The following is a 230,661-nucleotide window of genomic DNA, read 5'->3' as shown; positions in this document are numbered from 1 at the left end:
ACCGCTGGCAACAAAGGATAAGGGTTGCGCTCGTTGCGGGACTTAACCCAACATTTCACAACACGAGCTGACGACAGCCATGCAGCACCTGTCTCACAGTTCCCGAAGGCACCAATCCATCTCTGGAAAGTTCTGTGGATGTCAAGACCAGGTAAGGTTCTTCGCGTTGCATCGAATTAAACCACATGCTCCACCGCTTGTGCGGGCCCCCGTCAATTCATTTGAGTTTTAACCTTGCGGCCGTACTCCCCAGGCGGTCGACTTAACGCGTTAGCTCCGGAAGCCACGCCTCAAGGGCACAACCTCCAAGTCGACATCGTTTACGGCGTGGACTACCAGGGTATCTAATCCTGTTTGCTCCCCACGCTTTCGCACCTGAGCGTCAGTCTTCGTCCAGGGGGCCGCCTTCGCCACCGGTATTCCTCCAGATCTCTACGCATTTCACCGCTACACCTGGAATTCTACCCCCCTCTACGAGACTCAAGCCTGCCAGTTTCGGATGCAGTTCCCAGGTTGAGCCCGGGGATTTCACATCCGACTTGACAGACCGCCTGCGTGCGCTTTACGCCCAGTAATTCCGATTAACGCTTGCACCCTCCGTATTACCGCGGCTGCTGGCACGGAGTTAGCCGGTGCTTCTTCTGCGGGTAACGTCAATCGACGCGGTTATTAACCGCATCGCCTTCCTCCCCGCTGAAAGTACTTTACAACCCGAAGGCCTTCTTCATACACGCGGCATGGCTGCATCAGGCTTGCGCCCATTGTGCAATATTCCCCACTGCTGCCTCCCGTAGGAGTCTGGACCGTGTCTCAGTTCCAGTGTGGCTGGTCATCCTCTCAGACCAGCTAGGGATCGTCGCCTAGGTGAGCCGTTACCCCACCTACTAGCTAATCCCATCTGGGCACATCTGATGGCAAGAGGCCCGAAGGTCCCCCTCTTTGGTCTTGCGACGTTATGCGGTATTAGCTACCGTTTCCAGTAGTTATCCCCCTCCATCAGGCAGTTTCCCAGACATTACTCACCCGTCCGCCACTCGTCAGCAAAGCAGCAAGCTGCTTCCTGTTACCGTTCGACTTGCATGTGTTAGGCCTGCCGCCAGCGTTCAATCTGAGCCATGATCAAACTCTTCAATTTAAAGTTTGATGCTCATCGAATTAAACCGTAATGAATTACGTGTTCACCCGTGAGACTTGGTATTCATTTAGTGTCCGAGGACATTAAGAATCCATGTCACCTGAGTGCCCACACAGATTGTCTGATAAATTGTTAAAGAGCAGTTGCGACGCGCTTCAGCGCTCTGTCGCGAGGTGGCGTATATTACGCTTTCCTCTTTCAGAGTCAACCCTGAATTTCAGGATTTTTTCTCTTCCGACTTAACGTCGCTGCAAGCTGTTGTTTGCTTAGCGCCGTGTCGATGGAGGCGCATTATAGGGAGCCTACGAGGAATGACAAGCGGAAAAATGCATTTTTATTTCAACCGCTCATCTTTTCAACATAACGGCTATTTTTGGTGCTTTTTAATCGCTGCAGGCAGCTCCGCAAGGCTATTTAACACCCAATCTGCACTTTTTTCCGCCTCTGGCGTCACTGGCTTACCGGTACGTACCAGCACTTTCGTGCCGACGTTCGCTGCCGCACCCGCCTGCATATCTTCCATTTTGTCGCCCACTATATAAGAAGCGGCCATATCAATGTTCAGGAAGTCACGCGCAGAGATCAGCATGCCCGGCTGCGGCTTACGGCAATCGCACTCCTGGCGATACTCCTCTACGCTCGCTTCAGGATGATGCGGGCAATAGTAGATACCATCAAAATCGACATCGCGATCGGCAAGAGACCAGTCCATCCATTCGGTCAGCGTTTCAAATTGCGCTTCACTATATAAGCCACGCGCAATACCAGACTGATTGGTGACGAGCACCAGCGCATAGCCCATCGCTTTTAATTCACGCATGGCATCAATGACGCCATCGATAAACTCGAAGTTATCGATCTCATGAACATAGCCGTGATCGATGTTAATCGTGCCGTCACGATCGAGAAAAATAGCGGGTACTAAAGTTGCCAAAGGTTTACTCCTGATAAAGGCCGTGTTGCGCCGTAGTATCTCATGTTTCGCTACGCAGGAAAGTGCTCATCATAACAGCGCGACATTGATTTAGACGTCTGGATGCCTTACCATCCGCTCTGTTTACGGCTATTTCCCGTAACCGGCAGAACAAAATGCCACGGCTCACTCTTATACGATAAAAATAATCTAATGATTAAACTTTCGAATATCACCAAGGTGTTCCAACAGGGAAACCGCAAAATTCAGGCGTTAAACAACGTCAGTCTGCATGTGCCTGCTGGTCAAATATATGGCGTGATTGGCGCATCCGGCGCAGGGAAAAGTACGCTGATTCGCTGCGTAAACCTGCTTGAGCGCCCATCACAAGGTAGCGTGCTGGTCGACGGTCAGGATCTGACCCAGCTCTCTGAAGCGGAATTAACCAAAGCGCGCCGCCAAATCGGCATGATCTTCCAGCACTTCAACCTGCTCGCTTCCCGCACGGTGTTCGGCAACGTGGCGCTGCCGCTGGAGCTGGATAACACCCCGCGCGAAGAGATTAACCGCCGCGTTAAAGAACTGCTCGATCTGGTCGGCCTTGGCGATAAGCACGACAGCTACCCGGCCAACCTCTCCGGCGGGCAGAAACAGCGTGTCGCCATTGCCCGTGCGTTAGCCAGCAACCCAAAAGTGCTGCTGTGCGATGAAGCCACCAGCGCCCTTGACCCGGCGACCACCCGTTCGATTCTTGAATTATTGAAAGACATTAACCGTCGCCTGGGGCTGACCATTCTGTTGATCACCCATGAGATGGACGTGGTGAAGCGCATCTGCGACTGCGTGGCGGTAATCAGCAATGGCGAATTGATTGAGCAGGATACCGTCAGCGAAGTCTTCTCCCATCCGAAAACGCCGCTGGCGCAGCAGTTTATCCAATCGACGCTGCATCTGGACATCCCGGAAGACTATTTACAGCGTCTGCAGCCTGAGCCGCAGGCGGATAGCGTTCCGATGCTGCGCATGGAGTTTACCGGCCAGTCGGTCGACGCGCCGCTGCTGTCGGAAACCGCCCGTCGTTTCAATGTGAATAACAACATTATCAGCGCGCAGATGGATTACGCTGGCGGCGTGAAGTTCGGCATTATGCTGACCGAAATGCACGGCACCGCGCAGGATACGCAGGCGGCCATCGCCTGGCTGCAAGAACACCATGTAAAAGTAGAGGTACTCGGTTATGTCTGAGGCAATGATTTGGCTGTTCGCCCGCAGCATCTGGGAAACGTTGTTTATGACCTTTGCCTCCGGCCTGCTCGGTTTTATCGTCGGCCTGCCGTTCGGCGTATTACTTTATGTGACCCGTCCCGGCCAGATTATGCAGAACCTCACGCTCTATAGCGCGATTTCGGCCACGGTCAATATCTTCCGCTCTATCCCCTTCATTATTCTGCTGGTGTGGATGATCCCCTTTACCCGCGTCATCGTTGGCACCTCGATCGGCCTTTACGCAGTGATCGTGCCGCTAACCGTTGGCGCCGCGCCGTTTATCGCCCGTATGGTGGAGAATGCCTTGCTTGAACTGCCAGCAGGTCTGATTGAAGCGTCTCGCGCAATGGGTGCTACGCCGATGCAGATCATCCGCAAGGTATTGCTGCCGGAAGCGCTGCCGGGGCTGATCAATGCTGCAACCATTACCCTTATCACGCTGGTCGGTTACTCAGCGATGGGTGGTGCCGTGGGCGCGGGCGGTCTTGGCCAGTTAGGTATTCAGTACGGCTATGTCACCTATAACCCATTAGTAATGAACACGGTTTTAGTATTGCTTGTGGTTTTGGTTTACTTAATTCAATTCGCGGGCGATCGTATCGTCCAGGCTGTGACGCACAAATAACGTTACACAACATAACGACTCTGACAGTAAGGAATAACTGATGGCTTTTAACTTCAAGACCTTTGCCGCCGTTGGCGCGCTGATCGGCTCTCTGGCGCTGGTTGGCTGCGGCCCGGATGAAAAAGATCCGAATCACATCAAAGTCGGTGTGATTGTTGGTGCTGAGCAGCAAGTTGCGGAAGTGGCGCAGAAAGTAGCAAAAGAGAAGTATGGCCTCGATGTTGAGCTGGTCACCTTTAACGACTACGTGCTGCCGAACGAAGCACTGAGCAAAGGCGATATCGACGTTAATGCCTTCCAGCATAAACCGTACCTCGATCAGCAGATCAAAGATCGCGGCTTCAAACTGGTGCCGGTCGGCAACAGCTTTGTCTACCCTATCGCTGGCTACTCGAAAAAGATCAAAGCGATCTCCGAGCTGCAGGATGGTTCTCAGGTTGCCGTTCCTAACGATCCGACCAACCTTGGTCGTGCCCTGCTGCTGCTGCAGAAAGAGGGTCTGATCAAACTGAAAGATGGCGTTGGCCTGATGCCGACGGTGCTGGACGTTACTGAAAACCCGAAAAAGCTGAAGATTGTTGAGCTGGAAGCCCCGCAGCTGCCGCGCTCACTGGACGATGCGCAGATTGCGCTGGCGGTGATCAACACCACTTATGCCAGCCAGATTGGCCTGACCCCGGAAAAAGACGGCATCTTTGTTGAAGACAAAAACTCTCCGTACGTAAACCTGATCGTCGCGCGTGAAGATAATAAAGACGCGGAAAACGTGAAGAAATTTGTGCAGGCGTTCCACTCTGACGAAGTCAGCGAGGCCGCCAACAAAGTCTTTAACGGCGGCGCGGTGAAAGGCTGGTAATCTCATCAGTCTGTAATATCATTCAGGGCGGGCGAAAGCCCGCCTTGTCATTTGTGCACGCCCTTGTTTCAATACGGCGTTAAGAAAATTTTTGTGAGGATACTTTTATGCGTGCTTTCCCGATCTGTCTATTAGCACTCACGCTGAGCGGCTGTTCGTTGCTAAGCAGATCACCTGTCGAACCCGTGCAGAACAGCGCAGCGGAACCCAAAGCAGAGCCGCAAAAAGCGAAAGTCGCACGCGCCGCTCCCGTTCGCATCATTACCAACGCAGAAGAGCTGGTCGGCAAGCCGTTCCGCGATCTCGGTGAAGTGACCGGCGAATCATGCCAGGCCAGCAACCAGGATTCACCGCCGAACATCCCTACCGCCCGTAAACGCCTGCAGATCAACGCCTCGAAAAAAGCCAAAGCGAATGCCGTTCTGCTGCATAACTGCGAAGTCACCAGCGGCACGCCAGGCTGCTACCGCCAGGCGATCTGTGTCGGCTCTGCCCTGAATATCTCGGCCAAATGAGTCATTTTGCTTTCGAGCAAATCGGCGTTATTCGCTCACCCTACAAAGAGAAGTTCGCTGTCCCGCGCCAGCCAGGCCTGGTGAAACACGGCGGCGGCGAACTTCACTTGCTGACGCCTTACAACCAGCCCGATGCGATTCGCGGTCTGGAGGCGTTCAGCCACCTTTGGGTGCTGTTTGTTTTTCATCAGACCATGGAAGGCGGCTGGCGCCCAACGGTGCGGCCTCCGCGCCTCGGCGGCAATGCCCGCATGGGCGTGTTTGCCACCCGCTCGACGTTTCGCCCCAACCCGATCGGTATGTCGCTGGTCGAGCTGAAGGGCATCCGCTGCCATAAAGATCAGGTGATCCTGCAACTCGGTAGTCTTGACCTGGTCGATGGCACGCCGGTGGTTGATATCAAACCCTACCTCCCCTTTGCAGAAGCGCTGCCCGACGCGCAGGCTAGCTATGCGCAGTACGCCCCCGCCGCGACTGTCGCCGTAACCTTTGCACCTGAGCTTGCACCGTCGCTCGCCCTGCTGGAGAAACGCTTTCCCCACTTTGCCGCATTTGTGCAGGAGGTGCTGTCGCAGGATCCGCGCCCGGCCTACCGCAAAGAGGAGGAGCCGGGGAAAACCTATGCCGTCTGGCTGCATGATGTGAATGTCCGCTGGCGCGTTGTCGACGGCGGTTTTGAAGTGTTTGCCCTTGAACCACGCTAATTTTGAGCCCCTCTCTTTTGGCATCTCTGCCGGGCTGATAAACTAAACCACTTTTTTGTGTCAGGCCGCCTCCGGCCTGCTCCAATTGTCCAAATGGAACCGTAACAACATGCGTACTAGCCAATACTTGCTCTCTACTCTGAAAGAGACGCCTGCCGACGCCGAAGTGATCAGCCACCAGCTGATGCTACGCGCCGGGATGATCCGCAAACTGGCCTCCGGGTTGTACACCTGGTTGCCGACCGGTCTGCGCGTCCTGAAAAAAGTCGAAAACATCGTGCGTGAAGAGATGAACAACGCCGGTGCGATTGAGGTGTCCATGCCGGTCGTGCAGCCAGCCGACCTGTGGCAAGAGAGCGGTCGCTGGGAGCAGTACGGTCCGGAACTGCTGCGTTTTGTCGATCGCGGCGAGCGCCCGTTTGTGCTCGGCCCGACCCACGAAGAGGTGATCACCGATCTGATCCGTAACGAGCTGAACTCCTACAAACAGCTGCCGCTGAACTTCTTCCAGATCCAGACCAAGTTCCGCGATGAAGTGCGCCCGCGTTTCGGCGTGATGCGCTCGCGCGAGTTCCTGATGAAAGATGCTTACTCTTTCCATACCTCTCAGGAGTCGCTGCAAGAGACCTATGACGCGATGTACGCCGCCTACAGCAAAATCTTCAGCCGCATGGACCTTGATTTCCGCGCGGTGCAGGCAGACACCGGCTCCATCGGCGGTAGCGCATCCCATGAGTTCCAGGTGCTGGCGCAGAGCGGCGAAGATGATGTGATCTTCTCTGACTCCTCCGATTTCGCCGCTAACATTGAGTTTGCCGAAGCGCTGGCACCGAAAGCGCCGCGCGCGGCTGCCACGCAGGAGATGACGCTGGTCGATACGCCAAATGCGAAGACCATCGCCGAGCTGGTTGAGCAGTTCAATCTGCCGATTGAGAAGACCGTTAAAACCCTGCTGGTGAAAGCCGAAGAGGGTGCCAGCGCACCGCTGATTGCGCTGCTGGTGCGTGGCGATCACGAACTGAACGAAGTGAAAGCGGAAAAACTGCCGCAGGTTGCCAGCCCGCTGACCTTCGCCACTGAAGAAGAGATCCGCGCGCTGGTCAACGCTGGCCCGGGCTCGCTCGGCCCGGTTAACCTGCCGATCCCGGTAGTGATTGACCGTACCGTTGCCGCCATGAGCGACTTCTCTGCGGGCGCGAACATTGATGGCAAACACTACTTTGGCATCAACTGGGATCGCGACGTGGCGACGCCGGAAGTGGCGGATATCCGCAACGTGGTAGCAGGCGATCCAAGCCCGGATGGCAAAGGCACCCTGCTGATCAAACGCGGTATCGAAGTGGGTCATATCTTCCAGCTCGGCACCAAATACTCTGAGGCGCTGAACGCCGCCGTACAGGGTGAAGATGGCCGCAACCAGATCCTGACCATGGGCTGCTACGGTATCGGCGTGACGCGCGTTGTCGCGGCTGCCATTGAGCAGAACCACGACGATCGCGGCATCATCTGGCCGGATGCAATTGCTCCGTTCCAGGTTGCCATTCTGCCGATGAATATGCACAAGTCCTACCGTGTGCAGGAGCTGGCAGAAAAACTCTATGCCGATCTGCGCGCGCAGGGTATTGAAGTGCTGATGGACGACCGTAAAGAGCGCCCGGGCGTGATGTTTGCTGATATGGAACTGATCGGTATTCCGCACACCGTGGTGATCGGCGATCGCAACCTCGACAATGACGATATCGAATACAAATATCGTCGCAGCGGCGAGAAGCAAATGATCAAAACCGGCGATGTGCTGGATTACCTGGTAAAAGCCATCAAAGGCTAAGCCAATAAAAAAGCCCCGTTAAACGGGGCTTTTTTTATGCTGTCAGAGACTACTCATCGCAGCCTTTATCCGCGCTGAATTTGCCTTTGTTATTGGTCACCAGCACTTTCTGCGCCGCACCGGTATCCGGGTTCGGCTCCAGCGCAAAATGCCCCTCCACCACCAGCAGAATCGGTTTCAGCTCCGTGCCGCGCGCCGCCGCATAATCGCGCTCAAGCTGCGCATTGCTGGCAACCGCCACCTCTTTTCCGGTCGCGCAATCGGTAAAGACCGCCGCATCCGCCATATATTTATACATGCCGCGCATCGCCATTGGCGTGGTTGGCAGTGGCGCTTTTACCGGCTGCAGGGTGTAGTTGAGCGACGACTCAATCGGGTTACCCTCCTGATCCAGCATCTCCAGCGCTTCCCCCTTCGCACGGAAATAGGTTTTGTCGCCCTGGCTATCGGTGAGGACTAATTTATCCGCCGTGCGCGCCCAGTTGCCATAGGTGCCGAATACCGATGGTGCTTTCGCGCCCTGGTAACGCTGGTTCATTACCCAACTGCCATCTTTTTGCAGAAACAGCGAGGTTTCAATACCTTCACAATCCGCGCAGGGCAATACACCTCGCCAGCTCTGCTGCATCGGTTTCAGCTCTTCGACCTGGGTCGGCTGCACCATCTCGGTCTCGTTACGGTTATTACAGCCGAAAAGGGCAAAGAGGGTACACCCTGCCGCAACGGCTAAAATCGCTCTGTTCACACTCGTTTCCTTATGCTTGTTCTCTTTCTGTTTATCCGCCGTCATGGCGACGGACTTTGCCGCGCAGAGATTTGACCGTCGACTTTTGTGATTTCGTCGATAACCGCCGCTCTTTCGAGGCGCGGGTCGGGCGCGTGGCCCGGCGGCTTTTCTGCACTACGGTTAACTCTTTAATCAACGCCACCAGGCGGGCTATCGCCGCTTCGCGATTCATCTCCTGGCTGCGATACTCCTGCGCTTTGATGACGATCCAGCCATCCTGGCTTATCAAATGGTGCGACACCTCCAGCAGGCGCGCCTTGTAATACTCTGGCAGGCTGGAGGCGCGAATGTCAAAACGCAGATGAATGGCGGTTGAGCTTTTGTTGACGTGCTGCCCGCCCGCGCCCTGCGAGCGCACGGCGGTGATATCCAGCTCATCCTCAGGCAGGGAGACGGAGCGGGAGATCTCAATCATGGTTGCTGCCAGGTTTCAAAATGGAACTCCACATTTTGCGTGGCATCAGAGAGCCAGATTGCGCCATCCTGCAGCGTCGCCTGCAGATTCATGGTGCGATCGTCGGCAAATGCGCTGAGCGCTGCCAGCTGTGCGTCATCCAGATACCAGATACTTAAATTGCTGAAGGTTGCGCAGCGCGCCTGGTTTTGCTGCCACCAGATATTCGCCGCCCGTGAGTTATAGGTAAAGAGCGCCACCTCTTTTGCCTGGTTGCACGCCTTCTTCAGCCGCTTTTCATCGGGCAGGCCAAGCTCAATCCACAGATCGATCCCGAGGTAGTCATTGCGCAGCCACGCTTCCGGCTCATCATCAGCGCTCAGCCCGCGCGTAAACTGCAACCGCTCGTCGGCATACTTTATCCAGGCCAGCAGGCGCAGCATCATGCGCTCCTGCGTTTCGGAAGGATGACGGGCCAGCGTCAGGGCGGCATCTAAAAACTGGTTCCGATCCATGTCGGCTACATTCACCGTCGCCTTATAAATTGTCGCTTTTAACGCCATTACATCCTCCTTCATAAAATGGCCGCCATTGTAGCGAAAATAAGCATAAAGCGCTGTTATCTCTTGCCGCGAGCGTTATTCATCACTCTGATAATGGTAAACAAGCTATGGTATAGTCACCTTGCTAAACAGAGGTTAACTTCGTAGGCTTAGTGTTATCTCACAGTAAAGCCGGGAGACTGGCAGGAGGTGATGTGGATAATTATTGTGAGCTAGTGCGCAAACGTTATGCGGAAATCGCCAGCGGAGATGTAGGGTATATCCCGGACGCGCTGGGGTGCGTATTGAAGGTCTTGAATGAAATGGCGTCGGATGACACCCTTTCAGAGTCGGTCAGGGATAAGGCAGCTTATGCTGCCGCGAACTTACTGGTGAGCGATTATGTCAATAAATGATGCCTATCAACCCATCAATTGTGATGATTATGACAATCTTGAACTCGCCTGCCAGCATCATCTTTTATTGAAGCTGGAAATGAAAGATGGCGAGGTACTCAGCGCCAAAGCGAACGATCTGCTATTACGTAAAAACGTTGAGTATCTGGTGATTGACGCCGCCGGGGAGACCCGAGAACTGCGTCTGGACAGAATCGCCAGCTTCAGCCATCCCGAAATCGGCACCGTAGTGGTGAGCGAGTCCTGAACAGTGCGGGCAGCGTCGCTGCCCGCTATCTTTGCCACGCCAGACGCACGCCCGTCTGCCCTGCCTCTTTTATCCCTTCCTGCGTTACAAACCGATCGGCCGCCGCAATCAGCGTATCGCCATAAAAGAGCAGCGGCGTGGCATCGCGCTGCCAGGGGGGAACGCCCAGCTCCTGCCAGATTTTTTTCAGCTTGCGCCCGCCGTGCCGACCCACAATGTGGATCAGGCCGGACGCCTGAAAGCGCACCGAAACCACTTCATCGACAGCGGGCGCGCGTAACTCACCGCCGGAGAGCAACGACAGGGATCCCAATCCCTGCGGTAAAGTGAGCGTGGCGAAAGGCGCAGGCCATGCAAGCTCGGCATCACGCGGATGCGCGGTGCGTTTCACCCACCATAAACACCCCTGATAGCGCCGCACCTCATCATCACCAACGCGCAGGCACGGCACCGCATCTTCCCGGGCGAGCGCCACCTCCTGCCACAGGCGATCGAGCATCGCCCGCGAAGGCATCATCGACCCGCGCTGCGCCAGCCAGCGGCGTAAAAGCGCTCGCCGCCGCGCATCGCTATAAGCGGTGAGAGGCGCAATCGTCAGCGCCCCCTCTGCGGTGGTGACGGTTGATAACGACTCCGCCAGCAGTTCATCAAGTAATTGTTCCTGTTCACCGCACAGCGCGGCACTGCGCGCTGCCGCGGCGGCAAAGTGCGGCCAGCGGGCATTTAACAGAGGAAGAATTGCCTGGCGCAGGAAGTTGCGATCGAAGCGTGTGTCGGCGTTGCTCTCATCCTCGATCCAGCTGAGATGATGATCGCGCACCCACTGCTCAAGGGACGCCCGGCTCTGGTTGAGCAACGGGCGGATCAGCTGCGTATCGCCAAACGGCAGGCTCTGCGGCATCGCAGCCAGCCCGGCAGGCCCGCTACCGCGTTTAAGCGCTAACAGCACCGTTTCAGCTTGATCGTCAAGATGCTGCGCGGTGACAAGCACCTCACCCGGCAGCAGGGCTTCGCGAAATGCCTGATAGCGGGCGGTACGCGCCTGTGCCTCAATCCCCTTCCCTTCATCCACCAGCGTGACGCGAACGGTTAATAGCGGGATCTGCCAGCGTTCACACAGTGACTCGCAGTGCGCCGCCCAGCGCTCGGCATTCGGGCTTAAACCGTGATGCACATGAATTGCGCGCAGCTGCACATCGGGGTGATCTTCACGCCAGAGCCGCAGTTGATGCAGCAAAACGGTGGAGTCGAGCCCGCCGCTAAACGCCACCAGAAACTGGCGTGATTCGGTCGGCAACGAGAGAAGCAGTGGCGTGGTCATAGTGAGTGTTAACACGGGAACAATGCCCGGCACGTTACCGGGCATTCACAGAAGTGGCAAGCCTTACTGCTGGTAAAGCTCCAGCGGCAGGCCATCGGGATCGTTAAAAAAGGTGAAGCGTTTATCGGTGCAGGGGTCGATGCGGATCTCTTCACACGCCACGCCCTGGGCAGTGAGATGGGCAACCGCCTGGTCAATATCATCGACGCTGAACGCCAGGTGGCGCAGCCCGCAGGCTTCCGGCCGGCTGGGGCGCGCGGGCGGGAACGGAAAGGAGAAAAGCTCGATAACGTACTGCCCGTTAAGCGCCAGATCGCCTTTCCATGAGTCGCGCGCTTCGCGATAGACTTCACTGAGCAGCGTAAAACCGAGGATGTCGCAGTAGAAGGCTTTGCTCTTTGCATAATCCGTCGCAATGATGGCGATATGGTGAACCTGTTTTAAACCCAGCATAATCTCTCCTTTTTTTGATGCCAGAACGTTACGCCCGCCGCGAAACGCCCGCAACCATTCAGCGCGTTTTTAGGACTCTGACGTAATAACACCCCTCTTCGTCCCGTTTTGCACCGTGAATATCCGTTTCGAATCCCGGATAGTGGCGGCCAATGGCACAGAGCATCAGCAGGAAATCGAGCACTGCCCGGCTCTGCTCGGTGATCATCTCGCCCGGCATCACCAGCGGCACGCCCGGCGGATAAGGCAGGATCATATTGGCGGAAACACGGCCGATGAGCGCTTCCAGCGCCACCGTTTCAACATCGCCACGCACCTGTCGCTGCCACGCCTGATGCGGCGTCAGTTTCATCTCCGGCAACACGTCGAAGGCCTGCAACATCAGGCGCGGCAGATCGTGCTGGCGGATCAGCTTATGGATCCCCTGCGCCAGATCCTGAATGCGCATATTGCGGTAGAAGTCGGGATCTTCTGCGTAGAGATCCGGCAGCATATTGCGCACCCGCAGGTTGAGATCGTAGGCGCGCTTAAACTCCATCAGGCCGCGCAGCAGGCCCATCGCCCGCGTTTTATCAATGCCGATACTGAAGAGAAACAGCAGGTTATAGGGCCCGGTTTTCTCCACCACTACGCCGCGCTCATCGAGGAACTTCGCCACCAGCGCTGCCGGGATCCCTTCGTCGCCCATATTGCCGACCTCATCCATACCCGGCGTCAGGATCGTTACCTTCACCGGATCGAGGAACATATGATCCTCGTCAGCTTCGCGAAAACCGTGCCAATCCGCACCGGGCGCCACCGGCCAGCACTCCGCTTCATCAATCTCTTCCGGCTGCCAGATATCAAAGAACCAGCCATCGGCCTCCTCTTTTAGCCGTTGAACCTCTTTGCGGAAGTGGAGCGCGCGCTCCACGGAGCGGTTAATCAGCCGCTTGCCGGGGTTGCCGCGCAACATCGCCGCCGCCGTTTCGATCGAGGCGACCAGCGGGTAACTTGGCGAGGTGGTGGTATGCATCATAAAGGCTTCGTTAAAAGCATCTTCGTCATATTCACCTTTGATATGAATCAGCGACGCCTGCGAGAAGGCGGCCAACATTTTGTGCGTCGACTGAGTTTCATAGAAGACTTTTCCCGGCACGCGATCGCCGCTCATACCGCTTTTCCCGGCGTAGATCGGGTGGAAGTTGGTATAGGGAACCCAGGCGGAGTCGAAGTGAATCGACGGCACATCCAGCGTCTTTTTGATCCAGTCGGTGTTGTAGAGCAGGCCATCATAGGTGGAGTTGGTGATCACCGCATGCACCGGCCAGCTTGCACCCGGCGTGGCAACAATCTTCTGCTCAATGCTGGCTGAGGTAAATTCACGACGTGGAATACCGCCAAGAATGCCCAGCGCGTTGCGCCCCGGTTTTAGCCACAGCGGCGTGACATCGCTCATCATCAGCAGGTGAGCCAGGGATTTGTGGCAGTTACGGTCAATAAGCAGCGTGCTGCCGGTTGGTGCGGCGTACATGCCGACAATCTTATTTGAGGTGGAGGTGCCGTTCGTCACCATATAGCTCTGCTCGGCACCAAAGGTACGAGCGATATACTCCTCCGCCTCAAGATGCGGGCCGGTGTGATCGAGCAGCGATCCGAGCTCCGTCACCGAGATCGAGACATCCGCTTTCAGCGTATTGCCGCCGAAGAAGTCATAGAAGAGGCAGCCGACCGGGCTTTTCTGGTAAGCGGTGCCCGCCATATGCCCTGGCGTACAGAAGGTGTACTTCCCCTCCTTTACGTAGGTAAACAGCGCCCGGGTAAAGGGTGGGGTAATGGTTTCCAGGTACTCTTTGGTGTATTGCGCGATGCGCGTCGCAATATCATCTGCCACGCTCAGCGCATATTCGAAGAACCACAGCGCCATACGCATATCCTGGGCGCTGACATCCATCGTCGAGTGAGTATTGATAAAACCGTAGAGCGGGAGGTATTCGTTAAGCTGGTTGATCTCGCAGCACAGGTCGAGGTTGTACTCGTCCCAGTCAAAGATCACGCCGCAGATGCGGGGGTTGTGTTCGATAAATTTCAGTAAGTCGGTGCTGTTTCTCGGCCAGATGATCTGAAAACCCTGCGCCTGTAAGGCCTGTTCCAGCTCCTTAATCGGCTCATCTTTGTAGAAAACGCCATGGGGTCCCATGATGGCAATAATATTCACAACTACCTCCGTTAAAAACCTTAGCTAAGCATAGTTGAGGTAAACAGCAGGTATAAAAAAAGCCGCACCCAGGGTGCGGCTCATTATCGCGCCTTACACAGCGTTTCGCTATCAGGCGTAGCCGTAGCTCATCAGACGCTGGTAACGGCGGTTGCGCAGATCGTCTTTGCTCAGCCCTTCCAGATCGGCGAGATCTGCCAGCAGCTGCGCTTTCAGCGAAGCGGCAATCGCTTCCGGGTTGCGGTGCGCGCCACCCAGCGGTTCCGGAATGATAGAGTCGATCAGTTTCAGCTCTTTCAGACGCGGTGCGATGATGCCCATTGCATCGGCCGCCAGCGGTGCTTTGTCCGCGCTTTTCCACAGGATCGAGGCGCAACCTTCCGGGGAGATCACCGAGTAGGTGCTGTACTGCAGCATATTGACCTTGTCGCCAACGCCAATGGCCAGCGCGCCGCCGGAGCCGCCTTCGCCAATCACGGTGCAGATAACCGGCACGCTCAGGCGAGACATTTCACGCAGGTTGCGGGCAATCGCTTCAGACTGGCCGCGCTCTTCCGCGCCCACGCCCGGATACGCACCCGGCGTGTCGATGAAGGTGATGATCGGCATGTTAAAGCGTTCCGCCATCTCCATCAGACGCAGCGCTTTACGATACCCTTCCGGCGCTGGCATACCGAAGTTGCGGCGAATCTTCTCTTTCGTTTCACGGCCTTTCTGATGACCAATGATCATCACCGGGCGACCATCCAGACGCGCGATGCCGCCAACGATAGCTTTATCGTCAGCATAGGCGCGGTCGCCGGCCAGCTCGTCAAATTCGTCGAACGCCAGGCGAACATAATCCAGGGTGTATGGACGCAGCGGATGGCGGGCTAACTGTGCAACCTGCCAGGCACCGAGATCGGCAAAGATTTTACGTGTCAGCTCTACGCTCTTTTCACGTAGACGATGCACCTCTTCGTCGATGTTAATATCCAGTTTTTCATCCTGACGGCCAACGGCGGTCAGAGAATCGATTTTCGCTTCCAGCTCAGCAATCGGCTGTTCGAAATCAAGGAAATTCAGACTCATAGTATTCCTGTATTAGTCAAACTCCAGTTCCACCTGCTCCGAACCAATGAGGCCACGCAGATCGTTAAGTAAACGATCGCTCGGAGAGACACGCCAGGTTGCGCCGAAGCGTAACCGCGCGCGCGCATCCGCCCTCTGGTAATAGAGATGTACTGGAATGGTTCCCGAACGGTGGGGTTCCAGAGACTGACGGAGTCGGTTTAAAAGCTGGTCATCAATTTGCCTGTCCGTCAGCGATATAGCAAGCCCGCGGGCATATTTTTCACGGGCCTCGTCAATGTCCATGACTTCACGGGCGGTCATTTTAAGCCCACCGCTGAAGTCATCAAAGCTGACCTGTCCGCTGACGATGAGTATGCGGTCTTTTTCCAGCAACTGCTGGTATTTATCCAGCGCGTCAGTGAACAACATCACTTCAAGACGCCCGGAACGGTCATCCAACGTACAGATGCCGATACGATTGCCGCGCTTGGTGACCATAACCCGCGCAGCAATGACGAGCCCGGCCGCCGTGGTGACCTTCCCACGTTCGGTCGGATGCATGTCTTTCAGCCTGTAGCCTCCGACATAGCGCTCTATCTCTTTTAAATACTGGTTGATCGGGTGTCCCGTCAGGTAAAGCCCCAACGTCTCCCGCTCGCCCTCAAGCTGAACCTGCTCCGGCCACGGCTGGCAGCTGGCGTAGGATTGCTCGATCTGCTCCGGCTCTTCCGCCAGCACGCCGAACATATCTGCCTGGCCGATCGCTTCCGCTTTCGCGTGCTGATCGGCGGCTTTCAGCGCATCGCCCAGCGAGTTCATCAGCGCCGCACGATGCGGGCCAAGGCGGTCGAACGCCCCGGACATAATCAGCTTTTCCAGCACCCGGCGATTGAGCTTTTTGATATCGGTACGCGCACAGAGATCGAACAGCTCGCGGAAGTAACCGCCGTTGTTACGCGCTTCGATAATCGCTTCAATCGGCCCTTCACCCACGCCTTTGATCGCGCCGATACCGTAGACGATCTCGCCGTCGTCGTTGACGTGGAAGTGGTAGAGTCCGGAGTTAATGTCCGGCGGCAGGATCTTCAGCCCCATGCGCCAGCACTCATCCACCAGCCCGACCACTTTCTCGGTGTTGTCCATATCAGCAGTCATTACCGCCGCCATAAACTCGGCCGGATAGTGCGCTTTCAGCCACAGGGTCTGGTAGGAAACCAAAGCATAGGCGGCGGAGTGCGATTTGTTAAATCCATACCCGGCGAATTTCTCCACCAGGTCGAAAATTTTTATCGCCAGTTCGCCATCGATGCCGTTTTTCTTCGCGCCATCTTCAAAAATGGAGCGCTGCTTGGCCATCTCTTCCGGCTTCTTCTTACCCATCGCACGACGCAGCATATCCGCGCCGCCGAGGGTATAACCGGAGAGCACCTGAGCAATCTGCATTACCTGTTCCTGATACAGGATAATGCCGTAGGTCGGCTCCAGCACCGGCTTCAGGCTCTCGTGCTGCCACTGCACGTCCGGGTAGGAGATCGCTTCGCGCCCGTGCTTACGGTCGATAAAGTTATCTACCATGCCCGACTGCAGCGGGCCCGGGCGGAACAGCGCCACCAGTGCGATCATATCTTCGAAGCAGTCCGGCTGCAGACGCTTAATCAGATCCTTCATGCCGCGGGATTCAAGCTGGAAGACCGCCGTGGTCTCCGAGCGTTGCAGCATGTCGAAGCTCTTCTTGTCTTCAAGCGGGATGGCGGCGATATCCAGCGGCGGCTCGCCCTGCTTCTCGCGCCGGGCGTTGATCATCTCCAGCGCCCAGTTGATGATGGTGAGCGTACGCAGGCCGAGGAAGTCGAACTTCACCAGGCCCGCGTATTCCACATCGTTCTTATCAAACTGGGTAACCGGATGCTGCCCGGCTTCATCGCAGTAAAGCGGTGCAAAATCGGTAATTTTGGTTGGCGCGATCACCACACCACCGGCGTGTTTACCGGCGTTTCGCGTCACCCCTTCCAGCTTGCGCGCCATGTCGATCAGCGCCCGCACCTCTTCATCGGCTTCGTAGATCTCCGGCAGCTGCGGTTCCGCTTCAAACGCTTTTGCCAGCGTCATGCCCGGATCGGGCGGCACCAGCTTGGAGATACGGTCGACAAAGCCATAGGGGTGGCCCAGCACGCGGCCAACGTCGCGGATAACCGCTTTCGCCGCCATGGTACCAAAGGTAATGATCTGCGACACCGCGTCGCGACCATACATATCCGCCACGTGCTCGATCACCTGGTCACGTTTCTCCATGCAGAAGTCGACGTCGAAGTCGGGCATCGAGACACGTTCCGGGTTAAGGAAACGTTCGAACAGCAGGTCAAACTCCAGCGGGTCAAGATCGGTGATCTTCAGCGCATACGCGACCAGCGACCCGGCACCGGAACCACGTCCAGGCCCAACGGGCACGCCGTTATCTTTCGACCACTGGATAAACTCCATAACGATCAGGAAGTAGCCCGGGAAGCCCATCTGGTTAATAACCTGGAGCTCAATGTCGAGGCGCTCGTCGTAAGGCGGGCGTTTCTCGGCGCGCACTGCCGGATCGGGGAAGAGGAATTCGAGTCGCTCTTCCAGCCCCTCTTTCGATTTCACGACCAGGAAATCTTCAGTGGTCATATCCCCGGTCGGGAACTGCGGCAGGAAGTATTCGCCGAGGCGCACGGTGACGTTACAGCGTTTAGCAATTTCGACGCTGTTTTCCAGCGCTTCCGGAATATCAGAGAAGAGTTCGCACATCTCCTCTTCGTTGCGCATATATTGCTGCGGCGAGTAGTTACGCGGGCGTTTGGGATCGTCGAGGGTAAAGCCGTCGTGGATGGCGACGCGAATTTCATGGGCGTCAAAGTCGCCCTCTTCGAGGAAGCGGACATCGTTAGTGGCGACAACCGGCACCCCCTGCGCTTCCGCCAGCGCGACCGCCGCGTGCAGGTAGTTCTCTTCGTCCTGACGACCGGTACGGATCAGCTCCAGATAGTAGCGATCCGGGAAATGGGTTTTATAGAAATCGAGGCACTGCTCGACCAGCGCGCTGTTACCGCGCAGCAGGCTTTTGCCGACGTCGCCCATGCGCGCGCCGGAGAGCAGGATCAGCCCTTCGTTAAGCTCAATTAGCCAGTCGCGATCGATATAGGGTCCCGCCGCGCCGTAGCCGCGCTGATAGGCGCGCGAAATCAGCAGCGTCAGGTTCTGGTAGCCGGTATTGTTGGCGGCGAGGACGGTAAGCTGCGTCAGCTCATCACCAATCAGATCGCACTGCACGTGGAAGTCAGCGCCGACGATGGGCTTGATCCCGGCGCCGTGCGCCGTTCCGTAGAACTTCACCAGACCGCAGAGGTTGGTGAAATCGGTGATCGCCAGCGCGGGCGAGCCAAGGGCGGCCGCCTTCTTCACCAGCGGCCCGGTTTTCGCCAGCCCGTCAATCATGGAGTAGTCGCTATGCACCCGCAGGTGTACGAAACGTGGTTCAGCCATTATTCAATTCCAGCCTGTAGTTTCACGTTCTTAAGAGTCAGGAGACGACGCCCAACGCGCGTCTGACCGGCGCAAAGCTGCGTCGGTGATGCTCGGTTGCGCCATGCTCCGTCAGCTTTTCCAGATGAAAAGCCGTGGGATAGCCTTTATGTTGTGCAAAGCCATACTGCGGGAAGATCGCATCCAGCGCGGCCATTTCGGCATCGCGCGTGACTTTGGCGATAATCGACGCCGCGCTGATTTCCGCCACGCGGCTGTCGCCTTTCACCACCGCCATCGAGGGCATGGCAAGCGCCGGGCAACGGTTGCCGTCAATCAGCACATACTCCGGCGTGATAGCAAGCCCGGCGACAGCGCGCTGCATCGCCAGCATCGTGGCGTGCAGAATATTAAGCTCATCGATCTCGTGCGGCTCCGCGCGGCCGAGACTCCAGGCCAGCGCTTTCTCTTTAATCTCATCAAAGAGCGACAAACGGCGTTTTTCGGAGAGTTTTTTTGAGTCGTTGAGACCCACAATTGGCCGAGCGGGATCGAGGATCACCGCCGCCGTCACAACCGCGCCGACCAGCGGGCCGCGCCCTACTTCATCCACACCCGCAACAAGATGCGTGTGCGGATAAACAAACTCAATCATTTTGCTAACTCCAGTACCGCGTCCGCTGCCTGTTCATCGGCATTACAGCGGATGCGCTGATGCAGCTCGCGAAACAGATCATGCATTTCATGGCGGGTTTCACTGTTCGCCAGCAGCGGTTCCAGTGCGCTCGCCAACGCCTGCGGCTGGCACTCTTCCTGCAACAGCTCTTTAACCACTTCGCGCCCGGCGAGCAGGTTCGGCAGGGAAACATAGGGCGTTTTCACCAGCCGTTTCGCCAGCCAGAAGGTGAAGGGTTTCATACGGTAGCCGACTACCATCGGGCATTTCGCCAGCATGCACTCCAGCGCTGCGGTGCCGGAGGCAAGCAGCGCGGCATCGGAGGCGATCATCGCTTCCCGCGCCTGGCCATCAAGCAGGTGCACCGTCAAATCAGGCGCGACTTCCGCTTTAATGCGCTCAAACTGCTCGCGGCGTTTCGCATTGACCAGCGGAACCACCACTTCCAGCTCCGGGTAGCGCTCACGCAGCAGTTGCGCGGTACGCAAAAAGTCGGCGCTGAGCATCTCGACTTCGGCACCACGGCTGCCGGGCAGCAGCGCCAGGCAGCGCGCCTGCGGGCTAATCCCCAGATGCGCGCGCGCCGCATTTTTATCGGGATCGAGCGGCATGGCATCGGCCATGGTGTGCCCGATAAAGCGGCATGGAACATTAAATCGGTCGTAAAACGCTTTTTCGAAAGGGAGAAACGCCAGTACCAGATCGGTCGCTTTACCAATTTTGAAAACGCGCTTTTGTCGCCACGCCCAGACAGACGGGCTGACGTAGTGAATCGTTTTGATGCCGCGTTTTTTTAAATTACCCTCAAGGGTAATGTTAAAGTCCGGCGCATCAATCCCGACAAACACATCGGGTTGCAGCTCGCTGAATCGACGGGTCAAATCAGCGCGGATATGCAGCAGGCGACGCAGACGTCCAAGCACTTCGACGATCCCCATCACCGCCAGCTCTTCCATCTCATACCAGGCTTCACACCCTTCAGCCTGCATACGCGGGCCGGCAACGCCAACAAAACGGGCGTTGGGCACGCGCGCTCTCAGTGCGCGGATAAGACCGGCACCAAGAATATCGCCGGAGGTTTCTCCGGCGACAAGGGCTATCGTAAGCGGACGCTTGTCGACCATTAACGGATCAGGCCACGCGTCGAGCGCTCAAAGAACTGCATAAACGCATCAACTTCCGGGTGCTTCGCAGCAAGCTCGGCAATCTCCGGTTTTGCTTCGTCGAGCGTTTTACCGCTGCGATAGAGCAATTTGTACGCGTTACGGATAGCCACCAGCGCTTCGCGGCTGAAGCCACGGCGTTTCAGGCCTTCGATGTTCACGCCATACGGCGTGGCATGGTTGCCCTGAGCAATGACATAAGGCGGTACGTCCTGCGCGACGCCGGAGCAGCCGCCAACCATCACGTGCTCGCCAATAATGCAGAACTGGTGAACTGCCGTCATGCCACCGATGATCGCAAAATCACCGATTGTGACGTGGCCGCCCAGCGTTGCATTATTCGCGAGGATGCAGCGGTTACCGATAATGCAGTCATGCGCAACGTGCGAGTTGATCATCAGTAAGTTATCGCTGCCCACCTTCGTCAGTCCAGCGTCCTGTACTGTGCCACGATGGATGGTGACGCTTTCGCGAATGCGGTTGCGATCGCCAATTTCCACGCGGGTCGGTTCACCAGCATATTTCAGATCCTGGTTCACTTCACCGATGGAGGCGAACTGATAAATCTCGTTATCACGACCGATTTTGGTGTGGCCGTTAACAACAACGTGAGATTTCAGTACGGTCCCTTCGCCGATTTCGACGTGAGGTCCCACAATACAAAACGGGCCAATATGAACGTTGGCGCCAATGACGGCACCCTCTTCAACAATGGCGGTAGGATGAATAAAGGCGGTTTTATCAATCACGTATCAGGCCTCCCGGCTACGTGCACACATCATAGTAGCTTCACAAACAACTTTACCGTCAACCATAGCAACCCCTTTAAAGCGGGTCACGCCACGGCGCGTTTTCTCGAAAGTGACTTCCATGATCATTTGGTCGCCAGGCACAACGGGGCGCTTGAAGCGCGCTTCGTCGATACCGGCGAAGTAGTACAGCTCACCCGGTTCCAGTTTACCAACGCTTTTAAACGCCAGAATACCGGTTGCCTGCGCCATTGCTTCGAGGATCAGCACGCCCGGGAAAATCGGTTTGCCAGGGAAGTGGCCCTGGAAAAACGGTTCGTTTACCGTAACATTTTTGACTGCGCGCAGAAAACGACCCTCTTCAAAATCCAGCACACGATCTACCAGTAAGAACGGGTAGCGGTGCGGCAGAAGCTCCAGGATCTCTTCAATGTGCAGAGTATGAGTGTCAGTAGTCAAAATACTCTTCCTGTCTAAATATACAAAAAAGCAATAATAACACGGCCCGCGACATTCCTGAGAATGCCAACAGGCCGGGGAGTATATACACTTTATGCGTCGAGTTGCAGAGGCGTTTTGTCGCTTTTTCTGTTAACCCGAACGCTTTTGTGTACAAGCGTCAGGTGAATGAATTAGTCGTCTTGTTGATTTATCTTGCGTTCGACAGCTTTCAAACGCTTACTCATCTCGTCGATATTCATCACCAGGGCTGCGGTTTTTCGCCACGTTTTATTGGGTTGTAACGGAATGCCGGAAGAATAAATGCCTGGCTCAGTGATAGGACGCATCACCATACCCATCCCCGTTACCGTAACCTTGTCGCAAATTTCCATATGCCCGTTGATTACGCTGGCTCCGCCAATCATGCAGTAACGGCCAATTTTCAGGCTGCCTGCCATGATGACGCCACCGGCAACGGCGGTATTGTCGCCAATCACAACGTTATGTGCAATCTGACACTGGTTATCGATAATTACGCCGTTACCGATACGGGTGTCATCAAGCGCGCCGCGGTCGATGGTGGTACATGCGCCAATCTCGACATTGTTGCCGATGATTACGCGACCAAGTTGCGGGATTTTCACCCAATTTCCGCGATCGTTAGCATAACCAAAGCCGTCCGAACCTATTACCGTCCCCGATTGAACCAGGCAGTTCTCACCAATTTCAATCTCATGGTAAATAGATACGTTGGCCCAAAGACGCGATCCTGCGCCAATTTTCGTATTTTTCCCCACGAAGCAGCCAGGACCGATCACGACGTTGTCGCCGAGGGTCACCCCGGATTCAATCACCGCATTCGCGCCGATAGAGACATTGCTGCCCAGCGTCGCGGTCGGATCGATAACGGCGCCAGGCGCGATGTTCTGCGCAGGCTGCGGCGTGGTATCAAGAATTTGTGCCATACGCGCGTAGGTCAGATAAGGGTTCTTCACGACCAGTGCGGCGCTGTGGGCAAAAGGAAGATCGTCCTGCGTCATTACAACGGCAGAGGCCTGGCATGCGGCCAGGTGTTCACGGTATTTAGGATTTACCATGAAAGTGATATGACCTGCTTCGGCAGATTGCATGGACGCAACGCCGGTGATGACGATATCGCCATCACCGTGTAATTCTGCATCCAACTGCTGAGCTAAATCAGCGAGTCGAATTGAAGGCATTACTTATTTAACCTGTTTCAGTACATCAGCGGTGATGTCTTTCACATCATTGCTGTTGTAAATAACGGCATTGGCAGGGATAACCAGATCCACACCCTGATCGGCAGCAACTTTCTTCACTGCGGACTGGATGCGGGTGACCAGCTTGCCGCGCTCTTCGTTAGAGCGGCGAGCCTGATCCTGCTCAAAAGCCTGCGCTTTCTGAGCGAATGCCTGGCGACCGGAAGTGATATCTTTTTCCAGCTTGCTGCGTTCGCTCGCTTTCATGGTAGAACCGTCGCGCTGCAAACGCTGTGCTTTTGCTTGCAGGTCGGACTCCATGCTCTGCAGTTCGTTGGCACGGCCGCCGAATTCGTTTTTCATGGTCTGAGAAACGCCGGAAGTCTGTGCGACCTGCTGTAACAGGTTACCCATATCAACAATCGCAATTTTGTCAGCAGCTTGAGCCGACGCGGCCATTGCCAGACTTAAACCTGCAGCTAATAACAACTTTTTCACAATTAACTCCTTACCATCCCGTTTGTACCCGGAGGTACAGCTCTTTGCGAGGCTGGGCTTCTTCGAAGCCGCAGCCATCACTACACTGCTTGCGCATTCCTTTGCAGTGCGGCGTTACCAGGTTTTACCGATGTTAAACTGGAACTGCTCCGCTTTGTCTCCATCGTACTTTTTAAACGGCTGGGCGTAGGAGAAGACCAACGGCCCCAATGGGGACATCCATTGTAATGCGATACCGGCAGACATGCGGATATTGCTCGGATCGCTATAATCCGGAATACCCAGCGCTTTCATCTCCGCGGTATTTTGCCAGTTCGTATCCCATACGCTGCCCGCATCCCAGAAGAAGGAGGTACGTACAGAGTTAGCATACTTCTCGCTGATAAACGGCGTTGGCGTGATCAGCTCGGCGCTGACAACACCCATTGCGTTACCGCCCACCGCATCGTCAGACTTACAGAATTTCGACGTGGTAGTGTTACAGTTTTCCAGACCGCTGCCGCCGTAGTAGACCGCTTTCGGACCAATGTTATTGGACTGGAAGCCGCGCACGGTGCTGGAACCACCTGCATAGAAGTTCTCATAGAACGGCATTTCTTTGCTACCGATACCGTCGCCATAGCCCCAACGTGTACGACCCAGAACCACCCATTTGTGATCGTCGTCAATCGGGAAGTAGGACGCGGTATCGACAGTGACTTTGTAGAACTCGTTATCGGAGCCCGGAATCGTCACTTTACCGTTCAGGTTGACGCGTGAACCTTTCGTCGGGAAGTAACCGCGGTCAAGGTTGTTATACGTCCAGCCATAGTTGAAGGTGAAATCATCCGCCGAGTAGCCGTTGCTGTCATCTTTGGTGCTGGCATTCTGCCCCACGGAATCGAGATAACGCCACATGGCGATCTGCGGCTGCATCTTCGACAGGCTGTTGTGCACGTAGCCTAAGCCGGTGCGCAGCGTGTTGTATTCGTTGATCGGGAACCCGAGCGTGCCATCCAGACCATAACTTTTGTTGGTGTAGGATGAGAGGTCCGCGTCGTCCGCTTTAAAGTCGTTGTAGAACAGACGACCGCCGAGGCTCACGCCATCAACCGTGAAATACGGGTTGGTAACCGAGAGTTCCGAGTAGGTCTGGTAGTCGTTCTTGGTGCCGCTGATGCCGACAGAGTAACCGGTACCTAACCAGTTATCCTGCTGCACGCCGACCTGGAAGCTAACGCCGCTCTCCGTGCCGTAACCGACACCAAAGTTGAAGCTACCGGTGTTACGCTCTTTAACTTTGTAGACCACATCAACCTGGTCCGGGCTGCCCGGAACACGCTGCGTTTCGCTATCGACAGTTTCAAAGTAGCCGAGACGGTTCAGACGCTCTTTACCCTGATCGACCAGATCGCTGCCGAGCCATGCCCCTTCCATCTGGCGCATTTCGCGACGCAGAACGGTATCTTTCGAGGTGTCATTGCCTTCAAAGCGGATCTTACGCACGTAGAAACGGTTACCCGCATCGACGTTGATATGCAGCTTAACGGTCTTATCGGCGTCATTAATCTCAGGCTGAGACTGTACGCGCGGATAGGCATAACCATAGCGACCCAGAAGCTTTTTAATATCGTCTTCCATTTTGGTCACTTTGGTGCCGTTGTAGAGCTCGCCCGGCTGAATTTTGGTCAGGCCTTCAATTTCCGCTGAGTGGCCCGCCAGATTGCCGGCAACCTGCACGCCAGAAAGCTTGTACTGATCGCCTTCGGTGACGTTAACGGTAATGTAGATGCCTTTTTTGTCCGGCGTCAGGCTGACCTGCGTCGAATCAATGTTGAAACGGGCATAACCGCGATCCAGGTAGTAGCTGCGCAGGGTTTCAAGATCGCCCGCCAGCTTCTGCTTCTGGTATTTACGATCGCCGACCACGTTCCACCATGGCACTTCATCGCGCAGCTGGAAGTTAGAGATCAGCTGTTCGGTCGAAAACGCGTGGTTACCGACGATATTGATCTGCTGGATCTGCGCGGAGACCCCCTCCTGGAAGACCAGCTTAAGATCGACGCGGTTACGCGGCAGCGGCGTGACGACAGCTTTTACGCTGGCGCTGTATTTACCGACGCTGTAGTAGAAATCTTCCAGCCCTTTTTCAATATCGGAGAGGGTGGTGCGATCCAGTGATTCGCCAACACGCACGCCAGAAGTCTCAAGGTTCTGTTTCAGCATGTCATCTTTTACCGACTTGTTGCCGGAGAAGGTGATGCTGGCGATTGTCGGGCGTTCTTTCACCTGAACGAGAAGGGTATCGCCATCACGCAGGACACGAACATCCTCAAAGTTGCCAGTGGCAAACAGTGCGCGAATGGTGTTACTGATGTCTTCATCATTCACCGTATCGCCTGGACGTACTGGCATACTGAGGAGGGCCGCACCAACGGCGACACGCTGTAGGCCTTCGAAATGAATATCCTTCACTACGAACCCTTCAGCACCGTATACGGTGGCGCTGCTAAACAGCAGCGACGCTATGAGCAACTTTTTCATCGCCATCGTTATTATGCGTTCTTCCTAACAAACTCTCTTACAAGCGAGAGAAATCATTGAAAAGTGCAAGCCCCATTAACAACACCAGCAAAATAGAGCCAATGCGATAACTAAAGTCTTGAACTCGCTCGGATACCGGTCCGCCTTTCAGCTTCTCAATCGCTAAAAACAGCAGATGTCCGCCGTCTAAAACGGGGAGCGGGAACAAGTTGATAATGCCTAAGTTCACGCTTATCAAAGCGAGGAACATCAGGTAGTAAATCAACCCGAACTCTGCTGACATCCCAGCCCCCTGGGCGATAGAGATCGGCCCACTGAGGTTGTTCAGTTTTACATCACCGGTGATCAATTTCCCCAACATACTGACCGTCAGCTTCATCAACTGCCAGGTTTTACCCGTGGCTTCGGCGATGGCGCTGAAAGGCCCGTACTGGCGTACTGTCTTATATTCATCCGGCAGCGGGATAATTTTGGGCACCACGCCCGCAAAACCCTCTGCCTTGTTACCGGGTTTTGTATCCGGTACCAGTGTGACGGACAAGGGAGTCCCCTGCCTGTCCACGTCTAACGCTAACGCCTTACCGGGGTTGTCCCGCACCAGCGTGACAAAGGTGGTCCACTGCGTTAACTGCTGACCCTCGACTTTAACGATCCTGTCGCCTGCTTGCAAACCTGCTTTGCTGGCGGCGGAACCGCTCTGGACTTCAGCGAGCACCGGTTCCAGCTGCGCGGAGCGCGGCCGAATCCCCAGCGACATCACCGGATCGTCCTTATCAGGCGCAAAGGTCCAGTGGCGCAGGTCCAGCACTTTATCCTGTCGATTGTTACTGCCGAAAGGTGCCACGCTGACGGTCGTCTGACTGTCACCGATTTTTGACACCAGCTGTAAGCGCACTGCATCCCAATCAGGCGTTTCGATACCGTCAATGGCTTTAAGTTCCGTGCCGGGTGCAATTTGCGCGCTTGCAGCGATAGAGTTGGGCGTTATTTCACCAATTACCGGGCGAACGCCAGGGACGCCGATGATAAACACCAGCCAGTAGGCGAAGATAGCGAAGATGAAGTTGGCGATGGGACCCGCCGCGATCACCGCGGCGCGCTGGCCAACGGTTTTGTTGTTAAACGCGAAGTGGCGCATCTCCGGGGCGACCGGCTCGACGCGCTCATCGAGCATTTTGACGTAGCCGCCCAGCGGGATCAGGGCGATAACAAATTCGGTGCCCTGCTTATCGAAGCGGCGCCAGAGCGCTTTACCAAAACCAATGGAGAAGCGCTCGACGCGGACGCCGCAGCGGCGAGCAACCCAGAAATGGCCAAATTCATGCACCGTGATCAAAACACCAAGCGCAATAATGAACGCCGCCAGATTCCAGAGAATGCTCAGCATAAAACCTTCCGTCAAATCGTCCTGAAAACCAGCAGTAACAGACAGGCAAATACGGGAACCGCCGCCGTCAGGCTGTCAATGCGATCCAGTATACCGCCGTGGCCTGGAATAAGATGACCACTATCTTTAATGCCGGCTTCACGCTTGAACATGCTCTCGGTTAAATCGCCCAGCACCGAAGCAAGCGCGGCCACCACAGAGCAGATCAGCAGCGTTGAGTGCGCCACTTCGAGGTTGGCCCATGCGCCGTAGCCCCATGAGATGATCCCTGCGGTCAGCAACCCGCCGAGGAAACCCTGCCAGGTTTTACCGGGCGATACCTTCGGTGCCAGCTTATGTTTGCCAAACAGTTTGCCAAACATATAAGCACCCGAGTCCGCGCCCCAGACAAGGATCATGACGTAGAGCAACCAGATTGCGCCGCTGTAGGGGTTGACCTCATAGTGCCAGACCCGCAGCGCCAGCATGCCCCAGAAGAAGGGAATGATGGTGAGAACGCCAAACAGCAGGCGCAGCGCTTTAGAGTTGCGCCACAGCGCCGCAGAGGCCGGATAACCCAGCACCAGCCCCAATGCCGCCAGCCACCACACCAGAGAGGCCCAAAGCGAGCCTTCAACCAGCGGCTGGTGAACGTTGTGATGATACTCCGGCAGCGTAAACAGCATCAGCGCTAACAGCAGCCCACAGAGCACCGCCAGCCACACGCGCTGCGTGCGCGAGGTTAAGCCGCTCAGCTGACCCCATTCCCATGCGGCGAGCATGCAGACGGCGAGAGTGATAATCGCAAATCCCACCGGTGGCAGCAAAAAAAGCGCCGCGATAACAATGGGTATCAATACAAACGCAGAAATCAGGCGATACTTCAGCAAAAGCAACCCCCATCAGGCTTTGTCGCCACCAGGCTCGGTACCACCGAAACGACGCTCTCGATTAGCAAAGGCATTCAGCGCACCTTCAAAGTCTTGTTCATCAAAATCAGGCCAAAGAACATCAGTAAAGTAAAGTTCGGCATAGGCAATTTGCCAAAGTAAAAAATTACTTATGCGATGTTCGCCGCCCGTCCTAATCACTAAATCAACGGGAGCCAGCTCATGCATGCAGACTTGCTTGTTCAGCGTCTCTTCATCTATTTCGTCCGGGCGCAACAGCCCTTCCTGCACTTGCTCAGCTAAATGCCGAACTCCCTGAACGATATCCCAACGCCCACCGTAGTTGGCGGCGATATTTAACGTTAGCCCGCTGTTCTGGGCGGTTAACGCTTCCGCTTTGCGGATTCGCTCCTGCAAACGCGCATTAAACCGGCTGGTATCGCCAATAATGCGTAAACGAACATTATGGCGGTGCAGGCTTTTCACTTCGCTATCCAGCGCCCACACAAACAGTTCCATCAGCGCGCTCACTTCCTGCGCCGGACGGTTCCAGTTTTCGCTACTAAAAGCATACAGCGTCAGCGCGTCGATACCATTGTTGGCGGCAAAAGAGACTGCGCGGCGAACGGATTTCGCTCCCGCTCTGTGTCCAAAGGCACGGAGTTTCCCCTGCCTTTTTGCCCAGCGACCATTGCCATCCATAATTATCGCTACATGGCGGCAGCCATGCGTTGGCAAATTTTCGCTTATCGGTTGGTTAGCAGACAACATAACGCGTTTTAGTCCCTGAAAAGGATTTAGCGGTACTCAGGAATACAAAAGCCTTCACACAAAAAAGCCGCGCAAACCACGGCTTACACAATTCGCCATAATAAAAAGCGGCAATTTTGTGGCGCAGACTATATCACTGAAGCCCTACGCTAACAAATAGCACCGTCACTCCGGACAGCATTATCACTAGCTTGCGAAGCGCATCACTTGTTTTTGCGCAATCTCTCGTGCCAGTACATCGACGGCCAGAACGTCATCAATACTCTGCGGTTCACGTAAATCCATCTGTTCCAGCACAGAGAGATTGAGAGCGGCAATATCAGTGAAACGAATAGCGGATGCCAGGAAAGCCGAAACGGCCACTTCATTCGCTGCATTTAGCGCGGTTGTCGCCGCCTGACCCTCGCTGGAGGCGTCAATCGCCAGCTTCAGACAGGGATAACGATCGAAATCGGGGGCGGCAAAAGTCAATGCGCTCAGCTTGCAGAAATCAAGGGCGTTGACACCTGACGACACACGCTCCGGCCAGGCCATCGTGTGTGCGATGGGTGTTCGCATATCCGGTTCACCCAACTGCGCCAACACACTGCCATCCTGATAACGCACCATGGAGTGGATCACCGATTGCGGGTGAATCAGCACTTCCATCTGGCGGGCAGCGGCATTAAATAACCAGCGTGCTTCAATGTATTCCAGACCTTTATTCATCATGGTGGCGGAATCAACGGAGATTTTACGCCCCATCGACCAGTTCGGATGGCGACAAGCCTGATCCGGCGTCATTAGCGCCAGATCCGCCATCGGCGTCTCCCGGAATGGGCCACCAGACCCGGTAAGCAGAATAGACGATACGCCATTCTGTTCGAGATCAGCGTACCCCAGGTTATGCTGGATTGGTTCCGGCAAACTCTGAAAAATCGCATTATGCTCGCTGTCGACCGGCAGCAGCTGCGCCCTGCTCTCTTTTACCGCCTCCATAAACAGGCGGCCGCAGGTAACAAGCGACTCTTTATTGGCAAGCAGTACGCTTTTACCGGCACGAATAGCGGCAAGCGTTGGCAATAATCCGGCTGCGCCGACGATAGCGGCCATCACCTGATCGACCTCATCAAGCGCCGCCATCTCACAGGCGGCCTGCTGGCCGCTCAGCACTTCCGTACGGCTGCCATGCTCGCTCAGGGTGCGCTGTAGCTGCTGCGCGCTGTCAGCGTCATCCATCACCGCATAGCGCGGAGAGAACTCGAGGCACTGCTCCACCATGCGCGCGACATTTTTTCCCGCGACCAGCGCGGTGACGATGAAACGATCGGGATTATGACGAACCACAGCAAGCGTGCTGCAACCTATGGAACCCGTTGAGCCCAGAAGAGTTAAATGCTTCATGAAACGCTCGCAACGTTGCAAGGGGGGAAAGCAAAAACGCCGTCAGCAAGCCGCTTGCACGGCTCTCTGGACGGCGTTTTAGTCGGTTTGTATCGAATCAGAACTGCATCAGTTCCGCTTCTTTGTCCGCCAGCGCCGCGTCAACTTTCTTGATCGCAGCGTCGGTCAGCTTCTGCACGTCATCCTGAGAACGGCGGTCATCATCTTCGCTGATCTCTTTGTCTTTCAGCAGTGCTTTCACTTTATCGTTAGCGTCACGGCGCACGTTGCGCACGGCAACACGGGCCTGCTCAGCTTCACCGCGCACCACTTTGATCAGATCTTTACGGCGCTCTTCGGTCAGTGCCGGCAGCGGAACGCGAATATCGCTGCCCGCAGAGCTTGGGTTCAGACCCAGATCGGAGGTGAGGATCGCTTTTTCAACGGCCGGGCTCATCGAGCGATCGAAGACGTTGATTTTCAGAGTACGGGAGTCTTCTACCGTTACGCTGGCCAGCTGACGCAGCGGCGTCGGCGTACCGTAATATTCCACAACGATGCCGTCCAGCAGGCTCGGAGAAGCGCGGCCGGTACGGACTTTGCTGATTTGGGTTTTGAAGGATTCTACGCATTTTTCCATGCGTACTTCAGCATCTTTTCTGATATCGCTAATCACGTTACGGATCCTTGAAATCTTGTCGCAGACAGGCCATACGGCGGTTGTGCTAAGTATAGCCTTGTTCCCATGATGGCATCGTAAAGATGCCGGAACGTTCTGCTGGATAAATTAAAGCGGAATCTTACCTTTATTTATTGCTTACGGGAATTATTCCGTAATCAATGTGCCCTCTTTTTCGCCCATTACCACGCGGCGCAGCGCGCCTGGTTTGTTCATATTGAACACGCGAATCGGTAATTTATGGTCGCGGGCCAGGGTAAAGGCGGCCAGATCCATCACTTTCAGCTCTTTCTCAAGCACTTCAGTATAGGAGAGGCGCTCGCAGAGGGTTGCGGTCGGATCCAGCACCGGATCGGCGGTATAGACGCCGTCCACTTTGGTCGCTTTCAGCACCACATCGGCTTCGATTTCGATACCGCGCAGGCAGGCTGCGGAGTCGGTGGTGAAGAACGGGTTACCGGTACCGGCGCTGAAAATCACTACGCGGTTATTACGCAGCAGGCTGATTGCTTCAGCCCAGCTGTAGTTGTCACACACGCCGTTTAACGGGAATGCGGACATCAGGCGCGCGTTCACATAGGCACGATGCAGAGCATCACGCATTGCCAGGCCGTTCATCACTGTTGCCAGCATACCCATGTGATCGCCCACAACACGGTTCATCCCCGCTTTCGCCAGGCCCGCACCACGGAACAGGTTACCCCCGCCAATGACTACGCCAACCTGAATACCCAGTTCAACCAGTTCTTTAATTTCCTGCGCCATACGGTCAAGAATGCTTGCGTCGATACCGAAACCTTCAGAGCCCTGAAGCGCCTCGCCACTCAGCTTAAGCAGAATGCGTTTGTAGATGGGTTTTGCATTGGTAGCCATGTTTCTTTCCTGAGACTGTGAACAATTAGACGGGTTTAATCTGGCGCTATGATACGTCGCCTGTCAGCGCTAACACTAGTGTGCTGGCTGTTTTTCAGATGAAGGACATAAAAAGAAGCCGCCCTCAGGCGGCTCCTTTTATTGATTAAGACTGCTTGGACATGGCAGCAACTTCTGCTGCGAAGTCAGTCTCAACTTTCTCGATGCCTTCGCCCACTTCGAAGCGGATGAAGCCAGTCACGTCAGCGTTGTGCTCTTTCAGCAGCTGGCCAACGGTTTTGCTCGGGTCCATTACGAAAGGCTGGCCGGTCAGAGAAACTTCGCCGGTGAATTTCTTCATGCGGCCTTCAACCATTTTCTCTGCGATCTCTTTCGGCTTGCCAGACTGCATGGCGATGTCCAGCTGAACCTGGTACTCTTTCTCAACCACTTCAGCAGACACGTCTTCCGGCTTAACGAATTCCGGCTTGCTTGCAGCAACGTGCATAGCCAGCTGCTTAACCAGCTCCTGATCTGCGCCTTTCGCCGCAACCAGAACACCGATACGCGCGCCGTGCTGGTAAGAGCCCAGTACTTCGCCTTCCAGGGAAGAAACGCGACGGATATTGATGTTCTCACCGATTTTAGCAACCAGTGCAACGCGCTCTTCTTCGAACTGCGTTTTCAGAACTTCAACGTCGGTGATTTTGCCAGCAACAGCAGCGTCCAGAACTTTGTTAGCAAATGCCTGGAAACCAGCATCTTTAGCAACGAAGTCAGTCTGGCAGTTAACTTCCAGAATGATGCCGTAGGTGCCGTCGATTTTGGTGATGATCACGCCGTCAGCAGCAACGTTGCCCGCTTTTTTCGCCGCTTTGATCGCACCGGACTTACGCATGTTCTCGATTGCCAGCTCGATGTCGCCGCTTGCTTCGGTCAGCGCTTTTTTACAGTCCATCATGCCTGCGCCAGTACGTTCACGCAGCTCTTTTACCAGGGATGCGGTAATTTCAGCCATTCTTTAATCCTCGGGAGAGATATGACCTGCCCGGTTCCAGGAACCAAACAGGCTTGAAAGTGAAAAAGGGGGCCATAAACAGGCCCCCTAACCAAACTCGGTACTACCTGCTCAATAAGGGGCTCAGCGAGCGTGCCTTATTACTCAGCTTCTACGAAGCTTTCTTCCGCCTGAGTAGCCAGATCAGAAGAACGGCCTTCACGAACGGTAGCAGCAACGGCATTCAGGTACAGGCTAACAGCACGGATTGCATCGTCGTTACCCGGGATAACGAAGTCAACGCCGTCCGGATCGGAGTTGGTATCAACGATAGCAAATACCGGGATACCCAGGTTGTTTGCTTCTTTGATTGCGATGTGCTCGTGGTCAGCGTCGATAACAAACAGTGCGTCCGGCAGGCCGCCCATGTCTTTGATACCGCCCAGGCTGTTTTCCAGCTTGTCCAGCTCACGAGTGCGCATCAGCGCTTCTTTCTTGGTCAGCTTGTCGAAGGTGCCGTCCTGAGACTGAGTTTCCAGGTCTTTCAGACGTTTGATGGACTGACGAACGGTTTTCCAGTTAGTCAGCATGCCGCCCAGCCAGCGATGGTTCACGAAGAACTGATCGCAATTCTGAGCTGCTTCTTTCACCGCTTCGCTTGCAGCGCGTTTAGTACCAACGATCAGGATCTTGCCTTTACGAGCAGAGATCTTGTTCAGCTCAGCCAGGGCTTCGTTGAACATCGGTACAGTCTTCTCAAGGTTGATGATGTGAACTTTGTTACGCGCGCCGAAGATGAAAGGCTTCATTTTCGGGTTCCAGTAACGGGTCTGGTGACCAAAGTGAACACCAGCCTTGAGCATGTCGCGCATGGAAACAGTTGCCATGATTAAAACCTCTATATAAAAGTTGGGGTTATGCCTCCACGTATCCCATATTACCGACCCCGAAGGGCACCCCGGAATATGTGCCGATACGTGTGTGTTATTACACAAAGTGAGATTTGTGGCTCCCATTCCAAAACAGGAACGGAAGTCCGGCGCGCTTTATATCACAAAAGCGAGCAGGACACCAATAGTTGTTACCGCAGCGTGCTGTTAACGATTCTCAATTTGGCACAACGCTTGCCCGACTGTTACCATTGACAGCACTACTCCTGGTATAGTCGAGAAAATCGACACTGATGGACACTTCTCATGGCTATCTCTATTAAAACACCTGAAGAAATTGAAAAAATGCGCGTTGCCGGCCGTCTCGCCGCCGAAGTGCTTGAAATGATCGAACCGCACATTAAACCCGGCGTCAGCACCGGCGAACTGGACCGCATCTGTAACGATTACATCGTTAATGAGCAACACGCCGTTTCGGCCTGCCTGGGCTACCACGGCTTCCCGAAATCGGTCTGTATCTCAATTAATGAAGTAGTTTGCCACGGCATCCCGGATGACGAAAAACTGCTGAAAGATGGCGATGTGGTCAATATCGACGTCACCGTCATTAAAGATGAGTATCACGGCGACACCTCAAAGATGTTTATCGTCGGTAAACCGACCATTCTTGGCGAGCGCCTCTGCCGCGTCACCCAGGATAGCCTCTACCTGGCGCTGCGCATGGTAAAACCGGGTATTCGCCTGCGCACGCTCGGTGCAGCTATCCAGAAATATGTTGAAGGCGAAGGCTTCTCCGTGGTGCGCGAATATTGCGGTCACGGCATTGGTCGCGGCTTCCACGAAGAGCCGCAGGTGCTGCATTACGATGCTGATGACGGCGGCGTAGTGCTGAAAGCGGGTATGACCTTTACCATCGAGCCGATGGTTAATGCCGGTGATTACCGCATTCGTACCATGAAAGATGGCTGGACGGTGAAAACCAAAGATCGCAGCCTCTCTGCGCAGTATGAGCACACCATTGTTGTCACTGAAACCGGCTGTGAGATCCTCACGCTGCGTAAAGATGACACCATCGAGGCTGTGCTGACCGCCGCCTGATAGCGCCTCTCTGCCTGCCATAACGGTCCGCTTCGCGGGCCGTTTTTTTTGCCCGCTTTCCGGCCGGGTCATACATATAAACGACTTTTCATTTCCATCCATCTCTTTTACTTTGTTTTGCAGTGGATCCGCACGCCAACTGGGTGGCTAATCATGAGCAATATCTCTTCCGAACAATTTGTCAGCAGCGTTCAGCCCACCCTTCCCGGCCAGCCTGAACATCCCGGAGTGTGGCCCGCAGAGGAGCTGCACTGCGCCACCATCAAAGCGCGCATCGATGCTTTTCAGCAGTGGCTGGGGCAGGTGTTTGACGCCGGGATCTCGGCCGAGCAGTTAATTGAGGCGCGCACCGAATTTATCGATCAGCTGTTGCAGCGCTTGTGGCTGCAATATGGCTTTGGCGATGCGGGTGATACCGCGCTGGTGGCCGTTGGCGGTTATGGCCGCGGCGAGCTGCATCCCTTATCCGATATCGATCTGCTGATCCTCAGCCGCAATAAGCTGCCGGATGAGCAGGCGCAAAAGATCGGTGAACTGCTGACCCTGCTGTGGGATGTGAAGCTGGAGGTGGGTCACAGCGTGCGCACGCTGGATGAGTGTCTGCAGGAGGGGTTATCAGATCTCACTGTCGCCACCAACCTTATCGAATCACGCCTGCTGGTCGGCGATGTCGCGCTGTTTCTGGAACTGCAAAAACATATCTTCAGCGACAATTTCTGGCCGTCGGAGACCTTCTTTCCGGCAAAAGTGGTGGAGCAGAACGAGCGCCATCAGCGCTATCACGGCACCAGCTATAACCTTGAGCCCGATATTAAAAGCAGCCCGGGGGGCCTGCGCGATATTCATACCTTACAGTGGGTCGCGCGCCGCCATTTTGGCGCTACCTCGCTTAATGAGATGGTCGGCTTCGGCTTTCTGACCGAAGCGGAACGCAACGAACTGAATGAGTGCCTGCATCTGCTGTGGCGCATTCGCTTCGCCCTGCATCTGGAAGTGACGCGCTACGATAACCGTCTGCTATTCGATCGCCAGCTCAGCGTGGCGCAGCGTCTCAACTATGTCGGCGACGGCAATCAGCCCGTTGAGCATATGATGAAGGATTTCTTCCGCGTCACGCGCCGCGTGTCGGAACTTAACCATATGCTGCTGCAACTCTTTGATGAGGCGATTCTGGCCCTGACGCCTGACGAAAAACCGCGCCCAATCGATGATGAGTTTCAGCTGCGCGGCACGCTTATCGATCTGCGCGATGAGACGCTGTTTATCCGCGAGCCGCAGGCGATTTTACGCATGTTCGCAATTATGGTGCGTAACAGCGCCATTACCGGCATCTACTCCACCACCCTGCGTCACTTGCGCCATGCGCGCCGCCATTTAACTCAGCCGCTCTGCTACATTCCGGAAGCGCGCACAATCTTCCTCAGCATGCTGCGCCATCCGGGCGCGGTGAGCCGTGGATTATTGCCAATGCATCGCCACAGCGTGCTGTGGGCCTATATGCCGCAGTGGTCGCATATTGTCGGCCAGATGCAGTTCGACCTTTTTCACGCCTATACCGTCGATGAGCACACCATTCGCGTCCTGCTGAAGCTGGAGAGTTTTGCCAAAGAGGAGACGCGCAGCAAGCACCCGCTCTGCGTGGAGCTCTGGCCGCGTCTGACCCACCCGGAGCTGATTCTGATTGCGGCGCTGTTTCACGATATCGCCAAAGGGCGCGGCGGCGACCACTCGGTGCTGGGGGCGCAGGATGTGCTGAAGTTCGCTGAGCTTCACGGCCTGAACTCGCGGGAAACGCAGCTGGTCGCCTGGCTGGTGCGCCACCATCTGTTGATGTCGGTCACCGCGCAGCGCCGTGATATTCAGGATCCGGAGGTGATTAAGCAGTTTGCCGAAGAGGTGCAAACGGAGAACCGCCTGCGCTTCCTGATCTGCCTGACGGTGGCGGATATCTGCGCGACCAACGAAACGTTGTGGAACAGCTGGAAGCAGAGCCTGTTGCGCGAGCTCTATTTCGCTACTGAAAAACAGCTGCGCCGTGGGATGCAGAACACGCCGGATATGCGCGAGCGCGTGCGTCATCACCAGTTGCAGGCGCTGGCGCTGCTGCGCATGGATAATATTAATGAGGAGCGGCTGCACCAGATTTGGGCGCGTTGTCGCGCCAACTACTTTGTCCGCCACAGCCCAAACCAGCTCGCCTGGCACGCGCGGCATCTGCTGCAACACGATCTGACCAAGCCGCTGATCCTGTTGAGTCCGCAGGCGACGCGCGGTGGAACCGAGATCTTTATCTGGAGTCCGGATCGCCCCTATCTCTTTGCCGCCGTCTGCGCCGAGCTGGATCGCCGCAATCTCAGCGTCCATGACGCGCAGGTCTTTACCACCCGCGACGGCATGGCGATGGACACCTTTATTGTGCTGGAGCCGGACGGTAGCCCGCTCTCTGCCGATCGTCACGAGGCGATCTGTTTCGGCTTGAAGCAGGCGATCACCCAGCATACCTGGCAGCCGCCGCAGCCGCGTCGTCAACCGGCCAAGCTGCGCCACTTTACCGTCGATACCGAAGTGAATTTCCTGCCGACCCATACGGACAGAAAATCGTTCCTGGAGTTGATTGCGCTTGACCAGCCAGGGCTGCTGGCGCGGGTCGGGCAGATTTTTGCCGACCTTGGAATTTCGCTGCACGGCGCAAGAATTACAACCATTGGCGAGCGAGTAGAAGATTTATTCATAATCGCTACCGCCGACCGGCGTGGCCTTAATAATGCGCTGCAAAAGGAGGTACAACAACGGTTGACAGAGGCCCTCAATCCAAACGATAAAGGGTGATTATTTTTTTACACAAGATGGAAAGAGTTTAACAATGCAGCAGTTACAGAACGTTATTGAAGCCGCTTTCGAGCGCCGCGCAGAAATCACCCCGGCCAATGCCGATACCGTGACCCGTGAAGCGGTCAACCAGGTTATCGCCCTGCTTGACTCCGGCGCGCTGCGTGTCGCAGAAAAAATCGACGGCCAGTGGGTCACCCACCAGTGGCTGAAAAAAGCGGTTCTGCTCTCTTTCCGCATTAACGATAACCAGGTTATCGACGGTGCGGAGAGCCGCTACTTCGATAAAGTGCCGATGAAGTTCGCTGATTACGACGAAGCGCGTTTCCAGAAAGAGGGTTTCCGCGTAGTGCCGCCAGCGGCAGTGCGTCAGGGCGCCTATATCGCTCGTAACACGGTATTGATGCCTTCCTATGTCAACATCGGCGCTTACGTTGATGAAGGCTCAATGGTAGATACGTGGGCAACCGTCGGCTCCTGCGCGCAGATCGGTAAAAACGTTCACCTCTCCGGCGGTGTAGGTATCGGCGGCGTACTGGAACCGTTGCAGGCAAATCCGACTATTATTGAAGATAACTGTTTCATCGGCGCGCGCTCCGAAGTGGTTGAAGGCGTGATCGTTGAAGAGGGTTCGGTTATCTCGATGGGTGTTTATATTGGTCAAAGCACCCGTATTTACGACCGCGAAACGGGCGAAGTGCACTATGGCCGCGTACCGGCAGGCTCAGTGGTGGTGTCCGGTAACCTGCCGTCGAAAGATGGCAAATACAGCCTCTACTGTGCGGTTATCGTGAAAAAAGTGGATGCGAAAACCCGCGGCAAAGTTGGTATTAACGAACTGCTGCGCACCATCGACTAAGCCTTTTCCCTCTCCCCGTGCGGGAGAGGGTGATATAGCCCGCCTTTTTTGCATACGTCAGTGGCGAAAATAGATTTTTTCGTTAATTATTCATAGGTTATGTTGAGCTTAAGGGTCCGCTATGTACGACAATCTTAAAAGTTTAGGCATTACCAATCCCGATGAAATCGATCGCTATAGCCTCCGCCAGGAAGCGAATAACGACATTCTTAAAATCTATTTTCATAAAGACCGGGGCGAGTTCTTCGCCAAGAGCGTCAAGTTCAAATATCCGCGTCAGCGCAAAACCGTGGTCGCCGATGGCGTAGGCCAGGGTTATAAAGAGGTGCAGGAGATCAGCCCTAACCTGCGTTACGTGATTGATGAACTGGATCAGATCTGCCAGCGCGATCGCACTGAAGTGGATTTGAAGCGTAAGATCCTTGACGATCTGCGCCATCTCGAAAGCGTTGTGACCAACAAGATCAGTGAAATCGAATCGGATCTTGAGAAGCTGACGCGCGGGAAATAAGTTTTATCACCGCCATCTGGCCTGTTAAGCCTGATGGCGCCTTTGCCCCGTTACTGAGCCATCCCAAACCGGCACGATCATGTAGGCCGGATAAGCGCAGCGCCATCCGGCAAAAAAGCAGCGCCCAGGCCAAATAAGCGCCTCACCCATATCAAACCGGCACGATCGCGTAGGCCGGATAAGCGCAGCGCCATCCGGCACAAAAACAAACCTCAATGCTGTTCATCCAGCTGCAACGCCACATAGAGCAACAGCCTGTCGTCAAAATTCCCCAAATCCAGCCCGGTCAGCTCCGAAATACGATTCAGGCGATACTCCAGCGTATTACGGTGGATAAACAGCGCCTTCGACGTCGCCAGCGGCTGCACATTGTGACGAAACCACGCCGTCAGCGTGCGGCGCAGCAAACCATTATTATCCATCGCTTTCAGCCGCGTTAACGGGCGCGCCAGCTCGTTGGCCTGCCAGCCGCCGCGCAGGCTGTCGAGCAGCACCGGCAGCATCAAATCCTGATAGAAGTAGCTGCGGCTCTCCGGCATCCGCTGTTTGCCCACCATCATGGTGGTACGCGCCGTGCGGTAGGAGCGCGCAATACTGCCGGGGCCGGTAAAGTAGTTACCCAGCGCGACGCGAAAACGCAGTTGCCCATTCTCTTTCATCCGCGTAATCAGCTGCTCAACCCGCTTGCGGTGATCTTCTGCATCCCAGCGGCCAAACGGGTTCAGCGCCGGCTTTAGCACCACCATTTCGGTCAGGGAGACGATGGCGATAAGATTATTGCGCTCCGGCGTGGTGAGGGCGTTTTGTAGCTGCTGAAGTTCCGCCATTGCGCTGTCGACGCCCAGCTGCCCGCTATCAACCTCCACCACCGCCACCACGCGCGGCTGATTAAGATCGATACCTAAACGCTGCGCCCATTCGGTCAGCGCTGGCGTGTGCTCTTCTGCCTGAATCAGGTTCATCACCAGCTCTTCACGCAGGCGGCTATCCTGCGCCAGCAGATGCATCAGCCGGGACTGCTCCAGCATCATCTCCGCCGTCATACAGACCAGCTCGCCATATTTACGTAACGTTTCGGGTTCACCGGTCAGGCCGATAACGCCGACAATCTCCCCTTCGAGGCGCAGTGGCAGGTTGATGCCCTGGCGCACGCCATGCAGATGGCGCGCCACCGCATCGTCGATATCGACCACGCGCCCCTGCGACAGCACCAGCAGCGCACCTTCGTGCAATTCCCCAATGCGCTCGCGATCGCCGCTGCCAATAATCCGCCCGCGCGCATCCATCACGTTGATGTTTGTATCGATGATACGCATGGTACGCGCCACGATATCCTGTGCCATTTTGGTATCAAGATGCCAGCCAGCCATGTAACCCTCCCCGGTGCAGAGGCCAAGCATATGGCAGAAAATTGGCCCGCGCATTGTGCGGATGCACAAAGCGGCAGCGAGAAGTGTGGAGTTGTGGAAGGCTTCACAAAAAGGGCAGGAAGCCCCTCTTCCCCGCTGGGGAGAAGAGGGTTTTACAGCGGATTACTGCATCAGCAGGTAGATAGAGGTGTCGCCGCGCTGGATACTCAGCGCCAGCACCGACGGTTTGCTGTCGAGAATTTTGCGCAGTTCAGCAATGTTTTTCACCGGCTGCTGGTTTACGCCGAGGATCACATCACCTTTTTTCAGGCCGATTTGCGCCGCCGGGCTATTCGGTTTCACCGCATTCACCACCACGCCGCCATCTTTGCCTTTGTTGCTCATCTCAGCCCCTTCGATACCGCTGAAGATGGTGCTGGATTCAACCTGGTTCTGGCTGCTCTGCTGCAGTTCAAGGGTCACGTTGACCGGTTTGCCGTCGCGCAGCATCCCCAGCGTAACTTTGCTGCCAATCGGCATTGAACCAACTTCTGCGCGCAGCGCCGCAAAGCTGCTGATCGGTTTGCCGTTGAGCGTGGTAATCACGTCACCCGCTTTGACGCCCGCTTTCGCCGCGGCGGAGTTCGGCATCACCTGGCTGACAAACGCCCCGCGCTGGGCGTCGACTTTCATCGCTTTCGCCAGCTCAGAGTTGAGCTCGGTGCCCATAATCCCCAGTTCGCCACGGCGCACCTGGCCGTACTGCACCATCTGGCTGGTGAGGTTTTTCACCATATTACTCGGGATAGCAAAGCCGATACCGATGTTGCCACCGTCCGGTGCGAGGATAGCGGTGTTAATCCCAATCAGCTCGCCGTTGAGGTTAACCAGCGCGCCGCCGGAGTTACCGCGGTTAATAGCGGCATCGGTCTGAATAAAGTTTTCATAGTTTTCCGCGTTCAGGCCGCTTCGGCCGAGCGCCGAGACAATCCCGGAGGTAACGGTTTCGCCAAGACCAAACGGGTTACCAATCGCCACCGTGTAGTCGCCGACGCGCAGCGCATCGGAGTCCGCAAGCTTAATGGCGGTGAGGTTTTTTGGATCCTGAATCTGGATCAGCGCGATATCGGAGCGCGGATCTTTGCCCACCACTTTGGCGTCAAATTTACGCCCGTCGCTGAGCTGCACTTTGATGGTGCTGGCATTGTCGACCACGTGGTTGTTGGTAACAACATAGCCTTTCGCGGCGTCAATGATTACGCCGGAGCCCAGCGCCATAAATTTCTGCTGCTGGCCGCCACCCTGCCCATCCGGTGCACCGCCGCCCTGGCAGAAGGGAGAGCTCTGGAACGGTGAACCGTCCTGGCAGAAGGGTGAGTTATCACCAAAGAATTGCTGGAAGTTGCGCGGCATACGCGGTGTGTTCACCGTGGTGCTGCCTTCAACGTTAATGCTCACGACTGACGGCATCACCTTTTCCAGCATCGGTGCGAGGCTAGGCATCTGCTGCGATGTTGCGGTGGTTGACGAGGCTGTTTCTGCTGCCGTCGCAGACAGAGGAGACAGCGCAAAACTTAAACTTAAAGCCAGTGCACTCATTGCTAACGTCGTTTTTTTCATCTCTCTCAATCTCTTTTCTGATTAACGCGAACTGCTGTGTATGTGTCACTCAGAGTCGATTTATAGCGTGAAGTTCAGGCCTTAAGCCTCTGGAAAAAGTAAAAAAATATTGTCGTTCTTTACAATTCAGCGGGATTATTCCACCGCCATTAAACGACGATATTCATCCCATGAATAAAGATCCGTCATTCCGCTAATATAGTCCTGAATTAATCGACAACGGTGATAATACTCCAGCACCGAATAGGCTTCGTCATCAGGCGATAATTTGCTTACCGCTTCGACGTAGGCTAACCGGTGGCGCGTCGACAGTTTCTGGAACAGGCGCGATTCAATCGGAAAACGGCGCAGACGCTCTTTTTCCACCAGCTCGGTAAAGTCCGCCAGCGATAATTGCAACAAAGGTCGATAAATTTCCAGCAGCCCACTGATAACGCGGTAGCCCTGTAATTCCAGCTGCTCCACATCGGGGTGGCTGAATACCTGTTTAATGGCGACGTTTTTATATAATTCAAGCAGCTGGCTGAAGCTGCTGTCATCTTCCAGCAGCGCGTGGTTAAATTCACCGCTGAAGATTTGCGGCAGGTTGTCAATAAAGCGCTGGGCTGCATAGGGCACCAGCTTATTAAGCGTGTTGACGCGCAAATACATAAAGAATTGATCTTCGGCGCTGCGGCTCATCGAATTCGCGCGCGATTTGTCCCACGCATTTTCGACAACCAGAGCAAACAGCGATCCTTTTTCATGCTCACCCCACGCCTCGTAAAGATGCTGATAGAGCTGCTCGGCGGAAAATATCCGTTTCTCAACCGCATCTTCGAGATCGGCCACGCAATAGGAGATGTCATCCGCGGCTTCCATTATCCAGGTCAATGGAAAGCGGCTATAGGTATCGAGGTTTAACTCTTTACGCAGCCGCTCAACGTACGCCTCTTCCGAGAAATAGTAGCCGGGCTTTTTCATTAAATAGCTGTGGGAGGCAGGCGGATCCCCGACCCACCACGCCGGGCGGGTATATTTTAAAATACAGCCGACCTGCGCCCAGGTCAGGTTCATACGCATCAGGGTATGCACCATGCGAATACCCTGCGCGTTTCCTTCGAAGTGGCTTAAATCGTGGCGCACTTTACTGCGCAGCGCGTTGAGCTTTCCCTCCCCTTCACGCAGGCGCAGAGCCATCACTTCACAGCGATCGTCGCCAAGCGGCTCGCCGAGGGCATCATCCGGAGCCAGGCGCTGGCGGAACCAGTCATTAATCGCCGCTTCACCAAAATGGCCGAACGGCGGGTTGCCGATATCGTGCATCAGGCAGGCCATTTCGACGATACTCTCAAACGGCCCGGTTAACTCATCCAGCCCATACTTTTCCAGCAGGCGCTGCTCTTTCAGCCGGCTTAAAATCTCTTTGGCGATATAGCGCCCGACCTGCTGAACTTCCATAGAGTGCGTTAAACGGGTGCGAACCGCCGCGTTACGCTCAAGAGGAAAGACCTGGGTTTTCTGCTGCAAACGCCGGATGGCGGCGGAGTTGATGATACGTCCGCGATCGCTTTCGAAGATGCGCAGGATCTCATGTTCGGTTTTCACGCCCTGCGGTGAGCGATACCGGCGATGCCAGTTGATCTTGTTGCGAAAATCGATGTCGTCCATTTCCTCTCCTCTACGCAGGCGCACGGGGTGTCATGCAATTGTGTATGCCATGATAGACTATGCCCTGTAAACCTATTCCTGCCTTATCACATTAGCGAGTATCTCCATGAAAATTGGCATCATTGGTGCAATGGAAGAAGAAGTTACGCTGTTGCGTGACAAAATCGAAAACCGTCAGACGCTGAATATTGGCGGAAGCGAAATTTACACCGGTACGCTGAATGGCACAGACGTGGCCCTGCTTAAGTCTGGTATTGGTAAAGTTGCCGCCGCGATGGGCGCCACCCTGCTGCTGGAGCACTGCAAGCCGGATGTGATTATCAATACCGGCTCCGCAGGCGGCCTGGCGCCAACCCTGAAAGTGGGCGATATCGTGGTCTCTGATGAAGCGCGTTATCACGATGCCGACGTCACCGCCTTTGGCTATGAGTATGGTCAGTTGCCGGGCTGCCCGGCGGGCTTTAAAGCCGATGAGAAGCTGGTGCTGGCGGCAGAAGCCTGCATTGGCGAGCTGAACCTGAACGCGGTGCGCGGGCTGATTGTCAGCGGCGATGCGTTCATCAACGGTTCTGTTGGACTGGCAAAAATTCGCCACAACTTCCCGCAGGCGGTTGCCGTTGAGATGGAAGCGACCGCTATCGCTCACGTTTGCCACAACTTTGGCGTGCCGTTTGTGGTGGTTCGCGCCATCTCCGACGTGGCGGACCAGCAGTCTCACCTGAGCTTTGATGAGTTCCTGGTGGTGGCGGCAAAACAGTCCAGCCTGATGGTTGAAACCCTGGTGCAGAAACTGGCACGTGGGTAATCCCCTTTTCAGGGCGCTCGCCGCCCTGCTTCTGTTTTTGCCGGCGTGGCTCTTCGCTGCGCCGCGCGTTATTTCGCTCTCTCCGGCCAATACTGAACTGGCTTTTGCTGCCGGTATCACGCCCGTTGCAGTCAGCAGTTACTCCGACTATCCCCCCGCCGCCGCGCAGATTGAGCAGGTTGCCAGCTGGCAAGGGATAAACCTCGAACGCATCCTCGCCCTGAAGCCCGACGTGGTGCTGGCCTGGCGCGGAGGCAACCCGGAGCGTCAGGTCGATCAACTGAAAAAGTTTGGCATCCACGTGATGTGGATCGATGCCGTCTCCATTGAAGAGGTCGCGCAGACGCTGCGCCAGCTCGCCCCTTACAGCCCGCAGCCCACGCAGGCTGAGCAGGCCGCGCAACAGCTGATGAGCGCGTATGAGACATTAAAGTCCCGCTACGCAGCAGAGCCGAAAAAACGCGTCTTTATGCAGTTCGGCACGCAGCCGCTCTTTACCAGCGGCAAAGGATCGATTCAACACCAGGTAGTGGAGCTATGTGGCGGGGAGAACATCTTTGCCGAAAGCCGCGTGCCCTGGCCGCAGGTGAGCCGTGAACAGGTGCTGGCACGCCATCCGCAGGCAATTATTCTACCTGGTGGAGAGAAGGCGCAAACGCGCGTAAAAGCGTTCTGGGGCGACCAGTTGAATGTGCCGATTATTTCTCTGCATGATGACTGGTTTGAACGGGCGAGCCCGCGTATTATCCTCGCCGCCCAACAACTCTGTTCTGCCCTTGCGCAGGTGAAATAACCGGGGAATGAACCATGCTGGTCTACTGGCTGGATATTATCGGCACCGCCGTTTTCGCCATCTCAGGCGTTCTGCTTGCCGGAAAGTTGCGGATGGACCCTTTTGGCGTGCTGGTGCTGGGCGTGGTGACCGCGGTCGGCGGCGGTACCATTCGCGATATGGCGCTGGCGCACGGGCCGGTCTTCTGGGTGAAAGATCCCACCGATCTGGTGGTGGCGATGGTCACCTGCATGTTAACCATTATTTTAGTGCGCCAGCCGCGCCGCTTGCCGAAGTGGATATTGCCGGTGCTGGATGCGGTCGGTCTGGCGGTATTTGTCGGTATTGGCGTTAATAAAGCATTTCTTGCAGGTACCGGGCCGCTGGTGGCGATCTGTATGGGCGTGGTAACGGGCGTCGGCGGCGGCATTATTCGTGATGTGCTGGCGCGTGAGATACCGATGATCCTGCGCACCGAAATTTACGCCACCGCCTGTATTGCGGGTGGCATCGTCCATGCTACGGCGTTCTATGTTTTTGCCGTGCCGCTGGAGTCAGCGAGTATGGTGGGAATGGGGGTCACACTGGTGATTCGCCTGGCGGCGATCCGCTGGCACCTGAAGCTTCCAACCTTTGCGCTGGATGAAGCGGGTCGTTAACAAGCGGAGTAAATGCCGGTATTACCCGGCATTTCACGTAATCAGATGCTGAACGACGAACCGCAGCCGCAGGTGCTGGTTGCGTTCGGGTTAGTCACCACGAAGCGGGAACCTTCCAGACCTTCGGTGTAATCCACCGAACCGCCCACCAGGTATTGCAGGCTCATCGGGTCAACCACCAGGCCAACGCCCTGCTTCTCAATGGTCATATCGCCGTCGTTAATCTGATCGTCAAAGGTAAAACCGTACTGGAAGCCGCTGCAACCACCACCGGTGATGTAGACACGCAGTTTCAGATTAGGGTTCTCTTCGTCCGCGATCAGGCTTTTTACTTTATTGGCTGCTGCGTCGGTAAACTGCAGCGGCAGCGCTACGTCATCACTCATGTCTTGCTCCCGTTAATACGTCGACCTGGGCAAATATTGACCCGATCATGGCGGCTATTATCCATTAGGGTAGTCAATCGTTCAAGTATTCTCCCGCGGCAGCGCACGCTCAGCGGCGGCCTCCTGCCTGGCAAGTGTACGTGCCAGGATGGCGGAATAGAGCGGTTTACCGCCCAAAAACTGGGCTAACAGTGTCGCACCAAGGCAGGTAATGATCATTGGCAAAATAAGCTGATAATTGTCAGTCATTTCCAAAACTAGCACGATTCCGGTCAACGGCGCGCGCAGCGAAGCGGCGAGTAACGCCCCCATTCCGGCGACGGCAAAGGTCGCTGCATCGAGCTGATAATGGGGAAAAATCGCCATGCTCGCCGCGCCGAAGGCCATGCCGAGCACCGTGCCTAACGACAGCATCGGCGCAAAAATCCCGCCCGGCGCGCCGGAGCTAAAGCAGAGCAGCGTCATCGCCACGCGGATCAGAAAAATAAACAGCAGCGCGCTGAGGCCATAATTCCCGGCAGAGGCGATAGGGATTAGCGCAAAACCGCCGCCGGAGAGCGCGGGAGCCATCAGGCCGAGCACGCCGCAGGTTCCGCCAATCAGGCCGCCAATCAGCACCCACTTTCCGGTCTTCCCGCCGTGCAGACGCTGAAACAGATCCTGGGTCCGCAGCACCAGCGTGTTAAACAGCGGGCCGATACAGCCAAACACCATTCCCAGCAGCAGATAGAGCCACAGGGTGTTCACCGGCGCGTTACTCAACTTACCGACATCGATGACCGCCGCTTCGCCGTTGAACAGGCGAAAGACGATGCTCGACATAATCACGCCGGTAAAGACGGCTTTGATGGAGATAAGGTTGTAGTGAAACTGCGAGCGCATCTCCTCAATGATAAAGAGAATGCCCGCCAGCGGCGCGTTAAAGGCCGCAGAGAGCCCCGCCGCCGCGCCGGTTGCCAGCAGAGTGTGGCGCGCTTCGCCGCTGCGCAGACGAAAGAGATCGCACACCATCCGCCCGATGTTACCGCCAATCTGCACCGTTGGCCCTTCGCGCCCAAGTACCATGCCCGCGCCCAGCGTGCCCATGCCGCCGAAAAACTTCACCGGCAACACGCGCCACCAGCGCACCGGGCGGAGATCTTCCAGCGCGCCTTCAATCTCCGGAATACCGGAGCCGCCCGCCTCCGGCGCGAAGCGGCGCACCAAAAAGTAACCAATCATCGCCAGCAGCGCCGAGGCGATAAAGGCCAGCGGCCAGACGACAGCACTGTTCGCCACCTGCGCCAGCGCGCCAATGCGCAGGTTGATCACCGCGTTAACCGCTTTTTCGAAGGCAACGCCCACCAGCCCGGTAAGCGTTCCCGCTACGGCCGCCACCACGAGGATCGCCAGCGGCGTTTTATCACGTTGCAGCATGCGGCGCAGAATATCTCTGCGTCGGCGTCGTTCAACCTGCTGCTGTTCAAATGAGGGAGTGTTTTCTGACATCGGCTCTGATACGTCATACAAAAGGAGTATTGTAGCCACCCGTTGCCGCCGCGTCGCGGGCAAAATCCCTGCAAAATATGTCGTTCTTCCCGGCAAAACTTTCATCCGCTTCCGGTAATCACATAGAATGAGCGGCAACGATTTTTTCCAGCAACCAGGAATGAAAGCATGAGTAAGTCTGAAAACCTCTTTAATACAGCGCGACAGCTTATCCCTGGCGGGGTCAATTCACCGGTACGCGCCTTCACCGGCGTTGGCGGTACGCCGCTGTTTATCGAGCGGGCTGACGGAGCTTATCTGTACGATGCCGATGGCAAAGCCTATATCGACTACGTCGGCTCCTGGGGACCGATGGTGCTGGGCCACAACCACCCGGCGATCCGCAATGCGGTGATTGAAGCGGCCAGCCGCGGCCTGAGCTTCGGCGCGCCGACCGAGATGGAAGTAAAAATGGCGGAGCTGGTGACCGAACTGGTTCCGACCATGGATATGGTGCGTATGGTCAACTCCGGCACCGAAGCGACGATGAGCGCCATCCGCCTTGCGCGCGGTTTTACCCATCGCGACAAAATCATCAAATTCGAGGGCTGCTACCACGGCCACGCCGACTGCCTGCTGGTGAAAGCGGGTTCCGGCGCGTTAACCCTCGGTCAGCCGAACTCACCCGGTGTACCGGCGGATTTCGCTAAGCACACCCTCACCTGCACCTATAACGATCTCGACTCGGTGCGCGCGGCGTTCGAGCAGTATCCGCAGGATATCGCCTGTATCATCGTTGAGCCGGTCGCAGGCAACATGAACTGCGTACCGCCGCTGCCGGAGTTCCTGCCGGGCCTGCGTGCCCTGTGCGACGAGTTTGGCGCGCTGCTGATTATCGATGAAGTGATGACCGGTTTCCGCGTCGCGCTGGCGGGCGCACAGGCTTACTACGATGTAGTGCCGGATCTGACCTGCCTTGGCAAAATCATCGGCGGTGGGATGCCGGTAGGCGCCTTCGGCGGTCGCCGCGACGTGATGGAAGCGCTGGCACCGACCGGGCCGGTCTACCAGGCAGGCACACTTTCGGGTAACCCGATTGCGATGGCCGCGGGCTTCGCCTGTCTGAACGAAGTGGCGCAGCCGGGCATTCACTCTACCCTGACCGATCTGACGACTCGCCTGGCGGAAGGTTTGCTGAACGCCGCGCAGGAAGCGGGCATTGGGCTGGTGGTGAACCATGTCGGCGGGATGTTTGGTCTCTTCTTTACCGATGCGCAGAGCGTGACGAGCTATCAGGATGTGGTGAAGTGTGATGTTGAGCGTTTTAAACGCTTCTTCCACCTGATGCTGGAGGAAGGGGTTTACCTGGCACCGTCCGCGTTTGAAGCGGGCTTTATGTCCGTTGCCCACAGCGTTGAGGATATCGATAACACCATCGACGCCGCGAAGCGCGCCTTCGCGAAGCTGTAATGCCCTGCCGGGTGGCGGCTACGCCTTACCCGGCCTACGAAATCATCATGCAGTCATTGGGAAATGCCGGATGGCGCTGACGCTTATCCGGCCTACAAAATCGTTTTCTCAGCCTTCGTAGGCCCGGTAAGCGCTAGCGCCACCGGGCATTTTTTTAGCGGCTCTGCTTTCTCAGCAGATAGATAAAGTACGGCGCGCCGATAAAGGTCGAGAGCAGCCCCGCCGGGATCTGGAACGGAAACAGCACCATCCGCCCGCACCAGTCGGCAAACACCAACAACACGCCACCCACCAGCGCCGAAATGACCATATGCGGCATCGTGCGGCGAAAGCCCATCATGCGCGCGATATGCGGTGCCATCAGCCCGACAAAGCTGAGCGGCCCGATAGTCATCGTCGCTGCCGCCGTCAGCGCGGCCGCCAACAGCAGCAGCACCACACGCGACGAGGTCAATGCCATCCCTACCGAGCGCGCACTCTCCCCGCCGAGCGGCAGGATCATCAGCCAACGGCGGCACAACGGGGTCAACGACAGCAGCACCACCATCACCACCGCGCTGCGCACCACCAGTTCACCAGAAGCGTTATAAGTACTGCCGGAGATCCAGGTCAGGATCGTCGCCATGCGCGGATCGCCGCTCGCCTGCAACATCATCAACAGCATGGTAAAGGCGGTACTGAGCGCCATCCCCGCCAGCAGCATGCGGTGCGGCGAAAAGCCGCCGCGCCCGGCGGCGAGCATAATGATCAATAGCGTTGCCGCCGCGCCAAGGCTCCCGGCGGGCAGCAGCCAGCCAAAGGCGTTGCCCGGCACAAAGAAGAGCATCAACACCACGCCAAACGCCGCGCCGGAGCTGATGCCCAGCACTTCCGGGCTGGCCATCGGGTTACCGGTCAGGCGCTGGATAATGCACCCGGCCACCGCCAGCATCATCCCGGCGGTCAGCGCGGCAATAATGCGCGGCCAGCGCCAGGGCAGCAGTTGATCCAGCAGCGTACCGCTGGCCCACTGCCAGCCGTGGGCATCGCGGCCAAAACTGAGCGCCGCCCACATCGCCAGCAGCAGTAACAACACGCCGCCCAGCGCAAACCACATCACATGCCCGCGCTCGGGGCGAACCTTATCGCCACCATCCATTGCCGGGGCGCTCATACTGCGCAGGCGCGGCAGCAGCCAGAGCAGCAGCGGTGCACCAATCAGCGCCGTCATCGATCCGGTGGAGACCTCCATCCAGACGCGCGTCAGCCAGAGGATCACCTGATCGGAGAGCCAGAGGATCAGCGCGCCAATCAGCGGGGCCAGCATCAGACGCGTCAGCAGACGCCGTGCGCCGAGCATCTTCGCCAACAGCGGCGCGAAGAGGCCGATAAACCCGATAATGCCAACCGCGTTAACCAGCAGCGCACTGAGTGCAATCGCCAGCGTTAACGCCGCCAGCCGCGCCAGCGACAGCGCCAGCCCGAGGTTGCGCGCCACGCCATCATCCAGCCCCATTAAGGTCAGCGGGCGCAGCAGCAGCAGCGTTAACACCGTACCGCCAAGCAGCTGCGGCCAGAGACGCTGCACCACGCTCCAGTCGGTCTGCGTCAGCGTGCCGGTGCTCCACAAAAACATGCTTTGCAGCTGATCGTGGTGAAATAGCGCCAAAAGCTGGTTGATCGCCCCGCAGTAGAGGCTCACCACCAGGCCCGCAAGAATTAAGGTCACCGGGGAGAGCCGTTTTCCCCACGCGACGCCAAACACCAGCGCGCCGACGGCGCAGGCACCGAGCAGCGCCGCAAACTGCGATGCCATTACGCCCGGGATCGCCCACAGCGTGGTGATAGTGATGCCGAGTTGCGCGCCAGTCGCCACGCCAAGCGTGGTCGGCTCCGCCAGCGGGTTACGCAACACCTGCTGGAACAGCACACCCACCAGCCCAAGCCCGGCGCCGACCAGCAGCGAGATCGCCAGGCGCGGCAGCAGGCTGTAGTGAAACAGCATCTGATCGATACGATCGATATTCGGCGTAAACAGCGCCTGTCCCCACTGGGCGCGCGGCAGCGCAAGGGTGAGGTTGTACCAGGTCAACCCGGCCGCCAGGATAAATAGCACCGCCAGCAGCAGCGCCGATGAGAGGGAGAAGCGACGGATCATGCCCGGCCTCCCAGCGCGTTATCCAGCACGCGGGTGAAGTGCATGGCGGAGAGCGTCGCGCCATAGAACCAGACCGCCGGCACGCGCTGAAAACGCCCCTGGCGCACAAACGGCATCGCCTGCCAGAGCGGTGTCGCCATCACTTTTTGCATATCCTGTTCATTGTTGTGATCAAAGCAGATCACATCCGCGTCTTTATAGGCGGCAAGCCGATCGATGCCGACCGCCACGCTGCCCCAGAAGGTCTGCTCGCCCTGCCAGGCGTTACGAATGCCGAAGTCATCGAGCACTTCCTGAAACAGGCAGTTGGCACCAAATACCAGCACATGGCGCGGATCGAGCAATGTAATCATCAGCAGCGGGCGATCGCCGCGCCGGGCAAAGCGCGGCTTTGTGGCGCTCATCAGCGCATCGAACTGCGCGAGATGCTGTTTCGCCTGCACTTCTTTGTTGAGCAACTGCGCCATCTCATTCAGCGAGCGTCGGGCCATTGCCAGCGGCTTTTTGCCGTCGCTAAAGGTAAACCCGCGCCCCGGCGCAATGGTCGCCAGCTTCGCTTCAGAGGGGCCATAGCCCGCCGACCAGACCAGCAGCGAGGGCTTCATCTGCGTCAGCAGTTCGAGGTTCGGTTCGGTGCGCAGGCCAACATCAATGACCGACGGCGGCAGCGACGGTTCGTTGACCCAGGTGTTGTAATTCTGCACATCGGCGACGCCGTAGGGCATCACGCCCAGCGCCAGTAGCAGCTCGACCGGCAGCCACTCAAGAGCGACGACGCGCTGCGGATCGACGCTGGCAGCCTTCGCACCACGCATCTGCCAGAGCAGCGGCGATAGCGCCATGGCCGTCAGTAAACGCCGACGGCTGAGTTCAGGTATACCGGCCATCAGTAGACAAAGCTCACGGGCGCGGCACCGGCCGGGTGTGGCAGGATCCCCATCGGGATCCCGTAAATCTGCTCCAGCGTCTCGGCGCGCATTAACGCCTCCGGCGCGCCTTCGGCGATCATTTCGCCGCCGCGCAGCGCCACCAGATAGTCACAGTAGCGCGCCGCCATATTGATATCGTGCAGCACGGCAATTACCGTCAAGCCACGCTGCTGGCTTAAGCGGTGCACCAGCGCCAGCACATCAACCTGATGGGCAATATCGAGCGCGGAGGTCGGCTCATCAAGCAGCAGGCAGCGGCTATCCTGCGCTACCAGCATGGCAATCCACGCACGCTGGCGTTCGCCACCGGAGAGGCTATCCACCAGCCGGTGCGCCAGCGGTTTTAAACCGACCAGCGCAATCGCCTCCTCCACTTTCTCCCGGTCAGCCACGCCAAAACGCCCCAGTGCCCCGTGCCACGGATACCGCCCAATCGCCACCAGTTCGCGCACGGTCATCCCTTCCGCCTGCGGCAGCTGCTGCGGCAGATAGGCAACTTTGCGGGCGAAGGGTTTGCTGCTCCAGCTCTCCAGCGGCTGCCCGTCGAGCAGAATATCGCCCTCAGAGGGCGCCTGATGGCGGCCAAGCATCTTCAGCAGCGTCGATTTACCCGAGCCGTTATGACCAATCAGGCCGGTCACTTTCCCGCTCGGGAAGGTCAACGACAGCGGATGCAGCAGCGTGCGTCCCGGCACGCGAAAGGTGACATCGTTTAGTTGAAAGGTGGTATCGGGAAGCGTTTTGTTTTCCTGCATGGTTGCCAACTTGTCAGAGGGCACGGCGAACCGTGCCCGAAGAGAAAGATTAGAAGCGGAAGGTTGCGGTTGCCGTCACCTGACGTTCAGCGCCCCAGAAGCAGCCGTAGCTGTTAAAGCAGCTGGCGACATACTCACGATCGAACAGGTTATTGACGTGCAGGGCGACATTGGAGCCCGCCATGCCCAGACGCGCCAGGTCGTAACGCACCAGCGCATCAACGACGGTAGCGCTACCGACTTTAAACGAGTTCGCCGGATCGCCGAAGCTTGAGCCGGTGAAGCGCGCGCCGGTGCCCAGCGTCAGGCCGGAGAGCGCACCATCATAGAAGGTGTAATCTCCCCACAGCGAAGCCATATGTTTTGGCACCTGCGGCGGAGTGTTACCTTTCAGTTTGGTATCGGTGGTGTATTCCGCTTGCGTATAGGTATAAGAGCCGACCACATTCAGGTTGGCGGAGAGCGCCGCTTTGGCTTCAAGCTCCACGCCGCGCGAACGCACTTTGCCGCCCTCGACTGACCAGACCGATCCCGCAGGGTCGGCCATCAGGTTGTTGCTCTTGGTCAGCTGATAGAGCGCGCCGGTCAGCACAATCGGCCGATCGCTCGGGCTATATTTCACCCCGGCTTCATACTGTTTGCCTTTCGACGGAGCGAAAATCGCGCCATTCGCACCGGAGGTGGACGACGGTTCGAAAGATTCGCTGTAGCTGAAGTATGGCGTGACGCCATTATCAAACAGGTAGTTAACGCCGCCGCGCCAGCTGAACTGGTTATCGTCACGGGTTGTGGTGATACCAGTCTCGCGGTTAAACGCACTCTGCTTCGCCCAGTCGTAACGGCCGCCCAGCGTAACCAGCACCTTCTCCCACTGCGCCTGATCCTGCGCATAGAGGCCGGTCTGTTTCTGGCGGTTAAGAATGCGGTAAGCGCCAGACGGGCCAGAGTGGGCAGCGAAATCAAAATTGCCGCGATCGAGGTTATAGATATCCGATGGCGCAACCGATCCCGCATAGCCAAACCACGAGTCGATGTCGTTACGCATACGCATAAAGTCGACGCCGGTCAGCAGCGTATGGTCGATAGATCCGGTGGCAAAGGTGCTCTGCAACTGCGTATCGACCGAGAAGTTCTGCAACTTCTCGTTATCAATCACATACTGGCGCGTCAGGTAGTGGTTCCACTGCGACGGCGCGATGCTGGCACAAGGGCTGTTTTTTGCATCGGCAGTGTAGAGTGGATCAGAACACATGCCGTAACCATAGACGCTGTTTTGCGAGGTTTTGTTCTCGGCGTAGCGCAGGTTCTGGCGCACGGTAAAGGTATCGTCGAAGGCGTGCTCAAAGCTGTAACCGACCATCTTCTGGTTACGGGAGTAGGTGTTGTTCTTCGCGCCTTCGTTGAAGCTGGTCGGCAGGCGTTTGCCGTTCGGCAGCGGTTCAACGGTCCCCTCTTTCGGCAACCAGCCGTAGTAGCCGGTGTCAGGCTCATTCTGGAAATAGGAGAGGAAGGTGAAGTTGGTTTTATCATCCGGCCGCCAGCTAAATGAGGGGGCGATGGTATAACGCTGCTCTTTTTTCCCGTCCTGCTGCGCATTCGCAGAGCGCGCCAGGCCGGTCAGGCGATAGGAGTAAACACCGTCGTCATCCAGCGCGTCGCTGAAATCAAACCCGGTCTGAAACAGGCTGTTGGTACCGGCTTTAAACTGAATTTCGTGCAGCGGCATGGTGGTCGGGCGCTTGCTGACCATATTCATCAGGCCGCCGGGGCTGCTTTTTCCGTAGAGCACGGAGGTTGGCCCGCGCAGCAACTCAACGCGTTCCAGCATATAGGGATCGATTACCGCGTCGTTATAGAAGTTGCCCTGCAGCTTCAGGCCGTCGAGGTAGTTATTCTGGCTTTGGTTATCAGCGGCAAAACCGCGGATGATCAGCTGATCGTAAGTATTGGAAGCCCCACGCGTGCCCACGCTGACGCCCGGCGTGTAGCTCAGGGCCTCTTTCGCCGATTTCGGCTGGTGCAGCGCGATCTCTTCGGCGGTGACGACGGAAATGGACTGCGGCGTTTTTTCCAGCGGCATATCCGTTTTTGTTGCGGTCGCGGTATGTTTCGCCGCGATGGTCGCCGCTGGCCCCCACGCATTCTCTTGCGGCGCGGCGGTGGTGACGGTGATGGTTTCTTCTTTTGAGGTGGTGGCAGCCTGTGCATAAACAGACATGCCGCTAACCGCTGTGGCTACTACGACTGCGAGAGTACGCAGCGTAAAAGTGACTGGCTGAGCAGTTGTTGGACGCGCCATGAGTGTATCTCTGATTCAGTAAGTGAACGTTAACGTAAACGAGAATTATTATTATGACCGCAGAATAATATGCGAAGCGCTCAGTGCATAGCAAGCGCAAAGCCGCCCGGCGGGACTCTGGAGGAAAGAATTAGTCGCTGAAAAAGCAGGATGTTAATTGCATGAAGAAAGGAATTTAACGCGGCGTTATTTGAATGTATCAGAAAGGACAAAATAAAAACCCCGGTCTGCTGAACCGGGGTTTTTTATCACTAGTTACTGCCGAACATATCTTTAATCCAGCCTGCTACGCCATCGCTCTTCTGCTCCTGCTGCGGCTGTTGTTGCTGCGGCTGTTGCTGCTGTTGCGGCTGCGTCGACTGATCGAACGGGTTGCCCGTTTGCGGCTGCATCATCTGGCTTTGCTGGCACAGCGCGTCCGGATTGGTGGTCCAGACCGGCAGCTGACGTACGCCACCGCCGCCGCAGATAAAGTTACCCATATCATCAACGCCGATGTTGGTGATGTCCTCCGGCGGCGTCAGATCCAGCGGGATCGGCGACTGGTTTTGCAGATAACGCTGGTAAATCGCCATCGCGCCGCTGGCACCATACAGCTTGGTCGGCTGGTTATTATCGCGGCCAACCCAGGTGATGGTCACTTCACGCCCGTCGATGCCGGCAAACCAGGTATCAACGTTGTTGTTGGTGGTACCGGTTTTCCCTGCAAGGTGCAGGCCCGGATACTTCGCGCCAAGCTGGCGACCCGTTCCGCGCTGAACCACCTGCTGCATGGTCCACAGCGTCATGTAGGCTGCCTGAGCAGGCACCACACGTTCCGCCTGCGGGTAGCTCTGATAGAGCACCGTGCCATCTTCAGCAATCACCGAACGCAACGCGGAGAGTTGCGCGCGGTTACCGCCGCTGGCGATGGTCTGGAAGGCCTGCGCCACTTCAATCGGCGTCAGGTTGAGCGCACCCAGCAGCATTGACGGCATGCCGTTCAACTGATTTTTCGGCGCGCCGAGTTTCTCCCAGGTGTCCGTTACCGCCGGTAAGCCTACCGCCATGCCGAGGTTAACGGTCGGCACGTTCATCGAGCGCGTCAGCGCATCCACCAGCATCACCTGACCGCTGAAGCGGCGATCATCGTTCTGCGGCGACCACACCTGGCCGTTGGAGAGGCGCAGGGAAATCGGCGCATCCGCAATCCAGGTGTTCAGGCGATAGGTATTTGGCTGGCTCAGCGCCGTCAGGTAAGTCGCCGGTTTCGCCAGCGAGCCGATAGAGCGACGCGCCTGCATCGCACGGTTATAACCTGCAAACTGCGGTGTCGCACCGCCCACCATCGCGCGAACTTCACCGGTGTAGCGATCGACCACCACCATCGCGGTTTCCAGATCCGACAGCTTGCGCTGTTTGATCAGCAGCGGAATGCCCTCTACCGCCGCTTTTTCGGCAGCATCCTGCGCCACCGAATCAAAGGTGGTGAAGATCTTCACGCCGGAGAGATCTTTAACTTTATCGCCAAGTTTGCTCTGCAGCTCCTGGCGCACCATCTGCATAAAGGCTGGCTGAGGTGAGATCACCCCACCACGCGGCTGCACGCCGAGCGGACGGGCACTGAGCATGTCATACAGCTCCTGGTCAATCACGCTCTGCTGTTGCAGCAGGCGCAGCACCAGGTTACGACGCTCAAGGGCCAGTTTCGGGTTACGCCACGGGTTATAAATCGACGCCCCTTTTACCATCCCCACCAGCAGCGCCTGCTGATCGAGGCTCAGCTCTTCAACCGGACGGCCAAAGTAGTAGAGGCTCGCCAGCGGGAAACCGCGGATTTCGTTATCGCCGCTCTGACCGAGGTAGACCTCGTTCATATAGAGCTCAAGGATGCGATCCTTGCTGTAGCGGGCATCCATGATCAGCGCCATATAGGCTTCGTTGGCTTTACGCCAGTAGGAGCGCTCGCTGCTCAGGAAGAGGTTTTTCACCAGCTGCTGGGTCAGCGTACTCGCCCCCTGCACCGTGCGACCTGCGGTAAGGTTCGCCAGCACCGCACGGCCAATGGAGTAGAAGCTGATGCCGTCATGCTCGTAGAAGTGGCGGTCTTCCGTCGCCAACAGCGTGTCGACCAGCAGATCCGGGAAGCCGTTACGTGCGACAAACAGGCGCTGCTCGCCGTTTGGCGAAGAGAGCATGGTGATCAGGCGCGGATCGAGACGGAAGAAACCGAACTGGCGGTTGCTGTCCATATTCTCAATCGTCTCCAGGCGATCGCCGTCAAAGGTCAGACGCGCGCGCACCTGGCCCTCTTTGCTGTCCGGGAAATCAAACGGACGGCGGATCATCTCGATGCTTTTCGCCTGCACGGTGAACTCACCGGGGCGCGTCATCTTGGTCACTTCGCGGTACTGCGTCGCTTCCAGCAGCTTGACCATCTCATTTTTGCTGATGGCCATATCCGGCTCGAGGTTGACCATACGACCATAGACGGCCGCAGGCAGCTGCCACACTTTACCGTCGATGCGCGCGCGGATTTTCTGATCCAGATAGACGCCGTAAATGGCAAACAGCACTGCGCAAACAATGAAAATTTTCAGCAGCAGCCAGAACCAGCCGCGTTTACCACGGGGCTTTTTGCCTCTGCCTCTTCCCTTTTTCGGCACTGCGTTTTCCTCTTCATCATCGTATTCGTCATACTCTTCATCACGAACGCGACGACGACTGATTTTCTCTTTTGCCGGGCGCGCAGGTTTCCCCTTGCGTCCAATTGGCTCGCGGTCATTCCCCGCCATGCTTTACTCTCCGCAACGTTCAGGCGCAAGGGCCCGATTCTCAGCTCTTCGGCCCACAGGCAGAAGAAGAACTCTCTCAATTTATACCACTGCTGAATGACGCTATACGCATCAGCACTATGAATACTTTTTCGTTCGCCGCGTCGGCGCGGTATTCGCCGGATCGTCCGGCCAGACATGTTTGGGGTAGCGCCCCTTCATCTCTTTTTGCACCTCGCGGTAGGTTCCGGCCCAGAACGCGCCTAAATCGCGCGTAATTTGCAGCGGCCGCTGGGCAGGCGAAAGCAGCTCCAGCACCAGCGCCACGCGCCCCTGCGCAATCGTCGGCGTGGTGGCTTCACCGAACATCTCCTGCATCCGCACCGCCAGCGCAGGCGGATTATCTTCATGATATCGGATGGCTATCCGGCTTCCGGTCGGCACAGTGTAATGCCCAGGCAGCTCACTATCCAGCCGTTGACGCAACGACCACGGCAGTGCCTGCTGCAACGCCTGCCCCACGTCGAGAGACTGCAAATCGCGCAGGGAACGAATGCCGCCCATCTGCGGCAGCAGCCACGCCTCAAGGGTGTCGAGCAGCGAGGCGTCATCAACGGCGGGCCAGTCGAACTCCGGCAGCCACTTCGCGGCGCAGAGTAAGCGTAAACGATACTGCGCCGCTTCGCTTGTCCAGTTCAGCACTCGCAGCCCCTTTTCGCGAATACCGTTTAGCATCGCCTGGTGCAGCTCCTCCTCAGAGGGCTTCGCCAGCGGCTGTGCGCTCAGCGTCAGTTGCCCAATTTGCCGACGACGAAATGCTTTCAGGGTGCCGAGCGTTTCATCCCACTCGACGCTGTCAGACTGGGTAATCAGTTGCGGGCATTGGGCAACAAGCGCGTCGATATCCAGCGGCAGCGCCAATAATATACGCGCATCTGGCGACTGGCTCCCCTGCAACAGCAATGGCGCGAGCAGCCATTCGTGACGGTTTAGCGCATCATCGGCATCCAGCGTTGCACCTAAACCGTTCGCCAGCTGATAGCGCCCCTGCTGACCGCGCCTGCGCGCAATTCGATCGGCAAACGCACAGGCGAGAAGCGGTGCCAGCGCGTTGTTATCCGGCTCGCCTCTGCTGCTCTTCAGCCTGCGTGCCAGCTGGCGCGCGCGCTGTTGCCAGTTCCCCTGCTGGCGCGAGAAGGCAGTGCTCAAATCAGAATTACCGCCGCGCGGCGGCTCTTCGAGGATCGCTGCAAGCTTCGCCGCGGTGGCAATCTCATCATCGCCCTGCGCGCTCGAAAGGATCGCTGCCAGACGCGGATCGTTGCCGAGCGCCGCCATTTTCATGCCAAACGGCGTTAAACGACCCTCTTCCAGCGCGCGCAGTTGCGTCAGCAGCCTGCGCGCCGCCGCCAGGTTAGTCTCAGGCGGCAGATCCAGCCAGTTAAGCTGCGCAGCATCCTGGCAGCCCCACTGCAATAACTCCATCAACAGGCCGGAGAGATCGCTATTGACGATCTCCGGGCTGCTCTGCGCCGCCGCGCGCTCCGCCTGCTCTTTGGCAATCAGATGCAGGCAGATGCCCGGCTCCAGACGCCCGGCGCGTCCGGCGCGCTGGGTCATCGACGCCACGCTGATGCGCTGGGTAATCAGGCGCGTTAAGCCGCTGCGGGCATCAAAACGGGCAACGCGCTCTTGCGCGCTGTCCACCACCAGCCGGATCCCTTCAATGGTCAGGCTGGTTTCGGCAATATTGGTCGCCAGCACCACTTTTCGCCTGCCGGCAGGCGCAGGCAGAATCGCTTTGCGCTGTTCGCTTAACGGCAACGCACCATAAAGGGGGCAGAGCAGCACATCGCTGCCAACGCGCGACGCAAGCTGCTCCTGCACGCGCTGAATTTCGCCGACGCCCGGCAAAAAGAGCAGCAGCGAACCCGATTCGGTGCGCAGCAGTTCAGCCGTGGCCTGTGCCACCGCCTCATCAAAACGCTGATGAGCGGGCAGCGACTGGTAGCGCTGTTCAACCGGGAACGTACGCCCTTCGGAGACGATCACCGGCGCATCCGGCAACAGCGAGTGTAGACGCTCATTATCCAGCGTCGCGGACATAATCAGCACTTTCAGATCGTCCCGGAGTCCCTGCTGCACATCAAGCAGCAGCGCCAGCGCCAGATCGGCCTGTAGACTGCGCTCGTGGAACTCGTCGAGGATCACCAGCCCGACGCCGCTCAGCTCCGGATCGTTTTGGATCAGGCGAGTGAGGATCCCTTCGGTGACCACTTCAAGGCGGGTGTTCGGGCCAACACAGGTGTCGGCGCGCATGCGGTAACCCACGGTGTCGCCGGGTTGCTCATTGAGAAGCTCCGCCAGCCGCTGCGCAACGTTGCGCGCCGCCAGACGTCGCGGCTCGAGCAGCAAAATTTTCCCTTCAACTGCATTCTGTTGCAGCAGTTGCAGCGGCAGCCAGGTCGATTTACCGGCCCCGGTCGGGGCGCTCAGCAGCACCTGTGGCGCATTTTTCAGCGCAGAGAGAAGATCGGGCAGAACGGCGGCAACCGGCAGTAAGGACACAAACGCTCCAGGGGTTAACAGAAGAGGAGCGGCAGTATACCATCCCCACATATTCTTGACCTCGAGCACACTATGCCCGCATCAAAAAGGCTCTTTTTTGCCATTGAACTGCCCGCCGAACTCCAGCCCCAACTGGTGCAGTGGCGCGCGCAACACTTCGCGCCGGAAGCGGGACGGCCAATTGCCGCCGCCAATTTGCATCTGACGCTGGCCTTTCTGGGCGATATCAGCGCCGAGAAACAGAAGGCGCTGGAGACGCTGGCCGGACGCATTCGCCAGCCGGGCTTTACGTTGACGCTGGATGATGCCGGGCAGTGGCTGCGCTCGCGCGTGGTGTGGCTCGGTTCGCGCCAGCCGCCGCGCGGGTTACTGCAACTGGCAGATATGCTGCGCGCGCAGGCAGCACGCAGCGGCTGCTATCAAAGCCCACAGCCTTTTCACCCGCATATCACGCTGCTGCGCGATGCCAGCCACGCGGTTTCGCTCCCGCCGCCGGGTTTTCGCTGGTCTTTTGCGGTCACTGAGTTTGCGCTCTACGAGTCGCAGTTTCTCAACGGGCGTACCCGTTACACCGCCCTGAAGCGCTGGCCCCTTAGCGGGGAGTAATCATTTCGGCGCGTCCTGAGCCACGAACATATTAAGGAAGAGATATGGAATTCACCCCACCGCTACAATCCGCCACGCTTGTGACGCGCTATAAGCGCTTTCTGGCGGATGTCGTGACGCCCGAAGGCGAAACCCTGACGCTGCACTGCCCCAATACCGGCGCGATGACCGGTTGCGCGACGCCTGGCGATCGGGTCTGGTATTCCACCTCAACAAATCTGAAGCGCAAATATGCCCACACCTGGGAATTAACTGAAACGCAACAGGGCGCATTTATTTGCGTGAATACGCAGCGGGCAAATATGTTAACGAAAGAGGCGATTATCGCCGACCGCCTGCCTGAGTTAACGGGATATAGCGAGCTGAAAAGCGAAGTGAAATATGGTGCGGAGCGCAGCAGAATTGATTTTCTGTTACAGGCGGAGGATCGCCGCAACTGCTATATTGAAGTGAAATCGGTCACGCTCGCCGAGCAGCAGTCAGGCTATTTCCCGGATGCGGTCACACTGCGCGGGCAGAAGCATTTACGGGAGTTGATGAGCGTTGCGGCCAATGGTGACCGTGCGGTGATCTTGTTTGCCATTCTGCACTCCGCCGTTGAACATTTCGCACCCGCGCGCCATATTGATGGGGAATACGCACGATTATTGAGTGAAGCGCAACAAAATGGGGTGGAAGTTATTGCTTATAAAGCGGAACTTTCTGCCGATAATATGAGTCTTAGCTTGCCGCTACCGTTCTCGCTTTAAGGCAAGCGCCTGACGAATAAGTGATTTGGTCGCGTGCGCAAATACGCTTTTCTTCACAGGGTTGTCAAGTGTTACGTATGGATATTTGCCATCCGTAAAAGCATCTGCTATTTATAGCGGCCTGATTTTTCCCCCATACGGGGATCGATAGTGCGTGTTAAGGAGAAGCAACATGCAAGAAGGGCAAAACCGTAAAACATCGTCCCTGAGTATTCTCGCCATCGCTGGGGTGGAGCCGTATCAAGAGAAACCGGGCGAAGAGTATATGAACGAAGCCCAGCTGGCGCACTTCAAGCGGATTCTTGAAGCATGGCGCAATCAACTTAGGGATGAAGTCGATCGCACCGTTACGCACATGCAGGACGAAGCGGCTAACTTCCCGGACCCGGTTGACCGTGCTGCTCAGGAAGAGGAGTTCAGCCTCGAACTGCGTAACCGCGATCGCGAGCGTAAGCTGATTAAGAAGATCGAAAAAACGCTGAAAAAAGTAGAAGACGAAGATTTCGGTTTCTGCGAATCCTGCGGCGTTGAAATTGGTATCCGTCGTCTGGAAGCGCGTCCGACTGCCGACCTGTGCATCGACTGCAAAACCCTGGCGGAAATCCGCGAAAAACAGATGGCGGGCTAACCCCCGGCATTCCCCAAGACGCCCCGCTGATGCGGGGCGTCTCTTATACGGCGGCGAACGCGCCCGCCCTGTACTTTTTTGCCTGTCGATATGCCTGAATCACACTATATCGGGCGCTTTGCGCCATCCCCATCCGGTGAACTGCATTTTGGTTCGTTAATTGCCGCCCTCGGCAGCTATCTGCAAGCCCGTGCTCAGCATGGAATCTGGCGCGTGCGGATTGAAGATATCGATCCTCCCCGCGAAGTGCCCGGTGCGGCAGAGACAATTTTGCGCCAGCTGGAACATTACGGCCTGCACTGGGACGGCGAGGTGCTGTGGCAATCGCGGCGACATGAGGCTTATCGGGAAGTGCTAGCACGGCTGCACCGTGAAGGGCTGAGCTACTTCTGCACCTGCACGCGGGCGCGTATTCAAAGCGTCGGCGGTTTCTATGATGGCCACTGCCGCGCGCTGAATCATGGTCCGGAAAACGCTGCGGTTCGCCTGCTGCAACGCCAGCCGGTGCTGGAATTTACCGACCGTCTGCGCGGGCGCATCGTTGCCGAAGAGAAACTGGCGCGCGAAGATTTTATTATTCACCGCCGCGATGGATTATTTGCGTATAACCTCGCCGTGGTGGTCGATGACCATTTTCAGGGTGTGACGGAGATCGTGCGCGGCGCGGATCTGATTGCGCCGACGGTGCGGCACCTCTTCCTTTATCAACAATTAGGCTGGCCGGCACCGGAGTATGTTCATTTGCCATTAGCCCTTAATGAACAAGGGGATAAGCTCTCCAAGCAGAACCATGCGCCTGCCCTGCCGGAGGGCGATCCGCGTCCTGTGTTGATCCGTGCTTTACAATTTATGAACCAGGATGTAACAAAAGAGTGGCAGGATCTCTCGCTGGAGGATCTGCTGGAAAAGGCGGTGGCGAACTGGTCGCTTTCACGCGTACCTGTAACAGGCGATGCGAATACAGCATTCTCAAATGCTTCGCGCTGAGCTATGATTAGCCGCTATTTTTTTGTCCCGATGACGTCTGACACTACCGAGGTGTACTATTTTTACCCGAGTCGCTAATTTTTGCCGCAAGGTGCTAAGCCGCGAAGAGAGCATGGCCGTTGAGGCAATGGCCAAACCGCAAATGGCGGTTATCCCGCGTGAGCAGCACGCTATTTCCCGCAAAGATATCAGCGAAAATGCGCTCAAAGTGCTCTATCGTCTGAATAAAGCGGGCTATGAAGCTTACCTGGTAGGCGGCGGTGTGCGCGACTTGTTGCTGGGCAAAAAACCAAAAGATTTTGATGTCACCACCAACGCCACGCCGGATCAGGTGCGCAAGCTGTTCCGCAACTGCCGCCTGGTGGGTCGCCGTTTCCGCCTCGCACATGTGATGTTCGGGCCGGAGATTATCGAAGTGGCGACCTTCCGTGGTCATCATGACGATCAACAAACCGATCGCACCATCTCCCAGCGCGGCCAGAACGGCATGCTGCTGCGCGACAACATCTTCGGCTCAATTGAAGAAGATGCCCAGCGTCGTGACTTCACCATTAACAGCCTCTATTACAGCGTTGCCGACTTTACCGTACGTGATTACGTCGGCGGCATGCGCGATCTGCAAGAGGGCACCATCCGCCTGATCGGCAACCCGGAAACCCGCTACCGCGAAGATCCGGTGCGCATGCTGCGCGCGGTGCGTTTCGCCGCCAAGCTGGGCATGCAGATCAGCGAAGAGACCGCAGAGCCGATCCCGCGTCTGGCAACCTTAATTAACGACGTGCCGCCGGCGCGTCTGTTTGAAGAGTCCCTGAAGCTGCTGCAGGCCGGTTACGGTTACGATACCTACCAGTTGCTGCGCGAATATGGCCTCTTCCAGCCGCTCTTCCCGATTATCACCCGCTGCTTTACCGAGCGCGGCGACAGCCCGATGGAGCGCATTATTGCCCAGGTGCTGAAGAACACCGATAACCGCATTCACAACGATATGCGCGTTAACCCGGCGTTTCTGTTTGCCGCTATGTTCTGGTATCCGCTGCTGGAGAACGCGCAGCGTATCACCCAGGAGGGCGGGCTGGCCTACTACGACGCCTTCGCGCTGGCGATGAACGACGTGCTCGACGAAGCGTGCCGCTCGCTGGCGATCCCGAAACGCATCACCACGCTGGTTCGCGATATCTGGCAGCTGCAGCTGCGCATGTCCCGTCGCCAGGGCAAACGCGCCTGGAAACTGATGGAACATCCTAAATTCCGCGCCTCGTACGATCTGCTGGCGCTGCGCGCCGAGGCGGAAAACAATGCTGAACTGCAACGCCTGACAAAATGGTGGGGCGAGTTCCAGGTCTCTGCACCGCCAGCGCAAAAACATATGCTTGATGATTTAGGTGAAGAGCCGGCCGAGCGCCGTCGTCATCGCCGTCCGCGCAAGCGCGCGCCGCGCCGTGAGGGCAGTGCGTGACGCTGGCCTTTATCGCGCTGGGCAGCAACCTCGCCTCGCCGCTCGATCAAGTGAACGCCGCGATAGCCGCGCTGGGGGATATCCCCGACAGCCGGATCGTGGCGTGCTCCTCGCTTTACCGCACTCCCCCGCTCGGCCCGCCGGATCAGCCTGACTATCTCAACGCCGCCGTGGCGCTTGAAACCACGCTCGCACCGGAAGCCCTTCTCGACCATACGCAGCGCATTGAGCTGCAACAGGGGCGCGTGCGTAAAGCCGAGCGCTGGGGGCCGCGCACCCTCGACCTCGATATTATGCTGTTTGGCGAGATGACGGTGCAGACCGCGCGCCTGACCATTCCCCACTACGATATGAAAAACCGCGGCTTTATGCTGTGGCCACTGTTTGAGATCGCCCCTGACCTGCATTTCCCCGATGGCGAATCATTACAGGCCGTGCTGACGCGGCTGAACGCGCCAAAACCTCACGGCTGGTAACCCCGCCTGAAAAGGTGACCTGCATCAACGGGTTGCCTAAAGTCATTGCCCCCCTGAATGTTGCTGCTTAGAATGCGCCAGATTCGCCTTCGACTATCAGGAAACGCTATGAAACCGACGACCCTCTCGTGGCTGCTGAAATGTAAGCAGGAGAAGCGCCGCTTCGCCACCATCACCGCCTATGACTACAGCTTCGCCAAACTCTTTGCCGAAGAGGGAATCAACGTGATGCTGGTCGGCGATTCGTTAGGCATGACGGTACAAGGGCACGACTCCACGCTGCCGGTAACGGTAGCCGACATTGCTTATCACACCCAGGCGGTTCGCCGCGGCGCACCCGCCTGCCTGCTGCTCGCCGATCTGCCGTTTATGGCCTACGCCACCCCTGAACAGGCGTTTGAGAACGCGGCTGCGGTGATGCGCGCGGGTGCCAATATGGTGAAAATCGAAGGCGGCCGCTGGCTGGCACCGACGGTGAAAATGCTCACCGAACGCGCGGTGCCGGTCTGCGGGCACCTCGGTTTAACCCCGCAATCGGTCAACATCTTCGGCGGTTATAAAGTTCAGGGACGCGGTGATGCAGCGCAAGGCCTGTATGAGGATGCGCTGGCGCTGGAAGCGGCAGGCGCGCAGCTGCTGGTGCTGGAGTGCGTGCCGGTTGAACTGGCGCAGCGCATTACTGAGGCGCTAACCATCCCGGTGATTGGTATTGGCGCAGGTAATGTGACCGACGGACAGATTCTGGTGATGCATGACGCATTCGGCATTACCGGTGGACATATTCCAAAATTTGCTAAAAATTTCCTCAATGAAGCAGGCGACATGCGTGCCGCGGTCAGGCAGTATGTGGCTGAAGTCGAGTCCGGAGCCTATCCGGGCGAAGAGCACAGTTTCCATTAAGGAGCCTTGTTGTGTTGATTATTGAAACCCTGCCGCTGCTGCGCCAGCATATTCGCCGCCTGCGTCAGGAAGGAAAACGCATTGCGCTGGTGCCGACCATGGGCAACCTGCACGATGGTCATATGAAGCTGGTCGACGAAGCGAAACTGCGCGCCGATGTGGTGGTGGTAAGCATCTTTGTGAACCCGATGCAGTTTGACCGCCAGGATGACCTGGTGCGCTACCCGCGCACCTTGCAGGAAGATTGTGAAAAGCTGAACAAACGCAAAGTCGATTTCGTCTTTGCCCCGGCACCTGCGGATATCTACCCGCAGGGCACGGAAGGCCAGACTTATGTTGACGTTCCGGGCATCTCGACGATGCTGGAAGGTGCCAGCCGTCCCGGCCATTTTCGCGGCGTCTCCACCATCGTCAGCAAGCTGTTTAACCTGGTCCAGCCCGACATCGCCTGCTTCGGCGAGAAGGATTATCAGCAGTTGCAGTTGATCCGCAAAATGGTGGCGGATATGGGCTACGACATTGAGATTGTCGGTGTACCAACCGTGCGGGCGAAAGATGGCCTGGCGCTCAGCTCGCGTAACGGCTATCTCACCGCTGACCAGCGTAAAATCGCGCCGGGAATGAGCAAAGTGATGAACGCCATCGCCGATAAATTACAGGCGGGTGAGCGCGATATCGAAGAGCTGGTGGCACTGGCGGAGCAGCAGGTTAACGAAGCCGGTTTCCGCGCTGATGATATTCAGATCCGCGATGCGGACACGCTGCTTGAAGTGACAGAGAGCAGCGAGCGCGCGGTGATTCTGATGGCGGCATGGCTCGGCCAGGCGCGGCTTATCGACAACAAAGTGGTTGAATTGACCCAGAAATAATCTGGCAGAACGCTGCGCCGGTTAAGGCGCGGCAACAACAGACGGGGTTAAGCAGGGAGCCGTCTCCCCGTTTCGGCTTTACTCTCAGTAACGAAGGTTCAACTTATGATTCGCACTATGCTGCAAGGCAAGCTCCACCGCGTCAAAGTGACGCAGGCCGACCTGCATTACGAAGGCTCCTGCGCCATCGACCAGGATTTCCTGGAAGCGGCCGGTATCCTTGAATACGAAGCCATTGATATCTACAACGTCACCAACGGTAAGCGCTTCTCTACCTATGCGATTGCCGGTGAGCGCGGCTCGCGCATTATCTCCGTTAACGGCGCGGCGGCGCACTGTGCGGATGTCGGCGATATTCTGATTATCGCCAGCTACGTCACCATGCCCGATGACGTGGCCCGCAACTGGCAGCCGAAAGTGGCCTATTTTGACGGCGACAACGAGATGAAGCGCACCGCGAAAGCCGTGCCGGTTCAGGTTGCCTGATGCCTACCCCTGCGGCTGATTGCTGATCAGCCGCGACATCGTTTCCAGCGAGTCCGTCCGTAAGATATAGAGCCGTTTTAACAGGAACGGATTATCCCCCGGCTTCACCTTTCCGCGCACCGTGGTTACCGCCATATGGAAACCGGCGTCATTTGCCGCTTTCACCGCTTTATCGTCATAACCGCCAAACGGATAGGAGAGATAGAGCACATGCGGGTTGAACTGCGCCAGCGCGCGGCGTGAGCGTTTAAAATCAAACAGGATGTTGTGATAGCTACGGCTAAAGAGGATCGGATGGCGCGCGTCATCGACCCGGTGCAGGAAGTGGGTGTGCGACTGCACATCAAACACATCACGAATGCCGTTAAGCTCCGACACGCTCATAAACTGCAGCGATTTTGGGTCCCACTTCTGCGGCTTTAGCTTGATGCGCGACGAGATAATAAACGCCGTCGCTTTAAAGCCATACTGGCGCAGGATCGGGTAGGCGTAGCGGCTGACGGACTTCAGCCCATCATCAAAGGTGATCACCACCGCGCGGGCGGGCAGATTCATGCGGTTACGCACATACCCTTCCAGCTGATACATCGACAGTGTGGCGTAACCCTGGTCGCGCAGCCACGTCATCTGGTTGGTAAAGGCACGAACCGAAGTGGTAGTGGAAGTGTGGCGAAAGCGGGTGTTCTCTTCGTCATGCAAAATATGGTGGTAAGTCAGCACCGGCAGGCCGTTATCTTCCTGCGCATCGAGGCTGCTGACCCACGCCAGCCGGTTGCCGATGCGGATCTGAAACCAGGTCTGGTTCAGGCGATCCTTGAGCTTATCGATAATCGGGTAGCGCAGGTTTTGCGCCAGCGTGCCGAACTGCGGGCTGGTTTTATCGGGCGCGTTGTAGAGCGGCGTATCCTGCCAGGTGATGAGATTCTGGTTGCTGAGCGGCTTATTAAGATCGCCGAGGCTATCCTGCACGCGCTTGTTGCCCGTCACCGTGCCGAGATGGCCTTTATCAATAAACCCCGAGCCAAAGCCGAAGCGAAAGGCGTAGTAATCCTCCTCGCCCGGCACCACGCCGATGATCTGCCCGGCGCGAATATTGCCGACGGTAATGACCTTATCGCCCACCTGCGCCCAGATGTCGGCATCTTCGGTGGTTTGCAGATAACGTGCAGGAACAGCTTGTTCGCTGATAATGGCGGCAGAGACGCTACCGGCCAGCAACAGAAAGAGAAAGGCAATCAAACGAGACATGAGACGAACCGCGTTAGGAAAGTGGCGTGATTGTAACAAAACCTGAGGGATTTAATGGCTTTGTTTAGGTCAAAAAGTGGGCTAACTCGGCGGATTGCTTCCTGGCAGGTGACCTCTGGTGTGGAATGCTCATCTTCTGTTCAAACTTTGCCTTTCCATTTCCCTGCTGTATGTTATTTGTGCAATTGCACCTTAATAATGGACTAAGGGATCATCATGAACATGGATAAAGCTCTTATTCTCGCTCTGCTTTTAGGCTTTTCATCCGCTTCAGGCGCGGCTTTCGCGGGTCAATGCCCGGCAAAAGGAAGCATAACGTCAACGGGCGTGGAAACGGACACGGATGGGATTTCAAGCGTGGTTTATTGCTCCCCATCCGCCACTAACTGTAGATGGAAAGGATTCGACCCGATGGCCATCATAGGCAGTAAAGTAAAAGAACTCTTAAATGCGATGAATCAGCCCACCAGAAACAATGGACTCACTTATTGTGACTACCGATTAGAAACGGGCGATCAAATAAGAATGTCTTTAAAACACGATTAAGTGCTGTTCATGCAAAACGATAAGATCGCCGAAGCGATCTTATCGTTTTTTAGAGCAATGCTGAAAATAGCCGGATAACCGCTAGCTACGCAAACCGCGCCCACGCTGAATCAGATACCAGCAGGTCAGATAGAAGCCGAGGATAAAGACCACCAGCACGCCGACCGTGGTGATCAGCGGTACATCGCTAATCCCGAGGAAGCCGAAGCGGAAGCCGCTGATCATATAGACGATCGGGTTCAGGTGCGACAGCGCCTGCCAGAACGGCGGCAGCAGCGTCAGGGAGTAGAAGACGCCGCCGAGGTAGGTCAGCGGGGTCAACACAAAGGTCGGGATCAGGCTGATATCGTCAAAGGTTTTGGCGAACACCGCATTCAGCAGACCGGCCAGCGAAAAGAGCACCGCGGTAAGCAGCAGCGTCAGCCCGACAAACAGCCATGAGTGCACCTGGAAAGGCACGAAGAAGAGCGACACCGCCGTTACCAGCACGCCAACGCAGAGCCCGCGCGCCACGCCGCCGCCAACATAACCCACGATAATTACGTGCGTCGGCACCGGTGCCACCAGCAGTTCTTCAATGTTGCGCTGGAACTTGGCGCTAAAGAAGGAGGAGGCGACGTTGGCATAGCCGTTGGTGATCACCGCCATCATGATCAGACCCGGAACGATAAACTGCATATAGGTGAAGCCGTGCATTTCACCAATACGCGAACCGATCAGGTTGCCGAAAATAATAAAGTAGAGGGTCATGGTGATCACCGGCGGCACCAGTGTCTGCACCCAGATACGCATAAAACGCTGGATCTCTTTGTACCAAATACTCTTCAGCGCCACCCAATAAAGCTGCATCATGCGCCCTCTCCTTTCCTGTCATGCACCAGCGTAACGAACAGCTCTTCAAGGCGGTTGGCTTTGTTACGCATACTTAATACCTGGATCCCCTGCGCGCTCAGCTGGCTAAAGACGCTGTTGATCCCCTGCTCGCGCAGCACTTCCACTTCGAGCGTTGAGGTATCTACCAGTCGATATTGATACCCTTCCAGCTTCGGCAGCGCGCTTTTCGCCGCCAGATCAAGGATAAAGGTCTCCGATTTAAGCTTGGAGAGCAGCGACTTCATCGAGGTGTTCTCCACCAGTTCACCATGCTGGATGATGCCGATATTGCGGCACAGCATCTCCGCCTCTTCCAGATAGTGAGTGGTGAGAATAATGGTGGTGCCTTTGTCGTTCAGATCCTTCAAAAAGCCCCACATGGAGCGGCGCAGTTCGATGTCGACGCCCGCCGTTGGCTCATCAAGAATCAGCAGTTTTGGCTCATGCATCAGCGCACGGGCAATCATTAAACGGCGCTTCATCCCGCCGGAGAGCATACGCGCACGTTCGTTACGCTTTCCCCACAGATCGAGCTGGTTAAGGTACTTTTCGCTGCGAGCTAATGCATCTTTGCGATCGACACCGTAGTAGCCCGCCTGGTTGACGACAATCTGCTGTACGGTTTCAAAGGGGTTGAAGTTGAACTCCTGCGGCACCAGCCCCAGCTGGCGTTTGGCGTTCACCACATCCTTTTCCAGGTCATAGCCAAAGACGCTGACCCGACCAGAGGTTTTGTTCACTAGCGAGCTGATAATGCCGATGGTGGTCGACTTACCCGCGCCGTTCGGCCCAAGCAGGGCGTAGAAGTCTCCCGCCTCGACTTGCAGATCGATTCCGCGCAGCGCCTGAACGCCGCCAGGATAGGTTTTTTTAAGCTGCTCAAGCTCCAGTGCAATGGTCATGAATTATCACTTACCTATTTTCTTACACTCGATGTGTGGTTTTAAAAGAGAAAGAGTTGACCTATATTAGGCCTCGCACTCATTTTGCTTACAGGTCGCAAAGCGCTATGAAAGACATAGATACACTCATCAGCAACAACGCACTATGGTCAAAAATGCTGGTCGAGGAAGATCCAGGATTTTTTGAAACGCTGGCGCAGGCACAAAAGCCGCGCTTTCTGTGGATTGGCTGTTCAGACTCACGCGTTCCGGCTGAGCGCCTGACTGGCCTTGAACCCGGCGAGCTGTTTGTTCACCGTAACGTGGCCAACCTGGTCATCCATACCGACTTAAACTGCCTCTCCGTTGTGCAATACGCGGTTGATGTGCTGGAAGTTGAACACATCATCATCTGCGGCCACTACGGCTGCGGCGGCGTTCAGGCAGCGGTTGAAAACCCGGAACTGGGTCTTATCAACAACTGGCTGCTGCACATTCGCGACATCTGGTTTAAACATAGCTCGCTGCTCGGCGAAATGCCGCCAGAACGTCGTCTCGATACGCTGTGCGAATTAAACGTCATGGAGCAGGTTTATAACCTTGGCCACTCAACGATTATGCAATCCGCCTGGAAACGCGGCCAGAACGTGACGATTCACGGCTGGGCTTACGGCATCCATGACGGCCTGCTGCGCGATCTGGATGTGACCGCCACCAACCGCGAAACGCTGGAACAGCGTTACCGCACAGGTGTACAGAACATCAGCCAGAAGCACATTAATCACAAATAACAATCGGGGCCGTCGGCCCCGATTTTTTTATTCGTCCAGCATTACCACTTTGCCGACGTAGGGCAAATGGCGATAGCGCTGAGCGTAGTCAATTCCGTAACCCACCACAAACTCATCCGGAATCGAAAAACCGACATACTCGACGGTGACATCCACTTCGCGTCGCGAGGGTTTATCGAGCAGGGTGCAGATCGCCAGCGACTTCGGCTCGCGCAGGCTCAGGATCTCGCGAACTTTCGACAGCGTGTTGCCAGAATCGATAATGTCTTCAACAATCAATACATCTTTGCCGCGAATATCTTCATCCAGATCTTTGAGGATTTTCACATCGCGGGTCGATGACATGCCGCTGCCGTAGCTGGAGGCGGTCATAAAATCGACTTCATGGGAGACCTGCACTTCACGGCAGAGATCGGCCATAAACATAAACGAGCCGCGCAGCAGCCCCACCAGCACCATCTCGCTGCCGCTATCTTTGTAACGTTCAGTGATTTGACGACCCAGTTCGGCGACGCGTGCTTTGATCTCCGCTTCCGGGATCATCACTTCAACTTTGTGTTTCATATTAACTAACCATATGATTTTAGAAGCAAATAATTCAACACCAATCGCTTAAACCGGTGATTGAAACGCAAGCCGTGAAGTATACCAGCAAAACCAATTGAGGTGGGCATGCATCGAGAAAGCTCGATTTGTGATGACGATCACACTTGTTAACACCTATAATTAGTTGCTATCAAAAATTTAACAAACTGATGAGTATTCCTTTTATGGCAGAAACAAAATCGCAACGGTCGCGGCTATTGATCATGCTGACGACGATCTTTGCAGCCTTCTGCGGGCTGTATCTTTTAATCGGTGGTGTCTGGCTGGTCTCCATCGGCGGCTCCTGGTACTACCCCATCGCTGGCCTGGTGATGCTCGGTGTGACCTGGCTGCTGTGGAAAGGGAAGCGTTCCGCGCTCTGGCTTTACGCGGCTCTGCTGCTTGCCACCATGCTGTGGGGCGTTTGGGAAGTCGGCTTCGACTTCTGGGCGCTGACCCCACGTAGCGATATCCTTGTCTTCTTCGGTATCTGGCTGATTCTGCCATTTGTCTGGCGTCGCCTGATTATTCCTGCCCGCGGCGCGGTTGCTGCTCTGTTAGCGGTACTGCTGATTAGCGGCGGCATTCTGACCTGGGCTGGTTTTAACGACCCACAGGAGATCAACGGCACCCTGAGCGCTGACTCGACGCCTGCTGCACCGATCTCTAACGTTGCCGATAGCGACTGGCCGGCTTATGGCCGTAACCAGGAAGGCCAGCGTTACTCCCCGCTGAAGCAGATCAACGCGGATAACGTGAAGAACCTGAAGGAAGCCTGGGTGTTCCGCACCGGCGACCTGAAGCTGCCGAACGATCCGGGTGAAATCACCAACGAAGTGACGCCGATTAAAGTGGGCGACACCCTGTTCCTCTGCACCGCGCACCAGCGTCTGTTCGCACTTGATGCGGCAAGCGGTAAAGAGAAGTGGCACTTCGATCCGCAGCTGAATGCGGATCCGTCCTTCCAGCACGTAACCTGCCGTGGTGTCTCTTACCACGAAGCGACGGCGGAAAACGCCAGCCCGGACGTGGTGGCTAACTGCCCGCGCCGCATCATTCTGCCGGTGAACGACGGTCGCCTGTTTGCGGTTAACGCTGATAACGGCAAGCTGTGTGACACCTTTGCTAACAAAGGTATCCTCAACCTGCAAACCAACATGCCGGTTACTACGCCAGGGATGTATGAGCCGACTTCACCGCCGATCGTCACCGATAAAGTGATTATCATTGCCGGTGCGGTAACGGATAACTTCTCCACCCGTGAGCCGTCTGGTGTGATTCGTGGTTTCGATATCAACACCGGTAAGCTGCTGTGGGCCTTCGATCCGGGCGCGAAAGATCCGAATGCAATCCCGTCGGATGAGCACAAGTTCACCATTAACTCGCCGAACTCCTGGGCGCCTGCCGCCTATGACGCCAAGCTGGATATGGTCTACCTGCCGATGGGCGTTACTACGCCAGATATCTGGGGCGGTAACCGTACGCCGGAGCAGGAGCGTTACGCCAGTTCCATTGTTGCGTTGAATGCGACCACCGGTAAGCTGGTGTGGAGCTATCAGACCGTACACCACGATCTGTGGGATATGGATATGCCGTCCCAGCCGACGCTGGCGGATATCGATGTTAACGGTAAGAAAGTGCCGGTCGTTTATGCTCCGGCGAAAACCGGTAACATCTTCGTGCTGGATCGCCGTAACGGCGAACTGGTTGTGCCGGCACCGGAAAAACCGGTTCCGCAGGGCGCAGCGAAAGGCGATTACGTCACCAAAACCCAACCCTTCTCCGATCTGAGCTTCCGTCCGAAGCGAGATCTGAGCGGCGCGGATATGTGGGGCGCCACCATGTTCGACCAACTGGTGTGCCGCGTGATGTTCCACCAGATGCGTTATGAAGGCATTTTCACTCCGCCGTCTGAGCAGGGTACGCTGGTCTTCCCGGGTAACCTCGGCATGTTTGAGTGGGGCGGTATCTCCGTCGATCCAAACCGCCAGGTGGCGATTGCTAACCCGATGGCGCTGCCGTTTGTCTCGAAGCTGATCCCGCGTGGTCCAAACAACCCGATGGAGCCGCCGAAAGATGCGAAAGGCACCGGTTCGGAATCCGGTATTCAGCCGCAGTATGGCGTGCCGTTTGGCGTAACGCTGAATCCGTTCCTCTCGCCGTTTGGCCTGCCGTGCAAACAGCCAGCCTGGGGTTATATCTCTGCGCTGGATCTGAAAACCAACCAGGTAGCATGGAAAAAACGTATCGGTACGCCGCAGGATAGCCTGCCGTTCCCGATGCCGATTAAAGTGCCGTTTACCCTCGGTATGCCGATGCTCGGCGGCCCGATCTCCACTGCCGGTAACGTGCTGTTTATTGCCGGTACCGCGGATAACTACCTGCGCGCATACAACATGACCAACGGTGACAAACTGTGGGAAGGTCGTCTGCCAGCGGGTGGTCAGGCCACGCCGATGACCTATGAAGTGAATGGCAAGCAGTATGTTGTCATCTCTGCAGGCGGTCACGGTTCGTTCGGCACCAAGATGGGTGATTACATCGTGGCGTTTGCTCTGCCGGATGATGCGAAGTAATTAAGCACTCTGATGTGGTATTGCCGGATGGCGGCTAACGCCTTATCCGGCCTACAAAACAAAGCCCGGCACGCATTGCGCTGCCGGGCTTTTTTGTTGTGGAATCGCAATGCATTGCCGGATGGCGGCTGGCGCCTTATCCGGCCTACAAAACCCTGAAACCGACCACAGAACCGTAGGCCTGATAAGCGCAGCGCCATCAGGCATATTTACCCGCTGCGGTTTACGCGACGGTAAAGCCAAGCATCATGCCGGTATCTTCATGCTCCAGCAGATGGCAGTGCGCCATATAGGCAAACTCTTTCGCTGCCGCATGATCAAAGCGCACCAGCACTTCACTGCGCGCACCGTACACATTGACCGTATCCTTCCAGCCTGCGCGATGCGCCGCGGGCGGCTTGCCGTTTTCGGAGAGGATGCGGAACTGCGTACCGTGAATATGAAACGGATGCAACATCATGTCCCCCTCCCCGGAGATCGCCCAGCGCTCAAACTGCCCTTTTTGCACCGCAAATTGCGGCGTCACCATATCAAACGCTTTGCCGTTAATCCGGTTGGCATTGTGGAAATCAAACCCCTGGCTGCCGTGATCCATATGGCCATGATCCATCTGCATGCCGTGCATGCCCTGCATATCGCCGTGATGCATCCCCATGCCTGCCATCGCGCCGTCGCCATACTTCTGCTGCAGCGCCTGCATCCCCATCATATCGAGCATCGGATCCATCGACAGTTGCAGAGTGCGCTGAGTTAAGCCCTCAAGCGCAGGCAGTGCGGGCAGCGTGGCAAGCTTATCCGGCAGATCGCCCGAGGCGGTTACCTGCAGCGGCTGGATACGCAGCACCGGCACTGGCTGGTCGAACGGCGCGACGGTCATCCCCATCTGCTTAACCGGCAGCGTTATAAGATCGAAAGGCTTGCCATCGCTGATATCCACCAGCACCTCGAACCGCTCGCCCATCAACATCGGCAGTTCAGTCACCTTAACCGGCTCACTTAACAACCCGCCGTCGCTGGCGATGACATAGAGCGGGCGCTGATCGCTGGTAGCGAAATTGAGCGAGCGCGCGTTACACCCGTTGAGCAGGCGCAGGCGCAGCCAGCCGCGCGGAGCCGCATGCTGCGGGTAGACCGCACCATTGGCGAGCAGCGTATCGCCAAACCACCCCACCGCCGCGCTCATTACATCAAGCTGGTAATCAATTTGCCCCTGCGCGGTCAATTTTTTGTCCTGCACGATGACCGGCACATCATCGATGCCCCACTGCTGCGGCAGGCGCAGTTTGCGGCTGTTGTCATCTTCGATCAGCACCAGCCCGGCGAGCCCCATCGCCACCTGACGCCCGGTTTTTCCATGCTGATGAGGGTGGAACCAGCAGGTGGCGGCCTGCTGCGTGGGCGTGAAGGTCACCGACCGGCTACCGCCCGCCTTAATCACGCCCTGCGGCCCGCCGTCGACCTCGCCCGGCACTTCGAGACCGTGCCAGTGCACGGTGGTCTCTTCGGCAAGCTGATTGCGGATATCTACCGTCACCGCTTTTCCCTGACGCAGCCGAATAGCAGGCCCCAGCAACGCGCCGTTATACCCCCAGGTTGTCGCGCTTTTCTGCGCAAACTGGCTCTCCCCCGCCTGCACCGTTAAGACAATGCGGCTCTCTGCATCCGGGGCAAGCAGCGGTGGAATGGGTAACGTGGGCCAGGTGGCGGCGAAGAGCGAGCGGCTCCAGAGCGGCAGCGCGCTGGCAGCCCCCAGGAGCGCGGAATATTTAAGGAAATCTCGACGTTGCATGGGTATGTCCTTATCAAGAGTCGGCGATGCTTTAAGCGTAAACCTTTCCCCTGCCGGAAGGTCAAGAAAGCAGACGATAATAAATATCGTCGCGTTAACTGGACTGTGCTAACGTTTAATTTCCGTTACGCCGTGGTAGAGAGAATGAAAACGTTTTTCAGAAGTATCATCCTTGGCAGCCTGCTCGCTGTCTCCGCCAATAGTTATGCCCTGAGTGAATCTGAAGCTGAAGACATGGCCGATCTGACGGCGGTGTTTGTTTTTCTGAAAAATGACTGCGGTTATAACAACTTACCTAACGGGCAGATCCGCCGTGCGCTGGTCTTTTTTGCCCAGCAAAATCAGTGGGATCTCAGCAACTACGATAGCTGGAACATGAAAGCGCTGGGCGAAGAGAGCTACCGCGATCTGAGCGGCATCGGCATTCCAACGGCGAAAAAGTGTAAGGCTCTTGCCCGTGACTCGTTGAGTCTGCTCGCCTACGTGAAATAGCGCTTATCTTTTGACCGTGCATCGTTCGCCAGAGTTGGCTATCATGTTGCGCCCGTTTTTCACGGATGTTAACAAAGGAGCGACGAATGGCCGACAACACCATTTGGCAAGAAACGCTGCACGACAACTTTGGTCAGTACTTTGCCGTTGATAAGGTGCTTTACCACGAGAAGACCGATCATCAGGATCTGATTATCTTCGAAAACGCCGCCTTTGGCCGCGTGATGGCGCTGGATGGCGTGGTACAAACTACCGAACGCGATGAGTTTATCTATCACGAGATGATGACTCACGTTCCGCTGCTGGCGCACGGTCACGCAAAGCATGTGCTGATCATCGGCGGCGGCGACGGCGCGATGCTGCGCGAAGTCTCCCGCCACAAAAATATTGAAACCATCACCATGGTAGAGATCGACGCAGGCGTCGTCTCTTTCTGTCGCCAGTACCTGCCAAAACACAACGCCGGTGCCTACGATGACCCGCGCTTTGAGCTGGTGATTGATGATGGCGTCAACTTCGTCAACCACACGCAAAAAACTTTCGATGTGATTATCTCTGACTGTACCGATCCTGTCGGTCCGGGCGAGAGCCTCTTCACCTCGGCGTTTTATGAAGGGTGCAAGCGCTGCCTCAATCCCGGTGGGATTTTTGTCGCGCAGAACGGCGTCTGCTTCTTACAGCAGGAGGAAGCCGTCGGCAGCCATCGCAAACTGGGCCACTACTTTGCCGATGTTAGTTTCTACCAAGCGGCGATCCCGACCTATTACGGCGGCATTATGACCTTTGCCTGGGCGACGGATAATGAAGCGTTGCGCTCGCTCTCCACGGAGATTATCGCCGCGCGTTTCCACACCGCCGCACTGACCTGCCGTTACTACAATCCGGCAATCCATACGGCAGCATTCGCTCTGCCACAATATCTACACGATGCACTGTCTGCACAGTGACGCTAAGGGGGTGAGAAAAATTGAAAAAGCTTAAACTACATGGCTTTAACAACCTGACCAAAAGCCTGAGTTTTTGTATCTACGATATCTGCTACGCCAAAACCGCCGAAGAGCGCGACGGCTATATTGCCTATATTGATGAACTCTATAACGCCAACCGCCTGACGGAGATCCTCACGGAGACCTGTAACATCATTGGCGCCAACATTTTGAATATTGCCCGCCAGGACTACGAGCCGCAGGGTGCGAGCGTGACGATCCTGGTGAGCGAAGAGCCGGTCGACCCGCACCTGATCGATAAAACCGAACACCCGGGGCCGCTGCCGGAAGCGGTTGTCGCGCATCTGGATAAGAGCCATATCTGCGTGCACACCTACCCGGAAAGCCACCCTGAAGGCGGGTTGTGCACCTTCCGCGCCGACATTGAAGTCTCAACCTGCGGGGTGATTTCGCCGCTGAAAGCGCTGAACTACCTGATCCATCAGCTTGAGTCGGACATCGTGACCGTCGACTACCGCGTGCGCGGCTTTACGCGCGACGTGAATGGCATGAAGCACTTCATCGACCACGAGATTAATTCGATCCAGAACTTTATGTCTGACGATATGAAATCGCTGTATGACATGATGGATGTGAATGTTTACCAGGAAAACATCTTCCATACCAAAATGTTGCTTAAGGAGTTCGACCTTAAGCACTACATGTTCCATACCAAACCGGAAGATTTGACGCCGCAGGAGCGGAAAGAGATCACGGAAGCGCTGTGGAAAGAGATGCGCGAGATCTACTACGGCCGCAATATTCCGGCCGTGTAAATGCGCAGCGGGAGCAGGGACGCTCCCCGATTAGCGCTGCTTAAGAAATTGCCGGTAAGCGGCCACCACCTGAAGAAAATCTTCCACGCCGCAGAGGGATAAACTCTCCTCATCGTAGTAGTTCATCCCTTCCTCCATCTCGTCGCCGGTAAACTCCAGCAGATTGGCGCGGATCATCACCTCTTCGCCATCCAGCCACAGCGTATATTCATGGCCGACGCGCTGCCACGAACGCTCGCTACCCTTCACCGTTTGCGCCGCCTGCTCCACTTCATCCAACAGGGCGAGGTTCTCTTTCACCTCTTCGTTAAACCAGTGGCCGATCACTTCGTGCCCCATCGACATGCGCACTTTGACGCCGCCGGTGACATCGCGCAGAAATTCGTAATCCATCATTGCTCCTCATGGGGGCCAGAGAGCCGCCAGTGCTTTAATTATCGCAGCACCATACAGGAAAAAAAGCGCGGGGACGGGAAGGAAGGGAAAAAAAAGCCACTCCGAAGAGTGGCTTTCTGATTTAGACGGCGGTCTGGAATATCACGCCTTCAGCTTTGTCGGTGTATTGATCAAGCTGGTCAAAGTTGAGGTAGCGGTAAGTATCCACGGCGGTTTTATCCACCTGATCCATAAAGGTCAGATACTCCTGCGGCGTCGGCAGCTTGCCGATCAGCGCCGAGACGGCTGCCAGCTCAGCAGAAGCCAGGAAGACGTTCGCGCCGGTACCTAAACGGTTCGGGAAGTTACGGGTCGAGGTTGAAACGACGGTCGCACCATCTGCCACACGCGCCTGGTTACCCATGCACAGGGAGCAGCCCGGGATTTCAATACGTGCACCGCTCTTACCAAAGACGCTGTAGTAGCCCTCTTCGGTCAGCTGTGCGGCATCCATACGCGTCGGCGGCGCAACCCACAGGCGGGTCGGCAGCTGGCCTTTATGGCTGTCCAGCAGCTTACCGGCGGCGCGGAAGTGGCCGATGTTGGTCATACAGGAACCGATGAACACCTCATCGATGCTCTCGCCCTGCACATCAGAGAGCAGACGTGCATCGTCCGGATCGTTCGGCGCGCAGAGGATAGGCTCTTTGATTTCGGCCAGATCGATATCGATCACCGCCGCGTAATCTGCGTCCGCATCCGCTTCAAGCAGCTGCGGATCCGCCAGCCATTTCTCCATGCCCTGGATACGGCGCTCCAGCGTACGGCGGTCGCCATAGCCTTCAGCAATCATCCACTTCAGCAGCACGATGTTGGAGGTCAGGTACTCGATAATCGGCTCTTTGTTCAGCTTGATGGTGCAACCCGCGGCAGAACGCTCAGCGGAGGCATCGGTCAGCTCGAACGCCTGCTCGACTTTCAGATCCGGCAAGCCTTCAATTTCCAGGATGCGGCCGGAGAAGATGTTTTTCTTACCCTTCTTCTCAACGGTCAGCAGGCCCTGTTTGATGGCATACAGCGGAATAGCGTGAACCAGATCGCGCAGGGTGATGCCCGGCTGCATTTTGCCTTTAAAACGCACCAGCACTGATTCCGGCATATCCAGCGGCATTACGCCGGTCGCGGCAGCAAACGCCACCAGACCAGAGCCCGCCGGGAAGGAGATACCAATCGGGAAACGGGTGTGGGAGTCACCGCCGGTACCAACGGTATCCGGCAGCAGCATGCGGTTCAGCCAGGAGTGGATAACGCCATCGCCCGGACGCAGCGACACGCCGCCACGGTTCATAATGAAGTCCGGCAGCGTATGGTGGGTGGTGACATCAACCGGCTTCGGATAGGCCGCAGTGTGGCAGAAGGACTGCATTACCAGGTCGGCAGAGAAGCCGAGGCACGCCAGATCTTTCAGCTCGTCACGGGTCATCGGACCGGTGGTGTCCTGCGAGCCGACTGAGGTCATCTTCGGTTCGCAGTATGCGCCCGGACGAACACCGTCGACGCCACAGGCGCGGCCGACCATTTTCTGCGCCAGCGAGTAGCCGCGGCTGCTTTCCGCCACGTCTTTCGCCTGACGGAAGATCTCGCTCTGCGGCAGACCCAGCGCTTCACGCGCTTTGGTGGTCAGGCCACGGCCGATAATCAGCGGGATACGGCCACCGGCGCGCACTTCATCAATCAGCACGTCGGTTTTCAGTTCAAAGGTCGCCAGCAGTTCGCCGGTTTCGTGGTTGCGCACTTCGCCTTTGAACGGGTAAACGTCAATCACGTCGCCCATGTTCAGGTCAGAGACGTCAACTTCAATCGGCAGCGCACCGGCATCTTCCATGGTGTTGAAGAAGATAGGCGCGATTTTGCCGCCAAGCACCAGACCGCCGCCGCGCTTGTTCGGCACGTTCGGAATGTCGTCGCCCATAAACCACAGCACCGAGTTGGTGGCGGATTTACGCGAAGAGCCGGTCCCGACAACGTCGCCGACGTAGGCCAGCGGGAAGCCTTTCTGCGCCAGCGCCTCGATCTGCTTGATCGGGCCAACGCTGCCCGGCTGATCCGGTTCGATCCCTTCACGAGCGTTTTTCAGCATCGCCAGCGCGTGCAGCGGAATATCCGGGCGCGACCAGGCATCCGGTGCCGGTGAAAGGTCATCGGTGTTGGTTTCGCCGGTCACTTTAAAGACGGTAACGGTGATCTTCTCGGCCAGCGGCGGACGGCTCTGGAACCATTCAGCATCCGCCCAGGATTGCATCACCTGTTTGGCATAGGCGTTGCCCGCTTTCGCTTTCTCTTCCACATCGTAGAAGTTATCGAACATCAGCAGGGTATGGGAGAGGGCTTTGGCAGCAATTGGTGCCAGCGTGTCGTTATCCAGCGCGTCAATCAGCGGATGGATGTTATAACCGCCCTGCATGGTACCCAGCAGTTCAACGGCTTTCTCAGGGCTAACCAGTGGGGAGGTTGCTTCGCCTTTGGCGACAGCTGCAAGGAAACCCGCTTTCACATAGGCGGCTTCGTCAACACCGGGCGGTACACGATTAGCCAGCAGGTCTAACAGGAATTCTTCTTCGCCAGCAGGCGGACTCTTCAGCAGCTCGACAAGCGCGGCCATTTGGGTTGCATCTAATGGTTTTGGCGCAATCCCCTCAGCGGCACGTTCAGCTACGTGCTTACGGTATTCTTCTAGCACGACGGTTCTCCTCGCTCTCATTGTCATAATGCGGCAGGCGTTTCTCTTCACGCTCCTGTGAGACAGCAGTTTGTAGGGTAAATCCGCGAACCGCGCCGGGCAGCATAGCAGGAATTTCAGGGGGTGTTAATCTGTTTACAAAAAAGCAACATTAAATCCCGGCTGAATCGTTACAGATGGCATAAAGCAGACGGCAGAGGGGTTTAGCGAAAAATAATCCTCGAACCGCCGAGAAAACAAACGGCTCCGCAGAGCCGTTACGTTAAGACAATGTTAAAGCTTGCCGAGAATGTCCAGCCCCCAGCTACGGCTGTATTTCTCCGGGTTCAGGCTCTCATCAACCAGTTTGCCCATCAGGTACTTTTTCACCGTTTCACGGTTATCTACCTGCTGATGGTGCGCAACGTTGGCCAGTTGGCCGCGTCCATTGTAGTTGAGCGTGGTGCTGTTCTCCTCGCTGTTTTCGACCACATGGTAGTAGTAGCTTTGTGAGGATTTCTGCGTGCCCAGCGCCAGTGGAATCGACGGATCGATTGCCTGGTGCCAGGCAGCGCTCAGGTTGCTACGCGTCGTCTGCTTCACACTCTTAGAGCTGTCGCTATGATCGCTGGCTTCCGTTGACTGCGAGGCGGTGTAGGCAAAGCGATCTTTCTCCTGCAACTTCGCCGGGTTGACCGACTTCTCCGTCTGCGTCAGCGAGAGTGAAAAATCATTCAGCCCACTGAGCTGTGACGCGCCGTTATCACCGATGCGAATCGCACTGGTCGCCACGACAGGCATTTTTTCGGCGCTGGTATTGCTGTTAAGCGCGCGGAAGACCGCCTTCAGCGCCGCCATCTGGTCATAATTGCCCTGCCCGGCAGTGCGCGCTTTATCGAATTTACTGTCCCACGCGCTTAAGGCGATTTGCTGCTGCGCGGCGTTGCCGGCAAAGGCGGAGTGCGCCATGTCGCTGCTCATTTTCAGCGAGAAGTCGCCATCTTCATAAGCCGTGGAGCGCGTTTTGTTATCCGCATGGAAATTGAGCGACTGTAACGACTTGTCGTCATTACGCAGGTCGGTTTTCAGATCCACCGATTTCAGCAGGCGCGTATCAAACTGGGTTAAGCCGCTCATGTCCAACTGCGGTTGCTGCTTGCCGAGGCCGCTCAGGGTCTCTCCCAGCGCTTTACCGAGGCCGGCGATGGCGGCGGCTTCGTCGTCATTGAGCGCTTCGCCGTCGGTTTTCAGCTGGACGGTCATGCCGTCATCCTGCTGGCTCATCACCAGCTGCACTTTGGTGCCGGACTGAGTGACGATATCCATGGTGATGGCTGAATCATAAGGCGCGCGGGCAATGCCCATATCCGCACCGCGCAGCGTCTGCACCACATCGCCACGGTTATCATTCAGGTTACTCAGCAGCGTGCTGCCAAGCGTGGCAAACGCGGAGACGGAGGTGCCGCCGGAGGCCAGCCCCATCAGCCCCTGAATCTGGCTGTGCTGCTGTTCGGCAATCGCCGGGTTCACTTTCTTAGGTATCAGCGAATAGACGGCGGCGATCTCCGGCGTCTGGCTGCCGAACATCACTTTTGTCGAGGCGTCATCCGCGGGGGATGTTTTGTTTACAGATGCGGGCGCGGCAGTGCCGACCCGCGCAGAGGTACTGACCCGCGCGGCTGATGGCAGTAGCGCAGTAAGGTTAAGGCCGTTAATCATGGCGATGAAACTCCCTCTCACCGAAATAGTAAATAAGTAACATCGGCAACGTGCGGCGAAGGTTTATCGCTTTTGGCTGAAAAGCAGGCACCCGTCACTTTTACGTATAAAAAAAGCGGGCCAGTTGCCTGAGCCCGCTTTTTTAGCTGCCAGCAGTCAACTTACATAATGTTGGCGACAGATTTTGCCAGCTGCGCTTCGAGGGCCGGTTTCGCCTCTTCGAATTTCAGGTTTACTTTGTTGGCGTTAGAGACCACGCGGGTCTGGTATTTCGCGCGGTTACCCTCTTCGGTGCTGGTCTGCAGCTTGATACCGGAGGTGCCCTGACGCAGGGCGGCGATATTATCGGTGGTCACTTTCGCTTTGCTGCGCTCGGAGATCTGCAGGTCGGTGATCATAGTGAAGTTCACATCTTCCACCATCGCGTCTGCTGCAAGGCCAATCAGGCCAGCCGCCAGACCCACACCCAGCGCGGCGCCGGAGGAGTTGCTGTTATAGGCGGTGATACCGGCGCCCAGACCGGCACCAATCGCCGCGCCTTCGTAACCACTTTTCAGGTAGCCCTGAGTTTCACGCAGATCCATTTTGTCCGCTTTCAACACGTTCGCCTGGATCCAGTAATAGGCCGTATCCGGAGAAGAGGTGACTTTGTAGCCTTTATCGCTCAGCTCTTTCGCCAGCAGGGTCTGCAAATTACTCATGTCTTTATCAGAGGTATTTTTTACCTGAATAAACACAGTCTTCTCAGAAGCCGGCTCCAGCCAGATGGTCTGGCTCATCTGAGTTTTTACATCCAGATTGCGTTTTTTGATAGCCGTCGTCATCGCGCCACAGCCGGAAAGGGTAAACGCTGCCAGAACCATACCGACAACAGCGAGTTTTTTAATAGACATTAACGATTCCTTTATATTTCGAACACCAGAAGAACAACAAATGCGGCAAAGGCAGGACGGGAGCGATGAAACGCGGATAAGTGACAAAGTCCATGTCATGACGACGCCAGGCCACCCGCCTGAGGCGAGCGTACCAACACTATTCTTAAGTGAGTTATCGGCTTCGTTATCAATTGGTTGAGGGCTAATTACCTACTAAATGTGGTGGTTCTGCGGCAGGAATAAAAAAAGCAGCCCTATAGGCTGCTTTATTGTCGAACGCACAAGCGGCGTGAAGAGGCTTATTTCTTCTTCGCTTTCGGGTTCGGCAGGTCGGTGATGCTGCCTTCGAACACTTCTGCGGCCAGGCCAACAGATTCGTGCAGCGTCGGGTGAGCGTGGATGGTCAGCGCGATATCTTCTGCATCACAGCCCATTTCGATCGCCAGACCGATTTCACCCAGCAGCTCGCCGCCGTTGGTGCCGACAACCGCGCCACCAATAATACGGTGCGTCTCTTTGTCGAAAATCAGTTTGGTCATACCGTCTGCGCAATCGGAAGCGATAGCACGACCAGAAGCTGCCCACGGGAAGGTGGCGGTTTCGTAGCTGATGCCTTTCTCTTTCGCTTCTTTCTCGGTCAGACCTACCCATGCCACTTCTGGCTCGGTATAGGCGATAGACGGGATCACTTTCGGATCGAAGTAGTGTTTCTTACCGGCGATAACTTCTGCGGCAACGTGGCCTTCATGTACGCCTTTGTGCGCCAGCATCGGCTGACCGACGATGTCGCCGATAGCGAAGATGTGCGGCACGTTGGTGCGCAGCTGTTTGTCGACGCGGATAAAGCCACGGTCATCCACTTCCACGCCCGCTTTACCGGCGTCGAGGTTTTTACCGTTCGGCACACGGCCGATGGCGACCAGCACGGCGTCGTAACGCTGCGGTTCAGCCGGAGCTTTTTTGCCTTCCATCGTAACGTAGATACCGTCTTCTTTTGCTTCAACGGCGGTCACTTTGGTTTCCAGCATCAGGTTGAACTTCTTGCTGATGCGTTTGGTGAAGACTTTCACCACGTCTTTGTCTGCAGCCGGGATCACCTGGTCGAACATCTCAACCACGTCAATCTCTGAACCCAGCGCATGGTATACGGTGCCCATTTCCAGACCGATGATGCCGCCACCCATAACCAGCATACGCTTCGGTACGGATTTCAGCTCAAGCGCGCCGGTGGAGTCCCACACGCGCGGATCTTCATGCGGAATGAACGGCAGTTCAATCGGACGGGAACCCGCCGCGATGATGGCGTTGTCGAAGTTGATCACGGTTTTGCCGTTTTCGCCTTCCACTTCCAGGGTGTTCGCCCCGGTAAATTTACCCAGACCGTTAACCACTTTGACCTTACGGCCTTTTGCCATACCTGCGAGGCCGCCGGTCAGCTGGTTAATCACTTTGTCTTTCCAGGTGCGGATTTTGTCGATGTCGGTCTGCGGTTCGCCGAAGACGATGCCGTGCTCGGCCAGCGCTTTAGCTTCTTCAATCACTTTCGCGACGTGCAGCAGCGCTTTAGAAGGGATACAACCTACATTCAGACAAACACCGCCGAGGGTGTTGTAGCGTTCAACGATGACGGTTTCCAGACCTAAATCAGCGCAACGGAAGGCAGCAGAGTAACCTGCCGGGCCTGCCCCAAGTACGACGACCTGAGTTTTGATTTCAGTACTCATCATGACCTCTTATTGATTTCCGGCGGTCAGGGGTACTTCATGTCGCCCTTCATCCACCGGGACGTTCTATCCGCCCGCAGTTTACAAAATTGTTAACATTTTTGAAACAACAAACGGCTAACGAATTGTCCTTTGCCTCTGATAACCCCAAAAGCGCTATGAGATTAGCAGAAAAAAGCCGGCCGTCAGGCCGGCTTTTCGATTACATCACCAGACGGCGAATGTCGGACAGCATGTTATTGATGATGGTGATAAAGCGCGCCCCATCAGCACCGTCAATCACGCGGTGGTCGAAGGAGAGTGAAATCGGCATCATCAGACGCGGAACGAACTCTTTACCGTTCCACACCGGCTCCATCGCGGACTTGGAGACGCCCAGGATAGCCACTTCCGGCGCGTTCACAATCGGCGCGAAGTGGGTAGTACCCAGGCCGCCGATGCTGGAGATGGTGAAGCAGCCGCCCTGCATTTCGCCGGCAGTCAGTTTACCGTCACGCGCTTTCTTGGAGATCACGGTCAGTTCGCGGGACAGCTCGGTCACGCTCTTCTTGTTCACGTCTTTAAAGACCGGAACCACCAGGCCATTCGGGGTATCAACCGCGACACCGATGTTGATGTATTTTTTCAGCGTCAGACGCTGACCATCTTCGGACAGGGAGCTGTTGAAACGTGGCATCTGCTCAAGGGCCGCAGCAACGGCTTTCATGATGAAGACCACTGGGGTGAATTTCACGTCCAGTTTACGTTTCTCGGCTTCGGCGTTCTGCTGTTTACGGAACGCTTCCAGATCGGTGATATCGGTTTTGTCGAAGTGGGTAACGTGCGGGATCATCACCCAGTTACGGCTCAGGTTAGCACCAGAGATTTTCTGGATACGGCCCAGTTCCACTTCTTCGATTTCGCCGAACTTGCTGAAGTCCACTTTCGGCCACGGCAGCATGCCTGGCAGGCCACCGCCGGTAGCGGCAGCAGGTGCGGATTCGGCGCGTTTCACCGCGTCTTTCACGTAGGCCTGAACGTCTTCGCGCAGGATGCGGCCTTTACGACCGGAGCCTTTCACTTTCGACAGGTTCACGCCGAATTCGCGCGCCAGGCGGCGGATCAGCGGAGTCGCATGGACGTAAGCGTCGTTCTCTGCGAAGTCAGATTTGCCTTCTGCTTTAGCCGGAGCCGCAGCAGCCGGTTTCTCAGCTTTTGCAGCCGGTGCCGGAGCCGCTTCCTGTTTCGCTGCCGGAGCAGCGGCAGGCGCAGCGCCTTCCACTTCGAAGACCATGATCAGCGAGCCGGTGGAGACTTTGTCGCCCACGTTCACTTTCAGCTCTTTTACCACGCCCGCGAACGGTGCCGGGACTTCCATCGAGGCTTTGTCGCCTTCAACGGTGATCAGAGACTGTTCAGCAGAGACTTTATCGCCGACTTTGACCATCACTTCGGTCACTTCGACTTCGTCACCGCCGATATCCGGTACGTTAACGTCTTTCGCGCCCGCAGCCGCTGCCGGAGCAGAAGCCGCTTCTTCTTTGACCTGCGGTTTCGCGTCAGCAGCCGGTGCAGCACCTGCCACTTCGAAGACCATAATCAGAGAACCGGTGGAGACTTTGTCGCCGGTGTTGACTTTGATCTCTTTCACGGTACCAGCGAACGGCGCCGGAACTTCCATGGAGGCTTTGTCGCCTTCCACGGTGATCAGGGACTGCTCAGCGGTCACGCTGTCGCCCACTTTCACCAGAATTTCGGTCACTTCGACTTCATCACCGCCGATATCCGGCACGTGAACGTCTTTTGCGCTTGCAGCGGCCGGAGCTGCTGCTGCCGGCGCGGCTTCTTTCTTCTCTTCTGCCTGAGCAGGTGCAGCGTCAGCTGCACCGTCGGCGGAATCGAAAATCATGATCAGTTTACCGGTCTCGGTTTTGTCGCCGACAGAGACTTTAATCTCTTTCACGACGCCAGCCTGCGGAGACGGAACTTCCATAGAGGCTTTGTCGCCCTCTACGGTGATCAGCGACTGTTCAGCTTCAACTTTGTCGCCCACTTTGACCAGAATCTCGGTGATTTCTACTTCATCAGACCCGATGTCCGGTACGTTGATTTCGATAGCCATTGTCTCTTTACCTCTTACGCCAGACGCGGGTTAACTTTATCTGCATCGATGTTGAATTTGGTGATCGCTTCTGCCACCACTTTCTTGTCGATTTCGCCACGTTTAGCCAGTTCGCCCAGGGCTGCTACCACCACGTAAGAAGCATCAACTTCGAAGTGGTGACGCAGGTTTTCACGGCTGTCGGAACGACCGAAGCCATCGGTACCCAGTACGCGGTAATCATCAGCCGGTACATAAGTACGAACCTGTTCGGCGAACAGTTTCATATAGTCAGTAGATGCTACAGCCGGAGCGTCGTTCATCACCTGAGCGATGTACGGAACGCGCGGAGTTTCCAGCGGGTGCAGCATGTTCCAGCGTTCACAATCCTGGCCATCACGCGCCAGTTCAGTGAAGGAGGTGACGCTATAAACGTCAGAACCTACGCCGTAGTCGTTAGCCAGGATCTGCGCTGCTTCACGAACGTGACGCAGGATAGAACCGGAGCCCAGCAGCTGAACTTTACCTTTGTTACCCGCAACGGTTTCGAGTTTGTAGATACCTTTACGGATACCTTCCTCGGCACCTTCCGGCATTGCCGGCATGTGGTAGTTTTCGTTCAGCGTGGTGATGTAGTAGTAAACGTTCTCTTGTTTCTCGCCGTACATGCGCTGCAGACCGTCATGCATGATGACCGCAACTTCGTAAGCGTAAGACGGATCGTAAGAGATACAGTTCGGGATAGTCAGCGACTGAATGTGGCTGTGACCATCTTCGTGCTGCAGACCTTCACCGTTCAGGGTGGTACGACCAGACGTACCGCCTACCAGGAAGCCGCGAGCCTGCTGGTCGCCGGCCTGCCAGCACAGGTCACCGATACGCTGGAAACCGAACATCGAGTAGTAGATGTAGAACGGAATCATCGGCAGGTTGTTGGTGCTGTAAGAGGTCGCAGCCGCCAGCCAGGATGCGCCAGCACCCAGTTCGTTGATACCTTCCTGCAGGATCTGACCTTTCTCGTCTTCTTTGTAGTAAGCAACCTGCTCACGGTCCTGCGGGGTGTACTGCTGGCCGTTCGGGCTGTAAATACCAATCTGACGGAACAGACCTTCCATACCGAAGGTACGCGCTTCGTCGGCGATGATCGGAACCAGACGATCTTTGATCGACTTGTTCTTCAGCATCACGTTCAGGGCACGAACGAAGGCGATGGTGGTGGAGATCTCTTTGTTCTGCTCTTCCAGCAGCTGAGAGAAGTCTTCCAGCGCAGGCAGATCCAGTTTTTCGGTGAAGTTCGGCTGACGTGACGGCAGGTAGCCTTTCAGCGCCTGGCGACGTTCATGCAGATATTTGTGCTCTTCAGAGCCTTCAGCGAAGGTGAGGTAAGAGAGTTTTTCAACTTGCTCATCGGTCACCGGAACATTGAAGCGGTCGCGGATATAACGCACGCCGTCCATGTTCATTTTCTTCACCTGGTGGGCGATGTTTTTACCTTCGGCGGTATCGCCCATGCCATAACCTTTAACGGTGTGGGCCAGGATGACAGTTGCTTTGCCTTTGGTTTCCTGCGCTTTTTTCAGTGCAGCGTAGATTTTCTTCGGATCGTGACCACCACGGTTCAGTGCCCAGATCTGCTCGTCGCTCCAGTCTGCAACCAGTGCGGCGGTTTCCGGGTATTTACCGAAGAAGTGCTCGCGAACGTACGCACCATCTTTCGATTTGAAGGTCTGGTAGTCGCCGTCAACGGTTTCGTTCATCAGCTGGATCAGTTTACCGCTGGTGTCTTTACGCAGCAGCTCGTCCCAACGAGAACCCCACATCACCTTGATCACGTTCCAGCCAGCACCTGCGAAGATGCCTTCCAGTTCGTTGATGATTTTGCCGTTACCGGTGACCGGGCCATCAAGACGCTGCAGGTTACAGTTGATGATGAAGCAGAGGTTGTCCAGTTTCTCACGGGTCGCGATAGTGATCGCACCTTTGGATTCCGGCTCATCCATCTCGCCATCGCCGAGGAAGGCGTAAACGGTCTGTTCAGAGGTGTCTTTCAGACCACGGTGTTCCAGATATTTCAGGAACTTCGCCTGATAGATGGCACCAATCGGGCCCAGACCCATGGAAACGGTCGGGAACTGCCAGAATTCCGGCATCAGTTTCGGGTGCGGGTAAGAGGAGAGGCCTTTACCGTGAACTTCCTGACGGAAGTTGTTCATCTGCTCTTCAGTCAGACGACCTTCAACAAATGCACGTGCGTACACGCCCGGAGAGATGTGGCCCTGGAAGTACACCAGATCGCCGCCGTCTTTCTCGTTACGAGCGCGGAAGAAGTGGTTGAAGCAGACTTCGTAAATGGTTGCGGAAGACTGGAAGGAGGCCATGTGACCGCCCAGCTCGAGGTCTTTTTTAGACGCACGCAGAACCGTCATGATTGCGTTCCAGCGGATAGCTGAACGAATACGGCGTTCCAGTTCCAGATTGCCCGGGTATTCCGGTTCATCTTCAACGGCAATAGTGTTTACGTAGTTGCTCGCCCCTGTGCCAGCTGCCACTTTCACACCGCCTTTGCGGGCTTCAGAAAGGAGCTGGTCAATCAGATACTGAGCACGCTCAACACCTTCTTCACGGATGACCGATTCGATCGCCTGTAGCCAGTCGCGAGTTTCGATCGGATCCACGTCATTTTGTAAACGTTCTGACATGGGGGGTATTCCTTATCTATCTAATCGTTGATTGTCTGGAACCTGTCCCATTGCACTCTGACGGCCTGTAAAGGTTCGTAAAAGTGCAATAAGACAGGTTCTGCGTTTAGTTGCCGCGCTCTAAAAGTTGGCGCTGTTGTTACAACTCTTCCGGCACAATTTGCGCCAGAAAATTCTAATTCTTGCGCTGCTCCAGCCGACGCAGAGAGCGTTCACGACGACTCTGTTCACGGCTGCGATCCAGCAAAATCTCTTCGATAAACGCCAGATGGCGGTGCGACGCTTCACGCGCCTCTTCCGGTTTGCCAGCCATGATCGCGGCGAAGATACTCGCGCGATGGTTGCTGACCAGCGGTAGCATCTCGCGGCGGGCGTAGAGCAGTTCGAAGTTTTGACGAACGTTCTGCGCCAGCATCGGCTCCATGCAGCGTAGCAGATGAAGCAGGACTACATTATGTGCCGCTTCCGTTACGGCGATTTGATACTGCACGACCGCGCTGGACTCCGCGTCCAGATCGCCCGACTGCTGAGCCAGTTCGATGGCGCGATGCAGCTCGCCAATCCGCACTTTGTCTTCGTCGGTGCTGCGAAGCGCCGCGTAATAAGCAGCAATGCCTTCCAGTGCATGGCGCGTTTCGAGAAGATCAAATTGGGATTCGGGATGATCGGTCAGAAGCTCGACCAGCGGATCGCTGAAGCTCTGCCACAGACTGCTTTGGACAAAGGTCCCGCCACCCTGGCGACGTAGGAGCAGGCCTTTCGCTTCGAGACGCTGGATGGCCTCGCGCAGTGAAGGACGAGAAACGTCGAACTGTTTGGCCAGTTCGCGCTCTGGAGGAAGTTTTTCACCGGGACGGAGTGTGCCCTCGAGAATCAAAAACTCCAGTTGCTGCTCAATCACATCGGAAAGTTTAGGTTGGCGGATTTTGCTGTAGGCCATTGTTCCCTGTCTCTGCCACTCGCCCGGAGTAAATTGGTCTTACCAATTTCATATTGTTGACGCTAAAGTAACAAAGTATTCACCTTCTGTCCATACAGGTTTTGATTGAAATCAGGAAACCACGCACATTTTAACAAGCAAAGAGAAATGGCGTTTCAAAGATGTAACCTTACGCAAATGACTCGTTTACCCCTTAAGAGTGAGTTTTAACTTTCCCGAAACGCAAATTACTGAATGTGAACCGATTCAGTCGGTTTATAGATGATTTTTTATTCACTTCTGATGAATAAAAAGAGGGGTGTTTTGGTATGAGGGGGTAAGAGGGTTATTGGCCGACGCTCTTTTTTTCATCAGCTCGTCATAGACCCGTCATAAAGCAGATGCATTCCCGTTCGCTTACCACTATTCTTTGGCATGCGAAAGGTCTCAAGTCAAAATCATCCTGCCGCTTCGTAAAGCAAAAAATACATATAAATGGAACTTATTCATTACACGCTTAAACATAGCGTAAACATAATAACCACACACGAGGTTTCATAATGGAAGGTCAACAGCACGGCGATCAGCTAAAGCGCGGCCTTAAGAACCGCCATATACAGCTTATCGCGCTGGGCGGTGCTATTGGGACTGGGCTGTTTCTGGGCAGCGCGTCAGTCATCCAGTCGGCCGGCCCCGGCATTATTCTCGGCTACGCCATTGCCGGTTTTATCGCGTTTCTGATCATGCGCCAGCTCGGTGAGATGGTGGTCGAAGAGCCGGTTGCCGGCTCCTTCAGCCATTTCGCTTACAAATACTGGGGCAGTTTTGCCGGCTTCGCCTCCGGCTGGAACTACTGGGTGCTCTACGTGCTGGTCGCCATGGCCGAACTGACGGCGGTCGGTAAATATGTCCAGTTCTGGTGGCCGGAAATTCCTACCTGGGTTTCTGCGGCCGTCTTCTTTGTCGTTATCAACGCCATCAACCTGACCAACGTAAAAGTGTTCGGCGAGATGGAGTTCTGGTTTGCCATTATCAAAGTGGTGGCCGTGGTGGCGATGATCCTCTTCGGCGGCTGGCTGCTGTTTAGCGACAGCGCAGGCCCGCAGGCGACGGTTCGCAACTTATGGGAACAGGGCGGCTTCCTGCCGCACGGCATCGGCGGCCTGGTGATGATGATGGCGATCATCATGTTCTCCTTCGGCGGGCTGGAGCTGGTCGGTATCACCGCGGCGGAAGCGGATAACCCGGAGCAGAGCATTCCCAAAGCGACCAACCAGGTTATCTACCGCATTCTGATCTTCTATATCGGCTCGCTGGCGGTGCTGCTCTCTCTGCTGCCGTGGACCCGCGTAACGGCTGACACCAGCCCGTTTGTACTGATCTTCCATGAACTGGGCGACTCCTTTGTAGCCAACGCGCTGAATATCGTGGTGCTGACGGCGGCACTGTCGGTCTACAACAGCTGCGTTTACTGCAACAGCCGTATGCTGTTTGGCCTGGCCAAACAGGGCAACGCGCCGAAGATGCTGCAAAAAACCGACAAGCGCGGCGTGCCGGTCAACACCATCCTCGTCTCCGCACTCTTCACCGCGCTTTGCGTGCTGATTAACTACCTCGCACCGGAATCCGCCTTTGGGCTGCTGATGGCGCTGGTGGTCTCCGCGCTGGTGATTAACTGGGCGATGATTAGCCTCGCGCACATGCGTTTTCGTCGTGCGAAGCAGCAACAGGGCGTGAAACCGCGCTTCCCGGCGCTCTTCTACCCGCTGGGGAACTGGATCTGCCTGATCTTTATGGCGGCAGTGCTGGTTATCATGGTGATGACGCCGGGTATGGCGATCTCCGTGTGGCTTATCCCGGTATGGATTGCGATTCTTGGCGTCGGTTACCTGGTACGACAGAAAAATGCAAAAGCGGTAAAAGCACACTGATCCCCTTCTGCCCTGCCCTCTCCCGCCCGGGAGAGGGTTGTTAAACCGATGTTAACTTCCTCACACTTTCCTTTACGTAGCCATATTGTCCATCTCTGCGGCGTGATCCTGCTACGCAAATAAAAATTTACGGGCGAATAATCGAACTCATACCTCAGAGGGAGACCCGTCGATGGACACCACTAAACTGTCTGTTAAAGAGAAGATTGGTTATGGCATGGGCGATGCCGGATGCAACATCATCTTTGGCGCCATCATGCTGTTTGTGAACTATTTTTACACCGATATCTTCGGTCTGGCTCCCGCGCTGGTTGGCGTGCTGCTGCTGTCGATTCGCGTTATTGATGCCATTACCGACCCGTTAATGGGCGCGCTGGCCGACCGCACGCAAAGCAAATATGGCCGTTTTCGCCCGTGGCTGCTGTGGATTGCCGTCCCTTACGCGGTCTTTAGCGTGCTGATGTTTACCACCCCGGAGTGGACCTACAGCAGCAAAGTTATCTATGCCTTTGTCACCTACTTCCTGCTCTCGCTCACCTATACCGCCATTAACATTCCCTACTGCTCACTGGGCGGCGTTATCACTAACGATCCGAAAGAGCGCGTGGCCTGCCAGTCTTACCGGTTTGTGATGGTCGGCATCGCGACGCTGCTGCTGTCGCTGACGCTGCTGCCGATGGCAGAGTGGTTCGGCGGCGCGGATAAAGCCAAAGGCTATCAGATGGCGATGACGGTGCTGGCATTTATCGGCATGTGTATGTTCCTGTACTGCTTTGCTACGGTGCGCGAGCGTGTACGCCCGGCGGTGCCGACCAATGACGATCTGAAGAAAGATTTCAGGGACGTGTGGAAGAACGATCAGTGGGTGCGCATCCTGCTGCTGACGCTGTGCAATGTCTGCCCCGGCTTTATCCGTATGGCTGCCACCATGTATTACGTCACCTGGGTGATGCAGGAGAGCACCCACTTCGCCACGCTGTTTATCAGCCTCGGCGTGGTCGGCATGATGTTCGGCAGCATGCTGGCAAAAGTGCTGACCGACCGCTGGTGCAAACTGAAAGTCTTCTTCTGGACCAATATCGCGCTGGCGATCTTCTCCTGCGGCTTTTACTTCCTCGACCCGCGCGCAACGGTGATGATTGCCGTGCTCTACTTCCTGCTCAACATCCTGCATCAGATCCCCTCCCCGCTGCACTGGTCGCTGATGGCCGATGTCGATGACTACGGCGAGTGGAAAACCGGCAAACGTATCACCGGCATCAGCTTTTCCGGCAACCTCTTCTTCCTGAAAGTGGGGCTGGCGGTGGCGGGCGCGATGGTTGGTTTCCTGCTCTCCTGGTATGGCTACGACGCCGGTGCCAAACAGCAGAGCGCCAGCGCTATCAACGGCATTATGCTGCTGTTTACGGTGATCCCGGGCGTCGGTTATCTCATCACCGCTGGCGTGGTTCGTCTGTTGAAAGTCGACCGTGAACTGATGAAACAGATCCAGGCGGATCTGGAAAAACGCCGCATTAACTACCACGAACTGAGCGACAGCCAGAGCGTACCGGCGGCGAAAAACGTAAGGAATGCATAATGAAAACCTGGCCGAACCCCTTTATTGAACAGCGCGCAGACCCGTTTATTCTGCGCCACGACGAACACTACTACTTTGTCGCCTCGGTGCCGGAGTACGACCGCCTCGAGATCCGCCGCGCCGCTAAGCTCGACGGGCTGCGCAGCGCCGAAGGCGTTGTGGTGTGGCGTAAGCCGCAAAACGGGCCGATGAGCGAGCTTATCTGGGCGCCGGAGCTGCATCATATCGAGGGCAAATGGTATTTATACTTTGCCGCCGCCGGAACCAAGGCTCTCGATAAGCTGAATATGTTCCAGCACCGCATGTTTGTGCTGGAGTGCGCAGATGCCGATCCGCTCAGCGGAGAGTGGGTTGAAAAAGGCCAAGTTAAGACGCCATTCGACACCTTTGCGCTGGATGCCACCACCTTTGTACATCAGGGCAAGCGCTGGTATTTGTGGGCGCAAAAAGCGCCGGATATTGCCGGCAACTCCAATCTCTATCTGGCGGAGATGGAGAACCCGTGGACGCTGAAAGGGGAGCCGGTGATGTTAAGCAAACCGGAGTTTGAGTGGGAGTGCCGCGGCTTTCTGGTTAACGAAGGCCCGGCGGTGCTGTTTCACGAAGATAAGCTCTTTATCAGCTACTCCGCCAGCGCGACGGACGAGAACTACTGCATGGGGCTACTGTGGATCGATCTTAACGCCAACCCGCTTGCGCCGCAAAACTGGCATAAATCGCCAGAGCCGGTGTTTAAAACCAGTTATGAAAACCGCCAGTATGGACCGGGACACAATAGCTTTACGCAGACGCCGGAGGGAGAAGATGTGCTGGTGTATCACGCGCGTAACTACACCGAAATTGAGGGCGATCCGCTCTATGATCCCAACCGCCATACGCGCCTGAAAACGATTCGCTGGCAGGAAAACGGGATGCCTGATTTCGGCATCCCGGCGGCGGATAATCAGTAAACCGGCGGCACGCGGTTACATCAGCGTGCCGTAAATCGTCAGTACCGCCACCACCACGACCACGGCAAACGAGGTCTTCTTCGCCATCGACACCGCCGCTTTCGGCGTGGCGACCTTATCATGATGCGGCTCGCGCGCCAGCGAGAACTGCGCCAGCCGCGTCAACACATGGTATTGCGAGGTGTGGGTATCGCCGAGCGAGGCAAACCAGGCCGGCAGCGCTTTCTCACCATGGCCGATCAGCGCGTAGACCACGCCCGCAAGGCGCACCGGTATCCAATCGAGCAGATGTAAAATAGCGTCGATACCCGATTGCTGCCGCTCGGTCGGCGTCTTGAAGCGCGCCAGCCAATACTGCCAGGCGCGCAAAAAGGCGTACCCGACCAGCAATACCGGCCCCCAGGGGCCACCCACCACAAACCAGAACAGCGGCGCGAGGTAGAAGCGGAAGTTAATCCACAGCAGCGCATTCTGCAATTCGCGCAGGAACTCGCGCTCGTCGCATCCGGGCGGCACGCCGTGAATCAACGTCAGCTCACTGGCCATCGCCATATGGGCGCGGCTGTCGTTTCGCGCCGCCGCTTTCAGGTAGGCGTGGTAGTGCAACCGCACTTTGCCCGCGCCGATGCACAGCAGGCCAATCAGGATCCACACCACCAGCAGCGGGACGTTGAAAAACATCCCCAGCAGCGCGCGCAGAATCAGGAAGGTCACCAGCATGGCTAACGCCGTCATTAACAGCGTTCTCAGCATCGAATAGCGCTTGATGCGCCGGAACAGCACCTCCAGCCGGTGGTCCAGCTGCCAGTGCTCTCCCAGTTTAAACAGCCGCTCCGCTGCCAGTACCAGCAGCATGGTGAATAACGTCATGGCATCTCCTTTTCTGACAACGCGGCGACCAGGGCGCGAAATTTGGCCCAGTCAAACGCAGGGCCGGGGTCGGTCTTACGTTCAGGCGCGATATCGCTATGTCCGGTCATATTGTCGGCAATCGCCGGGTAAAGCTCAATCACCGTTCGTGTCACCGCCGCCAGCTGGCGGTACTGCGCGTCGGTATACGCCAGGCCGTCCGTTCCCTCAAGCTCAATACCGATCGAGAAATCGTTACAGCGCTCGCGTCCCTGATAAGAGGAGACGCCCGCATGCCAGGCGCGCTTATCGAAAGGCACATATTGCACTATTTCTCCGTCGCGGCGAATCAGACAGTGCGCAGAAACGCGAAGATGAGCGATGCCGGCAAAATAGGGATCGGCGCTGGGATCCAGCGTGCCGGTAAAGAGCGCGTCAATCCACGGGCCGCCAAACTCGCCGGGAGGCAGGCTGATATTATGTACCACCAACAGTGATGGCGACTCATCGTCCGGGCGGCAATCATAATGCGGAGAGGGCACATGCCGCGCCTCCACCAGCCAACCCTTGCGTAACTGCATAAGGAACTCCTTATAGAGGATGGTGCTGAAACACGCTTCAGAGTAGCATGCTTAGGCCGCCTCCCATAATGCCGGAGCTGCACAACAAAACGCTAACTTTGTGATTCGTTACACTTTTTGGAGCCTATCATGCCGCCTCGCCGCTATAACCCCGACCTTCGCCGTGACGCGTTGCTAAAACGCATTGAACTGGATATTCCTGCCGCCGTCGCGCTGGCGCTGCGTGAAGATCTCGGTGGAGAAGTCGATGCGAATAACGACATTACCGCGCAATTATTACCGCCAGAGAATCGCTCCCATGCGGTAGTGATCACCCGTGAAGAGGGGGTGTTCTGCGGTAAACGCTGGGTTGAAGAGGTGTTTATACAGCTGGCGGGCGACGACGTAACGCTCACCTGGCACGTTGCGGATGGCGACACGGTGCAGGCCGATCAGCCGCTGTTTGAGCTGGATGGCCCTTCGCGCGTGCTGCTCACCGGTGAACGTACGGCACTCAACTTTGTTCAGACGCTCTCCGGCGTCGCCAGCGCGGTGCGCAACTATGTTGCCCTGCTGGAGGGCACCAAAACACAACTGCTTGATACGCGCAAAACCCTGCCCGGCCTGCGCACGGCGCTGAAATATGCGGTGCTCTGCGGCGGTGGCGCGAATCATCGTCTCGGGCTTTCCGATGCGTTTCTGATCAAAGAGAACCACATTATCGCCGCAGGCTCAGTGCGCAACGCGGTAGAGAAGGCCTTCTGGCTGCATCCGGATGTGCCGGTCGAGGTTGAAGTCGAGACGCTGGAAGAGTTCGATGATGCGCTGAAGGCGGGTGCCGATATCATCATGCTGGATAACTTCGCGCCCGAGCAGATGCGCGAAGCGGTCAAACGGGCTAACGGCCAGGCGAAGCTGGAGGTCTCCGGCAATGTTACCGAGCAGACGCTGCGCGAATTTGCACAAACCGGTGTCGATTACATCTCTGTTGGCGCGCTGACCAAACACGTTCGCGCCCTCGATCTGTCGATGCGTTTTCGCTGATCCGCCGCCACTCTTACGGGCCGCTGGCCCGTTTTTTGCGGCTCATCTCGCAACTAAACTGGTCTGTTGTGCAACAGCGGTAAAAACGCCGGAAGCCACTTTCCGGGCTGCTCTTTTGCCACTCGCCCCGCTTTTCACCCCCTGACACAGTAACGGCTCTGCATAAGGAGCCGTCTATGAACAGACAACACGGATTTACCCTCATTGAGCTGATGGTGGTGATTGGCATCGTCGCCATTCTGAGCGCCATCGGCATTCCCGCCTATCAAAACTACCTGCGCAAAGCCGCGCTAACGGACATGCTGCAAACCTTTGTTCCCTACCGCACCGCCGTCGAGCTCTGCGCGCTGGAGCGCGGCGGCGTCGATAGCTGCGACGCCAGCAGTAATGGCATCCCCGCTCCAACGACAACGCGTTATGTCGCCGCGCTCAGCGTTGCCAAAGGCGTGGTCTCGCTCACCGGCCAGGAGAGTCTTAATGGCCTGAATGTTGTGATGACACCACAATGGAGCAGCGCAAATGGCATTCAGGGGTGGACGCGCAGCTGTAATACCGAGGCAGACAGTGCGCTGCAGCAGGCGTGCGAAGACGTTTTCCGTACCGGTCGATAAGGATATCTGATGAAAGAGAACAAACTTGAGTCGCTGTGCCGCCGCCATAACGCGGCCTTACTAAGCAAAGATGATGACGCGCTGGTTATCGCGGTTGTAGGCAGCCCGAGCATGGAGCTCATGGAGTCACTCAGTTTCGTTGCCCGGCAGCGCGTTGATATCCGCTGCTGGACGCAGGATGAAATGGAAAAGCATCAACAGCTCGCCGCGCAGTCACTACCTGCGGCAAGTGCCGCACTCACCGAGGAGAGCGGCTCGGCGGTCGAGATCATCAACCATACGCTGCAGCAGGCGCTGATGCTGCGCGCATCGGATATCCATTTCGAGCCGGGCGAGATGCACTACGCGATCCGCCTGCGGGTGGATGGCGTGCTCCATCCGCTGTCGCCCCTGCCCTGCACCCTCTCCGATACCCTCACCGCCCGGTTAAAAGTGATGGGCAATCTGGATATCGCCGAGCGGCGGCTGCCGCAGGATGGACAGTTCACCGTCACCCTCGCCGATCAGCCGGTGTCATTTCGTATTGCCACACTGCCCTGCCGTCACGGCGAGAAAGTGGTGCTGCGGCTGCTGCACCAGGTAAACCAGGCGCTGGCACTGCCCGCGCTCGGCATGACTGACGCGCAGCTGGCACAGTTCAATGCCGCGCTGGCACAGCCGCAAGGTTTACTGCTGGTGACCGGTCCCACGGGCAGCGGCAAGACCGTCACGCTCTACAGCGCGTTGCAGGCGCGCAATAAGCCTGAGGTTAATCTTTGCAGCGTGGAAGATCCGGTGGAGATCCCGCTTCCCGGGCTGAACCAAACACAGATAGCCCCACGCGCCGGGCTCACTTTTCAGAGCGTGCTACGTGCCCTGCTGCGCCAGGACCCCGACGTTATTATGGTCGGCGAGATCCGCGATGGTGAAACCGCCGAGATTGCTATCAAGGCCGCGCAGACGGGCCACCTTGTACTGTCGACGCTGCATACTAACTCCACCAGCGAAACGCTGGTGCGGATTGAGCAGATGGGCGTGGCGCGCTGGATGATCTCTTCGGCGTTATCGCTGGTGGTTGCCCAGCGGCTGGTGCGTAAGCTCTGCCCCCACTGCCGTAAACTGGCGACAGAGATCATTCATCTGCCGGATAACGTCTGGTCACGCCCGCTGCCACGCTGGCGCGCTCAGGGGTGTGAAGCTTGTTATCACGGTTTCTACGGCCGGGTGGCGCTGTTTGAGATCCTCAACATCACACCGCCGATCCGCCAGGCGATTGCCAGCGGCATGAGCGTGAACGACATTGAGCAGTGCGCACGTGAAGAGGGCATGACAACGCTCTTTCATCATGGCTGCCAGGCGGTTGAACAGGGGCTGACGACCTTTGAAGAACTGGTACGCATATTGGGCTACCCGCATGGCGCGTAGGCAACTCTGGCAATGGTCGGGGCTGGATGATAGCGGTGAACTACATGAGGGGCTGCTCTGGAGTGTAAGCCGTGACGCGGCGGTGTTATGCCTGTTGCAGCAGCGTCACCATCCGTTGACGCTGAAACGTCGAGCGGTGCGCGCACGTCTCTGGAGCCCCGAGCAGAGTACGCCGCTGCTCAACCAGCTTGCCACCCTGCTTCAGGCCGGGCTGACACTGCCGGAAGGGTTACAGCTGATGGCGGAGCAGCACCCGGCCAGACAGTGGCAGGCACTGCTGCGCAGCCTGTCAGCGGCACTCGAAGAAGGGGAAACCTTCTCTGCGGCGCTGCGTCAGTGGCCGGAAGTCTTTCCGCCGCTCTGGCAGGCGATGATCCGCACCGGTGAACTGACCGGCAAGCTGGACGAGTGTTGCTTCAGGCTCGCTGCGCAGCAAAAAGCGCAGCATGAACTGAAGCTGAAGGTGAAAAAAGCGCTGCGCTACCCGCTGATTATTCTGTCGCTGACCGCGGCGGTGGTGCTGGCGATGATCTACCTGGTGCTGCCGGAGTTCGCCGCCATCTACCAGACCTTCAATACGCCGCTGCCGGCATTAACGCGCGGGGTGATTGCGGGAGCGGAGATAGTCAAACAGTGCGCGCTGCCTTTGATGCTGCTTAGCGTGCTGGCAGGCGCGCTGCTGCTACGGCTACGTAATAACGATAACTGGCTTCGTGCCTGTCAGCGGTTGCTGCTTGCCAGCCCGGTCATCGGGCCGCTGGTGCGCGGGCAGCGCCTGAGCCAGATCTTTACCGTCTTGTCGCTGACCCAGCGTGCCGGTATCGCCTTTTTACAGGGGCTGGAGAGCGTGACCGAAACGGTGGTCTGCCCCTACTGGCGGGATCTGTTAGTGTGCGCGCAGCGGGAGATAACCGAGGGCGCGCCGATATTTGCCGCGTTAAAAGCGAGCGGCGAGTTTCCACCGCTCTGCATACAGCTGGTGCGAACCGGGGAGCTGTCAGGCGCGCTCGACAGCATGCTGGATAATCTGGCGCAGTATTACAGTGAACAGACGCAACGTCAGGCTGACGGGCTGGCGGCAGTGCTGGAGCCGCTGATGCTGGTGGCGACAGGGATAATCATTGGTGTGCTGGTGGTGGCGATGTACCTGCCCATCTTTCATCTTGGCGATGCGATGGGCGGTACAGGCTGATGGGGGTACAACGCGTTAAGCCGCGTTTACCGCAAGCCATTTACAGGCTGTTGAAAACGCGGTTTTCCTGTTCCTGAACGCGAATAAAGGTGGTGCGTTTGGTCAGCTCTTTCAGACGAGAGGCACCGACGTAAGTGCAGGCGGAACGTAAACCACCGAGGATATCGCGCGCGGTGTTCTCAACCGGGCCACGCAGCGGAAGCTTAACGGTTTTGCCTTCAGCGGCGCGGTAGCCTGCCACGCCACCAACGTGACGGTTCATAGCGGACTCAGAACTCATGCCGTAGAAGAGCATAAACTTCTCGCCGTTCTCTTCCATCAGCGTGCCGCCGCTCTCTTCATGGCCTGCCAGCATACCGCCAAGCATCACGAAGTCTGCGCCGCCGCCAAAGGCTTTGGCAACGTCGCCCGGCACGGTGCAACCGCCGTCGCTGACGATCTGGCCGCCGAGGCCGTGCGCCGCATCGGCACACTCAATAACCGCTGAGAGCTGCGGGTAACCGACGCCGGTTTTCACGCGCGTCGTGCAGACAGAGCCAGGGCCAATGCCCACTTTGACGATATCGGCGCCGGAGAGGATCAGCTCTTCGCACATTTCGCCGGTTACGACGTTGCCCGCGCAGATGGTTTTGTCCGGCCAGGCTTCACGGGCCTTAGCCAAAAACTGCACGAAGTGTTCGGAGTAGCCGTTAGCAACGTCGATGCAGACAAAATTGAGCGAGGAATGCAGCGCGAGGATCTGTTTGGTTTTTTCGAAATCGGCATCGGATGTGCCGGTTGACACCATTACGTGACGCAGCACAGAGTCGGCCTGTGCCTGCACAAATGCTCGCCACTCTTCAACGGAGTAGTGCTTGTGTACGGCAGTCAGGATATCGAACGAGGCCAGCGCTTTCGCCATGGCGAATGTCCCTACGGTATCCATATTGGCAGCGATAACCGGTACGCCAGACCAGCGCATTCCTGAGTGCTTGAAAGTGAATTCGCGCTCCAGTTCAACATCGGAACGGCTTTTAAGAGTGGAACGTTTAGGGCGGATAAGAACGTCTTTGAAACCTAACTTCAAATCTTCTTCGATACGCATGTAGGGATTCCTGGGGTTAATGGCGCTAAGACAAACTCACAACTCCAGTGACGCTATCATACGCACTAATAAGGGCCGCGCAAGACTGCGAAAATCTCTTTTTTTACGCTACAATCCTATAAATTTACCTGGTGAATATGCCAGTTTCAGTTAATTGATTTCTTTATTGTCTGATTGATTTTCAACTTACTGATTCCTATAAATAAAAAAAGAGTGGCTTTGCTTTTTTTCACGCTAAGTCTGCTGTGGTTTCGTTGTGATGAGTGACGAAAATAACAGCAGAGAATGAGTCTGGCAGCCCCTTACAGGATTGAGTGTTATGAAGTATAAGGTCGCGTTAACGGGCGGTATTGGCAGCGGTAAAAGTACCGTGGCGGACGCGTTCGCCGAACAGGGTGTTAACGTTATCGATGCGGACGTCATTGCCCGCCAGGTCGTCGAACCTGGCACGCCTGCGCTACGCGCTATTGCCGAAAAGTTCGGCGATGAAATGATCCTCGTGAACGGTTCACTCAACCGTCGCTTACTGCGCGAACATATTTTTGCCTCTGACGTCGATAAGCGCTGGCTCAACGGCTTGCTGCACCCGCTTATCCAGCAAGAGACCGAGCGTCAGATGGCCCGGGCGACATCACCTTATGTGCTGTGGGTCGTTCCGCTGCTGGTGGAGAACCAGCTTTACCACAAAGCCGATCGGGTATTAGTCATTGACGTTCCGGTTGAGACGCAAATTTTACGCACCATGCGCCGTGACGGCGTGACCCGCGAACATGCTGAACAGATCCTCGCCGCGCAGGCTACGCGCGATGCGCGGCTTGCCGTCGCGGATGATGTCATTGACAATAATGGCGCACCAGATGCAATCGCATCGGATGTTGCCCGCCTGCACGCGCGCTATCTTGCTCTCGCCGCGCAGGCCGTATCACAGGAAAAACCGTAATGCACACCCACATCCTTTTTGAACATCCGCTGAATGAAAAGATGCGCACCTGGCTGCGCGTCGAGTTCTTACTGCAACAACTCTCCGTCCATCTGCCCGTCAGCGATCATGCAGGCGCGCTGCACTTCTTCCGTAACGTGGGCGATCTGCTGGATGTGTTCGAGCGCGGTGACACCCGTACTGAATTGTTGAAAGAGCTGGAGCGCCAGCAGCGTAAACTGCAAGCCTGGAGCGAAGTGCCGGGCGTCGATCCAAGGCGTATTGAAGAGATCCGCCAACAGCTGAAAGCGAGTGGTGCCGTGCTGATGAATGCACCGCGTATTGGTCAGATGTTACGTGAAGATCGGCTGATTGCGCTGGTGCGCCAGCGCTTAAGTATTCCCGGCGGCTGCTGTAGCTTCGATCTGCCGACGCTGCATATGTGGTTACACTTACCGCAGGAGCAGCGCGATGCGCAGGTCAATTACTGGCTGGAGAGCCTTGAACCGCTGCGCGCTACCCTGACATTAATCCTCGATCTGATCCGCAACGCCGCCCCGTATCGCCGCCAGACCAGCCTGAACGGTTTCTACCAGGATAACGGTGATGATGCCGATCTGCTGCGTCTGCAACTGCCGCTTGACGCGCGGCTTTATCCGCAAATATCCGGCCATAAAAGCCGCTTTGCCATTCGTTTTATGCCCCTCGACAGCGAACACGGCACGGTGCCGGAGCGGCTCGATTTTGAATTAGCCTGCTGTTAAGGAACCCTGATGACTGATAAGACAATTGTGAATTGCCCGACCTGCGGCAAACCTGTGGTATGGGGCGAAGCCAGCCCGTATCGCCCTTTTTGCTGCAAACGCTGCCAGCTGATTGACCTCGGCGAATGGGCGGCGGAAGAGAAACGTATTCCCAGCGCAGGCGATCTCTCTGACAGCGATGAGTGGAGCGAAGAGCAACAGTAATCCCGGGCTGCCCGCTGGCTGAAGGTCAGCGGGTCTGGCTCTGCTGAATCAGTTTTGTAATGACCGGTTCGTTAGCCGGGGGAAAATCTTCCGCTTTCAGCGCGCTCTGCGCTATCCACTCGCCCGGCTGCCCCTCTTTACCCCACGGCTCGCCCTGCCATTTGTCCACCAGCCAGAACCAGAGCGTGATATGGCGGTCGGGGAATTCATACTCCAGCTTATCGAACAGCGTGGCGCTTTGCGTGGTGATGCCCACTTCTTCCTGAAGCTCACGGATCATCGCCTGCTCCGGCGTTTCACCCGCTTCGATTTTGCCGCCGGGGAATTCGCGCATATTTGCCATATGCGCATCGGCCGCACGCCGGGTAATAAAGATTTCGCCCTGCGGATTACGAATAATACCGACGGCGATATTGAGTATTTTCATGCTGCTGACTCCATAAAAAAGGCGCAGATCTCTGCGCCTTTTTATTTGTTAATTAGCCGTTATGCGAGACGGCCATGGCACTGTTTATATTTCTTACCAGAACCGCACGGGCAAGGATCGTTCCGGCCGACTTTGCGCTCGCCGGATTGATCGGCAAGTGCAGCGGCGGCAGCGGCTTCATCGTCCTGATGGCTTAGCTGCTGCATCTGTGCCAGACGCTCTGCCTCTTCGCGGCGCTGCTGCTCCATCGCTTCCACTTCTTCCGGCATGCGCACCTGCACCTTGCTCAGGGTGCTGATCACTTCATACTTCAGCGACTCCAGCATCGCGGCGAACATGGCGAAGGATTCACGCTTGTACTCCTGCTTCGGATCTTTTTGCGCGTAACCGCGCAGATGGATCCCCTGACGCAGATAATCCATCGCCGCCAGGTGCTCTTTCCACAGAGAGTCGAGGGTTTGCAGCATGACGCCTTTTTCGAAGTGACGCATCATCTCCGCGCCGACCACTTCCTCTTTACGCTGGTAGGTCTCTACCGCGCTCTGCAGAATACGCTCACGCAGCGTCTCCTCATGCAGGTTCGGCTCTTTATCCAGCCACTCCGCAATCGGCAGCTCGAGGTCGAAATCGTTTTTCAGACGCTCCTGCAGGCCAGGAATATCCCACATCTCTTCCAGAGACTGCGGCGGAATATGCCCGTCGATGGTCGCTTTGAAGACATCTTCACGAATGCTGTTGATGGTTTCGCTCACGTCGGTCACATCCAGCAGCTCGTTACGCTGGGTGTAGATTGCGCGACGCTGATCGTTCGCCACATCATCATATTCCAGCAGCTGCTTACGGATGTCGAAGTTGCGGCTTTCCACTTTACGCTGCGCGTTGGCAATCGCTTTTGTCACCCACGGGTGCTCAATCGCTTCGCCCGGCTTCATGCCAAGCTTACGCATCATGCCGGAGACGCGATCGGAGGCGAAAATACGCATCAGCGCATCTTCCATCGAGAGGTAGAAACGGGAAGAACCCGCATCGCCCTGACGACCGGAACGACCGCGCAGCTGGTTATCGATACGGCGCGATTCGTGGCGCTCGGTACCAATAATGTGCAGACCACCTGATGCCAGCACCGCGTCGTGGCGTTTCTGCCACTCGGCTTTCAGCTCTGCAACCTGCTCAGGGGTCGGATCGACCAGCTCGGCCAGTTCAGACTGCCAGCTGCCGCCCAGCACGATATCGGTACCACGGCCCGCCATGTTAGTGGCGATAGTGACCGCGCCCGGATAACCGGCCTGCGCCACGATATCAGCTTCTTTGGCGTGGAATTTGGCGTTCAGAACGTTATGTTTGATGCCCGCTTTGGTTAACTCATTCGATACCACTTCTGATTTTTCAATCGAGATGGTACCGACCAGCACCGGCTGACCATTGGCGGTACGCTCTTTGATATCTTCGATGATCGCCTGGATTTTTTCCGCTTCGGTCATATAGACCAGATCCGCCATATCTTTACGGATCATCGGGCGGTTTGTCGGCACAACCACGGTATCGAGCTTGTAGATGGAGCTAAATTCGAACGCTTCGGTATCTGCGGTACCGGTCATACCGGCCAGTTTTTCATACAGACGGAAGTAGTTCTGGAAGGTGATGGAGGCCAGGGTCTGGTTTTCGTTCTGGATCTCAACGCCCTCTTTGGCTTCAACGGCCTGGTGCAGGCCATCGGACCAGCGGCGGCCCTGCATTGTACGACCGGTGTGCTCATCAACGATGATTACTTCACCCTCTTTCACGATGTAATCAACATCGCGGGTAAAGAGCACATGGGCACGCAGCGCGGCGGTAACGTGATGCATCAGCATGATGTTGGTCGGGGAGTAAAGCGACTCACCCTCCTCCATGATGCCCTCTTTCACCAGCAGCTCTTCAATCAGCACCAGACCGCGCTCGGTCAGGGTAACCTGACGCGCTTTCTCGTCGACAGAGAAGTGGCCTTCGCCCTGGAAGGTGTCAGAGTCCTCTTTCTCCTGGCGCACCAGGTGAGGAATGATTTTGTTTACTTTTTTGTAGAGATCGGAGCTATCTTCCGCCGGACCGGAGATGATAAGCGGCGTACGCGCCTCATCGATCAGGATGGAGTCCACCTCATCCACCAGCGCATAGTGCAGCTTACGCTGAACGCGCTCTTCGGGGCTGAACGCCATATTGTCGCGCAGGTAATCGAAGCCATATTCGTTGTTGGTGCCGTAGGTGATATCGGCGGCATAAGCTTCGCGTTTAGCGACAGACGGCATGCCCGGCAGGTTGATGCCGACGTTCAGGCCGAGGAATTCAAACAGCGGACGGTTGTTTTCGGCGTCACGCTGCGCCAGATAGTCGTTGACGGTAACCACGTGCACGCCTTTGCCGCTCAACGCGTTGAGGTAGGCCGGCAGGGTTGCGGTCAGGGTTTTACCTTCACCGGTGCGCATCTCGGCGATACAGCGATCGTTAAGCACCATGCCGCCAAGCAGCTGCACATCAAAGTGGCGCATGCCGAAGACGCGTTTACTGGCTTCGCGTACCACCGCAAAGGCTTCCGGCAGCAGGGAGTCAACGCTTTCGCCCTTCTCAAGACGCGCGCGGAACTCTACCGTCTTCCCTTTCAGCTCATCATCGCTGAGCTTCTCAAGGGCCGGTTCCATGGCATTAATCTGGTTGACGGTTTTACGCATACGGCGCAGCGTACGATCGTTGCGGCTACCGAATACTTTTGTTAACAAATTTAGCATGATAAAAATCTCTGATACTCCGCTCAGCGAAGCGAAAAAATGGATGAATAGGGCTTTTTTTAGCTGAGGGAGTATGGCCCGGCGCGGATACCCTGCGCCTGGCTAATCCAGTTCGAGACACTGAACGTCGCGAATGGTGTAAAAGAGAGGCGATCCGCAAGGCGTACAATCGTCGGCGGCTTGCTTTCAACGTTAAGCAGCGCGCTTAGCGTATCAAGAAGGGCAAGATGGTGTGCCTGAATCGGCAAAGGCTCTTCCGTTGCGGCGGCCAGCGTTTGCGGTGCCATGGCGAACGAAAGATGACGAATAACGGTGCGGATGGCGTGCTGATGCCAGTAATCGACGGTGAAGTTCGGGCGGCGTTTCGCTTCCAGCAGCGCGAGGCTGGTAAAATTCGCCGTGGTTGCCGAAGCGTGATTGCGCGTCGTTTCGCGCGTGGCGTGGGTTTCGGTATTACTGGCAAGCGCGGGCAAGCCAAAACTCGCCGCGACCATCCCTAATAAGAGATGCGGCCAGAAATAGCGTCTGCCAAATTGTCGCCAACGCGTCAGTATTCCGCTCACTTGCTCCACCAAAAAAGACGCGTCCATGATGTTGCGTCTATGAAAGTCGATTGCGCCCAAATCTTATCACTAATGCCGCCGCCACACAGCAGGAAACAGGCCTGACGCGCGTGAAAACTGGCGAGGAAAGCAGCAATCAAACGCAGGATCGCAGCGTTGAAAAGATTTTCGGAAAGATTAGTCGTAAAGAGAGGATTTTGCGGCGCGCAAAAAGAAAAACGACTGGTTCCCCTGACCGGAGAGAGTGCCAGGTTAACCAGTCGATTTTTTAGGTTATGGCGTTATGCCAGAACCATTGAAGGTGCTTTGAATGCCAGCGGCAGTTCAGCTTCGTCTTCGAAGGTCACATATTCCCAGGCTTCCTGTTTTGCCAGAACAGCCTGCAGAAGTTTGTTGTTCAGCGCATGACCGGATTTATAAGCGGTAAACGCACCGATAATGTTGTGACCACACATAAAGAGGTCGCCGATTGCATCGAGCATTTTGTGGCGCACGAATTCATCTTCGAAACGCAGGCCGTCTTCGTTCAGTACGCGATAATCGTCAACTACGATGGCACAATCGAAGCTTCCGCCCAGGCACAGGCCGCGGGACTGAAGGTATTCGATATCACGCATGAAACCGAAGGTACGCGCACGGCTAATCTGGCGCATAAATGCATCGGCAGAGAAGTTCATCGCGTAGCGTTGCGTGCTGGCATCAATCGCCGGGTGGTTGAAGTCGATGGTGAAATCGAGCGTAAAACCGTTATGCGGTTTGAACTCGGCCCACTTATCGCCATCTTCAACGCGCACCGTCTCTTTGATGCGAACGAATTTCTTGGCGCTGTTCAGCTCCTCGACACCTGCGTCAAGCAACAGGTATACGAACGGTGCTGCACTGCCATCCATAATTGGAATTTCCGGTGCATCGACTTCGACAATAATGTTGTCGATACCCAGCCCCGCCAGAGCCGCATTTAAGTGCTCGACGGTGGAAATCCGCACGTCATGCTCGTTGACCAGACAAGTACAGAGCATAGTATCACGCACAGATTTAGCATCAGCCGGAAAGTCTACCGGTGGATTTAAGTCAGTGCGACGATAGATGACCCCGGTATTTGCCGGCGCAGGGCGCAACGTCAGTGTGACTTTCTTGCCGGTATGTAAACCGACACCAGTCGCCTGAACGATACGTTTAAGAGTCCTTTGTTTGATCATCGTATAATCTCGCCTTATTACCAATCCAACCAAATTGTATAACACAATGGGTGGGCCAGTTTAGCACAAAGAGCGAACATGCCCAACTTCCAGTAAATTCTTAGTCCGCCTGCTTACGCAGAAACGCCGGAATATCCAGATAATCGGGCTCTTTTGTGGTCTGCGGCGTATTGTCATTAACCACTTTCGCCGGCTTCTGCTCCTGCTGCATCGGCTGCATGCCGTGCTGCTGGTAGCGATCCATTACCGGCTGCTGCGCCTGCTTGTTGGTTACCAGAGTGATCTCAGGACGCTTGTCCATACCGATACCGGTGGCAACAACGGTCACGCGCAGTTCGTCGTTCATATCCGGGTCGAGAGAGGTACCGATTACCACCGTCGCGTTATCAGAAGCGAACGCACGAATGGTGTTACCAACGGTCTCGAACTCATCCAGACGCAGGTCGAAGCCGGCTGTGATGTTAACCAGCACACCACGTGCGCCAGAGAGGTCGATATCTTCCAGCAGCGGGCTGGAGATCGCCATTTCTGCCGCTTCTTCCGCACGATCTTCACCGCTTGCTACACCGGAGCCCATCATCGCGTAGCCCATTTCGGACATCACGGTGCGCACGTCGGCGAAGTCGACGTTCATCAGACCCGGACGGGTAATCAGCTCGGCGATACCCTGCACCGCGCCTTTCAGCACGTCGTTTGCCGCGCCGAACGCGTCAAGCAGAGAGATACCGCGACCCAGCACTTTCAGCAGCTTGTCGTTCGGGATAGTGATCAGGGAATCGACATGTTTTGAGAGCTCGGTAATACCCTGCTCTGCAAAGGCCATGCGCTTCTTGCCTTCAAAGTTGAACGGCTTGGTCACCACCGCAACGGTCAGAATGCCTAAGTCTTTAGCGACTTCAGCTACCACAGGCGCTGCACCGGTACCGGTACCGCCACCCATGCCCGCTGCGATAAAGACCATGTCAGCGCCTTCCAGCGCAGCGCGCAGCGCTTCACGATCTTCTTCAGCCGCATTACGACCGACTTCAGGGTTAGCCCCTGCGCCCAGACCTTTGGTGATACCGCCACCGATCTGAATGGTCTGCCCTACCGCCGTCTTACGCAACGCCTGGGCGTCGGTATTCACCGCGAAGAACTCAACCCCTTCGATGCGCTCGCGCACCATATGCTCTACGGCATTACCGCCGCCGCCACCGACGCCGATGACTTTAATCACCGCGTCGTTGGTTAATTCCATTGGTTCAAACATAATCTCTCTCCGTCTTTACGCCTCATCCACCGGGCAGCCCGTGGGCCGCTTATCAGGATTGGCGTATGTGCCTGTCGCCTGAAACCGCTAATTTTCTACGGTCTCTGAAAAAAATTAAAACTCTTTTCGCAGCCAGCTGTTGATTCGTTTGAACCACGAACCGACTGACGTCCGCTTTTCCACTTCCGCTTCACCACTTAAATGGGTCTCTTTCCCGTAGTGCAGCAACCCAACCGCCGTAGAGTAATACGGCTCCTGGGCGTAATCAGTTAAGCCAGTAATATTGAGCGGTGCGCCAATACGCACCTGCGTATGGAACACACGTTGCGCGCAGGCCGCCAGACCTTCAATCTGCGCCGCGCCGCCGGTTAATACAATCCCCGCCGCAAGATGATGTTTCACGCCCTGCTGGCGAAGCTGCTCCTGCAACTGCAATATCTCGTCGTTGACCAGGTTGAGCAGCTCGGTATAGCGCGGCTCAATCACATCTGCCAGCGTCTGGCGCTGCAGGCTGCGCGGCGGTCGACCGCCCACGCTCGGTACTTCAACGCTCTCATCTTTACCGACCAGCGATCCCAGCGCGCAACCGTGGCGAACTTTAATCGCTTCCGCATCGCTCGGCGGTGTGCCGAAGGCGTAGGCGATATCGCTGGTTACCACATTCCCCGCGTAAGGGATCACTTTGGTGTGGCGCAGCGCGCCGCCGGTATAAACGGCCATGTCCATTGTACCACCGCCGATGTCAACGACGCAGACGCCCAGTTCGCGTTCATCTTCCGTCAACACCGAGTAGCTGGAGGCCAGCCCGGCAAAGATAAGTTGGTCAACTTTCAAACCACATCGTTCAACGGCTTTAACGATGTTTTTCGCCATATCGTTATGGCAAGTAATCAGGTGTACTTTCGCCTGCATACGCACGCCGGAAAGGCCTACCGGGTTTTTAATGCCCTCCTGGTAGTCAATGGCGTACTCCTGCGGAATCACGTGCAGCACGCGGTGTTCATCGCGTACGCGAACTGATTTCGCGGTATGCACCACGTTTTCCACATCTTCCAGCGTCACTTCTTCTTCTGAAATCGGCACCATACCAATTTCGTTCTGGCAACTAATGTGTTTCCCCGAGAGCGCAAGGTAGACCGAGGAGATCTGGCAATCGGCCATCAGTTCAGCCTGATCGATGGCGCGCTGTACGCACTTCACCACCGACTCCAGATCGTTCACTCCGCCTTTGTCCATCCCACGGGATGGGCAACTGCCTACGCCAATGATATTAACAATACCGTCGGGCAGAACTTCCCCTACTAAAGCGGCGACCTTCGCGGTGCCAATCTCCAGTCCAACTACCAGTTTTCTGTCCGTCGCCTTGATCATTGTTGCTCTGCCTGTGCCTGATTCTGTTGTGCCTGATTTTGCTGCTGATCCGCTTGTTCCTGTACAGGGGCAGGCTTCCAGCCTACCGCCGCGCCTGAGTCATAGCGCAAATCCACGTAGCTTATCTCTTTGCCATCCGTCTGGGCCTGCTGCTGCAGCACCGGGTAGAGTTCAACAAAGCGCGCCAGACGTTTCATCGTATCGCCACGGCCCAGGTTTAGCTTGATATCATTGCTCAACGTCACCTGCCAGGAGCGCCGCGCGGTCATCGCCGCTTCTTTCAGCGTGAACTTATCCTTTGCCAGCACCTGTCCCATATCGCGGTAACCCTGCAGCACTTCATTTTCGCTGCCTTCCGGGCCATACAGCATCGGCAATATCTGCTTGCTGGTGCGTTCCGCCGGTACGCTAAAGGCGTTGCCGTCCGCATCAACCATATGCTGGTCATTCCACCGCGCTATGGGCACATATTCAACCAGATGAATCTTCAATTCGTCCGGCCACTGCTTTCTTACGCTCGCCTGCTTGATCCACGGCAGGCGCTCAATCTGGCTCTGGATGATATTGACGTCCTGGGACATAAAGGTCCCGGGTGCGCCAAGTGCCAGAATGGACTGGCGAATATCATCATTGCGCGTGTAGTGACGATCGCCGGTTAACACCAGCTTCGACAGCGGTAACCGCTGCGCGTCATCCATCCAGCCGAGCACAATCCAGCCACTCACCAACACGGTGCACAGTACCGTCAACAGGAACACAATGCCGGCAAGGCGCGTTCCATTGTTGCGGCGGGAGGTCGTTACCGCCTCCGCTTCGCGATTTCGCGTGTTCAGCGCAGCCTGAGACATATCACTCCGCCAGTTCCAGAATACGAACAACAAGCTGGGTAAAGCTCAGCCCCGCCTGACGCGCCGCCATCGGCACCAGGCTGTGGCTGGTCATACCCGGCGAGGTATTCGCTTCCAGCAAGTAAAATTGACCATCCCTGTCGAGCATGGCATCGATTCGCCCCCAGCCGCGGCAGCCTAAAACCTGCCACGCTTTGGCGATCAGCGCCTGTAAAGCAGCTTCCCGCTCTGCTTCCAGACCTGATGGACAGAAATACTTCGTCTCATCAGAGAGATACTTCGCCTCATAATCATAGAAGATTCCCGCCGGTTGAATGCGAATCGACGGTAAAATTTCATTTCCAAGCAACGCGACGGTAAATTCCGGGCCACTGAGCCATTTTTCGATCAGAACTTCATCATCGTGTTGAAAAGCAAGCGCTAAAGCCGCCTGCAGATCGCTACTTTCATTGACCTTTGACATCCCGACGCTTGAGCCTTCACGGCTTGGCTTAACGATCAGGGGCAAGCCCAACGCTTCAATACTTTGAATATCAGGCACTTGCAGGCCTGATTCAAACTCGCCGCGCGTCAGCGCAACCCACGGCGCAACCGGTAAACCCGCGCCCTGCCACAGCAGTTTGCTGCGCAGTTTATCCATTGAAATCGCAGAGGCCATCACGCCGCTGCCGGTGTAAGGAACGCCGGTCAGTTCCAACAGCCCCTGCAACGTGCCATCTTCACCGCCGCGGCCATGCAGCGCGATAAACGCTTTACTAAAGCCCATCTCTTTCAGGCGGGTTACATCAACCTCGCGCGGATCGATGGCATGGGCGTCAACACCACCTTCACGCAGCCCGGCAAGCACAGCCGCGCCTGAATTAAGCGACACATCGCGCTCGGCAGAGGTACCACCCAGCAGAACGGCAACTTTCTCAGCCACGCTGCACCTCCTCGCTCTGCGGAACCAGTTTGCACTGCGCGAGGCTACGGGCGATCTTACCGATATTACCTGCGCCCTGAATCAGAATCAGATCGTTACCGGTCAGCACCGGGGCCAGCATCGCTGCCACCTGATCCGGATCGGAGACCAGGATCGGGTCGATCTTGCCGCGACCGCGGATCGTGCGGCACAGCGAACGGCTGTCAGCACCCGGGATCGCCGTTTCGCCCGCGGCATAAACTTCCAGCATCAGCAGCTTATCCACCTGCGTCAGCACGTTGGCGAAATCGTCATAGAGATCGCGGGTACGCGTGTAGCGGTGCGGCTGGAAAATCATCACCAGATTTTTATCCGGCCAGCCGGCGCGCGCGGCTTTGATCGTGGCGTCCACTTCCGTCGGATGGTGACCGTAATCATCGACCAGCATCGCACTGCCGCTGTTGCCATTCACCGCTTCCAGCGGAAACTCGCCGAGGAAATCAAAGCGGCGACCGGTGCCCTGGAAACTCTCCAGCGCGCGCAGAATCGCCTCGTCATCAATCCCCTCTTCCGTCGCCACGGCCACCGCCGCTGCGGCATTAAGCGCATTGTGGCGACCCGGCGCATTGAGCGTCACGCGCAGCGCCGGTTTATCCTGGCGCACCAGCGTAAAGTGGCCCTGCGGCCCCTGCTGGCGGTACTCTTCAACGCGCACATCGGCGTCGTCGCTAAATCCATAGGTGGTAATTTGACGACCAACGCGCGGCAACAGCTCGCGAATCACCGGGTCATCAACACACATCACCGCACGGCCATAAAACGGCAGGTTGTGCAGGAAGTTGATAAAGGTCGTTTTCAAATTCTCGAAGTCACCCTGGTACGTATCCATATGGTCGGCTTCGATATTGGTCACAATCGCCACCATCGGTTGCAGGTGCAGGAAGGAGGCATCGCTCTCATCCGCTTCGGCAATCAGATAACGGCTATGGCCCAGGCGCGCATGCACACCGGCCGCTTTTACCAGCCCGCCGTTAACGAAGGTCGGATCCAGACCCGCTTCTGCGTAGATACTGGAGACCATGGCGGTGGTGGTCGTTTTTCCGTGCGTCCCGGCGATAGCGATGCCGTGACGAAAACGCATTAATTCAGCCAGCATCTCCGCGCGGCGGATCACCGGGATACGCGCTTCCTGCGCGGCAACAATCTCTGGGTTATCGGCAGAGATGGCGCTGGAGACCACAACAACGCTCGCATCGAGCACATTTTCCGGGCGATGGTTAAAGTAGATGGTGGCACCAAGGGACGTCAGCTGCTGCGTCACCGGGTTTGGCGCTAAATCAGAACCGCTAATCTGGTAGCCTTCGTTGGCCAGCACTTCGGCAATACCGCCCATGCCAGCACCGCCGATGCCAACGAAGTGAATGTGCCGGACGCGACGCATCTCGGGCACGATTAAACGCAGTTTCGCAAGTTCTTGTGTATTCATTTTCTAAACGCCATCAACTTCTAAAAAATTGGCGCGACGCAAACAGGCGTCGCCACGATTTACCCTTGAGCCGCAAGGCTCACTTCATGCGCCACCCGTTCGGTGGCGTCGGGGATAGCTGCCGCGCGTGCGCGTTCCGCCATCTCTCTTAATGCTTCACGATCCCAGCCCGCAAGCGTTGCTGCCACAGCATCAACGGTAAACTGCGGCTGTTCGAGGATCTTCGCCGCGCCCACTTTCTCCAGCGGCAGGGCATTCCAGTACTGCTGTCTGTCTTTGTGCTGGAACGGCACAAACAGCGCTGGCAGACCGGCAGCGGCGATTTCGCTTACCGTCAGCGCGCCGGAGCGGCAAACGACCACATCCGCCCACGCATAGGCTTTAGCCATATCGTCAATAAATTCAGTAACTTTATGCTGCGCCTGACCCGCAGTGGCATATGCCTGCTCGACATCCTGCTGCGCGCCTTTACCACTCTGATGCCAGATGGTGATCGCCGCGCCCAGTTTAGCCGCCACCTGCGGCATGGTCTGGTTCAGCACGCGCGCGCCCTGCGAGCCGCCAACTACCAGCACGCGAATGGGTCCTTCGCGGCCCGGCAGGCGCATTTGCGGCAGCGGCAGCGCCAGCACATCGACGCGTACCGGGTTCCCCACCACTTCCGCTTTGGGAAATGCGCCGGGAAACGCCTGCATCACTTTGGTGGCGATCTTCGCCAGCCACTTGTTGGTCAAACCGGCAATACCGTTCTGCTCATGCAGGACAACCGGAATGCCGAGCGACCAGGCGGCAAGACCGCCGGGGCCGGAAACATACCCGCCCATGCCCAGCACCACGTCCGGTTTGAAGCGCTTCATAATGTCGCGCGCCTGACGCCAGGCATTAAAGATACGCACCGGCGCGAACAGCAGCGCTTTCAGCCCTTTGCCGCGCAGGCCGGAGATGCGGATGAAGTCGATATCAATGCCATGTTTCGGCACCAGGTCAGCCTCCATACGATCCGCGGTTCCGAGCCAGCGTACTTGCCAGCCCTGATCCATCAAATGGTGCGCCACGGCGAGACCGGGGAAAACATGCCCGCCGGTTCCGCCTGCCATCACCATTAACCGCTTAGGTTGACCACTCATCACACACCTCGTGTAAACGCCTGAGCTTTCTTCAGACGCGTTTCATAATCTATCCGTAGCAACAGCGTAATCGCCGTCGACATAATCAATAAACTGGAGCCGCCGTAACTGATCAGCGGCAGGGTTAAGCCTTTGGTCGGCAGCATACCGGCTGCCGCACCGACGTTAACCAGCGCCTGGAAGCTAAACCAGATACCTATGGAGCAGGCAAGGAAACCGGAGAAGCGGTGGTCAATCTCCAGCGCTTTTCTGCCAATGGACATGGCGCGGAAAGCGACGAAGAATACCATTAAAAGTGCGGCTACCACACCGATATAACCGAGTTCTTCGCCGATGATGGAGAAGATAAAGTCGGTATGCGCTTCCGGCAGATACTCCAGCTTCTGCACCGAGTTGCCGAGCCCCTGCCCCCACAGCTCGCCGCGGCCAAACGCCATCAGCGACTGAGTTAACTGATATCCGCTGCCGAACGGATCTTCCCACGGGTTCCAGAAGGAGGTTACGCGGCGAATACGATAGGGTTCGGCGAGGATCAGCAGCACCACTGCCGAGATACCCATGCCGATAATGGCGATGAACTGCCACAGCTTCGCACCCGCGAGGAACAGCATCGCCAGCGTAGTAATAAACAGCACCACCACCGTACCGAGGTCAGGCTGCGCCAGCAGCAGGACCGCCAGTACGAGGATCACGCCCATCGGTTTTAAGAAGCCGCGCAGGTTATTACGCACCTCGTCCACTTTTCGCACCAGGTAGTTCGCCAGGTAGCAGAAGAGCGATAGCTTGGTGAACTCCGCCGGCTGGAAGCGCATGATGCCAAGGTCAATCCAGCGCGATGCACCGTTGATCGAACTCCCCACCACCAGCACCACTAACAGCATAATGATCGCCGCAATCAGCATTACCGAGCTGTACTTCTGCCAGAACTCCATCGGCAGGCGCAGCGTGATCATCGCCATACAGAACGACAGGAACAGATAGAGCCCGTGACGTTTAGCGAAGAAGAAGGGATCGTCCGTCAAACGCTGACCGACCGGCATTGACGCCGAGGTCACCATAATGAAGCCGATCGCCGCCAGGCCGAGCGTCAACCACAGCAGCGTGCGGTCGTACATCACCAGGCTGTCGGTATCTTTCTGTCGCGAGCCCATGACCCAGCCTTTCAATGCCGCAAACAGCCACGCCAGGATCCCATAACCTGGCAGACGCGGCATTCTCGGGCGGGGAAGCGTTAAACGCATTAGCCTAACTCCTGCGCCAGACGGGTGAACTGGTCGCCCCGTTGTTCGAAATTCTTAAACTGATCGAGGCTGGCACAGGCCGGCGACAACAGCACCATATCGCCTGGCTGCACGCGCGCGGCAATTAAGCGCATCGCCTGATCCATAGTTTCTGTCTGCTCAGCCACATCCGGGCGCAGCGCAGCCAGCTCAGCGCCATCGCGCCCGAAGCAGTAGAGGCGAATACGATCGCCGCCGAGATAGCGCTTCAGCGGCGTGAAGTCCGCCGATTTGCCGTCGCCGCCCAGCAGCAGATGCAGCGTCCCTTCCACCTGCAAACCATTAAGCGCCGCTTCGGTGCTGCCGACGTTGGTCGCTTTCGAGTCGTTGATCCAGCGCACGCCGTTATGCTCAAACGCCAGCTGGAAGCGGTGCGCCAGCCCGCCAAAAGTGGTCAGCGCTTTCAGGCTGCTGGCGCGCGGTAAACCTGCCGCATCCGCCAGCGCCAGCGCCGCCAGCGCGTTGGTGTAGTTGTGCTGGCCGCTCAGTTTCATCTCTTTGACGTTCAGCACCTTCTCACCTTTTACCCGCAGCCAGATTTCGCCCTGCTGGCGGTTGAGGTGATAGTCACCAACGTCAACGCCAAAGCTGACGCAGCGCTCATCGGCACCGCGAACCGGCATGGTCAGAGCGTCATCGGCATTGACCACGCACACTTTGGCGTTTTCATAGATACGCAGTTTGGCGGCGCGGTACTGCTGCAGGCCAAACGGATAGCGATCCATATGATCTTCAGTGACGTTAAGGATGGTTGCCGCCACGGCGTGCAGGCTGGAGGTGGTTTCCAGCTGGAAGCTGGAGAGTTCCAGCACATACAGCTCGCGTGCGTCGTCCAGCAGCATCAGCGCTGGCAGGCCGATATTGCCGCCGACGCCAACATTTTTACCGGCCGCTTCCGCCATCTCACCGACCAGTTTGGTGACGGTGCTTTTGCCGTTCGAACCGGTAATGGCGATGATCGGTGCCTGCGCTTCACGGCAGAAGAGCTCGATATCGCCGACAATCTCAACGCCCGCGTCCGCTGCCGCACTGAGCGACGGATGCGCCAGCGCCATACCGGGGCTGGCGACAATCAGATCGGCGCTCTGCAACCAGTTATCGTTAAGACTACCAAGATGGCGCTCGACCGTTTCCGGCAGCTTATCCAGCCCCGGCGGCGACGTGCGGGTATCCATCACCTTAGGCGTGACGCCGCGCGCGAGGAAAAAGTCCACGCAGGAAAGGCCCGTCAGGCCTAAACCGATAATGACGACTTTTTTACCCTGGTAATCTGCCATGATTAACGTACCTTCAGCGTTGCCAGGCCAATCAGCACCAGCATCAGCGAAATAATCCAGAAGCGCACAATCACGCGCGGCTCCGGCCAGCCCTTCAATTCATAGTGGTGGTGAATCGGCGCCATACGGAAAATGCGCTGGCCGCGCAGTTTGAACGAGCCAACCTGCAAAATCACCGACAGCGTTTCCACCACAAAGACGCCGCCCATAATCACCAACAGGAACTCCTGGCGCAGCAGCACGGCGATAATGCCGAGCGCGCCGCCGAGCGCCAGCGATCCGACATCGCCCATAAAGACCTGCGCCGGATAGGTGTTAAACCACAGGAAACCGAGCCCGGCACCGACAATCGCCGTACAGACGATCACCAGCTCACCCGCGTGACGCAGATAAGGAATGTGCAGATAGTTGGCGAAGTTCATGTTACCGGTCGCCCAGGCCACCAGCGCGAAACCGCCTGCGACAAAGACGGTTGGCATAATCGCCAGCCCATCGAGGCCATCCGTCAGGTTGACGGCGTTACCGGTGCCGACAATTACAAAGTAAGCGAGCAGCACATAGAACAGACCGAGCTGCGGCATCACATCTTTAAAGAACGGCACCACCAGTTCGGTGGCGGGGGTATCTTTTCCGGCAAGGTAGAGCGCAAACGCGACGCCCAGCGCAATCACCGACATCCAGAAGTACTTCCAGCGGGCGATAAGTCCCTTGGTATCTTTGCGCACCACTTTGCGGTAATCATCGACAAAGCCGATGATGCCGTAGCCCACCAGCACCACCAGTACGCACCAGACGTAGGGGTTGGAGGGGTAAGCCCACAGCAACACCGAGACAACAATTGCGGTCAGGATCATAATCCCGCCCATTGTCGGCGTACCGCGTTTACTGAAGTGCGATTCCGGGCCGTCGTTACGCACAACCTGGCCAAAAGAGAGTTTCTGCAAGCGGGCGATCATGCGCGGCCCCATCCATAAGGAGATGAAGAGCGCGGTCAGCAGGCTGACAATGGCGCGAAACGTCAGATAGGAAAAGACGTTAAAGCCGGAATAATATTTGACCAAATGCTCGGCCAGCCAAACTAACATGTCCCGTTCTCCTGTAAGTCGCGTACCACCTCTTCCATGGCGGAGCTACGTGAACCTTTCACTAAAATGGTAATCATTGGGTGCTCGGCAATCAGCGCTGTTAAACGCGCCGTGGCCGCAGCTTTATCGTTGAAATGCTCGCCAACGCCGCTGGCGTCGCTGAGCGCTTTACTTAATGTGCCGACGCTCAGCACCTTGTCGATACCGACGGCTTTTGCCGCTTCGCCGACCTGAACGTGGCAGGCTTCGCTCTCATCGCCCAGCTCCGCCATATCGCCCACCACCATCACGCGGTAGCCAGGCATCTCTGCCAGCACGTGCGCAGCGGCGGTCATCGAGCCGACGTTAGCGTTATAGGTATCGTCCAGCAGCAGCTGGTTTTCACCGAGGCGCACCGGGAAGAGACGGCCCGGCACCGCTTTCAGTTTCGCCAGGCCCTGTTTTACCGCATCGAGAGATGCGCCCACCGCCATTGCCAGCGCGGTCGCTGCCAGCGCGTTAGCAATGTTGTGACGTCCCGGCAGAGGTAAAGTCACCTCGGCATTGCCGGTCGGCGTTTGCAGCGTGAACTCGGTGCCGTGCGAGGTGATATGCACATTGGTGGCGGTAAAATCGCTGTTCGCCGCGTTGGGCGAGAAGCGCCACACTTTGCGATCGCCGATAATGCTCTGCCAGTTCAGCCAGTCATTGTTATCGGCATTGAGGATGGCAATACCGTTGGACGGCAGGCCGGTGTAGATTTCACCTTTCGCCTTCGCCACGCCCGCCAGCGATCCGAATCCTTCCAGATGCGCAGCGGCCAGGTTGTTAACCAGCGCCGCTTCCGGGCGGGTCAGGCTGACGGTCCAGGCGATTTCCCCCTGGTGATTAGCACCCAGCTCAATCACCGCGTACTGATGCTCTTTGGTGAGACGCAGCAGGGTCATCGGCACGCCGATGTCATTGTTCAGGTTGCCCGCGGTGTAGAGGGTATTGCCGCACTCGCCAAGAATGGCGGCGGTCATCTCTTTCACCGAGGTTTTACCGGAGGAGCCGGTCAGCGCAACGACGCGCGTCGGCACCTGCTGACGCACCCATGCCGCCAGTTCGCCAAAGGCCTGGCGGGTATCACCCACCACCAGCTGCGGCAGATCGGTATCCAGTTTGCGGCTCACCAGCAGCGCGCCCGCGCCGCCCGCTTTGGCTTGATCGGCAAAGTCGTGGGCGTCGAAACGTTCGCCTTTCAGCGCCACAAACAGGCAGCCCGGCGTCAGTTTGCGGGTATCGCTGGTCACGGCGTCAATTGTGACGTCCTGACCTAAAAGTTCACCGTGCAGCGTGCCGGCAAGCTGGCTGAGCGTTACGCTAATCATGCTACTACCCCCAGCAGACGCGCGGCGGTGACACGGTCTGAGTAATCCAGACGGTGGGTGCCGACAATCTGATAATCTTCATGGCCTTTACCTGCCAGCAGCACCACATCGTTCTCTTTGGCCTGCATAATGGCGTTGGTCACCGCTTCGGCGCGGCCCTCGACAACATGCGCGCGTCCGGCGTCGAGCATACCGGCGAGAATGTCATTAATGATGGCGCGTGGCTCTTCGGTGCGCGGGTTGTCATCGGTGACGACCGGCACATCGGCAAACTCTTCGGCAATCGCGCCCATCAGCGGACGTTTGCCCTTGTCACGATCGCCGCCGCAGCCAAAGACGCACCACAGTTTTCCTGTACAGTGCAGGCGCGCGGCCTGCAGCGCTTTTTCCAGCGCGTCCGGCGTGTGGGCATAATCCACCACCACCGTCGGTTTGCCTGGCGCGCTAAACACTTCCATCCGGCCACAAACGGGTTGCAGGCGGGGAGCGGTTTTCAGCAGATCGCTGAGGGGATAGCCAAGCGCCAGCAGGGTTGCCAGCGCCAGCAGCAGGTTGCTGACGTTAAACGCGCCCATCAGGCGGCTTTCGATTTCCCCTTCACCCCAGCTGGAGTCGAAGCGAATGGTCGCCCCGCTGTCGTGGTAATCAACGCTCAGGGTTTTCAGCCAGCGCCCGTGGCAATCCGGGTTGATATGGCCTTCCATCGACACGGCAACCGCATCCGGCAGGTTTGCCAGCCAGCGGCGGCCCACTTCGTCATCGGCGTTGATGATCGCCTGGCCGTAGTGGTGCGAGGAGAAGAGCAGCCATTTGGCGGCTTCGTAATGGGTCATATCGCCGTGATAATCGAGGTGATCGCGGCTTAAATTGGTGAACACCGAGGCGGCGAATTTCAGCGCCGCCACGCGATGCTGAACTAAACCGTGGGAGGAGACCTCCATCGCGGCAAGGGTAGCGCCCTGCTCCGCGAGACCGGCAATCACATGCTGAACATCGACCGCAGAACCGGTCGTGTTTTCCGTCGGCACCACTTTACCGAGCAGGCCGTTGCCGACCGTACCCATCACCGCGCTGGTTTCGCCGAGCAGCTGGCTCCACTGCGCTAACAGCTGCGTGGTGGTGGTTTTACCGTTAGTACCGGTGACGCCAATCAGGCGTAGCTGGTCTGACGGCTCGCCGTAGAAGCGGCCCGCCAGCGCAGAGAGACGCTCATTCAACTGGCTTAAGTAAACCACCGGCACGCCGTGCATTTCACGAATTTCACCGTCATTTGCCTCGTCTTTCGCCTCAGCAATAATGGCAGCAACACCTTGCGCAATCGCCTGCGGGATATAACGACGCCCGTCCGCCTGATGACCGACCACCGCCACGAAGAGATCGCCCGACGCAGCCACACGGCTGTCGAGTGTCATCTCTCGTAGTGCTCGCGCAGGTAGCATGGGTACCCACGGAGCGAGAAGGTCGCGCAAATTACGATCTGCCACCTGATCCCTCGCCTTGATTAATTACAAACTCACTTTTTTCGCCCGTGGTCAGCGCATCCGGCTCGATGTTCATGGTGCGCAGTACGCCGCCCATGATGGCACCGAAGACCGGCGCAGAGACCGCGCCACCGTAGTATTTGCCCGCTTGCGGATCGTTAATGACCACCACCAGCGCAAAGCGCGGCCGGCTGGCAGGCGCGACGCCCGCAGTGTATGCAATGTATTTGTTGATGTAGCGCCCATCCGGCCCGACTTTTTTCGCGGTACCGGTTTTGATCGCGATGCGATAGCCCTTAATGGCCGCTTTTACCCCACCGCCGCCCGGCAGCGCCACGCTCTCCATCATATGCACCACGGTGCGGACAATGGATTCGTTGAAGACGCGCTCACCCGGTACGGGCGGGTCGACTTTGGTAATCGACAGTGGGCGATAGATGCCGTAGCTGCCAATGGTTGCGTAGACTCGCGCTAACTGTAACGGCGTTACCATTAGCCCGTAGCCGAAAGAGAAGGTGGCCCTCTCTATGTCAGACCACCGTTGTTTTTGAGGAAATAAGCCACTGCGTTCCCCGACCATCCCCAAATTGGTCGTTTTTCCCAGTCCAAAACGTGAGTAAGTATCTACTAACGCTGAGGAGGGCATCGCTAACGCCAGCTTGGATACGCCAACGTTACTCGACTTCTGCAGCACCCCGGTAAGGGTCAATTCGCTATAGCGCGCCACGTCTTTGATTTCGTGACCGTTAATTCGGTAAGGCACGGTGTTAAGCACCGTATTGGGGTTAACCACGCCGCGTTGCAGCGCGGTCATTACCACCATCGGTTTCACCGTCGAACCGGGTTCGAAAACGTCGGTGATAGCGCGGTTACGCATCGCGTCTTTGGCGGTGCCGGAGAAGTTGTTCGGGTTATAGGAGGGGCTGTTGGCCATCGCCAGCACTTCGCCGGTGTTGACATCCACCAGCACGGCGCTGCCGGATTCGGCTTTGTTAAATGCCACGGCGTTGTTCAGCTCGCGGTAAACCAGCGCCTGCAGACGTTCATCAATGCTCAGCGCGAGGTTGTGCGCCGCCTGGCTGTCGGTCGAGGAGATATCCTCAATTACGCGGCCATAGCGATCTTTACGCACGATGCGCTCGCCCGGCTGGCCGGTAAGCCACTTATCAAAGCTCTTTTCGACCCCTTCAATCCCCTGGCTGTCGACGTTAGTAAAGCCGATCAGGTGAGCGGTCACTTCTCCGGAGGGGTAGTAGCGGCGCGACTCTTCGCGCAGATGAATGCCGGGAAGCTTGAGTTTTTTGATGTAGTCCCCCAGATCCGGATTGACCTGGCGGGCAAGATAGATAAAGCGCATCTTCGGGTTGGCGTTAATGCGCGAAGCGAGCTGGTCGAGCGGCATATTGAGCGCATCGGAGAGCGCTTTCCAGCGGTTATCCAGCGTTACGCCGCCTGCGTCATGCAGCTCTTTCGGGTCAGCCCAGATCGCTTTTACCGGCACGCTGACCGCCAGCGGACGCCCGGAGCGGTCGGTGATCATCCCACGCGAGGTCGCCACCTCCTGCACGCGCAGCGAGCGCATATCGCCCTGGCGCACCAGCATATCGGGGTTGATAATTTGCAGATACGCGACGCGGCCAATCAGGAAGCCGAGCGCCAATAAAATACAGCCGCAAAGCAACGCAAAACGCCAACTTATAAAGTTGGCCTGCTCTTCCTGGCGTTTCGCTTTCACCATCTTCGCCGCGGCTTTCATGCGCTGGGTTGTTCCTTTTTCATCGCTATTTCTGCACCACTATATTTTCCTGTGAAGGATCGACGTGCTGCATCTGCAGCTTCTCGGTAGCAATCCGTTCGACCCGGCTATGATCGCCGAGGGCGTTCTCTTCAAGAATCAGGTTGCGCCATTCGATATCCAGCGCGTCGCGCTCAATCACCAGTTGTTCACGCTGTGCGGTCAACAGACGGGTATGGTGCGCGGTGGTGACGACCGTGATGGCCGTCATGATGATGCAAATGAACAGGCAGAGTGGCAGTTTCCCGAACCGCAAAAGATCGTCGCCGATCACGCCAGGCAAGGCATGGCGCTCGCTGCTTCCTAACGATCCCTTAACTTTGCTGAGGGTCTCCGTCACTCTGCCGATCATGCGTTCGTCCTCTCTGCAATACGCAGAACTGAACTACGGGCACGTGGGTTTTCCGCCACTTCTTCTTCGCCCGGCATCATTTTTCCTAAGGCTCGCAGTTGACGGCCACCCAGCTTGCTGAGTTGCGCTTCGGTCATCGGCAGCCCGGCAGGAACCTGCGGCCCACGGCTTTGCTCACGCATAAAGCGTTTCACAATGCGGTCTTCCAGCGAGTGGAAGCTGATGACAGAAAGCCGGCCTCCCGGGGCCAGCACATCGAGCGAGTTTTTTAGCGCCTGCTCTATCTCCTCCAGTTCACTGTTCACCCAGATGCGCACCGCCTGGAAGGTACGGGTCGCGGGATGTTTAAACTTATCTTTTATCGGCGTCGCTGCTGCCACCACTTCCGCCAGCGCTTTGGTGCGGGTCATCGGATCGAGGCGATTACGCTCGACGATGGCGCGGGCAATGCGTTTAGCAAAGCGCTCTTCGCCAAAGGTTTTCAGCACCCAGGCGATATCCGCTTCGTCTGCGGTTTGCAGCCACTGGGCGGCAGACTGGCCGCGCGTCGGATCCATACGCATATCCAGCGGGCCGTCTCGCATAAAGGAGAAGCCGCGTTCCGGATCGTCAAGCTGCGGTGAAGAGACGCCAAGATCGAGGAGAATGCCGTCGATCTTGCCAATAAGATCGCGCTCGCTGACATAATCAGCGAGCGCAGAAAAGGGTCCATGAATGATGGAGAAGCGCGGGTCATTAATGGTCTTCGCAACTTCAATTGCCTGCGGATCGCGATCGATTGCCAGCAAGCGGCCTTCCGCCCCCAGTTGGGAGAGGATCAGGCGCGAGTGTCCACCGCGACCAAAAGTGCCATCAATGTAAATGCCATCCGGACGAATATTCAGGCCGTTAACGGCCTCATCCAGCAGCACCGTTGTGTGTTTAAAATTTTCCATCATCATTAAAGAGACAAATCCTGCAACCGATCCGAAAGTCCTTCGGAACCGGATTGCTCAGCGTCAATATCTTCCCTGACCTGTTGATACCAGGTCGTTTCATCCCACAGCTCAAATTTATTGAACTGTCCGACCAGCATCACTTCTTTGGTTAGCCCGGCGTGCTGCCGTAAGACAGGCGCAATTAAGATGCGACCGGCGCTATCCATCTGGCACTCGCTGGCATGCCCCAGCAATAAACGTTGTACGCGCCGCTCAAGCGGGTTCATGCTCGACAGCCGCGACAGTTTTTGCTCGATAATTTCCCATTCGGGCAGAGGGTAAAGCAGCAGGCATGTGTGGCGAATATCAATGGTACAGACCATCTGGCCGGAGGCACTCTCCTGCAGCGAATCCCGATAACGGGTCGGAACGGATAACCGCCCTTTGCTGTCGAGATTGACTAACGTCGCGCCACGGAACATGTCCGGTTTACCCCCGCATGATCATTTCCACCACTTTATCCCACAAAACCCCACCGAGGGAGTTTACGGAGCGGAGGAAAAGCTTGTCAAGCCAGCGCAAAGGCCAACGAGAACAAAAGATCCCTTATTCGTAATGAATATCAGCGTCGGTGAAATAGTGCTCAGCTTACGAGGCAAATTAACGTCATGAATATTTGCAAGAAAAAAGGGGGGAATATAGGCCCTGGGGTTTCAGACCATTCCGTTTCTGTACGCGAAATATAAAGTGTCAGTTTGCGACGCGGGCGGCATTTTAAGGCATAACGGCGCGACTTAACAGCGCCAGATGCAGGAGCTGGCGCTAACTTAGCCCCGGTTTCGCTAAGGTGATGTTCCTCTCAACAAAAGTGGTTGTTAATTAATCGAATGCGATCAGGAGATGTAACAATTCAATACAGAAATCATCATCAGTAACTTCTTAACGGGCAGTGAGAAATCGGAAGTAAAGAAACTTAAAGAAATAATAAATCAGAGCATCTTCGTAAATTAAGGATTTATCTGAGGAGTTAAATAGCACTATTTCGATTAAGGCGAAATGTTGAAAAGGAAAAAGGCAGCGGGCGCTGCCTTAATTGCGTTTATTTATACCCGGCTTAATATGCCGCGTCGATAGAGATTACGTCGAATACGGCTTAACCCCGGCTTCGGCTTGCGCGGCTCATCAAGGCTTGCCAGCACGATCTCGAGCACCCGCTCGGCAACGTCACGGTGACGCTGCGCCACGGCCAGCACCGGACACTGCAGGAAATCGAGCAGTTCATGATCGCCAAAGGTGGCTATCGACAGATTGGAAGGCAGCTTGCCGTCGCGGCGCAGCGTCACATCCAGCACGCCCTGCAGCAGCGCGAAAGAGGTGATAAACATCGCTTCCGGCATCTCGTTGGTTTCCAGCCACTTTTCAAATAACTGGGCGGCGGCGTCGCGCTCATAGCCATTGGCGTAGAGATACTTCACCTCGCGGGGATCGTCTTTCCAGGCTGTACGGAAACCCTGCTCGCGCAGGAAGCTCACCGAGAGCTCCGGCAGCGCGCCTAAATAGAGCACGCGCTCCGCCGGCATTTTACGCAGCTCCGCCGCCAGCATCTCTGAATCCTCCTGATCGGCCCCGACCACGCTGGTGAAGTGCTCACGATCCAGCGCGCGATCGAGCGCGACAATCGGGAAGGCGTCATTCGCCCAGCGCTGATAGAAGGGGTGCTCCGGCGGAAGCGAGGTCGAGACGATGATCGCATCCACCTGCCGTTGCAGCAGATGTTCGATGCAACGCATCTCGTTATCAGGCTGATCTTCAGAACAGGCGATCAGCAGCTGGTAGCCGCGCTGGCGCGCCTGGCGCTCCAGATAATTAGCAATACGGGTATAGCTTGTGTTTTCCAGATCGGGAATGACCAGTCCGATCGATCGGGTGCGTCCTGCTCGTAACCCAGCTGCCACCGCGTTCGGGTGGTAGTTATGCTCACGAACGACCGCCATAACTTTCTCTACGGTTTTATCGCTGACACGATACTGCTTCGCCTTTCCGTTAATGACGTAGCTTGCCGTGGTTCGTGAGACGCCGGCGAGCCGGGCGATTTCATCCAGTTTCACAATTGCCCCTTAAAATGATGCGCACCATAACCTTTTTAGGGATATAGGTTAATTTCCATAACATCTAAGCGCAGAAAGGTAACTGCGGCAACCGCTTTTCTCTCTGCTTCCGGCTGATTTCGCAAAAAAAAGCCCGGCATAATCAGCCGGGCTTAAAAATGTGGAACCTTGCTCGCATTAGCGCATGATTTTATCGCCGCGTGATAAACCGACCACGCCGGAGCGCGCTACTTCAACAATCTTCGCTACATCACGAATTGTGGCGAGGAACGCATCCAGCTTGTCGCTGGTGCCGGCGAGCTGAACCGTGTAAATCGACGGCGTGACGTCAATGATCTGCCCGCGGAAGATCTCCGCGTTGCGTTTAACCTCTTCACGGCCATAGCCGCTGGCCTGGATCTTCACCAGCATGATCTCACGCTCAACATAGGCCCCCTGCCCCAGCTCGTTTACGCGCAGCACGTCCACCAGTTTGTGCAGCTGCTTTTCGATCTGTTCAAGGACCTTTTGATCGCCCACGGTCTGGATGGTCATCCGCGACAGGGTGGGATCGTCCGTTGGCGCGACCGTCAGGCTCTCAATGTTATAGCCGCGCTGTGAGAAGAGGCCAATGACGCGCGATAACGCGCCCGATTCGTTTTCCAGTAAGACAGACAATATCCGGCGCATAATCAGGTTCTCTCCGTTTTGCTTAACCACATCTCATCCATGCCGCCGCCGCGGATCTGCATCGGATAAACGTGTTCACTTCCGTCAACGGTCACATCGACAAAGACCAGACGATTGTTTTTCACCTGCTCCAGCGCCTCGGCGAGCTTCGCCTCCAGCTCTTCCGGACGGGTAATGCGGATACCAACATGACCATACGCTTCGGCGAGACGGGCAAAATCTGGTAAAGACTCCATATAGGATTGCGAGTGGCGCCCGGAGTAGATCATATCCTGCCACTGCTTCACCATGCCGAGGTAGCGGTTGTTAAGGTTGAGAACCAGCACCGGCAGCTCATATTGCAGCGCCGTCGAAAGCTCCTGGATATTCATCTGGATACTGCCGTCGCCGGTGACGCAAATCACCGTCTCGTCCGGCAGTGCCATTTTTACGCCCAGCGCGGCAGGCAAGCCGAAGCCCATCGTGCCGAGGCCGCCGGAGTTGATCCAGCGGCGCGGTTTATCAAAGCGGTAATAGAGCGCGGCAAACATCTGGTGCTGGCCAACATCGGAGGTGACGTAAGCGTCGCCCTTAGTCAGACGCCAGGCCGCCTCAATCACCGCCTGCGGTTTAATGCTTTCGCTTTGCGTGTCATATTTCAGGCACTGGCGCGCGCGCCACTGCTCAATGCGCAGCCACCAGTCGCGGATCTCATCGTGCGGCTGCGAGGCGCGCTCCTGTTCAAGCAACTCAAGCATCTGCTCCAGCACCTGGCGCGCATCGCCAACAATCGGCACATCCGCCTGCACGGTTTTAGAGATAGAGGTGGGATCGATATCGATATGCAGCACCGTCGCGTCGGGGCAGTACTTCAGCAAATTATTGGTGGTGCGATCGTCAAAACGCACGCCAACGGCAAAGATCACGTCGGCATGATGCATCGTCATATTCGCTTCATACGTCCCGTGCATACCGAGCATGCCGAGCGACTGACGATGGGAAGCTGGGAAGACGCCCAGCCCCATTAATGAGGAGACCACCGGCGCATTCAGCGTTTCAGCCAGCTGGCGCAGCGGGGCGTCGCAGGCAGAAGTAATCGCCCCACCGCCGACGTAGAAGACCGGTTTTTTGGCGGCGACCAGGGTTTGGAGGGCGCGTTTAATCTGCCCTTTGTGCCCCTGCGTGGTCGGGTTATAGGAGCGCATGCTGACCGACTCCGGCCAGAGATAGGGCAGCTTGTTCGCGGGGTTCATAATATCTTTCGGCAGATCCACTACCACCGGCCCCGGGCGCCCGCTGGCGGCGAGCCAGAACGCCTTTTTTAATACGCCGGGGATATCTTCCGCCTGCTTCACCAGGAAGCTGTGTTTCACCACCGGGCGGGAGATGCCCACCATGTCGCACTCCTGGAAGGCGTCGTAGCCAATCAGCGAGGTCGCTACCTGACCGGAGAGCACCACCAGCGGGATGGAGTCCATATAAGCTGTCGCGATACCGGTGATGGCGTTTGTCGCGCCGGGGCCGGAAGTCACCAGCACTACCCCCACTTCACCTGTCGCACGCGCCAGCCCGTCTGCCATGTGAACGGCCGCCTGCTCATGGCGCACCAGCACATGCTCGATGCCACCGACGGTATGCAGGGCGTCGTAGATATCAAGTACCGCGCCTCCGGGGTAGCCGAATACCTTCTTTACGCCTTGATCGATGAGCGATCGCACGACCATCTCGGCTCCAGACAACATCTCCATGCTTTGCCTCCAGGCTTACGTTTGTCGACTGACGGCAGAACTCATTTCCGCACTGTCGCTCTGTTCAGAACAGGACATCCTGCTTTCTGATTATGAATGGCAGTTACCATAACCGCTCAAAATCTGGCAGGCAATCCGACCTCAGGCGAGGAAAAGCCCCGCTAAAAGCAGAAACAGGAGGTCTTAAATAAAGAGCTGGTGAAAACGTCTGTAATAAGCCGCGACGATGACCATTGATCGCTGTGATAAGGGAATGTTCAGTAATTCATGCATTTTTAACATCGTGCAGAGATTCGCTGGCGGGATAAATCAGAATAAAATAGTGGTTATATAGATAAAGGCAGAATAAACCGGAATTCAGCTGACCGGTTTATTCCGCACGCCGCTTAGTGGCTACAGACCGACACCAGCAGCTCCTCCATCCACTGATGCCCCTTATCCCGACCGGCGGATTCGTGCCATGAGAGGCAGCAGGTACGGCTATTGAGCGTAAGCGGCAACGGCAGCGTATGCAGCGCCAGCCCGCTGGCAAAGCGCTCCACCAGCCAGCGCGGCGCAATAGCAACCAGATGGGTTTGAGAGACAACGTTTAATACGCTGGGCAGCGCCATTCCTTGATAGGCAATGCGGTTGCGCTTTTCGACCGTGTCGTACCAGGGCTGGCTAAAAGAGGCGTAGCGCTCCAGCGAAACAACGGCATGCTGCTCGTTAAACAGGCTGTTTTCCGTCGTCAGGTCAGCGATGCGCGGATGTTGTTGGCTCACCGCCAGCACCATTTCATCTTTAAACAGCGGGACGCAGGAAAACTCCGGACGACGAAATTCTTCATAGCCGATCACAAACTCTATTTCCTGATAGCGCAACTGATGTTCGGTACTGTGATTTAGATCAGATTTGAATATCAGTTTTATATTTGGTGCGACGGCTTTCACATTATTGTAAATAACCGAAGTCAAGAAATTATCGAGTGGACTGCATACGCAAAGATTAAAAATCCGCTCGCTGCTTTGTGGATCAAAACCGGAGCCAGGCAGTTCATTTTGCACCAACTGAAGTGCCTGTCTTATCGCGCCAAAAAGCTGATACGAACGTGCGGTAGGTTGAATACCTCGACCATAACGAACAAAAAGTTCGTCGTTAAACATCACCTTAAGACGCGCAACGGCATTACTGACGGCGGGTTGAGACATACCCAAGGCATGGGCTGCACGCGTAATGTTTTGTTCCTGCATAACGGCATCAAAAACGGTCAGCAAATTGAGATCAACCGAACGTAATTGTGGCTTCTCGCCGTCATTAACCTTTTGATTATAAATACTTTCCCCGGGAAAATTGCAATCCGTCGTCATGATAAACTCCCTTGACTTGTGTAATAATAATATTCAGGAAGATGATTTATCACGCATATAGCATTATTAGAAGCGCAGTGTGAAAATTTAGGAATATATAAAGCTTACATTTAATTTCCTGGATGAAATTAAAAAAAGCATTACTCAGCCCTGTAATATAAATTAATTTTTAATATTTTCACTTCCATAGCTGTTTTGTAACGATAATCATAAGTCGATTGCCCTACCCACCATTTTCTTTAACATCTCGCCGAAAAGGATTATTAATTCCCCGAACCTTCCCTTCGCTTTTTCTTACGAAAAGTCTTATCAGCACAACAAGCAAGAATGTCGCGATCACGCTAATTAGACAGCAGATTAAACTAAAACAGTGCGCGGAGATTTGCGCTTCCACATCGCCAGATTTCGCCGGGGGGTTGACATCAAAGTGCGTATCCAGTACCACTAAAAGCATATCGGTTTTCACGGGAGCAAGATTCATGATTCGTCACGTTCGTTTCGCTGGTCTACTACTACTAAACGCATCAACTGTGCGCGGTAGACCGGTGGACGACACTCAGAACTGAATCGTCTTCCTGTTAAGACTAAGAACCCGCGCCTTGGCGCGGGTTTTTTTATGCTCGTAGCGAGGCGGCCAAAGCGAACAAGGATCTAAACCATGAGCCAGCAGCAAGTCGTAATTTTCGATACCACCTTACGTGACGGTGAACAGGCATTGCAGGCAAGCCTGAGTGTGAAAGAGAAGCTGCAGATCGCCCTGGCGCTGGAGCGTATGGGTGTTGATGTGATGGAAGTCGGTTTTCCGGTCTCGTCACCGGGCGATTTTGAGTCCGTACAGACCATCGCCCGCCAGGTAAAAAACAGCCGTGTCTGCGCTCTGGCGCGCTGCGTTGAGAAAGATATTGATGTCGCCGCAGAGTCGCTGAAAGTAGCTGAAGCGTTCCGCATTCACACCTTTATCGCCACCTCGCCAATGCATATCGCCACCAAGCTGCGCAGCACGCTGGATGAGGTGATTGAGCGCGCCATCTATATGGTGAAACGTGCGCGTAACTATACCGATGATGTGGAGTTTTCCTGTGAAGATGCCGGGCGTACGCCGATTGAGGATCTGGCGCGCGTTGTCGAAGCGGCAATCAATGCCGGGGCGAAAACCATCAATATCCCGGATACCGTGGGCTACACCATGCCCTTCGAGTTCGCCAATATCATCACCGGCCTGTATGACCGCGTTCCAAACATTGATAAAGCCATTATTTCTGTCCACACCCATGATGACTTAGGCATGGCGGTCGGTAATTCGATTGCCGCCGTGCATGCCGGTGCGCGCCAGGTGGAAGGCGCGATGAACGGCATCGGCGAACGTGCCGGTAACTGTTCACTGGAAGAGGTGATCATGGCGATCAAAGTGCGCAAAGACATTATGAATGTGCACACCCGCATCAATCATCAGGAGATCTGGCGCACCAGCCAGACCGTGGCTCAGATCTGCAATATGCCGATCCCGGCCAACAAAGCGATCGTCGGCACCGGTGCCTTCGCCCACTCCTCCGGCATCCACCAGGATGGCGTGCTGAAAAACCGCGAAAACTACGAAATCATGACGCCAGAGTCGATCGGCCTGAACCAGGTGCAGCTGAACCTGACCTCACGCTCCGGTCGCGCAGCGGTCAAACACCGTATGGAAGAGATGGGCTATCAGGAGAGCGACTACAACCTGGATAACCTGTACGACGCCTTCCTGAAGCTGGCGGATAAAAAGGGTCAGGTCTTTGATTACGATCTGGAAGCGCTGGCCTTTATCAACAAACAGCAGGAAGAGCCGGAGCATTTCCGCCTGGAGTACTTCAATGTGCAGTCCGGCTCCAACGATATCGCCACCGCCTCGGTGAAACTGGCCTGCGGCGAGGAGATCAAAGCCGAAGCCGCCAACGGCAACGGGCCGGTCGATGCCGTCTACCAGGCGATTAACCGCGTCACCGAGTATGACATCGAGCTGGTGAAATACAGCCTGACCGCGAAAGGCCACGGTAAAGATGCGCTGGGCCAGGTTGATATCGTCGTCAATTACAACAACCGCCGCTTCCACGGCATTGGCCTGGCAACAGATATCGTTGAGTCCTCCGTCAAAGCGATGGTCAACGTGCTGAACACCATCTGGCGCGCCGCGGAAGTGGAAAAAGAGTTGCAACGTAAAGCGCAGAACAAAGAAAACAACAAGGAAACCGTGTGATGTCGAAAAGTTACCATATTGCCGTGCTGCCGGGCGACGGCATTGGCCCGGAAGTGATGGCGCAAGCCCTGAAAGTACTGGAAGCCGTGCGCAGCCGTTTCACGATGCGAATTACCACCAGCCATTATGACGTTGGCGGTATCGCCATCGACCGCCACGGCAATCCGCTGCCGCAGGCGACTGTCGAAGGCTGCGAGCAGGCCGATGCGATTCTGTTTGGCTCCGTCGGCGGCCCGAAATGGGAAAACCTGCCGCCAGCGCAGCAGCCGGAGCGCGGCGCGCTGCTGCCGCTGCGTAAGCACTTCAAGCTGTTCAGCAACCTGCGCCCTGCCAAACTCTATGCGGGCCTGGAAGCCTTCTGCCCGCTGCGCGAAGATATCGCTGCCAACGGTTTCGATATCCTGTGCGTACGCGAACTGACCGGCGGCATCTACTTCGGTCAACCGAAAGGGCGCGAAGGCAGCGGCCAGCATGAGAAAGCTTACGACACCGAAATTTATCACCGCTTTGAGATCGAGCGTATCGCGCGTATCGCTTTCGAGTCGGCGCGCAAACGCGGCAAAAAAGTCCACTCCATTGATAAAGCCAACGTGCTGCAAACTTCGCTGCTGTGGCGCGAAATCGTCAATGAGATCGCGGGCGAATACCCGGACATTGAGCTGGCGCATATGTATATCGATAACGCCACCATGCAGCTGATTAAAGATCCGTCCCAGTTCGACGTGCTGCTCTGCTCCAACCTGTTCGGCGATATCCTCTCCGACGAGTGCGCGATGATCACCGGCTCAATGGGCATGCTGCCCTCTGCCAGCCTGAATGAGCAGGGCTTTGGCCTGTATGAACCGGCGGGCGGCTCCGCGCCGGATATCGCGGGCAAAAATATTGCCAACCCGATCGCGCAGATCCTGTCACTGGCGCTGCTGCTGCGCTACAGCCTGAATGCAGACGAGGCGGCAACGGCGATTGAACAGGCCATTAACCGGGCTTTAGAAGAGGGCGTGCGCACCGGCGATTTAGCGCGTGGCGCGTCCGCAGTCAGTACCGATGAGATGGGCGATATCATCGCTCGTTATGTCGCAGAAGGGGTGTAATCATGGCTAAGAGTTTGTACGAAAAGTTATTTGACGCCCATGTGGTCTATGAAGCGCCGAACGAGACCCCGCTGCTCTATATCGACCGCCATCTGGTGCATGAAGTGACCTCGCCGCAGGCGTTTGATGGCCTGCGCGCGCACAATCGCCCGGTGCGTCAGCCGGGCAAAACCTTCGCCACGATGGATCACAACGTCTCGACGCAGACCAAAGATATCAACGCCTCCGGTGAGATGGCGCGTATTCAGATGCAGGAGCTGATTAAGAACTGCAACGAATTTGGCGTCGAGCTGTATGACCTGAACCACCCCTATCAGGGCATCGTGCACGTGATGGGTCCGGAACAGGGCATCACCCTGCCGGGGATGACCATCGTCTGCGGCGACTCCCACACCGCCACGCACGGCGCGTTTGGCGCGCTGGCGTTCGGTATCGGCACCTCAGAGGTGGAACATGTGCTGGCGACGCAGACCCTGAAGCAGGGGCGCGCCAAAACCATGAAGATTGAAGTCAACGGCACCGCTGCGCCGGGCATCACCGCCAAAGATATTGTGCTGGCGATTATTGGCAAAACCGGCAGCGCTGGCGGCACCGGCCACGTGGTGGAGTTCTGCGGCGACGCGATCCGCGCGCTCAGCATGGAAGGCCGCATGACGCTGTGCAACATGGCGATTGAGATGGGTGCGAAAGCGGGCCTGGTCGCGCCAGATGAGACCACCTTTAACTACGTGCAGGGTCGCCTGCATGCGCCGAAGGGCAAAGATTTCGACGAAGCGGTCGCTTACTGGAAGACGCTGCATACCGATGAGGGTGCCCACTTTGACCGTGTTGTCACCCTGCAGGCAGAAGATATCGCCCCGCAGGTCACCTGGGGCACTAACCCAGGCCAGGTGATCTCGGTCACCGAGATCATCCCCGACCCGGCCTCCTTCGCCGATCCGGTCGAGCGTGCCTCGGCGGAAAAAGCGCTGGCCTATATGGGGCTGAAACCGTGCGTACCGCTGACCGACGTGGCGATCGACAAAGTCTTTATCGGCTCCTGCACCAACTCACGCATTGAAGATTTACGCGCAGCCGCGGCAATTGCCAAAGGGCGTAAAGTGGCTCCGGGCGTACAGGCGCTGGTGGTTCCAGGCTCCGGCCCGGTAAAAGCGCAGGCGGAAGCGGAAGGGCTGGATAAGATCTTTATCGAAGCCGGTTTTGAGTGGCGTCTGCCGGGCTGCTCGATGTGCCTGGCGATGAACAACGACCGCCTGAACCCGGGCGAGCGCTGCGCCTCCACCAGCAACCGTAACTTTGAAGGCCGTCAGGGCCGCGGTGGACGCACCCATCTGGTCAGCCCGGCAATGGCCGCCGCTGCGGCAGTAACCGGTCGTTTCGCTGATATTCGTCATTTGCAGGCTTAAGGAGATCACCATGGCAGAGAAATTTACCCAACATACCGGGCTGGTGGTTCCGCTGGATGCCGCTAACGTCGATACCGACGCCATTATCCCGAAGCAGTTTTTGCAGAAGGTGACGCGCACCGGTTTTGGCGCGCATCTGTTTAACGACTGGCGTTTCCTCGACGATAAGGGCGAGCAGCCGAACCCGGAGTTCGTGCTCAACTTTCCTGAGTACAAAGGCGCGTCGATTTTGCTGGCGCGGGAGAACTTTGGCTGCGGCTCCTCGCGCGAGCATGCGCCGTGGGCGCTGACGGATTACGGCTTTAAAGTGGTGATTGCGCCGAGCTTTGCCGACATCTTCTATGGCAACAGCTTCAACAATCAGCTGCTGCCGGTGACGCTGAGCGACGAAGAGGTGGATGAGCTGTTTGCGCTGGTACAGAGCAATCCGGGCATTACCTTTGAAGTGGATCTGCAGGCGAAGGTGGTAAATGCAGGTGGCAAGTCCTACAGCTTTACGCTCGACGCCTTCCGCCGCCACTGCATGCTGAATGGTCTGGACAGCATTGGCCTGACGCTGCAACACGACGACGCCATTGCCGCTTACGAAGCAAAACAACCCGCATTTATGGGGTGATAGCCTGACGCTGATTGCCGGAGGGTTATCCGGCAGTCGGCACGGTGCAGGTTTGTTTGCCGGATGGCGGCGTTGCCTTATCCGGCCTACAGGTACGATGCAAATGTGAAGAGTAGGCCGGATAAGCGTTAGCGCCATCCGGCAATTGAACCGCCGCACCGCGCCTTACACATCCTTCACCCGGCTGGTGAGCAGTAGCGTCACCACCGACAGCCCGGCAATTCCCCAATACACCGAGCCGTGACCAAAATATTGCGCCAGCGCGCCCTGAATCACGCCTGCCAGAATCACGCCGGTGGAGATGCTGTTGGTAAACAGCGTCGTCGCTGAACCCGCCCTGCCCGGCATCAAATCCTGGAACCACAGCATACCGATCCCGGCGACAATACCGATAAACACCGCGTTGAAAAATTGCAACAACAGCAGCGCCGTCTGGCTATGGAAAAAGAGCAGGCCGATATAGAACAGCACGCCAGCGGCGACGGCGATCAGCATCATCAACCGCTTACCGAAACGCTTCACGAAATAACCCGCGAGGATCATCGCCGGGATCTCAAGGCCTGCGGCAGTACCCATCAAAATGCCCGCCAGCTTATCCGGCAGCCCCAGCTCAAGGCTTATCCACAGCGGCATATCGATGATGTACATGGTGTTGCAGGTCCACATCAGCGTCGAGGCGATAAACAGCATGCGCACATTGCTGTCGCGCCAGCCGCTTACCTGCGTGACGGCCACATCAGCGGGCTGCTCAACCCGCGGCACCGACGGCAGCCAGAAGGCGATCAGCACCAGGCTGACAATAAACAGCCCGGCGGCGATAGAGAACATGGCGACAAAGCCATAATTGAGCGCCAGCATAAACGCTAGCGGCGGCCCGATAACCCACGCCAGCGAGAGCTGCGCGCGCATGATAGAACTGAACATCACCACTTCCCGCGCTGAGCTGTCGGCGTACTCACGCGCCAGCGCGAAAAGCTGCGGCATCGCGGTGCTGGCAAGCGAAGCCAGCAGCACGCCGCAGGTGATTAAGGTCAGATAGTGACGGTTAAACGCAAACAGCAGCGCGTTACCCACCGCCATCAGGCAGCAAAAGAGGATCAGCTTGCGCCGATCGCCCTGGCTGTCGGATCGTTTTGCCAGCGCAAGGCTGACAAGGATCCCGGCAATGGCGTTGACGGTATAGAACAGCCCGATCCAGAAGGGCTCTGCGCCCACTTCGCGGCTGAGAAACAGGCTCAGCGTCGGCGCCTGTACCGCACCAGCGACGCCCATCATAAAGGCGACGATCATAAACGCGACGTAGACGCCATTCATGCGGCGTCCCATCGTCATCAACCAGAGCATGGCATTTCCTTGTTGAAAGCGGAAAACAGCGACGCAAGCTTAAACGAAAAAAGCCAGCAAAAACATTTTGCTGGCGGGTGCATTCGCACTTAATACTCAGTCACACATGATTCGGGCGAGTCAGTTTTTCCACACGCGTCGTCATTCCCCACTCCGCTATGCACCTCCTCGCTTTCATCGCAGAGAAGTATCGGCTTAATATAGGGATAAATAAATTGCTGAGTTTTTGCCGGGAGTTCCTCTTTTATGTCCTCTGGTCGCCTGCAACAACAGTTCATCCGTCTGTGGCAATGCTGCGATGGAAAATCTCAGGAAACCACGCTCAACGAGCTGGCGGAGCTGCTTAACTGCTCCCGCCGCCATATGCGCACCCTGCTCAACACCATGCAGACACGCGGCTGGCTAACCTGGGAAGCAGAAGCCGGGCGCGGTAAACGCTCGCGCCTCACCTTCCTCTACACCGGCCTTGCGTTACAGCAGCAGCGGGCGGAAGATCTGCTTGAGCAGGATCGCATCGACCAGCTGGTGCAGCTGGTGGGCGATAAAGCCGCCGTGCGCCAGATGCTGGTCTCGCATCTCGGCCGCAGTTTTCGCCAGGGGCGGCATATCCTGCGCGTGCTCTACTACCGCCCGCTGCGCAATCTGCTGCCCGGCTCGCCGCTGCGCCGCTCCGAAACCCATATGGCGCGGCAAATCTTCAGCACCCTGACGCGGATAAATGAGGAAAACGGGGAACTGGAAGCCGATATTGCTCACCACTGGAAAGCGATCTCTCCCCTGCACTGGCGCTTCTACTTACGCCCCGGCATCCACTTTCACCACGGCCGCGAGCTGGAGATGGCGGATGTTATCGCCTCCTTGCAGCGCGCCAGCGCCCTGCCGCTCTACTCCCATATCCGCGATATCGTTTCGCCGACGCCGTGGACCCTCGACATTCACCTCTCGCAGCCCGACAGCTGGCTGCCGTGGCTGATGGGCCACGTGCCGGCGGTGATCCTGCCGCAGGAGTGGGAGACGCTGGCGAATTTCGCCAGCCAGCCGATTGGTACCGGCCCTTACGCGGTGATGCGCAATACCCGCAACCAGCTAAAGATCCACGCCTTTGAGGATTACTTCGGCTTTCGCGCGCTGATTGATGAAGTGAATGTCTGGGTGCTGCCGGATGTCGGGGATGAGACCACCTGCGGCCTGACGCTCGAAGGGCCAACGGAGGGCGAAAAAGCGGTGGAGAGCCGTCTCGAAGAGGGCTGCTACTATCTGCTGTTTGACGCACGCTCCAGCCGCGGCGCGAACCCGGCGGTGCGCGAGTGGGTAAGCCGGATCCTCTCGCCGACCAATCTGCTGTGGCACGCCAGCGAACAGAATCAGCGCTACTGGTTTCCCGCCTACGGCTTGCTGCCGCGCTGGCACCACGCGCGCCCCGGCAGTGGTGAAAAGCCCGCCGGGCTGGAGACGCTGACGCTCACCTTCTACCGCGAGCATAACGAGCACCAGGCGATTGCCCACACCATGAGTACGCTGTTGGCAGAACATGGCGTTAAGTTGCTGATTCAGGAGGTCGATTACGATGAGTGGCATCGCGGCGAAACAGAGAGCGATATCTGGCTTAACAGCGCTAACTTTACACTGCCGCTCGACTTCTCGGTCTTCGCCAACCTCTATGAGGTGCCGTTGCTGCAACACTGCATCCCGCGCGACTGGCAGGCAGACGCCGCGCGCTGGCGCGCCGGGGAGATGAACCTGGCGATGTGGTCACAGCAGTTGCTGGCGAGTAAAGCGATTGTGCCGCTGATCCACCACTGGCTTCGCATTCAGGGGCAGCGCACCATGCGCGGGCTGCGCATGAATACTCTCGGCTGGTTTGACTTTAAATCGGCCTGGTTTGCGCCGCCGGATCCGTAATGCTTTCAGATTGTTTACCAAATCATTACAATAGCGCCGTTCTCAACGGGGTGCTGCGCTTCACGCGCGTGCTGAGAAAATACCCGTCGAACCTGATCCGGATAACGCCGGCGAAGGGATTTGAGGCTCTCTCAAAATCCTTTGCCACCCATTTATGAGGTGCAAAGTGTTAAAAAAATCGTTGTCACTGCTGCTGCTGATTGCCGCGCCCGTTTTCGCTAAACCCGTCCTGACCGTCTACACCTACGACTCCTTCGCCGCCGAATGGGGGCCAGGCCCTGCGGTAAAAAAAGCCTTTGAAGCCGACTGCAACTGCGAGCTGAAGTTCGTGGCGCTGGAAGATGGCGTCTCGCTGCTCAACCGTCTGCGCATGGAGGGCAAAAAGAGCAAAGCTGACGTCGTGCTCGGTCTTGATAACAACCTGCTGGAAGCAGCTAGTCAGACAAAACTCTTTGCCAAAAGCGGCGTGCACGATGACGCTGTAAAAGTGCCGGGCGGCTGGAGCAATGAGACCTTTGTGCCGTTCGATTACGGCTGGTTCGCCTTCGTCTATGACAAAACCAAACTTAAAAACCCGCCGAAAAGCCTGAAAGAGCTGGTCGAAAGCGATCAGAAGTGGCGCGTGATTTACGAAGATCCGCGCACCAGCACGCCAGGGCTCGGCCTGCTGCTGTGGATGCAGAAAGTCTATGGCGATAAAGCCCCCGAAGCCTGGCAAAAGCTGGCGGGCAAAACCGTTACCGTCACCAAAGGGTGGAGCGAAGCCTACGGCCTCTTTTTGAAAGGTGAGAGCGATCTGGTGCTGAGCTACACCACCTCGCCTGCCTACCACATCATCGAAGAGAAGAAAGAGAACTACGCGGCGGCGAACTTCAGCGAAGGCCACTATTTGCAGGTTGAAGTCGCGGCGCGTACCGCCGCCAGCAAGCAGCCGGAGCTGGCGGAAAAATTCCTCAAATTTATGGTTTCACCCGCCTTCCAGAGCGCCATCCCAACGGGCAACTGGATGTACCCGGTGAGTAACGTCGCGCTGCCCGCCGGTTTTGACCAGCTTGAGAAACCACAAACCTCGCTGCAATTCTCGCCGCAAGAAGTGGCAGCCCAGCGCGCAGCATGGATAGCCTCGTGGCAACGCGCCGTCAGCCGCTAATTCCCGGCTGGCTGCTTCCTGGCCTCACCGCCGCCATGCTGATGGTGGTGGTCGCGGTGGCGGCCTTTTTCGCGCTGTGGCAAAACGCACCTGTCGAAGGGCTCTCCGACTTGTTGTCGGACAGCTACCTGTGGCACGTGGTGCGATTCTCCTTCTGGCAGGCTTTTCTCTCTGCCCTGCTCTCCGTGGTGCCCGCCATTTTTCTTGCCCGTGCGCTCTACCGCCGTCGTTTTCCTGGTCGCCAGTTGCTGCTGCGCTTATGCGCGATGACGCTGATCCTGCCGGTGCTGGTGGCGGTGTTTGGCATTCTCAGCGTCTATGGTCGCCAGGGGTGGCTCGCCGCGCTCTGCCAGACGCTCGGCATTGAGTGGACCTTTTCGCCCTACGGCTTGCAGGGCATTCTGCTGGCGCACCTCTTTTTTAACCTGCCGATGGCCTCGCGCCTGCTGCTACAGGCGCTGGAGCAGATCCCCGGTGAACAGCGCCAGCTGGCAGCCCAGCTAGGGATGCGCGGCTGGGCCTTCTTCCGCTTTGTCGAGTGGCCCTGGCTGCGCCGCCAGATCCCGCCGGTGGCAGCGCTGATCTTTATGCTCTGCTTCGCCAGTTTCGCCACCGTGCTGTCGCTGGGCGGCGGCCCGCAGGCAACCACCATTGAGCTTGCCATCTACCAGGCGCTTAGCTTTGATTTCGATCCCGCCCGCGCGGCGATACTGGCGATAATCCAGATGATCTGCTGCCTCGGGCTGGTGCTGTTAAGCCAGCGGATGAGTAAAGCCTTCGCCGTCGGCAGCCATCACATTCAGGGCTGGCACGACCCGGAAACGCGCTGGTTTAGCCGCCTCGCCGATACGCTGTTAATTGTGCTGGCACTGCTGCTGATGCTGCCGCCGCTGCTGGCGGTGATCGTTGACGGGCTAAATGTCAGTTTGCTGAAGGTGCTGGCAGAGCCGGTGCTGTGGCAGGCGGTGTGGACGTCGCTGCGTATCGCGCTGGTCGCCGGGCTGCTCTGCGTGGTGCTGACCATGATGCTGCTGTGGAGCAGCCGTGAATTGCGTGCGCGCCACCGTGCAGCCGCCGGGCAGGCGCTCGAACTGAGCGGCATGCTGATCCTGGCGATGCCGGGGATTGTGCTGGCGACCGGCTTTTTCCTGCTGCTCAATAACACCATCGGCTTGCCCGACTCCGCTGATGGCATCGTGATATTCACCAATGCGCTGATGGCGATCCCCTATGCGTTAAAGGTGCTGGAAAACCCGATGCGCGATCTCACCGCGCGGTATGCGCTGCTCTGCCAGTCGCTCGATATTGCCGGTTTTCGACGCCTGTGGGTGGTGGAGCTACGCGCGCTGAAACGCCCGCTGGCGCAGGCGCTGGCCTTTGCCTGCGTGCTGTCGATCGGTGATTTTGGCGTGGTGGCGCTGTTCGGCAATGAAGATTTCCGCACGCTGCCCTTCTATCTCTATCAGCAAATCGGTTCTTACCGCAGCCAGGATGGAGCCGTCACCGCGCTGATCCTGCTGCTGCTCTGCTTTTTACTCTTCACTGTGATTGAAAAACTACCGGGCCGCCATGCTAAGACTGATTGATGTCACCTGGCTTTACGAACACCTGCCGATGCGCTTTACCCTTGCAGCCGAACGGGGCGAGCAGATTGCCATTCTCGGCCCCAGCGGCGCGGGGAAGAGCACGCTGCTGAACCTGATTGCCGGGTTTATTAACCCGGCGAGCGGCACGATTTTACTCGGCGATCAGGATCATACCCGCACGCCGCCCGCGCGCCGTCCGGTGTCGATGCTCTTTCAGGAGAACAACCTCTTCACCCACCTGACGGTGCGGCAGAATATTGCTCTTGGTTTACATCCGGGGTTGAAGCTGAATGCCGCGCAGCGGGAGAGGCTTAATGAGATTGCCGCCACCATGGGGCTGGAGAGCCTGCTTGAGCGACAGCCGGATCAGCTCTCCGGCGGCCAGCGCCAGCGCGTAGCGTTAGCACGCTGTCTGGTGCGCGAGCAGCCGCTGCTGCTGCTGGATGAGCCCTTTTCCGCGCTCGATCCCGCCCTGCGCCAGGAGATGCTCGCGCTGGTGCAGAGCGTCTGCCGTCGCCAGCAGTTAACGCTGCTGATGGTGTCGCACAGCGTGGAGGATGCTGCGCGCATCGCCGAACGCGCGCTGGTGGTCGCCGAGGGGCGTATTGCCTGGGATGGCGCTACCGACACGCTGCTTCGTGGCAACGCGCCGGTCTCCGCCCTGCTCGGCATTCAGGCTCAGTGACCGCGGATCACCTTGCCGAGAATATTGAGATAGATCGGCATCAGCGGGTGTTTCGCCAGCATCACTACTGCCGCAATGGCAATCACCATCGTGCCCGGTGCCAGCCAGAGCAGGCGCTGGCGCGGCAGGTAGGCCGTTAAACGATCGCTGCCCGATTTCCCCGCGCGCCACAGACGCCAGCAGAGCCAACAGGCCAGCCAGAGCACAATCGCCGTCAGCAGCAGCAGCCATTTAAAGTTGCTGCTCTGCATATCGGCAGGAATATCGATCGCTGCGCCAGCGAGGATACCCGGCAGGAAGTAAAAGGGCGGCCACAGCAGGCAGCCGATGATATTTGGCGGTAAAAATTTGCGGATCGGCAGATCGAGCATCCCGGCGACCATCGGCACCAGCGGGCGCGTCGGGCCGACAAAGCGCCCCACCAGAATGGTAAACAGGCTGTGCTCATGCAGCGCGTGTTCGGTCTTATCGAGTAGCGCTTTGTGCTTTTTCAGGAAAGACCAGCGGTGTAGCGGTTTCTTAAAGCGCCAGCCGAGCCAGAAGGAGATCCAGTCACCGAGCAGGCAGCCGACAATGCCCGCCAGCCACGCATGCCAGAAATTAACTTCCCCGCTGCCAATCAATGCGCCCAGTGCTGCCATCATCACCGTGCCGGGAAGGATCAGCCCCACCAGCGCCAGCGACTCAAAAAAAGCGACCAGCGCAATCGCCACCAGCGAGTACATGGCTGACTGGGTAATAAAGTGTTCCAGCAATGCTTCCATAAAGGGTCCTGTTCAGATTGAACGCCGGATTCTGCGGAGCGCCTCCGCCACCGTCAAGCTTTCAATTATCTGAATCTTTACCACTTATGTCAGATTGAAGAACAGATTATTTCCATTCTTTACGCTTCATTCACATCCAGCACGAAACTCGCTCGGGCTGGCACCGGTGCATTTTTTAAAGACACGAGAAAAGTAGAGCTGATCGTCAAAGCCGACGTTGCGCCCGACGCTGGCAATCGGCATCCGCGTGGTGCTGAGCAGCAGCTTCGCCTGGCTGATGCGCTGATCTTCGCGCCAGCTCAGTACGCTAACGCCAAGCTGCTGGCGGAAGAGATGCGACAGGCGCGACGGCGAGAGGCAGACATGCTGCGCGACGCTGGCGATATCAAAATGGTTATCGGAAAGGTGGTCGCTAATGTACTGACAGGCATCACGCACGCGGTTATCAAGGGGCGGATTAAGGGATTCGTTAATCGCCTCCATACGCCGCAGCAGCAGCTGTTCGAGCAGGTTAATCGCCAGATGTTCGGCGTAGCGCCCGGCACTCTGCCCGGCATCGATAATTTGCGCAAAAAGGTCGCGAAAACGATCCATATGCGCATCATCCGGGCGGTAAAAACCGGTTTGCGCGAAGAGCGTCGGCCAGTTTAACCACTCCTGCCAGTAGGCGCGCGGACGGAAGTAGACCCACTGGTGATACCACGCCTCGGCGTCAGGATGGCGGCCATAGTGGTGAATCTCGCCGGGGGGAAAGAGCAGAATATCGCCGGGGCGGCAGACAAACTGTTTGCCCTGGTTCATCACCACGCCTTCGCCGCGCACCGTCAGGTTGAGGATATAGCCCTTCATCCCCAGCGGTCGGTCAACAAAAAAGTCGAGATAGCTTTCCGATTCAATCGGCGTCAGACCCGCCACCAGGTGCGCGTTAAACGAGTACCCGGGCAGCAGTGGATCATTTTGAGATTCGGCCATAAAACGCATTACTCCCCTACCCGACAAGGAAACCAATTGTCCATATTGTCATTCCCGTTATTTCCCGGCTAATGGCGGGCAGAGCGCGTCAATACTGCCATCACGCGATGCCGCAAGACAAAAGCGATAAGCCCTTTTTAACGCCTTAAAGCAGGGTCAAAACGGATAACGAAAGTGTCTATAAAGGTGACAGAAATGTCCACATCGAATTTTTGCACGGCGTCACACTTTGCGATGCCATAGCAATTTCGTCCATAAGATTAGCGAATCCTGCCTGACGGTTTTCGCCGCCGATCTCTATCGTTTTTCTAACGGTTATTCTTATGGAGCACTAAGCATGGCAATCACGATTGGCCTCGATTTCGGCAGCGATTCAGTACGTGCGCTGGCGGTAGACTGCACATCCGGGGCGGAGATCGCCACCAGCGTCGAGTGGTATCCGCGCTGGCAGGAGGGCCGTTATTGCGACGCGCCGCATAACCAGTTTCGCCATCACCCGCGCGATTACATCGAATCGATGGAAGCGGCGCTCAAAAGCGTGCTGGCAGAGTTAAGCGACGCCCAGCGCGCAGAGATCAAAGGCATTGGCGTAGACAGCACCGGCTCCACCCCGGCGCCGATTGATGCCGAAGGCCGCGTGCTGGCGCTGCGCCCGGAGTTTGCCGACAACCCGAACGCCATGTTCGTGTTGTGGAAAGATCACACCGCCGTGGAAGAGGCGGAAGCCATCACCCGCCTGTGCCACACCTCCGGTAAAACCGACTACTCGCGCTACATTGGCGGCATCTACTCCAGCGAATGGTTCTGGGCGAAGATCCTGCACGTTACCCGCGCAGATAGCGCCGTGGCGCAGGCCGCCGCCTCGTGGATCGAGCTGTGCGACTGGGTGCCTGCCCTGCTCTCCGGCACCACGCGCCCGGAAGCGATCCGTCGCGGGCGTTGCAGCGCCGGGCATAAATCCCTGTGGCATGAAAGCTGGGGCGGTCTGCCGCCTGCCGCCTTCTTTGATGAACTCGATCCGATTATCAATAAACACCTGCGCTGGCCGCTCTTTACCGAAACCTTTACCGCAGACCGCCCGGTGGGCACGCTGACCGCCGAGTGGGCGCAGCGCCTGGGGTTGCCTGAATCGGTGGTGATCTCCGGCGGCGCGTTCGACTGCCATATGGGTGCCGTTGGCGCGGGCGCACAGCCTAATACGCTGGTGAAAGTGATCGGCACCTCCACCTGCGACATTCTGATCGCCGATAAACAGAGCGTTGGCGACCGCGCGGTGAAAGGTATCTGCGGCCAGGTTGACGGCAGCGTGGTACCGGACTTTATCGGCCTCGAAGCGGGGCAATCCGCCTTCGGCGATATCTACGCCTGGTTTGGCCGCATCCTCGGCTGGCCGCTGGAACAGCTGGCGCAGCAGCACCCGGAACTGAAAGAGCAGATCAAAGCCAGCCAGAAACAGCTGCTGCCAGCGCTTACCGATGCGTGGGTGAAAAATCCTTCTCTCGATCACCTGCCGGTGGTACTCGACTGGTTCAACGGTCGCCGCACGCCAAACGCTAACCAGCGCCTGAAAGGGGTGATCACCGATCTGAATCTTGCCACCGACGCCCCGGCGCTGTTCGGCGGGCTGATTGCCGCCACCGCCTTCGGTGCCCGCGCGATTATGGAGTGCTTTACCGAACAGGGTATTGCCGTTGACAACGTGATGACACTCGGCGGCATCGCGCGTAAAAACCTCGGCGTAATGCAGGCCTGCTGCGATGTGCTCAACCGCCCGTTGCAGGTTGTCGCCTCTGAGCAGTGTTGTGCGCTGGGCGCGGCCATCTTTGCCGCCGTCGCCGCAGAAGTACACGCCGATATTCCGGCTGCGCAGCAGAAGATGGCGAGCGCCATCGAGAAAACGCTCCAGCCTTCGGCACAGGCGCAGCAGTTTGAACGGCTCTATCGTCGCTATCAGCAGTGGGCCGTCAGCGCCGAGCAGCACTATCTCCCTTCAGCCGCGACAGTTTCGCCGGCCGCGTTAACCCATTAAGGACACGATCATGACTATTTTCGACAAGTATGAAATTTGGTTCGTTATTGGCAGCCAGCACCTGTACGGGCCGGAAGCCCTGAAGCAGGTGACGCATCATGCCGAGCAGGTGGTTAACGCCCTCAACGCAGAAGCAAAACTGCCCTGCAAACTGACGCTGAAGCCGCTGGGAACCACGCCGGATGAGATCACCGCCATCTGCCGCGATGCCAACTATGACGAGAAGTGCGCCGGGCTGGTGGTGTGGCTGCACACCTTCTCGCCGGCGAAAATGTGGATCAACGGCCTGTCGATCCTCAATAAGCCGCTGTTGCAGTTCCATACCCAGTTCAATGCCTCCCTGCCGTGGGACAGCATCGATATGGACTTTATGAACCTCAACCAGACCGCGCATGGCGGCCGCGAATTTGGCTTTATCGGCGCGCGTATGCGCCAGCAGCACAGCGTGGTAACCGGTCACTGGCAGGATAAACAGGCTCACTCCCGCATCGGCGCGTGGATGCGCCAGGCGGTGTCGAAACAGGATACCCGCCACCTGAAAGTGGTGCGCTTTGGCGACAACATGCGCGAAGTGGCGGTAACCGACGGCGATAAAGTGGCCGCGCAGATCAAGTTTGGCTTCTCGGTGAATACCTGGGGCGTCGGCGATCTGGTGCAGGTAGTGAATGCGGTGAGCGACGGCGATATCAATGCGCTGGTCGATGAGTATGAGAGCAGCTACCGCCTGACCGCAGCGGCACAGGTGAACGGCGATAAACGCCAGAACGTAATTGATGCCGCGCGTATCGAGCTTGGCCTGAAACGCTTCTTAGAAGAGGGCGGCTTCCACGCCTTCACTACCACTTTTGAAGATCTGCACGGCCTGAAACAGCTGCCGGGCCTGGCGGTACAGCGCCTGATGCAGCAGGGCTACGGCTTTGCCGGCGAAGGCGACTGGAAGACCGCAGCGCTGCTGCGCATTATGAAGGTGATGTCCGGCGGCCTGAACGGCGGCACCTCCTTTATGGAGGATTACACCTATCACTTTGAGAATGGCAACGACCTGGTGCTCGGCTCGCATATGCTGGAAGTGTGCCCTTCTATCGCTCTCGACGAGAAACCGACGCTCGATGTTCAGTATCTCGGCATCGGTGGCAAGGCCGATCCGGCACGTCTGATCTTCTCCACCAAAACGGGTCCGGCGATCAACGCCAGCCTGATCGATCTCGGCGATCGCTTCCGCCTGCTGGTGAACTGCGTTGAAGCGGTGAAAACGCCGCACGATCTGCCGAACTTGCCGGTGGCGAATGCCCTGTGGAAAGCGCTGCCGGATCTCAACACCGCCTCCGAAGCGTGGATCCTCGCCGGTGGCGCGCACCATACCGTCTTCAGCCAGGCGCTGACGCTTGATGATATGCGCCAGTTCAGCGAGCTGCACGGCATTGAGCTGACGGTGATCGATGAAGATACCCGCCTGCCAGCGTTTAAAGATGCGCTGCGCTGGAACGAGCTCTACTACGGCGCTAAACGCTAAGCCGATGCCCGGTGGCACTGCGTTTACCGGGCCTACAAAACCCATATGCCGGATAGATGCAGCGCCATCCGGCAATACAGACGAAACGAACCCGTAGGCCGGATAAGCAACGCGCCATCCGGCAATACAGGAGAAAACGATGCTCGACGATCTCAAACGGCAGGTGCTGGAAGCTAACCTGGCACTGCCAAAACATAATCTGGTCACCCTGACCTGGGGCAACGTCAGCGCCGTCGACCGCACCCGCGGCGTGCTGGTGATCAAACCCTCCGGCGTCGACTACAGCGTGATGACCGCCGAGGATATGGTGGTGGTCGATATCGCCACCGGCGAAGTGGTTGAAGGGACGAAAAAGCCCTCTTCCGACACCCCTACCCACCGCTTGCTTTACCAGGCGTTTCCGACCATTGGGGGCATTGTTCACACCCATTCGCGCCACGCCACTATCTGGGCGCAGGCCGGGCAACCCATTCCGGCGACCGGCACCACCCACGCCGACTACTTTTATGGCGAGATCCCCTGCACCCGCAAAATGCGCGATGAGGAGATCAACGGTGAATATGAGTGGGAAACCGGCAATGTGATTGTCGAAACCTTCGAGAAAAACGGTATCGACGCGGCACAGATGCCCGGCGTGCTGGTGCACTCTCACGGGCCGTTTGCCTGGGGTAAAAATGCCGATGACGCGGTGCATAACGCCATTGTGCTGGAAGAGGTGGCCTATATGGGCATCTTCAGCCGCCAGCTCAATCCGCAGCTGCCCGCCATGCAACAAACGCTGCTGGATAAGCACTATTTACGTAAACACGGCGCGAAAGCCTATTACGGGCAATAGCTGTATAAAACCACAGCATCACCTACCGAACCAGGCTATAATCTCGCCTGGTTTTGGTTGAGTGAGAGCAAACTTTGGCGCAGGCGCAAGAAGGCTTTATTTTAACCCGTCACTGGCGGGATACGCCCAACGGGACGGAGATCGAACTCTGGCTCGCCACGGATAACGGCCCGCTGCGCGTGGTGCTGCCGCCGCAGGAGTTAGTTGCCTTTATTCCCGCAGAGCAGGCCGACAAAGCCCGCGCGCTGCTGCGCGATGAGCACAACTGGCGCTTAACGCCCCTCTCCCTCAACGATTTTCACCGCCGTCCCGTAATGGGCCTTTACTGCCGCGCCCATCGTCAATTAATGCGTTTTGAGAAGCTGCTGCGCGAAGGCGGCGTTACCGTCTATGAAGGCGATGTCCGCCCGCCGGAGCGCTATCTGATGGAGCGCTTTATCACCGCTCCGGTGTGGGTCGATGGCGAACCGCGCGGCAACGCGCTGGTCAATGCACGCCTGAAGCCGAGCCCGCACTATCGCCCGCCGCTGAAGTGGGTGTCGCTGGATATTGAAACCACCCGCCACGGTGAGCTTTACTGCATCGGCCTTGAGGGCTGCGGCCAGCGCACGGTCTATATGCTCGGCCCGGAGAATGGTGATGCGCAGGGGCTCGATTTCGATCTTATCTATGTCGCCAGCCGCCCGCAGCTGCTTGAAAAACTTAACGCCTGGTTTGCCGAGCACGATCCCGATGTGCTGATTGGCTGGAACGTGGTGCAGTTCGATTTGAAAGTGCTGCAAAAGAGCGCCGAGCGCTACCGCGTGCCGCTAACCCTTGGGCGCAATGGCAGCGAGCTGGAGTGGCGCGAGCACGGCTTTAAAAACGGCGTCTTCTTTGCCCAGGCACCGGGCCGCTTGATTATCGACGGCATCGACGCGCTGAAGTCCGCCTTCTGGAGCTTCTCCTCCTTCTCGCTGGAATCGGTATCGCGCGAGCTGCTCGGCGAGGGAAAAGCGATCGACAACCCATGGGATCGCATGGATGAGATCAACCGCCGCTTCGCCGAAGATAAGCCTGCGCTCGCTACCTATAACCTGAAGGATTGCGAGCTGGTGACGCGTATCTTCCACAAAACGGAGATTATGCCCTTTTTGCTGGAGCGTGCGACGGTCAACGGCCTGCCCGCCGACCGCCACGGCGGCTCGGTTGCCGCCTTTAGCCACCTCTATTTTCCGCGCATGCACCGCGCCGGTTATGTGGCACCCAATCTCGGCGATGTCGCACCGCAGGCCAGCCCCGGCGGCTATGTGATGGACTCCCGTCCCGGCCTCTATGATTCGGTGCTGGTGCTCGATTACAAAAGCCTCTACCCGTCGATCATCCGCACCTTTCTTATCGATCCGGTCGGCCTGATTGAGGGGCTGGCGCAGCCGGATGCGGCGCACAGCACGGAAGGTTTTCTCGGCGCGTGGTTTTCGCGCGAGAAGCACTGCCTGCCGGAGATTGTCGGGCAGATTTGGCACGGGCGTGATGAGGCCAAACGGCAGGGCAATAAGCCGCTGTCACAGGCGCTGAAGATCATTATGAACGCCTTCTACGGCGTGCTCGGCACCACCGCCTGCCGCTTCTTTGATCCGAGGCTCGCCTCGTCGATCACCATGCGCGGGCACCAGATCATGCTGCAAACCAAAGCGCTGATTGAAGCCGAAGGGTATGACGTGATCTATGGTGATACGGACTCCACCTTCGTCTGGCTTAAGCATCAGCACAGCGAAGAGGCGGCGGCGAAAATTGGCCAGCAACTGGTCGACACGGTTAACCGCTGGTGGACCTCGCATCTGCAACAACAGGGGCTGGAGAGCGCGCTGGAGCTGGAGTTTGAAACCCATTTTTGCCGCTTCCTGATGCCGACCATTCGCGGTACGGATCAGGGGAGTAAAAAGCGCTACGCCGGGATGATTCAGGAGGGCGATACGCAGCGCATGGTGTTTAAAGGCCTTGAGACGGTGCGCACCGACTGGACGCCGCTGGCGCAGCAGTTTCAGCAGGCGCTCTATCTGCGTATTTTTCGCAACGAGCCCTACCAGGATTATGTCCGCGAGACCATCGCCAGCCTGATGGCGGGCGAACTGGATGCGCAGCTGGTCTACCGCAAGCGCCTGCGCCGCCCGCTGGCGGAGTATGAGCGTAATGTGCCGCCGCACGTGCGCGCCGCGCGGCTTGCCGACGAGGAGAATCAGAAGCGCGGGCGTGCACCGCAGTACCAGAACCGCGGCACCATTAAGTATCTCTGGACGACGAGTGGTCCGGAACCGGTCGATTACCAGCGCTCGCCGCTCGATTACGATCACTATTTAACGAAGCAGTTGCAGCCGGTCGCCGATGGGATCCTCCCTTTCCTTGACGATGACTTTGCTACACTGATGACAGGGCAGCTGGGACTATTCTGACCGTGATGCTGCACGAATCGGTCTATACGAACGAAGTTGGTTCCAGTACCATAGCGCCCTTCCTTTTTCTGGCCCCAAATTTATCCGCCCGCCTGTCGCCAGGCGGTGACGAACTATTGCCTGCAATTAGAGATTAGAGTTCATTTATGCCCTTTACACTTGGTCAACGCTGGATCAGCGATACGGAAAGCGAGCTTGGACTTGGTACTGTCGTTGCGATGGACGCGCGCACGGTCACCCTGCTTTTCCCCGCCACCGGTGAAAATCGCTTGTATGCCCGCAGCGACTCTCCCGTCACGCGCGTCATGTTCAATCCCGGTGACACCATCACCAGTCACGACGGCTGGCAGCTCACCATCGATGAAGTCAACGAAGAGAACGGTCTGCTCGCCTATACCGGTACGCGTCTTGATACCGGTGAGAGCAACGTGGTGCTGCGTGAAGTGCTGCTCGACAGCAAGCTGGTGTTCAGCAAGCCGCAGGATCGTCTTTTCGCCGGGCAGATTGATCGTATGGACCGTTTCGCGCTGCGCTACCGCGCGCGGAAATACCAGAGTGAGCAGTACCGCATGCCGTGGAGCGGCCTGCGTGGGCAGCGTACGAACCTGATTCCGCACCAGTTGCACATCGCCCATGACGTGGGTCGCCGCCATGCGCCGCGCGTGCTGCTGGCCGATGAAGTGGGGCTGGGCAAAACCATTGAAGCCGGGATGATCCTGCATCAGCAGCTGCTGGCGGGAGCCGCCGAGCGCGTGCTAATCGTGGTGCCGGAAACCCTGCAACACCAGTGGCTGGTTGAGATGCTGCGCCGCTTCAACCTGCGCTTTGCGCTGTTTGATGACGATCGTTATGCCGAAGCGCAGCACGATAGCGATAACCCGTTCGAGACCGAACAGCTGGTGATCTGCTCTCTCGATTTCGTGCGCCGCAGCAAGCAGCGCCTCGAACACCTCTGTGATGCCGAGTGGGATCTGCTGGTGGTCGATGAAGCGCACCACCTGGTGTGGAGCGAAAAAGAGGCGAGCCGCGAATATCTCGCCATTGAACAACTGGCCGAGCGCGTGCCGGGCATTCTGCTGCTGACCGCGACGCCGGAACAGCTCGGTATGGAGAGCCACTTTGCGCGTCTGCGCCTGCTCGATCCGAACCGTTTCCATGATTTCGCCCAGTTTGTTGATGAGCAGCAGAACTACCGTCCGGTGGCCGACGCCGTCGCGCTGCTGCTGGCGGGCGAACGCCTGAGCAATGACGATCTCAATATGCTGAGCGAGCTGGTGGGCGAGCAGGATATCGAGCCGCTGCTGCAAACCGCGAACAGCGATCGCGACGGCGCTGCCGATGCGCGCCAGGAGCTGATCGCCATGCTGATGGATCGCCACGGCACCAGCCGCGTGCTGTTCCGTAACACCCGTAACGGGGTGAAAGGCTTCCCGAAACGTGAACTGCACACGGTGAAACTGCCGCTGCCGACCCAGTACCAGACGGCGATTAAAGTCTCCGGCATTATGGGTGCGCGTAAAAGCCAGGAAGAGCGCGCCCGCGACATGCTCTACCCGGAGCAGATCTACCAGGAGTTTGAGGGCGACAGCGGCACCTGGTGGAACTTCGATCCGCGCGTCGAGTGGCTGATGGGCTACCTCACCAGCCACCGCTCGCAGAAGGTGCTGGTGATCTGCGCCAAAGCGGCGACCGCGCTGCAGCTGGAGCAGGTTCTGCGCGAGCGCGAAGGCATCCGCGCAGCGGTGTTCCATGAAGGGATGTCGATTATTGAACGTGACCGCGCGGCGGCGTGGTTCTCGGAAGAGGATAGCGGCGCGCAGGTGCTGCTCTGCTCCGAAATCGGCTCTGAAGGGCGTAACTTCCAGTTCGCCAGCCATCTGGTGATGTTCGACCTGCCGTTTAACCCGGATCTGCTCGAGCAGCGTATTGGCCGTCTGGATCGTATTGGTCAGGCGCACGACATTCAGATCCACGTGCCATATCTTGAAAAAACCGCGCAGTCGGTGCTGGTGCGCTGGTATCACGAAGGGCTGGACGCGTTTGAACACACCTGCCCGACCGGACGCGCGATCTATGACAGCGTGCACGGTGAGCTGATTAACTACCTGGCCGCACCGGAAAATACTGACGGTTTTGACGATCTGATTAAAACCTGCCGCGCGCAGCATGATGAGCTGAAAGCGCAGCTGGAGCAGGGCCGCGACCGCCTGCTGGAGATCCACTCCAACGGCGGCGAAAAAGCGCAGGCGCTGGCTGACAGTATTGCAGAGCAGGATGACGACACCGCGCTTATCGCCTTCGCCATGAACCTGTTTGATATCGTCGGCATTAACCAGGACGATCGCGGCGAGAACATGATTGTGCTGACGCCGTCGGATCATATGCTGGTGCCGGACTTCCCGGGCTTGCCGGAAGATGGCTGCACCATCACCTTCGAGCGTGATGTAGCGCTGTCGCGCGAAGATGCGCAGTTTGTCACCTGGGAGCACCCGATCATCCGCAACGGCCTGGATCTGATCCTCTCCGGCGACACCGGCAGCAGCACCATTTCGCTGCTGAAGAACAAAGCCTTACCGGTCGGCACGCTGCTGGTGGAGCTGATCTACGTGGTCGAAGCGCAAGCGCCGAAGCAGCTGCAGCTTAACCGCTTCCTGCCATCGACGCCGATCCGCCTGCTGGTGGATAAAAACGGCAACAACCTCGCTGCGCAGGTGGAGTTTGAGACCTTTAACCGCCAGTTGAGCGCGGTCAACCGCCATACCGGCAGCAAACTGGTCAACGCCGTACAGCAGGAAGTGCATACCATCCTGCAAAAAGGGGAAGCCCAGGTGGCTGACGCCGCGAAGGCGCTGATTGAAGCCGCGCGCCGCGAAGCCGATGAGAAGCTCTCTGCGGAGCTGGCGCGTCTGGAAGCGCTGAAAGCCGTCAACCCGAACATTCGTGATGACGAGCTGGAAGCGATCGAAAGCAACCGGCTGCAGGTGATGGAGAGCCTGGCGCAGGCCAGCTGGCGTCTGGACGCGCTGCGTCTGATTGTCGTCACGCATCAATAAACGGAGCCCGCAATGGTGATGGAGCCCTACAACCCGCCGCAGGATCCCTGGCTGGTCATTCTCTATCAGGATGAGCACATTATGGTCGTCAACAAGCCCAGCGGCTTGTTGTCGGTGCCGGGGCGTCTTGATGAGCACAAAGACAGCGTGATGACGCGCATTCAGCGCGACTATCCGCTGGCGGAATCGGTGCACCGGCTGGATATGGCCACCAGCGGCGTGATTGTGGTGGCACTCACCAAAGCGGCCGAGCGCGAGCTGAAACGCCAGTTCCGTGAACGCGAACCGAAAAAGCAGTACCTGGCGCGCGTCTGGGGTCACCCGGAAAAAGCGGAAGGGCTGGTGGATCTGCCGCTGATTTGCGACTGGCCGAACCGGCCAAAGCAGAAGGTCTGTTTTGAAACCGGCAAAGCGGCGCAGACGGAGTATGAAGTACTGTCCTATGACGAGGATGGCAGCGCGCGGGTGCGCCTGAAGCCGATTACCGGTCGTTCACACCAGCTGCGTGTGCATATGCTGGCGCTGGGTCATCCGATTCTTGGCGACCGCTTTTATGCGACGCCAGAGGCGCTGGCAATGGCGCCGCGTTTACAGCTCCATGCCGAAATATTGACCATTACCCATCCGGCGTTTGGCAACAGCATGACGTTTAAGGCACCGGTGGATTTTTGAGAACGCGCCCCGATCTTGCGGTCGGGGACGTTTTTTATTAGCGGAACCCTTTCTGTTCGCGAATCAGTTCGTAGGCTTTCTGGATGTCCTGCGCTTTCTGCTTCGCCATCTCCATCATCTCCGGCGGTAATCCTTTCGCCACCAGCTTGTCCGGGTGATGCTCGCCCATTAAGCGGCGATAGGCGCGTTTAATGGTTGTCGCATCGTCGGTGGCTTTCACCCCCAGCACGTTACAGGCATCTTCCAGCGTTGGGCCGCGCTGCGACTGCTGCCATCCACCACCGCCTGCTTGCTGCTGTGAGTTGTTAAAGCCGCCGCCAAACTGCGCCCCGCCCTGCATCATCAGCAGGAACTGATCGAACTGCTGGCGAGAGATGCCCAGCTCTTCGGCAATGACGTACAGAACCTGGCGTTCGCTCGGGTGGAGCGTACCGTCAGCAAACGCTGCCTGGATTTGAATTTCCAGAAACATCCTAATCAAATCAAAGCGGCCGAAACAGACGCTGCGAAACTGACGCATCTTGTCGCGTAACGGGTAGTTATCCGTTTTGCCGACGCGAAACGCGTGCTGCGCCGCGGTACGTGACTCGCCGTGCAGGTTCAGACGATCCATAAACAGGCTGGCGATCTGAATATCCGCTTCCGTTACGCGCCCCTTCGATTTGGTTAAATGCCCCATCACCTCAAAGGTGGTGGCAAAAAAGAGCGTCTGGCGCTCGCGCTGGTTGGCAAACCACGCCATTTTACGGCTGCGTGATTTGTCAAAAAGATGCCCAATAATCAGCCCCAGCACGGCGCCCCAAAAGCCGCCGCCTACGAAAAGGGCAACGACTACTCCAACCACTTTCCCCCAATACTGCATATACTCCCCAAATCGTCATGCCGTCGGCTAAAATTTGCTTTATCATACCCGTCATTCTATGCCGTGCACAGGCGCAGGCTCTCCTTCTGGCTCGAACGCGGGCAGGATTAAAACTAGCGTTGCAAAGGCGAGTAAGTTAGTCTCAGACCGTTTGCCAGCGTAAAGCCACAGATGACGGAACAACACATAAAACGTATGAAAAAACGTATCCCCACCCTCCTGGCCACCATGATTGGCTACGCCCTTTACAGTCAGCAGGGGATGGCAGCCGATCTTGCCTCGCAGTGTATGCTTGGCGTTCCCAGCTATAACCGCCCCCTGATTAAAGGCGATACCAATAACTTACCGGTAACGATCAACGCCGATCATGCTAAAGGCAACTACCCGGACGACGCCGTTTTTACCGGCAATGTCGATATTAATCAGGGTAATAGCCGCATGCAGGCCGATGAGGTTCAGGTTCATCAACAGCAACCGGAAGGTCAGACGGAACCTGTACGAACGGTGGATGCGCTCGGTAATGTGCACTATGACGACAATCAGGTCATCCTGAAAGGTCCGAAAGGTTGGGCGAATCTCAACACAAAAGATACCAATATCTGGGACGGTAATTACCAGATGGTGGACCGCCAGGGACGCGGTACAGCCGATGTGATGAAACAGCGCGGCCAGAATCGCTACACCATTCTGGACAACGGTACCTTCACCTCCTGTCTGCCCGGCTCCAATACCTGGAGCGTTGTCGGCAGCGAGGTGATTCAGGATCGCGAAGAGCAGGTTGCTGAGATCTGGAACGCCCGCTTTAAGCTCGGCCCGGTTCCGGTCTTCTATAGCCCCTATTTGCAGTTGCCAATCGGGGATAAACGCCGTTCAGGTTTCCTGATCCCGAACGCCAAGTACTCAACCAGCAACTACTTCGAATTCTACCTGCCCTACTACTGGAACATCGCGCCCAATATGGATGCGACGATCACGCCGCACTATATCCACAAGCGCGGTAACACCCAGTGGCAGAACGAGTTCCGCTACCTGTCGCAGGCGGGCCAGGGCCTGATCGAGTTCGATTATCTGCCCTCCGATAAAGTGTATGAAGATGAGCACCCAACCGAAGGCGATCGCCATCGCTGGCTCTTCTTCTGGCAGCATGCCGGGGTGCTGGATCAGGTGTGGCGTTTTAACGCCAACTACACCAAAGTTAGCGATCCGAACTACTTTAACGACTTCTCGTCAAAATATGGTTCCAGTACAGACGGTTACGCCACGCAGATCCTCAGCGTCGGCTATGCGGTTGAAAACTTTGACGCTACGGTCTCTACCAAGCAGTTCCAGGTGTTTAACCGTAACAACAGTAACTCCTACTCTGCGCAGCCGCAGGTGGACGTAAACTGGTACCACAACGATCTCGGTCCGTTCGATTTCCGCGTGTATGGCCAGGCGGTTAACTTTGTTAATACCAACAAAAATAACCCTGAGTCGACGCGTCTGCATCTGGAGCCGACCTTAAGCCTGCCGCTTTCGAATGGCTGGAGCAGTCTTAATACCGAAGTCAAAATGTTGGCGACCCACTACCAGCAGACCAATGTCGACACCTATAACACCCGTAACGGCACCGATTACCGCGAGTCTGTTGACCGCGTCATGCCGCAGTTTAAGACTGACGGCAAGCTGGTGTTCGAACGTAATATGGACTGGGCGGCGGGCTACACCCAGACGCTGGAGCCACGTGCGCAGTACCTCTATGTGCCGTACCGCGATCAGAGCCATATCAATAACTACGACTCCTCCCTGTTGCAGTCAGACTACAGCGGCCTGTTCCGTGACCGTACCTATGGCGGTCTCGACCGCATCGCGTCGGCAAACCAGGTCACTACCGGTCTCACTACGCGTATTTTTGATGATGCGGCGGTTGAACGTTTTAACGTTTCTGTTGGTCAAATCTACTATTTCACCGAGTCCCGTACCGGTGATGACAACATCAAATGGGAGAAAGACAACAAAACCGGTTCGCTGGTGTGGGCAGGTGACACCTACTGGCGTATCTCCGACCGTTGGGGTCTGCGCGGCGGGGTTCAGTACGATACGCGTCTGAACAACATCGCCAACAGCAGCTCTGCGCTGGAGTACCGCCGGGATCAAGACCGTCTGCTGCAGCTGAGCTACCGTTATGCAAGCCCGGAGTATATCCAGGCAACGCTGCCGAACTACGCGGCATCAGAGCAGTATAAAAACGGGATTTCGCAGGTGGGCACCGCCGCAAGCTGGCCGATTGCCGATCGCTGGTCTCTTGTTGGCGCGTACTATCTTGATACCAATACCAAAAAGCCTGCGGACCAGATGGTTGGCGTGCAGTACAACTCCTGCTGTTATGCGATTCGCCTCGGTTGGGAACGCAAACTTAACGGCTGGGAGAACGATCAGAGCAAGTATGAAAAAGTTATCGGTTTCAACATTGAGCTTCGCGGCCTGAGCTCCAACTATGGCCTGGGTACGCAAGAGATGCTGCGCTCGAACATCCTGCCGTACCGTAGCTCACTGTGATCTGTTTGATTTGCAACGTAATCCGCACTGCGGTTAATTGAAATGGAAAAGGTATGAAGAACTGGAAAACGCTGCTTCTCGGTATCGCTATGGTTGCGAATACCAGTTTTGCCGCGCCTCAGGTTGTCGATAAAGTCGCCGCCGTGGTGAATAACGGCGTCGTGCTCGAAAGTGACGTTGATGGTTTGATGCAGTCCGTCAAAGCGAATGCTGGCCAGGCAGGCCAACAGTTGCCGGATGACAAAACCCTGCGCCATCAGATCCTGGAGCGTCTGATCATGGATCAGATCATTTTGCAGATGGGCACGAAGATGGGCGTCAAAGTGACTGACGAACAGCTCGATGCCGCTATCGCGGATATTGCGAAACAGAACAACATGACGATGGATCAGATGCGCAGCCGTCTGGCCTACGATGGGATGAATTTCAGCACCTATCGTAATCAGATCCGCAAAGAGATGATCATCTCCGAAGTGCGTAACAGCGAAGTGCGTCGCCGCGTGACCGTGCTGCCGCAGGAAGTGGAGTCGCTGGCGCAGCAGGTTGGCAACCAGAACGATGCCAGCACCGAGCTGAACCTGAGCCACATCCTGATCCCGCTGTCAGAAAACCCGACCTCCGCGCAGGTTAACGAAGCAGAAGCCCAGGCGCGCTCGATCATCGAGCAGGCACGCAACGGCGCTGACTTTGGCAAGCTGGCAATCACCTACTCTGCTGACCAGCAGGCGCTGAAAGGCGGCCAGATGGGCTGGGGCCGTATTCAGGAGCTGCCGAGCGTCTTCGCTCAGGCGCTGAGCACGGCGAAAAAAGGCGACGTGCTGGGTCCAATCCGCTCCGGTGTTGGTTTCCACATTCTTAAAGTGAACGATCTGCGCGGTCAGTCGAAGAGCATCTCCGTGACCGAAGTGCATGCCCGTCACATCCTGCTGAAACCGTCGCCGATCATGACCGATGACCAGGCGCGTACTAAGCTGGAAGAGATTGCTGCCGATATTAAGAGCGGTCGCACCACGTTTGCTAATGCGGCGAAAGAGTTCTCTCAGGATCCGGGTTCAGCCAACCAGGGCGGCGACCTCGGCTGGGCGGCAGCGGATATCTACGATCCCGCTTTCCGCGATGCGCTGATGAAGCTGAAACGCGGCCAGATGAGCGGCCCGGTGCACTCCTCCTTCGGCTGGCACCTGATCGAAATGCTCGATTCGCGCAACGTCGACAAAACCGATGCCGCGCAGAAAGATCGTGCCTACCGGATGTTGATGAACCGCAAGTTCTCTGAAGAGGCGGCAACCTGGATGCAGGAACAACGCGCCAGCGCTTACGTCAAAATTCTGAGCAACTGATGAACACGCAGCGCATCGTTATCACTCCCGGCGAACCCGCCGGGATTGGCCCGGATCTGGTGGTGCAGCTCGCCCAGCGCGACTGGCCGGTTGAACTGGTAATCTGCGGCGATGCGACGCTGTTAACTGACCGGGCAGCCCTGCTCGGTCTGCCGCTTACGCTTCGGGAGTACGCTCCCGGGCACGCAGCGGTGCCGCAACAGGCCGGAACCCTTACCCTGCTGCCCGTTGCGCTCAACGCGCCGGTTGTCGCCGGCCGTCTTAATCCGCAAAACGGTGCTTACGTCGTCTCTACCCTTGCCCGCGCCTGTGATGGTTGCCTGAACGGTGAGTTCGCCGCGCTGGTTACCGGCCCGGTGCATAAAGGGGTGATCAACGATTCGGGTACGCCCTTTACCGGGCACACGGAGTTTTTCGAGCAGCGCGCTCACGCCGACAAAGTGGTAATGATGCTGGCAACGGAGACGCTGCGCGTGGCGCTGGCGACGACGCATCTGCCGCTCAGAGAGGTGGCGGATGCCATCACGCCCGATCTGCTGCGTGAAGTTATCACCATTCTGCACGGCGATTTACGCCAGAAGTTTGGCATCGCCTCTCCGCATATTCTGGTCTGCGGCCTCAACCCCCACGCGGGCGAAGGTGGCCATATGGGCACGGAAGAGATCGATACCATCATTCCGGTGCTGGAAGCGATGCGTCGCGAAGGCATGAACTTGAGCGGTCCGCTCCCGGCAGACACGCTGTTTCAGCCGAAATACCTCGATAACGCCGACGCGGTGCTGGCGATGTACCACGATCAAGGCCTGCCCGTGCTAAAATACCAGGGCTTTGGCCGCGGGGTGAATATTACCCTCGGTTTACCTTTTATTCGCACCTCCGTCGACCACGGTACCGCCCTTGAGCTGGCGGGACAGGGAACCGCGGAGGTCGGCAGTTTTATTACGGCGCTTAATCTCGCCATCAAGATGATTGTTAATACTCAATGAATACTCGCGTCCATCAGGGCCACTTAGCCCGCAAGCGCTTCGGGCAAAACTTCCTCCACGACCAGTTCGTGATCGACAGCATCGTTTCCGCCATCAACCCGCAAAAGGGTCAGGCCATGGTCGAAATAGGCCCGGGTCTTGGCGCGCTGACCGAACCGGTCGGCGACCGTCTGGATAAAATGACGGTTATCGAGCTTGACCGCGATCTGGCGGCTCGTCTGCAAACGCATCCGTTCCTCGCACCAAAGCTGACGATTTATCAGCAGGATGCGATGACCATGAACTTCGGCGAGCTGTCGCAAACCCTCGGCCAGCCGCTGCGCGTTTTCGGCAATCTGCCCTACAACATCTCGACACCGTTGATGTTTCATCTGTTTAGCTATACTGATGCCATTGCCGACATGCACTTTATGTTGCAAAAAGAGGTGGTAAACCGCCTGGTTGCAGGGCCGAACAGTAAAGCGTATGGACGACTGAGCGTAATGGCGCAGTACTATTGCCAGGTGATCCCGGTGCTCGAAGTGCCGCCGACCGCCTTCGCGCCACCGCCAAAAGTCGATTCCGCCGTGGTGCGTCTGGTGCCGCATACCACTATGCCGCACCCGGTAAAAGAGGTTCGCACCCTGAGCCGCATTACTACCGAAGCGTTCAACCAGCGCCGTAAGACCATTCGTAACAGTCTCGGCAATGTGTTTACCGTCGACGTGCTTTCATCGTTGGGTATCGATCCGACGATGCGCGCAGAAAATATCTCTGTTGCGCAGTATTGTCAGTTAGCCAACTACCTGACGGATAATGCGCCGCCGAAGGAGAGTTAACCCATGATCAATTCGCCCCGCGTCTCTGTGCAGGTTCAAAGCCTCTATATCGAGTCACAGTCGCAACCCGACCATGAACGCTATGTCTTTGCTTACACCGTCACCATCCGGAACCTGGGGCGAAGCGCCGTCCAGTTGCTCAGTCGCTACTGGTTGATCACCAATGGAAATGGCCGCGAAACGGAAGTGCAGGGCGAAGGTGTGGTCGGCGAGCAGCCCCATATCGAGCCAGGCGGCGAATTTCAGTACACCAGCGGCGCGGTGATCGAAACGCCGCTGGGCACCATGCAGGGCCATTACGATATGGTCGATGCGCAGGGCAACCCCTTCCGCGTCGCTATCCCGGTCTTCCGACTCGCCGTTCCAATAGTGATCCATTAATCAATGTCTACATACTTTATTGGCGACGTTCACGGTTGCTTTGATGAACTGATCGCGCTGTTAAACCAGGTGCAGTTTTCACCGGAAAAAGACACCGTATGGCTGACCGGCGACCTCGTGGCGCGCGGCCCTGGCTCGCTCGACGTGCTGCGTTACGTCAAATCCCTTGGCGACAGCGCGCGCGTTGTGCTCGGCAATCACGATCTGCATCTGCTGGCAGTCTTTGCCGGTATCAGCCGCAATAAGCCGAAAGATCGCCTTAACCTGCTGCTGGAAGCACCCGACGCCGACGAGCTGATTAACTGGCTGCGTCGCCAGCCGCTGCTGCAAATCGATGAAGAGAAAAAGGTGGTGATGGCCCACGCCGGGATCACGCCACAGTGGGATCTCGACACGGCGAAAAGCTGCGCCCGCGATGTCGAAGCGGTGCTGGCAAGCGACTCCTATCCGCTGTTCCTCGATGCGATGTATGGCGATCTGCCAAACCACTGGTCGCCGGAGCTGAGCGGCCTTGCACGTTTACGCTTTATCACCAACGCATTTACGCGGATGCGTTACTGCTTCCCGAACGGGCAGCTGGATATGTACTGCAAAGATACGCCGCAGAACGCGCCGGCACCGCTGAAACCCTGGTTCTCAATTCCGGGTCCGGTCGCGCAAGAGTACAGCATCGTCTTCGGTCACTGGGCATCGCTGGAAGGCGAAGGCACGCCGGAGGGGATTTACGGCCTGGATACCGGCTGCTGCTGGGGCGGGGATCTCACCTGCCTGCGCTGGGAAGATAAGCAGATCTTCACCCAGCCATCGAATCGCCAGATGGATCTGGGTGATGGGGAAGCCATCGCCTCCTGAAATGAAAATCCCCGGCATGCCGGGGATTTTGCTATTAGCGACGCTCGAGAATTTCGAAGCAGTAGCTGTGTGAATTCTGCGCGTCCGCGTCGTGGAATTCACTGAAGACCGAGTCCCACTCGTCCGGATCGTAATCCGGAAAATGGGTATCGCCCTCCACTTCCGCATCAATGTGCGTCAGATAGAGGCGCTGCGCTTTCGGCAGGAACTGCTCATACACGCGGCCGCCACCGATCACCATGATCTCCTGCGCATCGCCGCACGCCGCCAGCGCATCCTCAACGGATTTCACCCACTCAACGCGATCGTCGGTGCCAGGCTGGCTGCTGATGACAATGTTTTTACGCCCCGGCAGCGGGCGACCGATGGATTCCCATGTCAGGCGGCCCATCACAACAGGTTTATTCAAGGTGTTGCGCTTAAACCAGGCGAGATCGGCAGGGAGATCCCACGGCATGGCATTCTCCATACCGATGACGCGATCCACTGCTAACGCCGCAATCAGACTGATCATTCATTCATTTCCTGGATGCAAAAAATTGTCGCCACTATACGGAAAGCACAATCTTTCGTCGACGGTGTGCAAGGTAAAGAAGAAGAAAAATTTCTGTTCTGCTGGCGGTGGCCCTGCACATCTTCGCACCGCCAGCTTTCCATGCCTGATCTATCAAGCCGTTAGCCGTCAAGCAGCCTTAACAGACCGCGCGATCAGGGCTCTGGTTTCACCGCGGGCTCATCTGCCGGATCGTCAGTGTGCCGCCCCTCTTCCGTCCCCTGCCAGCCATGGCGCTGCGTGACGGAGAGATGCGCACGGTCTTCGGCGATAATCTCCGTCAGCATGGCGCTGGTACGCTTAAACACCGCAACGCGCCCCTGGCCGCCATCTTCCGCATTCGCCATCTCTTCAATCATGTCGTGATTAAAGCGGCGGAAGCGATCGGCGCGCTCGCGCGCCTCATAGGCACCCAGCCCCAGCCCTTCAAGCGCCTGACGGCCGGTTTTTAGCGCCGCTTCGAAGGTTTCACGTTCAGGATCCTCAACGCCCATCTGACGCAGGCGAATGTAGTGATCGACATCGCGGGCGCGGGCAATAATGCGCAGGTGCGGGAAGTGCTCCTTCGCCAGCTCCGTTAAGTGCAGGCTAGCTTCGGGATCATCAATTGCGTTGATCAAGACTTCCGCCCGCGCCGCGCCCGCAGACTCCAGCAGATCGACGCGGGTCGCGTCACCGTAGAAGACCTTCATACCAAACTTACGCAGCGTCTCGATATGGTCGGGATCGTGATCGAGGATCACCATCTTCACGCCGCTGGAGAGCAGCAGACGCCCTGAGATCTGCCCGAAGCGGCCAAAGCCGGCAACGATTACCCGCGCCTCCTCTTCGTCAATGGCATCGGCTTCCTGCTCCCGATCGCCGCCGCCCGCTTCCAGACGCGCAAGCACCAGCAGCAGCAGCGGCGTTGCCGCCATCGACAGCGCCACGGTGAGGGTTAAGGCTTTCGCCCATTCACTATCCAGCACTTGCGCCGTCTGCGCGGCACCAAACACCACGAAGGCAAACTCACTCCCCTGCCCCAGCAGTGCCGCGAACCACCAGCGCTGTTTGCGCGGCACCGTTAAAGGACGCGCAATCAGCCACAGCACAACGGTTTTGATCACCAGGAACCCGCCCAGCAGCAGTAGGATGCGCAGCGGATGGCTCACCAGCGTGCCGAAATCGATCGACATGCCGACGCCGATAAAGAAGAGCCCGAGCAGCAGCCCTTTAAACGGCTCGATATCGCTCTCCAGCGCGTGGCGATACTCGGAGCTGGCAAGCAGCACCCCGGCGAGGAAGGCGCCCATCGCCATCGATAACCCGGCCTCTTCCAGCAGCAAACCGAAACCGAAGACCAGCAGCAGCGCCACGGCGCAAAAGACTTCGCGCAGGCCGGAGCGGGCAACAAAACGCAGCGCCGGGCGCGCGACATAACGGCCAATCAGCACCACCAGCGTCAGCGCCGCCACCACTTTTAACGCGGATAATAGAAAGGCGCTGAGGGTCATCGCTCCGCCACTGGCGGCCAGTAGCGGGATCATCGCCACCAGCGGAATCGCGGCGATATCCTGGAACAGCAGCACTGAAAAGGCGCTGCGCCCCATCTGCGAGGCGGTAAGGTTCCGTTCATTCATCGCCTGCATGGCAATAGCGGTTGATGAGAGTCCCAGCGTCAGGCCAATCAGCAGCGCCACCGGCCACGGCAGCCCGAGCAGCAGGCAGAAACCACCGAGCAGCAGGCCACAGCTGCCCATCTGCAACGCGCCGCCGCCAAACACCGAGGCGCGCAATTTCCATAACCGCTGCGGATCGAGCTCGAGCCCGATAATAAACAGCATTAATACCACGCCGATTTCGGCGAAGTGCAGAATAGACTCCGCATCGGTGACCAGCCGTAATCCCCACGGGCCGATAATCCCGCCGGCAATCAGGTAACCAAGCACTGAACCGAGGCCGAGGCGCATGGCGATTGGCACCACCAGCGCCGCCGCGCCCAGGTAGATCAGCGCCTGAATCATTGAGTGACTATCCACGCTGCACCTCCAGCCATGTCTGCAAACGCTGTTTATATTGCCGTGCCTGCGCCTGCAGGGTTTCGTCATCGCAGACAAAAGTGCGGTGAATGGCAAAAGGCGGCAGCCAGGTTAGCCCGCAATAGAGCGCCGTGGCCTGCAAAGGCTGGGCCAGCACTTCAAAACCAGGGTGCTCACCCAGATCAAAATGATGCTCGCCGCCGCCGGTAGTCACCGCCCACATAATGCTTTTGCCACGCAACGCGGTGCCGCCGTGACCATATGCCCAGCCGTGGGCCAGCACTTTATCGATCCAGAGTTTGAGTAACGGCGTGACGCTATACCACTGCATCGGGTGCTGCCAGATGATGAGATCGGCACGTGCCAGCGCCTGCTGCTCGGCGGCAATGTCGATATTGAAATCGGGATAGAGGTCGTAAAGGGAGCGGATCTCCACCTCATCCATTGTCCTGACCTGCTCAAGCATCTGCTTATTAGCATGGGAGTGTTGCGGATAGGGGTGGGCGTAAATAATAAGGATCATCGATAACCTGTTTCACTGACAATTTTCAAAGAGTGTAGACAGTTAATCGATTGGCTAACAGTGGCAATCTGTAGGGAAATTCAGAGGGGGGTCGTGCGGCGGCGAGCGCCACCGCACCCTAAGCGTGGTGGATTAGTTATCCAGCTCGCTCATACCTTTAACCTGGTCACGGTTGATCTGCTGCGTTTTGCCGGTTTCGGCATTTTTAATGGAGACCATGCCGGTATCTTTGTCTACCTGCGGCTTGCCGTCGGTAACGATAGTTTTACCATCGGTCGTCTCTACAGCCTGGTTTGAAGAACAACCAGCAACGGTGAACAGCGCAGCGGCAGTCATTACGGATGTGAGCAGAAGTTTAGTTTTCATGGTTCTCTCCCTGTTTTGCAGTGAATTTTAGGCTTCTTGGGAGTAAGTGTAGGGTAACTTGCTGAGGGATGAGGAAAATACAGAACACTCTGAAGGTGGATGGGGAGTGCCAGGCCGGATAAGGCGTAGCCGCCATCCGGCAATAATGCCTGATGGCGCTGCGCTTATCAGGCCTACGAGATCCGGCCTACAAAAATTCGGGCCGGTAAACCGGCCCGCTCTGTTACTTATTGATCTGCGCGTGCATCTCCTGCACGGAGGTCACCTTCTCGGTGGCGTCGGCATTCAGCGCCATCGCGGTGGCGAAGCCGCCGTTCAGGGTGGTGTCGTAATGCACCTTGTACTGCAGCGCGCTGCGGCGAATCAGTTTTGAATCCTCAATCGCCTGGCGGCCTGCGGTGGTGTTGATGATGTAGGTATATTCGCCATTCTTAATACGATCCTGAATGTGCGGACGCCCTTCATGCACCTTGTTCACCAGGCGCGGGTTGATGCCTGCTTCGCCGAGCACAATCGCTGTGCCGTGGGTAGCATCCAGCTCGAAACCCTGCTTCAGCAGCTTGGCGGCGAGGTCAACAACGCGCTCTTTATCCCCTTCGCGCACCGACAGCAGCGCACGGCCACGCTTCTGCATGGTGGAGTTGCTGCCAAGCTGCGCTTTGGCGAACGCTTCAGCAAAGGTACGACCGACGCCCATCACTTCCCCGGTCGAGCGCATCTCTGGCCCTAACAGCGGGTCAACGCCCGGGAATTTGTTGAACGGCAGCACCACCTCTTTCACCGAGTAGTACGGCGGGATAATTTCGCTGGTGTGCCCCTGCGCAGCCAGGGTCTGGCCGGTCATCACGCGCGCCGCCACTTTCGCCAGCGGAACACCCGTCGCTTTTGAAACAAACGGTACGGTACGCGCCGCACGCGGGTTCACTTCAATCAGGTAGACGTCGTTATCTTTCACTGCGAACTGCACGTTCATCAGACCGCGCACCTGCAATTCAAACGCCAGTTTCTGCACCTGCTGGCGCATCACATCCTGAATCTCCTGGCTGAGCGTATAGGCTGGCAGCGAACAAGCGGAGTCACCGGAGTGCACCCCTGCCTGCTCGATATGCTCCATGATGCCGCCAATCAGCACGCTTTCGCCGTCGCAAATCGCGTCGACGTCCACTTCTACTGCGTCATCGAGGAATTTGTCCAGCAGCACCGGCGCATCGTTGGAGACGCTGACTGCGGTCATAAAGTAGCGACGCAGGTCGACTTCGTCGTAGACAATCTCCATTGCGCGGCCGCCCAGCACATAGGAGGGACGCACCACCAGCGGATAGGTGATCTCTTTGGCTTTCTCTACCGCCTGCTCCAGCGCCGTGACGGTGGCGTTAGCCGGTTGCAGCAGCTTCAGGCGCTCTACCGCCTGCTGGAAACGTTCGCGGTCTTCTGCGCGGTCAATTGCGTCCGGGCTGGTGCCAATAATCGGTACACCCGCCGCTTCCAGTTCGCGCGCCAGTTTCAGCGGCGTCTGGCCGCCGTACTGGACGATCACTCCCTTCGGCTTCTCGATACGCACGATTTCCAGCACATCTTCCAGCGTTACCGGCTCGAAGTAGAGGCGGTCGGAGGTATCGTAATCGGTGGAGACGGTCTCCGGGTTACAGTTGACCATAATGGTCTCGTAACCATCTTCGCGCAGCGCCAGCGAGGCGTGGACGCAGCAGTAGTCAAACTCGATACCCTGGCCGATACGGTTTGGCCCCCCGCCGAGCACCATGATTTTTTCGCGATCCTGGTTCGGGTTCGCTTCGCACTCCTCTTCATAGGTGGAGTACATATAGGCGGTATCGGTAGCGAATTCCGCGGCGCAGGTATCAACGCGTTTGTAGACCGGGTGCAGGTTGTACTGGTCGCGCAGCTTGCGGATCTCCGCTTCGCGCACGCCAACCAGCGTCGCCAGACGCGCATCGGCGAAGCCTTTGCGTTTCAGCTGGCGCAGGAAGTCGGCGTTCAGGCCGTTAATGCCCTGCGCGGCGACCTGCTCTTCCAGACGCACCAGCTCCTCAATCTGCACCAGGAACCAGCGATCGATATTGGTCAGGTTGAAGACGCCATCAACCGAAAGGCCAGCGCGGAAAGCGTCAGCGATGTACCAGATACGATCCGCGCCCGCATCTTTCAGCTCGCGGCGGATTTTGGTCAGCGCTTCCGGATCCTCAAGGCTTACTTTCGGGTCGAAGCCGGTGGCGCCCACTTCGAGACCGCGCAGCGCTTTTTGCAGCGACTCCTGCTGGGTGCGGCCAATCGCCATCACTTCACCAACGGATTTCATCTGCGTGGTCAGGCGGTCGTTAGCGCCAACAAATTTTTCGAAGTTGAAGCGCGGAATTTTGGTGACGACATAGTCGATAGAGGGTTCGAACGATGCCGGGGTACGCCCGCCGGTAATATCGTTCATCAGCTCATCCAGCGTGTAACCTACCGCCAGTTTCGCCGCCACTTTCGCAATCGGGAAGCCGGTCGCTTTTGAAGCCAGCGCTGAAGAGCGGGAAACACGTGGGTTCATCTCGATAACAATCAGACGACCGTTTTTCGGGTTGACCGCGAACTGCACGTTGGAGCCGCCGGTCTCCACACCGATTTCACGCAGTACCGCCATCGAGGCGTTACGCATGATTTGGTACTCTTTGTCGGTCAGGGTCTGCGCCGGGGCCACAGTGATGGAGTCACCGGTATGGATGCCCATGGCGTCGAAGTTTTCAATCGAGCAGACGATGATGCAGTTGTCATTCTTATCGCGCACCACCTCCATCTCATACTCTTTCCAGCCAATCAGCGACTCATCAATCAGCAGCTCTTTGGTCGGAGAGAGGTCGAGGCCGCGGGCGCAAATCTCTTCAAACTCTTCGCGGTTATAGGCGATGCCGCCGCCGGTGCCGCCCATGGTAAAGGAGGGGCGGATAATGCACGGGTAGCCGACGTCAGCCGCCACGGCCAGCGCTTCGTCCATGGTGTGCGCAATACCGGAACGCGCGGTATCGAGGCCGATTTTCTTCATCGCGATATCGAAACGGCGGCGATCTTCCGCTTTATCAATCGCATCTGCGGTAGCGCCAATCATCGTTACGCCGAACTCTTCCAGCACGCCCTGGCGCTCAAGCTCCAGCGCGCAGTTGAGCGCGGTCTGGCCGCCCATTGTCGGCAGCACCGCGTCCGGGCGCTCTTTCTCGATGATTTTGCGCACCACTTCCCAGTGGATTGGCTCGATATAGGTGGCGTCCGCCATTTCCGGGTCGGTCATGATGGTTGCCGGGTTGGAGTTCACCAGGATTACGCGGTAACCCTCTTCGCGCAGCGCTTTACATGCCTGCGCGCCGGAGTAGTCGAATTCACACGCCTGGCCGATAACAATCGGGCCAGCGCCAAGGATCAGGATGCTTTTTAGGTCTGTACGTTTTGGCATGGCTCTTTTTCTCCTGATTATTTGGCGGTATGACGATACTGCTCAATCAATTCAATAAAGTGGTCAAACAGCGGCGCGGCGTCGTGTGGGCCTGGGCTGGCTTCCGGGTGGCCCTGGAAGCTGAAGGCCGGCTTATCGGTGCGGTGAATGCCCTGCAGCGTGCCGTCGAACAGCGATTTGTGCGTGACGCGCAGGTTGGCAGGCATGGAAGCCTCGTCGACGGCAAAGCCGTGGTTCTGCGCGGTGATCATCACCGTATTGTTGTCGATATCTTTTACCGGGTGGTTGCCGCCGTGGTGACCAAACTTCATCTTCACGGTTTTCGCACCGCTCGCCAGCGCCAGCAGCTGGTGGCCGAGGCAGATGCCGAACACCGGGATGTCGGTTTCCAGGAAAGCTTTAATCGCGTCGATAGCGTAATCGCACGGTGCCGGGTCGCCGGGGCCGTTAGAGAGGAAGATACCGTCCGGATTCATTTTCAGTACTTCTGCGGCCGGGGTTTGCGCCGGGACTACCGTCAGGCGGCAGCCGCGATCCACCAGCATGCGCAGAATGTTGCGTTTTGCGCCGTAATCATAGGCCACAACGTGGTAAGGCAATTCGCTCTCTTGTTTCGCTTCCGGCAGCTCGTCCGCCAGCGTCCAGCTGCCCTGCGTCCAGCTATAGCTCTCCTGAGTCGTCACCTCTTTCGCCAGATCCATCCCGTTCAGCCCCGGGAAGGCTTTCGCTTTCTCCAGCGCCACGGTCTCGTCGAGGTTTTCGCCCGCGATAATGCAGCCGTTCTGTGCGCCTTTTTCGCGCAGCAGGCGGGTCAGCTTGCGGGTATCGATATCGGCAATCGCCACGATGTTATGGCGTTTCAGGTAGGAAGAGAGATCTTCAGTGCTGCGGTAGTTGCTGGGAATCAGCGGCAGGTCGCGAATCACCAGACCCTGCGCATGCACCTGAGAGGACTCTTCGTCAGCCGCGTTGGTGCCGACATTGCCAATATGAGGATAAGTAAGAGTGACGATTTGGCGGGAATAGGAAGGATCAGTGAGGATTTCTTGATAACCGGTCATTGAAGTATTGAAAACGACTTCCCCAACCGCCGTGCCCATTGCCCCTATGGCCCGACCGTAAAACTGGGTTCCGTCTTCCAGAACCAATAGCGCTGACTTAATCAAAACACCCTCCAGAGAATATTCACTCACTTTATTTGCATATTAATTCATATCAGGATGATGAATCAATGCAAATTTGCTGGCCGTGGATTTTTGGCAAACGGCGGCATTCTGGAGAGATGCGGGATAAAAGTCAACTTATGAGGCCTATTTTTCTTTCTCTTTTACGCCACTGCCTGCTTTTACAGGGTTTAAGAGATAAAAAAAGAAGATAAGCGGAGTCGGGAAAACGCTTGCGTGGGAAGAAAATTGCATCTGAGTTATGGTCGGTGTGAAAAACCAGACCAAATGGTCAAAATTTACATTTTAGAAACAAAAAATCACTCATAAAGTGTGTATTTTAGCGGTTTGAAAGGAAAAATCATTTATAGATGGTAAAATAAAAGGGCAATAAATTATTGCCCTTTGCAATCAATCCATTATGACTGCAACAACCACATCACGAAGGGTAAAAACGCTTACAGATTGTTGAGATAGAGGACGTCGCGCATATCAAAAAGACCGCTTTCCTTGTCTTTGAGCCATGAAGCGGAACGCACCGCGCCATTAGCGAAGGTCATGCGGCTTGACGCTTTATGCGTAATCTCGACACGCTCGCCAATATCGGCGAACATCGCCGTATGTTCGCCGACGATATCCCCGGCGCGAACCGTAGCAAAGCCAATGGTGCCAGGAACACGCTCACCGGTATGGCCTTCACGCGAATAAACCGCGCACTCTTTTAACTCTTTATTCAGTGAGCTGGCGATCGCTTCACCCATCGCCAGCGCCGTGCCTGATGGTGCATCCACTTTATAGCGGTGGTGCGCTTCGATAATTTCAATGTCGGTATAGTCGCCCATCACCTTCGCCGCTTTCTCCAGCAGCTTCAGCATGACGTTTACGCCAACGCTAAAGTTGGCGGCAAAGACGATGGCAATCTCCTGTGCCGCGTCGCTGATGGCCTGCTTGCCCGCGTCATCAAAACCGGTGGTGCCGATCACCATGGCTTTATGGTGCTGACGGCAAAACGCAAGATGGTGCAGCGTCCCTTCCGGGCGGGTGAAATCGATAAAGACATCGAAATCATCTTTTACTGCCTCAAGGCTGCTCTGCACCGTGACACCGCTTTTACCCGCGCCTGCGAGTTCGCCCGCATCGCTTCCCAGCAGAGATGAACCTTCCCGCTCCAGCGCTGCACCAAGGGACACGCCCTCCATAGCCAGCGCCGCCTGAATCAGCTGTCGGCCCATACGACCGCCAGCGCCCGCGATGGCTACGCGGATTGCTGCATCATGCATAGTTGTGCTCTTTTGTTAATTAAATGCGTAAAAATCGTTTCCAGATTAACCAGCCCATCGCTGAGCCACCAGCCGAAAACGTCGATAATTAGAAATTAATGATATACACCAGCAAATATCAGTAAAAGGCATGACAAGAGCCTGGCTTCGTTATTAAGGTGCCAGCGCCAGCACCCCGGCGAACCATGTACGAAAACCCTCAACATCCATATCCAGCGCTACCTGCGCATTGGCGGGCATCCCCAGCTTGCCGTCGATATCCACCACCGTCGCGCCCGTAGTGAACTGCCCCTGCGTCTCAACCGCCACAAAGCAGGGTTTGAGGGTAAAGAGATCCGGGCGGACCAGGTAAACGATAGCGCAGAGATCGTGCATGCGCTGCCCGGTCGCCATGCTGCCGCTACGGTAGTGGCTGAAAAGCGCATGCAACATTTTGCCGGTGCGGTTAAGGGTGGGAAGCGTGGCCAGAAACGCGGGCGAAAGGGTCGCGTGGTTGGTGACATCCAGGCCGCACATGACGATATCCAGCCCGCTGGCAAAAACGCGCGCCGCGGCGTCGGGATCGACGGCGATATTAAATTCGGCGCTCGGCGTAAAGTTACCGCGCCCGGCGGAGCCGCCCATCATCACCAGCCGACGAATGTTGAACTGGCACTCCGGGTAGTGGGTAAGCAGCAGCGCGATATTGGTCAGCGGGCCGATGGTCACTAGCGTAATGGGTTCAGGCGAGGCCATAAGCAGGTCGCGGATCGCCTGAAAAGCCGGGATTGCCAGCGGCTGGCGTGCATGTTCAATAAAGTCGTAGCCATCCAGCCCCGATTCGCCATGCACATTTGCCGCGCTGTAGAGCGGGCGCAGCAAAGGCGTAGCGGCTCCCTGTGCCAACGGGACATCTGCGTTCCAGAAGTGAAGCAATTGCAGCGCGTTGCGGGTGGTTTTCTCCAGCGAAACATTACCGGCAACAGTGGTGATCAGTTTCAGATCGCACTCAGGTGCGAACAGCGCGGCGGCAATCGCCACGGCGTCGTCAATACCGGGATCGGTGTCGAGAATGATTGGCAGACCCATAGCCCCTCCACGAAAAATGGTCAAAAAAAATGCCAGACTCAGTCTGGCATCTTCGCATAACCCTCGGGAAAAAGGTTACTCGACTTCGCGAACCTCGACCCGCAGCTCTTTTGGCACTTCGAAGACGATATTCTCTTCGCGCCCTTCAAGCGGGATGGCCTCGCCGCCGCCCAGCTCCTGCAGGCGGGTAATCACGTTCTGCACCAGAATATCCGGCGCGGACGCGCCAGCGGTAACGCCGACACAGGCAATACCCTGAACCCAGCGCTCCTGGATATCAGAGGCATCATCAATCAGATAGGCCGCTTTACCCATCCGCTGCGCCAGCTCGGCGAGCCGGTTGGAGTTGGAGGAGTTTTTCGACCCGACTACCAGCACCACTTCCGCCTGTTCAGCCAGTGCGCGCACCGCTTCCTGACGGTTGGTGGTGGCGTAGCAGATATCATCTTTACGCGGCCCGACGATCTGCGGGAAACGCACGCGCAGAGCGTCAATGACGTCAGAGGTATCATCGACGGAGAGCGTAGTCTGGGTCATAAACGAGAGTTTGCCCGGATCTTTGATCTCAAGCGTCGCTACATCGTCCGGCGACTCAACCAGATACATGCCCCCTTTCGGGTTGCTGTACTGACCCATGGTGCCTTCCACTTCCGGGTGACCGGCGTGGCCAATCAGGATCGCCTCTTCGCCACGTCGGCTGGCGCGTGCCACTTCCATATGCACTTTTGTGACCAATGGACAGGTGGCATCGAAGACCGTTAAATCACGGCTTTTCGCTTCGTTGCGCACCGCTTGTGAAACGCCGTGCGCCGAGAAGATCAGGATCGCGCCGTCCGGCACTTCGCTTATCTGCTCAATAAAGATGGCGCCGCGCTCGCGCAGGCTGTCGACCACGTAGCGGTTGTGCACCACTTCGTGACGCACGTAAATCGGCGCGCCGTAGATCGCCAGCGCGTTTTCAACAATGCTGATAGCGCGGTCAACGCCAGCGCAAAAACCGCGCGGGTTAGCCAACAGGATCTGCATTTGTCTCCTCCAGTGCCGGATCGACTTCCAGCACATCGATATCAAAGTGGACGGTTCTGCCCGCCAGCGGATGGTTGAAATCGACGGTAATCGAATCACCGTTGATTTCACGGATCACGCCCGGCATTTCGCTGCCATCCATTGCGGTAAAGAGCATAATCGCGCCGATTTCAGGCTCACCGGCGTCCATAAATTCACGGCGCGAGAAGTACTGGATCAGGTCCGGGCTCGGCGTGCCGAAAGCGGCATCCGGCTCAAGGGAAAAGACCTTTTTCTCCCCGGCCTTCAGGCCAAGCAGATGTTGCTCCAGCCCTTCGGAAAGGGAACCGTCGCCAAGGCGAAACAGCGCCGGCTTACCGTTGTTGCGTGTGGATTCGGCAAGTGAACCATCTTCGAGCTTGAGCGTGAAGTGCACCAGCACTGCGCTGTCGCTCTGTACGGATTTAGACATGCAGGTTGCTCTTATGTGATAGCGAATGTAGGACCCGGGTATATTGCATGCCGGATGGCGCTACGCTTATCCGGCTTAATAACCGGGCCTACAACGCTTTATGGCTTACGCCTGTTTTTTCACTGCGGCGGAGGGTAAAAACCCTTCCAGCACGATCAGCGCCGCGCCGATACAGATTGCAGTATCGGCAAGGTTAAAGGTAGCAAAATGCCAGTCGCCCACATAAAAATCGATCATATCGACGACAAAGCCATGCCACAGACGGTCGAACAAGTTACCGAGCGCGCCGCCAATAATCAGCGCATAGGCGATGTTATTCAGCTTTTGCGACGCTTTAGCGCGGTACATCAGCACCGACAGCACCACGCAGATACCGATAGCGATACCCGCGAAGAACCAGCGTTGCCAGCCGCCACTGTCGGCGAGGAAGCTGAATGCCGCCCCATAGTTACGCGCATAGTGCAGGTTTAACGACGGGAACAGAGAGACCGTCTCCCCCAGAGCGAAGTTCTGGAGGATCAGGTATTTACTGCCCAGATCGATAATCAGCACCGCCACGACCAGCCATAGCCAGCGCAGCCCTGTTGAAAAGATCGGTTTACTCATCAGGCAAACTTACGTTTTTCGCCGTCACCGGCGACGTTGCTAACACAGCGTCCGCAAATTTCTGCGTGTTCCGCCACCTGACCGACATCATGGGTGTAATGCCAGCAACGCGGGCACTTCTCACCATCGGCTTTACTCAGCGCTACTTTCAGCCCTTTGAGCAGTTCGCTCTGCTGTGCATCCGCAGACGCGCTGGCATAATCCTCAACCTGCGCGCCGGAGGTCAACAGGACAAATCGCAATTCATCGCCCAGCGCCGTCAGTTTCGCCGCCAGCTCCGGCTGCGCGAACAGCGTCACCGTCGCTTCAAGGGAGCCGCCCACTTTCTTATCGGCACGCGCCTGCTCGATCACCTTGTTGACTTCGCCACGCACTTTCAGCAGCTCGGCCCAGTAGGCGTCGTTCATCGCTTCGCTGTCCGCGAGGCCAAACAGGCCTTCGTACCACTCGCCGGTGAAGACATACTTCTCGCGATCGCCCGGCAGGTAGCCCCAGATCTCATCCGCAGTGAAGGACATGATCGGTGCCATCCAGCGCACCAGCGCTTCACAGATGTGATAGAGGGCGCTCTGGCAGCTGAGACGCGCGCGGCTATCCGCTTTCGCGGTGTACTGGCGGTCTTTAATGATGTCGAGATAGAAGGAGCCCATCTCCACGGAGCAGAAGCGCATCAGGCGCTGCACCACTTCATGGAAGTCGTAGGATTCGTAGGCTTTCAGGATATCTTCCTGCGCCGCTTTCGCGCAGCCGACAGCCCAGCGATCCAGCACCACCATATCTTCCGGTTTCACCATATCTTTCGCCGGATCGAAACCGTTAAGGTTCGCCAGCAGGAAGCGCGCGGTGTTACGGATACGACGATAGCTATCGGCGGCACGCTTGAGGATCTCGTCGGAAACGGCGATTTCACCGGTGTAATCCGTTGATGCCACCCACAGACGCAGAATATCCGCGCCGAGTTTGTTCATCACATCCTGCGGCGAAACGGTGTTGCCGATGGATTTCGACATCTTACGGCCCTGGCCGTCAACGGTGAAACCGTGGGTCAGCACCTGACGATAAGGCGCTTTGCCCTTCATCGCTGTCGAGATCATCAGGGAGGACATAAACCAGCCGCGATGCTGATCCGAACCTTCCAGATACATGTCTGCTGCGTTGCCTGCAAACTCCGGGCGAACGTCGACGACGGAAGCGTGGGTTGAACCGGAGTCAAACCAGACATCCAGCGTATCCGGCACTTTGACATAGCAGTCGGCGTCATCGCCGAGGATGTCGCGCGGGTCGAGATCCCACCAGGCCTGAATGCCGTCAACTTCAACGCGTTTTGCTACCTCTTCCATCAGCTCCAGCGTACGCGGGTGCAGCTCTTCGCTATCTTTATGGACGAACAGCGACATCGGCACGCCCCAGGTGCGCTGACGGGAGATACACCAGTCAGGGCGGTTAGCGACCATCGATTCGATACGTGCCTGGCCCCAGTCCGGGATCCACTGCACACCTTTGATCTCCTGCAGCGACTGCGCACGCAGCCCTTTTTGATCCATGCTGACGAACCACTGCGGCGTGGCGCGGAAGATGATCGGCGACTTGTGACGCCAGCAGCACGGATAGCTGTGCTGCATCTTCTCGACGTGCAGCAGCGCGCCTTTCTCGGTCAGCAGCGCCACGATGATGTCGTTCGCTTTGAAGACGTTAATGCCGTCCAGCGTCGGGTAGGTGCCCGGCAGATAGCGACCGTCCGGGCCAACCGGGTTGGCAATTTCCAGACCGTACTTCTGGCTGATGGTGTAGTCGTCCGGGCCGTGACCACCGGCGGTATGCACCGCGCCGGTACCCGCTTCCAGCGTAACGTGATCGCCAAGGATCGCCGGCACGTCGAAATCGAGGAATGGGTGTTTGAAGCGCATCAGTTCAAGCTCAGCGCCGTTGACCGTAGCCAGCACGCGATAGTCGCTGATGCCGGTGCGTTTCATCACGCTCTCAACCAGATCTTTTGCCAGGATCATCGCCTGACCGTCAACCTGCACCAGCGCGTACTCAAACTCCGGAGAGAGGGAGATAGCGCGGTTAGCAGGAAGGGTCCACGGCGTGGTGGTCCAGATAACCAGCGAAACCGGGCCGTTAACAGAATCAACGCCGAATTTCGCTTTCACCGCCTGCTGATCGACGGCCTGGAAGGCGACGTCGATAGAAGGTGAGGTTTTGTCGTAATACTCAACTTCCGCTTCCGCCAGCGCGGAGCGACAGTCGACGCACCAGTGCACCGGTTTAGCCCCTTTCAGCAGGTGGCCGTTACCGATGATTTTGCCCAGCGCGCGGATGATATTGGCTTCGGTTTTGAAGTCCATGGTCAGGTAAGGGTGCGACCAGTCGCCGAGCACGCCCAGACGGATAAAGTCTTTGCGCTGCCCGTCTACCTGCGTGGCGGCATATTCACGGCACTTGGCACGGAATTCGGCGGCGGTAAACTTCTCACCCGGTTTGCCGTACTCCTGCTCGACTTTCAGTTCGATCGGCAGACCGTGGCAATCCCAACCCGGAACGTAAGGCGAGTCATAACCTGCGAGCCCTTTGGACTTCACAATAATGTCTTTCAGAATCTTGTTAACCGAGTGACCAATATGAATGCTGCCATTCGCATATGGAGGGCCATCATGCAGAATGAAGGTTTTTTTGCCTTTTTTCGCCGCACGGATGATGCCGTAGAGGTCATCATCAGTCCAACGCGCCAGCATTCCCGGTTCGCGTTTGGCGAGATCGCCACGCATTGGGAACCCTGTTTCCGGCAAATTCAGGGTAGATTTATAGTCACTCATTAGATTCTCGGTTCCGTATTTCGGTTTGATTAATACCACCAGGCCTTAAGAAGCCGGTTTAGATAGCCCAAAAAACTCACGGGCCGCTACCTCATCTCGGGCGATTTGCGCCTTCAGTTCATCGAGGGAAGCAAAGCGCTGTTCGTTACGTATTTTTTTACGCAGTACTACGTCTATATGGCGACCATAAAGGTCCATTGCAACATCCAGCAGGTGCACTTCCAGCTGCTGGCGAATACCTGCCACCGTCGGACGGGTACCAATATTGGCAACGCCCGGCAGCAGTGTGTCGCCGAGACCCGCCACTTCAACCGCGTAGACCCCTTTTACCGGGGAGACCTGGCGGCGCAGCGGCACATTCGCCGTTGGAAAACCGATGGTGCGCCCCAGCGCATCGCCGTGGACAACGCGCCCGGAGATGCTGAACGGGCGGCCAAGCAGATTCTCGGCAAGCGCCAGGTCGTCGTTCGCCAGCGCCTGGCGAATCGCGGTGCTGCTCACCCGCACGCCGCCTTCGCAGAAGGTTTGCGTACTGGTGACGTCAAAGCCATATTTCTCGCCGGCCTTCTGTAATAACAAGAAATCCCCCTGGCGACCAGCGCCAAAACGGAAATCGTCACCGACTGCCAGAAATTTCACACCGAGGCGGTCGACCAGCAGGTCGCTGACAAAGGTTTGTGCGGTCAGCGCCGCAAAACGCCTGTCGAAGCGCAGGCAGAGAACATACTCCACGCCGCATTCGGCCAGCCAGCGAAGCTTCTCGCGCAGACGCGTCAGCCGCGCGGGAGATTTCTCTCCGGCGAACAGCTCCAGCGGCTGCGGTTCAAAAATCATCACCACCACCGGCAGGCCACGCGCGCGCCCTTCTGCGCCCAGCCCCTGTAGCAACGCCTGATGACCGCGATGTACGCCGTCGAAATTACCAATAGTCAGCACACACCCGTGCGGTGCATGACTGAGGTTATGTATGCCGCGTATCAGCTTCATGTCTGGCTCAAAACAGTGAAAATCGTCGGATTATACCTTGTACAGCGGGCAACGTTAACCGGCGATTGCCTTATCGCGCCAGAAAGGAGAGGCTTTTCATCAGGCTGCCGCTGGCTGTGGTGAGAATCTGCCGTTATGCACGATTTTTCTGGTGGAAAAGCTGTATTCGCGACACGCAAGCTGTTAGAATCCTGCGCCATCACTACGTAACGAGCGTCGTTGCTTAACGGCGCTTATTTGCACAAATCCATTGACAAAAGAAGGCTAAAAGGGCATATTCCCCGGCCTTTGAATTGTCCATAAAGATCATATTTGGGAGTTGGACCTTGGCTAATATCAAATCAGCTAAGAAGCGCGCCGTTCAGTCTGAAAAGGCTCGCAAGCACAACGCTAGCCGTCGCTCAATGATGCGTACTTTCGTTAAGAAAGTATACGCAGCAATTGAAGCTGGCGACAAAGCCGCTGCGCAGAATGCATTTAACGAAATGCAACCGATCGTGGATCGTCAGGCCGCTAAAGGTCTGATCCACAAAAACAAAGCAGCGCGTCATAAGGCTAACCTGACCGCGCGTATCAACAGCCTGGCTTAATCGCTTCGCTGTTCGCTTTGTAAAAAAAACCCGCTTCGGCGGGTTTTTTCATTTCTGGCGGAGCGCGAAGAGCGCCGAGTAGTCGCGATTGCAGATGCGCTGCACCGCCGGATGCTGGATCATCCGTTCAGCAAAAATCGCGTGATACTCCTCCTGCACGTTGTCGAGCCGGCCGATCTCCACCATGCGCGCATCGGCATAGAAGTCGTCGCCATACGAGGTCGGCGCAACAAAAATGGCGTCATGTTTCGCGCCAAAGGCCTTCATCAGCGCAGCATCATCAAACTCGCCGAGGATCTCCACCTGCAGGTTCTGCACATGAAACCAGTTCATTAACTTGCGGCCGAGCATTGAGCGGCGACCGGGAATTAATAACCGACGCGTTTCAAGGCAGGCGGGAAACGGCAGAACGGGCACCGGGCCGCTGCTCCAGAAGCTGACGCTGCATTCGCCAATCTTCACCGAGAAGAGCCCCTCCTGCTGCGCAGAGTCGATGGGGCAGTCCGAGATAATCATATCGAGCTTATGCTGGCTTAACTGCTCCAGCAGCAGCTCGTGCGTCGATTCAAAACAGCGCAGGTGAATCGGCTCGCCCTCCTGCACGGCGGCATCAAGGATACCGCTCACCAGCCGCTTTGAGAGCGCATCCGCCACGCCGACATCAAACAGCAGGTTCGCCTCTTTGCGGTAGTTGATGATATCGAGCATCTCCTGGCTTAAGGCGAACATCTTATCCGCATAGCGAAACACCAGCTGACCCAGTTCGGTAGCTTCCAGCCCGCGCCCTTTACGTTTAAAGAGCTTGCCCTGTAGCCGCTCCTCCAGCGCTTTGATCTGCCCGGTGATCGTCTGCGGCGTTAAATAAAGCGCCTCCGCCGCGCCAACGACGGAGCCTTCCCGGTAGACATGCCAGAAGTAGTACAGATGGTTGTAATTGATATATGACATGGCGCTTTACCTTTTGGTGACTACGCCGTGCGGATAAGGCGCGTACGCAGCAGGCAGTAACCCGCCACGGCCGAGATAACCGAGCCGGTGAGAATGCCCAGTTTGCTCCAGGCGATCATATCGGCATGCGCATCACCAAAGGCGAGTGACGAGATAAAGATCGACATGGTAAAGCCGATACCGCACAGCACACCGACCGCCATAATCTGTTTGAACACCGCGCCATGCGGCAGCTTCGCCAGTTTCAAACGCAGCGCCAGCCAGCAGAAGAGCGAAATACCGAGCGGTTTACCGATCACCAGGCCAGCAATAATCCCCAGCGGCAGTACATCCGTCAGGCCGGAGAGCGACATACCGGTAAGAGGAACCCCGGCATTGGCAAAAGCAAACAGCGGCAGAATAAGCCAGGCGACCCACGGGCTAATCGCATCACTCAGCTGATGTAACGGCGATACGCCATTCTCTTTTTTCAACGGCACAAAGAAACCGACGATAACGCCCGCAAGCGTGGCATGTACCCCGGATTTCAGCACCGCCGTCCACAGCACGACGCCCACTAACATATAGAGACCGATGCGGCGCACATTGAGTGCATTCATGATTGCCAGCACGGCGATAGCGGTGGCGGCAACGCCCAGCGCCAGAGTCGAGAGATCGCTGGTGTAGAAGAGTGCGATAATCACAATCGCGCCGAGATCGTCAATGATCGCCAGCGCCATCAGAAACACCTTCAGTACCGGCGGGACGCGATTACCTAACAGCGCCAGCACGCCAAGGGCAAAGGCAATATCGGTCGCGGTAGGAATGGCCCAACCGTGGCTTGCCAGCGGGTTATGACCATTAAACAGCAGGAAGATCAGCGCGGGTGCAACCATTCCACCCAGCGCGGCAATCACCGGGAATACCGCCTGCTGACGGCTGGCGAGCGTCCCCTCAACTAGTTCATACTTCACTTCCAGACCGACCATCAGGAAAAAGATCGCCATCAGCGCATCGTTAATCCACAACAGCATGTCTTTATTGATCTCAAGCGAGCCGACTTTCAGCTGGACTGGGGTCTGTAAAAACGAGCTGTAAATCTCCTGCGTCGCGCCGAGGTTCGCGCAGAGCATGGCCAGCGCGGCGGCACAAATCAGCACGATGCCACCTGAGGCATCGCTATTTAAAAAACGGTGCAAAAACTTCATCGGATTCTCCCACTCCCTGTAACGTCGTGGCGGCTATCTTACTCCTCGCTACTCTTCGTTAAAAACAGATTATTATTGCTTATTTGCTCTGTTTTCCCGAGGTATACGAGCGGGCAAAAAAAAACCCGGCAGCGCCGGGTTGATAAAGAGAGGTGATGCGGGACGCTTAGCGCGTCAGATCGTCGAAGAATTTTTTCACGCCGTCGAAGAAGCTTTTGGAGCGCGGGCTGTTGTTTTCCCCCGTCGGGCCACCAAAGCTGTCCTGCAGATCCTGCAGCAGCTGTTTCTGCTTCTCGTTCAGGCCAACCGGCGTCTCAACGACTACGCGGCACAGCAGATCGCCCTGCGCGCCACCGCGCACGGATTTCACGCCTTTACCGCGCATGCGGAACAGCTTGCCGGTCTGGGTTTCGCTCGGCACTTTCAGCTTCACGCGACCATCCAGCGTCGGCACTTCGATTTCGCCGCCCAGCGCCGCCATAGCAAAGTTGATCGGCACTTCGCAGTAGAGGTTATTGCCTTCACGCTCGAAGATCGGGTGCTGTTTCACCTGCACCTGAACGTAGAGATCGCCTGCCGGCGCGCCGTGCTCGCCCGCTTCGCCTTCGCCGCTCAGACGAATACGATCGCCGGTATCCACCCCTGCCGGGATCTTCACGGAGAGGGTTTTGGATTTCTCAACGCGACCGTGGCCGTGACATTTGTTGCACGGATCTTTAATCAGCGTACCGCGGCCCTGACAGTGTGGACAGGTCTGCTGTACGGCAAAGAAGCCCTGGCGCATCTGCACCTGGCCGGAGCCATGACAGGTCGGACAGGTCTGCGGCTGGGTACCCGCTTTTGCGCCGCTGCCGTGGCAGATGTCGCACTCTTCCAGCGTCGGGATGCGGATCTCTTTCGTGACGCCGCGTACCGCTTCTTCCAGCGTCAGCTCCATGGTGTAACGCAGATCGGAACCACGCGCCGCACGTTGACGACCGCGACCGCCGCCGAAAATGTCGCCAAAGACATCGCCAAAGATGTCGCTGAAGTCGGCACCGCCGCCAAAGCCGCCGCCGCCGTATCCACCGCCACCGCCGCCCTGCTCAAAGGCCGCATGACCATACTGATCGTACGCCGCGCGTTTCTGGGGATCGGTCAGGACCTTATAGGCTTCGTTGATCTCTTTGAATTTGCTTTCGGCCTCTTTATCGCCCTGGTTGCGGTCCGGGTGAAATTTCATGGCCAGGCGTCGGTACGCCTTTTTGATCTCAGACTCTTCGGCCGTTTTCGACACGCCGAGAATCTCGTAATAATCTTGCTTCGCCATCGGTTTATCTGCCCCTTAACATACGAGCACGGGCGTGGAGAAAACTCCGACGCCCGTGCTGGTTATCTACCCTGCATGAGGGCGATTACTTTTTGTCTTTAACTTCTTCGAACTCGGCGTCAACCACGTCGTCATCTTTCGCCGCGTTGGCGTTGTTCGCAGAAGCATCAGCGCCGCCTGCCTGCTGCTGTGCGTGCTGCTGCTGGGCGATTTCCATCAGTTTCTGGGAAACCTGTGCCAGCGCCTGCATTTTCGCGTCGATGGCCGCTTTGTCTTCGCCTTTCAGCGCGGTTTCCAACTCGCTCAGCGCGGACTCGATTGCAGTTTTGTCTTCAGCCGGCAGTTGGTCGCCTGCTTCTTCAACCTGCTTACGGGTGCTGTGCAGCAGATGATCGCCCTGGTTACGGGTCTGTACCAGCTCTTCGAACTTACGGTCAGACTCGGCGTTCGCTTCCGCGTCACGCACCATTTTCTGGATTTCATCCTCGTTCAGACCAGAAGAAGCCTTGATGGTGATCTTCTGCTCACGGTTGGTATTCTTGTCTTTCGCAGAGACGTGCAGAATACCATCGGCGTCGATATCGAAGGTGACTTCGATCTGCGGCATGCCGCGCGGTGCCGGGTTGATACCGTCGAGGTTGAACTGGCCCAGCGATTTGTTATCGGAGGCGCGTTTACGCTCACCCTGCAGCACGTGGATGGTTACCGCAGACTGGTTGTCTTCCGCAGTAGAGAACACCTGGCTGTGCTTGGTCGGGATGGTGGTGTTTTTGTTGATCAGCGGAGTCATCACGCCGCCCATGGTTTCGATACCCAGCGACAGCGGGGTAACGTCCAGCAGCAGAACGTCTTTAACTTCACCGGTCAGAACGCCGCCCTGAACCGCAGCACCGATAGCAACTGCTTCATCCGGGTTCACATCTTTACGCGGATCTTTGCCGAAGAACTCAGCCACTTTTTTCTGCACCATCGGCATACGGGTCTGGCCACCGACCAGAATCACGTCGTTGATGTCAGAAACGGAGAGGCCCGCATCCTGCAGCGCAACTTTCAGCGGCTCGATAGAACGGCTTACCAGGTCTTCGACCAGGCTTTCCAGTTTCGCGCGAGTCACTTTGATGTTCATGTGTTTCGGACCGGTCGCGTCTGCGGTGATGTACGGCAGGTTCACGTCGGTCTGCTGTGCAGAAGAGAGCTCGATTTTCGCCTTCTCTGCCGCTTCTTTCAGGCGCTGCATTGCCAGCGGATCGTTGCGCAGATCGATACCCTGATCTTTCTTGAACTCTTCCACCAGGTAGTTGATCAGACGGCTGTCGAAGTCTTCACCACCGAGGTGGGTGTCACCGTTGGTCGCCAGTACTTCGAAGGTTTTTTCGCCGTCAACATCGTCGATTTCGATGATGGAGATATCGAAGGTACCGCCGCCCAGGTCGTATACCGCGATAGTGCGGTTGCCGGTCTCTTTATCCAGACCGTAAGCCAGCGCAGCCGCTGTCGGTTCGTTGATAATACGTTTTACTTCCAGGCCCGCGATACGGCCAGCGTCTTTGGTCGCCTGACGCTGCGCATCGTTAAAGTAAGCCGGAACGGTGATAACCGCTTCAGTTACCGGTTCACCCAGGTAATCTTCCGCCGTTTTCTTCATTTTTTTCAGCACTTCAGCAGAGATCTGCGGCGGTGCCATTTTGTTGCCTTTCACATCAATCCAGGCGTCGCCGTTGTCGGCTGCCATGATTTTGTAAGGCATGATAGATACGTCACGCTGGACTTCTTCGTCCTGGAAGCGACGGCCAATCAGGCGCTTGATCGCAAACAGCGTGTTTTGCGGGTTCGTCACTGCCTGACGTTTAGCCGGCTGACCTACCAGAGTCTCGCCATCCTGTGTGTACGCAATTACGGAAGGCGTGGTGCGATCGCCCTCAGCGTTCTCAAGCACGCGCGCCTGAGCCCCATCCATGATGGCTACACAAGAGTTGGTTGTCCCAAGGTCGATACCAATAATTTTACCCATCTAAACGTCTCCACTAAAAATTCGTCATCAGCTGGTTGTGAACCTGTAATAAGGGCAAACCTCACGGTTTCAACTGCCCTGTATTGATTTTTTTGCAAGCCCACAAAATGCGGTTGACTACAAGATGGGGTCGCCGCGCCGCGCATCAAGGGGGAGACAATAAAAAAATATTTAATTTCCACCTGTTCAGATCATAGACAGGCCGGATGGCGCTATTTATGATGCCGCGCCCCGCTTGCAGAAAACGCCCGCGGGGTAATTATTTCTCCCCTTTATCAATTGATTCTTTTGAGGAATTATGGGCAACACTAAGTTGGCTAATCCGGCTCCGCTGGGCTTAATGGGCTTCGGCATGACCACTATTCTGCTTAACCTGCACAATATTGGTCTATTCCCGATGGATGTCATTATCCTGGCCATGGGCATTTTCTATGGTGGTATCGCACAAATTTTTGCCGGCCTGCTTGAGTATAAAAAAGGCAACACCTTCGGCTTAACGGCTTTTACCTCTTACGGTTCTTTCTGGTTGACGCTGGTAGCAATTCTGCTGTTCCCGAAAATGGGGCTGACAGAGGCGACCAACGGCCACTTCCTCGGCGTCTATTTAGCCATCTGGGGCGTCTTTACCCTGTTTATGTTCTTCGGCACGCTGAAGAGCGCGCGCATGTTGCAGTTTGTCTTCCTGAGCCTGACGGTGCTGTTTGCGCTGCTGGCAGTGGGACATCTGGCGGATAACGAAAACATCGTTCATATCGCGGGCTGGATTGGCCTCGTCTGCGGTGCCAGCGCGATCTACCTTGCGATGGGTGAAGTGCTGAACGAACAGTTTGGCCGCACCGTGCTGCCGATTGGCGAAAAGCACTGATTCGTTCAAGTGCCAGCAATAAAAAACGGAGCCTGAAGGCTCCGTTTTTTTATAAGGATTCGAGCGGGGTGTCGGCCACACTATCGGCATGATGCAGATCCTGGCGCAGCCAAACGCCCAGGCCAAACCCCATCAAGGAGAGCGCCAGCACGTACCAGGCCGGTGCCATCGGCGAGACGCTCATCAGCATCGTCACCGCAATCGGCGTCAGCCCGCCGAAGATGGCATAGGAGACGTTGTAAGAGAAAGAGATGCCGGTAAAACGCACCTCCGCCGGAAAGGCGCGCACCATCACATAAGGCACTGCGCCCACAACGCCCACGCACAGCCCAACCAGGCCATAGAGCAGAAAGAGTTGTTCTGGGTGGCTGCCAACGCGGTGATAGAAGAGCCAGCTCGAAGCGGCGAGCAGCAGGCTGCCGACGATAAAGGTGCGGCTGGCACCAAAGCGATCGACTAATAGCCCCGCCGCCAGACAACCAAAGCAGAGCATAACCGTAGCGATGCTGTTTGCCTGTAAGGTCAGGGCGGGCGCGAAGCCAAACTGCTTTTGCAGCCAGACCGGTGACATCAGAATGACGACCACAATCCCGGCTGAGAGCAGCCATGTCAGCAGCATTGAGACCACTACTGCCTTTTTGTGCTTCAGCACCACCGCTTTAACCGGCAGCTCCTGCGCCAGCGCTTTGCGCTGCTGCATCTCCAGGAAAATGGGGGTTTCACGCAGCCAACGGCGTAAATACATTGCCACCAGCCCGAACGCGCCGCCAAGCAGGAAGGGGATACGCCAGCCGCCGTCGTGGATCGCCTGCTGCGTCATGCTGGTATTGACCAGCGTGGCAACCACCGATCCCAGCAGGATGCCAACCGTTAAGCCCGCCGTCAGCGTGCCGCAGGCAATACCAATGCGGCGCGCCGGGACATGCTCAGCAACAAACACCCATGCGCCAGGCACTTCGCCACCAATCGCTGCGCCCTGTAACACGCGCATAAACAGTAGCAGCAGCGGCGCGACTATGCCCATTGAGGCATAGGTCGGCAGCAGGCCAATCGCCAGCGTTGGCAGCGCCATCAGCAGAATGCTGAGGGTGAACATCTTCTTGCGCCCGACCAGATCGCCGAAGTGCGCCATCACAATGCCGCCCAGCGGGCGCGCCAGATAACCGGCGGCAAAAATACCAAAGGTCTGCACCTGACGCAGCCACTCGGGGATATCGGCCGGGAAGAAGAGTTCCCCGACCACGGCGGCGAAAAAGACGAAGATGATGAAATCGTAAAACTCCAGCGCCCCGCCGAGGGCGGCGAGGGTCAGGGTTTTATAATCCTGTTTGTTCAGAGGGCGTGTGTAATGTGACATAGCGAACCGTTGATAAGAGTGAACGATTATATTTTTACGAGTTATGTAAACTAAAAATGACTATACCGTAAAAATATCAATACGCCACTGCCGGGATCGCATATGTCAGAAAAGCGCTGCTTTCAGGATAAAGTTTCGCGCCTTGCGCTTTTAGGACGAAAAGCTGCTACGACCTGCGGATCTGTTTCCACGTAGGGGCCATCAAGAAGCTGTACACAATACGGTACACTGGCAAAAATCCCTGCAACTTTCACTTCACCGTTTTCGCTTTTCAGCCCTTCAAGGGTCTCTTTAATCGATTTCGGCTGGCCCGGCAGGTTGAGGATCAGCGCCTGTTTACGGATCACGCCCACCTGGCGCGAAAGAATGGCCGTCGGCACAAAATTGAGGCTGATCTGGCGCATCTGCTCGCCAAAGCCCGGCATCTCGCGATCGGCAACGGCGAGGGTGGCATCGGGGGTCACATCGCGTCGCGCCGGGCCGGTTCCGCCAGTGGTCAACACCAGATGACAGCTCATCTCATCCACCAGCTCACATAACGTTTGTTCGATGATGGTCTGCTCGTCAGGAATCAGGCGCGTTTCGATATGAAACGGGGTGGTTAAGGCCGATGCCAGCCACGCTTCGAGCGCGGGTAAGCCTTTGTCTTCATAAACGCCGCTGGAGGCGCGATCGGAAATCGAAACTAAACCAATGCGTAAGGTATCCATAATTATTCCGTTGCATAAAACCGTTTACGGAATGATACACGCTGAGGGGAGAGGCAAACAGAGTGGAGAGAAGAAGCGTGACCGGGAGCCCGGCCACGCCTGATGATTACAGCAGATCGCCGATCATTTTTTCCAGTTTTTCCTGGTCAACGGCAAACTTGCGGATACCGTCCGCCAGTTTATCAACCGCCATCGGATCCTGGTTGTGCTGCCACAGGAACTCCGCTTCGCTGATGCGCTCCGGACGCGCTTTTACTTCGCCGGTGTAGACCAGTTTGCGCTCCAGCGCGCCTTCGCTTTCTGAAAGCTCTTTCAGCAGCGCCGGGGCGATGGTCAGACGGTCGCAGCCAGCCAGTTCAATGATTTCGCCGATATTGCGGAAGCTTGCGCCCATCACCACGGTTTCATACCCGTGCTCTTTATAGTACTGGTAGATTTCGCTCACGGAAACCACGCCCGGATCTTCTGCCGGTGCGTACTCTTTCTTGTCGGTATTAGCTTTGTACCAGTCAAGAATACGACCCACGAACGGGGAGATCAGGTAGACGCCCGCTTCGGCACAGGCACGCGCCTGGGCGAAGGAGAAGAGCAGCGTCAGGTTACAGTTGATGCCCTCTTTTTCCAGCTGTTCTGCTGCGCGAATGCCCTGCCAGGTGGAAGCCAGCTTGATCAGGATACGATCGTTGCTGATGCCAGCATCGTTATACATTTTGATCAGGCGTTTGGCTTTGGCGATGGAGCCTTCGGTGTCGTAAGAGAGGCGCGCGTCAACTTCAGTAGAGATACGGCCCGGGATCAGTTTGAGGATTTCCAGACCGATGTTAACGGCCAGGCGGTCGGACGCATCAACCACTTGCTGCGCGCGATCGCTGCTCTGGCTGCGCGCCCAGGTCACAGCTTCGTCAATCAGTTTACGGTATTCCGGGATTTGGGCTGCCCCAAGGATCAGAGAAGGGTTGGTTGTAGCATCCTGCGGCTGATAGAGCTTCATTGCCGCGATATCTCCGGTATCAGCCACGACTGTTGTGTACTGACGCAGGGAGGTCAATTTATCCGTCATGATAATGTTTCTCTTTAAACGATACCCTGAATAAATCACGTCGAGACCGATGACGCCTTTATGGCTTGTCGGGCGCAAAGGCTGCCAGCGCACCTGAACGAGAAGTATGACGAGTATACTTGTTAGGGGGATGTAACCGGTCTGGCAAGATGATAACACGACGCCCTGTCAGCGCAACCGCAGACAATGCAGGTGGCATTGTATGATAAACTCCCTGATTAATTGCCTGCGAAGGGATAAGCCCGTTGTAAACGCGCCGTCGCAGGTTACCTCCCCCGGCATCGACAAGAGGGTCGTTAATGCCAGAATTCTTCTCTTTTATCAGTGAGATCCTGTGGGGATCGCTGATGGTATACCTGCTGGCAGCGGCGGGTATCTGGTTTGCATTTCGCAGCCTGTTTGTTCCGTTTCGTTTTTTCCGCGACTTTGGCAAAAGTCTGAAAAGCGGCCGCAGCGTGCCGCCCGGAGCCCTCACCTCGTGGCAGGCGCTCTGCCTGAGCCTGGCGACGCGCTTAGGCAGTGGCAACCTGGCGGGCGTGGCATTTGCCCTCACCGCTGGCGGACCTGGCGCGATCTTCTGGATGTGGATCGCGGCGCTTATCAGCATGGCGACCAGTTTCGCCGAGTGCGCGCTGGCCCAGCTCTATAAAGAGCGCGATGCCAATAATCAACTGCGCGGCGGCCCGGCCTGGTATATGGCGCGCGGCCTTGGCATGCGCTGGATGGGCGTGCTCTTCTCCGTTTTCCTGCTCCTCGCTTATGGGCTGGTGTTTAACACCATTCAATCCAGCGTGGTAACGCGCGCCGTTCACTTCGCCTGGCAGGTGCCGGGCACGCTGACCGGTCTGGTGCTGGCGGTGGGCTGCCTGCTGTTTATGACCCGTGGTCTGGCGGTGCTTTCCCGTCTGATGCAGTGGATGGTGCCGCTGATTGCGCTGGCATGGATTGTGGTGAGCTTCAGCATCAGCCTCTGGCATGCCAGCCTGTTACCGGAGGTCTTCGAAACCATTTTTAAAAGTGCCTTCGGCTGGCAAGAGGCGGCGACCGGCACCATGGCCTGGACACTGAGCCAGGCGATGACCAGCGGGTTTCAGCGCAGTGTTTCAACTAACGAAGCGGGAATGGGCTCCTCGCCGAATGCCGCGGCGATGGCAGCCTCCTCCCCGCCCCATCCGGTTGCGCAGGGCATTGTGCAGATGATTGGTGTGCTGACGGATACCTTTCTGGTCTGCACCGCCAGCGCGATGATGCTGCTGCTGGCAGGTAACGGACCGGCAGAGAGCAGCCTTATCGGCATCCAGTTGATGCAACAGGCGATGGTCTCTCTTGCTGGCGGCTGGAGCGCCGGGTTTATCGCGCTGGTGGTGCTGCTGTTCGCCTTTACCTCAATCCTTGCAAACTACCTCTATGCCGAGAACAACCTGATCTTTTTAGGCCGCAACAGCCGGGGCAACCTGCTGCTGCTGCGGGGCGTCGTGGTGGTAATGGTGCTGTGCGGTTCATTGGTCAGCGTACCGCTAATTTGGCATATCGCCGATGTAGTGATGGCGCTGATGGCGATGATTAACCTGACCGCCATCCTGCTGCTGTCGCCGGTGGTAAAGCTCCTGGCAGGCGACTACCTGCGCCAGCGTAAACTCGGCGTCGAGCCGGTGTTTAACCCGCAGCGTTATCCGGAGATTCAGCGTCAGCTGGCGCCAGGCAGTTGGGACTCCCTGCCCCCTTCGTCTCGCTAATCGCAACTATCGATCAAGCCAGGTGATTTTTTTGTTAAAGTCAGCGGAAATTTCTCACACAGCAAGGAGTGAGCATGCTGATTTTGATTTCACCTGCCAAGACGCTCGATTACCAGAGCCCGCTGGCAACCGAGCGTTTCACCCAGCCAGCGCTGCTGGAGCACTCTCAACAGCTGATTAAGACCGCCCGCACGCTTTCCGCGCCGCAGATCAAAAAGCTGATGGGGATAAGCGACAAACTCGCCGACCTCAACGCCACCCGTTTTCACGACTGGCAGCCCGACTTCACGCCGGAAAACGCGCGCCAGGCGCTGCTCGCATTTAAAGGCGATGTTTATACCGGCCTGCAGGCTGAAACCTTCAGCGACGCGGATTTTGACTTCGCCCAGCGGCACCTGCGTATGTTATCCGGCCTGTATGGCGTGCTGCGTCCGCTCGATTTAATGCAGCCCTATCGTCTGGAGATGGGTATTCGTTTTGAGAATGAGAGAGGCAAAGATCTCTACCAGTTCTGGGGCGATATCATCACCGATACGCTGAATGAAGCGCTGGTCGAACAGGGCGATGAGATTGTGGTTAACCTGGCATCCGATGAGTATTTCCGCGCTGTGAAGCCGAAAAAGCTCAATGCGCGCATCATCAAACCGGTGTTTCTCGATGAGAAAAACGGCACGTTTAAGGTCATCAGTTTCTACGCCAAGAAAGCGCGTGGCCTGATGAGCCGCTACATCATTGAGCAGCGTCTGACGAAGCCGGAGCAGCTAACGGGCTTTGACCGCGAAGGGTACTTCTTTGATGAGACGGCCTCGACGCCAGACGAGCTGGTGTTTAAGCGCCACGAACAGTAAGCGGAAAAGCGTCCCCCACCCGCAGGTGGAGGATGCTTAAGATTACGCTTTTTGCATCATCAGCTGGCGTAACGCCGCAAAATCCGCAGGCAGGGAGTGGGAGAGCAGCGGCAGATCCGCACGGTCCGCCAGCTCTTTCGGCAGCGGCAGCGTTTCGCCAAGGATAGCTTCCACGCTCTCTTTGAACTTCGCCGGATGCGCAGTGCCGAGGAACAGGCCATATTCCCCCGGATGGAGCTGATCGCGCAGGGCGCGGTAAGCAATTGCGGCGTGAGGCTCTGAGACGTAGCCCTTCTCTTTCAGCTCAACGATCGTCGCTTTGGTGGTTTCATCATCCACCGCCGCGTAACCCAGCTCGTTCAGACGCCAGATTTTACGGCGGAACAGCTCCTCCACGCGCGGCCAGTTGTTCGGCTGGCTGACATCCATCGCATTTGACAGCGTCGCCTGCGTCGCTTTTGGCTGCCACTCGCCCTCTTTCAGAAAACGCGGCACGGTGTCGTTGGCGTTGGTGGCGGCGATAAAACGCTTCACCGGCAGGCCGAGTGACTTCGCCAGCAGCCCGGCGGTCAGATCGCCGAAGTTACCGCTTGGCACCGACACCACCAGCTGATTGCGCGCCTCTTGCGGCAGCTGCGCCACCGCTTCAAAGTAGTAGCACACCTGCGCCAGCAGGCGGCTGATGTTAATCGAGTTGGCGGAGTTGAGACCCAGCGCGCTCTTCAGCTCTTCATCGTCAAAAGCCTGTTTGACCAGCGCCTGGCAGGCGTCGAAGTCAGCATCAATGGCAACCGTTTCGATATTCCCACCCAGCGTACAGAAGAGCTTCTCCTGCAGCGGGCTGATTTTGCCCTGCGGGTAGAGGATCACCACGCGAACATTCTTCATGCCGTAGAAGGCATGAGCAACGGCCGCGCCGGTGTCGCCAGAGGTCGCAGTCAGAATGGTGACCGGCTTATCGCCGCTGATGGCGCTCAGCATCTGCGCCATAAAGCGCCCGCCGAAATCTTTAAACGCCAGCGTCGGCCCGTGGAACAGCTCCAGGCAGCCGATATCGTTTTCAACCGGTTTTACCGGGGCCGGAAAGGCAAACGCAGCACGCACGCGGGCTTCCAGCGCTTCCTGCGGGATCTCATCGCCGATAAAAGCGGAGAGGATCTTCGCGCTGCGGCTGACGAAATCCTGCTCCAGCATCTCGTCGATTTCCGTCAGGTTGAATTCCGGCAGATCGTGCGGGAAGAAGAGCCCCTGATTTTTGCCAAGCCCTTGTGTGACGGCCTGCGCGAAGCTGACCTGCTCATTGTGATCTTTTAAGTTGTAGAGTTTCATTGGTTATCCCACTACCCTTGCGCCCGCCGTGTCCAGCCGGCAAATATGAACGAAGCCTTCCTGATTTTGCAGATAGTGTTTGCCGAGCCAGTCGGCCACGCGCTGCGCGGTATCCGGCTTGTCGCACAACGCAAACAGCGTTGGGCCAGAACCAGAGATGCCGCAGGCCTGCGCGCCGATATCCGCTACCGCCTGACGTGCCTGCTCAAAGCCTGGCAGCAACTTCATGCGATAGGGTTCGGCAATCACATCTTTCATCAATTTCGCCGCCAGCGCGGGCTGGCGGGAGTAACAGGCATGAATAAATCCAGCCAGGTGACGCCCGTGAGCAATACACTCCTGACGGCGATACTGCGCCGGTAAAATGGCGCGTGCTTCTGCCGTCGAGACTTTAATACCCGGGTAGGCAAGCACCCATAACCACTCATCAAAGCATGGCACCTGCTGGCTGATAATGCCGCTTTCCTCGATCATCAACTGCATGCCGCCGAGGTAGCAAGGCGCGACGTTGTCGTAATGCACGCTGCCGGAGATGCGCCCTTCCAGCTCGCCCATCAGCGCCAGCATGCGCGTCTCATCAAGCGGTTTACCGCAAAACTCGTTCATCGCCACCAGCGCCGCCACCACCGAACAGGCGCTGGAGCCGAGACCGGAGCCGATCGGCATGTTTTTTTCCAGCGTCATCGCCACCGGCACCTGCTTGCCAATCTCCTGGCAGAAGAGCTCCCAGCATTGATAGACGATATTCTCCCGCGCTTCGCTCGGTAACTTACTGGCGAAACGCCCTCTGTTTTGCAGACTAAAGTGTTCAGCGGATTCCACCGACACCGTGTCGCCTAACAGCGTGCCATCGACCGGCGTTACCGCCGCGCCGAGGACATCAAACCCTACGCTCATATTGGCGCTAGACGCCGGCGCATACACCTTCACCATCTCAGACCCCTAACTTCCACGAAAGCGTACGCAGCAGGTCGGCAAACACGCCCGCCGCCGTGACATCATTACCCGCGCCGTAACCGCGCAGCACCAGCGGCAACGGCTGGTAATAGTGGCTGTAAAACGCCAGCGCGTTCTCGCCGTTTTTCACCTTATACAACGGATCGTTGCCGTCGACTTCGGCAATCTTCACCCGGCAGGTGCCATCCTCTTCAATGTTGCCAACATAACGCAGCACATTGCCAGCGTCACGGGCCTTCGCCACGCGGCTGGCAAACTCATCATCCAGCGATGGCAGACGCGCCATAAAGCTGTCGACATCGCCAGAGTCATCGAAGCTTGCTGGCAGAACCGGCTCGATCACGATATCCGTCAATTCCAGCTCACGCCCGGTTTCACGCGCGAGGATCAATAGCTTACGCGCAACATCCATACCGGAGAGATCGTCACGCGGATCCGGCTCGGTGTAGCCCATCTCACGCGCCACTTTTGTCGCTTCCGACAGGCTCATCCCTTCGTCGAGCTTACCGAAAATAAAGGATAAAGAGCCGGAGAGAATGCCGGAGAAGCGTTGCAGCTCATCACCGGCGTTAAGCAGGTTTTGCAGGTTTTCAATCACCGGCAGACCCGCGCCAACGTTGGTGTCATAGAGGAATTTGCGGCGCGATTTCTCTGCGGCGCGGCGCAGCTGATGGTAGTAATCCATCGACGAGGTGTTCGCTTTTTTGTTCGGCGTGACGACGTGGAAACCTTCGCGCAGGAAGTCGGCATACTGATCGGCGACCGCCTGGTTGGAGGTGCAATCGACGATCACAGGGTTCAGCAGGTGATACTCCTTCACCAGACGAATCAGTCGGCCAAGGTTAAACGGCTCCTTCGCTTCGGCAAGTTCTGCCTGCCAGTTATCCAGGTTCAACCCATGAACATTGGTCAGCAGCGCTCTTGAGTTAGCGACGCCGCAGACGCGCAGATCGATATGCTTACTTTTCAGCCACGTTTGCTGGCGCTTAAGCTGTTCCAGCAATGCGCCGCCAACGCCGCCAACGCCGATCACAAAGACTTCAATCACCTGATCGGTGTTGAACAACATCTGGTGGGTGACGCGAACACCGGTCGTTGCATCATCATTACTGACCACAACAGAGATGGAACGCTCAGAGGAACCCTGGGCAATTGCCACGATATTGATATTGGCGCGCGCCAGTGCGGCAAAGAATTTCGCCGAGATGCCGCGTAAGGTGCGCATGCCGTCGCCGACAACAGAGATGATCGCCAGGCGCTCCATCACCGCGAGCGGCTCCAGCAGCCCCTCTTTCAGTTCCAGATAGAACTCTTCATTCATCGCGCGCTGCGCACGGGCGCAGTCGGACTGCGGCACGCAGAAGCTGATGCTGTATTCGGATGAAGATTGTGTGATCAGCACAACGGAGATGCCGTTGCGCGACATGGTGGCGAAGACGCGGGCGGCCATGCCGACCATCCCTTTCATTCCCGGGCCGGAAACGCTGAACATCGCCATATTGTTAAGATTCGAGATGCCCTTAACCGGCAATGCATCATCATCCGAGGTGGCGCCAATCAGCGTACCTGGTGCTTGCGGGTTACCGGTGTTTTTAATCAGGCATGGGATCTGGAACTGGGCGATGGGGGTAATGGTGCGGGGATGAAGAACTTTAGCGCCGAAGTAGGAGAGCTCCATGGCTTCCTGATAGGACATCGACTTCAGCAGCCTGGCGTCCGGCACCTGGCGCGGGTCGCAGGTATATACGCCGTCAACATCCGTCCAGATTTCACAACAGTCGGCGCGTAAACATGCGGCCAGCACGGCGGCGGAGTAATCGGAGCCGTTACGCCCAAGCACCACCAGTTCGCCCTTCTCATTCCCGGCGGTGAAACCGGCCATCAGCACCATATGATCCTGCGGAATACGGCTCGCTTCGATACGGCGCGTGGATTCAGCGATATCGACCGTTGATTCGAGATAGTGCCCGACCGCGAGCAGTTTTTCGACCGGATCGATAACCGTCACTTTGTGACCGCGTGCTTCCAGCAGCCCGGCCATAATCGCGATAGAGAGCTTTTCACCCCGGCAGATAAGCGCAGCATTGATGCTGTCCGGGCACTGGCCCAGCAGGCTGATGCCGTGCAGAACATGTTTGATCTGCGCGAACTCGGCATCGACCACGGTTTTGAGTTGTGCGAGCGGAAAGCCGGGCTGCGCATCTGAAAGCCCCTGCAGCAGCTCGGAGAAAATACGCTCCGCATCGCTAATGTTGGGAATGGCATCCTGTCCGGAGATGGTTTTTTCAATCATCGCGACAAGATGGTTAGTAATTTTTGCGGGAGCAGAGAGTACGGTTGCGACTTGCCCCTGCCTGGCATTACTTTCCAAAATATCGGCAACACGCAGAAAACGCTCCGCATTTGCCACTGATGTACCGCCGAACTTCAACACTCTCATGCTTTACCCCTTGATTTTTGCTCGAAAAAAAAGCCCGCACTGTTCAGGTGCGGGCTTTTTTCAGTATTTCCTGTACGCGTCAGCCCGCACCGTTACCTGTGGTAATGGTGATGGTTGTAATAGTGGTAATCGTGCAGATGCGTGCCATGGATGTTGTGCTCTGTATTATTATCTGTCTGTGCTGTATGCCTATATTGGTTAAAGTATCTGCCTGCTTAAGTCAATTTATTTTTTATTTATGCAGAATTTATTCAATTCCCGTCTGCGCTAAAAGCGGAGCCGTTTACAGCCCGATCAGGGCGATGAGAAATCGATATCGCAGCATCTTCAGCTATAAAAGAATCTTATTACAGCGCGTTACTCGATAAGCTTTTTTTCGATATCGTGAAGCAAACGGTGCAACATGGCGGTGTCGCGCTGCTCAAGTAAGCCAAGCCGCTGGTCCAGCCAGTCGACCATTTTCATATCGTCAACCACGTCTAATTTTTTGAGTAAATTATGTGCCCGTAAACGCAGTGCACTTAACTGGTTATTATCAACCTGAGAAATGGTTTGCGGCGCACTTTGCATTAACGCAGATAATTGATAGCAAAATACCATTACCGCCTGGCCGAGATTAAGCGAAGGGTAATCTGCCGCCATCGGCACGCCGGTTAAAATATCCGCCAGCGCCAGTTCATCATTGGTCAGCCCGGAATCCTCGCGCCCAAAAACCAACGCCGCGCCGCTAAGCCAGGCGCTTTTTTCCTCTAATAACGGCACAAGTTGCTCAGGCGTCGCGTAATAGTGAAATTTCGCCCGGCTACGCGCAGTGGTGGCAATGGTGAAAGGAATATCGGTCAGCGCGTCGGCGAGCGTCGCGTAATGTTTCGCGTTATCCAGGATCTCTCCTGAACCGTGCGCAACACGCCGTGCGGCTTCCTGTAAATGGGCATCGCTGTCGACAATACGTAAATCAGTAAAGCCCATCGTTTTCATGGCACGCGCCGCTGCGCCAACGTTTTCCGCTCGCGCGGGGGAGACAAGAACAATTGCCAGTTGCATCGAAACCTTCTTTTTTCATGCCCGCTGAAAAAATGTGACATCAATCAACATATTACGCGGAGCGAATTTACAATTACATAACACTAATCGCCGATCTGACCCGTCTCTACGCTTAAAAAAAGCTAAACTGTTTATCAGCAATATTACCTGTTAAGATGTTAACAGAACGGGCATATCCCTCTGTTTCTTCTTGGCATTTTAATACAGAAATGTCTGCCTGTGTTGGATTCAGGCTATTTATCAATTAGCGCACGCAACTACTTGGTTTATTGAAAATTTGTAATAGAAGCTAGCAGCTGGCTATCAGAATTTCGCTAAAGTGTTAACGTGCTACAATTGAACTTGATATATGTCAACGAAGCGTAGTTTTATTGGGTGTCATTTGCGTCTTAGCCTGTTATGTTGCTGTTAAAATGGTTAGGATGACAGCCGTTTTTGACACTGTCGGGTTCAGAGGGAAAGTGCCCACGACCAAGCTAATGATGTTGTTGACGTTGATGGAAAGTGCATCAAGAACGCAATTACGTACTTTAGTCATGTTATGCCGTCATGTTAATTTTCGACATGCACCAGGCTGGTCAGGGACTTTTGTACTTCCTGTTTCGATTTAGTTGGCAATTTAGGTAGCAAACATGCAGATCCCGCACATTCTTATTGTTGAAGACGAGTTGGTAACACGCAACACGTTGAAAAGCATTTTCGAAGCAGAAGGCTACGATGTCTTTGAAGCGACTGATGGCGCTGAAATGCATCAGATCCTTTCTGAACACGATGTAAACCTGGTGATTATGGATATCAATCTGCCGGGTAAAAATGGTCTTTTACTGGCGCGTGAGCTGCGTGAGCAAGCAAATGTCGCGCTGATGTTTCTGACCGGTCGCGACAACGAGGTCGATAAGATCCTCGGTCTTGAAATTGGCGCTGACGATTACATCACTAAACCTTTTAACCCGCGTGAATTGACTATCCGCGCGCGCAACCTGCTGTCCCGTACCATGAATCTCGGTACCATCAGCGAAGAGCGCCGCAGCGTCGATAGCTACAAATTCAATGGCTGGGAGCTGGATATCAACAGTCGTTCGCTGATTAGCCCGAACGGCGAGCAGTATAAGCTGCCGCGCAGTGAGTTCCGCGCGATGCTGCACTTCTGCGAAAACCCGGGCAAGATTCAGTCGCGTGCTGAGCTGCTGAAAAAAATGACCGGGCGTGAGTTGAAACCGCACGATCGTACCGTGGATGTCACCATCCGCCGTATCCGTAAGCACTTTGAATCAACGCCGGATACGCCAGAAATTATCGCCACTATTCATGGCGAAGGTTACCGCTTCTGCGGCGATCTGCAGGAATAAACGAACGCAAACGAAAAAGCGGCGCACAGTGCGCCGCTTTTTTTATTTCCAGATCCTTAACTCATCTTCCGTCGCAGGCTCTGCTGCGATCCGTTTTATCCCTGCCGCCGAGAGCGCATACCAGTCAAATTTACGCGTCAGGAACATCACCGCGGTCAGCGCCACAAACAGCACGCCGGTTCCCAGTAAGAGCGCATTATCCTCAGAGTTGAGCAGCCCCCACATCACCGCATCAAGCAGCAGTAGCGCGGCGGTAAAGCCCAGACTGGCACGCCAACTTTTCATTACGCCCTGCAGATAGAAGCCGTTCAACAGCGCACCGAGCAGGCTGGCAATAATCCACGCGACGGTAAATCCGGTGTGTTCAGAGAGCGCCAGTAATACCAGATAAAACATCACCAGCGACAGACCAACCAGCAGATATTGCATCGGGTGCATCTGCCGCGCGGTGAGGCTTTCAAACACGAAGAAGGCGAGGAAAGTCAGCACGATCAGCAAGATGGCATACTTTATCGCTCTGTCGGTCAGTTGATACTGATCCGCCTGGGTGACGATATTGACGCTGAACGCCGGCAGTTCCCAATTGTTCTTACTGGAGAGCACGGTCATATCGCGCACTTTACTGTCCAGATTGTTGGCAAACCAGCTACTCTGCCAGTGCGCCTGGAATCCGCTCTCGCTCACTTCACGTTTTTCCGGCAGGAAATCGCCCATAAACCCCTGGTGCGGCCAGTCGCCCTTCAGCGCCATCTCGCTATTACGGCCAAGCGGCACCACGGAAAATTCACCGGTTCCACTCAGATTGAACGACATCGCCAGCTTGAGCGGTTTTTGCAGGCTCTCCATCGCCAGCGGCATATGCACGCCCTGCAGATCGCTCGTCAACCCGGTCCCCGGCTCGACGCGCAGCGCTTCGCCATTAACGCTTGTGCTGCGCACCAGGCCAATGCCGCGTGAGTCGCTCACCGCCAGCACGATAAACGGTTCGCCAAGCGTCACATTTTCACTCGGTTTGATATCCAGCCGCTTCGGGTCGAACTCGGCGTTAATATCAATGTTGTTGTGCCAGATCTGCCCGTCATAGATACCGATTTTGCGTGTTTCAACCTGCTGATTGCCGTTGACCATCAGCGATTCCGGCAACCATAAACGGATGAAACTCTGCTTGCGGCGTATCTCTTTCGGCGGTTCGTTTTCGCCGCTGCTCTCCAGCGACACGGTGGTTTCCGTTACCGGGATGGCGATCAGCGGGCCGATCAGTTTTTGCGAGCCGGCGCTGCTCTGGCGCAGCGTATCGGTCACGTCATGTCGATAATCGGCGCGCTCGCCAATCAGGCTGCTGAGCATTGTCAGCGGGATAAGTAATACACACAGGCAACTTGCCAGCGTAACCATTTTCCAGAACAGGGGGGATTTCAACATAGCCTTCTCCTTAGTGATGCGCGCAGCATAACGAGGCTATGTGTGAAGCATTTGAAGTTATGTGAAGTGAGGGTGAAGTGTCAGACGGGCTTCGCAACCGCCTTCCTCACGGTTGGAAACGGTGATAGCGCCGTGATGCAAGCGCGCGACTTCCTGGACAAAGGCCAGCCCTAATCCGCTGCTCTTCTGCCCATTTCCGCGCGGCAGGGAGTAGAAGCGCTCAAAGATGCGCGGCAGCGCATAATCAGGAATACCGGCACCGCTGTCGCTCACCGTGATGACTATCTTGTCGGCTTCCTCTGCGGCGCGCAGCACAATATTGCCACCAGCAGGTGTAAAGTCGATGGCATTATCCAGCAGGTTTCCCACCGCCTGCGCCAGCAGCTCTTTATCACCCGCCACCACCGCATCGTTGGCTTCAAAAACAAGGTTTAGCGCCTTTGCCGCTGCCACCGCGCTTCGCTCCTCCTGCAATTGCTGAAAGAGCGCACTCATCTCAACAGGCGCAAAGGCGATCTCCAGACGGTTCTCCAGCTTCGCCTGATGCAGCAACTTCTCAACCAGGCGCTGCATACGGCTATTCTGCGCGAGAATATTCTCCGTGAAGCGGGTCGCGACTGGCTGGGGAGGATGTTCACGCAGGATCTCTGCCGCGCCGCGGATCGCCGCCAGCGGGCTTTTCAGCTCATGGGTCAGGGCATAAACATACTGCTCAATATAGTTTTTCCCCTCCAGCTTGACGCGCATGCTCTCCAGCGCCTGCGCCAGTTTGCGCAGCTCGCTGCTGCCCAGTTCAGGCAATGGCACCGGGCGGTCTTCGGTTACCGAATCCGCATAACGAGCGAGCTTGCCGATCGCGCGGTTGATCCACCAGACCATCGCCCCGCCAATCAGCAGCGCAATGCCGAGCAGTGCGCCACCAGCCCACAAAATGCGCCGTTCGCTGCGTTTTATCACCGGCTCCATTGCGCTATTGGGTTTACCGACGCTCACCACGCCAATGATCCGCCCCGCATCCGTCACAGGCGCAGCGACATACATCACCGTACTTTGCGGATCGCCCGCAACCAAGGGTGAGCTACGCGCGCCATACTGCCCGCGCAGCGTTAACCAGACATCATTCCAGCGCGAATAGTCCTCGCCCAGCGCCTTGCCCGTCGAATCAAATACCACGCGCCCGCTCGCGTCCGTCATATAGACATGGTACTCGTTGCGCACTTTGTGAATACCGTTGATATGGGCGTTAATCGGGTGCTGATGAAGGGTGGCAAAGGCCTGCGCCAGCCGCCCATCCTGTGCATGCCCGCTGCGCAAATCCTCGCGGGCAAACTCTGCCAGCAATGTCGCGGTATCAATCAGCGTGCCTTCGGTGGCGCGACGCACGCCGGGTTTGATCTCCTGCACGAAGATAAACAGCACAAACCAGGCGGCCACTGCCACAATCAGGAAGTAGCCCAGCAGCAGGCGCATGCCGATACGCATCAGCGCAGCCCCAGGCTGTAACCCATGCCGCGATGGGTATTGATTGGCGTCAGTTCAGGATTGATTGCGCGCAGCTTGGCGCGCAGCGTTTTGATATGGGTGTCGACGGTACGATCGAAGCTCTCTTGCCCATCGCACCACACCTGGTCCATCAACTGCTGGCGCGAGAAGATCCTGCCCGGCGCCTGCAATAGTGTTTTCATTAACAGGAATTCATACCGCGTCAGATTCAGCGTTTCGCCGCACCAGAGGATAATCGCCGCGGTTTCATCCAGTTCAAACTCGCCGACGCGGATACGGTCGCTATGCAGCGACGCTTTCTGCAACCTACGCAACACGGTGCGCACGCGGGCGCACACTTCGCGCGGCGAGAAGGGTTTGGCGATATAGTCATCCGCGCCCATCTCCAGCCCCAGCAGTTTGTCGACCTCTTCGCTGCGCGCGGTCAGAAACAGCACTGGCAGCGCGGGTGCGCGCGCCAGCAGACGCCGGCACAGCTCAAAGCCGCTGATATCCGGCAGGCCAACATCAAGGATGACCAATTCGGGCAACCGCTGTGCCGCTGCATCCAGTACCGGTAATCCCCGCTCAAACGCGGTGACGGCAAACCCATCCTGTTGCAGCATATAGAGTAAGGTTTCAGCGATGCTGGCTTCATCTTCCACCAGCCAAATCAGCGGTTGCGGCATAGACACGTTGCTTATTTACCCCACGGCATGATCGGCACTGCGCTGATGGCGTTCTTCGGTGAACCTTCGACCACTTTATCGGAATAGGCTAAATAGGTCAGCGCGTTACGTTTGGAATCGTAGAAACGAACCACCTGTAACTTTTTGAAAACTAACGAGGTGCGCTTCTGGAACACGACGTCGCCCTGCGCTTTGCCGTTCTTAATCTTATCGCTCAGCTCAACCGGCCCTACCTGCTGGCAGGAGATCGCCGCATCGGAGGTATCCTCTGCTAAACCAAGACCGCCTTTGATACCGCCGGTTTTCGCCCGGCTGATATAACAGGTAACGTTTTTCACATCGGGATCGTCGAAGGCTTCCACCACGATTTTGTGATCAGGGCCGAAAATCTTGAATACCGTATCCACCGATCCAATCTGCTCCGCCTGTGCGGAAGCTAGCGAGGTCAACAGGAGAGCAGGAATAACAAACTTTGTATATTTCATATTGTTACCATTTTTGAATATTACGTTACGCAACTATTCAGTTTTCATATGAGAAACTGTTTGCAGATCACCCATTTACAAAATTTATGATTAAAATCAGTCACAATGCGCGGGTCAGTGCAAAAAAAACACTGCATGCTAAACCCCTTAAAACCCGCTATTATCCCTCCCCTGATATCAAGCGTTCACCGCTGCTGTGCTATGGAAGAGGATATTTTATGGATCAGGCTGGCATCATTCGCGACTTACTTGCCTGGCTGGAAGGCCATCTCGATCAGCCGCTGTCGTTAGATAATGTGGCGGCAAAAGCGGGTTATTCCAAGTGGCATTTGCAAAGGATGTTCAAGGATGTCACAGGCCACGCTATCGGCGCCTATATTCGTGCCCGCCGTTTGTCGAAATCCGCCGTTGCGCTGCGTCTTACCGCCCGCCCGATTCTTGATATCGCGCTACAGTATCGCTTCGATTCCCAACAAACGTTCACCCGCGCGTTTAAAAAACAGTTTGCCGTTACCCCAGCGCTCTATCGCCGTTCACCGGACTGGAACTCGTTTGGCATCCGGCCGCCGCTGCGTCTGGGCGAGTTCGCCTTACCGACGCACAGCTTTGTCACGCTGCCGCCGATGAAGCTTATCGGCACCACGCAAAGTTACACCTGCGCGCTGGAGGAGATCTCCGATTTTCGTAACCAGATGCGTATCCAGTTCTGGCGTGAGTTTTTAAGCAATGCGCCTACCATCCCGGATGAGTTGTACGGCCTGCACGAGCCGCGGCCAAGCCAGGAAAAAGATGACGAGCAGGAAGTCTTTTACACCACCGCCCTGACGCCGGAGCAGGCGAATGGTTACCTGAGCAACGCTCAGCCGGTCGCGCTGGAAGGGGGAGACTATGTTGCCTTCTCCTATGATGGCGCACCGGAAGGGTTGCAGGAGTTTATCCTGACCGTCTACGGCACCTGCATGCCGATGCTGCAGCTGACGCGCCGTAAAGGCCAGGATATCGAACACTTCTACCCGCAGCGCAACGCCACCAACGATCGTGAACCGCCGACGCACATTCGCTGCGAGTATCTGATCCCTATCCGCCGTTAGCGCTGCATCTCATCGAGCGCAGGGGCGTCCAGATGTGAGACGTCGCCTGCGGTTTCCACCACCCAGCCTGACGCCAGCCATGGGCTCTGCTGATAGTCGATGCGGGAGATGGAGCAGTTACGCAGGCGCAAACGGCGCTCGGCGTAGGCCGGCAGGCCAAGGATCGTGCTCACCAGACACCCCAGCGCCATGCCGTGGCTCACCAGCAACGGACGGCTGCCTTCTGGCAATTCGAGACAGGCTGCCAGCGCGGCGTGCATACGCTCGCTCAGCTCCTGCATAGACTCCCCTTCAGGAATGCGGCCATCTGCGGTGCCGTTGACCAGTTGACGACGCCAGCCCTCTTCCTCTTCGGTTAAAGAGTCAAGGGGGCGTCGCTCCAGCACGCCCATATTGAGCTCGCGCAGGCGCGGTTCCAGCGTCACGTCGCAGCCGCAAATGTCCGCGATAATCTCCGCCGTGCGGCGCGTACGCCCCAGGTCGCTGGTGATAATGTGGGTGATGCCCAGTGCTTTCGCGCGTTCCGCCACCTGACGGGCCTGTGTTTCGCCTTTGTCGGTTAACGGACTGTCAGACTGGCCTTGAATACGACGCTCGGCGTTCCAAAGGGTTTCACCGTGGCGAACAAGGTATACCTGTAACATGTATTGTTATCCATTATACTGCGATGAATTTATTTCTCTGAGGAAGGCTCAAGTCCGCATGGGAAAAGCAGTTTCCTCTCGGACATGCCTTAGATGATTATGCACCAAGTTGTCTGCGCTACCACCAATCCCGCCAAAATTCGGGCGATTCTGCACGCTTTTAACCAGATTTTCGGCGAAGGATGCTGCCATATTGACGCTATTTCCGTCGAGAGCGGCGTCCCGGAACAACCCTTCGGCAGTGAAGAAACGCGAGCTGGCGCACGAAACCGCGTGCGAAACGCGCGTGCGGCGCAGCCGAACGCGGATTTTTGGGTGGCGATCGAAGCGGGTATTGATGAAGGGAGCACCTTCAGTTGGGTGGTGATTGAAAGTGGCGAGTTAACCGGCGAATCCCGCTCGGCAACGCTGCCGCTGCCGGAGGTGATTCTGCGCGATGTGAACGCTGGCGAAGCGCTGGGACCGGTGATGTCACGCTATACCGGCATTGATGAGATTGGCCGCAAAGAGGGAGCCATTGGCGTCTTTACCGCCGGGGCGCTGACCCGCGAAAGCGTCTATCACCAGGCGGTGATTTTAGCGCTCAGCCCGTTCCATAACGCCGTTTATCGTTGAGCGTTAAGTAACGCTTTTTCCAGCCACAGACGCAAATCCGTCGGCGCGGCTTTCAGACTGTTGGAGCCGCGCGTGATGGTCGCAATGCCCGCGCCAAGCTCGTTTTTCAGCTCGCGCTGGCTCATCTCGCCGCGCAATAGCTCTTCGATAATACGCACCCGCGTGCCCAGCGCTTCGCGCTCGTCCGGCGTAAGCATCAGGTTAAGCAACGGGATATGCAGTTCGTTGTCGTACGCCTGCCTGAGCAGATCAACAAAGCGTTGCCACTCCTGCTCGCGCTGTTCGGCCATCGCCACTGAATAGGGGGATTGCTGAGTCATAGTTTGTCGCCGTGTTAGGGATTTTTATGCTGCGTACTCGTGCATGAGTACGCAGCATAGCATAAACCACACTAATCAGTAACGGCGCTGCCATTCAGCGTCACTGAGGATGGTCGCTTTCTCGTCCTGCAGGAAGTAACGGTAGTAGGCATCATAAGCCAGCACGTTTTTCACATAACCGCGCGTTTCCGAGAAAGGAATGCTCTCGATAAACGCCACCGCATCCAGCTTGCCGCCGCTGTTATTCAGCCAGCTACGCACCCTTCCCGGCCCGGCGTTATAAGCCGCCGAGGCGAAAATACGGTTATCGCCAAACTGCTGGTAGACATACTGCAGATAGCTGGTGCCAATCTTGATGTTGGTTTCCGGATCGAAGAGCTGGCTGGAGTTACTGTAGCCCGGGATCGAAAACATCTTCACCGTATGCGTGGCGGTGGCAGGCATAATTTGCATCAGCCCGCTCGCGCCGACCGGCGAGCGCGCCGTCGGGTTCCACGCACTCTCCTGGCGAGAGATAGCCATCGCATAACTCGGCGAAATCTGCTTATCGCCGGTATAGCGCGTATAGAGATCGCGATACGCCAGCGGGAAGCGCTCCTCTAACTGATCCCACAACTTGCCGCTGATCGTCGCCTGCACGCTCAGATCCCACCACTGCTGCTCAAAAGCATAGCGCGCCAGCTGCGCCTGCTGTTGCTGGCTGCGGCTGGAGACCAGATTCGCCCACTCACCGCGCGCGGTGTTATCCATCTTCCAGTACATCAGCTCGCGCACGCGCGCCATCTCTGTACTCTGCAACAGGGTCGGATCGACGTTGCCATCAGCCTTATCTATCTTCAACTGATACGCTTCGCCCAGACGCTGCGCGGCAGCCATCGGGTAGAAGCCGCGTTGCTGCATCAGCGCATGGAGGATCTCTTTGGCGTCGTTTTCACGCCCGCGCTCCAGCAGCAGATCGGCCTGCCAGTAGCGCCACTCATCTTTCTCTTTCGCCTCCATCGGCAGGCGCGAAAGCCAGGTATTCAGCCCGCGGCGATCGCCATTACTGAGCGCCATACGAACACGCCGCTCCAGCAGTGAAACGGATTGCGAACGCATAATCGTATCGTCGCGCCAGCGCGCCTGCTCACTGGTCACATCATTGCCCATCAGCCGCCACGCGACCGTCTCGCGTAGCTGCTGCGTCTGCTCTTCGTTGAGTTTTTGCGCCTGGGCCAGTGACGGGATCATTAGCCGGGCATTTTCCACATCCTGGCGCGCCACGCTTTCAAACGCTTCAGCCGCCATCTGGCGCGTAAAGTCCGTCGCTCCGGTGGTGGTAGCGAAACTCATCACCGTCATCGGATCGTTTGCGAGCGTCACGATCGCCGACGAGATGGTCTGGTAATCGGGCGGCATCTGGCTCGCCAGCAGCGTAACAAGCCGCGTATTACCGGCTTTCATCGCCAGGCGGATCCGCTCCAGGTAAGCGAGCGGATCCTGTTTGCCCGACGCGCGCCATGCGCCAAACAGCTGATCGCAGGCGTTGGGCTGGCTTTTACCACTCAGCCAGAGATCTTTCGCGCCCGCCCAGGCTTCATCCGCCTGGCCGCTGTTCCATTTGGCGAAGTAGTAGTTGCACTGCGCCTCGGTGGTCGTGGGTTTGTCCGGGCTAAAGGCCAACAAACCCTGCCAGTCCTGACGCCGCGCCAGCTCGTTCACAAAGCGGTTTTTCAACGTACGCGCGGCGGGCAGCGTCGGATACTGCTGCACAAACTGGGTGACAGTGAGCGCCGGTTCGCTCATCAAATCGTCGGTGATCTGCCGGTATTGCAGGTAGGGGTAAAGGGGATAAGTTTGCAGCGTCGGCATTAGCTGCTGCACAACGTCCATCTGGCTGTTGTCCCAGGCGCTTTTAATTTGCGCATACCGATCGCGTTGTTCATCCAGTGAGTCCGCCCGCGCCGCATTGCTGAAGGACAGCAAACACACGCAGGCCGCCGCTAACCGCCAGGCGGCATGTTTAGCTCTCTGCACAGCTCTTTCCTCTTATCTGTCACATTTTTACAGCATCATGCCGCATACAGGGGTTAATGCTAACCGGGCATGCCGTAACGCGCCACGTTACGCACACTTTTTTACCTTTCTGGTGTGATTTAACAGTGTGAGCGTCGCTGGCTGGGATTAGCGCGCGAAAACGGCTACACTCCGCTGTTAAATGCACTACTCATAACAAAGAGGCGAAGTCCACCGTGGCTCAATTCGTATATACCATGCACCGTGTCGGCAAAGTTGTTCCGCCGAAACGTCATATTCTGAAAAATATCTCCCTCAGTTTCTTCCCTGGCGCAAAGATCGGCGTACTCGGCCTTAACGGTGCCGGTAAATCGACGCTGCTGCGCATCATGGCCGGTATTGATACCGACATCGAAGGGGAAGCGCGCGCGCAACCGGGTATTAAAATCGGTTACCTGCCGCAGGAGCCGCAGCTCAATCCTGAGCAGACGGTTCGTGAATCGGTTGAAGAAGCCCTTTCTGAAGTGGTTAACGCGCTGAAACGTCTGGATGAAGTTTACGCACTCTACGCTGAGCCGGAGGCGGATTTCGACAAGCTCGCCGCCGAACAGGGCAAGCTGGAAGAGATTATCCAGGCGCACGACGGTCACAACCTGAACGTGCAGCTTGAGCGCGCCGCCGATGCGCTGCGTCTGCCGGAGTGGGATGCGAAAATCGCCACTCTCTCCGGGGGTGAACGCCGCCGCGTCGCGCTGTGCCGTCTGCTGCTGGAAAAGCCGGACATGCTGCTGCTCGACGAACCAACCAACCACCTGGATGCCGAATCCGTTGCCTGGCTGGAACGCTTCCTGCACGACTTTGAAGGTACCGTAGTGGCGATTACCCACGACCGTTACTTCCTCGATAACGTTGCGGGCTGGATCCTGGAGCTTGACCGCGGTGAAGGTATTCCATGGGAAGGCAACTACTCCTCGTGGCTGGAGCAGAAAGATCAGCGTCTGGCGCAGGAAGCCTCTCAGGAAGCGGCTCGCCGTAAATCCATTGAGAAAGAACTGGAGTGGGTTCGCCAGGGCGCGAAAGGCCGTCAGTCGAAGGGCAAAGCCCGCCTGGCACGCTTTGAAGAACTTAACAGCACCGAGTACCAGAAACGTAACGAAACCAACGAACTCTTTATTCCGCCAGGCGCGCGTCTGGGCGATAAAGTGGTTGAAGTCAGCAACCTGTGCAAAGCCTATGGCGACCGCCAGCTGATCGATAACCTCTCCTTCTCCGTACCGAAGGGAGCCATCGTCGGCATTATCGGCCCGAACGGCGCCGGTAAATCGACGCTGTTCCGCATGATGTCCGGTCAGGAGCAGCCTGATGCCGGCACTATCACGCTTGGTGAAACGGTGAAACTGGCCTCTGTTGACCAGTTCCGTGACGCGATGGATAACAACAAGACCGTCTGGGAAGAGGTCTCCGGCGGGCTGGATATCATGCGTATCGGCAACACCGAGATGCCAAGCCGCGCCTACGTTGGCCGCTTTAACTTTAAAGGCACCGACCAGGGCAAACGCGTTGGCGAACTCTCCGGTGGTGAGCGCGGTCGTCTGCACCTGGCGAAGCTGCTGCAGGTTGGCGGCAACATGCTGCTGCTCGATGAACCAACCAACGACCTGGATATCGAAACCCTGCGCGCGCTGGAAAACGCCCTGCTGGAGTTCCCGGGCTGCGCGATGGTTATCTCGCATGACCGCTGGTTCCTTGACCGTATCGCCACCCACATTCTGGATTACCAGGATGAGGGTAAAGTGGAGTTCTTCGAAGGTAACTTCACCGAATACGAAGAGTACAAAAAACGCACGCTGGGCGCCGATGCGCTGGAGCCGAAGCGTATCAAGTACAAACGTATTACCAAGTAATAAGCAGAGCGAATGGGGAGACCCATTCGCTTTTTTTCCCGCAAACCCTCAGCAAATTCCTCTTCTTTCCCGCACTAAAAAAGTATTTTTGTTTTTCTGTTATTCAGGACGAATAAGCCACCTCGTTATATTCGCCATGGAAATAAAATAAAAATAAACCGCATCAGACGACGCTAATCCAAAGCAGATATCACTGCGCAATGTCTATCGGCAGAATATCTGTTTTAGCTTTCGCTAAAAAAGCCGCATCTTGAATAACGCTACACCCAGTCGCTACCATTTTGCTTCCTCGTAACAGGCAGCAAAGGGAGCCCTCTTATGCACATCATTACAGACGATCGCTTCCTGGCGTGCGGGCTGCGGGCACTGTTTGATCAGGGAATCTTCAACCTTGCCGAAGAGGACGTTATCGTCGATTTCGATAATCACTTTCTGATTATTACCACGCTACCGACATTAAAAACGATTATGTCTGGCGACCAATCTTTTGAGCATTTTTTATTACAGCCCTTTTTTAAAATCGAAAAGCGCATTGCTATAAAAGCGTTACCGCTTCAGCTGAAATACCGCCCCTGGCGGCAGCGTAAATATACGCCGCCATCACCGCCCCTCACGCGCAAAGAGCGGGCACTGCTGACGTATGTGATGAACAGCGAGTATCAAAACGGGATTTTTGATTATGGCGAGCTGGGCAGTAAAACCCTGAGTACCCACAAATACAATCTGCTGCGCAAAGTGAACCTGCGCTCAATTGCCGCGCTGGCGCAGGTGCATATGCGCTGGAAAACGCTCTCTCATCTGCGCTGTTTCTGGCCGGAGAGCGCATGCGCCAGACCGGCCAGAGAGCGCGCGCTACGCGCCCATCAGCTGTTTTACCAGGTCAACACACTGCAGGAAGCGTGAGTCGTAATCGGCCTCTTCAACGCGAACATAGTCGATATTGTTCGCTTCCAGCATCGAGACCAGCAGATCCTGAAACTCACGGCGATCGACAGAGCTGCCGAGGCTACGCAAGCCGTCGTTGATCCACGGCGTATTGTTTTCCAGCAGGATCACCAGATCGAAACGATACTCATCGATCAGCGCCTGCACAAAGGGGTGCTCGCGCCCCTCATACTTTTTACAGAAGGCCTGCGTGGTGACAAAGTCGGTATCGATAAAGGCGACTTTATTGGCGTATTTCACCGCGAAATCAATGTATTGCGCATGGCCTAGAGCAATTTTGTCGTAGTCGGAATATTGCAGCGCAATCTCATCGCCACCGAGATGGGAGAAGACATAATCGCGACCAAACTCCCAGGCGCTGGTGGTGTTGAAGATATTGGCAAGCTTGTTCACCAGCGTCGACTTCCCGCTCGACTCGCCGCCAAGGATCGCCACCGTGCGCACAAAGAAGGGCTTCACTTCCGTCGGGATGTACTCCCAGTAGCGGAACGGGTTTTCACGAATTTGTGAGCCGCTAATGTTCATAAAGGTGCGCTCGGGATCGACCAGCACCGCTTCCGTGCCGAGATGCTGCAAATATTGCGGCGCATCCGCAGCTTCAGAAGTGTAAATCCAGTTCGGCGTAATGCCCTTTTCCGCCATAAAGGCTTTGATGCCATTGCTCCAGACGTCCCAACCGTGAGGATAGGGCTCCATCCCCTCTTCGTTGAACGCGTGAATACGGATATTTTTCTGATACTTAAAAGTTTGCAGCAGCCAGCGCAGACGGTCGCTCACCGTTGGCTGCTGCGACATCGCGCTTTCTTCAAACAGCGCGCGGTCGCGGGTTTCGTCATACCCGAGGATGATATGCAGCTCGTCAACCTGGCTACAGGCGCGCTGGATCAGGTAGATATGGCCAGTGTGCAGCGGATAGAACTTGCCGAACACCACGCCGATATTTTTCTCGCGACGCGGGAAATCCAGCCCGAGGAAACGGTGCAGCGCCTCCAGCTTTTGCGCGCTGGGGCTTTTGATTTTGGCATTCAGCAGCTGGCTTAAGTAGCCTTTGGTCATGCCGCTGGCATCCGCGACCTGCTGCAACGTGCAGCCCTTCTGGCGAATGGCGGTTTTTAAGTAGTCGAATGACGACATCGTTGCCTCCTGCAAAAGTGATAAGCCAATTATAAGTCGTCAAAGACGCTTAGCGCATCGGCGAGCTTCTTCACGCCAAAGATCTGCATGCCTTCCGGCACCTTTTTCGGCACGTTTGCCGCCGGAACAATCGCCCGGCGAAAACCGTGCTTCGCCGCTTCCGAGATACGCTCCTGGCCGCTCGGCACCGGGCGGATCTCACCGGCCAGCCCGACTTCGCCGAACACCACCAAATCCTGCGGCAGCGGGCGATCGCGCAGGCTGGAGACCATCGCCAGCAGCAGCGCTAAGTCGGCGCTGGTTTCCGTCACTTTCACCCCGCCGACCACATTGACAAACACATCCTGGTCCGCCATCTGCAAACCGCCGTGGCGGTGCAGCACGGCCAGTAAAATCGCCAGCCGGTTCTGCTCAAGCCCTACCGCCACGCGGCGCGGGTTCGACATCATGGAGTGATCGACCAGCGCCTGGATCTCCACCAGCAGCGGGCGCGTTCCTTCCCAGACCACCATCACCGAACTGCCGGAGGTTACTTCATCCCCGCGGCTAAGGAAGATGGCCGACGGGTTGCTCACTTCGCGCAGCCCCTGCTCCGTCATGGCGAAAACGCCCAGTTCATTCACCGCGCCGAAGCGGTTTTTATGGCTGCGCAGCGTGCGGAAGCGGGAGTCGGCATCGCCGTCGAGCAGTACCGAACAGTCAATACAGTGCTCCAGCACTTTCGGCCCCGCCAGCGAACCATCTTTCGTCACGTGGCCGACCATTACAATCGCTACGTCGCGGGTTTTGGCAAAGCGGGTGAGATAGGCCGCGGTTTCGCGCACCTGCGCGACGCTGCCGGGCGAGGACTGGATATCCGCCATGTGCATTACCTGGATGGAGTCGATCACCATCAGGCGCGGCTTCTCCTCTTCAGCAATCATGCAGATCTGCTCAATGCTGGTCTCGGAGAGCATATTCAGGTTAGTGGTCGGCAGCCCTAAACGGTGGGCGCGCATCGCCACCTGCTGCAGTGACTCTTCGCCGGTAACATAAAGGGTTTTCATCTGCTCGGAGAGCTTGCAGAGCGTCTGTAACAGCAGCGTCGATTTCCCCGCACCCGGGTTACCGCCAATCAGAATGGCGCTGCCGGGCACCACGCCGCCGCCGAGGACGCGGTCAAACTCTTTAAAACCGGTGGAGAAGCGCGGCAGCGCTTCGAGGCTAATGTCGGAGAGCTTTTGCACCTTCGACACGCCCGCGCTGCCCGCATAGCCGGAGAGGCGCTCGTTGCGCGCAACGGTTGGCGAAGCGGCCACGCGCACTTCGGTAATGGTGTTCCAGGCGTGACAGGCGCTGCATTGCCCCTGCCAGCGCGGATAATCAGCGCCGCACTCATTACAGACAAACGCACGTTTTGGAGCTTTCGCCACATTCACCTCTACTTCTTATTAATACTGCCGGAAAGGATACAAAATACGCCCATCAGGTCGGCGTGACGAATGGTCACTTCCGCCTTCTCATTCACGGTTGGTTTGGCGTGAAACGCGATGCCAAGGCCGGCGGATTTGATCATCGGAAGATCGTTGGCGCCATCGCCAATCGCCACGGTCTGATCCGGGGCGATCTCATACTCTTCCGCCAGCAGCTTCAGCGTTTTCGCTTTGTACTGCGCATCGACGATATCCCCCAGCACCTGGCCGGTAAATTTACCGTCGACGATCTCCAGCTGATTCGCCACCGCCGCCGTCAGATGCAGCTTGTCGCGCAGGTAGTCGGCAAAGAAGGTAAAGCCGCCGGAGGCAATCGCCACCTTCCAGCCGAGGGTTTCCAGTTTTAACACCAGTTGCACCAGACCCGGCATCAGCGGCAGATTTTCGCGCACCTGATGCAGGATAGCAGCATCCGCGCCTTTTAAGGTCGCCACGCGGCTGCGCAGGCTGGCGGTGAAATCGAGTTCACCGCGCATCGCGCGCTCGGTCACTTCAGCCACCTGTTCGCCGGTGCCGGCCAGTTTGGCGATCTCATCAATGCACTCAATCTGGATCGCGGTGGAGTCCATATCCATCACCAGCAGCCCTGGCGAGCGCAGGTGCGGGATTTTACCGAGCGGCGCGACGTCCATGCCCTCATCGTGCGCCAGGCGCGTCGCGCGCGGCGTCAGCGAGCCTGCCAGGCGAATCACCTGATACTCATCCACGCTCCAGGCGGAAACAATCACCATCGCGGCACCCAGCTTGCGCTGATAGGTGGTCAGACGCTGCTTATCAAGGCTCCGGCTATAGAGCAACCAGCCGCTGCGACCAGCGTGATAATCCAGAGGCATCACCTCATCACCACTGAGAGAGAGCGGCAATCCCGGCCACTGAGAAACATCATCGGGCAGGTCGCACCAGGTCAGACTGTTAGGCATTAAAGCTCCTGTAAAAACGTTCGCGCCAGAAAGCACCGGAGGGGAAAATAACGCAAGAGGCTACCTTGTAATCAACGCTTCTGGCAACATTAAGCATCAAATTTACAACAGGTGACACATGAGTCGCGCAAAACTTAAATTTCGGCTGCATCGCGCCGTGATTGTCCTTATCTGTCTGGCGCTGTTGGTCGCGCTGATGCAGGGTGCTTCCTGGTTCAGCCAGAAGCATCAGCGCCAGCGAAATCCGCAGTTTGAAGAGCTGGCAAGAACCCTGGCGCGTCAGGTGACGATCAATCTCACCCCGCTGATGCGCACCGAAACGCCCGATGAAAAACGTATAGCCGCCATCTTAGGCCCGCTGACGGAAGAGAGCCGCATTCTCGATGCTGGCGTCTACGATGCACAGGGCGACCTGGTGGCGCGCGCCGGTGAAGGTATTGAGGTACGTGACCGACTGGCGCTGGATGGCAAAAAGGCGGGTGCCTACTTCAATCAGCAGATCGTTGAGCCAATCCAGGGCAAAAGCGGCCCGCTGGGTTATCTGCGCCTGACGCTGGATACCCACACGCTGGCGACGGAAGCTAAACAGGTGGATAACACCACCAATATTCTGCGTCTGATGCTGCTGCTCTCCCTGGCCATCGGCGTAGTGCTGACGCGCACCCTGTTGCAGGGCAAACGCACCCGCTGGCAACAGTCCCCCTTCCTGCTGACGGCCAATAAAGCGGTGCCGGAAGAGGATGAGCAGGAAAAGCGAGAGTAGCCGCCGCGGCTTCCCGTACGCCCCCTGATTTTTTAGCAAGGATATCGCCTATGTCGACGCTTCGTCTTCTTATCTCCGACTCTTACGATCCCTGGTTTAACCTGGCGGTTGAAGAGTCGATCTTCCGCCAGATGCCCGCCACGCAGCGGGTGCTGTTTCTCTGGCGTAACGCCGATACGGTAGTGATTGGCCGGGCGCAGAATCCGTGGAAGGAGTGCAATACTCGCCGCATGGAAGAGGACAACGTGCGGCTGGCAAGGCGCAGCAGCGGCGGCGGCGCGGTGTTCCACGATCTCGGCAACACCTGTTTTACCTTTATGGCCGGCAAGCCGGAGTATGACAAAACCGTCTCCACCACCATTGTGCTCAATGCGCTACAGGCGCTGGGCATTAACGCGGAAGCCTCCGGGCGCAACGACCTGGTGGTCAAAACCGCCGAAGGGGATCGTAAAATCTCCGGCTCAGCCTATCGCGAAACGCCGGATCGCGGCTTTCACCACGGCACCCTGCTGCTCAACGCCGATCTCAGCCGTCTGGCGAACTATCTCAACCCGGATAAGAAGAAGTTGCAGGCCAAAGGCATCACCTCTGTGCGCGGTCGGGTGGCGAATCTGGTCGATCTGCTGCCGGGTATCACTCATGAGCAGATTTGCGCCGCCGTCACCGAGGCCTTCTTTGAGCACTATGGCGAACGTGTCGAGGCAGAGGTTATCTCGCCGGACAAAACGCCGGACCTGCCGAACTTTGCCGAAACTTTTGCCCGCCAGAGCAGCTGGGAGTGGAACTTTGGCCAGGCCCCGGCCTTCAGCCATTTGCTGGATGAGCGGTTTACCTGGGGCGGCGTGGAGCTGCACTTCGATGTCGAAAAGGGGCATATCACCCGCGCGCAGATCTTTACCGACAGCCTGAACCCGGCACCGCTGGAAGCGCTGGCGGCACGTTTGCAGGGCTGCCTCTATCGCGCCGATATGCTGGCACAGGCGTGCGACGCGCTACTGGTAGATTTCCCGCAGCAGCAACAGGAGCTGCGCGAACTGTCGGCGTGGATTGTACAGGCAGTGCGATAGAGCAGTATGCCTGGCGCTGTGCGTATCGGGTGTGAATAGATACGTGAATAGATTCTCAATCACTATTCTATTGATTTAAAAAGAAAAGCATGCAGATATGCAGTAAAAGATGAATAGATAGTAAGGGGTAAAATGCCGGGCAAGCTTACCGCCGCCCGGCAGGCAAAATTACGCGTTGTCGCCCAGCAGGACGGATTCCAGCGCGATTTTGATCATGTCGTTGAACGTGGTTTGACGCTCATCGGAGGTGGTCTGCTCGTGGGTGCGGATATGGTCGGAAACGGTGCAGATTGTCAGCGCTTTCGCACCGAACTCTGCCGCAACGCCATAGATACCCGCCGCTTCCATCTCCACGCCGAGAATGCCGTACTTCTCCATCACATCGAACATCTCGCCATCCGGGGAGTAGAAGAGATCGGCAGAGAAGAGGTTACCTACGCGCGCATCAACGCCAAGGTTTTTCGCCGCGTCAACCGCGTTACGCACCATGTCGAAATCCGCGATCGCTGCGAAGTCGTGATCCTTGAAACGCATACGGTTCACTTTGGAGTCGGTGCAGGCACCCATACCGATGACGATGTCACGCAGTTTCACATCCATACGCACGGCACCGCAGGAGCCGACGCGGATGATCTTTTTGACGCCAAAATCGGTGATCAGCTCTTTGGTGTAGATGGAGCAGGATGGAATACCCATACCATGACCCATTACAGAGATTTTGCGGCCTTTGTAGGTGCCGGTGTAGCCCAGCATGCCGCGCACGTTGTTCACTTCACGATAATCTTCGAGAAACGTTTCGGCGATGTGCTTTGCACGCAGCGGGTCGCCCGGCATCAGTACGACGTCCGCGAAATCGCCCATTTCTGCATTGATATGTGGGGTTGCCATCGTTGCTTCCTTTGACTTGTTAGAAAATGGAGGGCGAGAAAGACCCCGCCCAAAAACATCAGAACATGGCTTTGCCATACTCCATATCAGAGACGCCGAAGTAGCGGGCGATCGTCTGACCAATATCAGCGAAGGTCTCGCGGTGTCCCAGCGAGCCTGCTTTTACTTTCGGGCCGTAGATCAGAACCGGAATGTGTTCGCGGGTATGATCGGTGCCTTTCCAGGTCGGATCGCAGCCGTGGTCGGCGGTAAGGATCAGGATATCATCTTCACCCACCAGCTCCATCAGCTCCGGCAGACGGCGGTCGAACAGCTCCAGCCCGCCCGCATAACCGGCGACATCGCGGCGGTGGCCCCAGGAGGAGTCAAAATCGACGAAGTTGGTAAAGACAATGGTCTTATCACCCGCCTCTTTCATCTCGGTAATCGTGGCATCAAACAGCGCGTCGAGGCCGGTAGCCTTCACTTTTTTGGTGATACCGCAGTTGGCGTAGATATCGGCGATTTTACCGACGGAGACCACCTGCCCATCCTTCTCTTCAACCAGTTTTTGCAGCACCGTCGCGGACGGCGGCTCAACGGCCAAATCGTGACGGTTGCCGGTACGCTGGAAGTTACCCGCTTTGTCGCCCACAAACGGACGCGCAATTACGCGGCCAATGTTGTAGCCGCCTTCGGTCAGCTCTTCGCGGGCAATTTCGCACAGCTCATAGAGCTTATCGAGACCAAAGGTCTCTTCGTGGCAGGCAATCTGGAACACCGAGTCGGCAGAGGTATAGAAAATCGGCTTGCCGGTTTTCATATGCTCTTCGCCGAGCTGGTCAAGAATGACCGTCCCGGAGGAGTGGCAGTTGCCGAGATAACCCGGCAGGTTAGCGCGCTCGACCAGCTTATCCAACAGCTCCTGCGGGAAGCTGTTTTCGGTATCGCTGAAGTAGCCCCAGTCGAAAAGTACTGGTACACCGGCGATTTCCCAGTGGCCTGACGGCGTATCTTTCCCGGAAGAGAGTTCATGCGCCCAGGCATACGCGCCAATAATCTCGGCGTTGCCGTCCATACCGGCCGGGATCTCGCCGGTTGCGCCTTCGTGGGCTTTCGCAAGCCCGAGGCGAGTGAGATTCGGTAGATTAAGCGGACCTTTGCGCCCGGTATCTGCTTCACCTTTCGCACAGGCTTCAGCGATGTGGCCGAGAGTGTCGGAACCCGCGTCGCCGAAGCGATCCGCGTCTTCTGTCGCGCCGATGCCGAAAGAGTCCAGCACCATGATAAATGCACGTTTCATATGTTCTCCGTACCTTGTGCTTTGAAAAAAAGCGATCAGATCAGTATACCGCTATTCAGTTATGCGGCGATAGACCGTCGGTGTCTCTTTTGGTGCGCGGTCGCTCACACTTATTGCCGCTTTCACCACCTGTGCGGCGCTCTGCCAGCTGGCTTCATCTTTGGCGTGAATAATGGCGAGCGGACGTTGGCCGTCAACCTGCTCGCCGAGGCGCACCATATCGGTTAAGCCAACGCTGTAATCAATAGTATCGGACGCCTGGCGACGACCGCCGCCCAAGGAGACCACCGCCATACCCAGTTCGCGGGTATCCATTGTGCTGATAAACCCTTCATCGTCGGCGTAAACCGCTTTGCTCAGAGTCGCTGTCGGTAAATAGCGATCGTAGTTCTCAACAAAATCATGCGGGCCTTTCTGTGCGGCGACCATACGCCCGAAAATCTCGGCCGCTTTGCCGTTATCCAGCACCGCCTGCAATTTCGCGCGCGCGTCAGCGTCATCTTTCGCCAGCTTGCCGGAGATGAGCATTTCGGCGCTGAGGGCCATTGTCACCTCAAACAGACGCGGATTACGGTATTCGCCCGTCAGGAACTGCACCGCTTCGCGCACTTCAACCGCGTTACCGGCGCTGGAGGCCAGCACCTGATTCATATCGGTCAGCAGCGCGGTCGTACGCACGCCTGCACCATTGGCAACGCCCACAATCGCTTCCGCCAGCTGTTCTGAACGCTCATAGGTCGGCATAAACGCCCCGCTGCCCACCTTCACATCCATCACCAGCGCATCAAGCCCTTCCGCCAGTTTTTTGGCGAGGATCGAGGCGGTAATCAGCGGAATGGAGTCAACTGTGGCGGTGATATCGCGGGTGGCGTAGAAGCGCTTATCCGCCGGTGCCAGCGAGTTGGTCTGGCCGATAATCGCAACGCCAACCTCTTTGATAATGTCGCGAAAACGCTGGTCGGAGGGGAAAATATCAAAGCCCGGAATCGCTTCCAGCTTATCGAGCGTGCCGCCCGTATGGCCGAGGCCGCGCCCGGAGATCATCGGGATATAGCCGCCGCAGGCCGCCACCATCGGGCCGAGCATCAACGATGTCACATCGCCAACGCCGCCGGTAGAGTGCTTATCCACCACCGGGCCATTAAGATCGAGGCTTTTCCAGTCAAGCACGGTACCGGAATCACGCATCGCCATGGTCAGCGAGACGCGCTCCGGCATGCTCATATCGTGGAAGAAAATGGTCATCGCCAGCGCGGCGATTTGCCCTTCAGAAACGGTGTTATCGCGAATTCCGTTGATAAAGAAACGGATTTCTTCATCACTCAGCGCGATGCCATCGCGTTTTTTACGAATAATTTCTTGAGCGAGAAACAAGGTAACCCCCTGAGGATAGAGAGGGCCGGGCAACGGATTCAGCCCGGCAATATGGCTAATGATGGCGCAGCGCCATCAGGCAATCATCAGTAAGCGCTGCCGCTTTTGCCGTCGCCGTGGCCGAGCGCTTTCAGCAGGCTCGCCAGCAGGCTGGACGCGCCAAAGCGGTAGTGACGCGCATCGGCCCAGTCGGCACCAAACAGCTGATCGGCAATCGCCAGGTACTGCTGCGCATCTTCCGCCGTGCGCACGCCGCCCGCCGGTTTAAAACCAACGTTTTTTTCCACGCCCATATCGCGGATCACTTCCAGCATGATGCGCGCGCTCTCAGGCGTGGCGTTGACCGGCACTTTACCGGTGGACGTTTTAATAAAATCAGCCCCGGCGTTGATGGAGATTTCAGAGGCTTTGCGGATTAATGCTTCCTCTTTCAGTTCACCGGTTTCGATGATCACTTTCAGCAGCACATTCGCCGCTGCACAAGCCTCTTTACACGCTTTCACCAGATCGAAACCGATCTGCTCGTTACCGGCAATCAGCGCACGGTAAGGGAAAACGACGTCCACTTCATCCGCGCCGTAGGCGATGGCCGCGCGGGTTTCCGCCAGCGCAATCCCGATATCGTCATTACCGTGCGGGAAGTTGGTGACGGTGGCGATACGGATCTCCGGCGTTCCCTGCTCGTTCAGGGTTTTACGCGCAATCGGGATAAAACGCGGATAGATGCAGATCGCGGCAGTATTGCCGACCGGGGTTTTCGCCTGATGGCACAGCGCAATGACTTTCTCATTGGTGTCGTCATCATTCAGGGTGGTCAGGTCCATCAGTTTCAGCGCGCGCAGGCTGCTGGCAGTTAAATCAGTCATATTCTCTCCGACGGCATAATGCCGGTTTCAGTTCGGTTTTGTGAGTATTCTAACATTCACCCACAATTACACTTCGACACGCATCACAGTTAGCAAAAAGTTTGTTCATGCTTGCATAACCGTAACGCGACATTGATCAAATTATTCTGGTACAGAAAGGCGACCACGCGTGGAGGCAGCCGCAGCAAGCCCACGCCATTTGAATGTGAGAATTTTAACACAGGAGAGTGTGCCTGCCGATGAAAAAGCGTTACAGCCGTGAATCAGGCAGAGCGAAGAGCCGTTGGGTATTGTGAAACAGCGCATTAGCAATCACATCCGGCGCTTCCGGGCGCAGCTCACAGAGGGTTGCAAAAACGTTTGCAGCCCGCTCCGGGCGGTTGGGCTGCCCCTGAAAACCGTTGAGCGGCATATCGGGCGCGTCGGTTTCAAGCAGCAGCGAGGCGAGCGGCAGTTGTGCCATCACATCGCGGGTTTTACTGGCGCGCGGATAGGTAATCGTGCCGCCAACGCCAATGCAATAGCCAAGATCGATAAAGCGCTGCGCCTGTTGCAGACTGCCCGCAAAGCCGTGCACCACGCCAGTTCGCGGCAGGTTATGCTTTTTCAGCTGCATCGCCAGCTTGTCATGGGTGCGGCGGGAGTGAAGAAGAACTGGCAAATCATAGCGCTTCGCCATTTTTAGCTGCGCATCAAGCAGTTCTTGCTGGCGCTCAAACTGCGGATTATCGCGATAAAGGTCGAGGCCGATTTCGCCGATGGCGATCACCTTCTCAGGCCGGGTGGCGAGCAGCGCATCCAGTTGCTCGAGACTCTGCTGTGTATGCTCCTCCACCACAATCGGGTGCAGGCCCAGCGCGGCATAGAGCGCGTGATGCTGCTGCGCCAGGTTGCAGACGCGGTCAAAATAGCGGGCGGCGATGGCGGGCACAATAATGCGCTCAACGCCCGCCTCTGCCGCGCGGGCGATACTGGCCGCCTCATCGCCTTTGAAGGGTGCAAAATCGAAATGGCAGTGGGTATCGATAAAGCGAAAACTCACGCGCTGTCCTCGTTATTGAGCGAAATATCATTGGCCTCCGGCGCGGTCACCAGCGGCAGATCAAGCGCGTCATTCGCCACCTCGGCGGGCGGCACCACGCGCGTTGTCGGCGCTACCACCGGCGTATAGCGCAGCAGCGGCGGCGTCTCGGCCAGCAATTTACCCACCGTTGCCAGGAAGTAGCGCCCGCATAAGCGGCCAATTTTATAATCTTCCCGCAGCGCCGGTAAACGGCTGCCGAGCGCCATGCTTTTTAACAGCTTCGGCGGGTAGATCTCAATGATGCGCAGCTTGCCCGGCGGCGTTTCGATAAACCGCTGCGTGGCGAGATAGCTCTTCTCATGATGCTGCACCAGGTTGACCAGCGACTGCAGGCTGCTTTCGCCAAGCCAGCGCTCCATACGCTTAAACCACTGCGGCGTGTAGTACATCTGCGACGGTACGGTGCGGATCACCACGATGGTATCGGCCCCGCGACGCGCGGCTTCCTGCACCGGGATGGCGTCGCTGACGCCACCGTCCAGATAGTTGACGCCGCTCAGCGCCACGCCGGTGCGATAGAAGCCTGGAATGGCGCTTGAGGCGCGGATCAGATCGAGCCATGTCTGGTGATTAGGTAAAAAATACTCCGCCGAATAATCATCCTGGCGGCAGGCGCACATATAAAAGGCTTTGCCGGCGTCGAAGGCGCGTACACCATGATCCATTGCCAGCGGCATTTCGGTCGCAGTGGCGTTAACCAGCCAGTCAAGATCGATAAGGTTGCCCCCGCGCACGAAGCGCAGCGGGTCGAAAAATTCCCGTCGCGTGGTGTAGCGCATAATCACTTTACGCGCGTAACCCGGTTGGTTGCAGACATACGCCGACAGGTTCTGCGCGCCGGCAGAGGTGCCAAAGAAGAGATCGAAAGGGTTGAAGTCGGCGCGCATAAACTCATCCAGCACGCCCGCGGTAAAGATGCCGCGCTGACCACCGCCTTCGCACACCAGTGCCAGACGCCCCGGTCGAAACGGTTTCAGCGCCAGCGGCGCAATATTGCCGAGCGTGATGGGAATATGTTGCCCCACTTCGTTTTCCTTTTAAGCAAATGTCACAACAAAGTAGCGCAATATTTAAGTCCCTGAAACAGCAAAGCCAGTCACGAGGACTGGCTTTAATGTAACCGAAGTTTAAGCGTGTTAAACGCTACGGGCGCCGACGACCCATGAACAGGCTGACCAGGAACAGAACGATACCAACGATGAAGACGATTTTCGCCGCACCGGCTGCTGTACCTGCCAAACCACCAAAGCCCAGAGCGGCGGCAATTAACGCGATAACCAGAAAAATAATGCCCCAACGAAACATAAAACTCTCCTTAACCATAGTTAATGTCGACCGCAAGCGATGGGCTCTCAGATGCCCATCCGCGATGTTTCCTGCTAAGTATCTATCGCGCCCGGACATCGCCAGGCGCGGATTTTTTCACGTACTCTTATTTAACTTTCAGGTCGTTCTTCACGCTTTTCACGCCATCAACTGCTTTGGCGATGCTTTCAGCGCGCTCACTTTGAGCCTTGGATTCCACCGTACCGGATAACTGAACAACGCCGTCAGTGGTTTCCACTTTCACCATACGGGACGGGACGTTTTCATCGGCCAGCAGCTTCGCTTTGATTTCGCTGGTGGTGGCGGTATCACCCGCGTAACCTTTTGCAGTGCTCTCTTTCGCATCGCGAACGTGCAGTTTGTCGCTTACAGAAGCCACACCCTCTACACCTTTCGCCACGGAAACCGCCTCTTCAGCCTGTTTCTGGCTTTCGACGAAACCGCTCAGGGTTACCACTTTTTTGTCCGTTTTCACGGAGATATCGGTGCTTTTAATGCTTTCATGATCGACCAGCGCTGCTTTAACTTTTGCAGTAATGGTACTGTCGTCCATGAATCCACCGACTTTATTCATAGAGCTATCAATTTTGTCCCCTGCACTGGACGCGGTGCTTTGCGCTTTATCAGTGGTGGTTTCCGCCGCCAGGGCAGAACCCGTGGTCAGAACAGAGCCCAGCGTAATAGCCAGCAGGGTTTTAGAAAGAGTCAGCTTTGTCATAGTCATCGATGTTATTCCTGTATGTTTGCCCACCATTTGGGCTGAAGCAGCAAGAAGCTGCCAACTGCTGCGGTGAAACTCACCGTATCAACGTCAATGGTTGCGATCACATTCCGGCAAATCGCTGCGCTGATGCAGTTGTTAATGTTATCTGGTGATTAGTTGAGTGGATAAAAGACCATTAAACACGCATTGAGCAGTACTTTCAGCCACACACCTTGTCATCACTTTGTTAAATATAGATCACTCTCGACAAAGATCCTGTTGGAGTGCGTAAAAAGCGAGCAACAGACAGAAAAAGCGAGGGTTTTAAGAACTTTCCGCAAGAAACGGCAGGGTAGAAAAGAGGCCGGAGCGCAGCGTCTGCCGCGCTCCGTAGAGGGATTAGTGTTCGCGGGTTTTGTGGAAGGTCACTTCCGGGTAACGCTCTTGTGTGAGGTTGAGGTTAACCATGGTCGGCGCGATGTAAGTCAGGTTATCGCCGCCATCAAGCGCCAGCTGGATCTCGTTCTTACGCTTAAACTCTTCGAACTTCTTCACATCGCTGCTCTCTACCCAACGCGCGGTTGCGACGTTGACGGACTCATAGACCGCTTCGACGTTGTATTCGCTCTTCAGACGCGCAACCACCACATCAAACTGCAGTACGCCGACCGCGCCGACAATCAGATCGTTGTTGGCAATCGGGCGGAAGACCTGCACCGCGCCCTCTTCTGAAAGCTGAACCAGACCTTTAAGCAGCTGTTTCTGCTTCAGCGGGTCGCGCAGGCGAATACGGCGGAAGAGTTCAGGTGCAAAGTTCGGGATGCCGGTGAACTTCATCATTTCACCCTGCGTGAAGGTGTCACCAATCTGAATGGTGCCGTGGTTGTGCAGACCGATGATGTCGCCCGGGTAGGCTTCTTCAACGTGAGAGCGGTCGCCCGCCATAAAGGTCAGCGCATCGGAGATCACCACATCTTTACCGGTACGCACCTGGCGCAGCTTCATCCCTTTTTCGTAGCGCCCGGAAACCACGCGCATAAAGGCAACGCGGTCGCGGTGCTTCGGATCCATGTTGGCCTGGATCTTAAAGACAAAGCCGGTGAACTTCTCGTCGTCCGCTTTCACTTCGCGCACGTCGGTTTTACGCGGCATCGGTGCTGGTGCCCATTCAACCAGGCCATCCAGCATATGATCGACGCCAAAGTTACCGAGCGCGGTGCCGAAGAAGACCGGCGTCAGCGCGCCGCTCAGGAAAAGCTCCTGGTCGAACTCGTTGGAGGCACCCTGCACCAGCTCCAGCTCATCGCGCAGCTGCTGGGCCAGATCCTCGCCGACAGCGGCATCCAGCTCCGGGTTATCGAGCCCTTTGACGATGCGCACTTCCTGGATGGTGTGGCCTTTACCGGTCTGATACAGGTAGGTTTCATCTTTATAGAGATGGTAAACCCCTTTGAACAGCTTGCCACAGCCAATCGGCCAGGTGATCGGCGCGCAGGCGATCTTCAGCTCGCTCTCAACTTCATCCAGCAGCTCCATCGGATCGCGGATGTCACGGTCGAGTTTGTTCATAAAGGTGAGGATCGGCGTATCGCGCAGACGGGTCACTTCCATCAGCTTACGGGTACGATCTTCGACGCCCTTCGCCGCATCGATCACCATCAGACAGCAGTCAACGGCGGTTAGAGTGCGGTAGGTATCTTCGGAGAAGTCTTCGTGTCCCGGGGTGTCGAGCAGGTTGATCAGGTTCTCGCGGTACGGGAACTGCATCACGGAGGTGGTGATGGAGATACCACGCTGCTTCTCCATCTCCATCCAGTCAGATTTTGCATGCTGGTTGGAGCCACGGCCTTTTACAGTCCCGGCGGTCTGGATCGCCTGTCCGAACAGCAGCACCTTTTCGGTAATGGTAGTTTTACCGGCATCGGGGTGCGAGATGATAGCGAACGTGCGGCGCTTCGCCACCTCTTGGTAATAAGGAGACAACGTCATAATTGAGATCTTCTGTGTAATTGCGCGGCACTGAGCCCCGCGTTAAAGACGAAAAATGCGGCTATTGTACTCAACGGTTGAGTGCAGACAATCAATGTTTACACAGGAGTTGCTCCAGTTCGTTCAGGGACGTTACCGTCCAGGTCGGGTTGATACCTTCAGGCAGCGCGCGGTTGTGGGCATTCAACCAGCAGGTCGAGAGCCCGGCGTTGATGCCGCCCAGAATATCCGACTCCGCCGTGTCGCCAACCATTAAGACGCGATCGCGGGATGGATTACCCGCCTGCTTCAGTGCGTACTCAAAGATGCGCGGATCCGGTTTAGCCACGCCAACCTGTTCAGAAATCACTAACAGATCAAAATAGTCGCGCAGGCCGGTGCGTTCCAGGCGAATTTGCTGCAAGGCGGTAAAACCGTTGGTGATGATGCCGATTTTCACTTTGCCCTTCAGGCTGTTGAGCAGCGACACCGCGCCCGGCAGCGGCGCGCAGATTTCCGCCATCGCATTGAGAAACGCCTCATTAAGCATGCCCGGCGGCACATCCAGGCGCTCGGACCAGCTCTGGAAACGCTTATGCTGCAACTGCAACGCGGTGATCGCGCCATTCTGGTAATCGACCCATAACGGCTTATTAACAGATTGATATTCTGCGAAATCCTGGTCGGTGAATGTCACGCTATAGTCAAGAAACATCCGTTGTAAGCCGCCAAACGCGTCGAAGGTGAAGAGCGTTTCATCAGCGTCAAAGAGTATCCAGTCCCATTTCATTACATCACCTTTATTCAATTACAGAGGAAGCGCCATGATGATGGCATCCTCACGCCCGTGGGCCGTGGGATAGTAGTTGCGCCTAATTGTCGCTTCGTTAAAACCTAAACTCTCATACAGCGCGATGGCGGGCTGGTTAGAGGCGCGAACCTCCAGCCACAGCGTCAACACATCGCGCTTTTCCAGCTCGCTGATCAGATGTTCAAGCAGCTGGCGGCCCAGCCCCTGGCGCTGCCAGGCGGGATCGACGGCGATATTGAACAGCGTGGCTTCATCAAGCACCACCTGCGTGATGGCGAAAGCCGCCATCTCGTCACCCACCATCAGCCGATAGTTGAGGTAGCGCTCCCCCTGATTACTGGCAAGCGTTTTTTCGCTCCAGGGAAAGGCGTGCGCCCGGGTCTCTATTTCGTAAGCGCGGGGCAGATCAGTCGTGCTGAGGGAAGAAATCGTGTTCATGTTCGCAGATTTGTTGCCATAACGCGGCGCGTGCCGCAGGGTTTGCGCGTAGCTCATCAACAGCGGGCGTCGAGACCTGCGCGCCCGACAGCGGCAGCGGCGCATCAATGCCCAGCAGCCAGCTGTTGCAATGGCTCTCCGGCGGCAGCATCGCCACGCGATCCGGAGTGAGTTGCAGTACCTGATCTGCCGTTACGGTCAGGGCACGCAGCACGTCGGTGACAAGCGGATCGTTTAATGCAGGCAGCGCCGGCGAGACCATTACCAGACGAATGTGCGCGGGCAGCGAAATGGCGATCTCGCCCTGTAACGCCGTCGGGCGGCGCAGGGTCCACTGGGTAATACCCAGTTGCTGTAATTGCCAGTCGCGTCGGGAAGTCATCGTGAAACACTCCTGTATCAGGCGCGCAAATATAACAAACTCGTCGAAAATGCGCCATCAACACGCGGCGTATAGGGATAAAGACGCAGCCAACAAAGAGGCAGCGCGCAGGATAACGTGTTACACAAAATCATTCGTGTTGCGTCGAGGCGGCAAGGATGAATATCCCCAGGAGCTTACAAAAGTAAGTGACTGGGGTATGAAGACGCAGCCAACAAAGAGGCAGCGCGAAGGATAACGTGTATAATCGCCGGCTCAGTTTAAAGAGGAACATGTAATGTCTGCTTTTACCCCGGCAAGTGAAGTCTTGCTGCGCCACAGTGATGATTTCGAATCTAACCATATTCTTTTTGCCGGTGATCTGCAGGATGACCTGCCCGCGCGTCTGGAGAGTGCCGGGAGCCGAGCCTGGACCCAACAGTTCCACCAGTGGCAAACTCTGAGCCAACAGATGGGCGAGCGCGCCAGTTTTAGCCTGGTGGCGGATAGCGCGATGATTGGCGAGAGCGATACGCTTATCTACTACTGGCCGAAAAATAAGCCGGAAGCGCTGTTCCAGCTGATGAATTTGCTCTCGCTGCTGCCGGTGGGAACGGATATTTTTATTGTTGGCGAAAACCGCAGCGGCGTGCGCAGCGCCGAGCAGATGCTGGCAGAGTATTGCACGCTGAATAAAATCGACAGCGCGCGTCGCTGTGGGCTTTATCATGGCCGCCTCGATAAAAACCCTGCCTTTGATCCTGACGGCTTCTGGGGCGAGTACGCGCTGGACTCTCTGACGATTAAAACCATGCCGGGCGTCTTTAGCCGCGATGGGCTGGATGTTGGCAGCCAGTTGCTGCTCTCCACGCTGACGCCGCATACCAAAGGCAAAGTGCTGGATGTTGGCTGCGGCACGGGCGTGCTGGCAGCGGCGCTGGCAAGCCATTCGCCGAAAGTGCGTTTGACCCTGTGTGATGTTTCGGCCCCGGCGATCGAAGCCAGCCGCGCAACGCTTGCGGCGAACGGCCTTGAAGGCGAGGTTTTCGCCAGTAACGTTTTCTCTGAGGTGACTGGTCGCTTCGATATGATCATCTCCAATCCGCCGTTCCATGACGGGTTGCAAACCAGCCTCGAAGCGGCGCAAACGCTGATTCGCGGCGCGGTGCGACACCTCAACAGCGGCGGCGAGTTGCGCATTGTGGCGAACGCCTTCCTGCCCTATCCGGACGTGCTCGATCAGACCTTCGGCTTCCATGAAGTGATCGCGCAGACCGGACGCTTCAAGGTCTACCGCACCGTGATGACGCGCCAGGCGCTGAAAAAATAAGTCATCTTCCCGGCGGGCCTGCTCGCCGGGTGAATTTCCCCACCTGTTAGCCGACGCCCATTTTTGCAGCAATCGACGACTCTGCGCGCAATTAACTGTTGACGAAAAGTTGAAAACATCTAGAATGCGCCTCCGTGGTAACGATACTTCTGGTATCGATGGTATGCGAAGGTGGCGGAATTGGTAGACGCGCTAGCTTCAGGTGTTAGTGTCC

200 protein-coding genes, 1 rRNA gene, 1 pseudogene, 1 riboswitch and 1 other annotated feature are annotated in these 230,661 nt (G+C 56.8%); of the genes and pseudogenes, 74 read left to right on the top strand and 128 right to left on the bottom strand.

Features of this window, described 5'->3' with window-relative positions; genetic code table 11:
• Positions 1-1,135, bottom strand: a 16S ribosomal RNA gene (locus IAE48_RS10420); the annotation flags it as partial.
• A gap of 367 nt (positions 1,136-1,502) precedes the next feature.
• Positions 1,503-2,069, bottom strand: coding sequence for a D-glycero-beta-D-manno-heptose 1,7-bisphosphate 7-phosphatase (gene gmhB, locus IAE48_RS10415; RefSeq protein ID WP_076768864.1), 567 nt, complete (start codon positions 2,067-2,069; stop codon positions 1,503-1,505).
• Positions 2,070-2,261: 192 nt separating this feature from the next.
• Here gmhB and metN point away from each other — a divergent pair, with 192 nt between their 5' ends.
• The 6 genes from metN to proS all read left to right on the top strand — a co-directional run bounded on the left by metN (position 2,262) and on the right by proS (position 7,842).
• The gene (gene metN / locus IAE48_RS10410) at positions 2,262-3,293 is read left to right on the top strand and encodes a methionine ABC transporter ATP-binding protein MetN (RefSeq protein ID WP_023480497.1); all 1,032 of its coding nucleotides are present in this window, start codon (positions 2,262-2,264) and stop codon (positions 3,291-3,293) included.
• Entirely contained in the window at positions 3,286-3,939 is a 654-nt protein-coding gene (gene metI, locus IAE48_RS10405) for a methionine ABC transporter permease MetI (RefSeq protein WP_187801388.1), read from the top strand. The genes metN and metI overlap by 8 nt, the downstream gene beginning before the upstream one ends.
• Before the next feature lie 40 nt (positions 3,940-3,979).
• Positions 3,980-4,795 carry a MetQ/NlpA family lipoprotein gene (locus tag IAE48_RS10400; RefSeq protein ID WP_200134275.1) on the top strand — a complete coding sequence of 272 codons (816 nt, stop codon included), beginning with the start codon at positions 3,980-3,982 and terminating at the stop codon, positions 4,793-4,795.
• A gap of 107 nt (positions 4,796-4,902) precedes the next feature.
• Complete coding sequence (gene rcsF, locus IAE48_RS10395; protein ID WP_139567574.1) at positions 4,903-5,310, top strand: Rcs stress response system protein RcsF; 408 nt, start codon at positions 4,903-4,905, stop codon at positions 5,308-5,310.
• The gene (gene tsaA / locus IAE48_RS10390) at positions 5,307-6,014 is read left to right on the top strand and encodes a tRNA (N6-threonylcarbamoyladenosine(37)-N6)-methyltransferase TrmO (protein ID WP_200134274.1); all 708 of its coding nucleotides are present in this window, start codon (positions 5,307-5,309) and stop codon (positions 6,012-6,014) included. Before rcsF ends, tsaA begins: the two co-directional genes overlap by 4 nt.
• Positions 6,015-6,123: 109 nt before the next feature.
• Positions 6,124-7,842 (top strand): proline--tRNA ligase, encoded by a 1,719-nt coding sequence (gene proS / locus IAE48_RS10385; RefSeq protein WP_042713892.1) that lies wholly within the window; start codon positions 6,124-6,126, stop codon positions 7,840-7,842.
• A 49-nt stretch (positions 7,843-7,891) separates the two neighbouring features.
• Here proS and nlpE read toward each other — a convergent pair whose 3' ends face one another.
• From nlpE to IAE48_RS10370, 3 genes are read right to left on the bottom strand one after another with little or no spacing between them, the layout of a single operon-like run.
• Entirely contained in the window at positions 7,892-8,587 is a 696-nt protein-coding gene (nlpE, locus tag IAE48_RS10380) for an envelope stress response activation lipoprotein NlpE (RefSeq protein WP_200134273.1), read from the bottom strand.
• A 31-nt stretch (positions 8,588-8,618) separates the two neighbouring features.
• Positions 8,619-9,044 carry an alternative ribosome rescue aminoacyl-tRNA hydrolase ArfB gene (gene arfB, locus IAE48_RS10375; protein ID WP_076768867.1) on the bottom strand — a complete coding sequence of 142 codons (426 nt, stop codon included), beginning with the start codon at positions 9,042-9,044 and terminating at the stop codon, positions 8,619-8,621.
• On the bottom strand, positions 9,041-9,586 hold the full coding sequence (locus IAE48_RS10370; protein WP_076768868.1) for a YaeQ family protein: 546 nt from the start codon (positions 9,584-9,586) through the stop codon (positions 9,041-9,043). Before IAE48_RS10370 ends, arfB begins: the two co-directional genes overlap by 4 nt.
• A 194-nt stretch (positions 9,587-9,780) precedes the next feature.
• Here IAE48_RS10370 and IAE48_RS10365 point away from each other — a divergent pair, with 194 nt between their 5' ends.
• Both IAE48_RS10365 and rof read left to right on the top strand, forming a co-directional pair.
• Positions 9,781-9,981 carry a YaeP family protein gene (locus tag IAE48_RS10365; protein WP_023480353.1) on the top strand — a complete coding sequence of 67 codons (201 nt, stop codon included), beginning with the start codon at positions 9,781-9,783 and terminating at the stop codon, positions 9,979-9,981.
• Positions 9,968-10,228: a Rho-binding antiterminator gene (rof, locus tag IAE48_RS10360; protein WP_023480196.1), complete on the top strand. Its 261-nt coding sequence runs from the start codon at positions 9,968-9,970 to the stop codon at positions 10,226-10,228. Before IAE48_RS10365 ends, rof begins: the two co-directional genes overlap by 14 nt.
• 25 nt (positions 10,229-10,253) lie before the next feature.
• Here the strand turns inward: rof and tilS are convergent, their stop codons facing one another.
• The 20 genes from tilS to rpsB all read right to left on the bottom strand — a co-directional run bounded on the left by tilS (position 10,254) and on the right by rpsB (position 33,818).
• Positions 10,254-11,564, bottom strand: a complete 1,311-nt coding sequence (gene tilS, locus IAE48_RS10355) for a tRNA lysidine(34) synthetase TilS (protein ID WP_370569003.1) — start codon at positions 11,562-11,564, stop codon at positions 10,254-10,256.
• A 48-nt stretch (positions 11,565-11,612) separates the two neighbouring features.
• Positions 11,613-12,002: a VOC family protein gene (locus IAE48_RS10350; protein WP_042711996.1), complete on the bottom strand. Its 390-nt coding sequence runs from the start codon at positions 12,000-12,002 to the stop codon at positions 11,613-11,615.
• Positions 12,003-12,060: 58 nt separating this feature from the next.
• Positions 12,061-14,199 carry a lysine decarboxylase LdcC gene (locus IAE48_RS10345; protein WP_200134272.1) on the bottom strand — a complete coding sequence of 713 codons (2,139 nt, stop codon included), beginning with the start codon at positions 14,197-14,199 and terminating at the stop codon, positions 12,061-12,063.
• A 111-nt stretch (positions 14,200-14,310) separates the two neighbouring features.
• Complete coding sequence (gene accA / locus IAE48_RS10340) at positions 14,311-15,270, bottom strand: acetyl-CoA carboxylase carboxyl transferase subunit alpha (RefSeq protein ID WP_023480513.1); 960 nt, start codon at positions 15,268-15,270, stop codon at positions 14,311-14,313.
• A gap of 12 nt (positions 15,271-15,282) precedes the next feature.
• On the bottom strand, positions 15,283-18,765 hold the full coding sequence (dnaE, locus tag IAE48_RS10335) for a DNA polymerase III subunit alpha (protein ID WP_094419397.1): 3,483 nt from the start codon (positions 18,763-18,765) through the stop codon (positions 15,283-15,285).
• A 37-nt stretch (positions 18,766-18,802) separates the two neighbouring features.
• The gene (gene rnhB, locus IAE48_RS10330; protein ID WP_042712004.1) at positions 18,803-19,399 is read right to left on the bottom strand and encodes a ribonuclease HII; all 597 of its coding nucleotides are present in this window, start codon (positions 19,397-19,399) and stop codon (positions 18,803-18,805) included.
• Positions 19,396-20,544: a lipid-A-disaccharide synthase gene (gene lpxB / locus IAE48_RS10325; protein WP_200134271.1), complete on the bottom strand. Its 1,149-nt coding sequence runs from the start codon at positions 20,542-20,544 to the stop codon at positions 19,396-19,398. The genes rnhB and lpxB overlap by 4 nt, the downstream gene beginning before the upstream one ends.
• A complete protein-coding gene (lpxA, locus tag IAE48_RS10320) occupies positions 20,544-21,332 on the bottom strand; it encodes an acyl-ACP--UDP-N-acetylglucosamine O-acyltransferase (RefSeq protein ID WP_054802825.1) in 789 nt (262 codons plus the stop codon). The genes lpxB and lpxA overlap by 1 nt, the downstream gene beginning before the upstream one ends.
• A 3-nt stretch (positions 21,333-21,335) precedes the next feature.
• Complete coding sequence (gene fabZ / locus IAE48_RS10315) at positions 21,336-21,791, bottom strand: 3-hydroxyacyl-ACP dehydratase FabZ (RefSeq protein ID WP_023480493.1); 456 nt, start codon at positions 21,789-21,791, stop codon at positions 21,336-21,338.
• 173 nt (positions 21,792-21,964) lie between these two features.
• On the bottom strand, positions 21,965-22,993 hold the full coding sequence (gene lpxD, locus IAE48_RS10310) for a UDP-3-O-(3-hydroxymyristoyl)glucosamine N-acyltransferase (RefSeq protein ID WP_200134270.1): 1,029 nt from the start codon (positions 22,991-22,993) through the stop codon (positions 21,965-21,967).
• A 3-nt stretch (positions 22,994-22,996) separates the two neighbouring features.
• Positions 22,997-23,491 (bottom strand): molecular chaperone Skp, encoded by a 495-nt coding sequence (skp, locus tag IAE48_RS10305; protein WP_023480303.1) that lies wholly within the window; start codon positions 23,489-23,491, stop codon positions 22,997-22,999.
• Between the two features lie 114 nt (positions 23,492-23,605).
• A complete protein-coding gene (gene bamA / locus IAE48_RS10300) occupies positions 23,606-26,020 on the bottom strand; it encodes an outer membrane protein assembly factor BamA (RefSeq protein ID WP_200134269.1) in 2,415 nt (804 codons plus the stop codon).
• Between the two features lie 31 nt (positions 26,021-26,051).
• Positions 26,052-27,401, bottom strand: coding sequence for a sigma E protease regulator RseP (gene rseP / locus IAE48_RS10295; RefSeq protein ID WP_054802823.1), 1,350 nt, complete (start codon positions 27,399-27,401; stop codon positions 26,052-26,054).
• Positions 27,402-27,412: 11 nt separating this feature from the next.
• A complete protein-coding gene (gene cdsA / locus IAE48_RS10290) occupies positions 27,413-28,270 on the bottom strand; it encodes a phosphatidate cytidylyltransferase (RefSeq protein ID WP_076768871.1) in 858 nt (285 codons plus the stop codon).
• A 12-nt stretch (positions 28,271-28,282) separates the two neighbouring features.
• Positions 28,283-29,041 (bottom strand): (2E,6E)-farnesyl-diphosphate-specific ditrans,polycis-undecaprenyl-diphosphate synthase, encoded by a 759-nt coding sequence (ispU, locus tag IAE48_RS10285; protein ID WP_023480217.1) that lies wholly within the window; start codon positions 29,039-29,041, stop codon positions 28,283-28,285.
• A gap of 186 nt (positions 29,042-29,227) precedes the next feature.
• The gene (ispC, locus tag IAE48_RS10280; RefSeq protein ID WP_200134268.1) at positions 29,228-30,424 is read right to left on the bottom strand and encodes a 1-deoxy-D-xylulose-5-phosphate reductoisomerase; all 1,197 of its coding nucleotides are present in this window, start codon (positions 30,422-30,424) and stop codon (positions 29,228-29,230) included.
• A 97-nt stretch (positions 30,425-30,521) separates the two neighbouring features.
• On the bottom strand, positions 30,522-31,079 hold the full coding sequence (frr, locus tag IAE48_RS10275) for a ribosome recycling factor (protein WP_023480286.1): 558 nt from the start codon (positions 31,077-31,079) through the stop codon (positions 30,522-30,524).
• A gap of 150 nt (positions 31,080-31,229) precedes the next feature.
• Positions 31,230-31,955: a UMP kinase gene (pyrH, locus tag IAE48_RS10270; protein WP_094419393.1), complete on the bottom strand. Its 726-nt coding sequence runs from the start codon at positions 31,953-31,955 to the stop codon at positions 31,230-31,232.
• A 145-nt stretch (positions 31,956-32,100) separates the two neighbouring features.
• Entirely contained in the window at positions 32,101-32,952 is an 852-nt protein-coding gene (tsf, locus tag IAE48_RS10265; RefSeq protein ID WP_023480457.1) for a translation elongation factor Ts, read from the bottom strand.
• A 140-nt stretch (positions 32,953-33,092) separates the two neighbouring features.
• A complete protein-coding gene (rpsB, locus tag IAE48_RS10260) occupies positions 33,093-33,818 on the bottom strand; it encodes a 30S ribosomal protein S2 (protein ID WP_023480483.1) in 726 nt (241 codons plus the stop codon).
• Positions 33,819-34,127: 309 nt separating this feature from the next.
• Between rpsB and map the strand changes: the two genes are divergently transcribed.
• The 4 genes from map to IAE48_RS10240 all read left to right on the top strand — a co-directional run bounded on the left by map (position 34,128) and on the right by IAE48_RS10240 (position 39,118).
• Positions 34,128-34,919, top strand: coding sequence for a type I methionyl aminopeptidase (gene map, locus IAE48_RS10255; protein ID WP_023480350.1), 792 nt, complete (start codon positions 34,128-34,130; stop codon positions 34,917-34,919).
• Between the two features lie 153 nt (positions 34,920-35,072).
• Positions 35,073-37,748 (top strand): bifunctional uridylyltransferase/uridylyl-removing protein GlnD, encoded by a 2,676-nt coding sequence (gene glnD, locus IAE48_RS10250; RefSeq protein WP_200134267.1) that lies wholly within the window; start codon positions 35,073-35,075, stop codon positions 37,746-37,748.
• Positions 37,749-37,782: 34 nt separating this feature from the next.
• Positions 37,783-38,607: a 2,3,4,5-tetrahydropyridine-2,6-dicarboxylate N-succinyltransferase gene (gene dapD / locus IAE48_RS10245; RefSeq protein ID WP_042716717.1), complete on the top strand. Its 825-nt coding sequence runs from the start codon at positions 37,783-37,785 to the stop codon at positions 38,605-38,607.
• A 121-nt stretch (positions 38,608-38,728) separates the two neighbouring features.
• On the top strand, positions 38,729-39,118 hold the full coding sequence (locus IAE48_RS10240) for a DUF3461 family protein (protein ID WP_023480393.1): 390 nt from the start codon (positions 38,729-38,731) through the stop codon (positions 39,116-39,118).
• Between the two features lie 212 nt (positions 39,119-39,330).
• On the opposite strand, the gene cdaR is transcribed toward IAE48_RS10240, so the two are convergent.
• From cdaR to dgt, 3 genes are all read right to left on the bottom strand, one after another.
• Positions 39,331-40,488: a DNA-binding transcriptional regulator CdaR gene (cdaR, locus tag IAE48_RS10235; RefSeq protein ID WP_023480257.1), complete on the bottom strand. Its 1,158-nt coding sequence runs from the start codon at positions 40,486-40,488 to the stop codon at positions 39,331-39,333.
• 162 nt (positions 40,489-40,650) lie between these two features.
• Positions 40,651-42,087, bottom strand: a complete 1,437-nt coding sequence (degP, locus tag IAE48_RS10230) for a serine endoprotease DegP (RefSeq protein WP_094419392.1) — start codon at positions 42,085-42,087, stop codon at positions 40,651-40,653.
• Between the two features lie 135 nt (positions 42,088-42,222).
• The gene (dgt, locus tag IAE48_RS10225) at positions 42,223-43,737 is read right to left on the bottom strand and encodes a dGTPase (protein WP_200134266.1); all 1,515 of its coding nucleotides are present in this window, start codon (positions 43,735-43,737) and stop codon (positions 42,223-42,225) included.
• A gap of 106 nt (positions 43,738-43,843) precedes the next feature.
• Between dgt and mtnN the strand changes: the two genes are divergently transcribed.
• The 3 genes from mtnN to IAE48_RS10210 are packed head-to-tail and all read left to right on the top strand — an operon-like array spanning position 43,844 to position 45,973.
• Complete coding sequence (gene mtnN / locus IAE48_RS10220; protein ID WP_042711574.1) at positions 43,844-44,542, top strand: 5'-methylthioadenosine/S-adenosylhomocysteine nucleosidase; 699 nt, start codon at positions 43,844-43,846, stop codon at positions 44,540-44,542.
• Positions 44,535-45,335, top strand: a complete 801-nt coding sequence (btuF, locus tag IAE48_RS10215) for a vitamin B12 ABC transporter substrate-binding protein BtuF (protein WP_200134265.1) — start codon at positions 44,535-44,537, stop codon at positions 45,333-45,335. Before mtnN ends, btuF begins: the two co-directional genes overlap by 8 nt.
• Before the next feature lie 14 nt (positions 45,336-45,349).
• Positions 45,350-45,973, top strand: a complete 624-nt coding sequence (locus IAE48_RS10210; protein ID WP_124969711.1) for a TRIC cation channel family protein — start codon at positions 45,350-45,352, stop codon at positions 45,971-45,973.
• 41 nt (positions 45,974-46,014) lie between these two features.
• Here the strand turns inward: IAE48_RS10210 and erpA are convergent, their stop codons facing one another.
• Positions 46,015-46,359: an iron-sulfur cluster insertion protein ErpA gene (gene erpA / locus IAE48_RS10205; RefSeq protein WP_023480429.1), complete on the bottom strand. Its 345-nt coding sequence runs from the start codon at positions 46,357-46,359 to the stop codon at positions 46,015-46,017.
• 81 nt (positions 46,360-46,440) lie between these two features.
• Complete coding sequence (gene clcA, locus IAE48_RS10200; RefSeq protein WP_200134264.1) at positions 46,441-47,847, bottom strand: H(+)/Cl(-) exchange transporter ClcA; 1,407 nt, start codon at positions 47,845-47,847, stop codon at positions 46,441-46,443.
• 168 nt (positions 47,848-48,015) lie between these two features.
• Between clcA and hemL the strand changes: the two genes are divergently transcribed.
• Positions 48,016-49,296 carry a glutamate-1-semialdehyde 2,1-aminomutase gene (hemL, locus tag IAE48_RS10195; RefSeq protein ID WP_042711954.1) on the top strand — a complete coding sequence of 427 codons (1,281 nt, stop codon included), beginning with the start codon at positions 48,016-48,018 and terminating at the stop codon, positions 49,294-49,296.
• A 154-nt stretch (positions 49,297-49,450) separates the two neighbouring features.
• Here hemL and fhuB read toward each other — a convergent pair whose 3' ends face one another.
• The 6 genes from fhuB to hrpB all read right to left on the bottom strand — a co-directional run bounded on the left by fhuB (position 49,451) and on the right by hrpB (position 60,737).
• Positions 49,451-51,433 (bottom strand): Fe(3+)-hydroxamate ABC transporter permease FhuB, encoded by a 1,983-nt coding sequence (fhuB, locus tag IAE48_RS10190; RefSeq protein ID WP_200134263.1) that lies wholly within the window; start codon positions 51,431-51,433, stop codon positions 49,451-49,453.
• Positions 51,430-52,320 carry a Fe(3+)-hydroxamate ABC transporter substrate-binding protein FhuD gene (fhuD, locus tag IAE48_RS10185; protein WP_200134262.1) on the bottom strand — a complete coding sequence of 297 codons (891 nt, stop codon included), beginning with the start codon at positions 52,318-52,320 and terminating at the stop codon, positions 51,430-51,432. The genes fhuB and fhuD overlap by 4 nt, the downstream gene beginning before the upstream one ends.
• Positions 52,320-53,117: a Fe3+-hydroxamate ABC transporter ATP-binding protein FhuC gene (gene fhuC, locus IAE48_RS10180; protein ID WP_200134261.1), complete on the bottom strand. Its 798-nt coding sequence runs from the start codon at positions 53,115-53,117 to the stop codon at positions 52,320-52,322. Before fhuC ends, fhuD begins: the two co-directional genes overlap by 1 nt.
• Before the next feature lie 49 nt (positions 53,118-53,166).
• Entirely contained in the window at positions 53,167-55,416 is a 2,250-nt protein-coding gene (fhuA, locus tag IAE48_RS10175) for a ferrichrome porin FhuA (protein ID WP_200134260.1), read from the bottom strand.
• Between the two features lie 251 nt (positions 55,417-55,667).
• Entirely contained in the window at positions 55,668-58,190 is a 2,523-nt protein-coding gene (mrcB, locus tag IAE48_RS10170; protein ID WP_023480502.1) for a bifunctional glycosyl transferase/transpeptidase, read from the bottom strand.
• Positions 58,191-58,307: 117 nt separating this feature from the next.
• On the bottom strand, positions 58,308-60,737 hold the full coding sequence (gene hrpB / locus IAE48_RS10165; protein WP_200134259.1) for an ATP-dependent helicase HrpB: 2,430 nt from the start codon (positions 60,735-60,737) through the stop codon (positions 58,308-58,310).
• 72 nt (positions 60,738-60,809) lie between these two features.
• On the opposite strand from hrpB, the gene thpR reads away from it, so the two are divergent.
• The 9 genes from thpR (at position 60,810) to panD (ending at position 67,894) form a co-directional block, all read left to right on the top strand.
• Complete coding sequence (gene thpR / locus IAE48_RS10160; protein ID WP_200134258.1) at positions 60,810-61,343, top strand: RNA 2',3'-cyclic phosphodiesterase; 534 nt, start codon at positions 60,810-60,812, stop codon at positions 61,341-61,343.
• 44 nt (positions 61,344-61,387) lie between these two features.
• Positions 61,388-62,092, top strand: coding sequence for a DNA/RNA nuclease SfsA (sfsA, locus tag IAE48_RS10155; RefSeq protein WP_094419382.1), 705 nt, complete (start codon positions 61,388-61,390; stop codon positions 62,090-62,092).
• 172 nt (positions 62,093-62,264) lie between these two features.
• Entirely contained in the window at positions 62,265-62,720 is a 456-nt protein-coding gene (gene dksA / locus IAE48_RS10150; RefSeq protein ID WP_007373199.1) for an RNA polymerase-binding protein DksA, read from the top strand.
• A gap of 90 nt (positions 62,721-62,810) precedes the next feature.
• On the top strand, positions 62,811-63,707 hold the full coding sequence (gene gluQRS, locus IAE48_RS10145; protein ID WP_200134257.1) for a tRNA glutamyl-Q(34) synthetase GluQRS: 897 nt from the start codon (positions 62,811-62,813) through the stop codon (positions 63,705-63,707).
• A 58-nt stretch (positions 63,708-63,765) separates the two neighbouring features.
• Entirely contained in the window at positions 63,766-65,163 is a 1,398-nt protein-coding gene (gene pcnB, locus IAE48_RS10140; protein WP_225975754.1) for a polynucleotide adenylyltransferase PcnB, read from the top strand.
• Positions 65,160-65,639, top strand: coding sequence for a 2-amino-4-hydroxy-6-hydroxymethyldihydropteridine diphosphokinase (gene folK, locus IAE48_RS10135; protein ID WP_200134256.1), 480 nt, complete (start codon positions 65,160-65,162; stop codon positions 65,637-65,639). Before pcnB ends, folK begins: the two co-directional genes overlap by 4 nt.
• Before the next feature lie 108 nt (positions 65,640-65,747).
• Positions 65,748-66,539 (top strand): 3-methyl-2-oxobutanoate hydroxymethyltransferase, encoded by a 792-nt coding sequence (gene panB / locus IAE48_RS10130; RefSeq protein WP_023480251.1) that lies wholly within the window; start codon positions 65,748-65,750, stop codon positions 66,537-66,539.
• A gap of 11 nt (positions 66,540-66,550) precedes the next feature.
• Positions 66,551-67,408, top strand: a complete 858-nt coding sequence (panC, locus tag IAE48_RS10125) for a pantoate--beta-alanine ligase (RefSeq protein ID WP_200134255.1) — start codon at positions 66,551-66,553, stop codon at positions 67,406-67,408.
• A gap of 105 nt (positions 67,409-67,513) precedes the next feature.
• A complete protein-coding gene (gene panD / locus IAE48_RS10120) occupies positions 67,514-67,894 on the top strand; it encodes an aspartate 1-decarboxylase (RefSeq protein WP_094419375.1) in 381 nt (126 codons plus the stop codon).
• A 3-nt stretch (positions 67,895-67,897) separates the two neighbouring features.
• Here panD and IAE48_RS10115 read toward each other — a convergent pair whose 3' ends face one another.
• A complete protein-coding gene (locus tag IAE48_RS10115) occupies positions 67,898-69,142 on the bottom strand; it encodes a polysaccharide deacetylase family protein (protein WP_200134254.1) in 1,245 nt (414 codons plus the stop codon).
• 216 nt (positions 69,143-69,358) lie between these two features.
• On the opposite strand from IAE48_RS10115, the gene IAE48_RS10110 reads away from it, so the two are divergent.
• On the top strand, positions 69,359-69,688 hold the full coding sequence (locus IAE48_RS10110; RefSeq protein WP_094419374.1) for a hypothetical protein: 330 nt from the start codon (positions 69,359-69,361) through the stop codon (positions 69,686-69,688).
• An 81-nt stretch (positions 69,689-69,769) separates the two neighbouring features.
• On the opposite strand, the gene IAE48_RS10105 is transcribed toward IAE48_RS10110, so the two are convergent.
• Positions 69,770-70,540, bottom strand: coding sequence for an ABC transporter permease (locus tag IAE48_RS10105; RefSeq protein WP_094419373.1), 771 nt, complete (start codon positions 70,538-70,540; stop codon positions 69,770-69,772).
• On the bottom strand, positions 70,537-71,463 hold the full coding sequence (locus IAE48_RS10100) for an ABC transporter ATP-binding protein (protein ID WP_200134253.1): 927 nt from the start codon (positions 71,461-71,463) through the stop codon (positions 70,537-70,539). Before IAE48_RS10100 ends, IAE48_RS10105 begins: the two co-directional genes overlap by 4 nt.
• 107 nt (positions 71,464-71,570) lie before the next feature.
• Between IAE48_RS10100 and can the strand changes: the two genes are divergently transcribed.
• Positions 71,571-72,233 carry a carbonate dehydratase gene (gene can, locus IAE48_RS10095; RefSeq protein ID WP_042716572.1) on the top strand — a complete coding sequence of 221 codons (663 nt, stop codon included), beginning with the start codon at positions 71,571-71,573 and terminating at the stop codon, positions 72,231-72,233.
• Positions 72,234-72,260: 27 nt separating this feature from the next.
• On the opposite strand, the gene hpt is transcribed toward can, so the two are convergent.
• On the bottom strand, positions 72,261-72,797 hold the full coding sequence (gene hpt / locus IAE48_RS10090; RefSeq protein ID WP_023480399.1) for a hypoxanthine phosphoribosyltransferase: 537 nt from the start codon (positions 72,795-72,797) through the stop codon (positions 72,261-72,263).
• A 206-nt stretch (positions 72,798-73,003) separates the two neighbouring features.
• Here hpt and IAE48_RS10085 point away from each other — a divergent pair, with 206 nt between their 5' ends.
• Positions 73,004-75,394, top strand: coding sequence for a glucose/quinate/shikimate family membrane-bound PQQ-dependent dehydrogenase (locus IAE48_RS10085; protein WP_023480348.1), 2,391 nt, complete (start codon positions 73,004-73,006; stop codon positions 75,392-75,394).
• A 223-nt stretch (positions 75,395-75,617) separates the two neighbouring features.
• On the opposite strand, the gene cueO is transcribed toward IAE48_RS10085, so the two are convergent.
• Positions 75,618-77,183: a multicopper oxidase CueO gene (gene cueO, locus IAE48_RS10080; protein WP_200134252.1), complete on the bottom strand. Its 1,566-nt coding sequence runs from the start codon at positions 77,181-77,183 to the stop codon at positions 75,618-75,620.
• Positions 77,184-77,327: 144 nt separating this feature from the next.
• On the opposite strand from cueO, the gene IAE48_RS10075 reads away from it, so the two are divergent.
• The 3 genes from IAE48_RS10075 (at position 77,328) to speD (ending at position 79,437) form a co-directional block, all read left to right on the top strand.
• Entirely contained in the window at positions 77,328-77,675 is a 348-nt protein-coding gene (locus IAE48_RS10075) for a YacC family pilotin-like protein (RefSeq protein ID WP_023480277.1), read from the top strand.
• An 86-nt stretch (positions 77,676-77,761) separates the two neighbouring features.
• Positions 77,762-78,622 carry a polyamine aminopropyltransferase gene (speE, locus tag IAE48_RS10070; protein ID WP_023480226.1) on the top strand — a complete coding sequence of 287 codons (861 nt, stop codon included), beginning with the start codon at positions 77,762-77,764 and terminating at the stop codon, positions 78,620-78,622.
• 20 nt (positions 78,623-78,642) lie between these two features.
• Complete coding sequence (speD, locus tag IAE48_RS10065; protein WP_023480253.1) at positions 78,643-79,437, top strand: adenosylmethionine decarboxylase; 795 nt, start codon at positions 78,643-78,645, stop codon at positions 79,435-79,437.
• A gap of 30 nt (positions 79,438-79,467) precedes the next feature.
• Here the strand turns inward: speD and yacL are convergent, their stop codons facing one another.
• The 8 genes from yacL to pdhR all read right to left on the bottom strand — a co-directional run bounded on the left by yacL (position 79,468) and on the right by pdhR (position 92,568).
• On the bottom strand, positions 79,468-79,830 hold the full coding sequence (gene yacL / locus IAE48_RS10060) for a protein YacL (RefSeq protein ID WP_023480494.1): 363 nt from the start codon (positions 79,828-79,830) through the stop codon (positions 79,468-79,470).
• 124 nt (positions 79,831-79,954) lie between these two features.
• The gene (gene acnB / locus IAE48_RS10055; protein ID WP_200134251.1) at positions 79,955-82,552 is read right to left on the bottom strand and encodes a bifunctional aconitate hydratase 2/2-methylisocitrate dehydratase; all 2,598 of its coding nucleotides are present in this window, start codon (positions 82,550-82,552) and stop codon (positions 79,955-79,957) included.
• A 273-nt stretch (positions 82,553-82,825) separates the two neighbouring features.
• Positions 82,826-84,250 carry a hypothetical protein gene (locus IAE48_RS10050; RefSeq protein ID WP_200134250.1) on the bottom strand — a complete coding sequence of 475 codons (1,425 nt, stop codon included), beginning with the start codon at positions 84,248-84,250 and terminating at the stop codon, positions 82,826-82,828.
• Between the two features lie 161 nt (positions 84,251-84,411).
• The gene (gene traT / locus IAE48_RS10045) at positions 84,412-85,143 is read right to left on the bottom strand and encodes a conjugal transfer complement resistance protein TraT (protein WP_023480291.1); all 732 of its coding nucleotides are present in this window, start codon (positions 85,141-85,143) and stop codon (positions 84,412-84,414) included.
• A 281-nt stretch (positions 85,144-85,424) separates the two neighbouring features.
• Positions 85,425-86,849 (bottom strand): dihydrolipoyl dehydrogenase, encoded by a 1,425-nt coding sequence (gene lpdA / locus IAE48_RS10040; protein ID WP_042711868.1) that lies wholly within the window; start codon positions 86,847-86,849, stop codon positions 85,425-85,427.
• A gap of 202 nt (positions 86,850-87,051) precedes the next feature.
• Entirely contained in the window at positions 87,052-88,950 is a 1,899-nt protein-coding gene (gene aceF, locus IAE48_RS10035) for a pyruvate dehydrogenase complex dihydrolipoyllysine-residue acetyltransferase (RefSeq protein WP_054802810.1), read from the bottom strand.
• 14 nt (positions 88,951-88,964) lie between these two features.
• Positions 88,965-91,628 carry a pyruvate dehydrogenase (acetyl-transferring), homodimeric type gene (gene aceE, locus IAE48_RS10030; protein ID WP_023480311.1) on the bottom strand — a complete coding sequence of 888 codons (2,664 nt, stop codon included), beginning with the start codon at positions 91,626-91,628 and terminating at the stop codon, positions 88,965-88,967.
• 175 nt (positions 91,629-91,803) lie between these two features.
• Positions 91,804-92,568 carry a pyruvate dehydrogenase complex transcriptional repressor PdhR gene (gene pdhR / locus IAE48_RS10025; protein ID WP_023480248.1) on the bottom strand — a complete coding sequence of 255 codons (765 nt, stop codon included), beginning with the start codon at positions 92,566-92,568 and terminating at the stop codon, positions 91,804-91,806.
• A 536-nt stretch (positions 92,569-93,104) separates the two neighbouring features.
• Between pdhR and aroP the strand changes: the two genes are divergently transcribed.
• From aroP to IAE48_RS10010, 3 genes are all read left to right on the top strand, one after another.
• Entirely contained in the window at positions 93,105-94,478 is a 1,374-nt protein-coding gene (gene aroP, locus IAE48_RS10020) for an aromatic amino acid transporter AroP (protein ID WP_094192963.1), read from the top strand.
• A gap of 172 nt (positions 94,479-94,650) precedes the next feature.
• The gene (locus IAE48_RS10015) at positions 94,651-96,057 is read left to right on the top strand and encodes a glycoside-pentoside-hexuronide (GPH):cation symporter (protein WP_054802809.1); all 1,407 of its coding nucleotides are present in this window, start codon (positions 94,651-94,653) and stop codon (positions 96,055-96,057) included.
• A complete protein-coding gene (locus IAE48_RS10010) occupies positions 96,057-97,007 on the top strand; it encodes a family 43 glycosylhydrolase (protein ID WP_200134249.1) in 951 nt (316 codons plus the stop codon). The genes IAE48_RS10015 and IAE48_RS10010 overlap by 1 nt, the downstream gene beginning before the upstream one ends.
• A 15-nt stretch (positions 97,008-97,022) precedes the next feature.
• On the opposite strand, the gene ampE is transcribed toward IAE48_RS10010, so the two are convergent.
• Entirely contained in the window at positions 97,023-97,877 is an 855-nt protein-coding gene (gene ampE, locus IAE48_RS10005; RefSeq protein ID WP_200134248.1) for a beta-lactamase regulator AmpE, read from the bottom strand.
• Positions 97,874-98,437, bottom strand: coding sequence for a 1,6-anhydro-N-acetylmuramyl-L-alanine amidase AmpD (ampD, locus tag IAE48_RS10000; protein WP_200134247.1), 564 nt, complete (start codon positions 98,435-98,437; stop codon positions 97,874-97,876). The genes ampE and ampD overlap by 4 nt, the downstream gene beginning before the upstream one ends.
• 129 nt (positions 98,438-98,566) lie before the next feature.
• Between ampD and nadC the strand changes: the two genes are divergently transcribed.
• The 4 genes from nadC to hofC all read left to right on the top strand — a co-directional run bounded on the left by nadC (position 98,567) and on the right by hofC (position 102,667).
• The gene (gene nadC, locus IAE48_RS09995) at positions 98,567-99,460 is read left to right on the top strand and encodes a carboxylating nicotinate-nucleotide diphosphorylase (RefSeq protein WP_139966633.1); all 894 of its coding nucleotides are present in this window, start codon (positions 98,567-98,569) and stop codon (positions 99,458-99,460) included.
• 176 nt (positions 99,461-99,636) lie between these two features.
• The gene (ppdD, locus tag IAE48_RS09990) at positions 99,637-100,071 is read left to right on the top strand and encodes a prepilin peptidase-dependent pilin (RefSeq protein WP_200134246.1); all 435 of its coding nucleotides are present in this window, start codon (positions 99,637-99,639) and stop codon (positions 100,069-100,071) included.
• A gap of 9 nt (positions 100,072-100,080) precedes the next feature.
• Positions 100,081-101,475: a type II secretion system protein GspE gene (gene gspE, locus IAE48_RS09985; RefSeq protein ID WP_200134245.1), complete on the top strand. Its 1,395-nt coding sequence runs from the start codon at positions 100,081-100,083 to the stop codon at positions 101,473-101,475.
• Positions 101,465-102,667: a protein transport protein HofC gene (hofC, locus tag IAE48_RS09980; RefSeq protein ID WP_200134244.1), complete on the top strand. Its 1,203-nt coding sequence runs from the start codon at positions 101,465-101,467 to the stop codon at positions 102,665-102,667. Before gspE ends, hofC begins: the two co-directional genes overlap by 11 nt.
• A gap of 40 nt (positions 102,668-102,707) precedes the next feature.
• Here the strand turns inward: hofC and IAE48_RS09975 are convergent, their stop codons facing one another.
• Entirely contained in the window at positions 102,708-103,751 is a 1,044-nt protein-coding gene (locus IAE48_RS09975) for a GMP reductase (protein ID WP_128483637.1), read from the bottom strand.
• A gap of 319 nt (positions 103,752-104,070) precedes the next feature.
• Here IAE48_RS09975 and coaE point away from each other — a divergent pair, with 319 nt between their 5' ends.
• Genes coaE through yacG form a run of 3 tightly spaced genes read left to right on the top strand, consistent with a single transcriptional unit; the run spans position 104,071 to position 105,638 of the window.
• Entirely contained in the window at positions 104,071-104,691 is a 621-nt protein-coding gene (coaE, locus tag IAE48_RS09970; RefSeq protein ID WP_200134243.1) for a dephospho-CoA kinase, read from the top strand.
• Positions 104,691-105,434, top strand: a complete 744-nt coding sequence (gene zapD, locus IAE48_RS09965) for a cell division protein ZapD (RefSeq protein ID WP_042716639.1) — start codon at positions 104,691-104,693, stop codon at positions 105,432-105,434. Before coaE ends, zapD begins: the two co-directional genes overlap by 1 nt.
• A gap of 9 nt (positions 105,435-105,443) precedes the next feature.
• The gene (gene yacG, locus IAE48_RS09960; RefSeq protein WP_076768890.1) at positions 105,444-105,638 is read left to right on the top strand and encodes a DNA gyrase inhibitor YacG; all 195 of its coding nucleotides are present in this window, start codon (positions 105,444-105,446) and stop codon (positions 105,636-105,638) included.
• Positions 105,639-105,663: 25 nt separating this feature from the next.
• Here yacG and mutT read toward each other — a convergent pair whose 3' ends face one another.
• From mutT to leuO, 23 genes are all read right to left on the bottom strand, one after another.
• Positions 105,664-106,065 carry an 8-oxo-dGTP diphosphatase MutT gene (mutT, locus tag IAE48_RS09955; protein ID WP_200134242.1) on the bottom strand — a complete coding sequence of 134 codons (402 nt, stop codon included), beginning with the start codon at positions 106,063-106,065 and terminating at the stop codon, positions 105,664-105,666.
• 59 nt (positions 106,066-106,124) lie between these two features.
• Positions 106,125-108,830: a preprotein translocase subunit SecA gene (gene secA, locus IAE48_RS09950; protein ID WP_200134278.1), complete on the bottom strand. Its 2,706-nt coding sequence runs from the start codon at positions 108,828-108,830 to the stop codon at positions 106,125-106,127.
• A 56-nt stretch (positions 108,831-108,886) separates the two neighbouring features.
• Positions 108,887-109,390, bottom strand: a complete 504-nt coding sequence (gene secM / locus IAE48_RS09945; protein ID WP_200134241.1) for a secA translation cis-regulator SecM — start codon at positions 109,388-109,390, stop codon at positions 108,887-108,889.
• A 281-nt stretch (positions 109,391-109,671) separates the two neighbouring features.
• On the bottom strand, positions 109,672-110,589 hold the full coding sequence (lpxC, locus tag IAE48_RS09940) for a UDP-3-O-acyl-N-acetylglucosamine deacetylase (RefSeq protein ID WP_023480366.1): 918 nt from the start codon (positions 110,587-110,589) through the stop codon (positions 109,672-109,674).
• A 100-nt stretch (positions 110,590-110,689) separates the two neighbouring features.
• Entirely contained in the window at positions 110,690-111,838 is a 1,149-nt protein-coding gene (gene ftsZ, locus IAE48_RS09935) for a cell division protein FtsZ (RefSeq protein ID WP_007373153.1), read from the bottom strand.
• Positions 111,839-111,952: 114 nt separating this feature from the next.
• Positions 111,953-113,209 (bottom strand): cell division protein FtsA, encoded by a 1,257-nt coding sequence (gene ftsA, locus IAE48_RS09930; protein ID WP_023480191.1) that lies wholly within the window; start codon positions 113,207-113,209, stop codon positions 111,953-111,955.
• Entirely contained in the window at positions 113,206-114,057 is an 852-nt protein-coding gene (ftsQ, locus tag IAE48_RS09925) for a cell division protein FtsQ (RefSeq protein WP_042718391.1), read from the bottom strand. Before ftsQ ends, ftsA begins: the two co-directional genes overlap by 4 nt.
• A gap of 1 nt (position 114,058) precedes the next feature.
• A complete protein-coding gene (locus IAE48_RS09920) occupies positions 114,059-114,979 on the bottom strand; it encodes a D-alanine--D-alanine ligase (protein ID WP_200134240.1) in 921 nt (306 codons plus the stop codon).
• Positions 114,972-116,444, bottom strand: coding sequence for a UDP-N-acetylmuramate--L-alanine ligase (murC, locus tag IAE48_RS09915; protein WP_042718388.1), 1,473 nt, complete (start codon positions 116,442-116,444; stop codon positions 114,972-114,974). Before murC ends, IAE48_RS09920 begins: the two co-directional genes overlap by 8 nt.
• Before the next feature lie 59 nt (positions 116,445-116,503).
• The gene (gene murG, locus IAE48_RS09910) at positions 116,504-117,571 is read right to left on the bottom strand and encodes an undecaprenyldiphospho-muramoylpentapeptide beta-N-acetylglucosaminyltransferase (protein WP_200134239.1); all 1,068 of its coding nucleotides are present in this window, start codon (positions 117,569-117,571) and stop codon (positions 116,504-116,506) included.
• Positions 117,571-118,812 (bottom strand): cell division protein FtsW, encoded by a 1,242-nt coding sequence (gene ftsW, locus IAE48_RS09905; RefSeq protein WP_054802800.1) that lies wholly within the window; start codon positions 118,810-118,812, stop codon positions 117,571-117,573. The genes murG and ftsW overlap by 1 nt, the downstream gene beginning before the upstream one ends.
• A complete protein-coding gene (murD, locus tag IAE48_RS09900; RefSeq protein WP_124969807.1) occupies positions 118,812-120,128 on the bottom strand; it encodes a UDP-N-acetylmuramoyl-L-alanine--D-glutamate ligase in 1,317 nt (438 codons plus the stop codon). Before murD ends, ftsW begins: the two co-directional genes overlap by 1 nt.
• A gap of 2 nt (positions 120,129-120,130) precedes the next feature.
• Complete coding sequence (mraY, locus tag IAE48_RS09895) at positions 120,131-121,213, bottom strand: phospho-N-acetylmuramoyl-pentapeptide-transferase (RefSeq protein ID WP_023480302.1); 1,083 nt, start codon at positions 121,211-121,213, stop codon at positions 120,131-120,133.
• A complete protein-coding gene (gene murF / locus IAE48_RS09890) occupies positions 121,207-122,565 on the bottom strand; it encodes a UDP-N-acetylmuramoyl-tripeptide--D-alanyl-D-alanine ligase (protein ID WP_200134238.1) in 1,359 nt (452 codons plus the stop codon). Before murF ends, mraY begins: the two co-directional genes overlap by 7 nt.
• A complete protein-coding gene (gene murE, locus IAE48_RS09885; protein ID WP_054802799.1) occupies positions 122,562-124,049 on the bottom strand; it encodes a UDP-N-acetylmuramoyl-L-alanyl-D-glutamate--2,6-diaminopimelate ligase in 1,488 nt (495 codons plus the stop codon). Before murE ends, murF begins: the two co-directional genes overlap by 4 nt.
• On the bottom strand, positions 124,036-125,802 hold the full coding sequence (locus IAE48_RS09880) for a peptidoglycan glycosyltransferase FtsI (RefSeq protein WP_023480405.1): 1,767 nt from the start codon (positions 125,800-125,802) through the stop codon (positions 124,036-124,038). Before IAE48_RS09880 ends, murE begins: the two co-directional genes overlap by 14 nt.
• 25 nt (positions 125,803-125,827) lie before the next feature.
• Entirely contained in the window at positions 125,828-126,193 is a 366-nt protein-coding gene (gene ftsL / locus IAE48_RS09875; protein WP_023480380.1) for a cell division protein FtsL, read from the bottom strand.
• Positions 126,190-127,131, bottom strand: a complete 942-nt coding sequence (rsmH, locus tag IAE48_RS09870; RefSeq protein WP_023480357.1) for a 16S rRNA (cytosine(1402)-N(4))-methyltransferase RsmH — start codon at positions 127,129-127,131, stop codon at positions 126,190-126,192. The genes ftsL and rsmH overlap by 4 nt, the downstream gene beginning before the upstream one ends.
• A 2-nt stretch (positions 127,132-127,133) precedes the next feature.
• On the bottom strand, positions 127,134-127,592 hold the full coding sequence (mraZ, locus tag IAE48_RS09865) for a division/cell wall cluster transcriptional repressor MraZ (RefSeq protein WP_023480198.1): 459 nt from the start codon (positions 127,590-127,592) through the stop codon (positions 127,134-127,136).
• A gap of 621 nt (positions 127,593-128,213) precedes the next feature.
• On the bottom strand, positions 128,214-129,218 hold the full coding sequence (cra, locus tag IAE48_RS09860; protein WP_042718373.1) for a catabolite repressor/activator: 1,005 nt from the start codon (positions 129,216-129,218) through the stop codon (positions 128,214-128,216).
• Between the two features lie 177 nt (positions 129,219-129,395).
• Complete coding sequence (gene ilvN, locus IAE48_RS09855; RefSeq protein WP_007373137.1) at positions 129,396-129,887, bottom strand: acetolactate synthase small subunit; 492 nt, start codon at positions 129,885-129,887, stop codon at positions 129,396-129,398.
• 2 nt (positions 129,888-129,889) lie between these two features.
• Positions 129,890-131,614: an acetolactate synthase 3 large subunit gene (gene ilvI, locus IAE48_RS09850; protein ID WP_200134237.1), complete on the bottom strand. Its 1,725-nt coding sequence runs from the start codon at positions 131,612-131,614 to the stop codon at positions 129,890-129,892.
• Between the two features lie 386 nt (positions 131,615-132,000).
• Complete coding sequence (gene leuO, locus IAE48_RS09845; RefSeq protein ID WP_200134236.1) at positions 132,001-132,963, bottom strand: transcriptional regulator LeuO; 963 nt, start codon at positions 132,961-132,963, stop codon at positions 132,001-132,003.
• A gap of 479 nt (positions 132,964-133,442) precedes the next feature.
• On the opposite strand from leuO, the gene leuL reads away from it, so the two are divergent.
• From leuL to leuD, 5 genes are all read left to right on the top strand, one after another.
• Complete coding sequence (gene leuL / locus IAE48_RS24305; protein ID WP_128484107.1) at positions 133,443-133,529, top strand: leu operon leader peptide; 87 nt, start codon at positions 133,443-133,445, stop codon at positions 133,527-133,529.
• A 92-nt stretch (positions 133,530-133,621) separates the two neighbouring features.
• Positions 133,622-135,196, top strand: coding sequence for a 2-isopropylmalate synthase (gene leuA, locus IAE48_RS09835; RefSeq protein WP_200134234.1), 1,575 nt, complete (start codon positions 133,622-133,624; stop codon positions 135,194-135,196).
• Positions 135,196-136,287 carry a 3-isopropylmalate dehydrogenase gene (gene leuB, locus IAE48_RS09830; protein WP_124969825.1) on the top strand — a complete coding sequence of 364 codons (1,092 nt, stop codon included), beginning with the start codon at positions 135,196-135,198 and terminating at the stop codon, positions 136,285-136,287. Before leuA ends, leuB begins: the two co-directional genes overlap by 1 nt.
• A 2-nt stretch (positions 136,288-136,289) precedes the next feature.
• On the top strand, positions 136,290-137,693 hold the full coding sequence (leuC, locus tag IAE48_RS09825; RefSeq protein WP_200134233.1) for a 3-isopropylmalate dehydratase large subunit: 1,404 nt from the start codon (positions 136,290-136,292) through the stop codon (positions 137,691-137,693).
• Positions 137,694-137,703: 10 nt separating this feature from the next.
• The gene (gene leuD, locus IAE48_RS09820; RefSeq protein ID WP_200134232.1) at positions 137,704-138,309 is read left to right on the top strand and encodes a 3-isopropylmalate dehydratase small subunit; all 606 of its coding nucleotides are present in this window, start codon (positions 137,704-137,706) and stop codon (positions 138,307-138,309) included.
• Between the two features lie 165 nt (positions 138,310-138,474).
• Here leuD and IAE48_RS09815 read toward each other — a convergent pair whose 3' ends face one another.
• Positions 138,475-139,653, bottom strand: a complete 1,179-nt coding sequence (locus IAE48_RS09815) for a sugar efflux transporter (RefSeq protein WP_200134231.1) — start codon at positions 139,651-139,653, stop codon at positions 138,475-138,477.
• A 246-nt stretch (positions 139,654-139,899) separates the two neighbouring features.
• Here IAE48_RS09815 and sgrR point away from each other — a divergent pair, with 246 nt between their 5' ends.
• The 4 genes from sgrR to thiQ all read left to right on the top strand — a co-directional run bounded on the left by sgrR (position 139,900) and on the right by thiQ (position 144,976).
• Positions 139,900-141,555 carry an HTH-type transcriptional regulator SgrR gene (gene sgrR / locus IAE48_RS09810; protein ID WP_200134230.1) on the top strand — a complete coding sequence of 552 codons (1,656 nt, stop codon included), beginning with the start codon at positions 139,900-139,902 and terminating at the stop codon, positions 141,553-141,555.
• A 36-nt stretch (positions 141,556-141,591) separates the two neighbouring features.
• Positions 141,592-141,692: riboswitch (TPP riboswitch) on the top strand.
• A gap of 29 nt (positions 141,693-141,721) precedes the next feature.
• The gene (gene thiB, locus IAE48_RS09805; protein ID WP_200134229.1) at positions 141,722-142,705 is read left to right on the top strand and encodes a thiamine ABC transporter substrate binding subunit; all 984 of its coding nucleotides are present in this window, start codon (positions 141,722-141,724) and stop codon (positions 142,703-142,705) included.
• Positions 142,681-144,291 carry a thiamine/thiamine pyrophosphate ABC transporter permease ThiP gene (gene thiP / locus IAE48_RS09800; protein WP_200134228.1) on the top strand — a complete coding sequence of 537 codons (1,611 nt, stop codon included), beginning with the start codon at positions 142,681-142,683 and terminating at the stop codon, positions 144,289-144,291. Before thiB ends, thiP begins: the two co-directional genes overlap by 25 nt.
• Complete coding sequence (thiQ, locus tag IAE48_RS09795; RefSeq protein WP_200134227.1) at positions 144,275-144,976, top strand: thiamine ABC transporter ATP-binding protein ThiQ; 702 nt, start codon at positions 144,275-144,277, stop codon at positions 144,974-144,976. Before thiP ends, thiQ begins: the two co-directional genes overlap by 17 nt.
• Here the strand turns inward: thiQ and IAE48_RS09790 are convergent.
• Positions 144,970-145,740 (bottom strand): DedA family protein, encoded by a 771-nt coding sequence (locus IAE48_RS09790; protein ID WP_200134226.1) that lies wholly within the window; start codon positions 145,738-145,740, stop codon positions 144,970-144,972. The two genes, thiQ and IAE48_RS09790, sit on opposite strands and share 7 nt — an antisense overlap.
• A gap of 126 nt (positions 145,741-145,866) precedes the next feature.
• Positions 145,867-146,712, bottom strand: coding sequence for an arabinose operon transcriptional regulator AraC (gene araC / locus IAE48_RS09785; RefSeq protein ID WP_042718368.1), 846 nt, complete (start codon positions 146,710-146,712; stop codon positions 145,867-145,869).
• Between the two features lie 337 nt (positions 146,713-147,049).
• Here araC and araB point away from each other — a divergent pair, with 337 nt between their 5' ends.
• From araB to rluA, 6 genes are all read left to right on the top strand, one after another.
• Complete coding sequence (gene araB, locus IAE48_RS09780) at positions 147,050-148,741, top strand: ribulokinase (RefSeq protein WP_200134225.1); 1,692 nt, start codon at positions 147,050-147,052, stop codon at positions 148,739-148,741.
• A gap of 10 nt (positions 148,742-148,751) precedes the next feature.
• Complete coding sequence (gene araA, locus IAE48_RS09775) at positions 148,752-150,254, top strand: L-arabinose isomerase (protein ID WP_042718349.1); 1,503 nt, start codon at positions 148,752-148,754, stop codon at positions 150,252-150,254.
• 139 nt (positions 150,255-150,393) lie between these two features.
• Positions 150,394-151,089 carry an L-ribulose-5-phosphate 4-epimerase gene (gene araD / locus IAE48_RS09770; protein ID WP_200134224.1) on the top strand — a complete coding sequence of 232 codons (696 nt, stop codon included), beginning with the start codon at positions 150,394-150,396 and terminating at the stop codon, positions 151,087-151,089.
• A 74-nt stretch (positions 151,090-151,163) separates the two neighbouring features.
• On the top strand, positions 151,164-153,521 hold the full coding sequence (polB, locus tag IAE48_RS09765; protein ID WP_200134223.1) for a DNA polymerase II: 2,358 nt from the start codon (positions 151,164-151,166) through the stop codon (positions 153,519-153,521).
• 146 nt (positions 153,522-153,667) lie between these two features.
• Positions 153,668-156,574 (top strand): RNA polymerase-associated protein RapA, encoded by a 2,907-nt coding sequence (gene rapA / locus IAE48_RS09760; RefSeq protein ID WP_200134222.1) that lies wholly within the window; start codon positions 153,668-153,670, stop codon positions 156,572-156,574.
• 12 nt (positions 156,575-156,586) lie between these two features.
• On the top strand, positions 156,587-157,246 hold the full coding sequence (gene rluA / locus IAE48_RS09755; RefSeq protein WP_094419342.1) for a bifunctional tRNA pseudouridine(32) synthase/23S rRNA pseudouridine(746) synthase RluA: 660 nt from the start codon (positions 156,587-156,589) through the stop codon (positions 157,244-157,246).
• A gap of 37 nt (positions 157,247-157,283) precedes the next feature.
• Here rluA and djlA read toward each other — a convergent pair whose 3' ends face one another.
• A complete protein-coding gene (gene djlA / locus IAE48_RS09750) occupies positions 157,284-158,108 on the bottom strand; it encodes a co-chaperone DjlA (protein ID WP_200134221.1) in 825 nt (274 codons plus the stop codon).
• A gap of 195 nt (positions 158,109-158,303) precedes the next feature.
• Between djlA and lptD the strand changes: the two genes are divergently transcribed.
• Genes lptD through apaH form a run of 6 tightly spaced genes read left to right on the top strand, consistent with a single transcriptional unit; the run spans position 158,304 to position 165,023 of the window.
• Positions 158,304-160,646 carry an LPS assembly protein LptD gene (gene lptD / locus IAE48_RS09745; RefSeq protein ID WP_200134220.1) on the top strand — a complete coding sequence of 781 codons (2,343 nt, stop codon included), beginning with the start codon at positions 158,304-158,306 and terminating at the stop codon, positions 160,644-160,646.
• Between the two features lie 53 nt (positions 160,647-160,699).
• Positions 160,700-161,986, top strand: a complete 1,287-nt coding sequence (gene surA, locus IAE48_RS09740; RefSeq protein ID WP_023480474.1) for a peptidylprolyl isomerase SurA — start codon at positions 160,700-160,702, stop codon at positions 161,984-161,986.
• Complete coding sequence (gene pdxA, locus IAE48_RS09735) at positions 161,983-162,972, top strand: 4-hydroxythreonine-4-phosphate dehydrogenase PdxA (RefSeq protein WP_200134277.1); 990 nt, start codon at positions 161,983-161,985, stop codon at positions 162,970-162,972. The genes surA and pdxA overlap by 4 nt, the downstream gene beginning before the upstream one ends.
• On the top strand, positions 162,969-163,790 hold the full coding sequence (gene rsmA / locus IAE48_RS09730) for a 16S rRNA (adenine(1518)-N(6)/adenine(1519)-N(6))-dimethyltransferase RsmA (RefSeq protein WP_023480359.1): 822 nt from the start codon (positions 162,969-162,971) through the stop codon (positions 163,788-163,790). The genes pdxA and rsmA overlap by 4 nt, the downstream gene beginning before the upstream one ends.
• 3 nt (positions 163,791-163,793) lie before the next feature.
• The gene (gene apaG / locus IAE48_RS09725; RefSeq protein WP_042715373.1) at positions 163,794-164,171 is read left to right on the top strand and encodes a Co2+/Mg2+ efflux protein ApaG; all 378 of its coding nucleotides are present in this window, start codon (positions 163,794-163,796) and stop codon (positions 164,169-164,171) included.
• Between the two features lie 3 nt (positions 164,172-164,174).
• The gene (gene apaH / locus IAE48_RS09720; RefSeq protein ID WP_200134219.1) at positions 164,175-165,023 is read left to right on the top strand and encodes a bis(5'-nucleosyl)-tetraphosphatase (symmetrical) ApaH; all 849 of its coding nucleotides are present in this window, start codon (positions 164,175-164,177) and stop codon (positions 165,021-165,023) included.
• Between the two features lie 34 nt (positions 165,024-165,057).
• Here apaH and folA read toward each other — a convergent pair whose 3' ends face one another.
• The 14 genes and pseudogenes from folA to IAE48_RS24260 form a co-directional block, all read right to left on the bottom strand.
• Positions 165,058-165,537, bottom strand: a complete 480-nt coding sequence (gene folA, locus IAE48_RS09715; RefSeq protein WP_023480281.1) for a type 3 dihydrofolate reductase — start codon at positions 165,535-165,537, stop codon at positions 165,058-165,060.
• Between the two features lie 194 nt (positions 165,538-165,731).
• Positions 165,732-167,594: a glutathione-regulated potassium-efflux system protein KefC gene (gene kefC / locus IAE48_RS09710; protein WP_042715378.1), complete on the bottom strand. Its 1,863-nt coding sequence runs from the start codon at positions 167,592-167,594 to the stop codon at positions 165,732-165,734.
• Positions 167,587-168,117, bottom strand: a complete 531-nt coding sequence (gene kefF / locus IAE48_RS09705; protein WP_200134218.1) for a glutathione-regulated potassium-efflux system oxidoreductase KefF — start codon at positions 168,115-168,117, stop codon at positions 167,587-167,589. Before kefF ends, kefC begins: the two co-directional genes overlap by 8 nt.
• 132 nt (positions 168,118-168,249) lie before the next feature.
• Positions 168,250-168,483, bottom strand: coding sequence for a YgdI/YgdR family lipoprotein (locus tag IAE48_RS09700; RefSeq protein WP_042715383.1), 234 nt, complete (start codon positions 168,481-168,483; stop codon positions 168,250-168,252).
• Between the two features lie 223 nt (positions 168,484-168,706).
• Complete coding sequence (gene carB, locus IAE48_RS09695) at positions 168,707-171,931, bottom strand: carbamoyl-phosphate synthase large subunit (RefSeq protein WP_094419334.1); 3,225 nt, start codon at positions 171,929-171,931, stop codon at positions 168,707-168,709.
• Between the two features lie 17 nt (positions 171,932-171,948).
• The gene (gene carA, locus IAE48_RS09690) at positions 171,949-173,097 is read right to left on the bottom strand and encodes a glutamine-hydrolyzing carbamoyl-phosphate synthase small subunit (protein ID WP_200134217.1); all 1,149 of its coding nucleotides are present in this window, start codon (positions 173,095-173,097) and stop codon (positions 171,949-171,951) included.
• A 455-nt stretch (positions 173,098-173,552) separates the two neighbouring features.
• Positions 173,553-174,374, bottom strand: a complete 822-nt coding sequence (gene dapB, locus IAE48_RS09685; RefSeq protein ID WP_200134216.1) for a 4-hydroxy-tetrahydrodipicolinate reductase — start codon at positions 174,372-174,374, stop codon at positions 173,553-173,555.
• A gap of 153 nt (positions 174,375-174,527) precedes the next feature.
• Positions 174,528-175,442: a ribonucleoside hydrolase RihC gene (gene rihC, locus IAE48_RS09680; RefSeq protein WP_200134215.1), complete on the bottom strand. Its 915-nt coding sequence runs from the start codon at positions 175,440-175,442 to the stop codon at positions 174,528-174,530.
• Positions 175,443-175,517: 75 nt separating this feature from the next.
• Positions 175,518-176,468, bottom strand: a complete 951-nt coding sequence (gene ispH / locus IAE48_RS09675; protein WP_076768916.1) for a 4-hydroxy-3-methylbut-2-enyl diphosphate reductase — start codon at positions 176,466-176,468, stop codon at positions 175,518-175,520.
• Positions 176,449-176,919 carry an FKBP-type peptidyl-prolyl cis-trans isomerase gene (fkpB, locus tag IAE48_RS09670; RefSeq protein WP_023480425.1) on the bottom strand — a complete coding sequence of 157 codons (471 nt, stop codon included), beginning with the start codon at positions 176,917-176,919 and terminating at the stop codon, positions 176,449-176,451. Before fkpB ends, ispH begins: the two co-directional genes overlap by 20 nt.
• A gap of 105 nt (positions 176,920-177,024) precedes the next feature.
• Entirely contained in the window at positions 177,025-177,525 is a 501-nt protein-coding gene (gene lspA, locus IAE48_RS09665; RefSeq protein WP_200134214.1) for a signal peptidase II, read from the bottom strand.
• Positions 177,525-180,341 (bottom strand): isoleucine--tRNA ligase, encoded by a 2,817-nt coding sequence (gene ileS / locus IAE48_RS09660; protein WP_200134213.1) that lies wholly within the window; start codon positions 180,339-180,341, stop codon positions 177,525-177,527. Before ileS ends, lspA begins: the two co-directional genes overlap by 1 nt.
• A gap of 45 nt (positions 180,342-180,386) precedes the next feature.
• Positions 180,387-181,328 (bottom strand): bifunctional riboflavin kinase/FAD synthetase, encoded by a 942-nt coding sequence (gene ribF / locus IAE48_RS09655; protein ID WP_023480490.1) that lies wholly within the window; start codon positions 181,326-181,328, stop codon positions 180,387-180,389.
• 7 nt (positions 181,329-181,335) lie between these two features.
• Positions 181,336-181,565: pseudogene (locus IAE48_RS24260) on the bottom strand (DUF2575 domain-containing protein).
• Between the two features lie 89 nt (positions 181,566-181,654).
• Between IAE48_RS24260 and rpsT the strand changes: the two are divergent.
• Positions 181,655-181,918, top strand: a complete 264-nt coding sequence (gene rpsT, locus IAE48_RS09650; RefSeq protein WP_023480327.1) for a 30S ribosomal protein S20 — start codon at positions 181,655-181,657, stop codon at positions 181,916-181,918.
• Positions 181,919-181,966: 48 nt separating this feature from the next.
• On the opposite strand, the gene nhaR is transcribed toward rpsT, so the two are convergent.
• The 4 genes from nhaR to dnaK all read right to left on the bottom strand — a co-directional run bounded on the left by nhaR (position 181,967) and on the right by dnaK (position 187,373).
• Positions 181,967-182,866 (bottom strand): transcriptional activator NhaR, encoded by a 900-nt coding sequence (gene nhaR, locus IAE48_RS09645; RefSeq protein ID WP_094419329.1) that lies wholly within the window; start codon positions 182,864-182,866, stop codon positions 181,967-181,969.
• Positions 182,867-182,886: 20 nt separating this feature from the next.
• Positions 182,887-184,053, bottom strand: a complete 1,167-nt coding sequence (nhaA, locus tag IAE48_RS09640; RefSeq protein WP_200134212.1) for a Na+/H+ antiporter NhaA — start codon at positions 184,051-184,053, stop codon at positions 182,887-182,889.
• A gap of 166 nt (positions 184,054-184,219) precedes the next feature.
• The gene (gene dnaJ / locus IAE48_RS09635) at positions 184,220-185,362 is read right to left on the bottom strand and encodes a molecular chaperone DnaJ (protein ID WP_023480326.1); all 1,143 of its coding nucleotides are present in this window, start codon (positions 185,360-185,362) and stop codon (positions 184,220-184,222) included.
• A gap of 85 nt (positions 185,363-185,447) precedes the next feature.
• Positions 185,448-187,373, bottom strand: a complete 1,926-nt coding sequence (gene dnaK, locus IAE48_RS09630) for a molecular chaperone DnaK (RefSeq protein ID WP_124969893.1) — start codon at positions 187,371-187,373, stop codon at positions 185,448-185,450.
• 298 nt (positions 187,374-187,671) lie between these two features.
• Here dnaK and satP point away from each other — a divergent pair, with 298 nt between their 5' ends.
• On the top strand, positions 187,672-188,238 hold the full coding sequence (gene satP / locus IAE48_RS09625; protein ID WP_042715340.1) for an acetate uptake transporter: 567 nt from the start codon (positions 187,672-187,674) through the stop codon (positions 188,236-188,238).
• 49 nt (positions 188,239-188,287) lie between these two features.
• Here satP and IAE48_RS09620 read toward each other — a convergent pair whose 3' ends face one another.
• From IAE48_RS09620 to tal, 3 genes are all read right to left on the bottom strand, one after another.
• Positions 188,288-189,595, bottom strand: a complete 1,308-nt coding sequence (locus IAE48_RS09620) for an MFS transporter (RefSeq protein ID WP_200134211.1) — start codon at positions 189,593-189,595, stop codon at positions 188,288-188,290.
• A gap of 122 nt (positions 189,596-189,717) precedes the next feature.
• A complete protein-coding gene (mog, locus tag IAE48_RS09615) occupies positions 189,718-190,305 on the bottom strand; it encodes a molybdopterin adenylyltransferase (RefSeq protein WP_054802782.1) in 588 nt (195 codons plus the stop codon).
• 106 nt (positions 190,306-190,411) lie between these two features.
• Positions 190,412-191,365: a transaldolase gene (gene tal, locus IAE48_RS09610; RefSeq protein WP_042713423.1), complete on the bottom strand. Its 954-nt coding sequence runs from the start codon at positions 191,363-191,365 to the stop codon at positions 190,412-190,414.
• Positions 191,366-191,664: 299 nt separating this feature from the next.
• Between tal and IAE48_RS09605 the strand changes: the two genes are divergently transcribed.
• Complete coding sequence (locus IAE48_RS09605; RefSeq protein ID WP_200134210.1) at positions 191,665-193,101, top strand: sodium:alanine symporter family protein; 1,437 nt, start codon at positions 191,665-191,667, stop codon at positions 193,099-193,101.
• A gap of 74 nt (positions 193,102-193,175) precedes the next feature.
• The gene (gene yaaA / locus IAE48_RS09600; RefSeq protein WP_200134209.1) at positions 193,176-193,949 is read left to right on the top strand and encodes a peroxide stress protein YaaA; all 774 of its coding nucleotides are present in this window, start codon (positions 193,176-193,178) and stop codon (positions 193,947-193,949) included.
• A gap of 42 nt (positions 193,950-193,991) precedes the next feature.
• On the opposite strand, the gene thrC is transcribed toward yaaA, so the two are convergent.
• The 6 genes from thrC to yjjY form a co-directional block, all read right to left on the bottom strand.
• Positions 193,992-195,278 (bottom strand): threonine synthase, encoded by a 1,287-nt coding sequence (gene thrC, locus IAE48_RS09595; protein WP_042713419.1) that lies wholly within the window; start codon positions 195,276-195,278, stop codon positions 193,992-193,994.
• Positions 195,279-195,281: 3 nt separating this feature from the next.
• On the bottom strand, positions 195,282-196,211 hold the full coding sequence (gene thrB, locus IAE48_RS09590) for a homoserine kinase (RefSeq protein ID WP_200134208.1): 930 nt from the start codon (positions 196,209-196,211) through the stop codon (positions 195,282-195,284).
• Position 196,212: 1 nt separating this feature from the next.
• A complete protein-coding gene (gene thrA / locus IAE48_RS09585) occupies positions 196,213-198,675 on the bottom strand; it encodes a bifunctional aspartate kinase/homoserine dehydrogenase I (RefSeq protein ID WP_200134207.1) in 2,463 nt (820 codons plus the stop codon).
• Positions 198,676-198,698: 23 nt separating this feature from the next.
• Positions 198,699-198,816, bottom strand: a sequence feature (Thr leader region).
• Positions 198,755-198,823 (bottom strand): thr operon leader peptide, encoded by a 69-nt coding sequence (thrL, locus tag IAE48_RS09580; protein ID WP_124971581.1) that lies wholly within the window; start codon positions 198,821-198,823, stop codon positions 198,755-198,757. Its footprint overlaps the feature before it by 62 nt.
• 209 nt (positions 198,824-199,032) lie before the next feature.
• Positions 199,033-199,719: a tRNA/rRNA methyltransferase gene (locus tag IAE48_RS09575; protein ID WP_200134206.1), complete on the bottom strand. Its 687-nt coding sequence runs from the start codon at positions 199,717-199,719 to the stop codon at positions 199,033-199,035.
• Between the two features lie 397 nt (positions 199,720-200,116).
• The gene (gene yjjY, locus IAE48_RS09570) at positions 200,117-200,257 is read right to left on the bottom strand and encodes a protein YjjY (RefSeq protein WP_086870418.1); all 141 of its coding nucleotides are present in this window, start codon (positions 200,255-200,257) and stop codon (positions 200,117-200,119) included.
• 94 nt (positions 200,258-200,351) lie between these two features.
• On the opposite strand from yjjY, the gene arcA reads away from it, so the two are divergent.
• The gene (gene arcA, locus IAE48_RS09565) at positions 200,352-201,068 is read left to right on the top strand and encodes a two-component system response regulator ArcA (protein ID WP_023480336.1); all 717 of its coding nucleotides are present in this window, start codon (positions 200,352-200,354) and stop codon (positions 201,066-201,068) included.
• Positions 201,069-201,110: 42 nt separating this feature from the next.
• Here the strand turns inward: arcA and creD are convergent, their stop codons facing one another.
• From creD to creA, 4 genes are read right to left on the bottom strand one after another with little or no spacing between them, the layout of a single operon-like run.
• A complete protein-coding gene (gene creD / locus IAE48_RS09560) occupies positions 201,111-202,490 on the bottom strand; it encodes a cell envelope integrity protein CreD (protein ID WP_200134205.1) in 1,380 nt (459 codons plus the stop codon).
• Between the two features lie 57 nt (positions 202,491-202,547).
• Entirely contained in the window at positions 202,548-203,972 is a 1,425-nt protein-coding gene (creC, locus tag IAE48_RS09555) for a two-component system sensor histidine kinase CreC (protein ID WP_200134204.1), read from the bottom strand.
• On the bottom strand, positions 203,972-204,661 hold the full coding sequence (creB, locus tag IAE48_RS09550; protein ID WP_128483678.1) for a two-component system response regulator CreB: 690 nt from the start codon (positions 204,659-204,661) through the stop codon (positions 203,972-203,974). The genes creC and creB overlap by 1 nt, the downstream gene beginning before the upstream one ends.
• Before the next feature lie 11 nt (positions 204,662-204,672).
• A complete protein-coding gene (gene creA / locus IAE48_RS09545) occupies positions 204,673-205,146 on the bottom strand; it encodes a protein CreA (RefSeq protein ID WP_042715993.1) in 474 nt (157 codons plus the stop codon).
• Positions 205,147-205,364: 218 nt separating this feature from the next.
• On the opposite strand from creA, the gene robA reads away from it, so the two are divergent.
• A complete protein-coding gene (robA, locus tag IAE48_RS09540) occupies positions 205,365-206,237 on the top strand; it encodes an MDR efflux pump AcrAB transcriptional activator RobA (protein ID WP_094419316.1) in 873 nt (290 codons plus the stop codon).
• On the opposite strand, the gene gpmB is transcribed toward robA, so the two are convergent.
• Positions 206,234-206,881: a 2,3-diphosphoglycerate-dependent phosphoglycerate mutase GpmB gene (gene gpmB / locus IAE48_RS09535; protein ID WP_042715995.1), complete on the bottom strand. Its 648-nt coding sequence runs from the start codon at positions 206,879-206,881 to the stop codon at positions 206,234-206,236. The two genes, robA and gpmB, sit on opposite strands and share 4 nt — an antisense overlap.
• 99 nt (positions 206,882-206,980) lie before the next feature.
• Here gpmB and yjjX point away from each other — a divergent pair, with 99 nt between their 5' ends.
• Positions 206,981-207,496 carry an inosine/xanthosine triphosphatase gene (gene yjjX, locus IAE48_RS09530; protein ID WP_200134276.1) on the top strand — a complete coding sequence of 172 codons (516 nt, stop codon included), beginning with the start codon at positions 206,981-206,983 and terminating at the stop codon, positions 207,494-207,496.
• Here yjjX and trpR read toward each other — a convergent pair.
• Positions 207,487-207,816, bottom strand: coding sequence for a trp operon repressor (gene trpR, locus IAE48_RS09525; RefSeq protein ID WP_200134203.1), 330 nt, complete (start codon positions 207,814-207,816; stop codon positions 207,487-207,489). The genes yjjX and trpR overlap by 10 nt on opposite strands.
• Positions 207,817-207,891: 75 nt before the next feature.
• Positions 207,892-209,832 (bottom strand): murein transglycosylase, encoded by a 1,941-nt coding sequence (gene sltY, locus IAE48_RS09520; protein WP_200134202.1) that lies wholly within the window; start codon positions 209,830-209,832, stop codon positions 207,892-207,894.
• A 215-nt stretch (positions 209,833-210,047) separates the two neighbouring features.
• Here sltY and ettA point away from each other — a divergent pair, with 215 nt between their 5' ends.
• Positions 210,048-211,715: an energy-dependent translational throttle protein EttA gene (gene ettA, locus IAE48_RS09515; RefSeq protein ID WP_042715999.1), complete on the top strand. Its 1,668-nt coding sequence runs from the start codon at positions 210,048-210,050 to the stop codon at positions 211,713-211,715.
• A gap of 318 nt (positions 211,716-212,033) precedes the next feature.
• Positions 212,034-212,618, top strand: a complete 585-nt coding sequence (locus IAE48_RS09510) for a LuxR C-terminal-related transcriptional regulator (RefSeq protein WP_200134201.1) — start codon at positions 212,034-212,036, stop codon at positions 212,616-212,618.
• Here the strand turns inward: IAE48_RS09510 and nadR are convergent.
• The 3 genes from nadR to serB are packed head-to-tail and all read right to left on the bottom strand — an operon-like array spanning position 212,568 to position 216,186.
• The gene (gene nadR, locus IAE48_RS09505) at positions 212,568-213,794 is read right to left on the bottom strand and encodes a multifunctional transcriptional regulator/nicotinamide-nucleotide adenylyltransferase/ribosylnicotinamide kinase NadR (protein ID WP_023480307.1); all 1,227 of its coding nucleotides are present in this window, start codon (positions 213,792-213,794) and stop codon (positions 212,568-212,570) included. The two genes, IAE48_RS09510 and nadR, sit on opposite strands and share 51 nt — an antisense overlap.
• 29 nt (positions 213,795-213,823) lie before the next feature.
• Positions 213,824-215,206, bottom strand: a complete 1,383-nt coding sequence (gene radA / locus IAE48_RS09500) for a DNA repair protein RadA (protein WP_124969944.1) — start codon at positions 215,204-215,206, stop codon at positions 213,824-213,826.
• An 8-nt stretch (positions 215,207-215,214) separates the two neighbouring features.
• On the bottom strand, positions 215,215-216,186 hold the full coding sequence (gene serB, locus IAE48_RS09495) for a phosphoserine phosphatase (RefSeq protein WP_042716000.1): 972 nt from the start codon (positions 216,184-216,186) through the stop codon (positions 215,215-215,217).
• A 118-nt stretch (positions 216,187-216,304) separates the two neighbouring features.
• Here serB and IAE48_RS09490 point away from each other — a divergent pair, with 118 nt between their 5' ends.
• Complete coding sequence (locus tag IAE48_RS09490; protein ID WP_023480449.1) at positions 216,305-216,949, top strand: YtjB family periplasmic protein; 645 nt, start codon at positions 216,305-216,307, stop codon at positions 216,947-216,949.
• A 50-nt stretch (positions 216,950-216,999) separates the two neighbouring features.
• Positions 217,000-218,016 carry a lipoate--protein ligase LplA gene (gene lplA, locus IAE48_RS09485; RefSeq protein ID WP_200134200.1) on the top strand — a complete coding sequence of 339 codons (1,017 nt, stop codon included), beginning with the start codon at positions 217,000-217,002 and terminating at the stop codon, positions 218,014-218,016.
• A gap of 168 nt (positions 218,017-218,184) precedes the next feature.
• Here the strand turns inward: lplA and deoD are convergent, their stop codons facing one another.
• From deoD to IAE48_RS09425, 12 genes are all read right to left on the bottom strand, one after another.
• Positions 218,185-218,904 (bottom strand): purine-nucleoside phosphorylase, encoded by a 720-nt coding sequence (gene deoD, locus IAE48_RS09480; protein WP_023480392.1) that lies wholly within the window; start codon positions 218,902-218,904, stop codon positions 218,185-218,187.
• Positions 218,905-218,962: 58 nt separating this feature from the next.
• Positions 218,963-220,186, bottom strand: coding sequence for a phosphopentomutase (gene deoB, locus IAE48_RS09475; RefSeq protein WP_042716009.1), 1,224 nt, complete (start codon positions 220,184-220,186; stop codon positions 218,963-218,965).
• A 51-nt stretch (positions 220,187-220,237) separates the two neighbouring features.
• Complete coding sequence (gene deoA / locus IAE48_RS09470; protein ID WP_200134199.1) at positions 220,238-221,560, bottom strand: thymidine phosphorylase; 1,323 nt, start codon at positions 221,558-221,560, stop codon at positions 220,238-220,240.
• 86 nt (positions 221,561-221,646) lie between these two features.
• Positions 221,647-222,426 (bottom strand): deoxyribose-phosphate aldolase, encoded by a 780-nt coding sequence (deoC, locus tag IAE48_RS09465; protein WP_200134198.1) that lies wholly within the window; start codon positions 222,424-222,426, stop codon positions 221,647-221,649.
• A 250-nt stretch (positions 222,427-222,676) separates the two neighbouring features.
• The gene (locus tag IAE48_RS09460; RefSeq protein WP_200134197.1) at positions 222,677-223,468 is read right to left on the bottom strand and encodes a TatD family hydrolase; all 792 of its coding nucleotides are present in this window, start codon (positions 223,466-223,468) and stop codon (positions 222,677-222,679) included.
• Positions 223,465-224,535 (bottom strand): patatin family protein, encoded by a 1,071-nt coding sequence (locus tag IAE48_RS09455; RefSeq protein WP_042716021.1) that lies wholly within the window; start codon positions 224,533-224,535, stop codon positions 223,465-223,467. The genes IAE48_RS09460 and IAE48_RS09455 overlap by 4 nt, the downstream gene beginning before the upstream one ends.
• 118 nt (positions 224,536-224,653) lie before the next feature.
• Positions 224,654-224,815 (bottom strand): DUF1328 domain-containing protein, encoded by a 162-nt coding sequence (locus IAE48_RS09450; RefSeq protein WP_023480205.1) that lies wholly within the window; start codon positions 224,813-224,815, stop codon positions 224,654-224,656.
• 127 nt (positions 224,816-224,942) lie between these two features.
• Entirely contained in the window at positions 224,943-225,560 is a 618-nt protein-coding gene (gene osmY / locus IAE48_RS09445; RefSeq protein ID WP_023480446.1) for a molecular chaperone OsmY, read from the bottom strand.
• A 378-nt stretch (positions 225,561-225,938) separates the two neighbouring features.
• A complete protein-coding gene (prfC, locus tag IAE48_RS09440; RefSeq protein WP_054802772.1) occupies positions 225,939-227,528 on the bottom strand; it encodes a peptide chain release factor 3 in 1,590 nt (529 codons plus the stop codon).
• A gap of 91 nt (positions 227,529-227,619) precedes the next feature.
• Complete coding sequence (gene yjjG, locus IAE48_RS09435; RefSeq protein ID WP_200134196.1) at positions 227,620-228,297, bottom strand: pyrimidine 5'-nucleotidase; 678 nt, start codon at positions 228,295-228,297, stop codon at positions 227,620-227,622.
• A gap of 18 nt (positions 228,298-228,315) precedes the next feature.
• A complete protein-coding gene (gene rimI, locus IAE48_RS09430; RefSeq protein ID WP_054802770.1) occupies positions 228,316-228,756 on the bottom strand; it encodes a ribosomal protein S18-alanine N-acetyltransferase in 441 nt (146 codons plus the stop codon).
• Positions 228,725-229,138 (bottom strand): DNA polymerase III subunit psi, encoded by a 414-nt coding sequence (locus tag IAE48_RS09425; protein WP_042716030.1) that lies wholly within the window; start codon positions 229,136-229,138, stop codon positions 228,725-228,727. Before IAE48_RS09425 ends, rimI begins: the two co-directional genes overlap by 32 nt.
• Before the next feature lie 277 nt (positions 229,139-229,415).
• Here IAE48_RS09425 and rsmC point away from each other — a divergent pair, with 277 nt between their 5' ends.
• Positions 229,416-230,447, top strand: a complete 1,032-nt coding sequence (rsmC, locus tag IAE48_RS09420; RefSeq protein ID WP_200134195.1) for a 16S rRNA (guanine(1207)-N(2))-methyltransferase RsmC — start codon at positions 229,416-229,418, stop codon at positions 230,445-230,447.
• Positions 230,448-230,661 lie beyond the last annotated feature (214 nt).

This window comes from Kosakonia sp. S57 (genome assembly GCF_016516575.1).
In the GTDB taxonomy this organism is placed as follows: Bacteria; Pseudomonadota; Gammaproteobacteria; order Enterobacterales; family Enterobacteriaceae; genus Kosakonia; species Kosakonia cowanii.
The sequence above is the reverse complement of the archived record's forward strand: the minus strand, read 5'-3'. Positions and strand labels throughout refer to the sequence as shown.

Coding starts and splice junctions, on each gene's coding strand:
- metN (WP_023480497.1), top strand. CDS start 2,262: ATGATTAAACTTTCGAATATCACCAAGGTGTTCCAACAGGGAAACCGC.
- metI (WP_187801388.1), top strand. CDS start 3,286: ATGTCTGAGGCAATGATTTGGCTGTTCGCCCGCAGCATCTGGGAAACG.
- IAE48_RS10400 (WP_200134275.1), top strand. CDS start 3,980: ATGGCTTTTAACTTCAAGACCTTTGCCGCCGTTGGCGCGCTGATCGGC.
- rcsF (WP_139567574.1), top strand. CDS start 4,903: ATGCGTGCTTTCCCGATCTGTCTATTAGCACTCACGCTGAGCGGCTGT.
- tsaA (WP_200134274.1), top strand. CDS start 5,307: ATGAGTCATTTTGCTTTCGAGCAAATCGGCGTTATTCGCTCACCCTAC.
- proS (WP_042713892.1), top strand. CDS start 6,124: ATGCGTACTAGCCAATACTTGCTCTCTACTCTGAAAGAGACGCCTGCC.
- arfB (WP_076768867.1), bottom strand. CDS start 9,044: ATGATTGAGATCTCCCGCTCCGTCTCCCTGCCTGAGGATGAGCTGGAT.
- IAE48_RS10370 (WP_076768868.1), bottom strand. CDS start 9,586: ATGGCGTTAAAAGCGACAATTTATAAGGCGACGGTGAATGTAGCCGAC.
- rof (WP_023480196.1), top strand. CDS start 9,968: ATGTCAATAAATGATGCCTATCAACCCATCAATTGTGATGATTATGAC.
- IAE48_RS10350 (WP_042711996.1), bottom strand. CDS start 12,002: ATGCTGGGTTTAAAACAGGTTCACCATATCGCCATCATTGCGACGGAT.
- accA (WP_023480513.1), bottom strand. CDS start 15,270: ATGAGTCTGAATTTCCTTGATTTCGAACAGCCGATTGCTGAGCTGGAA.
- dnaE (WP_094419397.1), bottom strand. CDS start 18,765: ATGGCTGAACCACGTTTCGTACACCTGCGGGTGCATAGCGACTACTCC.
- rnhB (WP_042712004.1), bottom strand. CDS start 19,399: ATGATTGAGTTTGTTTATCCGCACACGCATCTTGTTGCGGGTGTGGAT.
- lpxB (WP_200134271.1), bottom strand. CDS start 20,544: ATGGTCGACAAGCGTCCGCTTACGATAGCCCTTGTCGCCGGAGAAACC.
- lpxD (WP_200134270.1), bottom strand. CDS start 22,993: ATGCCTTCAATTCGACTCGCTGATTTAGCTCAGCAGTTGGATGCAGAA.
- bamA (WP_200134269.1), bottom strand. CDS start 26,020: ATGGCGATGAAAAAGTTGCTCATAGCGTCGCTGCTGTTTAGCAGCGCC.
- rseP (WP_054802823.1), bottom strand. CDS start 27,401: ATGCTGAGCATTCTCTGGAATCTGGCGGCGTTCATTATTGCGCTTGGT.
- ispU (WP_023480217.1), bottom strand. CDS start 29,041: ATGTTGTCTGCTAACCAACCGATAAGCGAAAATTTGCCAACGCATGGC.
- ispC (WP_200134268.1), bottom strand. CDS start 30,424: ATGAAGCATTTAACTCTTCTGGGCTCAACGGGTTCCATAGGTTGCAGC.
- pyrH (WP_094419393.1), bottom strand. CDS start 31,955: ATGGCTACCAATGCAAAACCCATCTACAAACGCATTCTGCTTAAGCTG.
- tsf (WP_023480457.1), bottom strand. CDS start 32,952: ATGGCTGAAATTACCGCATCCCTGGTAAAAGAGCTGCGTGAACGTACT.
- rpsB (WP_023480483.1), bottom strand. CDS start 33,818: ATGGCAACTGTTTCCATGCGCGACATGCTCAAGGCTGGTGTTCACTTT.
- map (WP_023480350.1), top strand. CDS start 34,128: ATGGCTATCTCTATTAAAACACCTGAAGAAATTGAAAAAATGCGCGTT.
- glnD (WP_200134267.1), top strand. CDS start 35,073: ATGAGCAATATCTCTTCCGAACAATTTGTCAGCAGCGTTCAGCCCACC.
- dapD (WP_042716717.1), top strand. CDS start 37,783: ATGCAGCAGTTACAGAACGTTATTGAAGCCGCTTTCGAGCGCCGCGCA.
- IAE48_RS10240 (WP_023480393.1), top strand. CDS start 38,729: ATGTACGACAATCTTAAAAGTTTAGGCATTACCAATCCCGATGAAATC.
- cdaR (WP_023480257.1), bottom strand. CDS start 40,488: ATGGCTGGCTGGCATCTTGATACCAAAATGGCACAGGATATCGTGGCG.
- degP (WP_094419392.1), bottom strand. CDS start 42,087: ATGAAAAAAACGACGTTAGCAATGAGTGCACTGGCTTTAAGTTTAAGT.
- dgt (WP_200134266.1), bottom strand. CDS start 43,737: ATGGACGACATCGATTTTCGCAACAAGATCAACTGGCATCGCCGGTAT.
- mtnN (WP_042711574.1), top strand. CDS start 43,844: ATGAAAATTGGCATCATTGGTGCAATGGAAGAAGAAGTTACGCTGTTG.
- IAE48_RS10210 (WP_124969711.1), top strand. CDS start 45,350: ATGCTGGTCTACTGGCTGGATATTATCGGCACCGCCGTTTTCGCCATC.
- erpA (WP_023480429.1), bottom strand. CDS start 46,359: ATGAGTGATGACGTAGCGCTGCCGCTGCAGTTTACCGACGCAGCAGCC.
- clcA (WP_200134264.1), bottom strand. CDS start 47,847: ATGTCAGAAAACACTCCCTCATTTGAACAGCAGCAGGTTGAACGACGC.
- hemL (WP_042711954.1), top strand. CDS start 48,016: ATGAGTAAGTCTGAAAACCTCTTTAATACAGCGCGACAGCTTATCCCT.
- fhuB (WP_200134263.1), bottom strand. CDS start 51,433: ATGATCCGTCGCTTCTCCCTCTCATCGGCGCTGCTGCTGGCGGTGCTA.
- fhuD (WP_200134262.1), bottom strand. CDS start 52,320: ATGGCCGGTATACCTGAACTCAGCCGTCGGCGTTTACTGACGGCCATG.
- fhuC (WP_200134261.1), bottom strand. CDS start 53,117: ATGCAGGAAAACAAAACGCTTCCCGATACCACCTTTCAACTAAACGAT.
- fhuA (WP_200134260.1), bottom strand. CDS start 55,416: ATGGCGCGTCCAACAACTGCTCAGCCAGTCACTTTTACGCTGCGTACT.
- mrcB (WP_023480502.1), bottom strand. CDS start 58,190: ATGGCGGGGAATGACCGCGAGCCAATTGGACGCAAGGGGAAACCTGCG.
- thpR (WP_200134258.1), top strand. CDS start 60,810: ATGCCCGCATCAAAAAGGCTCTTTTTTGCCATTGAACTGCCCGCCGAA.
- sfsA (WP_094419382.1), top strand. CDS start 61,388: ATGGAATTCACCCCACCGCTACAATCCGCCACGCTTGTGACGCGCTAT.
- dksA (WP_007373199.1), top strand. CDS start 62,265: ATGCAAGAAGGGCAAAACCGTAAAACATCGTCCCTGAGTATTCTCGCC.
- gluQRS (WP_200134257.1), top strand. CDS start 62,811: ATGCCTGAATCACACTATATCGGGCGCTTTGCGCCATCCCCATCCGGT.
- panB (WP_023480251.1), top strand. CDS start 65,748: ATGAAACCGACGACCCTCTCGTGGCTGCTGAAATGTAAGCAGGAGAAG.
- panD (WP_094419375.1), top strand. CDS start 67,514: ATGATTCGCACTATGCTGCAAGGCAAGCTCCACCGCGTCAAAGTGACG.
- IAE48_RS10115 (WP_200134254.1), bottom strand. CDS start 69,142: ATGTCTCGTTTGATTGCCTTTCTCTTTCTGTTGCTGGCCGGTAGCGTC.
- IAE48_RS10110 (WP_094419374.1), top strand. CDS start 69,359: ATGAACATGGATAAAGCTCTTATTCTCGCTCTGCTTTTAGGCTTTTCA.
- IAE48_RS10105 (WP_094419373.1), bottom strand. CDS start 70,540: ATGATGCAGCTTTATTGGGTGGCGCTGAAGAGTATTTGGTACAAAGAG.
- IAE48_RS10100 (WP_200134253.1), bottom strand. CDS start 71,463: ATGACCATTGCACTGGAGCTTGAGCAGCTTAAAAAAACCTATCCTGGC.
- can (WP_042716572.1), top strand. CDS start 71,571: ATGAAAGACATAGATACACTCATCAGCAACAACGCACTATGGTCAAAA.
- hpt (WP_023480399.1), bottom strand. CDS start 72,797: ATGAAACACAAAGTTGAAGTGATGATCCCGGAAGCGGAGATCAAAGCA.
- IAE48_RS10085 (WP_023480348.1), top strand. CDS start 73,004: ATGGCAGAAACAAAATCGCAACGGTCGCGGCTATTGATCATGCTGACG.
- cueO (WP_200134252.1), bottom strand. CDS start 77,183: ATGCAACGTCGAGATTTCCTTAAATATTCCGCGCTCCTGGGGGCTGCC.
- IAE48_RS10075 (WP_023480277.1), top strand. CDS start 77,328: ATGAAAACGTTTTTCAGAAGTATCATCCTTGGCAGCCTGCTCGCTGTC.
- speE (WP_023480226.1), top strand. CDS start 77,762: ATGGCCGACAACACCATTTGGCAAGAAACGCTGCACGACAACTTTGGT.
- yacL (WP_023480494.1), bottom strand. CDS start 79,830: ATGGATTACGAATTTCTGCGCGATGTCACCGGCGGCGTCAAAGTGCGC.
- IAE48_RS10050 (WP_200134250.1), bottom strand. CDS start 84,250: ATGATTAACGGCCTTAACCTTACTGCGCTACTGCCATCAGCCGCGCGG.
- traT (WP_023480291.1), bottom strand. CDS start 85,143: ATGTCTATTAAAAAACTCGCTGTTGTCGGTATGGTTCTGGCAGCGTTT.
- lpdA (WP_042711868.1), bottom strand. CDS start 86,849: ATGAGTACTGAAATCAAAACTCAGGTCGTCGTACTTGGGGCAGGCCCG.
- aceF (WP_054802810.1), bottom strand. CDS start 88,950: ATGGCTATCGAAATCAACGTACCGGACATCGGGTCTGATGAAGTAGAA.
- aceE (WP_023480311.1), bottom strand. CDS start 91,628: ATGTCAGAACGTTTACAAAATGACGTGGATCCGATCGAAACTCGCGAC.
- pdhR (WP_023480248.1), bottom strand. CDS start 92,568: ATGGCCTACAGCAAAATCCGCCAACCTAAACTTTCCGATGTGATTGAG.
- IAE48_RS10015 (WP_054802809.1), top strand. CDS start 94,651: ATGGACACCACTAAACTGTCTGTTAAAGAGAAGATTGGTTATGGCATG.
- IAE48_RS10010 (WP_200134249.1), top strand. CDS start 96,057: ATGAAAACCTGGCCGAACCCCTTTATTGAACAGCGCGCAGACCCGTTT.
- ampE (WP_200134248.1), bottom strand. CDS start 97,877: ATGACGTTATTCACCATGCTGCTGGTACTGGCAGCGGAGCGGCTGTTT.
- ampD (WP_200134247.1), bottom strand. CDS start 98,437: ATGCAGTTACGCAAGGGTTGGCTGGTGGAGGCGCGGCATGTGCCCTCT.
- nadC (WP_139966633.1), top strand. CDS start 98,567: ATGCCGCCTCGCCGCTATAACCCCGACCTTCGCCGTGACGCGTTGCTA.
- ppdD (WP_200134246.1), top strand. CDS start 99,637: ATGAACAGACAACACGGATTTACCCTCATTGAGCTGATGGTGGTGATT.
- gspE (WP_200134245.1), top strand. CDS start 100,081: ATGAAAGAGAACAAACTTGAGTCGCTGTGCCGCCGCCATAACGCGGCC.
- hofC (WP_200134244.1), top strand. CDS start 101,465: ATGGCGCGTAGGCAACTCTGGCAATGGTCGGGGCTGGATGATAGCGGT.
- IAE48_RS09975 (WP_128483637.1), bottom strand. CDS start 103,751: ATGCGTATCGAAGAAGATTTGAAGTTAGGTTTCAAAGACGTTCTTATC.
- coaE (WP_200134243.1), top strand. CDS start 104,071: ATGAAGTATAAGGTCGCGTTAACGGGCGGTATTGGCAGCGGTAAAAGT.
- zapD (WP_042716639.1), top strand. CDS start 104,691: ATGCACACCCACATCCTTTTTGAACATCCGCTGAATGAAAAGATGCGC.
- yacG (WP_076768890.1), top strand. CDS start 105,444: ATGACTGATAAGACAATTGTGAATTGCCCGACCTGCGGCAAACCTGTG.
- mutT (WP_200134242.1), bottom strand. CDS start 106,065: ATGAAAATACTCAATATCGCCGTCGGTATTATTCGTAATCCGCAGGGC.
- lpxC (WP_023480366.1), bottom strand. CDS start 110,589: ATGATCAAACAAAGGACTCTTAAACGTATCGTTCAGGCGACTGGTGTC.
- ftsZ (WP_007373153.1), bottom strand. CDS start 111,838: ATGTTTGAACCAATGGAATTAACCAACGACGCGGTGATTAAAGTCATC.
- ftsA (WP_023480191.1), bottom strand. CDS start 113,209: ATGATCAAGGCGACGGACAGAAAACTGGTAGTTGGACTGGAGATTGGC.
- ftsQ (WP_042718391.1), bottom strand. CDS start 114,057: ATGTCTCAGGCTGCGCTGAACACGCGAAATCGCGAAGCGGAGGCGGTA.
- murC (WP_042718388.1), bottom strand. CDS start 116,444: ATGAATACACAAGAACTTGCGAAACTGCGTTTAATCGTGCCCGAGATG.
- murG (WP_200134239.1), bottom strand. CDS start 117,571: ATGAGTGGTCAACCTAAGCGGTTAATGGTGATGGCAGGCGGAACCGGC.
- ftsW (WP_054802800.1), bottom strand. CDS start 118,812: ATGCGTTTAACGCTTCCCCGCCCGAGAATGCCGCGTCTGCCAGGTTAT.
- murD (WP_124969807.1), bottom strand. CDS start 120,128: ATGGCAGATTACCAGGGTAAAAAAGTCGTCATTATCGGTTTAGGCCTG.
- mraY (WP_023480302.1), bottom strand. CDS start 121,213: ATGTTAGTTTGGCTGGCCGAGCATTTGGTCAAATATTATTCCGGCTTT.
- murF (WP_200134238.1), bottom strand. CDS start 122,565: ATGATTAGCGTAACGCTCAGCCAGCTTGCCGGCACGCTGCACGGTGAA.
- IAE48_RS09880 (WP_023480405.1), bottom strand. CDS start 125,802: ATGAAAGCCGCGGCGAAGATGGTGAAAGCGAAACGCCAGGAAGAGCAG.
- ftsL (WP_023480380.1), bottom strand. CDS start 126,193: ATGATCGGCAGAGTGACGGAGACCCTCAGCAAAGTTAAGGGATCGTTA.
- rsmH (WP_023480357.1), bottom strand. CDS start 127,131: ATGATGGAAAATTTTAAACACACAACGGTGCTGCTGGATGAGGCCGTT.
- mraZ (WP_023480198.1), bottom strand. CDS start 127,592: ATGTTCCGTGGCGCGACGTTAGTCAATCTCGACAGCAAAGGGCGGTTA.
- ilvN (WP_007373137.1), bottom strand. CDS start 129,887: ATGCGCCGGATATTGTCTGTCTTACTGGAAAACGAATCGGGCGCGTTA.
- ilvI (WP_200134237.1), bottom strand. CDS start 131,614: ATGGAGATGTTGTCTGGAGCCGAGATGGTCGTGCGATCGCTCATCGAT.
- leuO (WP_200134236.1), bottom strand. CDS start 132,963: ATGACGACGGATTGCAATTTTCCCGGGGAAAGTATTTATAATCAAAAG.
- leuL (WP_128484107.1), top strand. CDS start 133,443: ATGATTCGTCACGTTCGTTTCGCTGGTCTACTACTACTAAACGCATCA.
- leuA (WP_200134234.1), top strand. CDS start 133,622: ATGAGCCAGCAGCAAGTCGTAATTTTCGATACCACCTTACGTGACGGT.
- leuB (WP_124969825.1), top strand. CDS start 135,196: ATGTCGAAAAGTTACCATATTGCCGTGCTGCCGGGCGACGGCATTGGC.
- leuC (WP_200134233.1), top strand. CDS start 136,290: ATGGCTAAGAGTTTGTACGAAAAGTTATTTGACGCCCATGTGGTCTAT.
- leuD (WP_200134232.1), top strand. CDS start 137,704: ATGGCAGAGAAATTTACCCAACATACCGGGCTGGTGGTTCCGCTGGAT.
- IAE48_RS09815 (WP_200134231.1), bottom strand. CDS start 139,653: ATGCTCTGGTTGATGACGATGGGACGCCGCATGAATGGCGTCTACGTC.
- sgrR (WP_200134230.1), top strand. CDS start 139,900: ATGTCCTCTGGTCGCCTGCAACAACAGTTCATCCGTCTGTGGCAATGC.
- thiQ (WP_200134227.1), top strand. CDS start 144,275: ATGCTAAGACTGATTGATGTCACCTGGCTTTACGAACACCTGCCGATG.
- IAE48_RS09790 (WP_200134226.1), bottom strand. CDS start 145,740: ATGGAAGCATTGCTGGAACACTTTATTACCCAGTCAGCCATGTACTCG.
- araC (WP_042718368.1), bottom strand. CDS start 146,712: ATGGCCGAATCTCAAAATGATCCACTGCTGCCCGGGTACTCGTTTAAC.
- araB (WP_200134225.1), top strand. CDS start 147,050: ATGGCAATCACGATTGGCCTCGATTTCGGCAGCGATTCAGTACGTGCG.
- araA (WP_042718349.1), top strand. CDS start 148,752: ATGACTATTTTCGACAAGTATGAAATTTGGTTCGTTATTGGCAGCCAG.
- araD (WP_200134224.1), top strand. CDS start 150,394: ATGCTCGACGATCTCAAACGGCAGGTGCTGGAAGCTAACCTGGCACTG.
- rapA (WP_200134222.1), top strand. CDS start 153,668: ATGCCCTTTACACTTGGTCAACGCTGGATCAGCGATACGGAAAGCGAG.
- rluA (WP_094419342.1), top strand. CDS start 156,587: ATGGTGATGGAGCCCTACAACCCGCCGCAGGATCCCTGGCTGGTCATT.
- djlA (WP_200134221.1), bottom strand. CDS start 158,108: ATGCAGTATTGGGGGAAAGTGGTTGGAGTAGTCGTTGCCCTTTTCGTA.
- lptD (WP_200134220.1), top strand. CDS start 158,304: ATGAAAAAACGTATCCCCACCCTCCTGGCCACCATGATTGGCTACGCC.
- surA (WP_023480474.1), top strand. CDS start 160,700: ATGAAGAACTGGAAAACGCTGCTTCTCGGTATCGCTATGGTTGCGAAT.
- rsmA (WP_023480359.1), top strand. CDS start 162,969: ATGAATACTCGCGTCCATCAGGGCCACTTAGCCCGCAAGCGCTTCGGG.
- apaG (WP_042715373.1), top strand. CDS start 163,794: ATGATCAATTCGCCCCGCGTCTCTGTGCAGGTTCAAAGCCTCTATATC.
- apaH (WP_200134219.1), top strand. CDS start 164,175: ATGTCTACATACTTTATTGGCGACGTTCACGGTTGCTTTGATGAACTG.
- folA (WP_023480281.1), bottom strand. CDS start 165,537: ATGATCAGTCTGATTGCGGCGTTAGCAGTGGATCGCGTCATCGGTATG.
- kefF (WP_200134218.1), bottom strand. CDS start 168,117: ATGATCCTTATTATTTACGCCCACCCCTATCCGCAACACTCCCATGCT.
- IAE48_RS09700 (WP_042715383.1), bottom strand. CDS start 168,483: ATGAAAACTAAACTTCTGCTCACATCCGTAATGACTGCCGCTGCGCTG.
- carB (WP_094419334.1), bottom strand. CDS start 171,931: ATGCCAAAACGTACAGACCTAAAAAGCATCCTGATCCTTGGCGCTGGC.
- dapB (WP_200134216.1), bottom strand. CDS start 174,374: ATGCATGATGCAGCAATCCGCGTAGCCATCGCGGGCGCTGGCGGTCGT.
- rihC (WP_200134215.1), bottom strand. CDS start 175,442: ATGGGTCTGCCAATCATTCTCGACACCGATCCCGGTATTGACGACGCC.
- ispH (WP_076768916.1), bottom strand. CDS start 176,468: ATGCAGATCCTGTTGGCTAACCCGCGCGGTTTTTGCGCTGGCGTTGAC.
- fkpB (WP_023480425.1), bottom strand. CDS start 176,919: ATGTCTAAATCCGTACAGAGCGACAGCGCAGTGCTGGTGCACTTCACG.
- lspA (WP_200134214.1), bottom strand. CDS start 177,525: ATGAGTAAACCGATCTTTTCAACAGGGCTGCGCTGGCTATGGCTGGTC.
- ileS (WP_200134213.1), bottom strand. CDS start 180,341: ATGAGTGACTATAAATCTACCCTGAATTTGCCGGAAACAGGGTTCCCA.
- ribF (WP_023480490.1), bottom strand. CDS start 181,328: ATGAAGCTGATACGCGGCATACATAACCTCAGTCATGCACCGCACGGG.
- nhaR (WP_094419329.1), bottom strand. CDS start 182,866: ATGTCATATATCAATTACAACCATCTGTACTACTTCTGGCATGTCTAC.
- nhaA (WP_200134212.1), bottom strand. CDS start 184,053: ATGAAGTTTTTGCACCGTTTTTTAAATAGCGATGCCTCAGGTGGCATC.
- dnaJ (WP_023480326.1), bottom strand. CDS start 185,362: ATGGCGAAGCAAGATTATTACGAGATTCTCGGCGTGTCGAAAACGGCC.
- dnaK (WP_124969893.1), bottom strand. CDS start 187,373: ATGGGTAAAATTATTGGTATCGACCTTGGGACAACCAACTCTTGTGTA.
- satP (WP_042715340.1), top strand. CDS start 187,672: ATGGGCAACACTAAGTTGGCTAATCCGGCTCCGCTGGGCTTAATGGGC.
- IAE48_RS09620 (WP_200134211.1), bottom strand. CDS start 189,595: ATGTCACATTACACACGCCCTCTGAACAAACAGGATTATAAAACCCTG.
- mog (WP_054802782.1), bottom strand. CDS start 190,305: ATGGATACCTTACGCATTGGTTTAGTTTCGATTTCCGATCGCGCCTCC.
- tal (WP_042713423.1), bottom strand. CDS start 191,365: ATGACGGATAAATTGACCTCCCTGCGTCAGTACACAACAGTCGTGGCT.
- IAE48_RS09605 (WP_200134210.1), top strand. CDS start 191,665: ATGCCAGAATTCTTCTCTTTTATCAGTGAGATCCTGTGGGGATCGCTG.
- yaaA (WP_200134209.1), top strand. CDS start 193,176: ATGCTGATTTTGATTTCACCTGCCAAGACGCTCGATTACCAGAGCCCG.
- thrC (WP_042713419.1), bottom strand. CDS start 195,278: ATGAAACTCTACAACTTAAAAGATCACAATGAGCAGGTCAGCTTCGCG.
- thrB (WP_200134208.1), bottom strand. CDS start 196,211: ATGGTGAAGGTGTATGCGCCGGCGTCTAGCGCCAATATGAGCGTAGGG.
- thrA (WP_200134207.1), bottom strand. CDS start 198,675: ATGAGAGTGTTGAAGTTCGGCGGTACATCAGTGGCAAATGCGGAGCGT.
- IAE48_RS09575 (WP_200134206.1), bottom strand. CDS start 199,719: ATGCAACTGGCAATTGTTCTTGTCTCCCCCGCGCGAGCGGAAAACGTT.
- yjjY (WP_086870418.1), bottom strand. CDS start 200,257: ATGACTAAAGTACGTAATTGCGTTCTTGATGCACTTTCCATCAACGTC.
- arcA (WP_023480336.1), top strand. CDS start 200,352: ATGCAGATCCCGCACATTCTTATTGTTGAAGACGAGTTGGTAACACGC.
- creD (WP_200134205.1), bottom strand. CDS start 202,490: ATGTTGAAATCCCCCCTGTTCTGGAAAATGGTTACGCTGGCAAGTTGC.
- creC (WP_200134204.1), bottom strand. CDS start 203,972: ATGCGTATCGGCATGCGCCTGCTGCTGGGCTACTTCCTGATTGTGGCA.
- creB (WP_128483678.1), bottom strand. CDS start 204,661: ATGCCGCAACCGCTGATTTGGCTGGTGGAAGATGAAGCCAGCATCGCT.
- creA (WP_042715993.1), bottom strand. CDS start 205,146: ATGAAATATACAAAGTTTGTTATTCCTGCTCTCCTGTTGACCTCGCTA.
- robA (WP_094419316.1), top strand. CDS start 205,365: ATGGATCAGGCTGGCATCATTCGCGACTTACTTGCCTGGCTGGAAGGC.
- gpmB (WP_042715995.1), bottom strand. CDS start 206,881: ATGTTACAGGTATACCTTGTTCGCCACGGTGAAACCCTTTGGAACGCC.
- yjjX (WP_200134276.1), top strand. CDS start 206,981: ATGCACCAAGTTGTCTGCGCTACCACCAATCCCGCCAAAATTCGGGCG.
- trpR (WP_200134203.1), bottom strand. CDS start 207,816: ATGACTCAGCAATCCCCCTATTCAGTGGCGATGGCCGAACAGCGCGAG.
- IAE48_RS09510 (WP_200134201.1), top strand. CDS start 212,034: ATGCACATCATTACAGACGATCGCTTCCTGGCGTGCGGGCTGCGGGCA.
- nadR (WP_023480307.1), bottom strand. CDS start 213,794: ATGTCGTCATTCGACTACTTAAAAACCGCCATTCGCCAGAAGGGCTGC.
- serB (WP_042716000.1), bottom strand. CDS start 216,186: ATGCCTAACAGTCTGACCTGGTGCGACCTGCCCGATGATGTTTCTCAG.
- IAE48_RS09490 (WP_023480449.1), top strand. CDS start 216,305: ATGAGTCGCGCAAAACTTAAATTTCGGCTGCATCGCGCCGTGATTGTC.
- lplA (WP_200134200.1), top strand. CDS start 217,000: ATGTCGACGCTTCGTCTTCTTATCTCCGACTCTTACGATCCCTGGTTT.
- deoD (WP_023480392.1), bottom strand. CDS start 218,904: ATGGCAACCCCACATATCAATGCAGAAATGGGCGATTTCGCGGACGTC.
- deoB (WP_042716009.1), bottom strand. CDS start 220,186: ATGAAACGTGCATTTATCATGGTGCTGGACTCTTTCGGCATCGGCGCG.
- deoC (WP_200134198.1), bottom strand. CDS start 222,426: ATGACTGATTTAACTGCCAGCAGCCTGCGCGCGCTGAAACTGATGGAC.
- IAE48_RS09450 (WP_023480205.1), bottom strand. CDS start 224,815: ATGTTTCGTTGGGGCATTATTTTTCTGGTTATCGCGTTAATTGCCGCC.
- osmY (WP_023480446.1), bottom strand. CDS start 225,560: ATGACTATGACAAAGCTGACTCTTTCTAAAACCCTGCTGGCTATTACG.
- prfC (WP_054802772.1), bottom strand. CDS start 227,528: ATGACGTTGTCTCCTTATTACCAAGAGGTGGCGAAGCGCCGCACGTTC.
- yjjG (WP_200134196.1), bottom strand. CDS start 228,297: ATGAAATGGGACTGGATACTCTTTGACGCTGATGAAACGCTCTTCACC.
- rimI (WP_054802770.1), bottom strand. CDS start 228,756: ATGAACACGATTTCTTCCCTCAGCACGACTGATCTGCCCCGCGCTTAC.
- IAE48_RS09425 (WP_042716030.1), bottom strand. CDS start 229,138: ATGACTTCCCGACGCGACTGGCAATTACAGCAACTGGGTATTACCCAG.
- rsmC (WP_200134195.1), top strand. CDS start 229,416: ATGTCTGCTTTTACCCCGGCAAGTGAAGTCTTGCTGCGCCACAGTGAT.